Source organism: Bradyrhizobium sp. ORS 111, from assembly GCF_045571485.1.
Lineage (GTDB): Bacteria > Pseudomonadota > Alphaproteobacteria > Rhizobiales > Xanthobacteraceae > Bradyrhizobium.
The window spans coordinates 5,576,164-5,806,849 of sequence record NZ_CP120701.1; the positions used below are offsets into that span (position 1 = coordinate 5,576,164).

Here is a 230,686-nt window from a genome sequence, read left to right on the forward strand (position 1 = left end):
TCTGCGTGATCATCTGTCCGACCGGACCGTCGGTCGGGATCGGATAGCTGCACGGCAGGATGGTGCGGAAATAGAACCGACCGTCGGCATCGGTGATGAAGCGCGCGCGCGACGACGGACCTTCGGTGGCATAGCTCGCCTTCTGTGAATCATAGAAGCCGTCGTCATCAGCGTGCCAGACGTCGACCGGCACATGGGCCAGCGGCTTGCCGTTGAGGTCGGTGACGCGGCTTTGCACGAACATGCGCTCGCCGGGCAGGCTTGCGGAAATGTCGGTGCCATGCGGCGTCACCTTGTGCTCGCCGACATAGAACGGGCCGAGCACCGTGGTCTCGGTGGCGCTATCGCGATCGCGGTGGTTGACCGCGTCGACCAGCATCGACACGCCGAGCACGTCCGAGAGCAGGATGAACTCCTGGCGGATATCGGTGCACTTCTGGCCGGTGCGAGTGAGGAAATCGATCGCGTAGTCCCACTCCTCGAAGGTGAGATCGGTCTTGCGCACATAGTCGTGCAGCGACTTCACCAGTTCCTGCAGCAGGAACTTGGCCCGCGGACTGGGCGTCTGGTCGAAGCTGCGGATGACGGCGTCGGTGAGCTCGGTGTCGTTGAACTGGGTCATCTGGCGTTTCCCTGGCGGTCCCTTCGGGGCGCGATTGCGGCTGTCAGCGTACACCAGCAATCCTGCGCGGGTAAGCGGCAGCCGATTGGTGCAGAACACACTTTTCGGCTATCAAGGCGCACTCGCCCAGCCGGAGAAGAGCCCGATGTCAGCCCCTACCCTTGCCTCCCCTGAATCCGCGGGAATGTCGACCGCAGCGCTCAACCGCCTCGAAGCGCATCTGAAGAGCCGCTACATCGAGTCCGGCCGCTTTCCCGGGACACAGCTCCTGATCCATCGCCGCGGCAAGCTCGTCCATTCCACGGTGCAGGGCTTCGCCGATCTCGAGCGCAAGGTGCCGGTGAAGGACGACACTATCTTCCGCATCTATTCGATGACCAAGCCGATCACGTCGGTCGCCTTCATGATGCTGGTCGAGGAAGGCCGCGTCGCGATCGACGAGCCGGTCGCCAAATACATCCCCGAATGGAAGAACCTCGGCGTGTTCGCCGCCGGCACCGCGCCCGCCTTCCTCACCCGCCCGCCGTCGCGGCCGATGCTGATCGTCGACCTGTTGCGCCACACCTCGGGCCTCACCTACGGTTTCCAGCAGCGCTCCAATGTGGATGCGGCCTACCGCGAAAAGAACATCGGCGAGGTCGTCAAGGCCGGCACGCTCGACAGCATGATCGAGGACCTCGCCAAGATCCCGCTGGAGTTCTCGCCCGGGGAGGCCTGGAATTACTCTGTCGCCACCGACGTGCTCGGCTATCTCGTCGGCAAGATCTCGGGGCAGCCGTTCGAGCAATTCCTGAAAGAGCGCATCTTCAAGCCGCTCGGCATGAACGACACCGACTTCTTCGTGCCGTCAGACAAGGCGCATCGCCTGGCCGCCTGCTATTCCGCCGATCCGCAGGGCGGCTTCAATCCGCTCGCCGCCGAGCGCAAGGGCACGCTGACGCTGCAGGACGACCCGGCGACGAGCTCGTTCCTGTCGCCGCCGTCGCTGATCTCGGGCGGCGGCGGATTGTGCTCGACCGCGGCCGACTACCTCACCTTCTGCCGGGCGCTGATCAACGGCGGCGAGCTTGGCGGCGTCCGCCTGCTCGGGCCGAAGACGCTGAAGCTGATGACCTCGAACCATCTGCCCGGCGGCGTCGACCTGCCGGCGATGTCGCGCTCGCTGTTCAGCGAGGCAGCCTATAACGGCATCGGCTTCGGCCTCGGCTTCGCGGTGACGATGAACCCGGCGCAGACCTTGATTGCCGGCAGCCCCGGCGAATTCAACTGGGGCGGCGCGGCCACCACGTCGTTCTTCGTCGATCCGGCCGAAGAGCTGATCACCATCTTCATGACGCAGGTGCTGCCGTCGAGCGCCTACCCGCTGCGGCGCGAGCTGCGCACGATGGTCTACGCGGCGATCACCGACAGCAACCTCTGAGACGACGCCATGCCGCGGCGCGCGCCGAGCGCCGCGGCATGGCAGTCGGCTGCCCGCGGGCGAATTTTCCCGCTTCGTTCCTGAACTGATGCCGTTCAACGACGGAATGGCTTGCGCGGCCTGCTGCGATGCGGTGGGCCGGTTTCGGGCAAGTCAAAGGCGTCGGATCATGCGACATTCTGGCATGCAAGTTGCTAGACTGAGCGAGGTTCGAGCCAACCGAAATCGAGGGGGAACGACATGTCAACCATCGCAACCACCATCGCCGAGACACGCAAGCCGCTTTACACGTCGTTGTTCGTTCAAGTGCTGGCCGCGCTCGTGCTCGGCATCATCATCGGCATGGCCGCGCCCGATTTCGCGATCGGGCTGAAGATCTTCAGCGACGCCTTCCTGAAGCTGATCTCGATGATCGTGGCGCCGATCGTGTTCTGCGTCGTGGTGCACGGCATCGCAGGCGCCGGCGACCTGAAGAAGGTCGGACGCGTCGGCGTCAAGGCGCTGGTCTATTTCGAAGCGATGACGACGGTTGCGCTCGTGGTCGGACTGCTGCTGGCCTATCTGTTCGGGCCCGGCCATGGCATGAACATCGACACCTCCACGCTGGATGCCAAGGCGCTCGGCAGCTATGCCGGCAATGCCCAGAAGCTCAAGGGCGAAGGCATCGGCAGCTTCCTGCTCAACATCATCCCGACAACGTCCTTCGACGCGCTGTCGCGCAACGACGTGCTGCAGGTGCTTTTCTTTGCCATTATCTTCGGCGTCAGCCTGGCGCTGGTCGGCGGCGAGAAGGGCGAGAAGATCTCCTCCTTCATCGACGCGGTCGCGACCGTGCTGTTCCGCGCCATGGGCCTGATCGTGCGGTTTGCGCCGATCGGCGTTCTCGGCGCCGTCGCCTACACCGTCGGCAAATATGGCGTCGGCTCGCTGAAGCAGCTCGTGTCGCTGGTTGCGTTGTTCTACGTTTCGGTCGCGATCTTCGTGCTTGGCGTGCTCGGTGCGGTGATGGCGCTTGCCGGCGTGAACATTCTCAAGTTCCTCGCCTACCTGCGCGAGGAGCTGATGATCGTGCTCGCGACCGCCTCCTCCGACGCGGTGCTGCCGCAGGCCATGCGCAAGCTGGAACGACTCGGCATCAAGGATTCGGTGGTCGGCCTCGTGATCCCCACCGGCTACTCCTTCAACCTCGACGCCTTCTCGATCTACCTCACGCTGGCCGTCGTGTTCATCGCCCAGGCGACCAACACGCCGCTGTCATTCGGCGATCTGCTCCTGGTGCTCGGCGTGTCGCTGATCACCTCGAAGGGCGCGCATGGCGTGCCGGGCTCTGCGATCGTCATCCTGGCGGCAACGCTCAACGCGGTGCCGAGCATTCCCGCGATCGGCCTCGTGCTGGTGCTTTCGGTCGACTGGTTCATCGGCATGGCGCGCGCGGTCGGCAACCTGATCGGCAACTGCGTGGCGACGGTCGTGGTGGCCGCTTGGGAGGGCGATCTGGACCGCAACAAGGCCCGGCGCGTGCTCGACGGCACCGAGACGGTGGATGTCACCGCTGGGTAAAGCGAGGCATGGCGTGCCCGCCGCGGGCACGCCCCTGCCTATTGAGCGCTACTTGACGAGCCTCAGGTAGGGAGGAAATCGCCTGGCGGCGGCGGGTTCCTGCAACTGTCCCTCCGACGCCACCATGTCACACAACGCCTTCAGCTCGGCGTCCGTAACCTTGTGCAGTTCCATCCGAAGCTCGAGGATGGCAAGCGACAACAATCGCGCGGTCTCCGCGTTTGCCCTGCCGACCAGAAATGCCTGACATTCTTCCAACGTCGCTAGTAGCGCCAGCAACCGTTCTTCCGTGCTTGCGACCGGCATATTGTCCACTCCCGGAGCCCCGAGGTCGACCCAAGGTGCTCCCTCTTTCGCTTCATTGCCTCTCCGCAAGAATTGCCGGCTTGTGGTAGGCGTGCATCCGTTACGAATGATCGAGAACTTTTGGGCAATTGTCCAGCAACATTCCGAAAGCCTGACTTGCACTTACGTCAAACTTTTTGGTGGACCGAGCCGTCTTGCGCAACTGCGCCGGTCTTCGTGATCCACCGCCGCACTAGCAGGGGTTGCATCCAATCTCTAGTGCCCGTACAATAGTTCGGCCCGTAGAAATACGGGTAAAGTGTCTGTGCCGCCCGGTAAGCATACGCAAAATCTGTGGCGATCAAACTCGCGCTAGTTGTGGTTCTGTCAATATTTTGCCAAATGTAGAGGGCGGGGTGTCGACAGACACCTTGGCGCAATCGACTTCAGGTGGTCGGGAGCGTCGGTACAAGGGTGCTTCCAACGCGCTAATGCGTTTGGATACCATCCCGCGGTCTTCTTGGATTTTCGTGGTTCTCACGATGAACTGACGATCCACACGAACTTTAACGCGGTACATCATGGACGAATCCCTGACCTATGCGGGCCAGGGTTTCCCGATTGAAGGACGGGTCACCAGAATGAACAGATCAGCAGCAAAGAAGATGAAGCAGCGCAGCGCCGGTAAACCGGACATCGAATTGGGCAAGCGGATCCGCCTGCGGCGTGTGGAGCAGAAGATTTCGCAGGCCGAACTCGGCGACAAGCTCGGCGTCAGCTTCCAGCAGGTGCAGAAGTACGAGAAGGGCGTCAATCGCGTCGGCGCTGCCCGCCTTCAGCAGATCGCATCCGCGCTCGACGTGCCGGTCACCTTCTTCTACGACGGTGACAACAAGGCCCGCGAAGTCGAGAGCCTCCTGTTCCTCGACAGCGCCTTCAGCCTCCGGTTGCTGCGCGCCTACAGCAAGATCAAGGACCAGACCGTCCAGCGCCAGCTCGTGTCGCTGATGGAATCGATCGCCGCCAACGAGGACTGAGCGGCACCCGATGTCGGATCGCGACGCCGCGGACGCGATCGACCCAGCATGAGCGGATCGGCCGGCCATCGGCCGCCGCAACGTGTGATCCGCCGGCTGGGAAACCATCGAAGCGCTGCCATCGTGGATGGCGGCGCTTTTTTCTGGAATGCGCTCGGCACGGTCAAGATCAGCATGCCCAGTCCTACTCGGTCTGCATGCGCGACACCGACCAGCGCAGCCTGTTCAACGACGACGATCGCTTCCGTTCGCATGGCTGCTCGCGCGTCGACAACGCCGAGCACCTGCTGACCGCGCATCGCGCGCGGTATTCAGAGCCGCAAGCACTCGTCCGCATCTCGCCATTCTGTCGCGCGGCCAATTGTCGCCCGCGACGCGAGGTGACCTTAGAACTCCGCATTTCCTGCGTTGAAGCAGCACTCGCAAAACCAAGTGCACTGGCTCACCTTTTTGTCGCAGCAACCAAGCGGCCCGCATGACAGTTTTCAGGCTTCAACGAAGGAGATCTCAATGAATATCAAGCTTGCTGTTTTTGGATTGGCCGCTTTGGGAAGCGTGGCCCTGACCTCCGGCTCCGCCTCCGCGATGCCGAACGGGATTCCGCAGGCCAGCCACATCGCTGGCGAAACATCCAATATCGATCAGGTGCGTCAGGTCTGCGATCGGTGGGGCCGTTGTTACTGGCGGCCGGGCGCATACGGTTATTACGGACCGCGCCATCACGGATGGCATCATCGCCCGCATTACCATCACCCCCACCATTACGCACCGCGCCATCATGGCGGACACGGCCACGGCGGACACCATGGCGGACATCACGGCGGCCACCGCCGCTAGCCGTCAGCGAGGGGGCTTCGGCCCCCTCTTTTTTGTTCCGTCGCCCCGAGGCTCGCTCAGCGAGCACCTCAGCATGACGGGTCAGTATCTCGCAGCTATAGCGCCGCCAGCACCGCGTTGGCGATATCGGCGGTGCCGTTGCGGCCGCCGAACTCGAACGGCTTGATGCCGCCGGCATAAACCTTGTCGACCGCACGTTCGATCCGCTCTCCGGCTTCCGCGGCACCTTCGAGACCATGCTTGTCGGCAAGCCAGTCCAGCATCATCGCGGTCGACAGGATCATCGCGGTCGGATTGGCCTTGCCCTGCCCCATGATGTCGGGCGCGGTGCCGTGGCACGGCTGGAAGACGGCGTAGCGATCGCCGATGTCGGCCGACGGCGCCATGCCCATGCCGCCGATCAGGCCGGCGGTGAGATCGGAGAGGATGTCGCCGAACATGTTCTCGGTGACCATGACGTCGAAATCCCACGGGCGCTTCACCAGCATCGCCGCGGTGGCATCGATATAGAGGTGATCCGCCCTGACGTCGGGATGACGCTTCGCGGTCTCGTCGAAGATCTCGCGGAAGAACGCGAACGCCTTGAACACGTTCGCCTTGTCGACGCAGGTCAGCCCGCCGCCGACCCGACCGCGCGCCTTGCGGCGTTCGGCGAGCCGGAACGAGAATTCGAACAGCCGCTCCGAAGTCCGGCGCGTGATCACCATCGTCTCGCGCGCATCGTTCTCGGTGACGACACCTTTGCCCATCGAGGCGAACAGACCTTCGGTGGATTCCCTGATCACGACGAGGTCGATCCCTTTCTGGTCGGCGTCGACGATCGAGCTCGCAACGCCCGGGATCAACCGCGCCGGGCGCACGCCGGCATACAGGTCGAAGATCATGCGCAGTTCGATCTGCGGCGCGATCTCGGTATTGTCGGGATAACGCACCGACGGCAGGCCGCAGGCGCCCAGGAGGATCGCGTCGGCCTCCTCGCACAGCCTGATCGTGCTGTCCGGCATCGACTTGCCGGTTTCCTTGTAGTGGCCCGCGCCGGCCGGCGCTTCGGTGAAGCGGAATCTCAGATCGGTCGTCGCTTCGATCTTGCGCAAAACCTCGAGCGCGGGCGCCATTACCTCCGGGCCGATGCCGTCACCGCCGAGGACGGCGATATGAAATGCGTTGTTGGCGGACATGGGAATCTCCGAAAGGCAACCGTCATTCCGGGGCGATGCGCAGCATCGGACCCGGAATCTCGAGATTCCGGGTTTGCTTCGCGCCCCGGAATGACCACACCTGAACTACGGCGTCAGCACCGCGCGGCCGACGAGCTGGCCTTTTTGCAGATTCACCAACGCCTCGTTCGCCCTGGCGAGCGGCATCGGCGTGACCGGGATCGCCGGGATCTTCTTCTCGCGCACGAGATCAAGCAGTTCCTGCGTTTCGCGCAAATTGCCGACATAGCTGCCCTGGATGGTGACGGCCTTGATCGGGATCAGCGGCAGCGCCCAGGTCGCACCGCCGCCGAACAGGCCGACGATCACGAGCTTGCCGCCCTTGGTCAGGCAATCGAAGCCGAGCTGCGTGGTCTGGGCGTTGCCGACCAAATCGATCGCGGCGCGGATCGGCTGACCGGCCTTCTTCATCAATTGCTCCAGCGCATCCGGCGCCTTGCCGTCGACGGTGGCGAGCGCGCCGGCCGCCTCGGCCGCCTCGCGCTTCCTGGCATCGATATCGACCACGATCGCGCCCTTGCCGCCCATCGCCTTCAACAGCGACAACGCCATCAGGCCGAGGCCGCCGGCACCGAAGATCACGATTGGGGTGTCGAAATCCTTCTCGACCTTCTTCAGCGCGCTGTAGGTGGTGACGCCGGAGCAGGCGTAGGGTGCCGCCGTGACCGGATCGAGCCCCTTGAGGTTCAGCAGATATTTCGGGTGCGGCACCGTCATATGGTCGGCATAGCCGCCGTCGCAATAGACGCCGAGCGCGTTCGGCTTGATCGCGCACATGTTCTCGTCGCCGCCAAGGCAGGTCGGGCATTTGCCGCAGCCGAGCCACGGATAGGCCAGCGCGACGTCGCCGATCTTGAGGCCGCCCTTGTCGGCGTCCTTGACGTCGGACCCGAACGCCACGACCTCGCCTACGGTCTCGTGGCCCATCGTGCGCGGCAGCGACACCCCGCGATCTTTCAGCGACAGCGGCTTGCGACCGTGGCCGAGATCATAGCCGCCTTCCCAGATGTGCAGGTCGCTATGGCAGACGCCGGCCGCCTTGACCTTGATCAGCACCTGCGTGCCTTCCGGCTGCGGCGTCGGACGGTCGACCTCCTTCAAGGGCGCGTTGAAATCGACAACCTGAAAGCTCTTCATCACAGTTCTCCCGAGAGGCTTGTTCGTTGCGGCCGACCTTGCCACGCCGACGCGCCAAGGACAAACGTTCAAGGCCGCAATTTCGGGCGACCGCCATGCGCGTCGCTCGAACAATCGCGGCCGCCACGATCTAAAGCAGGATGAGTTTGGGTCGAACCGACTCGCGGCGGCTTCTGTCGACCTCTCCCCATCGGGGAGGTCGGATTGCGCTCGGCGATGCGGAGCATCGTCCGGAGCAATACGGGTGAGCGACTATCTGGATTGTCAAGTTGCATTGAGGTAAGCGGCACGCGCATCGCGTGCTTTGGCGTTGAGGCGGACCAGGAGCTTGCGGGCGAGCGCAATGCGCACGACCATTTTCTCCTTGCCAGCCTTGAGCAGCCGGTCGCGGAACTCGCCGAGGCTGTTGTCGTAGCGGGCGGCGATGGCCGCGACGAGGAAGAGGATGGAGCGGACGCCGGCGCGGCCGCCGCGGGTGGGTCGCTTACCCTTGCGCTTGCCACTGTCATTGGCGATCGGGGCGAGACCGGCAAGCTTGGCAATGGCCTTGTTGGACACCGTGCCGATCTCCGGCAGCTCGGCATGGAGGCGGGCGACGGTCCGTCCGGCAACGCCCTTCATCTCGCGCCAGGTCTCGGCGAGCTTTGCCCACAGCGGGTCGTCATCGATCATCGAAGCGATCTCCCCTTCGAGCGAGAGGGATTGGCGCTTCAGCAGGACGATCACCTCGTCAATGCTCGCACGCATCTCGCCGTTGTCGAACATGCTGGCGCGGCGCTGCTTCTGGACGGTCAGATCGTCGGTGACCTGTCTGAGCCTTGTCACCAGGGCCTTCAGCCGCTGCTGGGCTTCGCTTGGCAGCGGGGTCGCTGCCAAGTTCTTGGCATGGGCGAAGCGGGCAATCACCGAGGAATCGATCCGGTCGGTCTTCTCCAGAATGCCCATCGCCTCGGCATAGCGCCGGACGCTGCGGGGATTGGTCAGCGCGCAACTGATCCCCTCCTCCCAGAGCCCGACGAACACCCCTCGCTCGTAACCGCCACTGGCCTCCATCACCGCCAACGTGACGGCGTGCTCGCGACAGAACGCGGCCAGCTTGGCAATGCCTGCGGCATCATTATCGAAGCTCGCAAACCGTTGTCCGGGTTCGATACAGGCATCGAGCCTGGCCTTCGAAACGTCCACTCCACAAATCGTCTTCTTCACGGTAACCTGCCTTGTCCATGCGATCGGAACTCAAGCGACTGTTCGGTCGTGCGTGACATGGCGAAGATCCCAGAGCTCACCCACGGTTGTAGCCGGAGGGGCAAACGGGCGACATCGCCACGCGCTTTGGCCGGTGGCCACCGGCCAAAGCGCAAGTCGCTTCCATCGCACAAATCATGGCCGTGCAGATACAAGGGGCCTTGCGCTCTTGATAGACCGTAACCCCTCACCCGATTTGCTGCGCAAATCGACCTCTCCCAAGGGAGAGGTGACCTCCTGCGCTGTTTCAGATCAACCTGGTGCCATCATGCCCTAGATCAGCGGATGATGGCACGCGGCGAGTTGGCCGGGCGCGACCACGCGCAGTTCCGGCACCTCGCTGGCGCAGCGCGCATCGGCGCGCGGGCAACGGGTGCGGAAGCGGCAGCCCGACGGCGGCGCGATCGGCGATGGCGGCTCGCCGACCGGCACGCTCTGGGTCGGGCGGACATCCGGATCGGGCACCGGGATCGCCTCGATCAACAGTGCGGTATAAGGATGCGCCGGCCTTGCAAAGAGCTGCTCGGACGGGCCGACCTCGCAAAGCCGGCCGAGATACATCACGGCGACGCGGTCGCTGACCGCCTTCACCACAGCGAGATCGTGCGCGATGAACAGCAGGGTCAGGCCGTAACGCGTCTTCATCTCCTCCAGCAGATTGAGAATCTGCGCCCGGATCGAGACGTCGAGCGCGGAGACCGGCTCGTCGCAGATGATGAATTCCGGATTGAGCACCAGCGCCCGCGCGATGCAGATGCGCTGGCATTGTCCGCCGGAGAATTCGTGCGGCAGGCGTCCGCTCACCAGCGCAGGATCGAGGCCGACCGCCGACAGCACGTCGGAGACGAGCTGCTTGCGCTTGCCGGGATCCTTGACGCCCGAGATCAGCAACGGCTCGGCGACGATATCCCCGATCCGCCGCCGCGGATTGAGCGAGGCGATCGGATCCTGGAAGATGAGCTGCACGCGCCGGCGCATCTTGCGCAAGCGCTCGCCCTGCATGGTGGAGAGATCCTGGCCGTCGAACAGCACCTTGCCGGAGACGGCCTGGCGCAGTTGCAGCACGGCGCGGCCGAGCGTGGATTTGCCGCAGCCGGATTCGCCGACCAGGCCGAGCGTCTCGCCACGGGCGATCTCGAGGCTGACGTCTGATACCGCGTGGATGGTCTTGCCGCCCACGGAATATTCGACGACGAGGTTTTCCACCTTGAGCAGCGGGTCAGGTGAGGCTCGTTGCATCATGCGGCACCCGCTGCGATCGGATGGAAGCAGGCGTAGAGATGTTCCGGCGTCTCGGCCGTGCTGAGCGAGGGTTTCTCCGTGTTGCAGCGGCCGGCCGCATAGCGGCAGCGCGGCGAGAACGCGCATCCCTTCAGCGGCCGGGTCTGATCGGGCGGCCGCCCCGAGATCGCCGGCAGCGGCGTATGCGGCGCGGCGTCAAGCTTCGGCAGCGCGGCGAGCAGCGCCTCGGTGTAGGGCATCCGCATCTGCTTGAATAACGACGGCGTCGGCGCGCGCTCGACCACGCGCCCGGCATACATCACCGCGACCTCGTCCGTGCGGCCGGCAACCACGCCGAGATCGTGGGTGATGATGATCATCGCCATGTGGCGACGCTGCTGCTCGCGTGCCAAGAGATCGAGGATCTGCGCCTGGATGGTGACGTCGAGCGCGGTGGTCGGCTCGTCGGCGATCAGGAGTTGCGGCTCGCAGGACAGCGCCACCGCGATCGCCACGCGCTGGCGCATGCCGCCGGAGAGCTGGTGCGGATATTGCGCCAGGCGCTGCTCGGGCGCGGGAATGCCGACCGCCGCCAATAGCTCGATGCTGCGTTGCCTTGCCTGGGCGAGCCCCAGCTCGAGATGCTCCTGAATGGTCTCGATCAACTGGGTGCCGATGGTCAGCACCGGATTGAGCGAGGTCATCGGGTCTTGGAATACGACCGCGAGCGATCGGCCGCGCAGCTTACGCAATTTTTCCGGTGACAGTTTCAGGAGATCCTGTCCGCCGAACATCACCCGTCCCGACAGCTTCGCCTTCTTGGGCAGGAGCTGCAGGATGGTGCGCGAGAGCATGGTCTTGCCGCAACCGGACTCGCCGACGATGCCGAGCGTCTTGCCGGCGCCGACGGCAAGATCGACGTGATCCACCGCCCGCAGATTGCCACGCGGCGTCGGCAGGTCGACCACCGCATCCTCGACCGACAGCAAGACGCCGCTCACAGCGCACCCTGCCGTGGGTCGGTCAGCGCACGTATGGTGTCGCCGATCAGGTTGAACGAGAGCACGGTGAGGAACATCGCGATCGCAGGGATGAAGGCGAGCCGTGGCGCCACGTCGAGGCTTTCACGCCCCTCCCCGATCATGCTGCCCCAGCTTGAGATCGGCGGCGGCACCCCGAGGCCGAGGAACGACAGCGATCCCTCGACCACGATGGTGACGGCGACGCCGAGCAGGAAGAAGGCGAGCAGCGGCAGCAGCACATTGGGCAGCAATTCGCGTAGCAGGATGCGGGTATGCGTGGCGCCGAGCGCCTGCGCCGCAATGACGAATTCGCGCCGCGCCAGCGACAGCGTCGCGGCCCGCGCCACCCGCATGAAGGCGGGAATGCCGAGCACGCCGAGGATGCACGTCAGATTGAAGATCGACTGGCCGAGATAGGCGGTCACCGCGAGTGCCAGGATCAGCGGCGGGAACGCCAGCAACACGTCCATGCTGCCAACCACGATGGATTCGAAACGGCCACGGAAATAGCCGGCAAGCATGCCGAGCGCGCCGCCGATGGTGACGCCGATCACGGGCGCGCAGAGCCCGACGATCAGCGAGATGCGTGCGCCGTAGATCAGCCGCGACAGCTCGTCACGGCCGAGGCCGTCGGTGCCGAGCCAATGCGCCGCGGAGATCGGCGCCCGCCGCTCCAGCATGTCCATGTCGGTCGGGCTCGGCAGCGGCAGCAGGTCGGCCAAGATCGCGACCGCGAACACCAGCACCATCCAGCCGAGCGCGACCCAGAACAGCAGGCCGAACCGGCTGCGGCGCCGAGCCGGCGTCGCATGGGCCTCGTCCTCGAGGCTGAGCTCAAGCGTGGCCATGGCGGATCCTCGGGTCGAGAACGGCGTACAGCATGTCGACGATGAAGTTCATGATCACGAAGCCCGCGGCAACCAGCAGCACGACGCCCTGCAGGATGATGAGATCGCGGGTATAGATCGCGCCGACCAGAAGGCGGCCGATTCCCGGCAAGGCGAAGATCGTTTCGACGATGACGGCGCCGCCGATCAGCCGGCCGATATTGATGCCGGTGATGGTGACGAGCGTCAGCGACGAGGGCTTTAGCGCGTGCACGAACAGGATGCGCGACGGCTTCAGACCCTTCGCCTTGGCGAGCGCGATGTAATCTTCCTGGAGCGCCGCGATCATGTCGGAGCGCAGCACGCGCATGATGCCCGGCCATTCCGCAAGGCCGAGTGTCAGCGCCGGCAGGATCATGAAGCGCAGATTGGCGACCGGATCCTCTGTCAGCGGCACATAGCCGGTCGCCGGCAACATCCGCAGCTCGACCGCGAACAGATAGATCAGGAGGATCGCGGACAGGAAGGTCGGCACCGATAGCATGCCGAAGGCCGAGCCGGTCATGAAACGATCGAACGCGCTGCCGGCCTTGGCAGCGCAGGCGATCGCGAGCGGCACGCCGATCACGAGCCCGATCAGCTCGGCCAGGATCATCAGCTCGAACGAGACCGGGACGCGTTCGCTGACCGCCTGCAGCACGGTCTGGCCGGTGCGGAAGGATCGCCCGAAATCGCCCTGCAGGATGTGCCAGAGCCAGCCGAGATAGCGCAGCCAGATCGGCTGATCGAGCCCCATGTCGTGGCGCAGGGCCGCGACATTCTCGGGCGTCGCCTGGTCGCCGAGGATCACGTAGGCGAGATCGCCCGGCAACAGCGAGGCGATCACGAAGGTCAGCACCGAGACAGCGATCAACACCGGTAACAGGTACAGGAGCCTGCGCGCGACGAAGAACAGCATGAAACGCTATTCCTTCCAGGCGTCGGAGACGTCGAGCACCCCGTTGAACATCTTCGGCACGCCCTTCACCTTCGCGCTGGAGATCGCGTAATAGGTGTTCTGGAAGGTCCAGAACCAGATCGCCTCCTTGTTGATCAGACGGCTGATCGCGCAATAGTCCTCGGTGCGCTTGGCGACGTCGGCCGTGGTTCGCGCATGCTCCAGCAACCGGTCGAGCTCCGGATTGGAATAGTTCGCCAGTGCCACCGGGCTGCCGGTGTGGAAATTGGCGTACATCTGTGGATCGGGATCGGCGAGATCGACGATGCGCCACGGCGTGAGCTGGAACTGGCGCATGAAGGCGCGCGGCGGGATGGTGGCCTGATCGACCTGCTCGATCTCCATATTGGCGCCGATCCGCTTCCAGAATTGCTGCAACACCTGACCGCCGGTGCGGCCGCGCGGCGTCGCCGTGACCAGCATCTTGAACTCGACCGGCTTGCCGTAGTCCTTGATCAACGCTTTGGCCTTTTCGACATCGTAAGGCAGCGCGCCGTCATCCTTGCACTTGACCCAGGAGCCGTCGCCATAGGGATTGGTGGCCGGTCGCGCCAAGCCGTTGGTGATCGCCTGCGACATCTTCTTGCGGTCGAGCGCCATCACCAGCGCTTGCCGCACGCGCACGTCGTCGAACGGCGGAACCTTGGTGTTGAAGGCGGCGACAGCAGCCCCCGAGCCTTGATAGGTGTGCACAGCCAGAGTCGGGTCCTTCTGCGCCTTGATGATATTGTCGGCGTCAGCCTCGTCATCCCAGATGATGTCGGCTTCGCCGGATTGCAGCGAGGCAAAGCGCGACTGCGCATCCGGCAGCGGCTTCAAGATGATGCGGTCGAGATAGGGCCTGCCCTTGTCCCAATAGTCCGGGTTCTTCTCCAGCACCATGCGGTCGCCGGCGGTCCAGGATTTCAGGATGTAGGGGCCGGTGCCGACCGGATTGCGATTGTAGTCGTCGCCCTTGGTCTTCCATGCGGCCGGCGACTGCATCACGTTGTTGGAGCTTTGAATGGTCTGCGTGGCCGGAAAGTTCACTGCAGGATCAGTGAAATTGTAGCGCACCGTCAGGTCGTCGATTGCATCCACACTCTTGATGTTGGTGATATAGAACGCGCAGCGGCACTTGTTGGCGGGATCCTTCTGGCGGTCGAAGTTCTCCTTCACCGCCTGCGCATTGAACGGCGTGCCGTCATGAAATTTGACGCCGGGCCGCAGCTTGATGGTCCAGGTCTTGAAGTCCTCCGAATGCTCCCACGACAGCGCGAGCTTCGGTTTCACCTCGCCCTTGTCGTCGAGCGTGGTCAGCGTATCGAAGATCGCGGCCGCCGCGGTGTTGGCCGAGGTGTCGTAGACGCCGACCTTGAGCGGATCGAAGCCCGGAATGTCGAGTTCCTGGCCGACCGTGAGCGTGCCGCCCTGCTTCTGCGCGCTGGCGGGCGCGATGAATGCCGCCGACGCGAATCCCGCTACGAGAAATAAACGCGCAAGCGCGTGCGCGCGGTTGACCGGCCTCATGTGCTCCCTCCCAAGGTGCAACGTCCGGTGTTCCGGATCGTCGTGTTATAGGGGGCAACATTGGCCGGAATCGCCGCGCGCGGCAAGACCGTAACGCGGATGAAAAGCCGCAGGTTAACTCTGCGCCGCTTTCGACCGTTGCGCGGTGAAACCGGCGATCTCGTCCTCGGAGAGGCCGATCTCCTTCAGGTAGGACAGCGTGTGCTCGCCGAGCGTCGACATCCGCTTTGCCACGGCAACCGTCGCCCCCGACATGCGGAACGGCAGATTGAGCACCTTGAACGTGCCGCCGCCATCCTCGACCTCGGCAAGCCCGCCGCGATGCGCGAGTTGCGGATCGGCGAGCGCTTCGCGCACGGTGCGATAGGCCGACGACGGCACACCGTATTCATTGAGCGCGGCAAGACAATCCCGCGTGCTGATGGCGCGCGACCAGGCCTCCACGCCCTCCATCAGGCTGGCCCAGTTCGCCCGGCGATCGGAATACTTCGCAAAGCGCGGATCGGAGACCCATTCGGGGTGGCCGATCACCTGCATCAGGTTCTGGAAGGTCTTTTCGCTGGCGATCGCCACCATGACGTAACCGTCGGTGGTCTCGATCGGCCCGAACATCGGCCGCTGCGGCTGCTTCACTTCGAATTGCGCCGCCTGTACTTCGTTCAAAGTCAGGCTCAGCATCGATTCCAGCATCGAGACGTCGATGTGCTGACCCTTGCCGCTTGCACTGCGCTGATAGAGCGCGGCGGAGATCGCTCCGAAGGCATAGATGCCGGTCAGCACGTCGGCGTGGTAGATGCCGCAATAGTCCGGGCGCGAACGGCCCGGCTGATAGGCGAGATGCGCCATCTCATAGCCCGAAGCAGCATGGATCACCGGCGCATAGGCCGGCAATTCCGCCGACGGACCGGTCTGGCCGTAACCTGAGATCGAGCAATAGATCAGCTTCGGATTGATGTCGCGCACCGAGGCGTAGTCGAGCTTCAGCCGCCGCATTACGCCGGGACGAAAGTTCTCGACCAAGACGTCGGCGGTCGCGATCAGCCGGCGCACCGCCTCGATGCCGGACGGCGACTTCAAATCGAGCACCAGGCTCCTCTTGCCGATGTTGAGCTGGCCGAAGGCGGTCGAGCAGTTGTTCCTGACCGGCGGGCGGGTCCGCATCGTCTCGCCTTCGGCAGGCTCGATCTTGATCACCTCCGCGCCCATGTCGGCGAGCATCCGCGTGCAATGAGGTCCGGCGATCGTGGTCGAAAAATCGAGCACGCGAAGGCCGCCAAAGCTCCGTGTCAAATTCCCCTCATCGTTGCCGGTTATTGTCATTCCCAAGGCTTCCTCTGTCGCGCGGTCATCATTGTTCAGTGCCGCGCGACCCTAAGGCATGATCCCGGAAAGCGGAAACCGGTTTTCCGAAAAGATCATGCCGAAACAAGCGAAGTGAGCCGTGCGGACAGGAACGCGTCTCGTCCAAATCAGGACCGTGGGTCGTGTTGCACTTTACTCAACGGCAAACTGGACCCAATCTTGCATAGTCCCTGTCACGGGCTGGAACGAGGGCGCTTGTTGAAGGTCTTGTTCGTCACGACGGAGATGGACGATTTCGTCCGTGTGGGCGGGCTCGCCGCCGTGTCCGCTGCACTTCCCCGGGCGCTTCGCGCGTGGAGCGACGTCAGGATCATGCTTCCCGGCTACCGGGACGTGGTCGAGCAGTTCACTCACATTGAAATCGTTGGCCAATGTGCTGCGCTCGCCGAGATGCCGGCCTGCACGCTGGGGCGCGCGTCGACCAAGGACGGGCTGCCGGTCTATCTGCTGTTGTGCCCGCAACTCTACGACCGGCCGGGCAACCCTTACGGCGACCAATCCGGCCGCGACTGGCCCGACAACGACATCCGCTTCGCTCGCTTCGCCTCCGCCGCGGCCGAACTTGCAGTGGGCATGCTGGACAAGAACTGGGCAGCCGACCTCGTGCATGCCAATGACTGGCAGGCGGCGCTCACGCCGGCCTACCTCGCCTGGCGCGAGGCGCGGATTCCGTCGATCCTGACCATCCACAATCTCGCCTATCAGGGCCTGTTTCCCAAGGACTCGCTGCGGCGGATCGGCGCACCGGAGAGCTCCTTCCACATCGACGGGCTGGAATTCTACGACAAGCTGTCTTTCCTGAAGGGTGGCCTCGTCTACGCCTCGCACCTGACCACGGTCAGCGCGACCTATGCGAAGGAGATCACGACCGCGGAGCTCGGTTGCGGGCTCGAAGGGCTGTTACGCATCCGCTCCGATGCCGATGAGCTTACCGGCATCCTGAACGGCATCGACGAGAGCTGGGACCCGCGTCATTGCGCGGAGCTTGCCCAACCCTTCGGCGCCGGCGACTGGAAAGGCAAGCAGGCCAACGCCGACTATGTCCGCCGCCAGTTCGGCCTTGCGGTCTCGCGCGGGCCGATCTTCGGCCTTGTCGCCCGCCTCGTGCATCAGAAGGGCGTCGACCTCGTGCTCTCGGCCGCCGACGAGATCGTCGCCGCGGGCGGGCAGATCGTCGTCACCGGCAGCGGCGAGCCCGCGATCGAGGAGGCGCTGGTGGCGGCGCACCGGCGCCGGCCCGACGCGATCGGCGTCGTGATCGGCTTCAGCGACGCGCAGGCGCGGCGGATTTTTGCCGGTAGCGATTTCACCCTGATGCCGTCGCGCTTCGAGCCCTGCGGCCTCAGCCAGATGTATGCGCAGCGCTTCGGCTCGCTGCCGATCGGCCACCAGACCGGCGGCCTCGCCGAGACCATCGCCGACGGCGAGACCGGGTTCCTGTTCCCGCAGCCCTCGGCGGAGTCCTTCCTCGGCGGCGTCAGCCGCGCCTTCGACGCCTTCCGCGCCAAGGATCGGCTCAACGCCATGCGCCGCAGCGCGATGGCCAAGTCCTATAGCTGGAACCTGTCGGCCGCCTGCTACAGCGCGCTCTACAAGAAACTGGTGATGCCGCGGGCGGCCGCATGACGCGCGATCCCGGCGATTTCAGCTCATTTTCTCCGCGGCACGCGTGACGAAGCGTCCGCGCGCCACAGATAACAGCCATAATACCGATGCGAATGCGGCCGACCGCTGCGCCGCAACATCGCGAACCAGGGTGCCTGCCGGCGCCAAGAGGCACACGGCCAATTGTTGCCGCCGCCCGATAGACATGTGATACCGTCGGATTGTTGGGGATCACCAGTTTTCCTTGTCCTGCGATCCAAAGGGGGGACCCGATGAACGTCCTTGTCAAAACCTCACCGATGAGCCTCGCGGATGAGCTGACCGCGCACGCTGTGGCGAGCATCGAGGCGGCCGATTATTCCGCCGCCCCCTTCCCCCACATCGTGTTTCGCAATTTTTTTCCCGCCGATTTCTATCGGGATCTGACCAAGAGCATCCCCACCGAGGGCTATGATCCGATCACCGGCACGGGAACGCGGATGGCGCTGCGCCTCTACGGCGACAATGTCGACAAGATCGATGCAGGACTGCGTCCGCTCTGGGCTGCCGCGTCGACCATGTTGGCCTCGAAGCCGGTCGAACAGGCGATCCGTGCCAAGCTGCACGACGGGCTCGAAATCCGTGCCCGCGGCGACAAGCTGCCGGGCGTCGAGGACGTCAAGCTTGTCGCAAAGCCGGTGCTCTATGTCGACAGGGACGGCTACCAGATCAAGCCGCATCCGGACACGCGCAAGAAGGTGGTGACGATGCAGCTTTATTGTCCCACGGACGCCAGCATGGAGGCGCTCGGGACGACGCTCTATCAGGCGTCCCTCAAGGGACTGCTTCACGTCAACTCCTACTGCCTTGAGCCAGTGAAGACCATTCCCTTCCTGCCCAACCTCGGATACGCGTTTGTGGTGCTGAAGGCCTATCATTCGCTGTCGAAGATGAGCTGGCACGGCCGCCCGCCGATCAAGACCGATCGGCAGCGGATCTCGATCCTCAACACGTTCTATATGAACGAGACCGTCGGGTTCTGAGCAGAGCCGTCGGCTCGGCTGCCCAGAGGTCCGTTTCCGGAATCCAGGCGCACCCGGGCGGTCACTCGGTGCGCCGCGTCTCCGGCATGACCAGCCAGATCAGGAGAAGCCCAAACATCGCGACCCCGGCGAGGCCCATGAAGGCGACGCTGCTGCCGAGCTTGTCGCTGACGTAACCGGCCAGCACCGTGCTGAGCGACGCGCCGATGCCGACGGCGGTGCCGACAATGCCCTGCGCCAGATTGAAATGGCCGGTGCCGTACGCGACATCGGCAACCACGAGCGGCACCATCACGCTGAAAACGGCGGCGGTGATGCCGTCGAGCACCTGCACCACCACCAACAGGTAGGGATCACGCACCGTTGCGAACAGCAGGCCGCGGATCGCGAGTGCGCTGAACGCGATCAGCAGGAGCGGCCGCCGGCCCCATTCCTGTGCCTTGCGTCCGACCGACGGTGAGGACAACGCCACGATCGCCTGAGGCACGATGATACATGCCGCGATCAGGACCGTCGCCCATTGGCTCGATCGCGCCGTGACCACGCCCGCCATCAGCGGCAGCATCGCCGCGTTGGCGAGCTGGAACAGCATCATGCCGCCGGCAAAGATCAGGAGCGGCCGCTGCCGCACCAGGCTCCAGACGCTGGTCGCCTTCTTGTCCGGGACTTCGCGCTTCACCTCGCCATGGGCCTGGGCGATGTCGATCTCGCGTTCGCGGATCCGTGACAACGACAGCAGCGTCGGAATCGCAAGGAAGAACGTGACAAGGAACACCGAGCGGCTCGACAGCAGATAGCCGCAGGCGCCCATCAGCGCCGCAGCCGAGCCGTTGCCGAGCGAGGCGAAACGCGCATTACGGCCGAGCCGCTCTCCGATCGCGCGCGGTCCGACCAATCCCAGGCTGATGGCGGCGATCGCAGGACCAAGCACGCAGCTTGCCAGCGCATGGAACGTCGCGGCGACCGTCACCACGGGCAAGATGGGCCAGAGCGCGTAAGCCAACGCGCTCATGCCGATGGTCGCAACCGCAAACCCGGCGACGATCCGTTCCGAACGTGCCGCATCGACGATCGCACCACCCGGCATCTGGCCCAGAAGGCCGATGATGCCGCCGATCGAGAGCACGAAGCCGATCTCGACCTGGGTCCACTTTTGCGTCGTCAGATACACCGCAATGAACGGACCGAAGCCGGTCTGCACGTCAGCCAGGAAGAAGATGAACCAGTCCAGGCCGCGCTGGCTCTCGCGCGAAGGCGTGCGCGATGGCTCCGGCCTGGGCGGATCTGGAACCAGAGGCACAAAATCGGTGCTGCCGGCTGATCGCTTGCCACGATCGTCGTCAATCGTCTCGAAGGAAGAATTCGGACGTGCGACCAGCGTCGTTCCCCTAATGCTCGTAATCCCACGGTTGGAGGCTTCCGGCCGCACCCAGCACGATCAGTGGCGTATCTTCCTTGTATTCGGGCGCCGCGCTGACTTGCTGCTTCGTCAGATCAAGCGTGATGCTGTCGCTTTTGTTGCTGACGCCGGCAAAACGCAGCGCCTTCCAGTCGACCACGATCTTGCGGCTGCCGACGCCGAGGAACCCGCCGAAGTCGATCACGGCCGCGCGCACATTGCCGTCGCGGTCGACGATGACGTCGACAATGCGGCCCATGTCTTCATTGGCCGTGCTGCGGACGTCGCGTCCGAGAATGCCGTGCGCGTCACGGGCCCCGATCACGGTCACCGAGGGCGGCGGCGACGGTTCCTTGGCCTGCTCCTTCGGATTGGTCTGGGCTGCCGGTGGCGGCGAAGGTGATGGTGACGGCGAATCGTCGGTGGCGCGGACGCTGGCGCAGGTGACCAGCGTCACCGCGACAAGCGAGATGATGATCCTCGAACGCATGAAACTCTCCCACGATCTTCCTGGCTGCACGCAAGGCGGCGGTGCGACGCTCAATGCGTCAGCACGATCGACACCTGGATCTGCCCGCGCGTGCGCAGCACTTCGAGCGATACTTCGCCATTATGGCGGCGCAATCTCAAATCGACGCTGGACGCTCCGAGCCGGAGGTCGCGCACCACCACCTCGTTGAGGAAATCCGGCAGGCGCGGATTGCGCAAGCGAATTTCGCCGCGCGCCGTATCAAATTCAAGCCCGAGTGCCGCTTCCAGCAGGGTGAACGGCGTCGCGCTCGCCCAGGCCTGCGGCGCGCAGGCAACCGGATAGAGTACCGGGCCGCGCCGGAGCTCACGGCGGAAGCCGCAGAACAGTTCCGGCAACCGCCGCAGTTCCATGTAGCTCGCGGCGTCGAACAGCCCCTTGAACAGATGCGCCACCGAATGCTTCAGGCCGTAACGCGCGAAGCCGAGCGCGATCAGCGCGTTGTCATGCGGCCAGATCGAGCCGTCGTGATAGGACATCGGATTGTAGCGCGCCTCGCCGACCGCGACGGTCCGGATGCCCCAGCCCGAGAAGAACTTCTGGCTCATCAGGTCGGCCGCGACCCGCCGCGCACGATCCTCGCGGACGATGCCGGAAAACAGGAGCTGGCCGGCATTGGAGGTGCGCACCCTGCACTGCTCCTTGGCGCCGTCGAGCGCTACGGCATAGGTGCCGAGCTCCTCGCACCAGAAGGCGTCCTCGAAGCGCTCGCGCAGCCGTTCGGCCTCGGCCTCGAGCCTGGCCGCCTTCTCGGGCATGCCAAGCCGGCGCGCCGCATTCGCGGCGAGCCGCTTGCCGGCGAACACATAGCCCTGCACTTCCGACAGCGCGATGTATCCCTCGGCGAGCTTGCCGTCGGCGTGGAAGATCGCGTCGTAGGAGTCCTTCCAGCCTTGATTCTGCAGGCCCTGCTCGGTGGCACGTTGATATTCGATGAAGCCGTCATGGTCCGGATCGCCCGGTCCGTCGATCCATCGCAGCCCGGCCTCGATCGCCGGCCACAATTCGCGCAGCGTCGCCTCGTCGCCGGTCCGCTCGAGATAGAGCCCCGCGAGCAGCACGAACAGCGGCGTCGAATCCACGCTGCCGTAATATTGCGCGAACGGCACCTCGCGCAGCGCCGCCATCTCGCCGCCGCGCATCTCGTGCAGGATCTTGCCCGGCGCGGCATCCGCCAGCGGATCAACCGCCTTTGCCTGGAATACGGCGAGCCGCTTCAGCACGCCCTGCGCAATCCGCGGATCGATCCACAACATCTGCAGCGCGGTGATCAGGCCGTCGCGCCCAAACGTCGTCGAATACCAGGGGATGCCGGCATACGGATAACGGCCCTGCGGCGTCTCCGTCATCAGCATGTTGAGGTCGGCCATCGCCTGGCACAGCACCTCGTTGAAGATATTGTTGGAGGTCTCGACGCTGGCTGCGCCGCCCGACAGATTCCGCATCTCGCGGCGGTGCGCCAGCAAGCCGCGGAAGAACGGCACCGGCTTCTGCATGACCGGCTTGTTGCAGGACACCGCGACGAACAACGACGTGACCTGGCTGGGCGCAAGGTCGAAATGATATGTCGCCGCATTCACCGACAGCCGTGTCGGCCGCGGATCGAAATGCAGCGCCGTGACCCGCGACTGCTCATCGAGACCGCGATATTCGAGCGCGACATCGGTCGGCCCCAATAGCTTGCTCGAGCCCGTGCCGCGCCGTGCCCGGCGCTCGCCGCGCACCTCGAACAGGTCGGCGAAGTCGTTGTCGAACAGCAATGTGAGATCGAAGCTGGCGGGACGGTCGCCGTGGTTCTGCAGTCCGATGCGCTGATAGGCGGTGCCGCGCCACAGAAAGATCGAGCGCACGATATGCAGCGTATCCTTCTGCAGGGTCAGGCGATCGTTGCGATAGACATCCGAATTGGTGAGGTCGACCGTCAACGCCGAATTGTCATCACGCAGATTGGAGCCGAGCAGCAGCGGCTGCACGTCTTCCAGCACCATTTCCAGCCGGGCGAGATAGCGCGTATCGGCGTTGAACAGGCCGTCCGGCCCGCCCGCTGAGGCGCCGATATCGCCATGGCTGTCAAGCACGATGAAGGTGTCGTCGTGCTTGAGCGAGCGCCGCGGCCGCGCCGCGGGCCCGGTCATCGGAATGTAAAACGGCGATTCGGCGACCCGCTCGACGATGCGGGCGGTGATCATCTGCGTAACGACGTCGGTTGCCATCTGAACCTCGGGCGACCCTTATTGCTGCGACGAACGCACCGGAACGCAACACAACGCTTGATGGCGCGGTCAGGCCGCGCTGGTGGAGAGGCGGCCCATCTCTCGTGCGACCAGGTCGCGATAGGGACCCCTTCCCTTCACGAGGATATCGGGCGGGCCGTCCTCGACGATCCGGCCACCCTGCAGCACGACCACGCGGTCGAAGCTGCGCAGCGTCGCGAGTCGGTGCGCAATCGCCACCACCGTACGCCCGCGCATCAGCCGCGACAACGCCTCGCGGATCGCCTCCTCGGAATCCGCATCGAGCGCGGCGGTCGCCTCGTCGAGCAGCAGGATCGGCGCGTCCTTCAGGAAGGCGCGCGCGATCGCGATCCGTTGGCGCTGACCTCCGGAGACCTTGATGCCGCGGTCGCCGACGATGGTGTTCATGCCTTCCGGCAAGGTTTCGATGAAGTCGCAGCGCGCGGCGATCGCAGCCCGCCGCACCTCGTCATCGGTCGCATCGGGACGACCGTAGCGGATATTCTCCATGATCGAACGATGGAACAGCGAGATGTCCTGCGGCACCACCGAGATCGCCGCGCGCAGGCTCTGCTGGGTGACGCGCGAAATGTCCTGGCCGTCGACCGTGATGCTGCCGTGGTCGACGTCGTAGAAACGCTGCAGCAGCGTGAACAGCGTGGACTTGCCGCCGCCGGACTGGCCGACCAGGCCGACCCTCTGACCGGGCTGGATGCGCAGGCTGAAGCGCTCGAACACCTGCAAGCCGCCGGGATAGCCGAACGAGACATTGTTGAACGCGATCGCCGCACCGCTCTTCACCAGCGGCTCGGCCTCCGGATGGTCCTTCAGCTCGTGCGGCTGCAACAAGGTTGCAAGGGCTTCCGTCAACCGCGCCAGATGTTGGGTGGCGTCGACCAGCGCCACGGCAAGATCGCGCGTCGCGCTGAGGATCGAGATGCCGAGCGTGCAGACCAGCACGACATCGCCGGTGGTCGCCGCGCCCTGTTGCCAGAGATTGATGGCCCAGGCGAGCATCGCGACCGTCAGCACGACGGTCACGGCCGCGTGGGTGAGGCGCAGCTTCTCCAGATAGCGGAGCGAACGGCCGCGCGCGATGAGTTCCCGGTTCACAGTTGCATCGAACCGATCGTGCTCGTAGCGCAGACCGCAGAATGCCCGCACCAGCGGCAAGTTGTTGATGACGTCGACCATCTCGCCGTCGACTGCCGCAGCCTTGTTGGCATAGTCGTCATGCAATGGCTTGCCGGCGGCCGCCATCCGGAACATCGCCACCACCATGGTTCCCGATATCACCACCAGCACGGCGGACATTGTCGCGCTGACGGTTCCAATCAGCGCGATCGCCGAAAAGGTCGCGATGCAGGGCGGCAACACATTCCAGACAAACATGTTCTCGACCGTGAACACCGCGTTCGACGTCGCCGTGATCCGGCTGGTCAGCATGCCCGGCAACCGGTCCGAGAAATAGCTCGGGGCGTGGCCGGTGAGATGGCGGAACATGTCGCGGCGAAGGTCGCCGGTGACGCTGACAAAGGTGAAGCTTGCTGTCCAACTTGCAATCCGCCACAGGAAATTGTCGGCCGCGATCAGCGACATGAGCAGAGCGAATGCCAGCCATACGCCGCCTGCGTAGGACGGACCGGCGGATAAAGCATCGACCAGACTCTTCACGCCATATTGCGTGCCCACCGAGCAGGCAACCGCTGCGACCACGGCTGACAAAATTACAACATGCGACGTCAGCCGCTGGCGCAGATAGCGCAACACAAATGGAAAGGGACGGTGCGCATATCCTGAGAGATGGTCCATGACGTCCTGCAAAAGTTGTTGAGGTGAACGAGAAATTTTTAATCGATGCTCTCGTGCACGATGACGTGAAGGGCGGCGTTCGGATTCCTTGATGCAGCCATCACTGCGCAACAATTTTGCAACTCTGGCGTCGGCAAAAACGTGTTGGAGCGAGATGGCATCAGCAAGACCACAGTGTGAAGGAAGAAAGAACCGCCAGAACTTCCACATCTAAGGAACCTCGCACGTGCGAGAACGTTCCCGTCTTCGGCATGCCGGTGCCATCAGAGGGCTGAGGGTCTTGTTCATCCACATTACACACAAGGAGACGGAGAGATGCGCATCGCGCAGGTGGCCCCGCTGACGGAGGCTGTTCCCCCCAAGCTGTACGGCGGGACCGAACGGGTCGTGCACTGGTTGACCGAAGAGCTCGTGGCCCTGGGCCATGACGTCACCCTGTTCGCCAGCGGCGACTCCAAGACGTCAGCGAAGCTCGATGCGACCTGGCCCAAGGCGCTGCGTCTCGACGGCTCCGTGCGCGATCCGAATGCACTGCACATGGTGATGCTGGAGCGCGTCCGGCAAAAGTGCGACGAGGACGAATTCGATTTCCTGCACTTTCACCTCGACTATTACCCGTGGTCGCTGTTCTCGCGGGAGCCGACGCCGTTCGTCACCACGTTGCACGGGCGGCTCGACCTTCCCGAGCACCAACCCGTCTTCAACACTTTTCCGAAAATTCCGGTCATCTCGATCTCCAACGCGCAACGGCGGCCGGTACCGCAGGCGCATTGGGTGCGGACAATTCATCACGGGCTGCCGGAGGACCTGCTGACCCCGCAACCGATCAATCCGTCTTATCTGGCGGTGCTCGGCCGCATTGCGCCGGAAAAGGGCGTCGATCGCGCCATCAAGATCGCGACCCGCTGCGGCATTCCGCTGAAGATCGCGGCAAAGGTCGATCGCGCCGACCAGGAATATTACGACGAGCTGATCAAGCCGCTGATCAAGGAGAACCCGCTGGTCGAGTTCATCGGCGAGATCAGCGACCGCGAAAAGCCGGAGTTCCTCAGCGGTGCGATCGGGCTTTTGGTTCCGATCGATTGGCCGGAGCCCTTCGGCCTCGTGATGATCGAGGCGATGGCCTGCGGCGCGCCTGTCATCGCGTATAATCGCGGCTCGGTGGCCGAGATCATCGAGGACGGCGTCACCGGCTTCATCGTCGAGGACGAGATCAGTGCCATCTCGTCGGTCGGCCGTCTCGGCACGCTCGACCGCACTGCGATCCGCAAGCAGTTCGAAACCCGCTTCACTGCGCGCCGGATGGCATTGGACTATCTCGCCGCCTATCGCGGCCTGATGGAAGCCAAGCCGCGCTTCCAACTGGTGGCGAGCGCCGAGTAAGGGTTACAGCGGCCGATCGAATGATCCGGCGGGCCGGCACATCCGTGCCGGGCCGTCGGGTCGTTCGATTGCTCCATCGCTCCACGTTCAGGTCACCATTGTCCGTTTCGGCTCGACGATCTCGAACATCCGCGGAAATTCGTCCATCAGCGCCATCAACTCGGCGAGCCGCGCCGCGTCGCCCACGACCTTGATCTTGCCGGCGGCGACCGCGTCGGGGAACGTGGTCAGCTTGGCGATGACCTCATCGAGCGTGGCCCGCGCCAGCGTAAAGCCGGCATGGGCATCGGGCGCTTGCGCGCCGTTCACGTAGGTCAGCGCCGAATTTTCCAGATTGAGGACGAAGGTCTCGGCGGTATCGGTGAAGCTCCAGTTCAGCACGATGCGCTTGCCTTCGGCCTTGGGACCGTTGAGGCGAACACCGAGCGCGTCGAACATCTGTTCGGTACGCAGCGCGGCCAGCGTCTCGCGTGGCATCGACGAGCGCGGTGGCGTCTTCGGCATGCCCTGCCGCAGCTCCTGGGCGCCAAACAGATAGGCATTGCGCCAGGTCGAGCTTTCCGTGGCATAACCGAGCTGCTCGAAAGTGTCGGCCAGCAGCGCACGCGCGGCCACATTGTCGGGCTCAGCGAACACGAGATGGCTGACAGCTTGCGCCACGAAGCGGAATTCGCCCTTGGCAAAATCCGCCGCGGCGCGTTTCAGGATCGCGTCCGCGCCGCCCATATACTCGACATATTTCTTGCCCGATGCGACCGGCGGTAGCGGATCGAGGTTGACCGGATTGGCATCGTACCAGCCGAGATACTTCTGATAGATCGCTTTCACATTATGCCTGATGTGGCCGTAATAACCGCGGCCGTGCCAGGCGCCCTCGAGGCTCTGCGGCAGGCGGATGGTCTCGGCGATCTCGGCGGCGTTGAGCCCGTGATTCATCAGCCGGATAGTCTGGTCGTGGGCGTATTTGTAGAGGTCGCGCTGCTGGCGGATCATGGTGTCGATCCGCTCGCGTCCCCACACCGGCCAGTGATGCTGGCCGCACATCGCTTCCGCCTTGCCGCCCCACATCTGCAGCGCCTCGCCGAGATATTTCGACCAGGCCAGCGCATCGCGGACATCGGCGCCGCGGAACGGCAGCAGATTATGGAAATTATGCGTGCAGTTCTCGGCGAGGTTCAACAGCTTGTAGCGCGGGATGAAGAAATGCATCTCCGCCGGCGCCTCGCTGTTCGGCGCCATCTGAAATTCGAACTCCACACCGTCGATGACGCGCTTGTCGCCTGTCGCGATGATCAGGTCGGTCGGCCGCAACAGCGCCACCGCGCCCGCAGCCATCGTCTTTCCGAGGCCGCAATCGACGTGCCCGTGCACGCCCTTGGCGAGGAACGGTCCGAACTGGTATTGCGCGCGGCGCAGCATCGCCGGCCCCGCAATGATGTTCTCGGAGACGGCGTGCTCCATGAAGAAGTTCGGCGCGATGATCGGCACGCCGGCCGCCTGCATCGCGTCACCGAGCACGCCGCGCGCGCCACCCCAATGGTCGGTATGGGTATGGGTGAAGATGACGGCCGCAACCGGCCGCTTGCCGCGATGCTTGAAGTAAAGCTCCATCGCGGCGCGTGCACCCTCGATCGAGGTCAGCGTGTCGACCACGATCACGCCGTTGTCGCCCTCGATCAGCGTCATGTTGGCGATGTCGAGCCCGCGCACCTGGTAGACGCCGGGTACCACCTCGAACAGGCCGTGATGCATGTTGAGCCGCGACTGCCGCCACAGGCTGGGGTCGACCGTCGGCGGCGCGGTCTGCTCGGAGAGGAAGCCGTAAGGCTCGAGGCTCCAGACCACCCGGCCCTGCGCGTTGGTGATCTTCGCATTCTCGATGGTGCCGAGGAAGCCGCGCGCGGCGTCGTCGAAATCGCGCGTGTCAGAGAACGGCAGCGCTCTCAGCGTCGCCTGATGCTGCGCGACGACGGATGCAGATGCAGCCTTGGGCCCTTGCTGGGGCGTTTCGCCGGCGATTGTCATGGTCGTCCACTCCCTCACACAACAGATATCAAACGCTGATCGCGCTTCGCTTTAGCGAAACTGCACACCTTCGAACCGGCCGCTGCGGCGCCATTCGTCGATATATTTGAAGTAGGCCGAGGCGCCGGCGGGATAGCCGACGTTGAGGCGGGCGGCTGGCCCCGGCTCGCGGCCCTCATTGTTGTAGTAGCCGGGCGTGCAGTCGGGCCCGCCGATCATCCGGCCGACGCCGGTCAGCAGCAGCTCGACCCAGCGATCCTCGGCCTCCTTGCTGACCTCGATCGCCTTGAAGCCGTTGTCCTGCGCGTGACGGACCATGAGCGCGATGGTCCGCGCCGTGTCCGTCAGATTATGCGGCACGTTGGAGATGAGATTGGCGCCCTGCGTCGGCAGCACGAAGAACACATTGGGGAAGCCGTGGACGTGGATGCCGTGCTTGGTGCGCATGCCCTGCCCCCAATAGTCCGACAGCTTGACGCCGCCGCGGCCGGTCAGATCGAAGCCGGCGCGACGCTTGTACTCGGTGCCGACCTCGAAACCTGAGGCGTAGATGATGCAGTCGAGTTCATACTCCTTGCCGGCGACGACAATCCCGCGCTCGGTGATCTCTTCGACACCCTTGCCGTCGGTATCGATCAGATGCGTACCCGGCGTGTTGAAGGCCTGAAGATAGGCGTCGTGGAAACAGGGCCGCTTGCAGAGCTGGCCGTACCAGGCCTTGAGGTTTTTGGCGGTCTCGCGATCGCGGACGATGGCATCGACCCGGTTGCGGATCTCCTCCATCTTTTCGAAGTCGGACTCTTCGAACGCGGCCCGCATGTTCTCCACGGTCCGTTGCTCGCGCGGCAACAGCACGATCTTGGCGCGGATCCGCTTGGACAAATCGGTCCAACCGTCCTGCACCAGATCCTCTTCCGCCGAGCCGCCGGCCTGGTTGGCGGTGAAATTCTCCAGCCAGCGCTGCTGCCAGCCCGGCGTCGCGATGCCTGCGAACCACTCGGGGTCGATCGGCGCATTGCCGCGCACGTCGACCGACGACGGCGTGCGCTGGAACACATAGAGCTCCTTGCAGGCGCGGGCGAGATGCGGCACGCACTGCACGGACGTCGCGCCGGTGCCGATGATGCCGACGCGCTTGTCGGCGAGCTTGTGCATCGCAGCGCCGCCAGGATCACCGCCGGTGTAGTCGTAATCCCAGCGGCTGGTGTGGAACGAGTGGCCCTTGAAGGTCTCGATGCCGGGAATGCCGGGCAGCTTCGGCACGTGCAGCGGGCCGGTGCCGATGCCGACATATTGCGCGGTAAAGGCGTCGCCGCGGTTGGTGCGGATGGTCCAGCGCGATTGTGCCTCGTCCCAATCGAGGCTCACGACCTCGGTATGAAACAGCGCGTTGCCGTAGAGGCCGAAATGCCGGCCGATGCGCTGGCAGTGCGCGAGGATCTCGGGCGCATGCGCGTATTTTTCCGACGGCATGTGGCCGGTCTCTTCCAGGAGCGGCATATAAACCATCGAGGCCGTATCGCACTGCGCGCCGGGATAGCGGTTCCAGTACCAGGTGCCGCCGAAATCGCCGCCCTTCTCGACGATGCGGACGTCCTTGACGCCGGCCTCGGTCAGCCGCGCCGCGGTGGCAAGCCCGGCAAAGCCGCCGCCGATGAAAGCAAAGGTGACATGATCAGTCTTCGCCGCGCGCTCAGTGAGCGGCGTGTAGGGATCATCGAGATAATGCGCGAGCTGTCCCTTGATCTGCAGGTACTGGTCGTTGCCGTCGGGACGCAGCCGCTTGTTGCGCTCCTCCCGATACTTCTGGCGCAGCCGCTCCTTGTCGATTCCGGAAGGCTTTGCATCCCGGGCTTGCTCGATCGTCGTCATCGGAAGACGCCTCGCTCCAGTGGCTGTTTATCGTTATCCCCGGACATAAGCCGATATTGGAACGATTGGCAAATTCATTTCGATATATTGACAATTATTGGCGTTCGAGATCATTATTCTGCATGATAGCGCCTTCCCGGGCCGAAAATCAGACGGATCCGTCCTTTGCGACCACCCTGGCGCACGGGCTCGACGTGCTGGCGGCCTTCCGCAATCACCCTGGCTCGCTGTCGAATGCCGAGCTCGCGTTGCACACCGGCCTGTCGCGGCCGACCGTGTCGCGGCTGACCTATACGCTGGAGCAGCTCGGCTATCTCAGACGCGACGCCAAGGGCCGCTTCGTGCCCGGGCTCGGCGTGCTCGCCGCCGCCTATCCCGTCCTGTCATCGCTGAAAGTGCGCCAGCTCGCGCGCCCGCTGATGCGCGACTTCGCAGCTTACGCCGGCGGCACCGTGTCGCTCGCGATGCCGTTCGGGCTCGACTTCATCTATGTCGAGACCCTGCGCACCACGGATGCGGCGCCGCACGTTCCCGACGTCGGCTTTGTCTCTTCGCTGGCGCCGACCGCGGTCGGACGCGCGCTGCTGTCGTTGTTCACCGGGGATGAAATCGACGCCTATGTGGCGCGCGTGAAGGCTGAGCGCCCCAACGACCTCGACTATGTCCGCAAGCGGACCTTGCCCGACACCGAATTGTGCCGGGAGCGCGGCTTCGCCGTCTCGCTCGGCGAGTGGCGGCGCGAAATCTTCGGCGTCGCCGCGCCGCTCTATCGCACGCCGACCGGCGAATGCCTGTCGGTCAATTGCGGCGTTCCCTCATTCCGCTTCAGCCCGGAGCAGATCGAGCGCGAATGCGGCCCGCGCATCCTTGGCCTCGCCCGCAGCATCCGCGCGCTGGTCACGGAGGCATAGACCGCGCATCGGCGGAACCTGCACAAACTTCCGCGCGTTAGTTTGCGGGGCGAGGAGTGACCTCGATGACCGCAACCCCACAAACCGATCAGCCCGTCGAGCGGGTGTCCGAAGCGACCCGTTGGGGCCAGCTCGTAATCGGCATCATCTGCATGGTGATGATCGCCAACCTCCAATATGGCTGGACACTCTTCACGATTCCCATCAGCCAGAAATTTGGTTGGAGCCTGGCCTCGATCCAGGTGGCGTTCACGCTGTTCGTGCTCTTTGAAACCTGGCTGGTGCCCGCCGAGGGCTACCTCGTCGATCGCTTCGGGCCGCGGATCGTCGTCTTCGCGGGCGGGTGGCTCACCGGGCTCGCCTGGGTTCTCAACTCCTTCGCAAGCTCGCTTTCGATGTTGTACATCGCCCAGATCATCGGCGGACTCGGGGCCGGAGCCGTTTACGGCACCTGCATCGGTAACGCACTCAAGTGGTTTCCCGACCGCCGCGGGCTCGCCGCCGGATTGACCGCCGCCGGCTTCGGCATCGGCTCGGCGCTTACGATCATTCCCATTCAAAGGATGATTACAACGCATGGCTACCAGACTACGTTCTTGACCTTCGGCATCGGCCAGGGCGTGATCGTGGTCGTGCTCTCGTTGTTGCTGTTTGCACCGCAGCGCGGGCAGGCACCGGACGCCTCCAGTCTCGTGCAGCAAGGTCGACGCCAATACCAACCGTTGCAGGTGCTCAGAGAGCCGACCTTCTGGGTCATGTATCTGATGTTCATGCTGATGGCGGCGGGGGGATTGATGGCAACTGCGCAACTCAAGCCCATCGCCAAGGACTTTCATCTCGACACCACGCCGGTCACGCTGATCGGCATCACCCTGCCGGCATTGACATTTGCATTGACGATCGATCGCGTCCTTAATGGACTCACGCGACCGTTCTTCGGCTGGGTCTCCGACTTTCTCGGCCGGGAGAACACGATGTTCATTGCCTTCGCGTTGGAGGGCGTCGGCATATGGGCGCTGTATGTCTATGGGCAAAACCCGCTGGCATTTGTGCTCCTGAGCGGGGTCGTATTCTTCGCCTGGGGTGAGATCTACAGCCTCTTTCCCGCCGCCTGCACCGATTGCTTTGGCGTCAAGTACGCCACGACCAATGCGGGCCTGCTGTACACCGCGAAAGGCACCGCGTCACTGCTTGTCCCGCTCGCCAACGTGCTGGTGGTGGAGACTGGCGGCTGGAAGGGCGCCTTTATCATCGCCTCGCTCTTCAACATCATTGCGGCGCTGATGGCCATCATTGTTCTCAAGCCGATGCGGCAGAAGGTCGTGACGCGCGCAGGCGACGAGCAAGCGTGGGTTTCCGGGACGCAGCCGACCTGACCGACGTCACCTCTTCACCTTGCTCGCATCCATCTTGATGCTGCCGTCGAGCATCCTGGTCGTGAATGCGGTGTTGACATCGAACGGCTTCTCCATCCCGAGATAGGTCTGGACCAGCTCGTAGTCCTTCTTCATCCGCTCGCCGTCGATCCAGCCGAGCGCCCTGGTCGTGGTGAACTCGTCGGTCATCAGATACTTGATGCGCTCCCACTGCCGCTCCTGGTTCTCCTTGTCGAGGCCGGAGGCCTGCTCGAGCAGCGCCTTCAGGCACGGCGCGACGTCGGCGACGCAGGCGGCATAGGCCTTTTGCGTGATCCGCACGAAGTCTTCGACCAGCTTCGGGTGCTTCGCCATGTAGGCGCCGTTGACGACGAGCGAATTGCCGTAGGGGTTGAGGCCGATGTCCTTCCAATTGAGGTAGCCGAGATCCTTGCCGAACTCGATCACCTTCAGGTCGTGCTCGTTGTAAAAGTCGCTGATGATATCGACGGTGTGGCTCTTCAGCGCCGCGATCTTCGCGGTCGGGCCGACATTCACGAACGTCACGGAATCGGGCGCGATGCCCGCGGCCTTGGCGAAGGCCGGCCACATCACGCGCGAAGCGTCGCCGGGCGGGTTGCCGATCTTGTGGCCGGCAAAATCCTTCGGCCCGTTCACGCCGTAGCTCTTCAGCCAGTAGAAGGTCTGGCCGGTGTTGGCGTAGATGCTCATCAGCGCAACGACATCGGCGCCCTTGCCCTTCGCGACCAGCATGGTCGCAAGGTCGGCGATGCCGAATGGCGAGCCACCAGAACCGACCTTCAGCGCCGAGACGCCGGAGCCCTTGCCGACCTCGATGGTGAGATCGATACCGGCCTTCTCGTACCAGCCCTGCGCCTTCGCATAATAGAACGGCGAATGGTCGGCGGTCGGCGTCCAGTTCAAGATCAGGTTGACGGCCTCGCCCGCAACGGATGGTGCTGCCGGCATCGCGAGCGCGATCGCCAAAGCTGCCGCTCTCAAACCTCTCATCGCATCCTCCTCGAGCTCCAAGGCTGGCCTTGTCGCCGCACGTCCCTGACGCTACCAATGCAATAGAGGACGAGACCAGTTGTCAACTGTTTGGTTGGAAATGCTCAAGAGACGATCGGACGACACCAAGCCGCAGCGCCGCGACCCCGTCGCCACGAAGAAGAAGCTCTTGACCGCCGCGCGGCGCGAGTTCGCGGAGAACGGGCTCGCCGGCGCAAGGGTCGACGAGATCGCGGCACGCGCCGGCGTCAACAAGCAGCTCGTCTATCACTATTTCGGCGACAAGGACGCGCTCTACCTCGCCGTGCTGGAATGGGTCTATGAGGAGATCCGCGAGCAGGAGCGCAAGCTCAATCTCGAAGGCCTGCCGCCGGATGCGGCGATCAAGACGCTGATCGAGGCTTCGTTCGACCATCTCGCCGCGCATCCCGACTTCATCGTGCTGTTGAACGACGAGAACCGCGGCGGCGCGCGCCATGTCCGCGGCTCCAGCAGGCTCGAGGCGATGCATTCGCCGCTGGTCAGCAGCGTCTCGAAGATTCTCGCTGAGGGCGTCCGCGCCGGCATCTTCCGCAAGGGCGTCAACCCCGTGCATCTCTACATCTCGATCGCGGGGTTGAGCTACTTCTTCTTCTCCAACACGCCGACGCTGTCGGCGATCTTCGGCAAGGACCTCTCCAGCCCGGCCGAGAGGCGCGCCCGGCGCAAGCATGTCGTCGATCTCGTGATGCAGTCGCTGCGGCCGTAGCGGGCCATGAATACGGCCCGCAGCGTACTGTGGGTGCAGCATGAGGTGAGCAAACGATGGATTGCTTCGTCGCGGAGCCTGTCATCGGGCGCGCGTTCGCGCGCGATGACGGCGCTGAGACATCGTAAGAACTATCCCAGCGTCGTCCCGGCGAAAGCCGGGACCCATTACCCCAAATGCTCATTGTTGCGGGACGCTGCGGCCACCTTGCCCGCTTCCGGTCAAATCCGGTGGTTATGGGTCCCGGCCTTCGCTGGGACGACGGCGGTGGATGGAGGGCCGTCTCGGCTCTGGCCGACCCAGCACCTCTAATCAACCAGATGGTTGAAAGCTGCCGCAGACCGCGATAGGTTGCCCGGCGCCCCGAGGATCAGGCGGAACGACAGGGAGTAAATCAGGTGCTCAACGGCGGAGGACGGTCGGCGCGGTCATTTGCGATCATCCTGATCGCGCATCTAGCCGTGATCGTGCTCTGGCAGATCGTGGTCGACGCCTTCCACATCCCGACATTCATCCTGCCCTCGCCGCTGGAAACCATCGCGACCCTTGGCGCCGCCAAATATGCCTGGCTGCAAAATCTGCTGGTGACCGCGGCCGAGATCCTCGGCGGCTTCTGCCTTGGAGCCTTGGTCGGCGTCGCGCTCGCCGTCGTGTTCACCTGGTCGCCGCTGGTCAGCCTGGTGCTGCTGCCGCTGTTCGTGACCATGAACATGATCCCGAAAGTCGCGCTGGGGCCGCTCGTCATCGTCTGGTTCAGCTACGGCATCGTGCCCAACATGCTGATTGCGTTCTCGATCTGCTTCTTCCCGATCCTGCTGACCACCGCGCGCGGACTGAGCGAGGTCGAGCCTGATCTGCTCGATCTGGTGAAATCGCTGCGCGGCTCGCGCTGGACGATCTTCCGCAAGATCCAGTTGCCGGGCTCGCTGCCTTACGTGTTCTCCGGCATGAAGGTCGGCGCCATCCTGGCGGTGGCCGGCGCGATCGTCGGCGAGTTCATCGCCTCCGAGCGCGGGCTCGGCTACCTGATGATCCAGGTGCAGTCCTCGCTCGACACGCCGGCGATGGTGATGGCCGTGGTGCTGCTCACTCTGCTCGGCGTGGCCCTTTACGGCCTGGTGCTCGGCCTCGAACGGCTGTTCGTGGTCCGCGACGTCAGGCTGCAATAACAACAGGAACGACCCATGCTGCTCACCGGCGACACCCTGCCCGACACAATCCCCGACCTCGCCGCGCTCGACGAGCTGCTGTGCCGGCCGAGCCGGGCGCTGATCGACGATCTCGGCAAAGTCGACGGCGACATCATGATCCTCGGCGTCGCCGGCAAGATGGGGCCGACGCTGGCGGGCCTCGCCAAGCAGGCCCTGCCCGATCGCCGCGTGATCGGCGTCGCGCGCTTCAGCGATCCCGAGGTGAAGCACTGGCTGCAGGCCCGCGGCATCGAGACCGTCAATTGCGACTTGCTCGATGAAGCTGCGGTCAAGGCGCTGCCGAAGAGCCCGAACATCATCTTCATGGCCGGCCGCAAGTTCGGCGCGGAGGGCGATCTCTCGCTGACCTGGGCGATGAACGCGCACGTTCCGGCGCTGGTCGCGCAGGCCTTCGCCGGCTCGCGGATCGTCGCGTTCTCGACCGGCTGCGTCTATCCCTTCGTCCCGGTCGACGGCAAGGGCGCGGGCGAGGACATGGCACCGAACCCGCCCGGCGAGTACGCGCAGTCCTGCGTCGGACGAGAGCGCATGTTCGAGTATTTCTCCCGCAAGTTCTCCACGCCCGGCCGCTTGTTCCGCCTCAACTACGCGATCGACATGCGTTACGGCGTGCTGCACGATATCGCCAGCAAGGTGTATCTGGGCCAGCCGATCGACGTCAGCCTCGGCCACGTCAATTTCATCTGGCAGGGCGATGCGGCGGCACAGGCGCTGCGCTGCCTCGCGCATTGCGACACGCCGACCTCGCCGATCAATGTCAGCGGCCACGAGATCCTCAGCGTGCGCGACCTCGCCGCCAAGTTCGGTCAGCGTTTTGGCCGCGCGCCGGTGATTGTCGGCAAGGAGGAACCGACCGCCTGGCTGACCAACACATCGCAGGCCGTGAAACTGTTCGGCCTGCCGATCGTCGATACTGACCAGCTCGTCGCATGGACCGCCGATTGGGTGGCGCGGTCGATGCCGAGCCTTGGCAAGCCTACCAAATATGAGGTGCGCGATGGCCGGTACTGACGACCTCGCAATCGTCGAGCTCGGCGTCGATGATGCGCCGGCCGGCCTCGCGCTGTCGACGGAAGCGCAGTGGAACCAGAACGAGGCCGACTGGCAATTTTTCCTGAGCCACGGCATCGTGTTCGGCGTGCGCGACAGAGACCATCTGATCGCGACCGCGGCGCTGGTGCCCTACACGGACGGCAATGCCTGGATCAGCATGGTGCTGGTCACCGCGAGCTGGCAGCGCCGCGGCATCGCAACGCGGCTGGTGGATGCCTGCCTCGAGGCGGCGCGAAAGCGGAACCTGACGGTATGGCTCGACGCCACGCCGGCGGGTGCCGCGGTCTATGGTCCCCTTGGCTTCACCCCGACGCTGGAGCTGCGCCGGCTTCGCCTGACCAATGCGACGAGAGGACGTGAAGGCACAAAGGCGTTGCTGACCGGACGGGCTGACGATCTGATGAAGCGCGACCGCAGCGCCTACGGCTTTCAACGCGATGCGCTGTTGCATGAGTTTTGCGGGCGCTCCGGCTCGCGCCTTGCTTCGAACGGCAACGCGATTGCGCTGGTCCGCGACGGCCGCGTCGCCCGCCACGTCGGGCCGCTATTTGCCGACGATGCCGCGAGCGCCATTGCGCTGGTCGCAGCCATCGCGCAATCCGAGACGCGGCCGCTGATCATCGACGCCGTGCATGCGCAGACCGATTTCCTGAACGGGCTCGTCGCCTCGGGCTGGACCGTCGAACGCCCGTTCCAGCGGATGCGCTTCGGCCCCCGGACCGCGCCGGGCGCAGAGCAGCCTTTCGCCGTCGCCGGACCGGAATTTGGATAGGACACGCCATGCATCATAGCGACATCAACCCAGAGGTCCGCAAGCTGATCGCCGACGGCACGGTGGTGCCCGCGCATCCGCTCGCGCTTCATTCCGATCGTCGGCTCGACGTCAGGCATCAGCGCGCGCTGACGCGCTACTACATCGACGCCGGCGCGGGCGGGCTCGCCGTCGGCGTCCACACCACGCAGTTCGCGATCCGGGATGTCGGCCTCTACAAGCCGGTGCTGGAGCTTGCCGCCGAGACCGCCGCGGCCTGGAGCAAGCGGCCGCTCGCGATGGTCGCTGGACTCGCCGGCTCCACAAGTCAGGCCGTTGCGGAAGCGCAGGTCGCGCGCGGCATCGGTTATCACGCCGGCCTGCTCAGCCTCGCCGCGATGAAATCCGCCCCGGAGGACGAGATCATCGCCCATTGCGAGGCGGTCGCGAAGGAGATCCCGCTGGTCGGCTTCTACCTGCAGCCGGCAGTCGGCGGCGTGATCCTCAGCGCCGATTTCTGGCGGCGCTTTGCCACGATCGACAACGTTATCGCGATCAAGATCGCGCCGTTCAATCGCTACCGCACCCTCGACGTGCTGCGTGGCGTCGCTGCCGCAGGCGCACTCGACCGGGTCGCGCTCTACACCGGCAACGACGATCATATCCTGCTCGACCTGACGCTGCCGTTCGACTTGCGCGACAACGGCGTCACCACGCGCATCTACTTTAAGGGCGGCCTGCTCGGCCACTGGTCGGTGTGGACCGCGAGCGCCATCAGGCAGTTCGAGGCCTGCAAGGCGGCCCGCCACAAGGAGGCCGTGCCGGCGGACCTGCTCGCGCTCGATGCCCGGGTCACCGATTGCAACAGCGCCTTCTTCGACGTCGCCAACAATTTCCATGGCTGCATCGCCGGCTGCCACGAGATCCTGCGGCGCCAAGGGCTGATGCAGGGCATCTGGTGCCTCGACCCGGCCGAAGGCCTGAGCCCGGGTCAGATGGCCGAGATCGACCGGGTCTGCCGCGAGCATGCCGATCTGTCCGACGATGCGTTCGTCGCCGCCAACCTGGAGAAATGGCTGGCATGACGGCGGAACCCTTCATCAGACTGCGCAACGTCCGGAAGCTCTATCGGTCGAAGGGCAGTGAATTCCTCGCGGTCTCCGACGTCACCATGGACGTGCAGCAGGGCGAGCTGGTGTCGCTGGTTGGCCCCTCTGGTTGCGGCAAGACCACGGTGCTGAAGATCCTGGCCGGCCTGCACGCCGCCGACGGCGGTACCGTCAAGATCGGCAACGCCAAGACACCGTTCGACCCGGCGCGCGACATCGGCATGGTGTTCCAGCAGGCGTTGCTGTTGAAGTGGCGCACCATCCTCGACAACGTGCTGTTGCCGGCGGAGATCGTGGGCCTGCCGATCAAGGCGGCGCGTGAGCGGGCGCGCGATCTGCTCAAGATGGTCGGGCTTGCCGGCTACGAGGACAAATATCCCCAGCAACTCTCCGGCGGCATGCAGCAGCGCACCGCGATCGCGCGCGCTTTCGTCCACGATCCAAAGCTGATCCTGATGGACGAGCCGTTCGGCGCGCTCGATGCGCTGACCCGCGAGCAGATGAATCTGGAGATGCTGCGGATCTGGCGCGAGAGCGGCAAGACCATCATCTTCGTCACCCACAGCATCCAGGAAGCCGTGTTCCTGGCCTCGCATTGCGCGGTGCTAACGGCGGGACCGGCGCGGATGTCCGAGTATTTTCCGATCGACCTCCCACTGCCGCGCGATTTGCCGATCAAAACGACGGATGCCTTCGGCGCCTATGCACGGCGGATCTATGCGAGCCTGGGGTTAGGCGCGCATAGCTAGGATGTCGCAGGACCGCCGATCGTCGGGCCACCGCTAGTCATAGGACGTCGCGCCGCTATCGCGATAGGCCCACAGGCATTCGCGCGGCAGGGACACCGGGGCCTCGGCGCCGACCTGATGCCGCGCAGCGGTGCCGAGTTCGACCGCCTCCAGCCGCTTGCCGAACAGCTCGATGCTGTAGGCAGTCTGGGTGCCCTGATAGCGGCGGTCGAGCACCTTGGCCGCGAACGTGTTGGCGCCGTTGGCGCGGCCGATCGCGATGTTCTCCGGCCGCAGCGCCACGCGCACCTTGTCGTCCGGTCCGAGCGCATGAAGCAGCGCCACCTCGCCCTGCCGGCCGTCGCCGAAATCGACCACGCCATAGTTGCCGTTGCACGTGACGAGCCGGCCCGCGAGCTCGTTGGTGGCACCGGTGAAGTTGGCGACGAACAGGTCGGCCGGGCGGTTGTAGATGGTATCGGGCTTATCCATCTGCAGCAGCCTGCCGTCACGCATCACCCCGATACGGTCGCCGAGCACGACCGCCTCGGCCTGGTCGTGAGTGACGTAGAGCGCGGTCATGCCGGTCTGCTTGAGGATCACGCGCAGGTCGTCGCGCAGCCGCAGCCGCAGCTTGGCGTCGAGGTTCGACAACGGCTCGTCGAGCAGCAGCAATTGCGGCCGGTAGACGATGCTGCGCGCCAGCGCGACCCGCTGCATCTGTCCGCCCGACAGCGCGACCACCGGGCGGTCGGCATATTCGGACAGGCCGACCAGCGTGAGCGCCTCCTCGACCATGCGGTTCGCCTCGGCGCGGCCGATGCGCCGGTGCTTCAGCGGATAGACCACGTTCTGCCGCACCGTCATGTGCGGCCACACCGCATAGGACTGGAACACCATGCCGAGGTCGCGCGATCGCGGCGGCACCAGGACGCCGCGCGCCGGTGACGACACCACGCGCCCGGAAATGCTGATCTCGCCGCCGGTCGGATGCTCGAGACCGGCGACGCAGCGCAGGGTCGTAGTCTTGCCGCAGCCGGACGGGCCGAGCAGCACCACGATCTCGCCGGCCGGCACCGTGAAGCTGACGCCGTCGATGGCCGGGCGGCCGACCGCGAACTGCTTCCTGAGTTCGGTGACCTCGAGCGTCGCCGTCATCGCTGCACCCATCGCCTATTGCCGATAGCCGAACGTCTTGTCCCAGTCCGCGACCCACGCCGCGTGCAGCTTCACGTACTGGTCGAAGTTCGGATACCAGAGCTTGACCACCTTGGGATCGAACCCTTCCGGGAACGCAGGCGGGTCCTTCAACGAGGTGAGGTTGCCGAGCTCCTTGATCATGAAGGTCTGCCCCTCCTTGGAGAGGCACCAGTTCAGGAACAGCTTCGCCGCATTCGGATGCGCCGCCGTCTTCGGGATGCCGGTGGCGTAGGGATTGACCGGCGCGCCCTCGGGCGGGAAGAAGATCTCGATCGGGGCGCCGTCTTTCTTCTTCTGGTAGATCACGTTGTAGAGCAGCGGCGCGATCGCGATCTCGCCGCGCACCAGTGCATCGGCCGTCGGCGCGCCGGAGGGATAGAGCACCGGATGCGTAGCGGCCTGCTTGGCCCAGTAATCCTCGCCGAGCACCTGGCGCTCGAACATGATGCGCGTCCAGGTCGTGCCGCCGGACTGCGCGAACACCTGCCCGATCAACTTGTCATATTGCGGCTTGGTGAGGTCCATCCAGGACTTCGGCGGATCCTTCACGAGCTCGGTGTTGTAGGCGATCGACCAGGCGATGGTCGCACGCGGCCAGAGCTTTGGCGAGATCAGCGCGTCCTTGCTGTAGTCAGCCGCATTCGGCGGCGCATAGTCCTGGAACAGGTCTTCCAGCGGTTGCATCAGCGCGCGGTCGGAGTGATCGACTACGTCGGCGATCAGCTTGCCGGCGGCGGCCTCGGTCTTCACGCGCGTGATGAGCTGGCCGCCCGGCGCGCGCACCATCTCGATCTGGATCTCGGGGAAGCGCTTGTTGAACGCCTTGATCACCTGCTGCTCGATCTCGGCGAAATTCGCGGTGTAGTAGACGAGCTTGCCCTCGGCCTTCGCGGCCTTGATCAGTTCGGGCGAGCCGACGTCCTCGGCTCGCGCCACGGGCGGCAGCGCCAGCGCCGCGACGCTGGCCAAAGCCATTGTGGTGAAGGTTCGTCTATCCATCGCCAATCCTCCCCTCGTTTGTTGTTATCCGGTCCGCGTCACGTTGCGCTGGGCGGCGCCGCGCGATAGCCAGTTGGCGCCGCCGATCAGAACGCCGAGCAGCACCGTCTGCACCAGGCTGAAGGCCGCGGTCTTCCCGATATTGCCGCCCTCGTAATAGTCGAGCAGCAACACCGACATCACCATGGTGTTGCTGGTGTAGAGGAACAGCGACGAGCCGAGCTCACGGATCGCCAGCACGAACAGCAATGTCATTGCGGCTAGCACGCCGGGCCGCGCCAGCGGCAGCACGATCGTCCCGATGGTGCCGAGCATGCCCCGGCCGCAGACCCAGGCGGCCTCCTCGAGCTCGCGATGGATCTGCATGAACGAGGTCGACAGCGCCTTCACGGTATCGGGCATGAAGCGCGCGATGAAGGCGAGCGCGAGAATCCAGATCGTGCCGTAGAGTCCGCCGGGCACGCCGATCCAGGCCCAGAGATAGGCGACACCGACCACGAGACCGGGGATCGCGACCGGCAGTGTCGAGATCAGGTCGATCGCGCGCCGTCCGGACACCTGCGTGCGATGGATGGTGTAGCCGATCGCAAACGCCAGCGCGCCGCCGGCGACCGCCGTGATGATGCCGACCTCGACGGCGTTGTAGATCGATTTCATCGTCAGCGGATTGTCGAAGATGCTCTGGAAATGCATCAGCGAATATTGGCGCATGTCGAACAGGCTCGCGACATCGCGGATGAACATGAACTTGCGGAAGGCAGCCACGATCAGCGCCAGCGACGGCAGCACCACGACGATGAGGAGATAGACGACGCCGAGCGCAAAGGTGAGCCAGCGCCAGGGCCCGAGATCGAGGCTGCGCGGCCGGAACGCCTTGCCCGCGACGGTGGTGTAGCTGCGCCCGCTCAGCACCTTTTGCTGGAGATAGACCAGGAGGCCCGTCACCACCATCAGCAGGATCGCGACCGCGGCGGCGGTATTGTAGAGCGGCGGCGACCAGTTGGTGAGCTTGAAGATGTAGGTCGTGAGCACGTTGAGGTTGCTGGGCGCGCCCAGCACCGCGGGGATGCCATAGATTCCAAGCATCACGATGAAGGACAGCAGCATGCCGGACACGATCGCCGGCATGATCAGCGGGAACGTCACCGTGAACAGGGTCGCGAACGCGCTGGCACCGGAGATTTCCGCGGCCTCCTCCAGGCTCGGATCCATGTTGCGCAGCGCGGACGAGGTGAACATGTAGACATAGGGCGCGTAGTAGATGCCGAACACGAACACCAGGCCCCACATCGAATAGAAATCGACCCGCAGGTCTGATCCCATCCACTTGAACACCGTGTTGATCAGCCCGGTCTTCGGCGAGCCGAGAATGGCCCAGGCGACACCCGCCACCAGCGGCGGCGCGAACAGCGGCAGGATGCTGGCCGCGGCGATGAAGGCCTTGAACGGTGTATTGGTGCGAACGACGATCCAGGAAAACAACAGCCCGATCGCGACGGCAATGGCCGTGCCGCCACCACAGGCGATCAGCGTATTGAGCAACGCCTCCCCGACATTCGGGTTGGCGAGCACGGTGAGGAAGTTGGTGACTGACAGGTGGCTGAGGCTGAGACGGATGCCGTCCACCACCGGATTGGTGTCGGTCAGCGCGCCGAGCAGCAGCATCAGGACGGGATAGAGGACCAGGAAAGTCAGCAGCGCCAGCAGCGCCATGACCCAGACTCCGGAGAACGCGCGGCGACGAGCGCCCTCACTGGCGCCACGCGTGACTTCGCTGCGCCGGTCCGCCTGTCCGTGCAATGCGCTTCCCCTCTGCAGCCGCATTCTGGTCGCGCGGCGAGCTTGTGTGCCAAGGGTAGTCGATCGCTCCGATGACGCAAGTTATCCGAAAGTCGCCTCCGCGCGATCCAATGACGCACCCGCGAACACAAGATGAGGCGCGGGCGCGACGCGCCGGCCCGGAACCGTCCGGGCCGGCTCGCGCCATCCTAGGCCAGATAGTTGCCTTCGAGCGCCGGGAGGATGTCGAGCACTTCGAAATAATGATCCCAGAACCGCGTCTCGCGAAGGTGGTCGCAAAACCACGCCCAGGCCGAGAGATCACGGGTTTCGCAGATCATCACGTCGGTCGCCCGGGTCGAGAAGGCCTCCGGCTCGAACCAGCGGATTCTCAGCTCAGGACGTTGCCGGAGCAGCGGGATGATCTCCTCCTCCAGGAACGCGCGGCGCTGCTCGGTTTTGAGGTCGAGCCAATGACGCGTGGTCTTGACCATGACAAAGATGTGAAACGTGTGGGGATCATCCGCGTGTTCGGGAAGCACGGGGGATGTTGTCGATTGCAGTGTCACCATTGATTGGTTCTCCTTTCGCCTTCATAATGTGAGCAAATGCTCATATTCCGCAACTCGCGTTTCCGGAGCGCAGTCTCATGCCGGTGAAACAGCACATGAAGGCCCGAAAACAGCCACTTCAGCAGCGCTCGCGGGAAACCGTTGCGGTGATCCTGGAAGCGGCGGCTCGCGTTTTGGAGGAACGCGGGCTCGAGGGTTACAATACCAATGCGGTCGCCGAGCGCGGCGGGATCAGCGTCGGTTCGGTCTACCAGTACTTCCCGAACAAGGACGCGCTGACGCTGGCCTTGATCGCCAAGTTCGAGACCTCGCTGCTGGAAAAGATGCGCGAGGCAATCGCGGCGGCCGAGGGCAAGAGCCTGGCGGCGTCATTGAACCTGCTCGTTCGCGCTCAGCTCAAGGTGCATGCCGAGCGGGCAAGCCTCAACCGCATCCTGGAAACCGAGGAGGATCGCCTGCGCCCCAGATCGGTCGATTTGTCGGCAACGAGCGAATTGAAAAAGCTGATCGGCACGTTGCTGGCCAGACATCGCCGCGAGATCAGCAGTCCCATCGACGACGATGCCGTCGAAGACCTGATCGTGATCTCCCGCGCCCTGGTGGATCATGCGCTCCAGAAGGATTTGTCGCGCCCCGCGGCGACCCGCCGGGTCCTGCGCGCCATCGAGGGATATTTGCACGGGCCTTGTCGGGGCGCGTGATGCCTCCAAGGCCGCATCGCATACGCCTCATGCAGCCGTGCGGCTGTGGAATGCGGCGCCGGCGTAGTACACGGCGACCCTCGGAGACATCAAAGGCATGCTCGAAAAGACCCCGACGGCCGGCGCACCCTCGGCGCCCAAGACCGATGGATTGCCCTGGGAGCGCCGCCGCTGGGCAGTGGCCGCGATCTTCACGGCGCTGGCAATGGCCTCGCTCGATACGGCGATTGCCAACATCGCGCTGCCGGCGATCGCCAACGATCTTCATGTCAGCCCCGCCGAGGTGGTCTGGGTGGTCAATGTCTACCAGATCGTCTTGGTCGCGACGCTGCTGCCGCTCGGCGCGCTCGGCGAAATCGTCGGCCATCAGCGTATCTATCTCGGCGGCCTCCTGCTGTTCACGGCGGCGTCACTCGGTTGCGCCCTGGCCTGGTCGCTGCCCAGCCTTCTTGTCGCACGAACCTTGCAGGGACTCGGTGCCAGCGGCCTGATGAGCGTGAATACCGCGCTGGTGCGCTTCGTGTACCCGAGCCGGATGCATGGCCGGGGCTTCGGCCACAATGCGCTCGTCGTCGCCACCGCCTTCACGCTCGGACCGACCATCGCCTCCGGCATCCTCGCGCTCGGGCCCTGGCCCTGGCTGTTCGCGGTCAACATTCCGTTCGGCCTGATCGCGGTCGTGATCGGCCTGAAGACGCTGCCGCCGACACCGCGCGCCACTCACGCCTTCGACTTCCTCGGTGCGGCGCTCGCCAGCGCCTGTCTCGGCCTCTTCATCACGGGAATCGGAAGCGCGGCGCACAAGGCGGCGCCGTCACTGGTGATCGCCGAACTCGTGGGCGCCCTGGTGTTCGGCTGGATCCTCACCCGGAGGCATGCCGATCATCCCGCGCCGATGCTGCCGATCGATTTGTTCCGCCGGCCCGTTTTTGCGCTGTCCGCCCTCACCGCGATCTGCTCATTTGCTGTGCAGGGACTCGGCTTCGTGTCCTTGCCGTTCTATTTCGAGGACGTCTTGCACCGGTCCCAGGTCGAAACCGGCTTCTTCATGACGCCCTGGCCGCTGGTCGTCGCCGTGATGGCACCGATCGGCGGACGGCTCTCCGACCGCTACCCGGCCGGCATTCTCGGCGGCATCGGCCTGCTGCTGCTCGGCGTCGGCATGGCGCTGCTGGCAAGCCTGCCGGCTGAGCCCAGCATCGCCAACATCGTCTGGCGCATGATGATCTGCGGCCTCGGTTTCGGCTTCTTCCAGACGCCCAACATGAAGGCGATCATGTCGAGCGCTCCGCCGCATCGCAGCGGCAGCGCCAGCAGCATCGTCGCGACCGCGCGGCTGATCGGGCAGACCACGGGCGCGGCCCTTGCTGCATTGTGCTTTGCGATAGCCGATCGCGAGGGCGCGACGCTCGCACTCGCGCTGGGCGCGGGCTTTGCGGCGATCGGCAGCGTCATGAGCTTCCTGCGGCTGGCTGTCGCTTCGCCGAAAAAAGCATGACTGCCATGTGGCTTCGACGGTGCGGCTGAACACCGCGCCATCAACGATCTTCCCGCGCAGCAAACGCATTTTCTTGATTTGAACGGTTCCAGTTTCAAGGCCAACATCCCGGCGAAGTTCAATCGGTGGATTGGACCAATCAGGGGAACGCGATGGCAAACCTCAAAATAAACGGCAAGACAATCAACGTAGACGTCGAGGACGACACGCCGCTGCTCTGGGCTATCAGAGAAAACGTCGGGCTGACGGGGACCAAATACGGTTGCGGCATCGCGCAATGCGGCGCCTGCACCGTGCATATCGACGGCGTCGCGATGCGCTCCTGCGGTGTCACGGTCAGCGAAGCCGCAGGCAAGGAGATCATCACCATCGAGGGCCTCGGCGCCAACGGCGCGCTGCACAAGGTGCAGCAGGCCTGGATTGCCAATGATGTGCCGCAATGCGGCTATTGCCAGAGCGGTATGATCATGGCGGTGGCGGCACTGTTGAAGGAGAACCCCAAGCCGACCGACCAGGACATCGACGACGCCATCACCAACATCTGTCGCTGTGGCACCTTCCAGCAGGTGCGCGAGGCGATCCATGCTGCCGCAAGCGCGTGAGGAGGCAGCCATGAATCAGCACGTCATGCCAAAACTCAACACGCCAAAGCTCAATCGCCGCGCCTTCGTGATCGGCTCGGCCACAGCCGGCGCCGGTCTCGCGTTTGGTCTCGACCTCCCCTTCGGCGGGCCGTCCGTGGTGCGCGCCGCCGACGGCTCGCCCGAGGTCAACGCCTGGGTGGTGATCCGGCCCGACAACACGGTGGTGATCCGCATTGCCCGCTCCGAGATGGGACAGGGCACGCTGACCGGCCTCGCCCAGCTCGTTGCTGAAGAGCTCGATTGCGACTGGTCGAAGGTTACGACCGAGTATCCGACCCCCGGGCAGAGCGTCGCCCGCAAGCGCGCCTGGGGCGATTTCTCCACCGGCGGCAGCCGCGGCATCCGCTCCTCGCAGGACTACGTGCGCAAAGGCGGCGCTACAGCACGCATGATGCTGATCCAGGCGGCGGCTAACGACTGGAAGGTCCCGGCCTCGGAGTGCAAGGCGTCCAACAGCGTCATCACGCATGCGCCCACGGGCAAGACCACGACCTACGGCAAGGTTGCGGAAGCTGCTGCCAAGCTCGAGCCGCCGACCGACGTCAAACTGAAGGATCCGAAGGACTGGACCATCGCGGGCAAGGGCCTGAAGCGGCTCGACACCGTCGACAAGACCACGGGCGCGATGGTCTACGGCGTCGATGTCAAGCTGCCGGGCATGTTGAACGCCGCGATCAAGGATTGCCCGGTGTTCGGCGGCAAGGTGAAGAGCTTCGACCAAGCCAAGATCGCCAACATGAAGGGCGTCAAGAAGGTGGTGCAAGTCGGCGACAGCGCGGTCGCCGTCGTTGCCGACACCTGGTGGCACGCCAAGACCGCGCTCGACGCACTTCCGATCGTGTGGGACGAGGGCGACAACGCCAAGGTCTCCAGCGAATCGATCGCGAAGTGGCTTGCCGAAGGGCTGGATGACGCCCAGCCCGCCTATGTCGGCAACAAGAACGGCGACGCCAAGGCAGCGATCGCAGGCGCCGCCAAGAAGATCGAGGCCGTCTACAGCTACCCCTACCAGAACCACGCCACGATGGAGCCGATGAACGCCACCGCGCTCTACACATCGGACAAGTGCGAGGTGTGGTGCGGCACCCAGAATGGCGAGGCGGCCTTCGCGGCAGTGCTGGAGGCATCGGGCCTGCCGGCCGAGAAATGCGACGTGCACAAAATGATGCTCGGCGGCGGCTTCGGCCGGCGCGGCATGACCGACTATGTCCGCCAGGCGGTCGCGATCGCCAAGCAGATGCCGGGCACGCCGGTCAAGCTGTTGTGGTCGCGCGAAGAGGACATGCAGCACGGCAAGTATCACCCGGTGACGCAATGCAAGCTGACCGGGGCGTTCGATGCCGACAACAATCTGGTCGCGCTGCATTACCGGCTGTCGGGCCAATCGATCCTGTTCTCGGTGCGGCCGGAAGCGTTGCAGAACGGCATGGATCCCGCCGCGTTCCAGGGCGTCGCGCAAGCCGGCGAAGCGGCGATCGGCTATTCGGTGCCCAACCTGCTGATTGAGCACTCGATGCGCAACCCGCATGTCCCGCCCGGCTTCTGGCGCGGCGTCAACGTCAATCACAACGCGATCTACATGGAGTGCTTCATGGACGAGCTGGCCCAGGCCGCAGGCCAGGACCCGCTCGAGTTCCGCCGCAAGTTGATGGGCAAGCACCCCAAGCATCTGGCCGTGCTCAACGCCGTGGCCGAGAAGATCGGCTGGGGCACACCGGCGCCGCAGGGCGTGTACCGCGGCATCGCGCAGGTGATGGGCTATGGCAGCTATGTCGCCGGCGCCGCCGAGATCTCGGTGACCGACGGCAGCAAGATCAAGGTGCATCGCATCGTCGCCTCCACCGATCCCGGCTACATCGTTAACCCGGCGCAGGTGGAGCGGCAGATCGCCGGCTCCTTCGTTTACGGCCTGAGCGCGCTGTTCTATGGCGGCTGCACCGTCAAGGATGGCCGCATCGAGCAGACCAATTTCGACACCTACAACTCGATGCGCATCAACGAAATGCCCAAGGTCGAAGCCGTGATGGTGCCGAGCGGCGGGTTCTGGGGTGGTGTCGGCGAGCCGACCATCGGCGTTGCGGCGCCCGCGGTGCTGAACGCCTACTTCGCGGCGACGGGAAAACGGATCCGCACATTCCCGCTCCGCGACCAGAACATCACCTTCGCCTGAACCGACAACATGCGGCGGCCCGAGCGGGCCGCCGCGTCTTCTTCCGGATTGTCACATGGCCGTCACGCGCCGTCCGACGCGCAGGGATGTCGTCCGCGGCGCCGCTGCCGCAGCAGCGGCGGCGCTGGCATGCCCGTCATTCGCGCAAGGAGCGCCGCGCGTTGCCGTGGTCGGCGGCGGCTTTGGCGGCGCGGCCTGCGCGCGGGCGCTGCGGCGGCTTGACGCTCAAATTCAGGTCACGCTGATCGAGCCAAATCGAACGTTCACCGCCTGCCCGCTCAGCAACGAGGTGATCGTCGGATTGCGCGAACTCCCCTCGCAGCAATTCACCTACGACAAGATCGCGGCCGAGGGCATCGCGGTTGCGCCGCAGGCCGCCACAAAGATCGACGCGCAGGCACGCAGCATCGGTCTCGCTGACGGCACCTCACTGTCCTACGACCGGCTTGTGCTCGCCCCCGGCATCGACATGCGCTTTGACGCCCTGCCCGGCTATGACGAGGCGGCATCGGCCAAGATGCCGCACGCCTGGAAGGCCGGCGAACAGACCTTGCTGCTGCGCAGGCAGCTCGAAGCCATGGACGATGGCGGTCTCGTCGTGATTGCCGTTCCGGCTGCGCCGCTGCGCTGCCCACCCGCGCCCTACGAGCGCGCCAGCCTGATTGCCCATTATCTGAAAGCGACGAAGCCGCGCTCGAAGATCCTGGTGCTCGACGCCAAGGACAATTATTCCCAGCAGAAGCTGTTCGAGAATGCCTGGAAGACGCTCTACCCCGACATGATCGAGCGGATCGCGCTGTCGCAGGGCGGGCGCGTGACCTCGGTCAATCCGGCAACCAACGAGATCGTCACCGACTTCGGAAACTACACCGCCGCCGTTGCCAACGTGATCCCGCCGCAGCGGGCCGGCCACATCGCCGCGATCGCCGGGGCCGCCGACCGCACCGGCTGGTGTCCGATCGATCCGATCACCTTCGCCTCGAAGCTCGTGCCCAATATCCATGTCATCGGCGACGCCTGCATCGCCGGCGGGATTCCGAAATCGGCATCGGCGGCGGCCGCACAAGGCAAGGCCTGCGCGGCCGCTATCGTCAATGCGTTGGCCGGCAAGCCTGCTGAGACGCCGCGCCTCGATGGCGCCTGCTACAATATCGTGGCACCTGGTTACGGGTTTTCGCTGAAGGGCATCTATCAGCCGAAGGACGACCAATATGCCGAGACGGAAGTGACGACGAGTCCGCTCGACGCGCCGCCCGACGTGCGCCGTCGCGAGGCCGAACAAGCGGCAGACTGGTTCAAGACGCTCACGGTGGACAGCTTTGGCTAGGGCCGTATTCATAGCGCTATGCGCGGCGGTGCTGTTCGCGGTCCCGGGCCGGTCCGAGGCGCAGGCGCTGCGTCCGTATACGATCGTCGGCGACGCCATTCCGGAGCCGTTGACGGGAACCAAAGGCGACGCCGCGCGCGGCCGCGCACTGATCGTTGACCGCTCCAACACTTGCATCCTCTGTCATAGCGGCCCATTTCCCGAGCAGGCGTTTCAAGGCGACCTCGCGCCGAACCTTGCCGGCAGCGGCAGCCGCTGGACGGAGGGACAGTTGCGGTTGCGATTGGTGGACGCTTCGCGCCTCAATGCGGCGACGATCATGCCGTCCTACTATCGCGTAGACGGTCTTGCGCGCGTCGGCATCTCATGGCGCGGCAAGCCGATCCTGTCGGCGGAGCAGATCGAGGATATCGTCGCCTATCTGGTGACGCTGCGGAACTAGCGCATGATCCGATAAGAACCATGCGCAAACAAAGGACAAGCCCGATGCCGGATTCGGACCAGACCACGCGCCGCACATTCCTGGGCCTCGCCGGCAGCGCCGCGGTGCTGGGAGCGGTTCCGGTCGTGACCGTGCGGCCGGCGGAGGCGACGCCCGCCATGCTGGCGACTGCGATCCGCAACGTCGTCGGCGAAGCCGATGTACGGACCGGCAAGGTCAAGCTCGAGATTCCGCCGCTGGTCGAGAACGGCAATACGGTGCCGATGACGGTCAGCGTTGCAAGCCCGATGACGCCGGACGACTATGTGAAAAGCATCCACGTGTTCAACGAGAAGAACCCGCAGCCGAACATCGGTAATTTCTATCTCGGGCCGCGCGCCGGGCGCGCCCAGATATCGACCCGCATCCGCCTCGCCGACAGCCAGAAGGTCACCGCAATCGCGCGCCTCTCTGACGACACCTTCTGGTCGGCGACATCAGATGTCGTGGTGACGCTCGCGGCCTGCACCGAGGAGGCGATCTGATGCCGTCCGCCCTGATCAACGTGCCGAAGAAGGCCAAGCGCGGCGACGTGATCGAGATCAAGACGCTGATGTCGCACATCATGGAAACCGGCTATCGTCACACGGCCTCCGGCGAGACGGTGCCGCGCGACATCATCACGAGCTTCACCTGCCGCTACAACGGCGCGGAGATTTTCCGCGCCGACTTCTTTCCGGCGATTGCCGCTAATCCGTTCGTCACCTTCTTCACGACCGCGATCGAGAGCGGCAAGCTCGAATTCGAGTGGATCGGCGACAAGGGATTTTCGGAGACCGCGTCGGCTTCGATCACGGTCGAATGAGGATTGTCGGCTGCATCGCAGTTCTGCTGGCGATCGCGGGCACCGCGCTCGCCACCGAGATTCCGCAGTCCGAGCGCCGGTCCGGCTATGACTTCATGGGACCGGACAGCAAGGCGATGCAGGACGAGGACACCGACAATCCCGGCATGCTCTGGGTGCTGGATGGCGAAGCGCTGTGGAAGCGCAAGGTCGGGACCGCGAACAAGGCCTGCGCCGACTGTCACAATGACGCGCGCGTCAGCATGAAGGGTGTTGCGGCTCACTATCCGGCCTTCGATAAAGCTCTTGGAAAGCCAGTCGACCTGGAACAACGGATCAATCTCTGCCGCGGCAATCACCAGCAGGCCGCGCCATTTGCCTATGAAAGCCGCGAGCTGCTCGCGCTCACGGCTTATGTCGCAGAGCAGTCACGTGGCATGCCAATCGAGGCCGGCGACGATCCGGAGCTCGCGCCCTTCATCGAACAGGGACACGCGCTATTCATGCAGCGACAAGGTCAGCTCAATCTCGGCTGCGCCAATTGCCACAACGACAATTGGGACAAGAAGCTCGCCGGTGCGCCGATCACGCAGGGGCAGCCGACCGGCTATCCGCTCTACCGGCTGGAATGGCAATCACTGGGCTCACTGCAGCGACGGCTGCGCGCCTGCATCACCGGCATCCGCGCGCAGGCGTATGACTACGGGTCGCCCGAGCTGGTCGAGCTGGAGCTGTATCTGATGACGCGGGCACGCGGGATGAAGTTGGAAACGCCGGCGGTCAGGCCTTGATCGTGACCCTCGAACCATGAGGCCCCACTCGGGCCTCGCCCCTCGAGACGCTTGCTACGCAAGCTCCTCAGGGTGAGGAGATGGGTCGTGCGCGCCGGTCCATCGCCGTCATCGCGAGCGAGACCACAATTAGCGCTCGGCGAACGCCTTCTCGACCACGAACTGCGCGGGCTCGCCGTGATTGCCCTCGACGAAGCCGCGGCCGCCCAGCAGCGTGCGGGTGTCGGCGACCAGCGCCGGCGAGCCGCAGATCATGACACGGTCGTGGGCGGGATCGAGCGCCGGCAGGCCGATGTCGGTGAACAGCTTGCCCGACGTGATGAGGTCGGTAATGCGGCCGCGATTGCGGAAGGGATCGCGCGTCACGGTCGGATAATAGATCAACTGCTCGCGCACCAGCTCGCCGATCAATTCGTCGTTCGGCAGCCGCTCGGTGATCATCTCGCCATAGGCGAGCTCCTTGACGCGGCGGCAGCCGTGCAGCAGCACGACCTTCTCGAACCGGTCGTAGGTCTCGGGATCCTTGATCACGCTGAGGAATGGAGCGAGGCCCGTGCCGGTGCCGACCAGATAGAGATTGCGGCCGTCCTCGAGGTTGTCGATGACCAGCGTGCCGGTGGCCTTGCGACTGACGATGATCTCGTCGCCCTGCTTGAGATGCTGGAGGCGCGAGGTCAGCGGACCATCCGGCACCTTGATCGAGAAGAATTCGAGTGTGTCCTCGTAATTCGCGCTGGCGACGCTGTAGGCCCGCAGCAGCGGCTTCTCGCCGACCTTGAGCCCGATCATGGTGAACTCGCCGTTGCGGAAGCGGAAAGAGGGATTGCGCGTGGTGGTGAAGGAGAACAGCGTGTCGGTCCAGTGGTGAACGCTGAGGACGCTTTCCTGGTTGAAATTGCTCATCGCACCAATCCCTGATGTGTGCTGGCGGGTAAGGACGTGAACCCCGTTGACCGGCCGGATCGTTTGTATACGATCATTCGTATACAAACGAATAATCCGGCTTGATCCGAAAGTCAAGCCGGGCTCAAATTCGCGAGCAATTTCAACAACAGAAGGAAACCACCCATGGCCCATGACGCGCCCCAGGCCACCGGCCCCGGCAAGCTGGTGATCCGCAATATCGGGCTGTTGCTGTCGGGGGCCCTGGAGAAGCCGATCCTCGATGCCGACACCATCGTCGCCGAGAACGGCAAGATCTCCGCGATCGGCCGTCTCAAGGAGGTCGATACCGAAGGCGCCACCACCATCGTCGATGCCAACGGGACGACGGTGGCGCCCGGCCTGATCGACAGCCACGTGCATCCGGTCGCCGGCGACTGGACGCCGCGGCAGAACCAGATCAACTGGATCGACAGCTATCTGCACGGCGGCGTCACCACCATGATCTCGGCCGGCGAGGTGCACATGCCCGGCCGTCCCCGCGACGTGGTCGGGCTGAAGGCGATGGCGGTGTTCGCGCAGCGCGCGTTCTGGACGCTGCGGCCCGGCGGCGTGAAGGTGCATGCGGGCGCGCCCGTGATCGAATGCGAGATGGTGGAAGACGATTTCAGAGAGATGGCCGCCGCCGGCGTCAAGCTGCTCGGCGAGGTCGGGCTCGGCGGCGTCAAGGACGGCCCGACCGCGCGGAAGATGGTCGGCTGGGCGCGCAAATACGGCATCCAGAGCACGATCCATACCGGCGGCCCCTCGATTCCCGGCTCCGGTCTGATCGACAAGGACGTCGTGCTGGAGGCCGACACCGACGTCGTCGGCCACATCAATGGCGGCCACACGGCCCTGCCCGACGACCAGATCCGCTGCATCTGCGAGGGCTGCAAGCGCGGGCTCGAGCTGGTTCACAACGGCAATGAGCGCTCGGCGCTGTTCACGCTGCGCACCGCGCGCGAGATGGGCGACTTGCATCGCGTCATCCTCGGCACCGATGCCCCGGCCGGCTCCGGCGTGCAGCCGCTCGGCATCCTGCGCATGGTCTCGCTGTTGTCCTCGCTCGGCGAGCTGCCTGCCGAACTCGCCTTCTGCCTCGCGACCGGCAACACCGCACGCATGCGCGAGCTCGATTGCGGCCTGATCGAGGTCGGCCGTTCCGCCGATTTCGTGCTGATGGACAAGGCGCAGCATTCGCCGGGCAAGACCATCCTGGAGAGCGTGCAGCTTGGCGACCTGCCCGGCATCGGCATGACCATCATCGACGGCATCGTTCGCACCCAGCGCAGCCGCAACACGCCGCCGGCGGGCAAAGTGCCGGAGATCGTGGCGAAGTAGTCAGTCCCAACATCAGTCAATCCGGGCGCGCGGCCTCGTCGCGCCCGGCATGACGCGATCCACGCAACTGACGACGTTCGCCGCGACCGAAGCCTGCTTTCTCCGGACAGTGTTGAGGTGTATCGTGACCGCCAACGAACCTAGCCGGCGGAACTCGCAAGAGGCATTTGACGATCCGGATGAGTTCTTGCTGCATGCCGCCGTGCCGTGTTGGTCCACACCAGGCAACCAAGAGGCAGCACGATGACGATGAGACCAGATCCCACGTTTCACGCATCGCCGAAGCTTGCGATGGAAGCTCCGGCCGAGAACTTCGCCTACACCCTGCTGCTCAGCCCGGACTTTTCAAAGCCCGACGCGCTCGCCGTCATCGACGTCAAGCCGGGTTCGCCGACCTACAGCAAGATCGTCCACACCGTGACGATGCCCAACAAGGGCGACGAGTTTCATCATTTCGGCTGGAATGCCTGCTCGTCGGCCCTGTCCCCGCTGGCAGGGCACGCCTTCATCGAGCGCCGCTATCTCATCATCCCCGGCCTGCGATCCTCGCGGATCTACATCGTCGACACCAAGCCGGATCCGACGCAGGCCAGAATCCACAAGATCATCGAGCCCGAGGAGGTCTTCAAGAAAACCGGCTATTCGCGGCCGCACACGATTCATTGCGGACCGGAAGGAATTTACGTCAGCACGCTCGGTGGTGGCGGCCGCGACGGCACCGATGGGCCGCCCGGCATCTTCATCATGGACTGCGAGACTTTCGAAGTGCTCGGCCGCTGGGAGATCGATCGCGGCCCGCAGACCAAGCATTATGACTTCTGGTGGAATTTGCCGCGCGACTACATGGTGAGCAGCGAGTGGGCCTTGCCGCCGCAATTCGAGAACGGAATCGTGCCCGAGGATCTGCTGTCGAACAAATACGGCCATCGGTTGCACTTCTGGGATCTGCGGGCGCGGCGCAATGTCCAGACCATCGACCTCGGCGCCAATCATCAAATGGCGCTGGAGGTGCGTCCCGCCCACGATCCGGTTCGCGAATACGGCTTCGTCGGCGTCGTGGTGGATACCACCAACCTCGAGGGTTCGATCTGGACCTGGTGGCGCGACGGCGGCAAGTTTCACATCGAGAAGACGGTGACGATCCCGCCCGAGCCCGCGCCGAAGGACCAATTGCCGCCGCTCCTGCAGGGCTTTGGCGCAGTGCCACCGCTGGTCACCGACATCGATCTATCGATGGATGACAAATTCCTCTACGTCTCCTGCTGGGCCACCGGCGAGATGCGCCAATACGACGTCAGCGATCCCCGCAAGCCGAAGCTGGCCGGATCGGTCCGCATCGGCGGCATCGCCCGCCGTGCGCCGCACCCGAACGGACAGGCCTTCGCCGGCGGTCCGCAAATGGTCGAGATCAGCCGCGACGGCAAGCGAGTGTACTGGACCAATTCGCTTTACTCGACGTGGGACGACCAGTTCTATCCGCAAGGCATTCCCGGCGCCGAGGTGATGGCGAATGTGAGCCCGGCCGGCGGGCTTGAACTCGCCAAGGACTACTGGGTCAGCTTCCCCGACGGGTATCGGGCGCACCAGATCCGGCTCGACGGCGGCGACTGTTCGACCGACTCGTTCTGCTATCCGTCGGCCTGAATGTGAGCGGAGCCGACTGGACGCCGGCCTGGCTCTGGCTGGCAGTCATCGCAAGCGGCCTGTACCACGGGATCAATCCCGGCATGGGGTGGCCGCTCGCCGTTTCGGCTGGATTGATGCAAAGGAGCTCGCGCGCGCTGGTGGCCGCGCTCGGGCCGCTCGCGATCGGTCACCTGCTCGCGATCCTGCTCGTGCTGCTGCCATTCGCGCTGCTGGTCGCCCTTGCCGAATGGCAACGCGCGATCCGGATCGGCGCCAGCCTTGTTGTCATCGCCTTCGGCATCTATCGGCTTGTCGACCGCCGCCATCCGAAGGCCTTAACGCGGATACCTCCAACACAACTGGGGCTTTGGTCCTTCACGGTGGCCATGGCCCACGGTGCGGCGCTGATGCTGGTTCCGATCTATCTCGGGCTCTGCCAGGACACCGATCCCGCCCAAGGCCACGAGGCCGCCGGCGCCCTGATCAATGCCAACCTCACGATGGCGGTAGTGGTCTCGATCGTTCACGCCGGCGCGATGATCGTGGCCGGCGGATGCCTGGCGTGGCTGGTCTATCGCTATCTGGGCCTCACATTCGTATCCCGGAGCTGGTTCAATCTGGACGCTGTTTGGGCCGCCAGCCTCATCCTGGTCGGAGCCGTCGCGCTGGCGTTCAGCATGACGGAATAGTCAATCGGGCACGCCGCACCCGTCAGCGTAACCTGCTGAGCAGCGCGATCAGCGTATCGCGCTCCTTGGCGTCCAGCGGGGCCAGCGTTTCCTTTGAGATTGCGAGCGCATTCGGCGCGACCTTTTCCGCCAATTGCTGGCCGCTGCGCGTCAGGCTGACGAGCAGACGCCGCCCATCGTCCGGATCGGGCGAGGTCTCGGTCAGGCCGCGCGCGGTGAGCCGGTCGATCACGCCCTTGATGGTTGCAACATCCATCGATGTCAGGCGCCCGAGCTGGTTTTGCGAGCATGGCCCGACTTCCGACAATTTCGACAACGCCGCCCATTGCGTCGGCGTCAGGGTGATGCCGATGTCGCGCGCGAAGATCATCGCGTGGCGCTGCGATACCTGGCGCAGGATGAAGCCGATCTGCTCGTCCAGCACGTAAGCCGGTTTCGTCGCCTTCACGCTTCGCTTCTGGGCATTGGTCCTGGCCATCTTCCACTCCGCCCCTAAAGCGACAAATGCGCGTCGCGGATGTCCGGACGCGCGTCGAGCTCGGCCATGGTGCCGCCGAAGCAGATCCGGCCGCGCTCGATGATGTAGGCCCGATCCGAGATCAGCCGCGCGAAATGTAGGTTCTGCTCGGAGACCACGATGCTGACGCCCTCTTGCTTCATCGCGAGGATGGCATCGACCATCTGCTCGACGATCTTCGGCGACAACCCTTCCGATGGCTCATCGAGCAGCACCAGCGACGGGTTACCCATCAAGGTGCGCGCGATCGTCAACATCTGTTGCTCGCCGCCGCTCATGCGCCCGCCGGGACGCCCGCGCATCTCACCGAGATTGGGGAACAGCTTGAACAGCTTGTCGCGATCCCATTGCGGCGCGCCCGCCCGCTTGGGCTGGCGGCCGACCTCGAGATTTTCTTCCACAGTCAGGTCGGTGAAGATGCGCCGCTCTTCCGGGACATAGCCGAGGCCGCCGCGCACGATCGCATGCGTCGGCTCGCGCGAGACATCCCTACCCTCGAACACGATGCTGCCCGTGCGGTTCTCGACCAGGCCGACGATGGAGCGGAAGGTCGTCGACTTGCCGGCGCCGTTGCGGCCGAGCAGTGCGACCACCTCGCCCTCGCCGACCTCGAGCGAAATGTCGAACAGGATGTGCGCCGGGCCGTAGAAGCTGTTGAGATCCTTCACCGCGAGCTTCATGCCGATGCCCCTTCGCGATGCCGCGCGTCGTAGACCAGGCCCTCGCCGAGATAGATCGCCCGGACCTCGGCGTTGCCGCGAACCTCTTGCGGCGAGCCTTCGGCGATCAAGCTGCCGCGGTTGAGCACCAGGATGCGGTCGGCATGCTCGAACACGACGTCCATGTCATGCTCGGTGAAGAGCACGCCGATCGACTGCTCGCGCGCGATCCGCGCGGTCAGCCGCATCAGCTCGATCCGCTCGCGCGGCGCCATCCCGGCGGTCGGCTCGTCCATCAAGAGCAGCTTCGGCTGGTTGGCGAGCGCGATTGCAAGCTCCAGCCGCTTGAGGTCGCCATAGGCGAGTTCGCCGCACGGCCGCTCCGCATAGGCGCCCATGCCGACCAGGTCGAGCAATCGCCCGGCCTCGTCGCGCGCATGGTTTGCAGTCGGGCCCCAGAGATTGAACAGGTGCCGGCCATACGACACCAGCGCGACCTGCACGTTCTCGCGCACCGTCATGGTCGGGAACGTCGCCGTGATCTGGAAGGTGCGCCCGACACCCATCCGCCAGATCACCCGCGGCTTCTTGCCCGTCGTCTCCTCGCCGAGCACGCGGATACGGCCGGTATCCGGAATGTTCTGGCCGTTGAGCATGTCGAAGCAGGTGCTCTTGCCGGCACCGTTCGGTCCGATCAGCGCCAGTATCTCGCCGGAGCGCAGCTCGAACGAGACGCCGCGCACGGCATGCACGCCGCCATAGGATTTGGTCAGGCCTTCGACCGACAGTAATGTGGGAACCATGCTCATTCGGCGGTCTCGATGCGCGAGGTGAGGATGGATGACGCCGATGACGAGGACTTGCGGCGGCGATGCATGAACGCCTCCAGCGTTCCGACAATGCCCTTCGGGAAGGCGACGACGATCAGCACGACGAAGGCGCCGAGCACGAGCTTGGAGAGATCGGTCTGGCTGACCAGCCAGATGTTCAAGGCCTTGTAGACGATCGCACCGATCACCGCGCCCGACACCGTCTCGACACCGCCGAGCAGCACCATGACGAGCGCATCGACCGAGAGCGAGATCCCCATGTTGTCCGGGAAGACGCTGCCCTTGAGATAGGCGAACAGCGCGCCGGCAAGCCCGGCCACCGTGCCCGCGACCACGAACGCGGTCCACTGGATACGCTTGCCGTTGATGCCGATCGCCTCGCTGCGCAGCGGCGAATCGCGCGTGGCGCGTAGCGCGAAGCCGAACGGCGAGAACACCATGATGCGGAGGACCACGACCGCGAGCGCGGCGATGCCGAGCGACAGCCAGTAGAAATGCGACGGGCTCGCCGCCCACTTCTCCGGCCAGACCCCGAGGATGCCGTTGTCGCCGCCGGTGACCGAGACCCACTGGAACGCGATCGACCAGACGATCTGTGCGAACGCCAGCGTCAGCATCGCGAAATAGACGCCCGAGAGCTGAACCGCGAAGAAGCCGAACACGGCGGCGCCAACCAGCCCCAGCAGCGGCCCGAGCAGCAGGCAGGCGATCATCGGCAACCCCGCCATCTTGGCGAGCAGCGCCACGCCGTAGGCACCAAGGCCGAAATAGGCCGCGTGACCAAACGAGGCGAGCCCCCCGACCGCCATCAGGAAGTGCAGACTGACCGCGAAGATCACGAAGATCGCGATCTCCGAGCCGACGGTGAGCGCATAATTGCCTGCGAAGAACGGCAACGCGGCGGCGATGAGCAGCGCCGCGATCGCGGCGAACCGTTCGTTCGCGGTGAGCGGCCGCCATGGATTGACCGATAGCCCGGGCGTACGCCGCGCCGGTGCTTCTGGCTTGCCGAACAACCCCCACGGACGCACGATCAGCACCACCGCCATCACCAGGAACACCAGGATGATGGAGATCTTCGGAAAGATCAGGATGCCGAATGCGTTGAGCTCCGACACCAGCACGGCGGCGACGAAGGCGCCGGTGATGCTGCCGAGGCCGCCGATCACGACCACGACGAAGACTTCGACGATGACGCGCAGATCCATCGCGTGGTTCACGGCGTCGCGCGGAATCTGCAGCGCGCCGCCGAGCGCTGCGAGGAAGACGCCGAGCGCGAACACGCTGGTGAACAGCCATTTCTGATTGACGCCGAGCGCCGCGACCATGTCGCGGTCCTGCGTCGCCGCGCGCACCAGGATGCCCCAGCGGGTGCGCTGGAACATGAGCCAGAGCGCCCCGAGCACCACCGGCCCGAGCACGATCAGGAACAGGTCATAGCTCGGAACGTTCTGGCCGAAGAAATCGATCGCCCCGCGGAAGCCCGGCGCACGGCGGCCGACCAGATCATCCGGCCCCCAGATCAGCACCACGAGATCTTCGACCATCAGCGTCAGCCCGAAGGTCGCGAGCAGTTGGAACAGCTCGGGCGAGTGATAGATCCGCCGCAGCAGCAGCATTTCCACCAGCACGCCGATCGCCGCGACAATCAGTGCCGCGGCGACGATGCCGCCCCAGAAGCCGAGCGCGCCATCGAGGCGCTCGGTCAGCGTGAAGGCGACATAGGCGCCGAGCATGTAGAACGCGCCATGCGCGAAATTCACGATCCGCGTCACGCCGAAGATGATCGACAGGCCCGAGGCGACCAGGAACAGCGACGCCGCGCTGGCAAGACCGGTCAGGAACTGGACGACGTAGAAGGCCATGGGCTAATCGCTTCAGCGTGGATTTGCGTCGGTGGCCTCATCCTTCGAGACGGCGCTTCGCGCCTCCTCAGGATGAGGTTCGAGACCCTCATGGTGAGGAGCGCGGCGACGCCGCGCGTCTCGAACCATGAGGCCCCGGTGTATCTGCGGACTCAATCCTTCGGCCGCATCTTCTCGATCTCGGCGTCGCTTGGCAGATAATCCGAGCCCTTGCGATAGGCGGTATCGACCATAACGCCCTTGCCATCCTTCAGCGCGGTCTTTCCGGTGAAGGCGCCGAGTGTCGACTGGTGATCGATCTTGCGGAAGGTGATCTCGCCGAACGGCGACGACACCGAGATTCCCTCGGCTGCCGCGATCAGCTTCTCCGGATCGGTCGAGCCCGCCTTGGCGAGGATCGCCGCCGCCGACTTGATGGTCTCGTAGCCGACGATCGAGCCAAGCCGCGGATAATCGTTGTACTTGGCCTGATAGGCCTTCAGGAACGCCTCATGCTCCGGCGTCTTGATCGAGTACCAGGGATAGCCGGTGACGATCCAGCCCTCCGGCGTCTCGTCCTTCAAGGGATCGAGATATTCCGGCTCGCCGGTCAGGAAACTCACCACTTCGCGGCCCTTGAACAGGCCGCGGGTGTTGCCTTCGCGCACCAGCTTCACGAGATCGGCGCCGAAGGTGACGTTGAGGATCGCTTCCGGATTGGCGGCGGCGACCGCCTGCACCACGGGACCGGCGTCGATCTTGCCTTGCGGCGGCCATTGCTCGTCGACCCACTGGATATCGGGCCGCTTCGCGGACATCAGCTTCTTGAACACCGAAACGGCCGACTGGCCATATTCATAGTTCGGCGCGATCGTCGCCCAGCGCTTGGCCGGCAGCTTCGCCGCCTCCTCCACCAGCATCGCGGCCTGCATGTAGTTGGAGGGACGCAGACGGAAGGTGTAGCGATTGCCTTTCGACCAGGTGATGGCGTCGGTCAAAGGCTCGGCGGCGAGGAAGAACACCTTCTTCTGGTTGGCGAAGTCGCTGACCGCAAGCCCGATATTGGAGAGGAAGGTGCCCGTCAGCATCGCAACGTTCTCGCTCGAGACCAGCTCGTTCGCCGCGGTCTGTGCGTCGGCCGGCTTGCCGTTGTCATCCTTGGAAATGACGACAAGCTTCTTGCCGTTGATGCCGCCGGCGGCGTTGATCTCCTCCACCGCGAGCTGCCAGCCCTTGCGGTAGGGCTCGGTGAACGCCGGCAGCAGCGAGTAGCTGTTGATCTCGCCGATCTTGATCTCGCTTTGCGCCATGGCCTGCGTTGTCATGGCGCTGCTCGCCATGGTCGCGACCGCGATCGCCAAACCCGCGCTTACGAAATACCCACGCATCCCATCCTCCAGTTTTTCTTCAAAGAGATTATCGCAATCCGTCTTCGCCCTTGATCTCGCCAACCGCCAGCCCGCCGACGCGCGGTAGCGGCCGTCCGCTATCGGTTACCGCAACGGCGACCATGATCTCGTTGGCGCGCGGCGCGTCGTTGATCTGCACCTCCATGCCATCGAAATGGCTGCGCACGAAGGCTGCGTCCTTGTGCCCGAGCGGAATATCCAGCGTCGTGCCCGGGCCGGAGCGCTTCTTCGACGAGGGTATCAGCGCCGCGCCCTTGGAGAGCACTTTGCGCACCGGCGCGCCCATCTTCGGATGCAAGATCGCGGCCGCATGCTCCAGCTCGCCATTTTCGCCAACGGCGGCGGCCTTGCCGTAGCTATGCGCCTTGGCGCCGTCGATGCCGAGCGCAGCCACCGCCCGCTTGGCGAGCAATTCGCCGAGTTCCTCGCCAATCGCGATCAGCGGCGACAAATCCTCGACATAGCGGCCGGCAAAGGGGTTCTCGATCACGGCAATCGCGGCGGCTCGCCGGGTCGGCGGTACGACGGTCTTACCCATCTCCAGATGGGTTTCCTCGACCACGGTGACGATCTTGCGAATGACGGCGCTCATTGTGTCAGCCTCGCTCCCGCTCATGCCAGCATGTTTGCTATCGTTGTTCGTTGAAACGCGTGCGATGCCTGCGCCTCGTCCCCAGTTGCACCGACCAGCCGTGTTTCGCCCAGTAGACGCAATGCCGCGCCCTCGATCAATCCCGACATCAGGAGGTCTTGCGCCTGCCTGACGCCTGTTTCCAGCGCCTGCGCGACCTCGGCTTCCGACAATTGCCCGACGCCGCAGGTCACGAGCCGCGCACCGAGATCACTGTCCGGCTGCAGTTCATTGGCAGGAACACGGACGATCGCGGGATGGCCAGTGAGATCGACGGCATTGGCAATGATAGTCGCAGCAGCGTCCGCCTGCGACGCAGTTCGCGTAAACACCGTGACGGCGTCGGCAATGCCGAGCGAGAAGCTGCGGCCGTGGCGCCCGCTGGTCGCGATACCGCGCACCGGCGTGTCGGCTTCGACGACCATGGTGCGCATCACGCCATGGCAGTCCGGCCGGTCCACCAAGCCGACAGCGAACTGTTCGCGACCGGTGAGATGCAGCGCGATGTCGCCGCCATTGTTGACATAGGCCCGGTCGAGCGGCGCCGCCCGCAGCATCGCACCTAGGATTTCCTCGGCGACGGAGCCGGCCACCGCGGCCATCGGCGTGATGAAGCAGTCGGCGGCAAACGGCGCGACCGCCGCATGCATGCGCCGCGCGACGATTCCCTTTAGCGCACAATGCCGGGGATCAGCGGCACTGCGCAGCGAGGCGAGCTCCGCGCAGAGTTCATCAAGCAATCCGGTAAAACGCTGCGCCGCCGCCTGATAGGCGGTGCGGACGTTGGCATCCCCACCCTTCGCCTCGAGGATCAGATCAATGGGACCGTCCTGCAAATGCAGCCGCTTGCCGTCAAGAAGAAGCGCGATTTGCGGGAGCCGGGTCATGCGCGCCGCCCGGGAAGATAGGGCATCGGCCGAACTTCGGCGCTGTCCCGCAGCGAGGACAACGGCCGGACATAATCCATGTGGCCGCCGAGCGCCGCATAGTCGGACAGCTTCATCGTGAACTCGATCGGCGCCACCAGCGCCGGCGTCGGCACATAGCCGAATGCACCGGCCGGCATCTGCGTGACATCGACCATGAAAGTGATGCCGCCACCCGGCCAGACATACACCGGCGCGCCGCCGCTGGTCACCCGCGTCAGCGCGTCCTTCACCGAGCGCGTCAGCCGCACCGGATTGTCGGTGACACCGGCGCGCAGCGATCCGCCCGCACCGCCCATGAACAGCACGGTGCACAGCGCCGGCTCGCAATTCTCCTGGATGCGCTCGACCGAAAACCGCAGATCGGCAGGCATCTCGGTCTCGATCGGCTTCAGCGCGTCATCGAGCACGTAGTAGGACGCGTGCTCACCGGTGGTCGAGACCATCAGCATGGTCAGTCCGGGCCGCGCCTCCTTCGCGTTGAAGGGTCCGAGGATCGACAGCGGATCGGAGATGTTGGTGCCGCCCCAGCCCGTGCCGGGCTCGGCGACCTGGAAATAACGGCCCGGCGTCGAACGCCGCCCTTTCATCTTGATGCCGGTGTCGGCGATGTCGAGCAGCTTGCCGGCCTGGTGCTCGCTGAGCACGCCGGTGATGTGGTCATCGACCACGACGACCTCGTCGACCTTGCCGTGCCATTGCTTGGCGAACATGCCGATCGTCGCCGAGCCGCAGCCGACCCGCATCCGCTCTTCCGCCACGCCGTTGACGATCGGCGGCTTGCCGGCCTGCACGACGACCGTAGCGCCGCCGTCGATCGTCAGCTCCACCGCCTTGCAATTGGAGAGATCCATCAGCGTGTCGCAGGTGACGCGGCCCTCCTTCTTCGAGCCGCCGGTTAGATGATGCACGCCGCCGAGCGACAGCATCTGCGAGCCGTATTCGCTGGTCGTGACATGGCCGACCGCCTCGCCGTCCGCGCGCACCGCCGCCGTTTCGGGGCCGAGATAGCGGTCGGTGTCGATCTTCACCTTGACGCCGCAATACGAGAAAATGCCCTCGGTCACGACCGTGACCATGTCGACGCCGTCGACCTCCGACGACACGATGAAGGGCGCCGGCTTGTAGTCCGGATAGGTGGTTCCCGCGCCGATCGCGGTGACAAAGATATCGGGCTGACGGACGATCTTGCCGTCCCAGTCACCGCTCACCTGGAACGGCACCAGCTTGCCGCCATGCGACACGGTGCGCTCCAGCACGACATGCGGATCGACGCGAACCAACGTTCCGTCTTGGTTGGCGTAGCGGTCGCAAGCCCCAGCCGCACCCGGCTTGATGTAGCACATCACCGGGCAGGCATCGCAGCGGATCTTGTCGCCGGCAGTGACCGTCATTGTGTCAGCCATCGTGACCAAGCCTAGACTTGCGGCGGTGGTCGATCATCCTGCGCCTCCCTCCGCCTGCCTATATCGTTCGTATACGAATGATCCTGCGCGTGAGCTCGAAAGCTGTCAAGTGGACTTTGCAGGCGAAAGCTGCCGCTGCCGAATAATAGCTCGTTTGCCTGCGCGCCCTGTTCATAAAGCGGGCACCCACTGCAGCGCGGCATGCCGCCGCTTGCACGTTTGTACACAAACGTTATCCTCATCGGCGATTTGACGCTGACATTGCAGCGCAAATGCGAGGGGAGAACCAAGGCAATGCGCCTGACCGTGAACGGCAGGAACCATGATGTCGACGCCGCTCCCGACACCGCGTTGCTTTACGTGCTGCGCAACGATCTCGAACTGAACGGACCGAAATACGGCTGCGGGCTCGGCGAGTGCGGCGCCTGTGCGGTGCTGATCGACGGCGTCGCGGCGCGCGCTTGCGTGATTCCGATCGAAGGCTGCGCGGGACGCGACATCGTCACGCTCGAGGGCCTCGGCACGCGCGAGCATCCCGATCCCGTGCAGGAAGCCTTCATCCGCGAGCAGGCTGCGCAATGCGGCTACTGCCTCAACGGCATGATCATCACCACCAAGGCACTGCTCGCGCGCAATCCGCGCCCCTCCGAGCACGAGGTGCTGGAGGCGCTGCGTTACAATCTCTGCCGATGCGGCGCGCATATCGAGATTGTCAGAGCCGCAATGCGTGCTGCCGGACATCCGCTCGAGGCACGCGATTGATGACAGCGTTGAGCGCATCAGAGCAACGCCCGCGCGGCTCGCTATCGGTCGTTCGCGCCTCGGGCGCAGGCGTCCACCGCGGACTCGAGACCTTCATCACCATCACCGCCGACGGCACGGTGAACGCCTATAATGGCCACGTCGATCTCGGCACCGGCATCCGCACCGCGCTGGGCCAGATCGTCGCCGAAGAGCTCGACGTGTCCTTTGCCCGCGTCGTCGTCGTGCTCGGCGACACCGCTGTGGTTCCCAACCAGGGCGCGACGATCGCAAGCGAAACGATCCAGATCACCGCGATTCCCCTGCGCAAGGCCGCAGCTCAGGCGCGGCATTTCCTGGTCGCGCGCGCCGCGGAGCGGCTGGAATTGCCCGTCGACGATCTCTCGATCGAAGACGGCCTGATCCGCGGCAAGGACAATCGCAGCATCAGCTATGGCGAACTGATTGCCAACGAGACCATCCGGCTTGAACTGGCTGACGACGTTCCCCTCAAGGCCGTCAGCGCTTATTCCATCGTCGGCAAGTCGGTGCCGCGCGTCGATCTGCCTGCGAAAGCCACCGGCGAGCTGGTCTACGTCCATGATGTTCGCCTGCCCGGCATGCTGCACGGGCGCGTCGTCCGCCCCCCGTACGCCGGCGTCGACGCCGGCCCCTTCGTCGGCACCAGCCTGATCGCCATCGACGAGAGTTCCGTGCTCGACATTCCCGGCGTCGTCGCGGTGGTCCGGATCGGCGATTTTGTCGGCGTGGTCGCGGAGCGCGAGGAGAACGCAGTCAAGGCAGCGGCCCAGCTCAAGGTGACCTGGAAGCCGGGTCCGGCGCTGACCGATCTCGGCGAGGCCGAGAAAGCATTGCGTGCCAATCCCTCGACGCCGCGCCAGTTGATCGACAAAGGCGACGTCGACGCCGCGATCGAGGCGGCAGCGACGCCGATGCAGCGAACCTATGTCTGGCCGTATCAGATGCACGGCTCGATCGGCCCGTCCTGCGCGGTCGCCGACTACCGCGATGGCGCCATCCGCGTCTGGTCCGGCACGCAGAACCCGCACATCCTGCGTGGCGATCTTGCCCTTCTGATCGATCGGCCCGAGAGCGAGATCGACGTGATCCGGATGGAGGCGGCCGGCTGCTACGGCCGCAACTGCGCCGACGATGTTTCTGCCGATGCGCTGTTGCTGTCGCGCGCGGTCGGCCGCCCGGTCCGGGTTCAGCTCAGCCGTGAGCAGGAGCTCGCGTGGGAGCCGAAGGGCGCCGCGCAACTGATGGACGTCAATGGCGGGCTCAACGCCGACGGCAGCGTCGCCGGTTATGATTTTGCCACGCGCTATCCCTCGAACGGAGCCCCGACGCTGGCGCTGCTGCTGACCGGGCGGGTCGCGCCCGAAGCGGCCGTATTCGAGATGGGCGATCGCACCGCAATCCCGCCCTACGACTACGACAATATGCGCGTGGTCGTGAACGACATGCCGCCGATCGTGCGCGCGTCCTGGCTCCGTGGCGTCTCGGCGCTGCCGAACACATTTGCCCATGAGTCCTATATCGACGAGCTCGCCGCCGAAGCCGAAGTCGATCCGATCGAGTACCGGCTGCGGTATCTGAAGGACGAGCGCGCGATCGATCTCGTCAATGCGGTCGCCGAGCGCGCCGGCTGGACGCCGCGCCCGGTGCGCAAGGAGCGGGAGGCCGAAGGCGACATCGTGCGCGGCCGCGGCTTTGCCTATGCACTGTATCTGCACAGCAAGTTTCCCGGCTATGGCGCGGCATGGTCTGCGTGGATTGCCGACGTGGCCGTCAACAAGGCGACCGGCGATGTCAGCGTGACGCGCGTGGTCGCCGGTCAGGACTCCGGATTGATGATCAATCCGGACGGCGTACGGCACCAGATCGAAGGCAACGTCATCCAGTCGACCAGCCGCGCGCTGATGGAGGAAGTGTCCTTCGAGCGTGGCGCGGTGACGGCGCGGGAATGGGGCGCCTACCCGATCATCAAATTCCCCGACGTGCCTGAGGTCGACGTGCTGATGCTGCCGCGGCAGGACCAGCCGCCGCTCGGCGTCGGCGAGTCCGCGTCCGTGCCGAGCGCCGCCGCGATCGCCAACGCGATCTATGACGCGACGGGTGTGCGTTTCCGAGAATTGCCGTTCACGCCGGAACGCATTCTGAAGGGATTGCGCGGTGAGCAACCGGCCGCGCCCGCGTCTCTCGCTGCACCCAAGCCCGCTCCGCGCGAGCGATGGCGAAATCCATTCATCAAGCGGAGCGGTCTCCTTGCCGGCGTTGCGGCCGCCTGCGCCGCGGTCATCGGCGTCGGCGCGGCCGTGCTGCCGTGGCGCGCGATCGCCCCGATCGCCCGGCCTGACGCATCGGTCTATTCGGCCGCGACGGTCGCGCGCGGCAAGGAGCTCGCGGCGCTCGGTGCCTGCGCAGTCTGCCACACCTCTGATGGCGGAGCTCTGAACGCCGGCGGACGGCCGCTGGAGACGCCGTTCGGCACGATCCACAGCACCAACATCACGCCCGATGTCGACACCGGTATCGGCGGCTGGTCCTATCCCGCCTTCGAGCGCGCCATGCGCGAGGGCATCCATCGCGACGGGCGACACCTCTATCCGGCCTTTCCGTACACGCATTTTGCCAGAGCTGATGATGCCGACCTGCAGGCGCTCTACGCCTATCTGATGGCGCAGCCGCCCGTCCGCACGGATACGCCGAAGAACGAGCTGGCGTTTCCGTTCAACCTGCGTCCGCTGCTTGCCGGGTGGAACGCTCTGTTCCATCAGGCAGGCCCGTTCCGGCCCGATCCAGCAAAATCCGCGGCATGGAATCGCGGCGCCTACCTGATCGAAGGTCTCGGCCATTGCAGCGCCTGCCACTCGCCGCGCAATGCGCTCGGCGCGGAGCGGCAGGGCGCCTATCTCGCCGGCGGCTTTGCCGAGGGCTGGGAGGCGCCGGCGCTGACCTCGCTGTCGAAGGCGCCGATCCCGTGGAGCGAGGACGAGCTGTACGCCTATTTGCGCACCGGCGAGTCCCGCCTCCACGGCGTCGCCGCGGGGCCGATGGCGCCGGTCGTCAAGGAGCTCGCCGCGCTACCCGATCAGGACATCCGCGCGATGGCGGTCTACCTCGCCTCGTTCAACGTCGACGCTGCCGATCGATCGGCCCGCGAGGCGCTGGCCGCGCGGCTCGAAGCCGCCACTGCGGTGACCACGGCCGCTTCGGTGGGCGGGCGAATCTATCAGGGCGCCTGCGCGGTCTGCCACGAGGTCGGCGGACCGCCGCTATTCGGCAGCCGGCCGTCGCTGGCGCTGAACAGCAATCTGCACAGCGACACGCCGGACAACTTGATCCAGGTGATCCTGCACGGCATCGCCAAGCCGGCGGTTGCCGATCTCGGCTATATGCCGGCCTTCAAGGACAGCATGACCGACCGCCAGGTCGCCGAGCTCGTTTCCTTCCTCAGGCGGCAATTCGCCCCAGACCGGCCGGAATGGACAGATATTGCCCAAACGGTCGGCCGTATCCGCCAGGACATAGCGCGCTGAGCTGCCATGTTCCGGCCGAAACCCACTGGGCGGGCGGCTTTCGGCACGGTAAAGTTCCGGTATGACGGTCACAGATATTGCAACCCGGACCTACAACCATGGCTGGCGGCTCGATCCGATCGTGCGCAGCCTGCTCGACACCGATTTCTATAAGCTGTTGATGCAGCGCATGATCCGGGAATGCTATCCGGACACCCGCACGACCTTTTCGGTGATCAACCGCTCGACCCTTATCAAGCTCGCCGAGGTCATCGACGAGGGCGAACTGCGCGCCCAGCTCGACCATGCCCGCACCATCCGTTTCTCCAAGAAGGAGCTGATCTGGCTCGCCGGTAATACATTCTACGGCAAGACCCAGATGTTCTCGCCCGATTTTATCAACTGGCTCTCGACCTTCCGCCTGCCCGAATACGAGCTGAGGAAGGTCGACGGCCAGTATGAGCTGCATTTCCACGGACCGTGGACCCACACCACGATGTGGGAGATCCCGGCGCTCGCGATCCTCAACGAGCTGCGCTCCCGCGCGGCGACCAAGGTCTATGGCCGCTTCGCGCTCGATGTGCTCTACGCCCGCGCCAAGGCCAAGCTGTGGACCAAGGTCGAGCGGCTGCGCAAGCTCGACGGGCTGCGCCTGTCGGATTTCGGCACCCGCCGCCGCCACGGCTTCCTGTGGCAGCGCTGGTGCGTCGAGGCGGTGAAGGAAGGGCTGGGTCCGTGCTTCACCGGCACCTCGAACGTCCTGCTGGCGATGGACAACGACCTCGAAGCGATCGGCACCAACGCGCATGAGCTGCCGATGGTGGCCGCCGCGCTGGCCAATTCCGACGAGGAGCTGCGCTGGGCGCCCTATCGCGTTCTCGACCAGTGGCGTCACACCTACGGCGGCAACCTCCTGGTCGCCCTGCCCGACGCGTTCGGCACCAAGCCGTTCCTGCGCGATGCGCCCGAATGGGTGGCGGACTGGACCGGCTTTCGTCCCGACAGCGCGCCGGCGATCACGGCGGGCGAAGAGATCATCAAGTGGTGGAAGCAGAAGGGCCGCGATCCCAAGGAGAAGCTTTTGGTGTTCTCCGACGCGATGGATGTCGGCTCGATCGAGGAGACGTTCCACCACTTCAAGGGACGCGTCCGCATCAGCTTCGGCTGGGGCACCAACCTCACCAATGATTTCGTCGGCTGCGCGCCCGACGGCTCCGCCGAGCTCGACCCGATCTCGATCGTCTGCAAGGTGACGTCGGTCGACGGCCGGCCTGCCGTAAAACTCTCCGACAATCCGGAGAAGGCGACCGGCATCCCCTCCGAGGTCGAGCGCTATTTGCGCGTGTTCGGCAATGCCGGCCGTGTTCGCACCGCAGTTCACGTCTAAACCGACGCGGACGCTTCTTCCATCGACTGACCCGACGACGAGTTTCGCATGCCCGCACCCAAGCCGCCTGCCTTCGAAACCCTGAGCCTGCATGCCGGCCAGCGGCCCGATCCCGCGACCGGATCGCGCGCGGTCCCGATCTATCAAACCACGTCCTACGTATTCCAGGATGCCGACCACGCGGCCGCGCTGTTCAACCTGGAGCGCGCCGGCCACATCTATACGCGCATCTCCAACCCGACCACCGCCGTCCTGGAAGAACGCATCGCTGCGCTCGAATGCGGCGTCGGCGCCATCTGTACCGCGAGCGGCATGGCCGCGATGCATCTTGCGATCGCAACGCTGCTGAATGCCGGCGACCATATCGTCGCCTCCGCCTCGCTCTATGGCGGCACCATCAACTTGCTCGCGCACACGCTGCCGCGGTTCGGCATCACCACGACCTTCGTGAAGCCGCGCGCGCTCGACGACTTCCGCGCCGCGATCAGGCCGAACACGCGGCTCGTGATCGGCGAGACCATCGGCAATCCCGGCCTCGAGGTGCTCGATATTCCGGCGGTGGCACAAATTGCGCATGATGCGAAGATCCCGCTGCTGATCGACAACACGTTCGCGACGCCCTATCTGAGCCAGCCGATCGAGCTCGGCGCCGACATCAGCATGAACTCGGCGACCAAATGGATGGGCGGCCACGGCATCGCGATCGGCGGCGTCATCGTCGATGGCGGCCGCTTTGACTGGCGGGCATCGGGCAAGTTCCCGCAGCTCACCGAGCCCTATGCCGGCTATCACGGCATCGTCTTCGACGAGCAATTCGGCAAGGCTGCCTTCATCATGCGCGCCCGCACCGAGGGCCTGCGCGACTTCGGCGCCTGCCTGTCGCCGACCAACGCCTTCCAGCTCCTGCAGGGCATCGAGACGCTCGGCGTCCGCATGGATCGCCACATGAGCAACACCCATGCCGTGCTCGACGCGCTCGCCGCCAACAAGGCGGTCGACTGGGTGCTGCATCCGGCGCTGGAAACGCATCCGGATCATGCGCTGGCCAAGAAGCTGCTGCCGCGCGGAGCCGGCTCGATCGTCAGCTTCGGCATCAAGGGCGGCCGCGCCGCCGGCAAGAAGTTCATCGAGTCGCTGAAGCTGATCAGCCATCTCGCCAATGTCGGCGACGCCAAGACGCTGGTGATCCATCCCGCCAGCACCACGCATCAGCAGATGGACGCCGAGCAGCTCAAGGCCGCCGGCATCGGCGAGGAGCTGGTGCGGCTGTCGGTCGGCATCGAAACCGCACAAGACATCATCGACGATCTCGGCCAGGCGCTGCGCGCCTCGCAAAGGACTTAGGCCATGCAGCTTTCCGTCAACGGCTCTGACACCTTCATCGCCACCGGCGGCAAGCCGTTCGATCCGCAGCTCGCCGCGGTGGTGATGATCCATGGCGCCGGCTTCGATTCCTCGACCTGGGCACTGCACAGCCGCTGGTTCGCCCATCACGGCTTCTCCGTGCTGGCGCCCGACCTGCCCGGCCATGGCCGCTCGTCAGGCAAGCCGCTGCCGACCATCGCCGAGATGGCCGACTGGACCGCGGCGCTGATCGCGGCGGCCGGCGCGCCGAAGGCGAGGCTGATCGGCCACTCCATGGGCTCGCTGATCGCGCTCGAGACGGCGGCGCGGCATCCCGACAAGGTGTCAGGCCTCGCGCTGATCGGCATTGCCGCGACCATGACGGTCGGCCCCGACCTCCTGAAGGCCGCCGAGGCCAACGATCCCGCCGCGATCGACATGGTCTCGATCTGGGGCCTCGGCTTCAAGGCCGAGCTCGGCGGCAGCCTCGCGCCGGGCTTGTGGATGCACCAGGGCGCGCAGCGCGTGCTGCAGGAGACGAGGCCCGGTGTGCTGTACAACGACCTCAACGCCTGCAACGCCTACCAGAACGCGCTCGCTGCCGCGGCAGCGGTCAAGGTGCCCGCGACCTTCATCCTCGGCGAGCGCGACATGATGACCCCAGCCAAGGCCGGCAAGACGCTCGCCGCCGCGACGCCGAATGCCCGCACCGTGGTGCTGCGAGGTGCCGGTCACATGATGATGGTCGAGCAACCGGACGAACTGCTGGCGGCGCTGCAATAGCGGAGCCGCGAACTTCCTTCCCTTCTCCCCTCATGTCCGCCGTAGCCTTGGCGAAGGCGGATGTGGGAGAAGGTGGCGCGAAGCGCCGGATGAGGGGTCTGTCTCCGCGGAGAGAAACCCCTCACCCGGTTTCGCTGCTTCCGCAGCGAAACCACCCTCTCCCGCAAGGGGAGTGGATGCATCTCGTGCCTGGACGCGTTCACCCTCACTGCTTCGACAGCGTCTGCTCGATCGGGTGCGCAGGCGGTCAAGACGGAGCACGTCCATCGATAAGGTCCAGTCGACCCGGCTGTGTTCGAGCGCATGGATACAACCCCTCAGCCAGCTCCGCTGCTTTCCCATTCGAGACGCCCTTTGCCGCCACAACTGCTGGCGACGTTGGAGAACTTGCCGCGAAGGTGAGCGTCCCCAGAATATCGAAAACAACCCCATGCAAAGTAGCAGGGCGGCCGCCGCCGGCCACTCAGAGAAGCAACTTGACGTGTCGGGCAACTCAGCGATATCTTCTATTATTCCGAAATCACGCGAATGCCCCGGCGCCTGCGCAACAGCGTACGCATCCGTCGCGATCGCGGCCGAAAATTCTCACCCATGCCATTGCAAGGGGCGACTTGGCGGGCAAGCACTCGATCCGCATCAACAACCAATGGCGAGTCGTGTTCCGGTGAAAGCGGACGTTGCCGCAAGCCCGAGAGCGGCCAATAAGCGACCTTAGCCGTGTGGCCCGGTCAGCTAATCCGTCGTACAATATCTCATCGGCTAGGTTTGCGAGCCATGGAGCAGAAGCGACCAGTCCGCGTCGAGCGCAGGCTATCGGCGATATTGGCCGCCGACGTCGCTGGCTACTCGCGGCTCATGCACAACGACGAAGAGGCTACGCATGGCAAACTGACGGCGCTGCTAAATGACGCTGTCCCCTTAGCAATTACAGAACACGGCGGCCGCATTGTGAAGAATACCGGGGACGGTTTCTTGGCGGAGTTTGCCAGCGCCGTCGAGGCGGTTCGGGCCGCCATCCAGTTTCAGGGCCGTATCAAGGAGCTTACAGTCGGCGATGCAGAGGATAAGCGCATTGCCTTCCGCGTGGGGATCAATATCGGCGATGTAATCGTCGAGGCGCATGACATATTCGGGGACGGCGTTAACATTGCGGCGCGGCTCCAATCAGCGGCAGAGCCCGGAGGGATCTGCATCTCCGGTAGCGTTCACGATCAAATCCGCAACAAGCTTTCGCTTTCCCTCGAATTCCTGGGCGAGCAGAAATATAAGAATATTCCTCAGCCGGTCCGAACCTATTCCATCATTGGGCCCGACGGTGCTTTGCCTGCTTCCAGCAAGAGATGGCGCAAAGCGGCAAATAGAAAATGGTTGGGAGCCGCCTCTGTATTCATCCTACCGCTAGCAATTGGATTTTGGGCTTATTCGGTTCGTCAACAGCAGCAGACGGCAAAGGCACAGGACGGTCAATATGCCGGACAGGTTTGCCTCGGGCCGAGTCGCGAAGAGGCAGCGCGCTGCTACATGGTGAATGTCGCTACCGTCCACAACGGTAAGATTTCGGCAAGATATCCGGCGCGAGCACCAAACAGAGACGTTATTATCGCCGGCGATGTTTCAGCGTCGGGAGACGTCAAGATGGAGCTGAACGTTGAAAACAACGACGGCGTCCGGGTGATCACCGCCCATCTTTCTGGAACGCTAAAGAACGGCCAACTCAATGCAACTGGCGGAACTGCGATTCGCAGCATCGACATTGAGTGGCGTCGCCAGTAGCTCCAAGCTCTTGCCATTCATGCAAGCGGAAACGCAGCATCGTCGGCTATGGGTCCACGTGCTGCCTTCTCGAATTCGCTAGCGCCACGAAACCGTGGCTTCCGCATCACGTTGCATGAGCGCAGACTAACCGACGACATCGCCGACTTGATCTTATTCCACGCTCACGTACTGACTGCCGCGTGGATGGCACGGCAATGTTGCGCCAGAGCGTCGTGCGAGGTCACGAATTTCTTCAGCGGCGTCTCGATGTCGTAGAAGTAGATATTGGCCACGAAGCCATAGATACTGGCGTCGATGCTCGTCGGTCTGTTGCCGTGCACATAGCCGTGCCTCGGGATCAAGTTTGCCAGTGCAGCGAGATCGGCGAGCCCGCGGGCCATCGCGGCGTCAGGTTCGAACCGGCCGATGCCTTGGTAATAATAGCGCTGAGCGTTGAACTCCTTGGCCTTCATCAAGCCGTCGTCGGTGAGGCTCGGATGCTCGCGCTTGAGCGCATCGCGGAACAGGGGCCAGTAGCGCTCGTCCTTCCAGCGCGAATAGGACATCACCCAGTAGAGATCGTCGAGCGTCCGCGTGATGAGATGATTGGTCGTGCGTTGCGCCACCGTCAGCGCCACATCCAGCGTCACGCCATATTTTTCGGTGACATGGCCGAGAATGGTCTCGCTGTCGCCGACGCTGTCTTGGCCGTCGACGATATAGGGTAATTGTTGGCGCGGCGCTTTCGACGCGTCAAAAATGTGTTCGTGCCGGAACGGTACGCCGGCGAGCTTCAGAAAAGCGAAGACCTTCAGACCATAGCCATTGTTGTCGGCCACGCCGAACAACGGCGGATAGGAATAGAGCGTGAGCATGGTGGCTCGCCAGGTCCAAGAAGGCTGCAGGCTACTTTAAAATTGGTCAGTTGCAAACGTCAGGCGCGTAAGCCTGTGGGTACGGACAAAACGGCACAGGACGGCCTTGGATCACAACCGGTAAAGCTCAGGACCAGCACAAGATCTCCGCCTCGCCTCCACGAGAGGCAAGGCTCGGACAAATTGTGTCGCAAGGATGCGGATGCACATTCTCTCAGTCGTCATGGCCCGCCACCGGGTTGCGCGAACGCGCGCCCGATGACAGGCTCCGGCGGGCCATCCAAGTACGCCGAGGCCTCTCGGTTCAAGCACCAACCTCTCTGGAATACTGGATCACCCGCATGCGCGGGTGATGACACCGCGCTGTTTGAAACGTGAACTTGGAACAGCCCCTGTCATTGTGGGTCCGGACCGGCGTGAAGTCGCCGACCTGGAACTCACCACTTTCTTCCTGGGGGTTCGCGACAAAATTGCAAAGCAAGTTTGCGCTGAAGCGACGACTTGTCCGCCGAAGCCTTGGCGAAGGTGGAAGCAATCCATGCTACCGCGTATGCCGTGCTGTGGATTGCTTCGCGGAGCCTGTCATCGGGCGCGCGTTCACGCGACCCGTTAGCTCGCAATGACAAGCATAGATCATCCGTCACCCCTGAGGAGCGCGGAACGCGCATCTCGAAGGACAAGGCCAACGTGTAAGAGCCTGCTCAGCTGTCGCCAAGTGGAATAGGCGGCACAGTAGACGCTGAACGGTCCAAGATCGAGCGTAGTCAACAAGTTCAACCGGTGCAGTTCGGGTGCAAGTTCACACCACGCTTCCCTCGTATAGCCGCGCAGATGGTGCGGCGGCTCTGGGCATTCTTCGGTGCGTGTCGGTTCGGGCGGGATGCGGCCGCGCCGCTTGCCGGTGTTGCCCTTGAGCAGGCGGAGATGCGGCGGACCGGGCATGAAAGCCTCAGGCAGCGCAATCTACCACGGTTTAGGCTGGCCGGTCTGAGGCCCGCTTGTGAAATCATAACGGCCGTTCGATCCTCGTCGCGCGGAAATGTCGCTATACGCCCGGATGCGCAGTACACCGCCCGGCCTAGAGGAAAATAGGCATGCGGGCTTGGTTCCGTGAGACCATTGAGCTACAACTCCGAATTGATAGTTATGAACAACGCCCTCTTTGCACTTGAATTTTCAAAATGGATTCCGTTTCCCCACCTCTCTTCCCTCGTCCAGAACAAACGATCTTCGATGATCTCGCCGCCTTGTGCGTGAGTCCGGGTTACATTCACGCGATTGCGCACTTCTGCTTCCGAGATCACGTTGTCGGCTTTGGCGACGTGCTTCGCGGCAAGGACTACGCAAAGCTGTTCTCCTTCGACCGACTTATCCGCACCGAAATCTCGACGCTCATCGGCTTGATGCTGAGAGGGCAACGCGACCTCGCGCTTCCGGACCAGAAAACATTTCAGCAGTATCTTGGACGCACAGAAGCACTCCTGAAGGAATTGCATGAGGCGTTAAACGAGCCCGCCAAGGCGGCGCTGACTGCCGCGATGGCCGATCCTACGGGATCGACCAATCCCTTTACTGGCGCGGCGCTGTTGCGCGAGCCAATATTCTATGGTGCGGAATCTGCCTATGCATCACAGTACCGCGACTTGTCCGTTTTGAAGTATGGCAGAGATGACACGTGGCTGACCACAAATAAGGGATTCTCTGCAGAAGAAGCGCAGAAAGCGATCACCGCAATTTCTGCATTTCTTAGTGACAATCTCCTGAAGAGCATCAAGAGCCTAAAGGGGCTGCCGCCCGAACAATGGACCATGATGGGTGGATTCGAGTTCACGGCCGCCGACGTCGTTACTGGGTCCGGGTTGGGTCTCGCGACAGTCGACGCCGTGCTTGCTGCATTTTGCTTTCCCGACGACGGCAACCCAACCTTTACCGCGCTCCATGAGTTCAATGCTGCAAACGCGTTTCCAATTCTCAAGGGGCAGGATGGCAGATACACCCTCTTCCTCTATGCAAGCCTAGCCGAAGCGCTGTACGAAACGCCGTTCTATTGGATGGCGGCCGACAAGTCTTATGAGGCGACTGCGATGGCAAATCGCGGTCTCTTCGCAGAACAATTTACCGCCGATCGACTGGAAAGGGTGTTCGGCAGCACCAATGTGCTGCAAAATGTCGACATCTGGGAAACGAAGGCACGCAAGAAGAAGGTCAGCGAGATCGATACGCTCGTTCTCTTCGGAGATCGCGCCATCGTCCTGCAGTCAAAGTCAAAAAAGCTTACCTTGGCTGCACGCAAGGGAAACGACCTTCAGCTTCGATCCGACTTCAAGGGCGCTGTGCAGGACGCTTGCGACCAAGCGATGCTGTGCAGCGAGCACCTAGTTAGCAACTCGGTGACCTTCACTGACTCCGATGGAAATGAGATCGCGATTCCGTCGCTCAAGCAGGTCTATCCAATCTGCGTTGTATCTGATCATTACCCCGCTCTAAGCTTTCAGGCCCGGCAGTTCCTCTCCTACAATACAACGAGCATCATCCAAGTTCCGCTCGTGTGCGACGTGTTCTTCATTGACGTCGTCACTGAATTTCTCGAAACACCATTGCGGTTTTTGAGCTATCTCGAATTGCGGGCGAGAGCTGGCGAAAACATATCGCACTCGCATGAGATCAACGCGCTAGGATTCCATCTCAAACGAAACCTGTGGCTTGGCGAGAACGACTTCATCGCGGTCGAAGATGATCTTAGCGTCGATCTGGACATTGCGATGGCCGCTCGCCGCGATGGCTTGCCGGGCGAGAAGGTGCCACCGGGCATCCTCACCGTACTCAAAGAAACGGCGGTTGGCCGCATTATAAATCAGATCGAGCGTCGCTCCGAGCCGGCCGCCATCGGCGTCGGTCTCGAATTGCTAAAATTTGGCGAGGAGAGTGTCAAACGGTTGAGCCGTGGGATCGATGCAATAGTCGCTGCGGCCGCAAAACAGCAGAAGCACCATGACATCACCGTCGCGAGTTCGGAAGCGGCAAGCGGCATAACCGTTCATTCCAATAACCTGCCCAATGGAATCGCTGATGAAAGACTTCGACGCCACTGCGAGTTGCGCAAGTACAGCGTGAAGGCTGAGAAGTGGGCGGGTTTGCTTCTAGAGCCCGGCTCCGGCTCTGTACGCTTTGGTGGATTGATCGAATTTCCTTGGGAACAGGATGGCGCGATGGACGCCGCTACCGCCAACATGCCACAGGCGCGACCGATTAATGCGCTGGAGTCATTGATCAAGCGGGCCGGAAAGCAGCCAAAGATAGGTCGCAACGAAAAATGCCCGTGCGGTAGCGGCAAGAAATACAAGAAGTGCCATTTGCTCAAAAATGGATGGCCTTAAACGATGGTACTGCCAAAACGGGGATTGCGGGACAATTCCCCACTAACTTGCGGCCGTTAGAATTAGAGCGCCGCCGCGCTCGGAACCCTCCGGGATTCTACTTTTCAGACCCCCCGCCACGACCAGTCCCGCGAGCACCGTGCCGGACAACACCAGCACTCCAGCGACGATGGCCCATGCAAATTGCTCTCCCGCGCTCACTTAGTTCACCGGTCGCATCGGCAGGTCGAGCATCTGCCGCGATCGGCGGCGCTCTCGATGATCTGGAGCCACAGCTTGGCGATCTCGGCGTCGAGTTGTGCGGCCTTGGTCTCCGCCTCCGTCGCGCGCTGCTCTCCCCACGGGTGAGCTCGTGGATAGAACCCCTCACCCGGCTTCATCTCGCTCCGCTCGATTTTCGCCCCCCTCTCCCACATCCGCCTTCGCCAAGGCTACGGCGGACATGAGAGGAGAGGGTGCACCTCACGCGCGGCTAGGATTGTCGTCACTGTTTCGCAGGCTTGCGCTCGATCGGGTGGATGTCAATCGCGCGGAGGCGGCCGAGGCGGAGCACGTCCATCGACAGGGTGCGGTCGATCCGGCTGTGATCGAGCGCGCGGATCAGATCGTCGACGCCGTTGATCTCGATGCCGTCGAGCCTGATCACGACATCGCCCGGCAGCAGGCTTGCCCGCGCGGCGGGACTGTCCGGCTCGATCTGCATCAGCAGCGCGCCCATCTTGTTCTCGACGCCGGCGAGCACGGCATGCCGCCGCGGCACCGGCGCGGTCTGGCCGGCGACACCGATATAGGCGCGGCGGACATAGCCGTGGCGGATGATCTCCGACAGCACGAACTGCGCGGTGTTGCTGGCGACCGCAAAGCAGATGCCCTGCGCGCCGTTGATGATCGCGGTGTTGATGCCGATCACCTCCGCCCTCGACGACACCAGCGGCCCGCCGGAATTGCCGGGATTGAGCGCGGCATCGGTCTGGATCACGTCCTCGATGGTCCGCCCGCTGACCGAGCGGATCGAGCGGCCCAGCGCCGACACCACGCCGGCGGTCACGGTCGATTCAAAGCCGAGCGGATTGCCGATCGCGACCACGAGCTGGCCGCGCCGCAAGGTCTTGGAATTGCCGAGCGAAGCGTAAGGCAGATCGCGCGCGCCATCGGCCCGCAGCAGCGCGAGATCGGTGTCGGGATCGACGCCGAGCACGTGGGCATCGGTGACGAAGCCCTCGGTGTCGCGCAGGCGGATCTCCTTGGACGATCCGACCACGTGGCTGTTGGTCAGCACAAGCCCGTCGGGCGAGATCACAATGCCCGAGCCGAGCCCGCCGCGCTCGCGGGCATTGCGCACCTTCGGTCCGGTTTCGACCCGCACGACCGCCGGGCCGACGCGTTCGGTCACGTCGATCAGGGCGTTGGAATAGGCATCCAGCAAAACCCGGTCATCCTCCCGGGCAGCATCGGCCGTTCGCGATGACGGCCTGTCATCGGCGATATCTGACGTAAAATCTAACATGACGAGATTTCCTCTGGTCCTGTCAGATGGTGGCCGGCCGGCCCGCCCGCAAGGGTGTCAGTCCCCGGGCGCGGCACCGGTCAGCTTGGCGCGCAGCGCGGCGACCGCCTCTTCCGAGACCGGCGCAGCCGCATTGCCCCAGGAATTGCGGATATAGGTGACGACGGCCGCGACCTGCTGATCGGTCAGGCGGAAGCCGAGCGACGGCATCGCCGGCGAGGTCGGGAAGCTGTCGGTCGCCGCCGCGCGGCCGCCGGCAATGATGATCCGGATCAGGCTCGCCGGGTCCTCCTGGGTCGTCACCACGTTGCCGGCCAGCTTCGGGAAGAGATGCGCGACGCCGACGCCGGTCCGCACATGGCAGGCGGCGCAAGTGTCGACATAGATCGCCTCTCCCGCTTGCATTCGCGGATCCGAAGCCGCCAGCGGCGTCGCGGCCGGCGGCCCTGCCGCGCCGCGCTCCTCGAGGTAGACGGCAATCGCCTTCAGATCGGACACCGGCATTTTCGAGGTCGAATTCTCGATCGCGTCCTTCATCGGGCCGCTGGCGAGACTGAAGGCGTTCTGTCCCGTCCTCAGATACTGCACGATGTCATCGACCGACCATTTGCCGAGTCCGACACGCTCATCATTGGTGATGTTCGGCGCGGTCCAGTTGTCGATCTGGTTGCCTTGCAGATATTTGTCGTTCTGGCTGGCGCCGAACGCATTGAACGGCGTGTGGCAGGCGCCGCAATGGCCAAGCCCTTCGACCAGATAGGCACCCCGGTTGAACTCGGCCGACCGCGCCGGATCCGGCGTGAACGATCCCGGCGTGAAGAACAGCGCGTTCCAGCCCTTCATCAACAGCCGTATGTTGAATGGAAATGGCAGCGTGTTGCGATTGACTCGATTTTCGACCGGCGGCAGCGCACGCAGATACTGATACATTGCATCGAGGTCGCTGCGCTCCACCTTCGTGTAGTAGGGATAGGGAAACGCCGGATAGAGGTGCCCGCCGCCTGGACGCCTGCCCTGTTGCATGGCGAGCGCAAAATCTTCGGCTGACCAGCTTCCGATCCCGGTTGTGTTGTCGGGCGTAATGTTCGGCGTCATGATCGCGCCGAACGGGGTCTGCAGTGCGAGTCCGCCGGCAAACGGCTGACCGCCCGCGGCAGTGTGGCAGGCCGCGCAGTCGCCCGCGATGACAAGGGCCTTGCCGCGCGCGAGATCGACGTAATCGTCAGGACGGGCCGTCACGCTGCCGGCGCTGAACAGCGGAAGCAGCAGGATCAGGTAGCGGAACCACATCGTGCGCTTGCTCATCGCGGCACCAGCGCGCCCGGCGACTTCAGATATTTGAAGATCGCCTCGAGGCTCCAATAGGTCAGCGCGCCGACCGTGCCGGTCGGGTTGTAGCCCGCATTCTGGGGGAAGGCGGAAGCACCCATCACGAACACGTTCGGGACATCCCATGACTGCAAATAGCGGTTCAACGCGCTGGTGTTCGGATCCGATCCCATCACCGCACCGCCGGTGTTGTGCGTGGTCTGATACGGCACCACCGACCACGGCACGCCGAGGCGGTTGAGTTTTGTGGTGTGGGCGCCCATCGCCTTGACGATCTCCTGGCAGCGCTCGGCCATCCAATTCGCCATCTTATGCTCGTTCGGCTGGTAGTCGAACGTCATGCGCATCAAGGGGCGGCCGAGCGGATCCTTGTAGGTCGGATCGAGATCGAGATAGTTGTTGCGATAGCTCATGACGCTGCCCTGCGCGCCGACATTGGTGACGCGCTGATAGCTGTCCTTGACGGCCCTCTTCCAGGCGCTGCCCCAGGCCGGCGTTCCCGGCGGGGTCGGGTGATAGCGGATCGGCCGGCCATTGGTGTGGGCATTGGTGATCGATGCGCCGCCGACGAAACCATGCGGGCCGTGATCGAAATTGTCGCTGTTGTAGTCGTCGAGCGCCACACCGAGCGAGCCCGCTGCGGCGAACGGATTGAACTTCACATCGCTGAAAAAGCCGGTGGCGCCGGAGCCGGTCTGGTAGGCATAGTTGCGCCCGACCACGCCCTCGCCGGTCGCAGGATCGTACGGCTTGCCGATGCCGGAAAGCAGCAACAGACGCACATTGAAGAGGCTGAAGGCGCAGACCAGCACGAGATCGCCGGGCTGCTCCCACTCCTCCCCGGTGGCATCGACATAGGTCACGCCGGTGGCCATCTTGCCGTCGGCGCTCAGATTGACCTTGGTGACCTCGCAGTCGGTGCGCGCTTCGAAGGTCGGCTCCCGGACCAGCGCAGGCAGCACGCAGGTCTGCGGCGACGATTTCGAATAGTTGGCGCAGCCGAACCATTCGCAGAAGCCGCAATAGGTGCACGGCGCCATGCTGCAGCCATACGGATTGGTGTAGGCCACCGAGATGTTGGCGGACGGCCGCGGAAACGGGTGCAGGCCCATGTCCGTGGCCGCCTTGGTGAACAGCGACTGCGAATAGCCCTGCTTCAGCGGTGGTGTCGGATACTCCCGCTCGCGTGGGCCCTCGAACGGATTACCGCCGGGCTGAATGTTGCCCTTGATGTTGCCGGCCTTGCCGGAGATTCCGGCAACCTGCTCGAACTTGTCGTAGTGCGGCTCGAGCTCGTCATAGCTCACCGGCCAGTCCTGGATCTGGTTGCCCTCTGGCAAGATCCTCTCGCCGTAGCGTTCGATCATGTGGCTGCGAATGCGGAAGTCGTCGGGCAGGAAGCGCCAGGTTTGTCCATTCCAATGCAGACCCGCCCCGCCGACACCGTTGCCCGGCAGGAAGCTTCCCCATTTGCGGATCGGCAGCGCCGTTTGCGACGGATTGTTGCGCATGGTCAGCGTCTCCTGCTTTGGGCGCAGGAAGATGTCGTGACGCACTGCGTATCGCAGCTCATCCGGTGCGGTGCCGATATTGAAATCGCTTGCGGTGTCCCGCCAGGGGCCGCGCTCCAATGCAACGACATCCAGCCCGGTGCGGGCTAATTCGTAGGCGAGGATCGAGCCGGTCCAGCCAAGGCCGACGATGACAACATCCTTGCGGGGAAGACGGCGGGCCATCAACGCTCTCCCCAGGCCGGGCGGCCCTGCAAGCTCACCGGTGGCAAGGTGTAGGCCTGATTCGGCCGGTCCATCACGTCGCGGTAGTCGTAACGCACGCCGGGAAAACCGACGAGCTTCCAGCCGACCATATCGCGATTGCCGCCATAGATCGGATCGGCGAAGAACCCCTCGATCGCATTGCTATGGATCGCGGTGAACAGCATCTTGCTGGAGAAACCAGGCAGTTGAACTTCGCCCTTCTCGAGTCCCGCAATCAGCTTGTCCTGCTCAGCAGTGTCGAGCTCGGCAAAGCCGCGATTGAAGGTGGTCTTGCAGTGGGCTTCGAGCGCCGCAATTCCGTTGCGGTATTGCTGTCGCGGGGTCAGCTCCGACTGCAGTCCCTGCGACGGCAGCGGGTCTTGCGAGAATGGCCCCGCCATATAGAGCCAGTCGTGCCCGCCATAGGGACCGGTGAGCTGGCGATCGATAAAGCTGGTGACGCCAGCCTCCTTCGCGCCCGGCCCCAATTCGTCGGCCGGGATGAGACGATCGACGAAGGCTTCGACGACGGCCGCCTCATGCGCCGTAAAGAACAGATAGCCGCCGGGCACGGCCGGCGTCACCGGGTAGGCTTCGTTCGGCTTCCACGGCAGCACTTTGGTGACGATGCGCGCATTGACGCCGGAGGTCGTGACCAGGAGAGCCGCGGTCGCCAGCAGCAGCTCGCGACGCGTGACGCCATGATAACCGGCGGCACCTTCCAGGCGGCGTGATGCCCTCCCGAATCGGCGATCAGCTTGTTCCATGGTCATCTCCTTGAACATTGCCGACAGAGTGTGGCATGCACAGCCAGCAACTTCAACGTGAGACGCCCCGCAGCGAGCCGCCGCGCGCCCTGACCGGATCGAGCAGCGACCAGTCGCCTTCAGGCAACACATGCCCCTTCGGGAACGGCGCGCGGGGCTCGAGACCGAGCGAGCGCAGCACGCGATCGTCGCGGTAGTAGCACTGCAGCACCACGCGGACGAGCGTCGCGGCCGCGGTGCCGCCGCTGGCGCGAAACTCCTTTGCCACGGCATCGCGCCTGGCAGCGTCGAGCTCGGCGAGCGGCCGGCCGGCAAGCCGCGCCAGATGGTCCAGCGCCTGCGCAACCGGCGCGGTGTCGCGGCCGAGCGTTGCGAGCATGTCGGCCTGGATCGCGGGATCATCGGCGCCCGGCACCTTGTACTCGGCGCTTTCGGGAACGATCATCGCGGCGATGGTGCGAAAGTCGGCGCGCTGGGCTACGGTCAGTTCATTGCTGTGGGACATGGCGGATCTCAGTCGAACAGATTGGCAAGACGCTGCTTCATCTGGTCGGCGATGTAGAGCGCGAGGGCCTGGATGGTGGAGGTCGGATTGACGCCACCCGAGGTGACGAAGATGCTGCCGTCGACGATGAAGAGATTCTTCACATCGTGCGAGCGGCCCCATTCGTTGACGACGGAACGCGAGGGATCGGTGCCCATCCGCGCGGTGCCGAGCAAATGCCAGCCGCCCCACGGGATCGGATCGTTGATGCAGATATCGGTGGCGCCGGCAACCTCGAGAATCTCCCGGCCGCGCGCCAGTGCGTGGTCCATCATCTTCCGGCTGTTCGCGCTGATAGTGTAGTCGATCTTCGGCGCGGGGATGCCGTGGCTGTCCTTCAATACGGGATCGAGCGTGACGCGGTTGTGCTCTTCCGGCAGGTCCTCGCAGATCGCCGAGACCGCAAGGCGGTGACCGTTGAGCTTGCGAAAGACGCGGTGGTGATCCGCGCCCCACGGCAGGATGCCCTTCTGCTCGCTGGCGACGGCCTCGAACACCGGCCCGGCGCCACGGCCGAACTGGATGCCGTAGCCACGCACAAAGCCGCGCGACAGATCCGTGTCGTAGAACTGCTTGCTCCACAGGCAGGTCGGCGGCGCGCGGTTGCTGTCGGTCGGCTCCTTCACGAAGCCGTAGATCTGCGCGTAGGGGTGGAACATCAGGTTCTTGCCGACCAGGCCGGAGGAGTTGGCGAGGCCGTTTGGAAACTTGCCGGAGACGGAGTTGAGCAGCAGCCGCGGCGTGCCGACGCCGTTGCAGGCGATGATCACCACCTCGGCCGGCTGAAACTGCTCGACGCCGTCCTTGTCGTAGTAGACGACGCCGGAGGTCATGCCGTGCTCATTGGTCAGGATCTCGCGCACCCGGCAATGCGTCTTGAGCTCGACCCCGGCGCGGATCGCATGCGGCCAGTAGGTGATGTCGGTCGACGCTTTCGCGCCTTGCGCGCAGGCCGGCGTGCAATGGCCGAGATTGATGCAGCGCGCCCTGCCCTCGTAGTCCATCGTCGCGACGGTGGTGTCCGACGGCCACCAGTGCCAGCCGAGCTTGTTCATCGCCTTGCCGATCAAAGGACCGGACAGCCCGAGCGGCTGCGGCGGCATCGGCGGATGCGACAACGGCGACAGCGGATCGCCTGACAGGCCGGACGTGCCCATCATGCGGTCGTTCTCCTCGAAGAACGGGGTGAGCGTGTCGTAATCGATCGGCCAGTCGTCGGCGACGCCGTCGAGCGTCTTCACCTTGAAATCGGAGGGATGCAGCCGCGGCCAGTGCGCGGTGTACATCACCGTCGAGCCGCCGACGCCGTTGAAATTGACGACCTTGATCGGGGAATTGTCGTCGTTGATCGGATAGTCCTCGGGCCGGCGGCGGATATTCGGGCTGGTCGACCAGTCACCGTAGAATTTCGCCTCCCAGTCGCGGCCGGTGCTCGGATAGTCCGCCGGGTTCATCCAGCCACCCTGATCGAGGCAGAGGATATGCATCTTGGTGTCGGCGAGGCTCCAGGCCACCGCAGCACCGGACGCGCCGGCGCCGATGATGAGGACGTCAACGGGATCGTTCTTCATTCTTATTCCCTAGAGTTTCTTCTTCCGTCATTGCGAGCCAACGGGTCGCGCGAATGCGCGCCCGATGACAGGCTCCGCGAAGCAATCCATTCTTCCCCACGCGGCGGGATGGATTGCTTCCTCGCTTCGCTCCTCGCAATGACGGGCCTGCAGCTCAATTGACGATTCTCACCGGCAAGCTTCGTATACCGCGGATGAAATTGGAATAGAGCCGCCGTCGTGGGCCCATGATCGCTCCGGGGACGATAGGGTGAATCGCAACGTCGAGTAAAGCCGCCGAGAATGCGCTTCCGCCGCACGGAATGCCGCGTGCGCGGGTAAACCCGGCAAATCGCGATGGCTGCCCCGCTCTGCGCGGTTTGTCGGCCGCGGCGAGACCGGCTAACCTTGCCGGCAAGCAACACCTCAGGGAGCAACGACAGGTGGCCGCACCGCGCCAGGATCACGCCCCGTCGCGGGCGGCTGCGCTGGACTACGACGTCATCATCATCGGCGCCGGGCTCTCCGGCATGTATCAGCTCTACCGGCTGCGCGAGATGGGGCTCAAGGTCCGCGTGTTCGAGACCGGCACCGGCGTCGGCGGCACCTGGTACTGGAACCGCTATCCCGGCGCGCGCTTCGATTCCGAGAGCTATTCCTACGGCTATTCGTTCTCCAAGGAGCTGCTCGAGGAATGGGAATGGTCGGAGCATTTCGCCGGCCAGCCGGAGACGCTGCGCTACTGCAATTACGTCGCCGACAAGTTCGATCTGCGCCGCGACATCCAGTTCGAGAGCCGGGTCACCGCCGCGATCTACCAGGACGAGACGCGAAGCTGGATGGTCACGCTCGAAAGCGGCGCGCGCCACACCTGCCGCTTCCTGATCACCGCGATCGGGCCCTTGTCGACGCCGACGCTGCCGCGCATCGAGGGCCGCGACAGCTTCAAGGGACAGTCCTTCCACACTGCGCGCTGGCCGAAGCAGACGGTGGATTTCGCCGGCAAGCGCGTCGCCGTCATCGGCACCGGCGCAACCGGCATCCAGACCATCCAAACCATCGCCGGCGAGGTCGGACATCTCACCGTGTTCCAGCGCACCGCCAACTGGGCTGCGCCGCTGCACAACGGCAAGATCGACGCCGAGACGCAAGGCAAGATCAAGGCCGGCTATCCCGAGATCTTCGCGCGCTGCAAGGAGACCTTCGCCTGCTTCGTCCATACCCCTGATCCGCGCGGCGCGTTCGAGGTCAGCGAGGAGGAGCGCGAGGCGTTCTACGAGAAGCTCTATGGCGAGCGCGGCTTCGGCATCTGGCAGGGCAATTTCAGGGACATCCTGATCGACCGCAAGGCCAATGCGACGATCAGCGATTTCGTGGCCCGGAAGATCCGCGAGCGCGTCAGGGATCAAGCCGTGGCGGACAAGCTGATCCCGAAGAATCACGGCTTCGGGACGCGGCGGCTGCCGCTCGAGACCTTCTATTACGAGGTCTACAACCGCGACAATGTCGAGCTCGTTGACCTCTCGGAGACGCCGATCGAGCGCATCACGCCCGAGGGCATCCGCACCAGCGCGAAGGACTACGCCTTCGACATCATCATCTATGCGACCGGCTTCGACGCCATCACCGGCAGCTTCGACAAGATCGATCTCCGCGGCGCCGGCGGTGCGCTGCTGAAGGAGAAGTGGAAGCACGGGCCGGAGACCTATCTCGGCCTGATGATCGACGGCTTCCCCAACCTGATGATGCTGATGGGCCCGCACACCGCGCTCGGCAACATTCCGCGCAGCATCGAATACAGCGTCGACTGGGTCACCGGCTTGATCCGCTTCGCGGTCGAGAACGGCCTGACCTTCCTCGACGCCACGCCCGAGGGCACCGCTGACTGGACCGATCATGTCAAGGCGCTCGGCGTCGGCCTGCTGTCCAACGAAGTCGATTCCTGGATGACCGGGATCAACCGCAACGTCGACGGCAAGCAGACCCGCATCGTCGCCCGCTACAGCGGCAGCGCGCCGGCGTACCGCGCAAGATGCGACGAGGTTGCGGCGAAGGGGTATGTGGAGTTGCGGTTGGGGTAGCGGCCTCATCCACCGCTGTCGTCCCTGCGAAAGCAGGGACCCATAACCACAGGGTTGCGTCGTTGAAGTGAGCTGTGGCTCCAGCACTGGACGGACAACCAGCATTGGTGGTTATGGGTCCCGGGTCGCGCTGCGCTTGCCCGGGACGACACCGATTTTATTGCAGCGCTAGCACGTAAGATCGGTATCGCTTGGCTCGACCATACGCGTCCGGCCGCCCTACCACGCGTCGATGCACGGGCGCTTGCGGTGCGTGCGCGGCTCCGACTTCGGCACCGAGCGGAGGCCCGCCATGACCCAGTGCCGGGTGTCTGCAGGGTCGATCACCTCGTCGATCTCGAGCACGGAGGCGATCGAGACCGCCTTGCCATTGGCGTAGAGCTCGGCGACCTTGGTCTGGAAATACTTTTCGCGCTCGGCCGGATCCTCGATCGCTTCCATTTCCTTGCGGAAGCCGAGCCGGACATAGCCCTCCAGCCCCATGCCGCCGAACTCGCCGGTCGGCCAGGCCACCGTGAAGAACGAGGCGTGGAAGCCGCCGCCGATCATCGATTGCGCGCCGAGCCCGTAGCCCTTGCGCAGCACGATGCCGAACAGCGGCACCGTGATGCTTGCGCCAGTGACGAACATCCGCGCGACGTGACGCACGATCGCGGTCTTCTCGGCTTCCGGGCCGACCATGAAGCCCGGCGTGTCGCACAGCGAGACGATCGGAATGTCGAAGGCGTCGCAGAGCTGCATGAAGCGCGCGGCCTTGTCGCCGGCCGGCGCGTCGATCGCGCCGCCGAGATGCTTGGGATTGTTGGCGATCAGGCCGAACGGCTTGCCCTCGATGCGGATGAAGGCCGTGATCATGCCGACGCCGAAATCGCGCCGGATCTCCAGCACCGAGCCCTCGTCGGCGATCAGATCGATCACGTTGCGGACGTCGTAGACCCGCAAGCGATTCTCCGGGATCGCGCGGCGCAACCGCCGCTGGTCCGGCGCTTTCCAGTCCTTCACCGCGCCCTGGAAATAGGACAGATATTTCTGTGCGGTGGCCGTTGCCTCGGCTTCGTCCTCGACCAGGATATCGATCACGCCGTTCGGCGCCTGGAACGAGACAGGACCGACCTCGGCCGGATGATAGACGCCGAGCCCGCCGCCCTCGATCATCGCGGGACCACCCATGCCGATCGAGGCGTTCTGGGTGGCGATGATGACGTCGCAGACGCCGAGCATCGCGGCGTTGCCGGCGAAGCAGTAGCCGGAGACGATGCCGACCACCGGCACAAGACCGGAGAGCCTTGCGAACTGCACAAAGGACGGACCGTCGAGGCCGGTCATGCCGAGCCGGTCGGTATCGCCGGGACGGCCGCCGCCGCCTTCCGCGTAAAACACCAGCGGAAGCCGCCACTGCTCGGTAAGCGTGAGCATGCGGTCGATTTTCTTGTGGTTCATGTGGCCCTGCGTGCCCGCCAGCACGGTGTAGTCATAAGCGATCACCATGCAGCGCGCGCCTTCGGGGCCGAAGTCTTTCGCATTGACGGTAGCGACGCCGGCGATCAGGCCGTCGGCCGGCGTGTTCTTGATGAGGTCCTCGACCTTGCGGCGGCGCCGTTGCGCTGCGATCGCGAGCGATCCGTATTCGACGAACGAGCCCTCGTCGACGAGATGCGCGACGTTCTCGCGCGCGGTGCGCTGGTTGGTCCTGCGGCGGCGCTCGACCGAGGCCGGGCGGTTCTCGTCGAGCGTGATCGCCTTGCGCGCGATCAGTTCGGCGAGGTCCGGGCGGATGTGGTCGAGATCAATCGCCGCCTCTTCCTCCGTGTGGTGCCCGTCGACCTCGGCGGGTTCGAGGAACAGGATCGGCTCGCCATGCATCAAGGTGACGCCGGGACCACCGGCGATCTTCATCACACGCCCGCCAAGCGGCGCGGTCACGAGATGCTCCATCTTCATCGATTCCAGCACCGCGATCTGCTGGCCCGGGCGGACCAGATCGCCTTCCGCGACATCGATCGCGACGATCGTGCCTTGCAGGGGCGCCGGCACCGGAAGCGAGCCTTCCGGCACAGCCTCGGTTGCCGCCGGCGTGGCGGCCACCGCCGGGGCCACTTCGACCAACGGCGCGGCAAGATCATTCGCCGCGCCGACCAGCGCCGCGACGTGGGTATCGATGAAGTTGGTGCTGATCTTGTTCCGGACAAAGCTCTGGTGCGCCAGCACGGCGCCGAGGAACGGGACGTTGGTGGCGACGCCGCCGATCCGGAATTCGCGCAACGCGCGCGCCGCCTTGTGCACGACGTCGGGCCACTTTGGGCTCGGCGAATGCACGATGACCTTTGCGAGCAACGAGTCGAAGGCCGCGCTGGTCTTGTAGCCGGAATAGCCGAAGGTATCGACGCGGACGCCGGGGCCGGACGGCAGGTCGAACACGGACAATGTGCCGCCGGTCGGTTTGGTCAATCCCCTCTCGTCCATCACCTCCATATTGACGCGAAGCTGCATGGCATAGCCGCGCGGCAACGGCACCGCGGCCTGCGCCAGCCCGAGCGAGGCCAGCGTCGCACCGGCGGCGACCGCAAGCTGCGCGCACACCAGATCGATGCCGAGCACCTCTTCCGTCACGGTGTGCTCGACCTGCAGCCGCGGATTGGCCTCGATGAAGGCGAACGCGCCCTCGCCCTCGCCGGCGTCGTCATCGACCAGGAATTCGAAGGTGCCGAGATTGTCGTAGCGCGCAGCGGAAGCGAGCTGCTTTGCCGCCTCGATGATCCGCGCCCGCAAGGCCTCGCTCAGCGATGGACTCGGCGCCACCTCGATGAGCTTCTGGTTGCGGCGCTGGATGGTGCATTCGCGCTCCCAGAGATGGCTGATTGTGCCGTGGCGATCGCCGATGATCTGCACCTCGATATGGCGGGCTTTCCGGATCAGCCGCTCGACATAGACATCGCCGTTGCCGAACGCGGCCTTGGCCTCCGACTGGCAGCGCGCATAGGCTTCATCCAGCTTGGCCGCGTCGTCGACCACGCGCATGCCGCGGCCGCCGCCGCCGGCAATCGCCTTGACCATGACGGCGGCGTCCGCGCCGAGCGAGGCAAAGAATGCTTTGGCCTCGTCGAGCGTGGTCGCGCCTGACGTGCCGACAATGATCGGCACGCCGCATTTCTTTGCCAGCGCTTTCGCCTTGGCCTTGTCGCCGAACAGCTCGAGCGCCTCCGGCGACGGGCCGACGAAAGTGATCTTCTCTTGGGCGCAGCGCCGCGCAAGCTCGGCGTTCTCGCTGAGAAAGCCATAGCCCGGGTGCAGCGCGTCGCAGCCGGCCGCCTTGGCCGCCGCGATCACCGCCTCGATGTCGAGATAGGCCCGCGCGCCGCGCCCGGGGATCTCTCGGGCTTCATCGGCGGAACGGACATGCCGCGAGGCCGCATCGTCGGCGGGATAGATCGCGACGGTGGCAAGGCCGCTCTCACTCGCAGCGCGGGCGATGCGGATCGCGATCTCGCCGCGGTTGGCAATCAGCAATTTCTTGAAGGGCATGATTGGTTCCGTTGACGTCTCAGCGACAGAACTCTCCTGACCTCGCCCCGCTTGCGGGGAGAGGTCGAAGCCGAAGCGAAGCGCAGGCTTCGGGTGAGGGGGAGTCTCCGCGAACTCGCTTGTGGAGAGTCCCCCTCACCCGAAATTCGCGCTGCGCGCAAATTTCGACCTCTCCCCGCAAGCGGGGCGAGGTGAATAGAGCGCGGCAACCCATAAGCCTTTGCACACCTAACGATCCTTCATGGTCGGATCGAGCACGACACGCAAGGATTCTCCGAGCGCGTTGAACGCCAGGGAGACGATGAGAATGGCAAGGCCCGGCGCATACATCTGCTCCGGGGCGATTTCCATATATTGATAGGCCCGCGCCAGCATGGCGCCCCAGCTCGGATCCGGCGGCTGGATGCCGAGGCCGAGGAAGGACAGGCTCGCTTCCGCCAGCAGTGCCGCGGCGAGCAAGAGCGTCACCTGCACGATCACCGGCTGCAGCGTGTTCGGCAGCAGATGGCGCCAGAGCACATGCCAGGTCGGCGCGCCAAAGCCCTTGGCGGCGTCGACATAGAGCTCCTGCCGCACGATCAGCGTGCGGGCGCGAACGATGCGCGAAAGCGCCGGGAACATGGTGATGCCGACCGCGATCATGCCGTTGGTGAGCCCGATGCCGAGTGCGCCGGTAACCGCGATCGCGAGCACGATCGCGGGGAACGACAGGAAGGTGTCGATGATGCGGCTGATGATGTCGTCGATCCAGCCACCGAAATAACCGGCGACGAGGCCGACCGGCAATCCGATCAGAACCGCGACGCCGACGGCGAGCAGGCTCGCATAGACGGTCGCCGGCGCACCATAGATCAGGCGGCTGAGCACATCGCGGCCGAGATCGTCGGTGCCCAGCCAATGCGCCGGGCCCGGCGGCGCCAGCATGTTGTTGACGTCCTGCGCGGTCGGCGCATACGGCGCGATCCAGGGTGCGCCGATCGCGACGATCACCAGCACCAGCAGCACCAGGATCGACAGCGCGGCACGGAGATCGCCGGCGAGCCAGCGCAGGACGCGGCGCAGCCGGGTCGGTTTGGTGGGCCGCTTGAGCTCGGCGAACGCGAGGTCGGTCATTGCTCGATCCTCGGATCGATCGCGGCGCAGAGCAGATCGGTGATCAGGTTCACCGCGATCACCACGACCACCATGGTGAAGACGACGCCCTGCACGATCGGGAAATCGCGCTGGATCGCGCCGCGCACGATCAGGCTGCCGAGCCCGGGAATCGCGAACACCGCTTCGATCACCACCGTCGCCGCCAGCATGCGGTTGACCAACAGGCTGATGATCGTGAGCAGATTGACGCTGACATTCTTCAAGCCGTGCTGCCAGAGAATGCGGGACATCGACAGGCCCTTGGCGTGCAACGTGCGGACATATTGCGACGACAGCACCTCCAGCAGCGCGCCGCGGAGCTGGCGCGCGACCTCGGCCATGCCGTAGGCCGCGATCGCGATCCCCGGCAAAAGCGCGTATCTGATCGCCTCGACCGGCGAGGCGGTGAAGGACTTGGCGCCGGTCGCCGGCAGCCAGTTCAGCTTCAGCGAAAATTCCGCCACCAGGATCATGGCGAGCCAGAAGCCGGGAATCGCGACGCCGAGCGAGGCGATCAGGCTGACCAATTTGTCGATCCAGCCGTTCGGCTTGATCGCCGCGATCACGCCCATCGGAATACCAGTGACGAGCGCCAGCACCATGGCGATCACGACGATCAGGAGCGTGTTCGGAAAGGCGCGCCCGATCGATGTCGCGACATTCTCGCCGGTCAGCAGCGATTGCGACAGGTCGCCCTGCGCGACCTTGCCGAGCCAGGCGCCGTATTGCACCAGGAACGGACGGTCCAGGCCGTAGATGCCCCTGATCTCGGCAATGCGCGTGTCGGTGGCATTGTCGCCCGCCAAGGTCACGGCGATGTCGCCGGGCACGAGCTTCAGCAGCGCGAACACCATGAAGGTCGCAAGCAGAATCACGGGCAGCGCCTGCAACAGGCGGCTGCCGATGACCTTGGCCGGTGACCGTCGCGCCATTGTTGTCAGCTCTCCAGCCAGACGTCGTCGTATTTCGGTTTACCCAACAGGTTGGGCTTGTAGCCCTGCACCTTCTTGTTCATGGCGACAAGCTCGAACTGGAACGCGAGCGGCGCGACGAAGGCGTTCTCCATCACCAGCCGCTGCACGGTGGCGAAGGCCTTGCGCCTGACCTCGATATCCTCAGAGGCGCGCGACTGCTTGATCGCGGCCTCGAGCTCCGGCGGCACCGGCGCGCGACCGCCATTGTAGTAGGCGTCCTTGGTGAACATCAGCGAATAGGTCAGGCTCGGATCTGGGCGCCCGGTCCACGCCGCGAGCAGGCCGGAGCCCTTCTTCTCCGGACCGAAGAACGCGGCCGAGGCTTCCGCGATCGGCGCGTTGACGAAGCGCACATTCATGCCCGCCTTGCGGAACTGCTCGATCAGGATTTCCTCGCGCTGCACCGAATCCTGATCGGAGTAGCCGCCGATCTCGATCTGGGTGCCCTCCTTGAAGCCGGCCTCGGCCAGCAGCTTGCGCGCCTTGGCGGGATCGTAGGGATAGAGCTTCGCGACCTCGGCGTCATAGGCCCAATGCGACTTCGGCAGGTTCATGTAGGCCGGCTCGGCGAGACCGGCGAGCGCAGCCTTGACGAAGGATTCACGGTCGATCGCGAAATTGAGCGCCTGGCGGACCTTGACGTTGTCGAACGGCGGCTTGGCCCAGTTCAGGAAGATCTGGAATACGTAGAGCGTCGGGCCGTGCACCACCTTGACGCTCGAGGCGCGCTCGATGATCGCCTTCTGCCGCGGCGGGAGCTGGTAGATCAGATCGTTCTGGCCCGCGGTGACCGACCGCGCGCCAGTGGTGAGCTCGGGAATGATCGAGAACTCGATGCCGTCGGGATAAGGCCGGTTCGGCTTCCAGTACTTCTCGTTGCGCTTGACCACGATCTTCTCGCCGTCGGCCCAGCTTACGAAACGATAAGCCCCGGCGCCGACCGGCTTGCGGGTGACGACACCGCCTTCGGCCGCCTTCAGCGCCGTCGGCGACACCATCATGCCGGCGCGATCCGACAGAATGCCTGGCAACGCGGTATCCGGCGCGTTCAGCTTCAGCGTCACCTGCTGCGGCCCGGTGACCTCGACCGAGGCCACCGACAAGAGGTCGGCCTTGATGTTGGATTTCGGATCGCTCTTGTTGCGGTCGAGGTTGAACTTCACGGCCTCCGCATCGAGCGACGTGCCGTCATGGAAGGTGACGCCGGATCGGATGTTGAGCACCAGCGTGGTGGGGTCAGTGAACTTCCAGCTCTCGGCCAATCCGGGCCTCGGCTTCAACGTCTCGAATTCCCATTCGACCAGCGTGTCGTACATCGTGAACAGGAAGGCGTGATCGGAGCCGGCGCCACCGGTGGCGGGATCGAGGCTCGACGGATTGGCCGGCGCGGAGATGCGCAGCGTACCACCCTCCTTCGCCGCGCCCTGTGCAAAGGCAGGACCGCCGAGGCTGGCGCTCGCGAGCGCGCCCGAGATCAGCGCAATGGCTTCGCGTCGCGTCGTTATTGTCATGGCAGGTCCTCCATTATCTCAGGGCGTCAATTTGAATCGGCTTAGCGGCAGATTGGCTGCACCTCTCCCGCTTGCGGGCAGGGCAATCGCATATGGCGTCTGCGGAGGTTGTCCGCGGGCTCCCTTCGCCTCTCCCGCTTGCGGGGGAGGCCGACGCGTGCGCAGCGCGCGGCGGGTGGGGGCTCCCCTCCACGAGGCGACTCGTGGAGAGAACCCCCACCCCGACCCTCCCCGCAAGCGGGAGAGGGAGCCGACTGCCGATGCCGTTGCGACTCGAATCTCATATGCGATTGCCCTGCGCTTGCGGGGGAGGTCGGATCGCATCATGGATGCGATCCGGGTGGGGGCTCTCTCCACGATGTGACTCGTGGAGAGAGCCCCCACCTCCAGCCCTCCCCCGCAAGCGGGAGAGGGAGTGCAGTTCCTTCGGGGCCGCTGATCGAACTGATCTCATCGCGCGCTAGCTCGGTGAAAAATTCGGGCGGTCGGCGAAGTGGCACGCCACCCAGTGATCGGGCTTCAGCTCGCGCCACTCCGGCGTCCGCTCGGCGCAGCGTGGCTGCGCATGCGGGCAGCGGGTACGGAAGCGGCAGCCGGTCGGCGGATCGATCGGGCTCGGCACCTCGCCTTGCAGCACGATCCGCGTCTCCTGCCGCATCGACGACGGCAGCGGCCGCGGCTCGGCCGAGAGCAGCGCCTGGGTATAGGGATGCAGCGGCCGCTCGGACACTTCCTCGGTCGGGCCAAGCTCGACGAACTGCCCGAGATACATCACCGCGACACGCTCGCTGATATGCGAGACCACGGCGAGGTCATGGGTGATGAAGACGTAGGTCAGGCCTAGGTCGCGCTGCAAATCGGCGAACAGGTTGAGCACGTCGCCGCGGATCGACATGTCGAGCGCCGCCACCACCTCGTCGCAGACGATCAGCTTGGGCCTGAGCGTCAACGCACGGGCGATCACCACGCGCTGCTTCTGGCCGCCGGAGAGTTGATGCGGGTAGCGCTCGCCAAACTCCTGCGGCAGCCCGACGCGCTCCAGCGCCTCCTTTGCCTGCCGCTCGCGCGCCGCGCGGGTGCCGACGCGGGCAAGTTCGAGCGGCTCCAGCACCGAGGCGAGGATGGTCATCCGCGGATTCAGCGCGGCGTTGGGATCCTGGAAGATGATCTGGTAGTCGCGGCGGTGGCTCTGGAATTGCTTGCGCGACAGCGCGAGCGGATCGATGCCGTCATGCAGGATCGCGCCGGCGCTGGGCTTTAAGAGAAACACCAACGCGCGGCCGATCGTGGTCTTGCCCGAGCCTGATTCCCCGATGATACCGAAGGTCTCGCCACGGCGGACGTCGAAATTGACACCGTCGACCGCCTTCACGGTGGCGCGGCGATCCGTGGTTTGGAAGCGCACCTGGAGGTCGCGCACCGAGACGATGGGGTCGCGACTGGGCTCGGCCGAGGCAGCGGTCATTGCGTCGCGACCCTCGCTGCGAGGGGTGTCTCGGGCGGATGCAGCGCGCCGGGCAGATTGAGCTCGGCGAAGCGCCAGCAGCGGACTCTTCTGCCGCCACCGGCGTCCTGTAGCGGCTGCTCCGCTTCGCAGCCGTTGATCGCATGCGCGCAGCGGGCGCGGAAACGGCAGCCGCTCGGCATGTCCGCGATCGACGGGACGCGGCCCGGGATCGACGGCAGCCGGCCGTGGCGCGGGCTCAAATGCGGCAGCGAGCGCAACAGGCCCGACGTATAGGGATGCAGCGGCCGCACCAGCGCCTCGTCAACGGACGCATCCTCGATCACCTCGCCGGCATACATCGTGATCATCCGCGTGCAGGTCTCGGCGACGACGCCGAGATCGTGGGTGATCAGCATCAGCGCAGTGCGCGAGGTCTGGCTGATGTCGCGCAACAGTTCGAGGATCTGCGCCTGCACGGTGACGTCGAGCGCGGTGGTCGGCTCGTCCGCGATCAGGAGCTGCGGCCCGCAGATCAGGGCGGCTGAGATCATCACGCGCTGGCGCATGCCGCCGGAGAGCTGGTGCGGATAGTCGTCGATGCGCCGCTCCGGCGAGGCGATGCCGACGCGGCGGAGCATCTCCAGCGTCTTGGCGCGTGCCTCTTCGTATCCGATATTGGTGTGGACGCGCAGCGTCTCCGCAATCTGGTGGCCGACGGTGAAGACCGGATCGAGCGCGCTCATCGGCTCCTGAAAGATCATCGCGATGCGCTTGCCTCTGATGTCGCGCATCTGCCGCGCGCTGCATTTGGCGAGATCGATGCCGTCAAACATGATCTTGCCGTCGAGGCCCGCGAAATTGCCGGGCAACAGCCGCAGGATCGACAGGCCGGTGATGGTCTTGCCGCAGCCGCTTTCGCCGACGATGCCGACCCGCTCGCCCGGTGCAATGTCGAAATCGATCCTACGGGTCGCCTGCCAAATGCCGTGCGAGGTCTTGAAGCGGATGCCGAGCCCGCGCACGGACATCAGTGGCCGCGCGCCATCGCGCGCGACCTCCGCCTTGCGCTCTGCCGGCTCGCCTGCCTGCATCAACCCGCCGCCCGCTGCTTCTCTTTCACCAGTTGCTCCTCCATCAGCATCTCGGTGCCGATGATGCCTTCCCGCGCAAGCTCTTCGAGCTCGGCATCGCTGAGGCCGAGCATGCCGCCGAGAATCTCGCGGTTATGCTCGCCGAGCGTCGGCGGCACCGAGCGGATCGCAAAGGGTTCGGCACCCTCGCGGAACGGCATCGACGGCTGCGGATGTTTTCCAATGAACGCGCGGTCGACCTCCTGAATAAAGCCGCGGGCTTGGAGCTGCGGATCCTTCAACAGATCGATCGGCAGCCGGGCGACGCCTGAGGCGACACCGGCCGCCTGCAATGCAACCATCGCCATCTCCGGATCGCGTGCCGAGGTCCAGGCGGTGATCGCAGCCTCGATCTCGCCTTCGATGGCGCGACGGCCGGTGGCCGTCTTGAACCTTGCATCGTCGGCCCAGTCCTCGCGGCCGAGCAGCCGTGCGAGCCGGGGCCACATCGCATCGTCGGATATCGCGACCACGATCCAGTTGTCCTCGCCGGCGCAGCGGAAGCAGCCATGCGGCACGAAATCGGGATGGCGATTGCCGTATTTGACCGGCGGCGTGCCGTCGATCGAATGCGCGACGATCCAGGGCGCCGCGAACGGCATCATGCATTCGATCTGCGCGAGGTCGATGAACTGCCCCCGCCCCGTCAGCCGCGCGTGGATCAGCGCGGTCAGCACCGCCGCACAACCGTTGAGGCCGCCGACGGCATCGCCGAACGCGGTGTGGCTCATCACCGGCGGGCCGCCGGCATCGCCGACCACGCTCGGCAAGCCCGAGCCCTGCTCCAGCGTCGAGCCGTAGGCGCGGCACTCACGATAAACACTGCCGGCGCCGAACGCCGACATCGACATCATCACCAGCTTCGGATTGAGCTTGCTCAGCACGTCGTAGCCGAGGCCGAGCTTCGGCAGCACCTCGACCGAATAATTGTCGACCACAAGATCGGCATCGGCGAGCAGGCGCTTGGCCAGCGCAAGTCCCTTCGGCCGGGTCAGATCGAGCGTGATGCCGCGCTTGTTGCGGTTCATGATGCAGTAGCGCACCGACTTCTCGTACATCTGCTCCAGCACGTAAGCCGGGCGCCGATCGACGCCGCGCCACCAGTCCGGATACTGGATCGCCTCGATCTTGATGACGTCGGCGCCGAGATCGGCGAGCGTGCGGGTGCAGATCGGGCCGGCCCAGCCCATCGAGAAATCGACGACGCGGATGCCTTCGAGCGGCAGGCGATCGGCCGTGGCAGGCTTGGGCGCTGCCACGCGCGGCGCCGCCTCGCGCTTTGCCTGCTGCTCGCCGATATCGGGAACCCGGCCACCGCGAAGCGGCGGCGTACCCGTCAGCCGCTGCATCGTGCCGGCGCTGAACCCGCTCTCGTCACCGATCGTGACAGGCACGATGGCGCCACGGGCGCGCTTCTCCTCATCGGCGATCAGATCCGAGATCTCTGGCACCGGCACGATCGGGATCTTGCGCTTGAGGCCCTCGGCGAACCATTCCTGCGCAGTGCGCTGCTTCAGCCTCGGCAGGATCCTGACTTCGATCTCGGCGACATGTTGCAGCCGGTCGACGCCGAGGAACAGCGACGGATCGTCGCGCAGGTCGGTGAGATCAAGCATCTCGCAGAACGAGCGCCACTGCGCCGGCGTCACCGTGGTGACGCCGAGCCAGCCCTGCCTGGTCTCGTAGATGCCGACCGGAAAGGTCGGCCAGAAGCGGTTGACGCCGATCCGCCGCATGATGTCGCCGCGAGAGAACGATTCGAACATGATGTATTCGGTGACGGCGATGCTGGCTTCGAACAGGCTGAGATGGCTGGAGCGGCCGCGCCCGTCCTGCATGCGCCCGAGCACCGACGAACTCGCTGCGATGAAGCCCCAGAGCCCACCAAGGATCCCGGTCTGGAAATCCGGTGCGTGCATCGGCGGTCCCTGCACCGGGCCGACCAGCTTCACGAGGCCGGTCAGCGCGCGAATGGTGGCGTCGGTCGCGACAAAGTCGGCATAGGGACCGCGATCGCCGAACCAGGAGAGGTCGAGATGGATCAGGCCGGGATTGTCCCGCTTGATCGCGTCGAGATCGATCGCGGGACAATCCGCCGCATTGAGGCCGCGGCCATCGAGCAGGATGTCGCAGTCGGCAATCAATTCACGCAGGCGCGATGCCGCGAGCGCATCGCTCCCGTCGAGCACGACGCTGGATTTGTTGAAGTTGAGAAACGCAAACCACGCGCTCTGCCCGCTCAGCGTCAATGGCGCGGTGCGGCGAAGCGGATCGCCCTGCGGCGGTTCGACCTTCTGCACGTCGGCGCCGAAATCGGCGAACAGCCGCGCGCAATAGCTCGTCGCAGCCGCGCTTCCAATTTCGACAATCCGCAGATGCGACAACGCGCCCATCACGCTTCCCCGCGAGCAAAATGACCAGCCGATGACCGCGGCTGATTCAGTTTCTTGTTGTCTGAACTTGAAGCCGCGCCGGCGCGATGATGCAAGTGGAATTTTCTTCCACGTTACGGAATTCGCGAAGGATCCGCGACGCTGCGCGATTGACGATGTCACTTAACTGCAAGTGAATTGCGCTTTGAAGCAGTTTGGCAGCGATGTCGAAGGCCGCGGCCATGCGTGCAGGAAATGCACGCATGCACCGGTGCTCGCGCGGTGCATCTCGCGCAGCTCACGTTCGATCGCGGCGAGATCAACAGCGACGCACCGGCCGGGGCTCGCGATGGGGCGACCGCCGACCACCACCCCGCCGATCAGCGGCGGCGGCTCGTCGTCGCCTGCTCAGTTCGCCGTATACACCAGCTCCCGTTCGGCGCGTGGCGGCAGGAATTCGCGGGAGAATACTTCCGCTAGAGTCGGCGTGCGAGCGAGCTGATAGCCTTCGACGATGATGCCGATGGCGCGCGCCATGCGGTCGTCCTTGACGTCGCCGATGCCGATCTCCTTCACCTCGGGCGAAACGATCAGCTTCTCGAACGAGTACTGCAGGCGGCGCTTCTCGACATCGACATTGATCAGATTGTCATAGTTGAGCGCGGCCTTCATGGCGGCGTTCTGGTCCTTGGCGACCGCGATCGCGCCCTTGTTGATGGCGCGGACGAGGCCGGCCACCGCCTTCGGATTGGCGGCGATCAGCTTGCGCGAGACCATCACGCCGTTGGAATAGAGATCGAGTCCGTAATCGCCGAACGAGAACCATTTGAAATCCTTGTCGGGATCCTGGCGGTTCAGTACCAGATTGAAGTAACTCGTGATGTTGAACACCAGCGCGGCATCGATGTCGCCCTTGATCAGCATCGGCTCCTGCAGGTTCGGCGCCATGTTGGAGACCTTGATCTTGTCGGCATCAAGCCCGTTCTTGTGCACGAACACCGGCAACAGCCGTGTAGTCGGCGTGCCCTGCGCGCCGCCCAGCGTGTGTCCCTCAAAATCCTTGATCGTCTCGATGCCGCTTGAATTCTTGGCGACGATTGCAAACGGCGGCCGGTTCCACATCATGTAGACCATCACGGGCGCATCCTGCGGCTTGGTCGCGGCATTCTGTATGATGGCATTGACGTCGCCGAAGCCGGCGTCATAGGCGCCCGACATGATGCGGGTGACCGTGGCGCCGGAGCCCTCGCCCTGGTCGATCACGACGTTGAGGCCTTCGTCTTTGAAATAGCCGTGGTCCTTGGCATAGAAGAAGGCGGCGTCGCTGCCTTGCGTCTTCCAGCCCAACGTGAACTTGATGGTGGTGTCTTCGGCGCGGGCCGATCCCGCGACCAGGGCCAATCCCAAAAGCGCAGCACTTACCTTCATCAACATGACGATCTCCTCAACTCCATGGAACGGCGATTGACTGATACCTTCAGGTGGCGATGACGTTGTCCTTGCGCGTCGCCCATCCCGTCACCTGGCCCTCGATCAGCGAGAACAGCACGTAGAGCGCGACGCCGAGGCCGGCGAGCACGAACAGCCCGGCAAATACCAGCGGAACGTTGAAGTTGGACGATGCGGTCATCATCACATTGCCGATGCCGCGGTTCGACGCGACGGTTTCCGACAACACCGCGCCGACGAAGGCGTAGGAGATCGCGACCTTGAGCGAGGCAAAGAAGAACGGCATCGTCCTGGGCAGGCCGACATTCCAGAGGATGTCGAACTTGCTGGCGCCGAGCGCCTTCAACACGTCTTCGAGCTCGGGCTCAGTGGTAGCCAGACCCGTGGCGATGTTGACGACGATCGGGAAGAAGCAGATCGACAGCGAGGTCAGCACCGCCGGCACGGTGCCGGAGCCGAACCACAACACGAAGATCGGCACCACCGCGACCTTCGGGATCGAGGAAAAGCCGATGAGCAGCGGATAACAGGTGTCATAGGCGGTCTTCGAGACGCCGATCACCGCGCCTAGTGCAACACCGAGCGCCACGCCGAGCACGAAGCCGACCATCGTGGTCGCCAGCGTCTGCACGATATGCGGCCAGAGGATCGGGAATTTCTCGACCAGCGTAGCGAAGATCTGCGAGGGGCGCGGCAGCACGAGATCGGACATGCCCGTCATCAGGCAGAACAGCTCCCAGGCGACGAAGAACAGCACGATCAGAGCCGCAGACCAGGCCTTCTGTCTGATGTCTGATACGGACATGGTCAGACTCCTTCCTGTGCGGAGGTGCGCGCATCGACGATGAAAGCGCGGAGCTTCTGGTTGAGCGCGACGAAATCGGGCTCGAAGGTCATCGCTACGGTGCGCGGCCGGGCAAACTCGACGCGGCTGTCGTCAAGGATGCGGCCCGGCCGCGCGCTCATCACGCAGACGCGGCTGGCCAGAAAGCCGGCCTCGCGCAAGTCATGGGTGACCAGCAGCACGGTCGGCTTATGGGTCATCCAAAGCTGCTGGAGAATCCCCCACAGCTCCTCGCGGGTGAACTGGTCGAGCGCACCAAACGGCTCGTCGAGCAGCAGCATGCGCGGCTCGTGGATCAGTGCGCGGCACAGATTGGCGCGCTGGAGCATGCCGCCGGAGAGCTGCCAGGGGTAGCTGCCGCCAAAGCCCTTTAGCCCGACCTGCTCGAGCAGCGCGTTCGCCTTGTCGCGGAAGTCGGTCTTGCGCAGCTTGCGGAACCGCGAGCGGAACGGCTCGACGATCTTCAGCGGCAACATGATGTTCTTTTCGATCGTCATCCACGGCAGCATGGTCGGGTTCTGGAATGCCATGCCGACCCGCATCGCCCGCGCCGCGACCTCGCGGCCGCCGACGATGACGACGCCGGTGGTCGGCCGCGCCAGGCCCGAGACCAGCCGCAGGATGGTGGACTTGCCGCAGCCGGATGGACCCACGAGCGCGACGAACTCGCCGTCGGCGATCCGCAGCGTAGTTTTCGACAGAGCCGGCACGGCGCGGGCGCCGCGGCCGAACGTCACGGAGGCTTCCGACAGCTCGATCGCGGTCGGCGCGGATCCGGCGTGAACGGGCTCGCCGGCAAATTCGGTGTCTGGTTGCATGCGCATCACAACCAAAGTGCATGCAAGCTGGATGCCAAGCGGCCAGGCACTTGAAAATCAAGGCAATCGCGAAATCGATGCTCGAAAGGCGGGAGTGCTCTTAGGCAGTCCGCGGCCCGAACTGCATGCAATTCGGGCGCCCGATTGTTTTGCCGCCATGATAAAAAGGCGTTCGAAGTACCTTTGCAGAGGGATTCGAGGGGATGACGGCGCGCGCAGGCACCAGCACGACGGCTGAATCGTCTGACAAGGTCAGCGTGATCTGCCGCGCCTTGCGCCGCGCCATCATCGAGCAGGCGCTGGAGCCCGGCGCGAAGCTGCCGGAGGATTCACTCGGCGAACGCTTCGGCGTCAGCCGCACCATCGCACGCCACGCGCTCGGGCAATTGGCCGCGGAAGGCCTGGTCGAGCTGCGCCGCAACCGCATCGCGGTTGTGGCGACGCCGAGCTGGCAGGAGGCGCGCGATGCCTTCGACATCCGCATCGAGCTCGAGCGTCTGGTGGTACGCCAGCTCGCAGGCAAGCTGACCAAGGCGCAGGTTGCGGAATTGAACGCCCATGTCGACGCCGAGGATCGCGCCCGCGATGGTACCGACCCGGTCTCGATCCGGCTCGCCACCGAATTCCACATCCTGCTCGCCCACATGACCAACAGCCCGATCCTGGTGCGTTATGTCAGCGAGGTCGCCTATCGCTGCTGCCTGACGCTGTCGCTCTACAGCCGGCCGCATTCATCGGAATGCGCGATCAACGAGCACCGCGCGATCATCGCAGCGCTGGTGAAGGGCGACGTCGATAAAGTGATGGGGCTGATGCACAGCCACCTCGATTCCGTGGCAGCGCGCGCGCTGGTCGCACCGAGCCCGCAGCGCGGCCGCGATTTGCTGGATATTCTGGCGCCCTATGCGGACGAGGCGAGCAGCGATCGGGTGGTAAAACTGCCGAAGGCGGTGCGGCGGTGACAGGTAGCCGCGCTCTATCCCCGTCATCCCCGCGCAAAGGCTTCGCCTTTGTCGCTGGAGGAGCGCGTAGCGCGTCTCGAAGGATCGACGGCCACCAGCCGAGCCGTGCACCCTTCGAGGCTCGCAAGGGCTCGCACCTCAGGGGTGACGGGGATAGGGTCAAGATGCACCTATGCCTCGATCCCCCGCTGCACCAAAATCCGCTCGGCGCTGTCGTTCCAGACGTCCATCTTGACGATCTGCCCGTCCTTCACCACGAAGCGATCGACATAGCGGTTGCCTTCGAACGGCGTGCCGTCGATCCACTCACCGTAGAGCGTGCCCATGCTATAGACGACGGTTTCGTCTGCACCGGGACAGATGTCGAAGCGATCCATCTTCTTTTTCACCCAGCGATAGCGCCTGGCATTGAAGCCGGTGGGCCCGCGCGGATGGTCGAACTCGCGGCCGCCGGTGAAGGTGATCATCGTGCCCGGCTTCATAAAGGCCGCCGCCGCGTCGGGATCGGGGATCATTGATGCCGTAAGATAGGCCTCCACGATCTCGGCATCGGGCAGCGGGCGGGCATCGGCTTTGGCAGTGGCGGACATGATGGGATCTCCAGAGAGCCAGGACTCTACAATCCGACCGCAAAAGTGCATGCATATCTTTTGGACAATCTGCCAGGCAAATTGCACACAATCTGGTGCTGCCCGACGTTTGCCCTTCCGTTAGGCTCTCCTCATCTCAAAGCCTGCCGCCTCGATGTCCGTGAAATCCGCCTTCGACCTCGTCTTTCGTAACGCCGTGACACGCGCCTCGCCCGCCGCTGTCGATATTGGTATTGCCGACGGGAGGATCGCGGCGATTGCGCCGCGCCTTGCCTGCGAGGCGGTCGAGATTGAGCTCGGCGGCCGGCTGGCGCTGTCCGGCTTCGTCGACACCCACATCCATCTCGACAAGGCCTGCCTGCTCGGCCGCTGCGGCCATGACAACGTCAGCTTGACTGAGGCCATCCGCGCGGTGGCGGTGATGAAGCGCGATTTCACTGTCGATGATGTCTATGCGCGCGGCGCCATGGTAATCGAGCGTGCGATCGTGTCCGGGACCACGCGGATGCGCACGCATGTCGAGATCGATCCGCGGATCGGCTTACGCGGCTTCGAGGCAGTGAAGGCGCTGAAGCGCGATTACGCCTGGGCGCTCGACCTCTCGCTGTGCGTCTTTCCGCAGGAAGGCCTGACTAACGATCCCGGCGCCGACGAGCTGCTGGTCGCGGCGCTGCACGACGGCGCCGAGGCGATTGGCGGCTGTCCCTATGTCGACACCGATCCGAATGCGCATATCACGCGGATCTTCGATCTCGCGCAGACGTTCGACATCGATGTCGATCTCCATCTCGATTTCGACCTCGATCCGTCCTGGCGGCACATGGACGAGGTCTGCCGGCAAACCGAGCAGCGCAACTATCACGGCCGCGTCACGATCGGGCATGCCACGAAGCTCTCCGCATTGCCGCCAGACCGGCTGAAGGCAGCAACAGCGCGCCTCGCTAAAGCCGGCGTCTCCGTCACCGTCCTGCCCGCGACCGACCTCTATCTGATGGGCCGCGACGCCACCCACAATGCGCCGCGCGGACTGACGCCCGCGCACCGGCTCGTCGCCGACGGCGTATTGTGTTCGGTTGCAACTAACAACGTGCAGAATCCCTTCACGCCGTTTGGCGATGCATCGCTGCTGCGGATGGCGAACCTCTACGCTAATGCAGCGCATGCCGGGATCGGCGACTTCGACACCTGCCTCGATCTGGTGACCGACCTCCCGGCGCGGCTGATGAACCTGAAGGACTATGGCATCGCGGTCGGCAATCCCGCCGACATCATTGTGCTCGACACCGATAGCGGAACCAACGCCATCGCTGAACTGCCCGACGTGCTGATGGGCTTCAAGCACGGCCGCAAGACATTCGAACGACGGCGGCCGACGCTGTTCCGGCCCGGCACCAGACCCTCTCCGTCACCCTGAGGAGCCGCGACGCGCCGTCTCGAAGGATCGACGGCCACGAGTGGGCCGTGCATCCTTCGAGACGCGCGTTCCGCGCTCCTCAGATGGATGACGGTTTGAGAATAAGAGCGTACGAAAATATCGCCAATCAGCGTAAGAGCTCTGCGCTCCGCACGATTGACGCCCTTGCCGATCCGTTGTTGTTATTTCCCAACATCAACAAAAGCCGGGCGGGAAACCATGAGCAAATCAACCACAATCAGAAGCGTCGAAACGCTCGCCTGCGATGCCGGCTGGCGGAATTATCACTTCGTCAAGGTGACGACCCAGGACGGGCTGGTCGGCTGGAGCGAATATGACGAGGGCTTTGGTGCGCCGGGCGTGACGGCCGCGATCGAGCGGCTGTCGGCGCGGGTGGTCGGCCGGATCGCGTTCCAGCATGAGCGGATTTATGCGGAGCTGTTTGCCGCGACGCGTCCAGCCGCCGGCGGCGTGGTCGCGCTGGCATTGGGCGCGATCGAGAACGCGCTGCTCGACGTCAAGGCCAAGGCGCTGGGCGTGCCCTGCTACGACCTGCTCGGCGGCAAGATCCGCGACCGCGTGCGGGTCTACTGGTCGCATTGCGCGACCTGGCGCATCAATCATCCCGACTGGTACAAGCCGGCGATCACCGATCTCGACGGCGTCAAGGTGATCGGAGCCGAGGTGCGCGAGAAGAAGTTCTCGGCAATGAAGACCAACATCTTCGTCTACACCGACGGCAAGCCGGTGGGCTGGCGGCCCGGCTTCGGCTCGCCGTTCGAGCCCGAGATCAATGTCGATCGCACTGTGCTGCGCAATCTTTGCATGCACCTCGAAGCGATCCGCGACGGCGCTGGGCCGGATGTCGATCTGCTGCTCGACCTCAACTTCAACGCCAAGACCGAAGGCTATCTCAAGATCCTGCGCGCGATCGAGAAGATGGACATGTTCTGGGTCGAGATCGACACCTTCAACCCGCAGGCGTTGGGCTATATCCGCCGCCAGAGCCCGCATCCGGTCTCGTCGTGTGAGACGCTGCTCGGCCTGCGCGAGTTCCTGCCCTATTTCACCGAGCAGGCGATGGACGTCGCGATCATCGACACGCCGTGGAATGGGGTCTGGCAATCGATGAAGATCGCCAATGCCGCCGAGCATTTCGAGGTCAACGTCGCGCCGCATAATTTCTACGGCCATCTCTGCACCATGATGAACGCGCATTTCTGCGCGGCGGTGCCGAACCTGCGGATCATGGAGACCGACATCGACCGCCTCGCCTGGGACCACGAGTTGTTCACCCACGTGCCGGAATACGTCGACGGCCATCTCGTGATCCCCGATCGCCCGGGCTGGGGCACCGAGCCGAACGAGGAAGGCCTGCGCGCCCATCCGCCGAAGAACAAGGGCGGGCTGTTGAATTACGGGCTGAAGAAGTAGCAACGGCTCTCACCGCATTGTCGTCCCGGCGAAAGCCGGGACCCATAACCACAAGATTGTGTTGTTGAAGAAAGCTGTGGCCCACAGCGTCGCGCAACAATTGCCATTCGGGGGCAATGGGTCCCGGCCTTCGCCGGGACGACGTGCGCTAGTGATCCTCCCGAACCGTCGTGAACGCACTGTCGATCACGTCGCCGATCGGCTGCCAGGCAGCGCCGTCGAATTGCACCAGCCGCATCTGCTCGATCGGGCGAAAATCCTGCGGGCTGGTGTTGATGACGATGCTCGGCAGCGCGACCGGGGCATGGTAGTTCTTCAGCGACGCCGCCTGCCGCATGACGTTGTCGCGCGACAGGTCGTCACCGCACTGGCGCAAGACCTGAAGCAGCGTATCCGCCGCGGCATAGCCGAACACGGCGTAGAGATCGTCCTTGTCGCCATCGGGGAAATACTTGTCCATGAAGGCGAACCACGCCTTGATCTGCGGGTCCTCCTTCCAGGAGGCATCTCCGGCATCCTTCAGAAAAGAGGTCGAGATCACGCCAAGTGAATTCTGCAAGCCCGCCGGCCGCAGCGCGCTGGCGATCGAGGCCGATGCATTGTCGAGGATGAACACCGGATGCCAGTCGAGATTGGCGGCGCTGCGGATCGCACGCGCGGCGATCGCCGGCGCGCCATCGAACACCAGGATGTCGGAGCCGGAAGCCTTCAAGATGCCGAGCTGGTTCTCGATCCTGGTCTCGGACGCATCGAAGGCGAGATCGGCCACGATCATGCCTGCGGTGTCGCCGAGGCCCTCCTGCAATCCCTTGAACAGATCGCGCCCGAACTGATCGTTCTGCCAGAGCACGGCGATCTTGCGATCGGGATAGGACGCCTGGATGTAGTTTGCATAGATGCGACCCTCGGCGCGGAACGTCGGCTGCCAGCCCATGGTCCACGGAAACGTTCTGGGTTGCGCCCAGGTCTCGTCACCGGAGGCGACGAAGAGCTGCGGGACTTTCTTGTCGTTGAGATAGGTCCGCGTCGCCAGATTGTCCGGCGTGCCGAACGAGCCGAACATCAACAGCACGTTCTGCTTCTCGACGAGATCGCGGGTCTGCTCCATCGCGGTCTTCGGATTGGAGCTGTCATCCACCGAAATGAACTTGATCTTGCGCCCGTTGATGCCGCCGCGGTCGTTGATCATGTCGAAATAGGCCGCTTCCGCCCGCCCGATGGTGGCGAATGCTGCAAGCGGGCCGGTGTAGGGCATGATGTTGCCGATGCGAATGTCGTTGTCGGCGGCCGCCGCGGGTGCCTGCTGAGCGCGCGACGGCGCGGCGAAGACGAGCGCTGCCGCTAGCACAAGGGACAACGACAAGGCGGTCTGTGTTCTTGTTTGTATCAACATCGCCACAAACGCCGGCAACGCGACCGGCGCTCCTCCCGAGCGGGCCAAGCTTATCGCCCCAGGCAACGCCGGAAAAATGAAATGTTGATGGCGGAGTTCCGCTCAGCGCAACGTTATGTCGAGCCAGCCGAGCGCATTGACCACCACGCGATCGTCGGTGTCGACCAAAACCGTCGTTGTCTCGGCCTCGATGATCGCGGGCCCCACGAGCGATTGGCCGGGCTTGAGATGGTCAAGCGCATAGACCGGCACCTCACGCCAGGCGCCGAACCAGGCCTGCCGCTTGCCGCGCGGCACGCATGGCGCAGTTAACGTCACCCGGCCAACATCGCCGGCTGCCGGCGCGACCTTGCCGACGGCGGCGACGCGGGCGTTGACGAACACCACCTCCTGCCCAGGCGAGGCGTAGGTGTAGAGCTCCTCGTGGCGGCGGTGGAAGCGATCCTCGATCTGTGCGACCAGATCGGCGGCATCGAGGTCGAGATCGCCGAGCGGCACGTCGATCTCGAACACCTGCTCGCCATAGCGCATCTCTGCCGAGCGCTCGATCGCGATGTCGCCCTTGAACCAGGAGCGCAATCGGCCGACGGCCTGCTGTTCCAATCCGCCATACAATGCACGCACGTCGGCGGCGGCAATCCGGCCCGTGCCATAATGTGTGCGGCTGACCTCGTAGCGCAGGTCGCTGGTCAGCATGCCCCAGGCGGAAAGCACGGAGGCGACCGTCGGCACGATGATACGCCTGATCTCGAGCTCGCGCGCCACTTCTGCGGCATGCATGCCGGCCGCGCCGCCAAAGCTTAGCAACGCGAATTTGCGGGGATCGACGCCGCGGCGTAGCGTCATCAGGCGAATGCCGTCGGCCATCTTCAGGTTGATCATCTTGTAGATGCCGGCGGCGGCCTCGAGCCGCGAGAGCTCGAGCGCTGACGCAATGCGATCGACCGCGGCTTCCGACGCCGTGCGATCGAGCGGCCGCGCGCCGCCCATGAAGGCGGCGGCATCGAGATAGCCGAGCACGACATTGGCGTCGGTGACGGTCGCGGCCGTGCCGCCATTGCCGTAGCAGGCCGGGCCCGGCACCGAGCCTGCGCTCTCCGGTCCGACCCTGAGCGTGCGGCTGCCGTCGACGCTCGCGATCGAGCCGCCGCCGGCAGCAATGCTGGCGATGTCGAGGCTGCGCAGCGCAATACGCTGGCCTGCGAGCATGCCGTCAGCCGACAGCGAGGCCTGGCCATCTGAGATCAGCGAGATGTCGGTCGAGGTGCCGCCCATGTCGAACGGCACGAGGTCGGGAATGCCCAGCATGTCGGCGCAGCGGCGGCTGCCCGAGATGCCGCCCGCCGGCCCAGACAGCACCGTGCCCGCGGCGAGCCGCGAGGCCTCCTCGACCGGCGCCATACCGCCATGCGACAGCACGACAAACAGCGAGCCGGCAAAGCCCGCTTCATGCAGGCGCTGCTCCAGATTGGTGAGATAGCGCCGCACCGTCGGCTCGACATAGGCGTTCACGATCGTGGTCGAGACGCGCTCATATTCCTTGATCTGCGGCAGCACATCGCTCGAGCGCGACACGGTGACATCAGGCAGGTCGCGCGCCAGGCGTTCGACGGCGGCGAGCTCATGCACGGGATTGAGATAGGCGTGGAGGAAGCAGACCGCGACCGAGGTCGCACCCGACCGCTTCACGTCGGCGATCGCGTCATCCAGCGCGGCATCGTTGAGCGGGATCGCCGCGCTGCCGTCGGCCTTCAGCCGCTCGCGCACGCCGAAGCGGCGCTCACGCGGCACCAGCGGCTCGGGCGGCGGCGTGCGCAGATCGTAACGATCCGGCTTCAGCCCTTCGCGCATCTCGACGACGTCGCGATGGCCCGCGGTGGTGAGCAGCGCGACCTTGGCGCCCTTGCGCTCCAACAGCGCGTTGGTCGCAACCGTCGTGCCATGCACGAGCCGGTCTGTTGCGGCCAGCATCGCCGCGCGCGTCACGCCGAGCCGCCGCGCCAGCTCTTCCAGCCCCGCCATCACGCCGATCGACTGATCGGCCGGCGTGGACGGCGACTTCGCGAAAACGGTACGCCCGGTTTCGTCAGTGGCGACCAGATCGGTGTAGGTCCCGCCGACGTCTATTCCGATCGTGAACATGCTCGCCTACACCGTTTTCGAAACCAGACCCTGGGCGACATCGCGCGCCCGCGCCTCCGCCGATCGCTGTTCCGGCGGCCCCCAGCCGCCGCCGCCGGAGGAGCGGACTTCGAGGCAATCGCCGGGACGCAATTCGATGCCGACCTCTTTTGTCTTCAGCACGCGCGGCGCGCGGCCCTCCGACAACAGGCGATAGTGATGCGGCTCGCCGTCCTTGCCGCCGAGCATGCCGCAGGGGCCATGCCGCGCGCCGTCGCCGGCGGTGTTGCCCTTGGCGGGTTTGGCCGTCTCCAGCACCATGTCGAGCGCAACGCCGAGGCCGCCGCGATGCTGGCCGTCGCCGCCGGAATCGGGGCGGAATTCGTGCTGGCGGAAATGCAGCGGGAAACGCACTTCGGCAACCTCGATGCTGCCGAACTTCAAGCCGCCGACCGTGTGCCATTCACCGATCGACGAATAGCCGTCGCCGCCGATCGAAGCCCCGCCGCCGGGCCGCGCCTGGAACATGTGCCAGATGAAGTTGCGTCCGTTGCGCGGGTCCTCGCCCTGGATCGCGATGCGGAACCTGCGGCCCCAGCCGCCCATCACGCGGTCCGGACAGGATGCCGACATCGCCTTGATGATCGCCTCGACGATCTCGTTGGAGGGATGGCTGGTGCACAAGGTCACCGGACGCCCGGGATCGGCCCAGACGATGGTGCCCTGCTTCGCCACCACCTTCAGCGGTCGCAGCGCGCCGGTGTTCTTCGGAATATCGGCGTCGATCAGATAGGCAAAGGCCATCGCAACCGCGGCCTGCATGTTGGCATGCGAGGAATTGACAAAGCTGGTCGACTGCGGATCGGAGCCGGTGAGATCGACCTCGATGTCACTGCCTTGCTTCGTGACCTTGGCCGCGATCTTGATGTCGGTGCGGCCGTGGCCGTCGTCATCCAGGAACGCTTCGCCGTAGAACACACCGTCCTTCCAGCTTGCGACGACGGCGCGGGTCTGCTGTTCGGTGGCATCGAGGATCGCCTCGATCGCGGCTTCGACGACCTCGGCGCCGAACTCGCCGAACAGTTTCGACACCCGCCGCTCGCCGAGATGGGCGGCGCCGAGCATCGCGGCGAGGTCGCCGCGGAATTCTCTGGGGTTGCGAATATTCAGCGCCAGCAGGTCAAGCAGATCCTCGCGCGGCTTGCCGGCCTCGTAGAGCTTGATCGGCGGGATGCGGATGCCTTCCTGGTAGATCTCGGTCGCACCGGGATTGTAGGCGCCATGCGTAGCGCCGCCGATATCGCTCTGATGCGCGCGCACGATGGTCCAGAGCAGCCGCTTGCCGCCGTCGAAGACAGGCACGAAAGCGGTGAGATCGGGCAGATGGCTGCCGCCCTGATAGGGATCGTTGAGCAGGATGACGTCTCCCGGTGCGACATCCTTGAAGCGCTCCTCAACCGCCAGCGTCGCCCAGGGCAAGGCTCCGACATGGACCGGGATGTGATCGGCCTGCGCGACCAGCCGGCCGCGCGTGTCGCAGATCGCCAGCGAGAAATCGCGGCTGGAATTGAGGATCTGCGAATAGGAGGTGCGAAGCATGGCTTCGCCCATTTCCCTTACGATCGAAGACAGGCGATGCTGGACGACAGAGCGGGTGATGGGATCGATCTTGGCGGGCGCGGTCACGTGACTTCCAAAGGCGATGGAACCAGCCGCTATCTTATCGCCGTCGTCGGCGAGGTATAGACCCAAAACAGTACGGTCCCGATCAGCAGCGCGACTGCCATGTACAAGAGCACCGCGGGCAATCCGTACAACGCTGCGACGCCGGCGGTGCTCGACTGCATCAACGCCGCGCCAAGGAAGAAGGCGAGGTTCACCGCCGACAATGCCTTGCCGGTGTTCTGGGCGTCGACGAGTTGCCGCGTCATGCCGTAGAGCAGCGGTTGCGCCGAGGTGACAAAGCCGATCAGGATTAACAGCACGAGGTCATATTCCGACGGCATCGCCGCGACGCCGAACAGGTTCGAGATCGGAAAACGCGGTGCGCCGGCCGCCATCAGCACGAACAGCAGCGCTGCCAGCGCATGGCTGCCGGCGACCACGGCGCGGCGATGCCCGAACTTGCGATCGAACAGGCCGATGCAGATCGGCCCGACCGTCATCGCCAGCGTAAACAGGCCGAGCACATTGCCGGCCTCGATGCGGCTCAGCCCCTTCACATCCATCAGCCACGGCCCGCCCCACAGTGCGCGCAGCGCCAGCACGACGCCGAGCGAGACCAGCGACAACGCGATCACGCCGCGCAGGCCGCGTGAGACGCCGAGCCGCAACACCTCGACCATCTGATGCAGCGGCGAGGAATCGTCGGCATGTGCGGCAGGCTGCTGCGGCACCAGCGCGAACACCGCGATCAGCACGGCCACGCCGAGGCCGGCCGAACCCCAGAACCCGGCCCGCCAGCCGAACTGGTCGACGACGAAGGCAAGCGGGCTCGACGACAGCAGCATGCCGGTGTTGCCGATCGAGAGGATCAGCCCGGACCACAATCCGAACTTCGCCGCCGACATCTGCTTGGCCGCGAGCGTCATCGGGCACATCAGCATGCCCGAGGTGGCAACGCCGAGCAGGAGCTGCCCGAGCACGAACGTGACCGGCCCGACGGCAAGCGCCGACACCAGCGCGCCGACAATCGTTCCGATCAGAAGGCTGATCGACACCGGACGCACGCCGAAGCGGTCCATCGCGGCGCCGACCGGCACCTGCGCGGCGGCAAACGAGAAATGATAGATCGAGGTGAGGCTCGCCAGCACCTGTGGCGAGCTGCCGAAATCAGACGCCATCAGGTCCAGGCTGATCCCCGGAATCGTCCGCAGCAGCGTCGACAGCATATGGCCCGAGGCCAATGCCAGAAGTGCAAGAACCAGTGCGCGGAAACCGATGCCCGCCTCTTCCGTTGTCGCCGCGCCGTCCACGATTCGTCCCTCCCCAAGCGTTCGGGGAGGGCGTAACATTATTGGGCAGCGGGTGCCAACTTTCGAGGCCCGGCGATTTCGGATCGTCGTTGTTGCCTCTCCCTTGCGAGTAGGACAATTGCATTTGGGAGAAAAGCGCCCTGCGGCCATCCTTCGAGACGCCCGCCTTTGGCGGGCCCCTCAGGATGAGGCCTTGTTTTGCGGCACAATAGTAGACCCCGATGGTGAGGAGCGCCGCTTGCGGCGCGTCTCGCACCACGAGGCCGAGGACGTGCGCAGCCGCCCAAGGCGGCATATGCGATAGCCCTCCGCTTGCGGGGTCCAGACGAGCGTAGCTCGTTCTTAGGCCAGATCGCATCATCAGATGCGATCCGGGTGCGGCTCTCTCCACGATACGACTCGCGGAGAAAGCCCCCACCCGCCCCTCCCCCGCAAGCGGGAGAGGGAGCGCACGTATCTCCGAGGCTGCTTTGAAGCCGCTTTCTTGGCCGCTACTGCTTGTGGAACACCAGCGTGCGCAGCTCGATGCTCTCGCGCGGCGGCGCGTCGGCCGGCGTGGTCGGATCGATGAACGCGGTGTGCGGTCCAAAGCGGGTGCGGCCGTCGGTCGCCGAGTCGTAGCATTTGAGCAGGATCGCTTCGTCCGGCGTCATCTCGGGGATGTAGAACCAGCGGTGGTTCGGATTGTACTTCACCGAATAGGTCTCGCCGCTGCGGTTCGGATAGATCAGGTCGGAGGCGACGAGATCCTCCGGCGCAACCGTAGTGCCATCAGCCATCGCCAGCGGTGAATCGCGCAACGGCCCACGGATCGGGCGCCACAGATTGATCACCTGTACCCGGCCCTTCAGCAGCTCCTCGGCCTCGTTCGGCAGATGCTCGAACACGCGGTTGCGGCCGGAGATGTCGGTCTGGTCGACATGGACGCGGGTCGCGGGCTGACGCGGTCCGGCACCTCTGATATCGGCGGCGCCCTCCACCCGCTTGCGCACGGTGTGATCGAAGATGAGGACGCGGTCGGCCTTCAACGTCGCCTTCAGGAAAGCTTCGACCGCGGGGTAATAGACGCTGCGGACTTCGTTGTCGTCGTAGAAGTTCTTGATGACGGTCGGATGCTTGACCAGCGCGAACCCTTCGCGATCGAGCGAGAAACTGTTGGCGATCAGGCGTCCGTCGAAGATCGGAACGTTGTGCGGTTCTGGCAGCGCGGTGGATTTGGGTTCGCCCGGCGGCGGATCGTAGGCGTAGGTCCGAGGCTTGCCCGGCGTCGGCGCGAGGTAGTTGAGTTCGGCGGTAACGAACGGCAGCGACTCGATGCGAGTTTCTTGAAGGCCCATGGTGATCTCCCGGACTCGATTGTTCGTTGCTTTGATTTTGGCGGCGCGGCGCAGACCGGCAAGTCCGCGCCGAAAATAGCAACGTTGCGGTTTTGGAATACGGGAAACGGGGAATATCCTTGCCGGGCGGCCGTCGCCGAACGAATGGATATTTTGGAGATCACGGGTTCGTTAGAGCTACGACTAGTGAAGCTAGCTCGTGTCAGCATAAATGGTCCACCTCGCCCGCTTGCGGGTAGGGCAATCGCATTTGGGAGAAGAGCGCCTGCGGCGATCCTTCGAGACGCCCGCCTTTGGCGGGCCCCTCAGGATGAGGTCTTGTTTTGCGGCACAATAGTAGACCCCGATGGTGAGGAGCGCCGCTTGCGGCGCGTCTCGCACCACGAGGCCGAGTACGTGCGCAACCGCCCAACGCGGCATATGCGATAGCCCTGCGCTTGCGGGGAAGGTCGACGCGCATAGCGCGGCAGGTGGGGGCTCTCTCAAGACGACTCGCGGAGAGAGCCCCCACCCCGGCCCTCCCCCGCAAGCGGGAGAGGGGAGTGCACTGCCTGCACGGCTCGTATGCGCGCCCTACAGCCCCGCGCCCTTCTCAACCGCCGTCGCAAACGACCGGTCGACGATGTCGGCGGCGTTGACTTTCTGCCGGATCAGGCCCCAGCGGTCGTAGAGGTCGACGGTCTTCTGCTCGTCGGCCACCACGCTGTCGTCGATCGGAACGATGCGGATCTTGGCCCGCGCCAGCCAGTTCAGCGGCACTGCGGGCGGAATGTTCATCAGCCTGCCCCAGGTTGCAGCGTAGCTCTCCACATTGTTCTGCGACCAGGCGCGCGCCGCAGCCAGCCGGCGCACGAAATCCTCGAGCTCGGCGCGCTTGTCCTTGATCGCGTTCGGTGTCGCCACCTGGAAGCCGAGGCCGGGCGTGATGCCGTCGGCCGTGATCACGCGGCGCGACTTGAACAGCACTTCTTCCTGGCTGACATAGGGCTCCCAGGTCGACCAGGCGTCGACCGATCCCTGGGAGTACGCGACCTTCGCATCCGACGGCGCCAGGAACACGACCTGCACGTCGCTCGCCTTCCACCCCCGCGACTCCAGCGCCGCCAGGATGAGCTGGTGGCCGATCGAGCCGCGGCCGGTCGCGATCTTCTTGCCGCGCAGATCGTCGAAGCTCTTGATCGCCGAGTTCTCCGGCACCAGGATCGCCAGCCCCTCGCGCGACTGGCGCACCGCGGCGATGGCCTTGACCGGGACGTTGGCGGCGGCCGCAAAGGTGAAGGGCGCATCGCCGACCAGACCGGTGTCGATCGCGCCTGCCCCCAATGCCTCCAGCAGCGGCGCCGCCGCGGCGAACTCCTTCCATTCGATCTTGTAGGAAACGTCCTTCAAGACGCCGGCCGCTTCCATCACGGCCTGCGAATTGCCTTTCTGGTCGCCGACGCGCAAGGTGCTCTGCGCGGCGGCGGCATCGAGACTGGCGAACGCGAGCGCCGTCGCAACAATCAAGCGAATCATTCCGCGGCGATCCCGCGTTGCTCGTCGCGCGCCGCGATCAGCTTGCGCGTCAAGGGGATCAGCTCGCGGCCGTATTCGATCGCGTCGACCAGCGGATTGAAGCCGCGGATTAGGAAGTGGTTGATGCCGAGGTCGTAATAGTCGCCAAACACCTCGGCGACCTGCTCGGGCGTGCCGACCAGCGCCGTGGTGTTGCTGTTGGCGCCGGTGAGCTTGGCGATCTCGGTCCACAGCCGCTTGTCGATGCGCGTGCCCTGATCGGCGAGCGCGAGCAGCCGCTTCGCGCCGGCGGTCGCGTGGTTGGGACGGCGATAGCCGGTCTGGTCCTGCAGCGCGGTGGCGCGCTCCAGGATCTCATCCGCCTTCTTCCAGGCCTTCTCCTCGGTGTCGGCGAGGATCGGCCGCACCGAGAGGCTGAAGCGCGGAGCCGGACGGCCATATTTGGCGGCGGCGGCACGCACCCGCGCGGTGACGTCGCGCACCTGCGCATAGGATTCACCCCACAGCGCAAACGTGTCCGCATGCTTGCCGGCGACCTCGACCGCGGCATCCGAACCGCCGCCGACGAAGGTGTAGATGCCGCCCTTCTGCAACGGCTTCACCTGCGCGAACCCGTTCTCGACGGTGTAATACTTGCCGCTATAGTTGAACGGCTTCTCGCTGGTCCATTCCAGCCGCACCACATCAAGGAATTCGCTGGTGCGGGCGTAACGCTCGTCCTTGTCGTCGAGCGTGTTGCCGTCCTGGCGCAGCTCGATGGCGTTGCCGCCGGTGATGACGTGGAGCGAGACCCGCCCGCCGTAGAGCTGATCCAGCGTCGCGAGCTGGCGCGCGAGCAGCGTCGGCGCGGTGAAGCCCGGCCGCTGTGCGATCATCACCTTCAGCGATTTGGTGATGGTCAACACATGCTGCGCGACCTGAAGCGCATCTGGTGTCGTCGAATGGAACGCCAGCAACGCGCGGTCGAAGCCGGCAAGCTCATGCGCCTTCGCGACCGTCTCGATATAGGGCGGGTCGAGCACCGGGCCGGAGCGGACGATGGTCTCGGAGGCATTGTTGTTGGTGATGAAGCCGATGAACTCGACCGACATATGGGAACTCCGGTTTGTTGGCTGTTGTTGTCAGACGCCCAGCGCATGGCGTCCGGCGGAGATGCGGGTGGAATCGTCCTGCGGGGTATGAACACGGCCGCACAGCACGTCGCGATAATGCCGCTCCAGCGGATTGGTTCGCGACAGACCGTGATTGCTGGTCAGCGACAACGCATCCTCCACCGCCTTGACGGCGTTGTTGGTCACCGTCAGCTTGACGATGTTAGACTCGATTGCCGAGAGCTGGAAGCCGCGATCGAAATCGGCGGCCAAGCTTTCGATCAGGCGCGCATTGACGGCCAGCCTCGCCTCGATGCCACCGACCACCTCCTGGACGCGCGGCAGCGTCGCCAGCGGCGCGCCGAGATTGGCGGGCACGCGCTCCTTCAGGAAGGTGACGAGCCAGTCGCGCGCGGCGCGGGCGATGCCGTCATAGATCGCGGCGACGAAGATGGTGTGCACGGTCGCCTGGGTCGGGTCCGGTGCCTTCCAGTCGTCCGGCTTGCGGACGTCGATCTCGTGGTCCAGCGGAAACACCACGTCGTCGAAGACCACGGTGTGACTGCCGCTGGCGCGCAGGCCGAGATGGTCCCAGCTCTCCTCGATCCCGGTGCCCGGCAAGCCTGCCGGAACCAGAAACAGCCCCACGCGCGTTTCGGCTTCGTCCGTCCTGGCCCACACCACATACCATTTCAGGATCGGCGCGCCGGTCGAATAGATCTTGCGGCCGGAGAGCTGCCAGCCGGTTTCGGTGCGTCGTGCGACCGTTGCCGGCAGGCCGCCGCGCGCCGGCGAGCCGAGCTCGGGCTCGACCCGCAACGCGTTGATCAACGCCACGCCCTCGATCGTCTCCCTGGCGAGCTTGCGCGACAGACGTGCGGGCCAGCGCGTGCTCCGCGCCATCACCAGATGCTGGATGTAGTGCATCGACAGCACCAGCGCGGTCGAGGGGTCGGCCTTGCCGATGATGCCGAGCACGCGGGCGGCATCGCGGGCCCCCGCCCCGACCCCGCCGAGCGCCGCCGGCACGGTCAATGCCAGCAGGCCTTCGCGCGAAAGATCGGCAAAGTTCTCGAACGCAAAACTGGCATCGCGGTCGTGCGCCGGAGCGCGCGCGGCAAACACTTCGGCCAACCGGAGAGCGCGCGCGATGTATCCGGGCTCACTCGCGTGCGCGACCTCTCTTGCGGCCGTCGTCACCATGTCGCCTCCAGTCCGAGCAGGCCGAGGATCTGCTTGCGCAGTTCGGCGAGATAGGGATCGCCGCGATGCCGCGGATAGGGCCGCTGCACCGCAATGTCTGCCCTGATCCGCGCCGGTCGGTCGGAGAGCACGATGACGCGGTTGGCGAGCACCAGCGCCTCCTCGACGTCGTGGGTGACCAGCAGCGTGGTGAAGCCCTTGCGCTGCCAGAGCGCGACGATCTCGGACTGCATCGCGATCCGCGTCAGCGAGTCGAGCTTGCCGAGCGGCTCGTCGAGCACCAGGATCTTCGGGTCGTTGACCAAGGCGCGCGCCAGCGCGACGCGCTGCGCCATGCCGCCGGAGAGCTGGTGCGGATAGGCGTTGCGGAACGACGACAGCCCGACCAGATCGAGCACCGCATCAACGCGGTGTCGCTGCGCCTTCAGAATGCCCTGCGCCTCCAGCCCGAGCGCGACATTGTCCCAGACTGAGCGCCATGGAAACAGCGTCGGATCCTGGAACACGACGACGCGCGACGGATGCGGCCCGGCGATGCGGATCTCATCCTCGCGCAGCGCACCCGCGCGCGGCTTCTCCAGCCCGGCCACTAGCCGTAACAGCGTCGACTTGCCGCAGCCGGATGGACCGAGCAGCGCGACGAACTCGCCCGGCGCGATCGCGAGGTTCACATTGTCGAGCACCGGCAGTGTGGCGCCATCGATATCGAAGGCGTGGCTGACGCCCTCGACATCGAGCGCCGCACCCACCGCGGGATAGGTAATCGCCTCGGCGGCGGACTGCCCTACCATTTGACGACCCCCTTCTGCCAGACCAGCAGCCGGTCGCGCGTCCGGAACAGCAGCGTGATCGCGCCGGAGCAGAGCAGCGACATCACGATCAACGCCGCATACATGTTGGCATAGGCGGCCCAGCCCTGCGCCCATTGCAGGTACCAGCCGAGCCCGGCCTTGACGCCGATCATCTCGGCGACGACCAGCACGGCGAAGGACGAGCCAAGGCCCATGAACAGACCGACGAACACATGCGGCAGCGCCGCCGGAATTGCGACCTTCAACACTAGGAACGACGGCTTGGCGCCGAGCGTGCGGGCGACGTCGTAATAGGCGTGGCTGACGCTCGCGACGCCCGACCAGGTCAGCACCGTCACCGGGAAGCCGGTGGCGAGCGCGATCAGGAAGGTCGAGGCGCTCCAGCTCGACGGAAAGGTGAAGAACGCGATCGGCAGCCAGGCGGTGGCCGGCAGCGGGCCGATGAAGCGCAGCATCGGATGTACCCAGTAGCCGACCTTCTGCGACCAGCCGATCGAGACGCCGGTCACGAAACCGACGGTGGCGCCGATGATGTAGCCGCCGAGCTGTAGCTTGATCGAAGCGAGCACGCTGTCGAGCAGCTTGGGCAGATCGTCGGTATAGACCTCCAGGATCGCCTGCGGCGGCGGAAAGAACGGCAAAGGCAGCCATGCGAACTTGGCGGTCGCGACCTCCCACAGGGTAAAGAGCGCCCCGAGCGCGACCAGCCACGGCGCGCGCTTGCGCAGCGCCTCGCCGGGTCCGCCGAGATAATCCGCACCGAAGGTGCCGAACAGCACAAAGGCGGAGATGACGATCGCGCCGATGCCGAGCGAGCTGGTCCGCGACCAGTCGCCGACATCGGGCCAGTACAGGCAGGACAACCCAAAGGCCGCCCAGGCCAGGCTGGCGGCCAGCCCGATGCCGTAGCCACCACCGCGGACATCGGCGAGCTTTGCTACCGCGCGCGGCGCGGCTGTCGCGTCAGACACTGAATACGTCGACATAGATCCGCTCCGCGAATTTCGCCGTATCGGTGCTCGGTTTGAACACCTGGACGGATTTCAGGTCGTCGGCGTAGCCCTTGAGCTCGCGCTTGAGCGCGTCGCCGGTGGGATGATGGTGATGAGTGTGGTAGCGCACCATCGCATCGAGATCGGCGAGGCTCGCCGCCTTCGGCGCATAGGGCTGGAACGACTTTGCCGCCTTGTCCGGATTCTGTGCGGTGGACATCGCGGCATCGAGCAGCGCCTGCGTCACGGCACGGGCGACGTTCGGCTCCTCGCGCACCAGGCTGCCGCGCAGACCGACGATGCAGCAGGTCCGGTCGCGATACTCACCATCGAGATTGGAGGCGACTTCCTTGTATTGCGGGTCCTTCAGCCAGAGATAGGCCAGCGGATCGGACGACAGGAAAGCCTGCACCTCACCCTTCTCGACCGCGACGTTGAGCAGATTGCCGGGATAGGCCCGCCAGTCGACATCCTTGACCGGATCGATGCCGAGCTTGGCGAGCTGGATCGAGAAGAAGTTCTTGTCCGGCCCGGCGAGATCGCCGACCGCGACGATCTTGCCCTTGAGATCGGCCAGCTTGTCGACGCCGGAATTGGCGCGGGTCAGCACCCGCATGCAGCCGCCATGGGTGCCGGCGGCGATCTTGACGTCGAAGCCCTGCTCCAACGGCTTCAGCCAGCGCAGCGCCATGCCGAGGCCGGCGTCGCTCTTGCCGGTGGCGATCGCCTCCAGCAGTTGATCGGTCGAGCCGGAATAATTGACGAGCTCGACGTCGAGGTTCTGTTTCTGGAAGAAGCCATGGTCAATCGCGACCGGCAGCGGCGCGAGGCACACCGCGCCGGCGTTCCAGGACAGTTTCAGCTTGCGCGCGCTGCCCGCGAGCGGCGGCGCGTCGGACGCGGTCCTGCAGATCGGGAATTCAGAGAAGTCGATCGCCGGCGCCACCGCACGCGGCGTGAAGGCCTGCGCGCCGAAGGTCCCGATCGGCGCAGCGAACGCCGCGGCAGCCCCCGCGCGCAGCAATGTGCGGCGATCCATCACCGTCTTCTTGTTGTCGGTCGACATCATCACTCCTGCATTTCGGCAAGGCTCCGCCCTGCGCGCAAAACGGCTCCGTCTGCACGCCCCGTCGTTCGAAGCTTGTGGTTAGAAAAAGCGGATTTCTCCGGCGCTATTGCACTCAAAGCAACATGCAAATGATGCGGCGCGATAGCGTCATCGTCAATGAAATGGAATTTCGAATGTTGCGCACGCGAAAGGCGTTATCTCCACGCTCGCCTTGCACAACGATGAAACGATTTTCGCCAAAATCGGCGGTCGCACAGCTTGGTCAGAGGTTCAACCTGCTCAGAATTCGAGCGCTGTATGATCTCGCACATCAAGCGTTCTATTCGGTGATGTAAAACGAGAGGTTCTTTATGGGGGCCGCCGCGAATTCAGTTTTCCGTTTCGTTGACGGCGAACGCGTCGCTCATAGACTTGCTCAAACGCCGAGGCGCCTTCCACGCCCCGGCGAATGAATCAGAAAGAAACGGATATGCACAAACTCACAGGTTCGGGCTTCCCTCACTCCTTGACCCGCCGCGCCGCGGCCGCGTTGTTCGCGACCGCCGTTGCGCTGTCGACGTCGGCTGCGGCTCTCGCCGCCGACACAATCGTGCTTCGCGTCGGCGACCAGAAGGGCGGCAACCGCTCGCTGCTGGAGATTTCCGGACAGGCCAAGGACCTGCCTTACAAGATCGAATGGTCGGAATTCCCGGCGGCAGCCCCGATCCTCGAAGCGCTCAACGCCGGCGCGCTCGATGTCGGCTATACCGGCGATCTCGCATTCCTCACCGTCTATGCCGCCGGCGCGCCGATCAAGGCGATCGGTGGCACGCGCGCCGACCCGAAGACGCAGGCGATCCTGGTGCGCGCGGACTCGCCGATCAAGACGGCCGCCGATCTCAAGGGCAAGCGCCTCGCCGGCACCCGCGGCGGCTGGGGTCAATTCCTGATCGACGCGACCCTCGAGAAGACCGGCAACCGGATCGAGGACGCGACCTTCGCGCCGCTCGGCCCGGTCGATGCCAAGATCGCGCTGCTCGCCGGCTCGATCGACGCCTGGGCAGTCTGGGAGCCCTACGTCTCCTATGCCAAGCTGAAGGATAACGCGCGTGTCGTCACGGATGGCGAAGGCCTTACACCGACCGTCACCTTCATCGTCGCCTCCGACAATGCGATCGCGACCAAGCGCGCGGCGGTGCAGGATCTCGTACAGCGGCTGAACAAGGCCCGGCTGTGGTCGCTCGACCATCTGGCCGAATATGCCAAGAACACCGCCGACCTGACCAGGCTGCCGGAGGACGTGCTGCTCGCCGCCTACACCGCGCAAAAGATGAGCCCAATCGTGATCGACGAAGCTGTGGTGAAGGAAGTGCAGGCCGCCTCCGACCGCGCCACGCGTTACGGCATTCTCGGCAAGACGCTGGATGTCGGCAAGGCCGTCGATCGCAGCTTCACGGCGGGTGCGAGCTTGAACTAGCGATCTTCACCTCCCCTTGCAAAGGGGAGGTCGGTTTGCGCAGCAAACCGGGTGGGGATCCTGCCTCCGCGAACACAAGCGCTCGTGGAGAGCAACCCCCACCCCGCCCTCCCCCTTTCAGGGTGAGGGGGTCAGACGGCGGTGCTTACCTGACGCCGCATTCAGAACGGAGACACGCCCCATGTCCGGCCCGCTCCATCTATCGCTCATCGTCGCAGCACACCTGCTCTGCATGACCTTGTTGGTCGCACTTTCGGTTTGATACGCTTCTCTCCGGGCCAGCCTCAGGGAGAGAACAACAATGAACCTGTCAATGAAGGACCGCGTCGCGGTCGTGACCGGCGGCAGCAAGGGCATCGGGATCGCGGTGGCGCGGCGATTTGCCGAATCCGGCGCCAGGGTCGCGATCCTCGCCCGCGGCGCGGCCGACCTCGCGGCCGCGCGCGAGACGCTGGCCAAGGATGGGCTCGTGGTGCGCGATTACGTCTGCGACGTCTCGAAGGCCGCCGACATCGCCAAGGCCCATGATCAGATCGTCGCCGATCTCGGTGGGATCGACGTACTCGTCAACAATGCCGGCACGGCGCGCACCATGGCATTCGAGAGCATCAGCGACGAGGCCTGGCAGGAAGACTTCGATCTGAAGCTGTTCGCGGCGATCCGCTTCAGCCGGCTGGTGTGGGGAGGGATGAAGCAGCGCAAATGGGGCCGCATCATCAACGTGCTCAACACCTTTGCCAAGGCGCCGGCCGGCCACTCCGCGCCGACCTCGGTGTCGCGCGCCGCCGGCATGGCGCTGACCAAGGTCATGGCCAACGAGGGTGGCGAGCACAATATTCTGGTGAATGCGCTGCTGGTCGGCCTGATCATGAGCGATCAGTGGGTCAAGCGCCACGCGGCGCAAGCGCCGAACATGGATTTCGAGGAGTTCGCGAAGGGACTCGCCAAGGGCACGCCGCTCGGCCGCATCGGCACGGCGGAGGAGTTCGCCAACCTCGCCTGCTTCCTCGCCTCCGAGCAGGGCTCCTACATCACCGGCACGGCCATCAATGTCGATGGCGGCCGATCGCCGGTGGTCTAGGGCTTCGGCTCCGATCGAGTCAGAGCCAAAGCCCCAGATTCTTGCTTTGGCGGCTGGCAACCTACGGCAGGAAGCTACGGCTCAAAAGCAAAAGGCCTCCGTCACCGGAGGCCTTCTCGTCTTAAACCGCGTCCTTGGCGGCCTTGACCGGCCGTGCGCGAACGATCTTCCGGGCCGGCTTGGCCTTGAACATCATCTCTTCGCCGGTGAAGGGGTTGGTGCCCTTGCGCGCCTTGGTCGCAGGCTTCTTGACCACGACGAACTTCGCGAAGCCGGGGACGAGGAACACCCCGTTCTTCTTCAGCTCCTTGTGGCCGACATCGACGAGCGAGTCCAACACGTTCTTGACGTCGCGCTTGGAGAGTTCGGTGGTGGTCGCGATCTTCTCGATCACTTGCGACTTCGACAATTGGGTAGCCATGGTTGCTCCATTGATTCTGGAGTGGGCACGATATGGCGGAAAATGCCGAAAAAGACAGGGTTTTCTGCACTTCCTATCGCAATATCGCTGTGGACAGCACGCGAATCAGCGATTTTTTCGGGGTTTTTCCAGATCAAGGCGCTTCAGACCCCTGAAAAAACAGGGTTTGCGCACCTCCCGGCCGCACGCAAAACGGTCTCTGGAGAGAATCACCCTCTGCGATTCGTGCCGCAACGCCTGGCGCGGCGCAGGCCGAGCGCGAGTTGCGGCGCCCTGCGCCGTGCGACCTCTGGTTTCGGAAATGATCCTCCAAAAGGCTCAGGCTTTAGAAAATGACTCCCGTCGCCTTTCCATCGTAACATTGGCGAAAGCCCGGCTTGGTTACATGGCGGGCGATCCGACGTCCGCCTGTGTAAGCCTTGGAGACCCGCGTATGGACTTGACCCGCCTCGAGATCAACCGCCGCACGGCCCTTTTGACCTCGGCCGCAATCGCGGCCAATGTCATCAATCCGATGCGGGCCTTTGCGCAGGAGGCTCCACGCAAGGGCGGCGTGTTCAACGTCCATTACGGCGCCGAGCAGCGCCAGCTCAACCCGAGCATCCAGGCTTCGACCGGCGTCTACATCATCGGCGGCAAGATCCAGGAGAACCTGGTCGATCTCGACGCCAATGGCCAGCCGGTCGGCGTCCTCGCCGAGAGCTGGGAGGCGACGCCGGACGGCAAGACCATCACCTTCAAGCTGCGCAAGGGCGTCACTTGGCACGACGGCAAGCCGTTCACCTCGGCCGATGTCCAGTTCACCGCCATGAACATGTGGAAGAAGATCCTCAATTACGGGTCGACGCTGCAGCTCTTCCTCACCGCGGTCGACACGCCCGATCCGCAGACCGCGATCTTCCGCTACGAGCGGCCGATGCCGCTGAACCTGCTGCTGCGGGCGCTGCCCGACCTCGGCTATGTCTCCGCCAAGCATCTCTATGAGAGCGGCGATATCAGACAGAACCCGGTCAATCTGGCGCCGGTCGGCACCGGTCCGTTCAAGTTTGTCAAATATGAGCGCGGTCAATATGTCATCGCCGACCGCAATCCGGACTATTGGCGGCCCAACGCCCCCTATCTCGACCGCATCGTCTGGAAGGTGATCACCGACCGCGCCGCGGCGGCCGCGCAGATGGAAGCGGGCGAGTTGCAGTACAGCCCGTTCTCGGGGCTCACGATCTCCGACATGGCGCGGCTCGGCAAGGACAAGCGCTTCATCGTCACCACCAAGGGCAATGAGGGCAACGCCCGCACCAACACGATCGAGTTCAACTTCCGCCGCAAGGAACTGTCCGACATCCGCGTCCGCCGCGCCATCGCCCATGCGATCAACGTGCCGTTCTTCATCGAGAACTTCCTCGGCGACTTCGCCAAGCTCGGCACCGGGCCGATCCCCTCGACCTCGACCGACTTCTATCCCGGTCCCGACACGCCGCAGTACCCCTACGACAAGGCCAAGGCGATCGCGCTTCTCGACGAGGCCGGTTACAAGGCGACCGGCGGCAATCGCTTCTCGCTGAAGCTGTTGCCGGCGCCGTGGGGCGAGGACATCTCGCTGTGGTCGACCTTCGTGCAGCAGTCGCTCTCCGAGGTCGGCATCCAGGTCGACATCGTGCGCAATGACGGCGGCGGCTTCCTCAAGCAGGTCTATGACGAGCACGCCTTCGATCTCGCCACCGGCTGGCACCAGTACCGCAACGACCCCGCGGTCTCGACCACGGTGTGGTACCGCTCCGGCCAGCCCAAGGGCGCGCCCTGGACCAACCAGTGGGGCTGGGAGAACAAGACCGTCGACACCACCATCGACAACGCCCTAACCGAGCTCGATCCGGTCAAGCGCAAGGCGCTCTATGCCGAGTTCGTCAAGGAGGTGAACACCGAGCTGCCGGTCTGGATGCCGATCGAGCAGATCTTCGTCACCGTCATCACGGCCAAGGCGCGCAACCACTCCAACACTCCGCGCTGGGGCTCGACGAGCTGGCACGATCTTTGGCTTTCGGCGTGAGCCTTCTCCCTCGCCCCGCTCTTGCGGGGAGAGGGCCGGGGTGAGGGGCTCTCTTCACAAGTGGCGCAATCGGACGGACCTGTACCCCTCACCCGGATCGCATCTTGCGATGCGACGTAGCCGAAGCTTTGCTCCGGCGTCTCTTTGACGGCCGCCGCAGGCGGCCTACGCCTCTCCCCGCAAGCGGGGCGAGGTGATTGAGAGGGCCAGCGCCAATGCGACGCACACCGGTGTCCACCCCGTTCGAAAACGCTATAGATAGTCGATGCGCATCCTGAGCCTTGCGGGGCGGCGGCTGGCCGCCTCGATCCCGACCCTGTTCCTGATCCTGATCGGCGTGTTCCTGCTGCTGCAGCTCGCGCCGGGCGACACCGTCGATGCGCTGATGGCGCAGATGGGCGGCGGCGACGCGGCGACGGCCGAGTCACTGCGCAAGTTCTACGGGCTCGATCTCTCGGTTCCGGCCCAGCTCGCCAATTATCTGTGGCGGCTGGTCCGGCTCGATCTCGGCTTCTCCTCGATCTACGGCAAGCCGGTGGCGGCCGTGATCCTGGAGCGGCTGCCGCCGACCATCCTGTTGATGACCGCGTCGCTGTCGTTCGCATTCTTCTTCGGCCTGGTGTTCGGCGTGATCGCCGCGCGCGGGGTCAACCGCTGGCCCGATACGCTGATCTCGACGCTCGGCCTGATCTTCTACGCCACGCCATCCTTCTGGTTCGGCCTGATGGCGATCGTGGTGTTCTCGGTCTATCTGCAATGGCTGCCGCCGGGCGGCTTCGAGGACATCGGCACCGTGCAGACCGGCGTCTGGCACCTGCTCGACATCGCCGCGCATCTCGTGCTGCCGACGCTGACGCTGGGGCTGATCTTCCTTGCGATCTACCTGCGCATCATGCGCGCCTCGATGCTGGAGGTGCTGAATCTCGATTTCGTTCGCACCGCGCGCGCCAAAGGGCTGGACGAGACCCATGTCATCACCCGCCACGTGCTGCGCAACGCGCTGCTGCCGATGGTGACGCTGATCGGATTGCAGGCCGGAACCATGCTCGGCGGCTCGGTCGTGGTCGAGAGCGTGTTCTCTCTGCCCGGCCTCGGCCGCCTCGCCTATGAGTCGGTCGTGCAGCGCGACCTCAACACCCTGCTCGGCATCGTGTTCGTCTCGGCTTTACTCGTCATCGCCGTGAACTTCGTCGTCGACCTGCTCTACGCGCGGCTCGATCCGCGCATCACGGCGGAGGGCTAGCGATGGATGCCGTGAAACGCTACTTCCGCAGCCCCGCCGCGGTCGTTGGCCTGATCCTGCTCCTGCTCGTCATCGCGATGGCGATCAGCGCCGGCTGGCTCTATCCGCGCGATCCGCTGGCGCTGGCCGGCCGGCCGCTGATCTGGCCGTTCTCCAACCCGCGCTTCCTGCTCGGCACCGACAATTCCGGACGCGACATCGCCGCGCAGATCTTCTACGGCGCGCGGATCTCGCTCCTGATCGGCGGGGTCGCCACCGTGATCGCGATCCTGATCGGCATCCTGGTCGGCGCTTTCGCCGGCTATTACGGTGGCTGGGTCGACAACGTGCTGATGCGGATCACCGAAGCGTTCCAGACCTTGCCGAACTTCGTGCTGCTGTTGGTGCTGGTCGCCGTGTTCGGCTCGACGCTCACCACGGTGACGATCGCGGTCGGCGTGGTGTCGTGGCCGGCGCCGGCGCGGCTGACCCGCGCCGAGTTCCTGTCGCTGCGCAACCGTGAATTCGTACAAGCCGGCAAGACGCTCGGCATGCGGGACATCCAGCTCATCCTCGGCGAAATCCTGCCCAACGCGCTGCCGCCGGTGATCGTCTATGCGAGCGTGGTGATGGCGGTCGCGATCCTGCTGGAAAGCGCGCTCGCCTTTCTGCGGCTGTCCGATCCGAACGTGGCCTCCTGGGGCAATCTGATCGGGCTCGGCCGCGACGTGCTGCGGGTGCAGTGGTACGTCTCGGCGATCCCCGGCATCGCGATCCTGGTCACCGTGCTCGCGGTGTCGCTGGTCGGCCAGGGCCTCAACGACGCGTTCAATCCGAGGCTGAAGAGCCGATGAGCGACACCGTCCTTTCACTCGACGGGCTGACGGTCCGTCTGCCCAAAGGCGCAGACCGACCACACGCGCTCGCCGATGTCTCGCTGTCGATCGCCTCCAACGAGATTCTCTGCGTGGTCGGCGAATCCGGCTCTGGCAAGTCGATGATGGCCAACGCCGTCATGCGGCTGCTGCCGAACGACGTCAGAATCGAGCGGGGCCGGATGATGTTTGACGGCCGCGATCTCTGTGCGGCAAGCCCTGCCGAGATGCGCGACGTGCGCGGCGCCGGGATCGCGATGATCTTCCAGGAGCCGATGACGGCGCTCAATCCGCTGCGCACCATCGGCGACCAGATCGGCGAGATGTTCTCGATCCACTCCCGCCTGTCGAAGGCCGAGATCAACGCGCGGGTGCTGACGCTGCTCGACGACGTCCGCATTCCCGATCCCAAGGCCGCCGCAAGGGCCTATCCGCACGAGCTCTCCGGCGGCCAGCGCCAGCGCGCCATGATCGCGATGGCGCTGGCGCTCGACCCGAAGCTCCTGATCGCAGACGAGCCGACCACGGCGCTCGACGTCACCACGCAGGCGCAAATCCTGAAGCTGATCCGCGATCTGCAGCAGCGCAAGAAGACGGCGGTGCTGTTCATCACCCATGATTTCGGCGTGGTCGCCGAGGTCGCCGATCGCGTGGTGGTGATGCAGCACGGTGCGATCGTCGAACAGGGCACCGCCGACAAGGTGCTGAACGATCCGCAGCACCCGTATACAAGGCAGTTGATCGCCGCGGTGCCGCCGCTCAAGGCGCCGCCGCCGCGTCCCCTCTCCGGCGCGGACGTCCTGACCATCGATCATGTCTCCAAGACCTACCGCACCGGCGGCTTCCTCGGCCGCGGCGCGCGGATCACTGCGGCGGTGAAGGACGTCTCGCTGCATTTGCCGCGCGGTGCGACGCTCGGCATCGTCGGCGAGTCAGGTTCGGGCAAATCGACGCTGGCCCGCTGCATCGTGCGGCTGATCGATCCCGACGCGGGATCGATCCTGCTCGACGGCAAGGATTGGGCGAAGCTTGCGCGCGACGCGGTCCGCCGCGAGACCCGTCACATCCAGATGGTGTTCCAGGATCCCTTCGCCTCGCTCAACCCGCGCCGCAAGGCGGCCGAGCTGGTGGCGCAGGGACCGATTGTGCACGGCGTCGAACCGGCCGTGGCAATCGCGGAAGCCAGGAAGCTGTTCGAGCTGGTCGGTCTCGATCCCTCCGCCGGCGACCGCTTTCCGCACGAATTCTCCGGCGGCCAGCGCCAGCGCATCGGACTGGCGCGGGCGCTCGCGCTGAAGCCGGATGTGCTGGTCGCCGATGAGCCGGTATCGGCGCTCGACGTCTCGGTGCAGGCGCAGGTGCTCAAGCTGCTCGCCGGGCTGCGCCAGCAGCTCGGGCTGTCCATCATCTTCATCACGCATGACCTGCGCGTCGCCGCGCAGATCTGCGATCTCGTCGCCGTGATGAAGGATGGCGTCGTGGTCGAGCAAGGGCTGACCGCCGAGGTGTTCGGCAACCCGCAAAACCCCTACACCCAGGCATTGCTCGCCGCGATCCCCGGTGGCGCGTTCGCTCGCGAGCACGACACGGCGATCGTGTAGCCAGCGCGCGCGGGCCCGCGGGGGCTCCCTACTCGGCCGCTTCCGGCGTGCGCTCCTCGCGCAGCCGCAAACGCTTCAGCAGTCCGGACGGCATCACGTGCGAGCCGCGGGCAAACGGCGCATTCGGAATAGTCGCTCATGCTCGACGGGTTTACCACCTCCCGGGTTATGAAGCGCGGTTGAGAAAGATCGGCAATCCCCGCTTGTTCGAATAGAGCGGACGGTAGCGCTCCGTGTTGTACGAACTTGCGACGTCCAGCTTGCGCGGCCCGAGCTTGGGATCGGGGATCGGCACGAGGTCGTAGCGGCCCTCGACCAGCGCCGACATGAGGCCGGTCTTGCCTTCCAGCACGGCGTCGTAGGCCATGTTGCCGAACGTCAGCGCCACAAGCTTGTCGATGAAGTCCGGATCGCCCGATCGCAGGTCGTAGGTGAGGTCAGAGACGATAGTCTCCTCGCCGGCGCGCCGCTTGATCTCATCGGCAAACGCTTCGGCGACGCTTGCCTTCCTGTGGTGACCGTAGGCGTCAGGCTCGCCGAATTCCTGTACCTTGTAGTCCTCCCACTCCGCGCCCTCGCTGAGCACGATCAGCGCGTAGTTGCTCGGATTGGCGTGCTTGTCCTCGAGGAGAAGCTGGATCAGTTTGTCGAGACTGACCTTGTACTCCGGTATGGCGCAGCGGATCGAGGTCGCGTATGCGGTGTAGAGTGCCGTAAATCCGGCATCGCGACCGAAGATGCGAAAAATGCCAATTCGCTCGTGCGAGCCGACGGTGGTGCGTTGCCGCTGGATGGCATCACTCGCGCGCGTGATCGCGGTCGAGAAGCCGATGCAGTACTCGGTGTTGCGGACGTCGTTGTCCATCGTCTTCGGGATGGCAATGATCTTGACGCCGAGTCCATTGAGCTTGTCCGCATAGCTGAGCGTATCATCTCCGCCGATGGCGATCAGATGTTCGATGCCGAGCCCCGCGAGGTTTGCCAGCACCTGGCCGGTGAGGTCCCATGTCCTGGTTGCGATACCCCCCTTGGTGCTCTCGGAAACCGGAAAGTCCTCGCCCGCGAGATGATCGGGCAACTTCTTCATCTTGGATGGATTGGTGCGGCTCGAATGTAGCACGGTGCCGCCGCGCCGGTCGATGACGCGCGTGTTTTCGCGGTTCAGTGGGATCACGTAGTGGGACTTGCTCGCAGGGTCGTCGAGGTCCAGGTGGGTAAGGGCTTCCCAACCACGGCGGAGACCGACGACCTCAATGTCATCCTCACTGCCGCGATAAGTCACGCTCTTGATCACCGCGTTGAGGCCGGGGACGTCACCGCCGCCCGTGAGAATACCAATGCGCTTCCTCGCCATACCCGCCTCCCAGGATCGGTACGTGGCAATAATGCCTGCGTCAGGTCGTGGTTTCCATGAAACTATCCGCCAGCGGCCGAATCCTCGAGAACACAGCGCTCGGCCGGCCCCTCCATTCTCTACATCTCCCGCGCGTCCCGCCGGCGATAGACCAAGAGCATCAGCGGCGCGAGCTTGCGCATCAGGCCGTGCGCCGGAATCGTCACCGGCTCGGTGAACGGCAGCGCGAGCTCCCCCTCCGGCACGCCCTGCACCGCCTTCGCGAGTTCCCGGCCGAGCGGCATGGTCAGCGCCACGGCGCGGCCGTTGCAGCCGGTCCAGCCGAACGCATTGGGGCCGAGCCGGTGAATGCGCGGCAGGAAGTCGGAGGTCATGCCGACATAGCCGTTCCAGACGTAGTCGAACGAAACGTCGCCGATCTGCGGCCACAGTCGCTGCAACCGCTCGGTCACCCGCGCCTTCAGCCGCGCGGCCTTGTCGCCGGGGCCGATCACCGCGCCGCCGGTGACGAGGCGATTGCGGGCGTCGTAGCGCGCGAAATAGAGCTCGCCATGAGTATCCGACATCGCTAGCCGGCCGGGGATGATGGTTTTGCGGACATTGTCCGACAGCGCCTGGGTCGCCATCTGCCAGGACAGCACCGGCATCACCTCATGGGCGATTTGCGGCACCAGCGATGTCGAAAACTCGCCGCTATAGGCGTTGGTCGCGACCACCAGCGCGCGGCCGGAGATTTCGCCCCTCTCCGTCTTCACCACCCATCGGTCACCGCGACGCTCGAAACTCGTCGCCGGTGAACGGGCGTAGATGCGCGCACCAAGCCCGAGCACGGTGCGTGCCAGGCCCCTCGCCAGCGCCAGCGGATTGATGTGCCCGCCGGTCCTGTTCCAGAACCCGCCGTACCATGCATCCGATCCGAGCATCTCGCGGACCTGGTCGCGCGACAGCAGCTCCACCGGTGCACCGAATTTCGACCATTGCCGCACCCGCCGCTCCGCGATCTTGATGCGGCCCGGCGAATGCACCGGCTGCACCCAGCCGGCCTGCTCGTGCTCGGCTTCGATATTGTAGCGCCTGACGATATCGAACAGCGCCGACGCGCTGTCGCGCAGCATTGCGACGAAACGCTCGCCGGCGGCACCGTGCCTGGCGACAATATCCTCGGGGTCCGGCCGCGACAGTGTCGGGATCACCTGCCCGTTGTTGCGGCCCGATGCGCCCCAGCCCGGCTCGGCGGCCTCGACGATCGCGACATCGATATTGGCCTCGCGCAAGTGCAGCGCCGTCGACAGGCCGGTGAAGCCGCCGCCGATGATCACGACATCGGCCTGTTGCGCACCGGTCAGCTCGGGACAGTCAGGACCGGACGGTGTCACCGCGGCCCACAGCGAATTGGGCCAGCGTACGGCATTGCTGCTCATCATGATCCTTTCTTGCGGGCGCCCGATCATTCTGGTTAGCTTTATAGCGTTTTCGAGCGAAGTGGATACCGGTTCGCGCGAAGAAGACGCGTCTGAACAAATTCCAGCCGGGAAGACAACACGTGGCACTCAAGAACATCATCGGAATCGATCACGCCGTGGTCATGGTGAAGGACCTCGACAAGGCCGCCGAAAACTACAAGCGGCTCGGCTTCACCGTGTCACCGCGCGGCACCCACAGCGCGCATATGGGATCGGGCAACTACACCATCATGTTCGATCCCGACTACATGGAATTGCTCGGCGTGCTGACGCCGACGGAAAACAATGCTCCGGCGCGCGCATTCCTGGAGAACCGCGGCGAAGGCATCGAGCGGATCGCGTTCACGGCGGTGGATTCGGCCGCCGGCGCCGAGGAAATCCGCGCCCGCGGCTATGCGCCAATCGGCCCGACCGATTTCGAGCGTCCGGTGACGCTGCCGAACGGCACCGTCTCAGCGGCAAAATTCCGCACCTTCCAATGGCCGGTCGCGGAAGCGCCGGGCGGCGTCCGTATCTTCGCGTGCCAGCACAAGACGCGGGAGACGGTGTGGATCCCCGAGCTGATGAGGCACGCAAATGGGGCAAAACGCCTCAGGCAGGTGCTGATCGTATCGCCGGACCCTGCAACCGATGCGGCGCATCTCTCCAAGATGATCGATGTCGCCGTGAGGAGCGAGGCTGATGGTGCCGCCGCAGTACCGTCCGGCGGAGATCGCGCCGACTTCGTCTTCCTGACCAAGGACCAGCTCGGCCAGCGCTATCCGGGCGTCTCGCTGGATGGCCTTGCCGATCGCGGCGGTGCCGGCCTTGTGATCGCGGCCGATCTCGCCGCGACGAAGACCGCGCTGAGCGGGACCGGCGTGAGCAGCGGCAGCAGCATCTGTGTGCCGCCCGCCGCCGCAAACGGCACCCTGCTCGCGTTCGTCCAAGCATAGCCGGCCTGACTTGATCGATCATCACCTGCGCGGCGCGGCAATCGTGCACGCCGTGCAGGTTGGGACTAGGCAGACGGAGTTCACACGCTAGTATCTCTCCCAATAAGAACCGTCCCTGGGAGAGAACCATGTCGCATCACCTGATCTCGCGCCGGCAGATGCTGGCGGGCACGGCCGCCGCGGGCGCGCTTGGACTGACCGGATTTCCCGCCCGCGCCGAGGTCAACTGGAAGAAATATTCCGGCACCACGCTCGAGGTGATCCTCGCCAAGGGGCCGCGCGGCGACAATCTGCAGAAATACATCAAGGAATTCACCGATCTGACCGGCATCAAGGTCGAGTCTGAGCAGATCCCGGAGCAGCAACAACGGCAGAAATGCGTGATCGAGCTGTCGTCCGGAAAACCGAGCTTCGACGTCGTTCATCTCAGCTATCACGTGCAGAAGCGCCAGTTCGAGAAGGCGGGTTGGCTCGCCGACATGTCCGGCTTCCTCAAAGACCCGAGTCTCACGCCGCCCGATCTCGTCGAGAGCGATTTCTCCGCTGCCGGCCTGCAATATGCGCGCAACGACAAGGGCCAGATGCTGTCGCTGCCGTGGTCGGTCGACTATTTCATCCTCTACTACAACAAGGAGTTGTTCCAGAAGAAGGGCGTCGAGGTCCCGAAGACGCTGGACGAGATGGCGGTCGCCGCCGAGAAGCTGACCGATCCGAAGGAAGGCATCTACGGCTTCGTCGGTCGCGGCCTGCGCAACGCCAACATGGCGATGTGGACCAACTTCTACCTGAACTATGGCGGCGAATTCCTTGACGCCAAGGGCAACATCCTGACCGACGGGCCGGAGGCGATCGAAGCGACAAAGCTCTATCAGCGCCTGCTGACCAAGTCGGCACCTCCCGGCGTCGCCGGCTTCAACTGGATGGAGTCGATGGCCTCCTTCACGCAAGGACGCTCGGCAATGTGGATCGACGCCGATGGCTGGGCACCTCCGCTGGAAGATCCAACCGCCTCGCGCGTCGTCGGCAAGGTCGGCTACACCCTGGTGCCGGCGGGCCCCAAGGGCCAGTTCTCGTCGACCTATGGCGACGGTATCGGCATCGCCGCGGCCAGCAAGAACAAGGAAGCCGCCTACCTGCTGTGCCAGTGGGTGGTCTCGAAAGGACAGGGCGCGCGCATGCTGCAGGCCGGCGGTGGCGTGCCGTTCCGCAACTCGATCGTCGACGATCCCGAGGTGAAGAAGGGTGTGAAGACCAAGGAGTGGCTGCAGTCGGTGATCGACTCCGCCAAGATCTCCAAGCTCGGTTTGCCGGTCATCATCCCCGTCGCCGAGTTCCGCGACATCGTCGGCGCGGCGCTGACCGCAACGCTGTCGGGCGCCGATCCCGCCACTGAGCTGAAGAAGGCGCACGAGCAATTCCGCCCCATCCTGGAGCGCAGCGAAAAAGCGTGAGTGTGGTAACAGAAGCCTCGCCGGCGGCGGCCGAAGGCGCCGCGCCGGAGCGAGAATGGCGTCCGCCGTCCTATTGGCCGTTCGTGATCCCGGCGCTCGTCGTCGTATTGGCGGTGATCATCTTCCCGTGGGTGTTCACGATCTGGATGAGCATGCACGAGTGGAAGGTGGGCTCGCCGACCACCTTCGTCGGGCTCGCCAATTACCTGCGGCTGCCGACCGACCCGCGCTTCGTCGAGGCGGTCGGGCACACCTTGCTCTACACCGCGCTGTCGGTGCTGCTACCGCTGGTCTTCGGCACGCTGGCGGCAATCGTGTTTCACCAGAAGTTCGCCGCGCGCGGCTTCCTGCGCGGCATCTTCATCATGCCGATGATGGCAACGCCCGTAGCGATCGCGCTGGTCTGGACCATGATGTTCCATCCGCAACTCGGCGTGCTGAACTATCTGCTCTCGCTGGTCGGCCTGCCGCCGCAGCTCTGGGTGTTCAACCCGACGACTGTGATCCCATCGCTGGTGCTGGTCGAAACCTGGCAGTGGACGCCGCTGGTAATGCTGATCGTGCTTGGCGGCCTCGCCGCGATCCCGACCGAACCCTACGAGAGCGCGCAGATCGACGGCGCCAATTTCTGGCAGGTGTTCCGCTTCATCACGTTGCCCCTGATCATGCCGTTCCTGTTCATCGCCGGCATGATCCGCATGATCGACGCGGTCAAGAGCTTCGACATCATCTTCGCAATCACGCAAGGCGGACCGGGCTCGGCGTCGGAGACCATCAACGTCTACCTCTACAGCGTCGCCTTCGTTTATTACGATCTCGGCTACGGCTCGGCGATCGCGGTGGTGTTCTTCCTGCTGATCGTCGCGTTGGCGGCTCTCCTGCTCTATTTGCGCAAGCGCATGCTGTGGACGGCTGAGCTCGGAGGCGGCGCATGAACCTGCGTCAGCTCCTGGGCCGGATCGGGCTGTGGCTTTCGGTTCTCGTGATCGTGTCGCCGGCGATCCTGTTCTTTCTCTGGATGGCCTCGCTGTCGCTGAAGTTCGAGATCGACAACGCTGCCTATCCGCCGGTGTTCATCCCGGAGCATTTCGCCTGGAAGAACTATGCCGACGTGCTCGCCTCTAACCGCTTCCTCACCTACTTCGTCAACAGCCTGATCGTCACCGGCTCGGCGACCGGGCTCGCGATGCTGGTCGGCGTGCCCGCCGGTTACGGCATCGCGCGGATGGCCGCGCATAAATCCGCGATCGTGATCCTGATCGCGCGCATCACGCCGGGCCTGTCCTATCTGATCCCGCTATTCCTGCTGTTCCAATGGCTCGGCCTGCTCGGCACGCTGGTGCCGCAGGTCATCATCCATCTCGTGGTCACGGTGCCGATCGTGATCTGGATCATGATCGGCTATTTCGAGACCACGCCGCTGGAGCTCGAGGAGGCGGCGCTGATCGACGGCGCCACGCGCTGGCAGGTGTTCCGCCACGTCGCGCTGCCGATTGCCAAGCCGGGCCTCGCGGTCGCCTTCATCCTCGCCGTGATCTTCTCCTGGAACAACTTCGTGTTCGGCATCGTGCTGGCCGGGCGCGAGACGCGCACGCTGCCGGTCGCGGTCTACAACATGATCTCGTTCGACCAGTTGAGCTGGGGCCCGCTCGCCGCCGCGGCGCTGATTGTGACGGCACCGGTGCTGCTGCTCACGGTGCTGGCGCAGCGGCAGATCGTCGCCGGGCTCACCGCGGGCGCGGTGAAGGGCGGCTAGTTTATTGGGGTTGTCGCAGGGGACGCCGCCAAAATATCGAAAACAACCCCATGCAAAGGGGCCGGCCGCGTCCGGCGCTTGACAAGGTAACTTGACACATCGGGCAACTCAGGGATATTCTTCTAATATTCCGAAATCCTGCAGCATCGCTCTGGTCCCGAGGGCCGGCGCCCTGCCCTGTTCCGTGACCTGCATCCCACCTCCTCGTCGACTCCTCGGGATACGACGTGTAGGAATGGCCGATTATGCCTGCCAGGGTTGGCGCGTCGCGGGCCGGGAGGGGGGACGCCGGTGCCACAATGCGGCGCCACAGATCGGAACACATACGCCTGCGAGCCCATGATGTCAGAGCCCCAAGAGCCCACGACGCTGCGCTTCTCGACCGCCGAATGGCCGGCGCAGAACCGGCTCGCGATATGGCGCGAAGCGATCGGACGCCGCGTCTTTCAATTCGACACGATGCCGTTGCATGACGGGCCGTTCCACGCCGAGGCAACGGCGCAGGCCCTGCCCGAGCTGTGCTTTGGATCCTGGACCCTCGGCAATCTGCGCACGGCCGTGACGCACGAACTGCTCGACGGCACCGACCACCTGGTGCTCCGCATCGCGCTGAGCGGCGCGCCCCTCCTATCGCACCGGGGCCGCGAGGTCATCGGCGCTGCCGGCGATGCCATCCTGCTATCGACCACCGAGCCGTGGGTGAGCATCTGTCCGTCACTGGCGCGCTTCTTCAGCCTGCGGCTGCGGCGCAAAGCGCTTACGCCGCTCGTACCGTGTCCCGAAGATGCGCTCATGCGCCCGGTGCCGCGCGATACCGAAGCCGTAAAATTACTTACCTTCTATCTCCAAGGGCTGATCCGCATGGATCCGATGTCGACGCCCAAACTGCGGCAAGCCGTCGTCACCCATATCTACGACCTCGCGGCGCTGGTGATCGGCGCCACCCGCGACGGGGCGGCCGTGGCGAAGGACCGGGGCTTGCGCGCCGCGCGGCTTGCCGCCGCCAAGGCCGACATCCATGCGCATGTCTCCGATCCTGACCTCACGCTGACCACAGTCGCGGCGCGTCGCAATCTCTCCCCGCGCAGTCTTCAGCGCCTGTTCGCCGACGAGGGAACGAGCTTCACCGAATTCGTCCTCGACGCCCGCCTGACGCAGAGTCATCGGCTGCTGACCGATCCGCGCTGGGGCGATCGCAACATCAGCAGCATCGCGTTCGAAGTCGGCTTCGGCGACCTGTCCTATTTCAACCGCATGTTTCGCCGCCGCTACGGCGCGACGCCCTCCGACGTCCGCGCCACGATCCGGCACTGAACGAGCCGGCCGGGACACTACCTGAAGAAGTGCACGAGCCCGATGCTCAAGGCCAGCAGCAGCAGGAGCGACAGCGTGACCGCTGCCGTCACCCGGCCGCCGACGGTCGAGAGCACGCGCACATCGACGCCGAGCCCGAGCGCCGCCATCGAGACGACGGTGAGGATCGCCGCGGTCTTCGTCACCGGGGCGATCACGATATCGGGCACGAGCTGGAGCGAGCGCAGCGCGGCGAGCACCAGGAAGCCGATGATGAACCAGGGCACCAGCTTGAACGGGCTGATCGACACCGCCTTGACGGCATCCGCCTGGCGCTTGCGGCGCCGTGCCACCAGCAGCGACAGGCCAACCACGATCGGGCCCAGCATCAAGACCCGCACCAGCTTCACCAGCGTGCCGAGCTGCGTGCTGACGATGCCGGCCGGGACAGTCGCCGCCAAGACCTGTGGCACGGCGTAGACGGTGAGTCCGGCCAGGATGCCGTATTGCGTCGCCGAGAGCTGCAAGAGCGGAATGAGCAGCGGCAGGCCCAATACCATCAGCACGCCGAGAATCGCCGTGAACGAGATCGAGGATGCGATGTCGTCGCCGTCGGCCTCGATCACGGGGGCAACGGCCGCGATCGCGGAGTTGCCGCAGATCGAGTTGCCGCAGGCGATCAGGACGGAGAGCTTTGCCTTGAGCCCGAGCATCCGGCTGAGGCTGTAGCTCACCGCCAGCATGATGACGACGGTGATCGCAATCGCGCCGATCAGGAGATAGCCCGATGCCACGATCGCAGCGAAGCTGATGGAGGCGCCGAGCAGCATCACCGCGACTTCGAGCAACTGCTTCGCGCTGAAGGCGATGCCCGAGCGCCAGCGCTCGGACGGCTGCCAGACGGTACGCACCGCCATGCCCAGGAGGATCGCGACGACCAGGGCCTCGATATAGGGATGATCGAACATGCGCTCCTCGGCGAACTGCACGCCGAGAGAGATGACCGTGATCACGCCGCAGAGCAGGATGCCGGGAATGAGGTTGAACACCCGCTTGAGCGGGCCTTGCTTCTGCTCCTGATCTTTGGATGGTTCCGGCACGAAATCTCCTTTTCGGAGAAGATTTTATGCGGCATAGCAGGCTCATTGGCTAATATCTTTTCGTATTGGCCCAATAGAGAGAAGTTATGTCCCTCAACCTGCATCTGCTTCGCCTGTTCGCGGCCGTGGCGAAGACCGGGAGTTTCTCCCGAGCCGCCGACCTCTTGCACATCAGCCAGCCGGCGATCTCCAAGGGCGTGCGCGATTTCGAGTTGCAGGTCGGCTGCCGCCTGCTCGACCGCACGCCCAAGGGGGTTCGGCCGACCCGGGAAGGCGCCGCGCTGGCCCGGCACGCGGAGACGCTGTTCGCGGCCGAGCGGGCCGCCGAGGACGAGTTGCAGGCGTTACGGAACCTCGACAGTGGCTCGCTGCGGATCGGCGCCAGCACGACGATCGCGACCTACATGATTCCGGAATATCTCGGCATCTTTCATCGCGCCTTTCCCGGCATCGACCTCCACGTGGTCAGCGCCAACACCAGCGATATCGCCGCGCTGATGCTGGGGCATGAAATCGAGATCGCCCTGGTCGAAGGGCCGGTGGAAGACGAGAACCTGACCAGCTCGGCCTGGCGCACCGACGTGATGGGCCTGATCGCAGGCCCCGACCACCGCTTCGCGGCGGCCGCCGGGCCGATCGACATCCGCCAGCTCAACGACGAGATCCTGATCGTGCGCGAGCCCGGTTCAGGCACGCGCGAGGTGGTCGCGCAGGCATTTGCCGCCCACCGCGTCCGGCCGCAACGGACACTCGAGATCGGCAGCACCGAGGCGATCAAGCAGGCCGTGGCCGCCGGCGTCGGGGTCGCCATGGTGTCGATGGCGACAATCGACGATCAGGTCAGGCTCGGAAAGCTGAAGGTCATCCCGATCAAGGGCGTCCACATCGAGCGCACGCTTTGGCAACTCAAATCGCCCGGCCGGCTGGAGGTGCCCGCGGCGGTCGCGTTCGAGGGTATCATTCGGGAGAAGCAGGCCCCGAAACCGGCACCGCGCAAGCCGGCGCTCAAAGCGCGGCAAACAGCCCCTGTGCCCAGGCCACGGCATGCTCGAAGCTGAACACGCCGGGCTCGAAATAGACGGCGCGCGCCAGCACGATGCCGATCACCAGCACCCAGAACATGCTGGTGCCTGCGGTCTTCAGCCATTTCGACGCGCGCCCGCTCGCGATCGAAGGATCGATTGCGGGGACCGGCTCGCCGAAGGGATCGAATGCGGATTGGCTCATTGTTGCGACCATCAGGAGTACAGTGAAGATGTCGCGACAACGGGTGCGGAAGCAAGGGTAGCGCAGTGCCTTTTACGCCGATACCTTGGAAGGAGCTTTCGTTCGAGCGGGAGTAAGGAGAGTTTTCTTCTCCAGCAGTTAGTGGCCTCGCGGCTAACTTGCCGAGATCGCGTGCCACACTCCGTGTCGTCCCTGCGGAAGCAGGGACCCATAACCACGAAAGCTGGTGGTAGCGTGACGCTGGAACGACGAATTCCGTTCACAACATCCGCTGCGGAGTATGGGTCCCTGCTTTCGCACTATGGCATCTACACGTTTGCGGTGCCGTATACGAGGATTTGGAAGCGAGCCATCCCGATGTGGAAGGTGATTGGTCCAGGTGGGCGATGCGAGGCGTAGCCGGTCCATCCGCCGAGCTTTGCGATGATCCACGCCGCCCAGGCGACAGTGTTGGGGCGATGGTGGTTCTTCTGGAGCTCGGTGCGGCCTTTCAGGGTTTTATTGATGGCCTTGAGCGCGTCGATCTCGTCCGGCGTGAACACAAATTCGGCCGGCAATTCTTCACCGCCATTGCGGGCTTGGACAAGCTGGATGACGAGACATGCCACTCTGGTGGCGATCGCCACCAGTTTGATCAGGCCTTCAGCGCTGTCGAGCTGACTATCCTCGATGCGCAGACCCTGGCTCTTCAGCGAGCGGAAGAGCTGCTCGATGATCCAGCGCTGCTTGTACCAGGAGACGATCCGCCAGGCATCGGCGGCGGTGGCGACCGGATGGGTGGTCAGGAGCAACCAATGAATGGGCTGGGCGCCCTTCGGGGGGTGCAACTCGACGACTTCGACGAAGCTGACTTTGACGCCCTCCGCCAAGTCTTTCACGCCGGGGCGCTGCGGCCGTTTGAGCACAACGGTTCCAAAGCACATGGAGAGGTGGGCCTGGCGAGCGCTGCGATCCATCCGCTGCGGCAGATCGATCACCGCCTTGCCGCAGAAGCCGGCCCGCCCGACTGCCTGATAAAGCGTGCCGCCATCGACCAGCGCATGGTCGTGCATGGCGCGCGACAGAAGGTGGACATTGTCAGCGGGCGTCAGCGCCCAGTGGGCGAAGAAATCTCCCTCGCGGTCGTTGACGACGGTGATCATACCAGCTGCGGCCAGAACATCGCGGCCTTGCTCAGCGGTCGTCACCCAGCGCGCCGACTCCTTGTCGGCCAAGGCTCGCTTCTCGTGAGCGATCTTCGCCGTGCGCTTGCGCGTCCACACCTTGCCGCCAGTGAGCCCGAGACAGACCCCGCTGTCGGCATCGACTGCCATCATGGCATGCAGCAGCACGCCACGCGCGTTGCCTTTGCCGACCTTGCCCAAGCCGCGCCGATGTCCCGGACGGGTGTGGAACTTGATCTCGCTGGTATCTTGGATTGCCAGCACATGTCGCCCGCTGACCGCGGCTGACGTCTGCAGGCTCCAGCCTTCAACCAGCTTGTCGGTCGTGACCCGTGGATTGTTCACAAACCGCCAGAACGCCATGTTCGCAGCCCAGTCGCCCTGCGCCATCTGGCGCAAACAGACGTTGCGCGTGCAAAGCACAGCCCGGAGAAGCGCCGCCCCCTTTTATCAAGGCGAACGTCTCCAAACTTGCCAAGGGACAAATCCGGTTCCTGCTGCATCTCTGGCGCTCCTTCGAATCAAAACGCCAGACAGAGAATCATACAAGTCGCTGCGGCGACCGCACATCATGCCGTCCCGAGTCAATCTGTCGCGCCCCAAAGATGTGTAGATGCCCTAGTGCTTTCGCAGGGACGACAATCTTTGCAATCAACTATCGGTCCCGCGTTGCGGCGCTACGCGCGGCAGCGTGATCCGCACGCTTGTCCCCCTGCCCGGGGCACTGTCGAGATGGATCTCTCCGCCGAGCCGGTTGGTGACGATGTTATGAACGATGTGCAGGCCGAGCCCAATGCGGCCGTTGTCGCGACGGGTCGTGAAGAACGGATTGAAGGCCTGCCGGCGCACATCGTGCTCCATCCCGCAGCCATCGTCGGCGAACAGGATTTCGACGTGCTCTGCGCCTGACGCACGCAGCCGGATCGTAATCGTGCCGCCCTTGCCATCCGGAAACGCGTGCGCGACCGAATTGACGAACAGATTGGTGAGCACTTGGCCGTAAGGGCCGGGATAGCTGTTCATCGCAAGATCAGGCGGGCAATCAACCCTGAGCGTCAGGTTGTTCTTCGGCAATGCCGGGCGCAGCTTGGCAAGAACATGTTCGGTCGCCTCGCCGAGATCGAACTGGCTCCGATCGAAATAGCTTCGATCGACCGCCACCTGCTTGAACGATTGCACCAGATCGGCCGCGCGCTTGAGATTGCCGACCAGCAGCGACGACGCACTTTCGACGACCTCGATGAAATCGCTCAGGCTGGACCGCTTCAATTTGCCGCGCGCAGCCTCGGCAGCAAAGTCGGCGCATTTTTGCTCCAGAACCGACGCGACCGTGAGGCTGGTGCCGACCGGACTGTTGATCTCGTGCGCGACGCCGGCCACCAGCCGGCCCAGCGCCGCGAGCTTCTCCGCTTCGATCAGCGACGCCTGGGTCTCTTGCAAGTGGTGCAAGGCGCGCTCGGCCGCATCCCGGGCGGCGCGGATATCGCGTTCGCTGCGCTTGCGCTCGGTGATCTCCTCGGCCGCAACATTGACGCCGACGATGTTCCCGTTCGGCCCGCGCTGCGGGTGCCAATGCGTGATCCAGCATCGCTCGTCATTGTGACCCGGACGCTGACCGTACACCTCCACGCCGGTCACGGGCTCTCCGGTCTCCATGATCGAACGAACGATGCCTTCGACCGCCGGAGCCAGCGCCGGCACACAATCGCGTACCGTACGTCCGAGATGGCCCTCGACCGAAATGCCGCAGATCTCGGTCAGGCGGTGATTGATCTGAAGATAGCGGCAGTCGGGAGAGAGGTAGGCAAGGCCGATCGGCGCCGTGTCGTAGATCAACTGCAGCGCCGGTTGCTTTGGGAATTGAATCTCTTGGACGACGGACGACCTCATGTCCCCCTCCCGCTCAGGCAAGTCTAACGGTTCATGGCAGCCCGCAACAGTCTCACGTTGGTTTCGGAGCCGGATCCGTTCGGATTTGGCACGAAGTGCATAGTGGGGCCGACAAAGCCTATGCGATCGTACCGCATCCTCGCACCAGAACACAACCCATGGTTGGGCGCATGCAATGCGAACGACGGCAAGCCCGGCGCCGACAGCGCGGGCGCGTCAGGCTCAGCTATTGGCTGCGTTGCCCGGCTTGAAGCTCTCGATGACGCGCAATAGCACCCGCGCACCGATTTCGGCGTCGGCGAGTTCGACATGCTCGGCCGGGTTGTGGCTGATCCCGCCGCGGCAACGCACGAAGATCATGCCGATATCGGCGATGTCGGCCATCGCCATGCCGTCATGCCCTGCCCCGCTTGGCAGCTCGAATACCGCGAAGCCTTCGGCCGCAACGGCGTCGGCAATTTGCGACGTCAGCCATCCGGCGCAGGGGACGCTGCGGTTCTCGTGGGTGACGTCGACCTGCAACGTCAGTTCGCGGCGTTTTGCGATCGCTTCGATCCGCTGCAGGATGTCAGCCACCGCGCGCGAGCGGTGCGCATCGCTTTGTGAGCGGATATCCATTGTGAAGGACACTTTTCCGGGGATCACGTTGGTGGCGCCCGGCATCGCGCTGACATAGCCGACGGTCCCGAGCAGGCCTGCCTGGTCGTCCCCGCAGAACTGCTCGATCGCGACGATGCATTCGGCCGCGCCAGTCAGCGCGTCGCGGCGCAGCGCCATCGGCACGGTTCCGGCATGACCGGCGACACCCGAGATCTCGGCCGCAAGCCGGGTCGCGCCTGCGATCGCGGTGACGACGCCAACCGGCAATCCCTTCTCTTCCAGCACCGGCCCCTGCTCGATGTGCAGCTCGACATAGCCGAGCAGCTCGCCACGGGCGCGCGCCGCCTTGCGGACATGATCGGGATCGAGCCCGAACTGAATCAGCGCGTCACGCATCGATGTGCCGGTGCGGTCGCGGGTGTTGAGCACACTCTGGTCGAAGGTGCCGGCCACAGCGCGGCTGCCGAGCAGGGTCGAGGCGAAGCGCACGCCCTCCTCGTCCGCGAAGCCGACGACCTCGATCGCGAATGGCAGCCTTTTGCTGCGCCGGTTCAGATCGGCGACACAGGCGATCGCGGTGATGACGCCGAGCGGACCATCCCATTTGCCGGCATCGCGCACTGTATCGTAGTGCGAGCCCAGCATCAGGCATGGCAGGCCCGGCCGATCGCCTTCGTAGCGGCCGCAGACATTGCCGATCGCATCGAGATGCGCGCTCATGCCGGCCTCCCGCATCCAGGCCAGGATCAGGTCGGCGGCCTTGCGGTGTTCTTCCGTCAGGAAGATCCGCGCCAGATGCTCCGGCGTTTCGGAGATCGCCGCGAGCGTATTGATCCGCGCCACGATCTCTTCGCCGAGCGATGGCTGCTTCGTTTCGTTTGCAATGCCCAGCGCACTCATGCTCTTCCTGTGTGTAAACTTATCGATCCAGTCCGCCCGAACTGACGCCACCCGGCTCAATGGCGTGCTAAACCGCGATGAGATTGGGTCGAATCATCGTCGCGCTTTAGCTCCTTGTTTGAGCATGATCTTTTCGGAAAACCGCTTCACACTTTTCCGGATCATGCTCTAGCCAATCTCGAATGCGTTGCCGGCCAGATGCTTCAGGTGGGCGTGCCAGTGCTCGGCGATCGCCAGCCGCGTCGGCACCCAGACCCGCTCGTGCTTCTGGATATAGTCGAGGAAACGCATCAGCGCCGCGGCCCGGCCGGGACGGCCGACCACCCTGCAATGCAGGCCAACCGACATCATCTTCGGACAAGTCGCGCCCTCGGCATAGAGCACGTCGAAACTGTCCCTCAGGTAGGTGTAGAATTCATCACCTCCGCCGAAGCCCTGCGCGTTGATGAAGCGCATATCGTTGGCATCGAGCGTGTAGGGGATCACGAGGTGCGGCTCGGTGCCCGTGGCCTTGATCCAGTACGGCAGGTCGTCAGCGTAGGAGTCGCAGAGATAACGCAGGCCGCCGGCCTCCATCAATAACCGCAACGTGTTGATCGAAGAGCGGCCCGTGTACCAGCCGAGCGGCCGGGCACCCGTCGCCTCGGTGTGGACGGCGATGGCGCGAGCGATTTCGTCGCGCTCCTCGGCCTCCGACATATCCTTGTGCTCGACCCAGCGCAGGCTGTGACTTGCGATATCCCAGCCCGCCTCCTGCATCGCGGCGACGACGTCCGGATTGCGCTTCAGCGCCATCGCGACGCCGAATACGGTGGGCGATATCCTGCGCTCGGTAAATATCCGCCACAATCGCCAGAAGCCCGCGCGCGAGCCGTATTCGAACATCGATTCGATGTTGGCGTGGCGCTTCCCGGCCCAGGGCCGCGCGCCAAGCACGTCCGAGAGGAACGCTTCCGAGGCGCTGTCGCCATGCAGGACGTTGTTCTCGCCGCCCTCCTCGAAATTGACCACGAACTGCACGGCAACCCGCGCCCCATCCGGCCACTTCGGATCGGGCGGATTGCGGCTATAGCCGCGGAGATCGCGCGGATAGCGGGGCTCGGTCACATCAGACTTCCTCGAAGCGGATGTTCTGCGCGCCCTTCCAGAGCACGGTCTTGCCGAAGGTGGTGAGGTTCTCCAGGCCTGAGGTCAAGGTGATGAAATGGTTACCGGCAAGCTGGCCCATCTTGCTGGCGAAATGCACACCGCCATAGGCGAGCAGGATTTCGGTCTCGCTGATGCCGCCGGGATAGAGGATGATCTGGCCCGGCGCCGGGTAGCTGGTGTGGTTCTCGTAGGAGACACCGAAATCGAGATCGCCGAGCGGCATCCAGACCCCCTCGCCGCTCCAGCGCACATGGATCGCCTGGCTCTCGAACGGCATCGCCTTGCGGAAGGCAGCGACCGTTTTCGGCGCGAGCTGCTCTTCGAAACGGGCGTCAAAGGTGAACTCGCCGGCGCGGACAATCAGTTTGCTCATCGGTCTCTCGTAGGTGGCGTCTGCAGGAATGATGCCTCCAGCATTGCCGCCGGGCGACGCCCGACGCAAGGCCGATTCCGGCCGCCGGCCCGGTTTTTCGCCGCCGACCGGTCTGCAACGCAGATGTGAGCAAGGTTGCATTGCGCCGCGCGGCGCGGTTTGCGAACCTGAGACGACACGCGAAAGAGGTGCCGCCATGACGACAAACAGCCTGCACGGACATGTGGCGCTTGTGACCGGTGGATCGCGCGGCATCGGCGCGGCAATCGTCAAGACGCTGGCGGGCGCCGGCGCGGCGGTCGCGATCAACTATCACTCGCGAGCGACCGAGGCGGAGACGCTGGCGAAGAGCATCAGCGCGGCCGGCGGCCGGGCTGTCGCGATCGGCGCCGACGTGTCAGAAACCCCAGCCGTCGCCGACATGGTCGCGCGCGCACGGTCCGAGCTCGGCCCGATCGACATCCTCGTCAACAATGCCGGGATCGCGATCGTCAAGGGCGTCGATGATCTCACGGAAGAGGATTTCGACCGCACCATCACGGTCAATCTCAAATCGGTTTTCCTGTGCACGCAGGCCGTGCTGCCGATGATGCGAACCAAGCAATGGGGCCGCATCATCAACATCTCCTCAGGGGCCGCGCGCGGCGGCGGCGCGATCGGGCCGCACTACAATGCGTCCAAGGCCGGCATCGAAGGCCTGACCCGCGGCTATGCCGCGCGGCTCGTCAAGGAAGGCATCACCGTGAATGCCGTCGCGCCGTCCCTGATCGAGACCGACATGATGAAAGGACAGACCGGGCTGGTCAGCCGGATCCCCATGGGACGTTTCGGCACGTCCGAGGAGGTCGCGCAGGCCGTGATGCTGCTGGTCAACAATTCATACATGACCGGACAGACGATCGCGATGAGCGGCGGCATGGCGTTCAACTAGGCGCTCGCGCCCTGTCTCGTTGCGGCTTGACCGCATCTCCGGTTTGCCCTACGCGTTACCGCATGAACGGTTCGATCCTGATCGCCAATTTCTGGTGGCGCGCCTTCTGACAGGCGGGCCGAACGCGTTCATGCTTTTTCGGGGCCGCCGCATCGGGCGGCCTTTTTCACGACATCCAGCTCGCAATGCGGCATCCCCATTCCAACCGAATGGAGATACCGATGACCAAGCCAGTCATTCTCACCGGCGACCGCACCACCGGGCCGCTTCACCTCGGCCACTATGTCGGCTCGCTGAAGAGCCGTCTCGCGTTTCAGGAGACGCACGAGCAGTATTTGCTGCTCGCCGACATGCAGGCGCTCACGGACAATGCCCATGACGTCGGCAAGGTCCGCAACAACGTCATCGAGGTCGCACTGGACTATCTTGCGGTCGGCATCGATCCGGCGCGAACGTCGATTTGTCTGCAGTCGCGGCTTCCCGCGCTCGCGGAACTGTCGATGCTCTATCTCAACCTCGTCACAGTCGCGCGGCTCGAGCGCAACCCGACCATCAAGGATGAAATCCGCGCACGCGGTTTCGGGCGCGACATCCCGGCCGGCTTCCTGTGCTACCCGGCGGCACAGGCGGCCGACATCACCGCCTTCCGCGCAACCGTCGTTCCGGTCGGCGAGGACCAGGCTCCCCTGATCGAGCAGACCAACGAGATCGTTCGCCGCGTCAACGCGCTGGCCGGCCGCGGGCTCTTGCCGGAGGCACAGGCGATCATCCCGCGCGCGGGGCGGTTGCCGGGTATCGACGGACGATCGAAGATGAGCAAGTCCGCCGGCAATGCCATCCCTCTTTCGGCCTCGCCGGGCGACATCTCGGCCGCCGTGCGCGCAATGTTCACCGATCCCGACCATTTGCGCGTCACCGATCCTGGCAGGGTCGAAGGCAATGTCGTCTTCACCTACCTCGATGCGTTCGACGATGACCATCAGGCTGTCGAGGAATTGAAGGCGCGCTATCGGCGCGGCGGTCTCGGAGATTCGACGGTCAAGCGGCGCCTGGAGAGCATTCTCCAGGAGCTGATCGCACCGATCCGGACACGGCGCGCCGAACTGGCGGCAGATCCCGATCACGTCATCGATGTCATCAGGCAGGGAACCCTGACGGCCAGGGAGATCACGGAACGCACCAAGCGCGACGTGATGGAGGGGCTCGGCTTGTTCCAGCTCTGATGCTTCAAGATGTCATCAAACCGTGTGGGAACCGTGCTTGTCTGCTGTCGTTGACTGGCAGGCGAAGAACGGATTTGGAGCTTGTCGTGATCGATCCGAAAGCGCTTCTCGAACGCGCCTCGCAGCTAACTGACCAGGCCAAGGATGAGAAGGACCAGAGCATCCGGGAACGGCTGCTGCGCATGGCGGAGCATTACCGGGATCTGGCAGCGCATGAGGCTTGGGCGCGCGAGAACCCGCCCTCGGTCAGCGGGATCACGAGCGTGCTCGGAGGCCGCGCATCCTGATCAGCCGGGTGCCGCCGATCAGCCGCGGTCCGGCGCTCAGCTCACACGAATGCGATAGCTCAGCGACTGCCGCGCGCCGGGCGCGATGTGCATCAGGCCGGGCTTATCGACGAATTCGCCGTCGAATTCCGTCGGGCTTGCGAAACCGTGCCATGGCTCGATGCAGAGAAACGGCGCACCGCCTACCTTCGACCAGATCCCGAGCTCTCGAAAGCCGTTCCAGGAGAGGTCGATCGCCGGACCTTGCGCGGCCGCGAAGCGAACCGAGCTGCTCGCGACCTGGTCGAGGATCATCGCGTCGTCGTCGAACAGCCGTTCCGACAATGCGAGCGTCCGTCCCCTGATCGCGCTGGGTTCGGATTGCGGCCGCATCAGCCCATCCTTCAGACGGCGGACCGGTGCAGGCTCATCTTTCGCGAAGTTCAGCGAGTAAGCCTCCTTCGGCAGCCCCGGCAGCAGCGGCCAGTTGAAGGCCGGATGACCGCCGAGCGAGGCCGGAAGGGTGACATCGCCGGTATTGATGACATCGAAAGCGACGTCGAGGTCTGCGCCGTCGATCCGGTAAGTGACTTCGAGCCTGAAGGCGAAGGGATAGCGTGCGCGGGTTTCTGCGTCGTCGGTGAGCGCGAGCTTGCAAGATCGCGGCCCCCGCTCCAGCCACGCAAAGCGCCGGTCCCTCGCAAAACCATGCTGCGTCATCGGATAGGTTTCACCGTCGTGATGCAGCGTGTCGTTCTTCAGCCGGCCGACGATCGGGAACAGCACCGGCGCGTGGCGTGGCCATTGCGGCCCGGCCTGCCACAGCAGTTCGGCGCCATCGGCCCGCTTAAGAGACGACAATTCGGCGCCCTGTGCCAGGACGGTCGCAGCGATCTTGTCGCCGCGCAGTGTGTGACTGTCGCTCATGCTTCGCCTCGCCGGACTGCGGTGTGACACGAAACGAGATGTTCGATCATGGCCGCGGCGTCAACCCCGTTGACGCACGCGGCCCAATTTCGATCTGCAGTGCCGACCGACTTTCGACACCTATCCGGTGATCTTCGAGAAATCCGGCTGACGACGTTCGGCAAAGGCGGCAAAGGCCTCACGCGCCTCTGCGCTCATCAGCCGCTCCTGGAAAATCTCGCCTTCGCGCGCCATTTGCGCTGATATCCGGGCAGTGTCGCGCATCAGCGCCTTGGTGTGCAGCAGCGACCCGAACGGCCGCTTGGCGAGCGCCTCGGCCGCTGCCCTTGCCTTGGCGCGGAGATCGTCGAGCGGCACGATCGCGTTGGCAAGGCCGATGGCGACCGCAGCCTCGGCCTCGACCGGATCGCCGAGCGCGAACATCGCATAGGCGCGCGCATAGCCGATGCGCTGCGGCAGCAGATAGGTCGAAGCGGCTTCCGGCACCAGCGCAAGATTGACGAAGGGCGTGATCAGCCGCGCATTCGGCGCGAGATACACGAGATCGCAATGCAACAGCATCGTGGTGCCGATGCCGACTGCATTGCCCTGCACGGCGGCAACCAGCGGCCGCGTCGCAGCCGCAAGCTTGGCGAGAAAGCGCGTCACGTAGCGCTCGCCCCGCGCACCCTGCGAGACCGCGGCGAAGTCGGCGAGATCGTTGCCGGCGGTGAAGCTGTCGCCGTCACCCTGGAACAGCACGGCGCGGATCGCGGCATCACCCTCCGCGCGTTCCAGTGCATCGGCCATCGCACCGTACATCGCGTTGGTGATTGCATTCTTCTTGTCCGGACGTGCCATCGTCACGGTAAGGACGCCCGCGTCCAGCGCCACCTTGACCAATTCATTCATGTCTCACTCCTGTTGCTTGCTAGAGCTTCTTTGCTTGACGCGTTTTCTTCACGCGAACCGGTATCCACTTCGCTCGAAAACGCTCTAGGCGTCTTTGTCTTTCGGAAATTTCTCTTGCAGGCTGGTCAGCCAGCGCGACACCACGTCGATCTCGGCTTCCGAGAACCCGTCCATCAGGCGGTTGTTGATCATTCGGGTCCGCATTGCCGCGCGCTTGCCGAGCTCCTGTCCTGCCACGGTCAGATAGAGCCGCTGGCTGCGCCCATCGTCACCGTCGCGCCGGCGCTTGACGAGGCCCGCACGTTCCATCCGGTCGGCAAGCCCGGTCATCGCCGACGGCACGATGTCGAGCGCCTGCGAGACGTCGCCGATCAGGGCCCCGTCGTTGCGCCCGAGAAAGAACAGCACCCCCGCCTGAGCCGACGTCAGCTCGTGCGCGGCCGTCTCCTGCTCGATGGCGCGCTGCAACCGCCGATAGGCCACGGTCAAAAGAAAGATCAGCCGATGCTCTGCCTTCATGCGCACCGGTATATATTTCGCATGCGAAATAGCAAGGTATTTCGCGCACGAAATATCTAAAACCCACTCTCACGAAATCGTGGACCAGACCGGCGGGCTGTCCTCGGACCACGGACTTGCGCCCGTGCAGCAGGCGGATTCGCCAGCGCTCTCGCGCGTCAGTTGCACGTACGCAATTTTTCGTCGCTATGCAGCATTATTGGGGCGGCTCCTTTTCAGAAAACCCTTGATCGAAATCAAGCAACCCGGAAAGCTTCGGCCCCAAGGTGCCGCCTTGTCGGTTCGCGGCTCCGACCGGGTCGCGAGAGAGTTCATGACGCTATCGGCAAATCCGGCCAAGGGGCGCGCTGTCCGCTCGAAGCGGCCGCGCCTTCTCAGTCCAGCCATGCGTTGTGAGACCGCGTTTCGTCTGATCCTGTCCGAATGCCTCGAGCAAGTCGCAACCAATCACGAAGCCGTCCGTGCCGGCGATCCGGCAGCACTGCATCACACGCGCGTCGCGCTGACGCGGCTGAAGGCCGCGATCGCGTTTTACGGACGTATGGTCGCGGACCCCGAATGGTCACGCCTGAAATCCGAGCTCAAATGGTTGAGCGGATATCTCGGAGCGACGCGCGACCTCGATGTCGCGATCGAAAATAGCAAAGGCCAGCCCGAAGAGCGCGTGTTCGAGGCTGCGCGGGTCGAGGCCTTCGAGCGGCTCAAGGATGCGCTCGGCAGCGAGCGTTACACACAATGGTTCGAAGCGATGTGGGACTGGGTCGGCAGTGGCCCATGGACCGCAAGGCAGGATCGCGCGGCGCAACGGCGCGCCATCCTCGTATCGGAATTTCATGCCCGGCGTCTTGCGCGATGGCACAAGCAACTTGTGCAAAAGAGCCGCGGCTTGCAGGGCATGGGCAAGAACAAGCGGCATCGTGTCCGGCTGGCGGGCAAGCGGCTGCGCTACGCTATCGAATTCTCCGAAGGAGGATTGCCCGAGGATGAGTACGCAGCGTGGAAGGTCGTGCTGAAGCATCTGCGCAAAGGGCAGCAGGTGCTCGGCGAACTGAACGATGCGGAAGTTCGCCGCGCGCTCATTGAAAGCGTCGACGACCCTGAATGGCGGAGCGGGAAAGCCGCGCACAAGAAGCTCGACGAGCGAAAAAGGAAGAGCCGCCTCTTGCGCCGTGCTGCGGCGATCTATCGAAAAATCTCCGGCTGAGCGCATATCGACGTGTCTGCATCAGCACGCTGGGCCGCCGGGCCGTCAGCTTGTGAAAAAGCTGATGTTTTAAACATCATTTATTCTGCTTGCAGCATGATTACTTGGTGTGCATAAATGACAACCAACCAGACCCGAGTCTCAATCGACGGCCCGCCTGATGATCACTGCCGCGCAACTGCGAGCTGCAAGGGCTCTGCTTGGCATCGACCAGCGGCAGCTCGCCGAACTATCCGGACTTTCGGTGCCGACCATCCAGCGCATGGAGGCAAGCGAGGGCACCATCCGAGGCAATGTCGACTCGCTGGTGAAGCTCATCGATGCGCTCGGCGCCGCCGGCGTCGAGGTCATCAACGAGGGAGCCGTCAGTAGCGGCGGCGGCCGCGGCGTCCGACTGAAGGCCGGATCGAGTACGCCGAAGGTACAGATGTGACGCCGGCGGTCGACCAGCAGATTTGGTGTGTAGCCGCACTGCTGGGGACGACCCTTCTCGCGCTCGCAACCAATAGATCGCGCAAATCGACAGCTATCGTCTACGGCGCAACGCTTGCGGTTTCGTTGATCGCCCTCGCCGGCGCGCTGCTCTCTCTCGTTACCCACGCCGACGCGACAGAAATGGTGCTGCCGATCGGCCTGCCCTGGCTCGGATCGCATTTCCGCCTCGACGCGCTCGCTGCATTCTTTCTTGCCGTGGTCAATCTCGGCGGTGCGGCAGCAAGCCTCTATGGCCTCGGCTATGGCAGCCACGAATCTGCGCCGCACCGCATCCTTCCGTTCTTTCCGGCGTTCCTGGCCGGGATGAACCTCGTGGTGCTTGCGGACGACGCGTTCACTTATCTGCTGTGCTGGGAGTTCATGTCGCTCGCATCGTGGGCGCTCGTCATGGCGCACCATCGCGAAGCGGACAATGCACGAGCGGGCTACGTCTATCTGGTGATGGCAAGCTTCGGGACGCTGGCGCTGTTGCTCGCCTTTGGCCTGTTGTCGGGAGGCGGCGTCGGCTACGGATTTGCCGCCATGCGCAGCGCCCATCACACGCCATCCCAAGCGGCCCTGGTGCTTGCGCTGATGTTGCTCGGTGCCGGATCGAAGGCCGGCCTGGTCCCATTGCACGTGTGGCTGCCGCTCGCCCACCCAGCCGCACCGAGCCATGTCTCGGCGCTGATGAGCGGCGTGATGACGAAGGTCGCGATCTACGGATTCGTTCGGGTGGTGTTCGACCTGCTCGGTCCACCAAGCTGGTCGGCAGGGGTCGTCGTGCTGGTCCTCGGCGGCGCGACGGCGGTGATGGGAATTCTCTATGCGCTGATGGAGAACGACCTCAAGCGCCTCCTCGCCTACAGCACGATCGAGAACGTCGGCGTCATCTTCGCCAGCCTCGGCCTCGCGCTCGCCTTCCAAGCCAACGGCCTTGGCGTGGCCGCAGCCCTCGCCTTCACGGCCGCGCTCTTCCATGTCCTCAACCACTCGTTCTTCAAGAGCCTGCTGTTTTTCGGGGCCGGCGCCGTGCTGACCTCGACCGGCGAACGCGACATGGAGAAACTGGGTGGCCTGATCCATCGTATGCCGCTCACGAGCTTCGCCTTTCTGGTCGGTTGTGTCGCGATCTCGGCGCTTCCGCCATTCAACGGGTTCGTGTCGGAGTGGCTGATCTTCCAGGCCGTTCTGCAAAGCCCCAATCTGCCGCAATGGAGCCTGAAGATCATGGTGCCCGCGGTCGGCGCATTGCTGGCACTGGCGGCGGCACTCGCGGCCGCCTGTTTCGTCAAGGCGTTCGGCGTCACATTCCTTGGCCGCGCGCGGAGCCCCGTCGCGGCTGCGGCCGGCGAGGTCGACCGCTATTCGCTGGCGGCGATGTACAGCCTCGCAGCGCTCTGCTTCCTGGCCGGTATTCTGCCGGGCCTCGTCATCGACGCCCTCTCGCCCGTCGCGCAGGCCATCATCGGCCACCGGATGCCGGTCCAGGCAAACGACCCCTGGCTCTCGATCGTGCCGATCGCGGAGAGCCGCAGCTCCTACAACGGATTGCTGGTCTTTGTCTTCATCACGGTCGCGGCGTCACTTGCGATCTATTTCATCCATCGCTTTGCGTCGCGCGCGATCAGACGGGGTCCCGCCTGGGGTTGCGGCTTCGATGATCCGACACCGGCGGCGCAGTATTCCGGGGCCAGCTTCGCGCAGCCGATCCGCCGCGTCTTCGGCACGCTGGCCTTCCGGGCCCGCGAGCATGTCGACATGCCGCCGCCGGGCGACCTGCGGCCTGCTCGCCTCACGGTGGACATGCACGATCTGGTCTGGGAGCAACTGTACACACCGGTGAACAAGGCGGTGTGGTTCGCCGCCGACCGGCTGAACCAGCTCCAGTTCCTGACCATCCGCCGCTATCTCAGCCTCGTCTTTGCAACGCTCGTCACACTGCTGCTGGTGCTGGCGATATGGTCGTGATCTCCGACATGCTCGTGCAGCTCGGGCAGATGACGCTGGTGCTGCTGCTGGCGCCGCTGCTGACCGGCTTCGTACGCAAGATCAAGGCCTGCCTGTTGCGCCGGAAGGGAGCGTCGGTATTCCAACCCTATCGCGACCTGCTTCGGCTGCTGCGCAAGGAGGTCGTGCTCGCCGAGAACGCGTCCTGGCTGTTCCGCGTCACACCCTATGTGACGTTCGCAGCCATCTGGGTCGCGGCGGCGCTGGTCCCGACATTCGCGACCGGACTTCAGTTCAGTTGGAGCGCCGACCTGATCGCGATCGTCGCCCTGCTCGGAAGCGCGCGTTTCTTCCTTGCGCTTGCGGGCATGGATGTCGGCACCAGCTTCGGCGGCATCGGCTCGAGCCGCGAGGTGATGATCGCCGCCCTCGCCGAGCCCGCGATGATGCTGATGGTGTTCTGCGTGGCGCTGATTGCCGGTTCGACCCAGTTGTCGACCGTCGCAACCTTCATGGCGTCGTCGGAGGTGGGACTGCGTGTCTCGCTCGGAATGGCGATGATCGCGCTCATCATGGTGGCGCTCGCCGAGAACGCCCGCATCCCGGTCGACAACCCGGCGACGCATCTCGAGCTCACCATGGTGCACGAGGCGATGATCCTGGAGTATTCCGGGCGTCATCTCGCCATGATCGAGTTCGGCGCCTTTCTCAAGCTCCTGCTCTACGTCTCCTTGATCATCTGCGTGTTCTTCCCGTGGCAGATCACGATCATCGGCGCGGGCCCGCTGTCCTACCTGGTGAGTGTCGGCGCCTATTTCCTCAAGCTCGCCTTCGCGGGCTTTCTCCTCGCCGTATTCGAGACCGCGACGGCGAAGATGCGCGTCTTCCGCGTGCCCGAGTTTCTCGGCGCGGCGCTGATGCTTGGTCTGCTCGGTACGCTTCTTCGATTCGTGTCAGAGAGCTTCTGATGCCAAATCTCGCTTTTGACATCGCCCATCTGCTTGCCGGCGGCCTCGTCCTGATCAGCTTCATGATGCTGTACCAGGACCGCTTGTACGCGCTACTGAACATCTTCGCGCTTCACGCATTGGTGCTCGCATTTTCGGTCGGCTGGCAGGCGTTCATCCAGAATGCACCGCATCTCTACGTGACCGCGGTCATCGCGCTGGTGTTCAAGGCGATCATCATCCCGGTGGCGCTGCACCGGATCATCAAGCAGCTCGGCATTCACCGCGACATCGAGACCGCAGTGGGCATCGGCCCCACCATGCTGGCGGGCATGGGGCTGGTCGCGCTCTCCATGGTGCTGATGCTGCGCGTGACGGGTGCGGCCGATCCGCTGGCCCGGGAAGACCTCGCCTTCGCGCTGTCGGTCGTGCTGCTGGGATTGCTGGTGATGGTGACACGGCGCAACGCCGTCAGTCAGGTGGTCGGCTTCATGTCGCTGGAAAACGGACTGGTGCTGGCGGCGACGGGCGCCAAGGGCATGCCGCTCGTCGTGGAGATCAGCGTCGCGTTTTCGATTCTCATCGCCTTCATCGTGATCGGCGTGTTCCTGTTCCGTATCCGAGAACGGTTCGACACCGTCGATATCGGCGCTCTCGACGAATTCAGGGGAGAACGGCGATGATCGCGGCGTCGGATGCAGTTGCCTGGGTGCTGTTGATCCCGATCTGCGCCGCCGCGGTGCTTGCGGCGCTGCCCGGTTACCGGCTGACTGCCGCGCTCAACGTTGTTGCAAGCCTTGGCACCTTTCTGGCTGCCCTGTCGCTGTTCGTCATCGCGCGCCCGCAGCCCGGCCAGTACCTGCTGGTGGACGACCTCAACATCGTCTTCATCGTGCTCAATACCTTCGTGGGATTCACCACCAGCGTGTTCAGCGCGAGCTACATCGCCCACGAAATCGAAACAGGACGACTGACGCCGGGCTATTTGCGGTTCTACCACGCCATGTATCAGGTCATGATGTTCGGCATGAATCTCGCGTTCGTATCGAACAATATCGGCCTGATGTGGGTCGCGGTCGAGATCGCGACGCTCACCACCGTCATGATGGTCGGCATCTATCGGACGCACGCCGCGCTCGAGGCCGCCTGGAAGTATTTCATCCTCGGCAGTGTCGGCATCGCGCTCGCACTGTTCGGCACGATCCTGGTCTACATGGCGGCGCGACCAGTTGTCGGCGAGGGGCAGGATGCCATGGTCTGGACGGTCCTGATCGATCGCGCCGCGACGTTCGACCCGGCGCTGCTCAACGTCGCCTTCATCTTCCTGCTGTTCGGCTATGGCACCAAGGTCGGCCTGGCGCCACTGCACGCCTGGCTTCCGGATGCGCATGCCGAAGGCCCCACCCCGATCTCCGCCGTACTCTCCGGCCTGCTGCTCAACGTGGCGCTTTATGCGGTGCTCCGCTTCAAGATCCTGCTGGCCGCCAATCCGGACGCGATCTCGCCGGGGCCGCTGATGGTGACGATGGGACTGACTTCGCTGCTGTTCGCTGCCTTCATGCTGTACCGCCGCCGCGACATCAAACGGCTGTTCGCCTATTCCTCGATCGAGCACATGGGCATCATCGTGTTTGCGTTCGGGATGGGCGGTCCGCTCGCCAACTTCGCCGGCCTGCTGCACATGGTGATGCACAGCCTCACCAAGTCGGGGATCTTCTATGCCGTTGGCCACATTGCGCAGGTGAAGGGCACGCAGCAGATCGCCAATATCCGCGGCCTGACCGAAACGCACCCGGCGCTCGGCTGGGGCCTTGCGGTCGGCGTGGTCGCGATCGCCGGTCTGCCGCCGCTCGGCATCTTCATGAGCGAGTTTCTCATCGTCAGCTCGACCTTTGCGCGTCAGCCGCTGCTCGCTGTCCCGCTGGTGCTCGGCCTGCTGCTCGCGTTCGGCGCGCTCGTGCTGCGCCTGACGGGCGTCGCCTTCGGCGAGCCGCGCGGCAGCACCGCCCCGGCGAATGCATCCTACCTGCCGATGTTCGCGCATTTCGCGCTTGTCCTGACTGCGGGCATCTACCTTCCAGGACCGCTCGTCGTCTGGTTCCAGCACGTCGCCAACCTTCTGGGTTAGCGCGAGGGAGAACGGGATATGCCGGCGTTGATCGATCTGATCCAGGCAGGCCGCAAGGTTGAACGGCACCATCCATGGCCGCGCGCGGCCGTCGACGACGAGGCCTGGCTCTCCGCCGCCGGCGCTCTTGCAGAGGGCACTCTGAGTCTGCTCGGCCTATGGGGCGAACCGTCACGCGTGAATATGGCCGTTCTCGACGACAGCGCGTCCGACATCGGCGTGATCAGCCTGGATTGTCCAGATCGCCGTTATCCCTCGGTCGCCATCTATCACCGTCCGGCGCTTCGATTGGAACGCACCATCCACGACCTGTTCGGACTGGAGGCCGTGGGAACGCCAGATACCCGCCCCTGGCTCGATCACGGCCGCTGGCACAAGCGCGCCCCGCTGGGCGAACGCCTCGATGCATCGCCGGAGGGTTCGCCCTATCCGTTCCTTCCGGCCGAGGGTGATGGCCTGCATCAGGTTGCGGTCGGCCCGGTACATGCCGGTGTCATCGAGCCCGGGCATTTCCGCTTCACCGCAAGCGGAGAGACGGTGGTCCGCCTGGAGCAGCGGCTCGGCTACACGCACAAGGGCGTCGAAGGACTGATGGCGGCGAGCACCGTCGAGCAGGCCGCGCGCCTCGCCGGCCGGGTATCCGGCGACAGCACGGTCGCCTACGCACTGGCATTCTCCCAAGCCGTCGAAGCGGCGTTGCAGATCGTCGTGCCCCGCCGTGCGCTATGGCTGCGCGCGCTGATGGCCGAGCTCGAGCGCCTCGCCAATCATCTCGGCGACATCGGCGCGATTTGCAATGATGCGTCGTTTGCGCTGATGCACGCGCATTGTGGCGTGCTGCGTGAGCGCGTGCTGCGCGCCGCCGACGCTGCGTTCGGCCACCGCCTGATGCGGGATATTGTCGTCCCGGGCGGCCTGGCGCGCGACATCGCGGGCGACGGACCGGCGGCGATCCGCACAGCGCTCGGCGAGATCCGCCGGCACTTCCCGGCGCTGGTCGATCTCTACGACAACACCGCCTCGCTCCAGGACCGCACCGTCGGCGCCGGTAGCCTCAATCCTGCGCTCGCCCGGCAATTCGCGGCCGGTGGTTATGTCGGGCGCGCCAGCGGCCGCAATTTTGATGCCCGCCGCACGCCCGGCTATCACCCCTACGAGATGCTGCGCTTCGAGGTCCCTGTCCTCGACGACGGCGACGTCAACGCCCGCGTCTGGATTCGAATCCGCGAGGTCGAGCAAAGCCTGTCGCTTCTGGATCAAATCATGGCTGGGCTTGAAGCCGGTCCGGTCAGGGTGCCGCTGCAAGCCGCATCCGAGCCTTCCGAAGGCATGGCGATGGTCGAGGGTTTTCGGGGCGACATCCTGGCATGGCTGCGCTTGAGCGGTGAGCGGATCGAGCGATGCCATCTGCGCGATCCGTCATGGTTTCAATGGCCGCTGCTGGAGGCCGCCATCGAAGGCAACATCGTGGCGGACTTTCCCCTCTGCAACAAATCGTTCAACTGTTCCTATGCCGGGCAGGATCTCTAAGGACGACGCAGCATGCGCAAACTTCTGTTTCAGAGCCTGCTTCGCCAGCCATTGACCGAACAGGCACCGCGTCCTGACGACGCCGCGCTCGCAGAGCTCGCAGGCCTGGTCGGCCAAACCGCAAGACGCCGGCTCGGCCGCAGCCTCTCGATCCGAGAGGTTGACGCAGGCTCATGCAACGGATGCGAGCTGGAAATTCACGCCCTGAACAATGCATATTACGACGTCGAACGGTTCGGAATCCGCTTCGTCGCCTCGCCGCGTCATGCCGACGTCCTGCTCGTCACCGGTCCCGTCACAAAGAACATGCGCGAAGCGCTTGAGCGCACCTACAATGCAACCCCCAACCCCAAATGGGTTGTCGCGGCAGGCGATTGCGCCAGAGACGGCGGATGCTTTGCCGGCAGCTATGCGGTGGTTGGAGGGGTCTCCGCGGTCGTGCCGGTCGATCTCCACATTCCGGGCTGTCCTCCACCCCCGCTGGCCATTCTGCGCGGCCTTCTTGCCTTGCTGGTCGAAGTGGACTCTGACATCGCGGCACGGTGAGAAGAGAAGCGGCGGCCTGCACTCACGCAGCACCCCGACTAGGTTGACCTGAAACAGCATTGGAGGTCACCTCTCCCTTGGGAGAGGTCGATTTGCGCAGCAAATCGGGTGAGGGGTTATGGTCTATCGAGAGCGCAAGGGCCCTCACCCGGATTGCATCTGACGATGCAATCCGACCTCTCCCCGACGGGGAGAGGTCGACCGAAGCCGCGGCGAGTCGATTCCACCCAAACTCATCCCGCTCTAGCCGCTGTCGCGCAGCACCAGCTCGAAGCCGAGGTCGACGCGGCGCTCGCCGCCGCGCTCCAGCGTCAGCGTTGCTGCGGTGCGGCCGATCGCATCGCCATGCACGCTGATCGTGCTCAGCGCCGGCGAGATCAGCCGGCCCATTTCGAGATCGCCGAGACCGATGACGGCAACCGGCTGCTCCGACGCTGAGCCGTCGCGCGACAGGCCAGCCTTGCGCAAGCCCGCCATGAAGCCGATCGCGTGCGCATCGTTGGCGGCGAACACCGCATCGACATCAGGCAGGCGGGCATGCGCTGCGACGCTGCCGGAGGCGTTGCGATCGAGGATCAGCCGTCGCGGCTCGGCTAAGCCGCTCGCCAGGATCTCGTCCTTGAAGCCGAGCCAGCGCCGCGTCGCGCGCGGATCGTCGCCGCCGATAAATGCGAGCTGCTTGCGTCCTTGCCCAACCAGATGTTTCGCGACGGCCACGCCGGCCTTGTAATTGTCGAAGCCCGCGACTGCATCGATCGGTGTTGCCGGCAAATCCCAGGTCTCGACAATCGGAATGCGCGCGTTGCGCAGCAGGCGGCTGCCTTCCTCCGTCGCCGGCGAACCGACCATGATGATCGCTTCCGGCCGTCGCGACAGCAGCGCTGCGAGCATGCGGTCCTCGCGCGCCGCGTCATAGCGCGACTGCGCCAGGATGACCGAAAAGCCGAGCGGCTCGAGCTTGTCGGATAATCCCTGCACCGTGTCGGCGAAGATCGAGTTGGCGATCGTCGGCACCAGCACGCCGATCGAATTGGTTCGCGCGCTCGCCAGCGCGCCCGCGACCAGGTTCGGGACATAGCCGAGTTCGCGCATCGCCTGCTCGACCCGCGCGCGGGTCTCGGGAGCGACCAGATCGGGCATCCGCACCACGCGGCTCACCGTGATCGAGGAGACGCCGGCGCGCTTGGCCACGGCCGAAAGCGTGGGCGCGGCATCGGCCGGAGCGACCTCGGGATCCGTCTGTTCGGGGCTCATGGCTCGACCCTGCCCGATTCCGGGTTGCCAAGCCATCATGTTAGCGCTAACATGACCATATGTTAGCGCTAACATAGCGCAAAGAAAGGGAGAACGGCATGATTTCGGATGAACTGGTTCAGGCCTACAAGCGCGACGGGGTGATCGTGGTCCCCGAGGTGCTCGACCAGGAGACCCTCGGGCGGGTGCGCGCGGTGCTCGCAGACCTGGTCGCCGGCGCCGCTGACGTCACCGAGCACACCGACGTCTACGACCTCGAGCCGGGTCATACTCGAGAAACTCCCCGCGTCCGCCGCATCAAGGCGCCGCACAAGGTGCATCCGATCTTCGACGAGATCGTCCGCAGCCCGGCCGTGATCTCGATCCTCACCAAGCTAATCGGCCCCGGGCTCCGCCTGCACGGCTCCAAGCTCAACATGAAGTCGGCGCAATACGGCTCGCCGGTCGAGTGGCACCAGGACTGGGCGTTCTATCCGCACACCAATGACGACATCCTCGCGATCGGCGTGCTGCTCGACGATTGCGATCTCGAGAACGGCCCGATGCTGGTGACGCCGGGATCGCACACCGGCAGCACCGTGTGGGACCATCATGGCGATGACGGTTGCTTCGCCGGCCTGATCGATCCCGATCTGATCCAGGACGACATCAAGCGCGCGGTGCCCTGCATGGGCAAGGCCGGCAGCATGTCGTTCCATCATGTGCGCGCGCTGCACGGCTCGGCGACCAACACCTCGAGCAAGCCGCGCAACTTGTTGCTCTACGAAGTGGCCGCCAGCGACGCCTGGCCGCTGATGGGGGTGAAGGACTTCGACGAGTTCAACAGCCGGCTGCTCGCCGGCCCTGCGGTGGTCTCACCGCGGCTCACCGATGTACCGGTGCGCATGCCGCTGCCGCCCGCGAAGCGGCAGGGATCGATCTACGAGACTCAATCGGCGTCGAAGAAATCCTACTTCACCCGCGCCGCCTAAGACCGATGACGATGCCCGCGGCAACGCCGCGGGCATCGCTGCTTTCTCGAGCATGATCCGGAAAAGTGGATACCGGTTTTCCGAAGAGATCATGCTCAAACAAAACGATCATAAGAACACACAGAACGGGGAAACCAATGACCAAGATGGCAGATGGCGCCAGCAAATCGCGCCTGCGTGTGATTCTGGCCGCAAGCGTCGGCTCCGCGCTCGAATGGTACGACTTCTTTCTCTACGGCACCGCCGCTGCGCTGGTGTTCGGCGAGCTGTTCTTTCCGAAGAGTGATCCCATCGTCGGCACGTTGCTGTCGTTCCTCACCTTCGGCGTCGGTTTCGTGGTGCGGCCGCTCGGCGGCCTTCTGTTCGGCATCCTCGGCGATCGCTACGGCCGCAAGCCGGTGCTGGTCGCAACGCTGCTGATGATCGGCATCGGCACCACCGCGATCGGCTTTCTGCCGACCTACGCGCAGGTCGGGATCTGGGCGCCGCTCTTGCTGGTGGCGATGCGCGTCATCCAGGGCCTCGGCGCCGGCGCCGAATATGGCGGGGCGGTGATCTATCTGGTCGAGAACGCTCCGCCGAGACACCGCGGCTTCTGGGGCGGCTTTGCGCCGCTCGGCGTCTCCGTCGGCAACCTGCTCGCCGCCGGCGCGTTCGCGCTGGTGACGATGCTGCCGCGCGAAGACCTGATGAGCTGGGGCTGGCGCCTGCCCTTCCTGGCAAGCTTCCTGCTGATCGTCGTCGGCATCTTCGTCCGCATGCGCGTGACCGAGACGCCGGTCTATACCGAAGCCGTGGTCGAACGCGGCAAGGTCGAGAGCAATCCGGCGATGGAGGCGCTGCGGCGTCATCCGCGCAACTTCCTCGTCGTGCTCGGCGCGCGAATGGCCGAGAACGGGCTCGGCTATTTCTTTCCGGTGTTCGGCCTAAGCTACGTGATCACCACCCTGGGCGTGCCGAAATCGGAAGCGCTCAGCGCGCTGATGCTCGCCTTCACGGTCGAGCTGTTCGCAATCCTCGGCTTCGCCGCATTATCCGACCGGATTGGTCGGCGGCCGGTCTACATGTTCGGCGCAGTGGCCGGCGTGGCGCTGGCCTTCCCGTTCTTCTGGATGGTCGGCACCAAGAGCTGGATCATGATTGCGCTTGCTTTCATCCTGGCACGCGCCGTCGTGACCGCCGCAATGTTCGGACCGCAGGCCGCCTATTTCGCCGAGCTGTTCCCGCCGCAGCGCCGCTTCGCCGGCTTCGCCTTCGCACGTGAACTGGGCTCGCTGCTGTCGGGCGGTCCGGCGCCGTTCGTCGCCACTGCATTGGTGGCGGCCTACGGCACCTGGTGGCCGGTCGCCTGCTACGCCATGTTCCTGTCCGCCTGCACGGTGGTCGCGATCTGGATCGGGCCCGAGACCTATCAGGAAAGCATCTCGGCCGACGAGACCGCGCGCGAGGAATTGCCCGCGGCTATCCCGGCCCGGGCCTGAGCCGTGGCGCAGCAGCTTCGTGTCCTGCAGTCGCTCTGGGCGATGGAGCGGCGGCTGGCCGATGAGCCGGAGTGGCCGCTCGAGACCCAGCTCGCGATGATCCGCGATGCCGGCTTCGACGGCGTAGGCGTGCGCTTCATTGATCCAGCCTTCGCTCGTGAAGTCACCGGCTTCCTTCGCGCGCATGGCATGATCTGGCAGGCGCAGTGCTATCCGAAGGCAGTCGACGACCTGAAGCCGGTGCTCGAGCTGGTGGCGCAGCTCGGCGCCGACCACATCAACCTGCAAGCGGACGTTCGCCCGCGACGGCTTTCCGATTGCATTCCGCTGCTCGAAGGCTGGCGGCGGCTTGCCGAGCAAGCGGCCGTTGCGGTGCATGTCGAAACCCACCGCGACCGTATGACGACCGATCTGCTCTTCACGCTCGATCTGCTCGACTGCTTTCCCGACCTGCGGCTGACCGCTGATCTCTCGCACTATCTGGTCGGCCGTGAATTCGCCTGGCCGGTCGACGACGTCAACCACGCGCTGATCCGTCGCATCCTCGACAACGCCTGGGGCATCCACGGCCGCATCGCAAGCCGCGAGCAGGTGCAGATCTCGCTCGGCTTTCCGCAACATCAGGGCTGGGTCTCCCTGTTCACGGGCTGGTGGGACTACGCCATCCGCTCCTGGCGGAAACGCGCCGGCCCCGATGCGACACTGACCTTTCTCTGCGAGCTCGGTCCTCCACCCTACGCCATCACGGGACCGGACGGCCGGGAACTGTCCGACCGCTGGCAGGACGCGCTGGTTATGAAGGACATGATCCGCGCACTCTGGGATCGCATCGCAGACGAGCCGCAAGACCAATCCGCGCGTTGATTCCGTCTCACCTCGGCGGCATCCTGACACGAACCGAAGTTCAGGACGCCGCGAGGACCCTTGCGCGTGCACGGCCGAACCCAATCGCTTCGACGCTTCGCGTGCACGATCGCTGCCATCGCGGCGATCTTCCCCTGCACGCGGGCGCGCGCGGCGGAGCCGACACTGAATGTCGCGACCATGCGGCAGGTAGCGACCATCGACCCGCGCTTCCAGTCCTACAACATCGAGATGGTCGAGGTAACCGGCGGACGGTTCTGGAAGCCCTATGCATCCAACGCCCAAGCCGCCGCCGCGAGGGATGACAGGTTCGCGGCGCGCGCTCCGATCGATCTTCACGATGGCAGGCTGCGCAGGCTCGCTGCGGCGCTGGCTCCCGCCTATCTCCGTGTCAGCGGGACCTGGGCCAACAGCACGTTCTTTGCAGATACGGACAGCCCACCATCCGCGCCGCCCGCAGGCTTCAAGGGCGTTCTTACACGCCAGCAGTGGCGCGACGTCATTGACTTCTCCGACGCCGTCGACGCGCCGATCGTCACATCATTTGCGATCAGCGCCGGCACGCGCGACGCCGGCGGGCATTGGACCTCGGAGCAGGCCCGGCACCTGCTCGCTTTCACGCAATCCGTCGGTGGACATCTCGCCGCGAGTGAATTCATGAATGAGCCCGATCTCCCGGCGATCGGCGGCGCGCCCCGCGGCTACGATATTGCGGCCTACCGCCGGGACTTTGCCACGTTCCGCGCCTTCATGAAGCGCACCGCGCCTGATGTGGCGATCCTTGGTCCGGGCACGTCCGGCACCGGTGCGGACGCCGCGTCGCTTTTCAAGGCGGTGGCACCACACGTCGATGCGATTTCGTATCATTATTATGGTGCGATCTCAGCGCGATGCGGCGGCGATCGCACGCCCGAGGCGGCATTGTCAGAGGAATGGCTGGCAAGAACGGACAAGACGCTCGCCCGCTACAAGGCGCTGCGCGATCGCTTCGCAGCGGGCAAGCCGATCTGGTTGACCGAGACCGGAGAGACGGCATGCGGCGGCAACCGCTGGGCCGCCACCTTCGCCGATACGTTCCGCTATCTCGATCAACTCGGGCGGCTCGCGAAGGCCGGCGTTCGGGTCGTGATCCACAACACGCTCGCCGCAAGCGATTATGGGCTGCTCGACGAGCAGACCCGTTTGCCGCGGCCGAACTATTGGGCCGCGCTGCTGTGGCGACGCTTGATGGGCACAACCGCGCTCGATCCCGGCAACGCGACGCGCGCGGGCTTCCATGTCTACGCCCATTGCGCGCGCGACACGCCGGGCGGCGTTGCCCTGCTCGTCATCAACAGCGACCGCAACAAGCCGAGCGAGCTGGTGCTGCGGGCCGCCGCACAGCGCTACACGCTGGCAAGCGACAATCTTGCTGCCGGCTCGGTTCGGCTCAATCGAACGGCGCTGACGCTGGATGCCGCGGACCAGCTCCCGCCGCTCGCCGGCGAAGCGACCACGGCAGGAACGATCAAGTTTGCGCCGGCCACGATCACATTCCTGATCGTGGCCAAGGCTGGCAATGCGAACTGTCCGTAGTGACCGGATGCCTCACGCAGCGCTGCGGTCGGCGTCGGAGGTCTCCGGCGGACGCGCAATGAGATGGCCGAGCATGATCGCCGTCATCAGCCGCTCCATCTCGAGCCGCGCGGTGACATGCGACATCGTCGGACGCGCGCCGGGCGCGAGCTGGCTGATGTCGTCGAGCGCGGTCAGCCCGCGCGGATAGAATTCGCGAAAGATCACCCGCTCGGCCAAGCCATCGACGAGACGGAAGGTCAACGTCTTCGATAGCTCGCCCAAGGCGTCGCCGACCAGGCGCTTGTTGCGCGAGCCGAGCATGGACAGGCGATTGCGCAGCACCACCCATTCGAATGCCGGCTGATCATGCGCACCGCGCTCGCGCCGCGCCTCCTCCACCATCTTCGAATAATGGCTGATGCCGGTCACCTTGAAGTCGTTGGGGTCGATCGTGCCGAGCACATCGAAATCGAGGAAGCTGTCGTTCAGCGGCGTAATCAGCGTGTTCGCCAGGGAATGCATGAACGAGGTCAGGTAGGTATCGTACCCGGGACAATCGACGACGACGAAATCATGCGACCGGCTGAGCCGCTCGACGATTTCGCCAAGCGCGCTGCGCCCGAGCGTCTCGACCTCGCTGGTCCTTCCGTTCACCGTCTCGAAGCACATATGCGTGGGAACGCCGAGCTCAAGCGAGGTTTCTCGCGCCCAGTCGCGCCTGTTATCGATGTAGTGCGTCAGCGATTTCTGCTTGTTGTCGAGATCGATGGTTGCGACACGCTGACCCGCCTTGATCAGCGCGATGGCGACATGCATGGCAATTGTCGATTTGCCCGAGCCACCCTTGTTGTTTCCTACGACAATTACACGTGCGTTTGTCATGCGATTCCAGACCGGACGCTTGAGCCAAAGCAGGATGCAGTAGAATTCAAGTATTGGAGTCGAATCTCCCTGATTCGACGAATCCCGACAAGAGTCGTCGCTGCGCCGTCATGATCGAAACGCAGTGGTTGCGACATGATTGCCACAACCAGACTTTGCAGGCACGTATCGTGAACGCGGCTAAAGCGTGATGAATTCAGTTCGGATCGGTTTTAGCCACGCGTTCGGTTCACCTCTCCCCAACGGGGAGAGGTCGATTTGCGGAAGCAAATCGGGTGAGGGGCCGCGGCGCTAACGGGAGACCGTAATCCCTCACCCGGCGCTGCGCGCCGACCTCTCCCAAGGGAGAGGTGAACCGTCGCCGCTCCAGCTCAACCTAATGTCATCTCGCTTCAGCGACCCTGGAAGGTTGCGGCGCGGCGCTCGACGAACGACCTGATGCCCTCGGCCGCATCGGCGGTGTTGAGCACGCGCTCGCGGATCTGCGGAATGATCGCGATCGCGGCCTGCTCGCCGGCCTCGATGAATTTGCGGCCCGCTTCCTTCGTCACCTGGATCCCGAGCGGTGCGTTCCGCGCGATGATCTCTGCGAGCACCATCGCGCGCTCGACCTGCTGCCCCGCCGGTACGACTTCCTGCACCAGGCCGATCCGATGTGCTTCGGCAGCCGAGAACTCGTCGCACAGCAGCAGGTGATACATCGCATCACCCCACCCTGCACGGCTAATGTATCGGAAATGCGCGCCCGCGAGCGGCGCGATCCCGCGCTTTGCCTCCATCTGGCAGAAGCGGCTGTCATCGGCGGCGACAACGATGTCGCCCGCCAGCATCATCTCGATGCCGACCGTGAACACGATACCCTGCACCGCGGTGACGATCGGCTTCCGGCATCGCTTCGAGAGCCCGAACGGATCGACATTGCCTTCCGGCAACGGCTTGCGTGTTGCGGTTGGACCGAAGAATTTCGGCATGTCGAGGCCGGCCGTGAAATTGTCTCCGGCTGCGCAGAGCACGCCGACCCAGAGACTGTCGTCGTGATCGAGCAGCGTGAGCGCATCCGACAGCTCCGCCATCATCTCCGGGCTGAACGCATTCTTCTTCGCGGGATTATCGATGACGACCTTCAGGATGCGGTCGTGCCGTTCGTAACGGACCCGCCCTTCGCTTGCGCTGCCGGACATCGGCTCCTCCCATCCTTGTGACCCGTCCAATTCTGCATGATGCTTGTCATCTAGATATATGATGGTCATAATCCCAATGCAGAGTCAAATTGCCGAGGATGACGATGGGGCATTCCCAGGCCGACAAGGCCAGGAGCCGCGAGCGGATACTGCACGAGGCCGCGACGCAGATCCGTGACAAGGGACTGGACGCCGTGAGCATCGGCAGCCTGATGCAGAAAGTGAATCTCACGCATGGCGGCTTTTACGGACACTTCGCGTCCCGCTCCGAGTTGATCGCCGCCGCCCTGGAACAGGCATTGGCCGCCGGTGAGGCCGCGGCCCGCGCCTCGCGCGATCCCGACAAGCAGGTCAGCTTGAGTTCGATGGCCCGTAGCTATCTCAGCCGCACACATCGCGACGCCCGCAAGTCCGGCTGCGCGATCGCCGCATTGATTTCGGACGTCGGCCGCGCGGACGAAGCGTGCCGCGCGGTGATGGAGCCGCATATCGAGGCGTTCATCGCCGGGGTCGCCGAGGCATTCGGCGACGACGACGATACCCGCGCGATGATGGCCGTCAGTGCGATGGTCGGTGCGCTCGCGATCTCGCGGGTTGTCACGGATCAGAAGCGCTCCGATGCCGTACTGCGCACGGTGCGCGACGCAATCATCGCCATGGCATCGGACGAATGAATTGGCCCGCGACGCGGGCGGTGTCGATGGAGTGAGCAATGAACGATCGATCCATCCCTGGGTCCACGGCGGTGCAGGGCAGCGTTCTCATCGCAGGCGTCGGTGCGTCAAACGGGCTCGGCGCTGCGATTGCGCGACGCTTTGCCGCCGGCGGTTATCCAGTTGCGATCGCGGGCCGCAATGCCGACAAGTTGGCGGCGACCGCAGCCGAGCTCGCCGCGACCGGCGCAGAGGTCGCCCATGTCGTCGGCGATGCGTCCAGCGCGGCGGACGTTGCGCGCTTCGTCGAGGTGGCCGAGCAGCTCGCCCCGCTCGCCATGGCCGTTCACAACGCAGGGTCCAACCGGCCGGCGCCGTTCCTGAAGGTCAGCGAGCAGCGCTTCGAAGAACACTGGCGCGAGCATGCGCTCGGCGGCTTTCAGTTGGCGCAGGCCGTAGTCCCGGCTTTGTTGAAGCGCGGCGGCGGCACGCTGGTGTTTACCGGTGCCAGCGGCTCGCTGCGCGGCAAGGCCAACTACGCGCCCTTCGCCGCAGCCAAGGCCGCACTCCGCGCGCTGGCACAGAGCGTGGCGCGCGAGTTCGGGCCGCAGGGCATCCATGTCGGTCACGTCGTGATCGATGGCGGCATCGAGGGTGATCGCCTGCTGAGCGTGCGGCCGCAGTTGAAAGATGATCGCGGACCAGACGGGCTACTCAACATCGCGGCCATCGCGGATGCCTATTGGGTGCTGCATCACCAGCATCGCAGCGCCTGGACGCTGGAGCTCGATCTGCGACCATGGGCGGAGTCGTTCTGACAGCGCCCTGCCCTCCGACGGAAACCCAGCGTTTCTCGGCACAGCCTTGTCCGGCTGCAAACAGCCATTAATTGCTCGCCATCCCAACCGAAGCCGCCATGGCGCGGACTTGCGGACAGCTTGCCGCAGGCCGGCCTCCCGACTCGTGCGGATGGGCGGTGCGTGGCGAACGTCCGCTGCCCCGACAACTGGATTGACAGATGACCACCTCCCTCGAATTTGGGCTCGATACGTTCGGCGACGTCACCAAGGACGCTGCCGGAGAGCCGCTGCCGCACGCCCAGGTGATCCGCAACGTCGTCGACGAAGCTATCCTCGCTGATGAACTCGGGATCGACTTCATCGGGCTCGGCGAGCATCACCGGGCCGACTTCGCAATCTCCTCGCCCGAAACCGTGTTGGCGGCGATTGCCGCGCGCACCAGGAATATCCGGCTCGGCTCAGCGGTGACCGTGTTGAGTTCGGACGACCCGATCCGGGTGTTCCAGCGCTTTGCCACGGTCGACGCCGTCTCGAACGGCCGCGCCGAGGTGATTCTCGGCCGCGGCTCCTTCACCGAGTCGTTTCCGCTGTTCGGCTTCGACCTCCGGCAATACAACGAGTTGTTCGAGGAGAAGCTCGATCTGTTCACCGAACTCCTGAAGCAAGAGCCGGTGACCTGGCAGGGCAAGCTGCGCCCGCCGCTCAACAATCAATCGGTTTATCCGCCGGTCGAGCACGGCCGGCTGAAAACCTGGATCGGTGTCGGCGGCAGCCCCGAATCGGTGGTGCGCGCGGCGCACTACGACCTGCCGCTGATGCTTGCCATCATCGGCGGCGATCCAAAGCGCTTCGCGCCCTATGTCGAGTTGCACCAACGCGCCTACAGGCAATTCGGACGCGAGCCGAAGCCGATCGGCGTGCACTCGCCGGGTTACGTCGCCGAGACCGACGCCCAAGCCAGGGAAGAGCTGTGGCCCGACTACAAGATCATGCGCGACCGGATCGGCAAGGAGCGCGGCTGGCCACCGATGGGGCGCGACGAGTTCGTGGCGGAGGCCGATCATGGATCGCTCTATGTCGGCTCACCGGAAACAGTTGCCCGCAAGATCGCGGCAACGGTGAAGGCCCTCGGGCTGGCGCGCTTCCAGTTGAAATATTCGGCAGGCCCGCTGCCGCACGAGAAGCTGATGAAGAGCATCGAGCTCTATGGACGCAAGGTGGTGCCGATGGTCCGCGACATGCTGGCGTCGTGACTCACTATCGTCAGCACTCAAAAGCAAAACCCCCGGCGTTTCCACCGGGGGCTCTGTTAGATCCTGATCAGATCAACCGGTATTACCAGTTACGCTGAGCGCGGAGCAGAAGCATGTAGGTGTTCTGGTCCTTCAGCTCGTACACGGCAGCCGGCTTGCCGATCGACGCAGTGCCGGGGAAAGCGATGGTACCGGCATAGTTCTGATCCAGATGGGTGTAGGTGAAGTCGGCCGAGAAGGTCAGGTTCTTCACCGGGGTCCACTGGGTCTGCGTACCGAGCTGCGCAATGTTGTAGTCGGGGTTGCAGGAGGTCAGACCTGCGGTGCCGAACAGAACGCCGAACGTGCCACCCACACCGTTGCCGGCCGGGCCGCAGATGTAGCCCTTGGCCGTGCTGTTGTAGTTAACCTGAGCCCAGGCACCGTAGATGCTGGTGTTCCAGTTCGGGCTCCAGTTGTGGACATACGCGCCGCGGACGCCCCAGGTCTTGATCGTCTGCTGCTGCCCACCGGTGACGAACACGGTGTCCGGCGCAACGCCGAAGCCGATGCTCTGGTAGGCACCAGGGATACCCGTGCCGCCGAAGATGGTGTTGGCACCAGCCGAACCGGCCAGATCCTGGATGTTGTAGCGGGTCGCACCATCCGTGTAGACGCCCTGCAAGTTGATGGTGTCGCCAGGTCCGGTCGGGATGTTCTTGATCGACAAGGCCAACTGACCAGCCCAGCCCCACTTGTCGTCCGGATGACCGGTCAACTCGGTGCCGCCGTAGTAGGCCGCATGGTTGTCATGCGCCGCAAACGACGCCTGGAACAGACCCCAAGCCTGATCGACGCGCAGCATCGCGACGAGATCAGGAGCAACCGTGCCGGCATAGTCCGACGCACCGTAGGGCGACGTCAGAACGGCCAGATTCTGCACACCAGCCTGATAGTACTGGGTCTGATCCTGAGCCGACAGAGACAGCGACACGCCGTTGCCGAACTGCGCAGTGTAAGTGAACTGGTTCACACCAGTGACCGTGCCGCCGCCGCCGACGAGACCGTCGTAGCTGTTGCCCGGATAGTTGGTCCACGGCGCCGAGAACTGCGAGACCGCCTTACCGATGGTGAAGCCGGCGAACTGGATGAAGGCGTAGTAGACGCCGAGCGCACCGCCGGCGACGCCGCCACCAGTGGCGTTACCCGTTCCAGGCGACGTGCCGATCGGAGCGTAAACGGTCGCGCCGTTGCCGAGACCAGCATAGTTGTCGGTCGTCCAGGAGAAGGTCGCATCGAAGAAGGTGCGGACAACGCCGTACTCGGTCGCGGTGCGCGTATCGATGTTCAGGTCTTCACGAGAGCGCCAGGTATAGCCGTTGGTGAAACGGTTGTTCGCACCACCAGCGCCCGAGGTGTTGCCGGTGTGGTCCGAGTTCGTGTTGATCACGACGTCGCCGCGCAGGTAGCCGCCCAGCTTGATACAGGTATCGGTGCCCGGAATGTAGTAGAACCCGGGACCATACAGGGAGCAGACCTTCACGTATTCAATGGCCTTGGCCTTGACGGGAAGGTCAGCCGCCTGAGCTCCGCCGACCGCGACCAGAGCCGCCGCCGAGCCGAGGATAAGGCTCTTAACCATCTTCATGTTAAACCTCCAAGTTGCTCTATCTCAGGGAAGGTTCCGGATCCGCCGGGTAGAACACCCTCAGGTTGGTTCCCTTGTCCCTTAATCCCCGCTCAGTCGCTTCGCGCCTTCGGACACACCCGCATGAACGCGAGGGACTTAAGCGAACCACCTAAAACGGGACGACCTCGGGATGCCCCCCTCCGTCGTAGTTCCATATGAGACAGAAGCCCCCCGATCACGCAACAAAAGACCGCTCGGTTTCGGATCAGTTGCGGCTGTTTTCGGGCAGATGTTGCACAAATATCACGGACTTTTGAACTGCGGCAATTACGCAAGTCTTTGATATTTAAAGATAATATCTGAGACGGGATGGATCGTCGCAAGTCTTGGGCAGCACCCTGGGGAACGGCGCGCAGGACACATAATACAAGGGAGCGCACGCAAACTTGCGTCCGATCGAGCCGCGCTGATTCCGATCTTCGGGCTCGGCTTTCCAGAGAAAGTGCCGATATCTGAGCGACATAGCGGCCATACAATACCGCCGACTCATGCACGGAACCGTGCACAGCAGCGGCCGATAGGCCGGATCGCAGCCGCTGAAGTCGGCGCTGCCCAACAGATAAGACGCACCATCCGGAGCCACTCCGCCCGGATGTGCTGGGAACCCTCATCTTGCGGAGAGCATGCGAAGCGATCACCTTCGACGCGAAAGAAACCATCCACTGAGACCAGCCATTCCGTCGCAGAGAGATGGAGCGCACGATCACGCGTCTCAGCAAAGCGCAACTCAAGGGGCTCGAAGCGGCCGCACGTGGATGCGTGATGCGGACCAGCACAGGCTCAGTTTGGACAATCACCGGTCCTGCCGGCAGCAAGGCATTGTGGCGCTTATTCCGCGAGGACTTGATCGAAGTCGAGCCCGCGAACGAGCATCAAACTCAAGTCCCCATGGTCTTGACCGCAAAAGGCCAGGCGCTTCTAGCCGCCATTCGATCTCAACCTCATACCTGAGGCATCGCGCAAAAGTTCGTTGCGAACCGTACCAGGCGGCGTGCGCTTTATTCGCGAGATCAAGCGGCGACGGTGAGCGCCCCCTGCGACGGCCCCGACGGGATTGCGATTGACGCCGGGGCCGCTTGCACCACCTGTCGGTCGATTTGGGAGGAGTAAAATCGGCCAAGGTAGCCGTAACACCAAAGCACAACCAGTGTTTGAGGCAAGGGCAGATCGTGCCAAGTTCCCGGTTGCATCGATTTGACGCGCCGACGTGCGTGCAGGAAAGGCGCGCCAAGAGATAGCTGTCCTCCTACAGGCTTTGCCGCTGCTTTCAGTCGGCAAGAACATTGTCGCGCATCACATAGCTTCGACGACGACGTTGATGCTGTCGATCACGCCGACGCTTTGCCTCCATTGCATCACAATTGATGCACAACCAAAACCATGAACGCCCATTGCCGGTGCACACGATCCGGTTCAAGGCTAGCTTTCCTCGGCATGGCGGTTTGGCGCATCCCTCACGGCCCCCAGCCCCATGCGGCGGCCACCATTGCCGGGGAACCGTGACGCCGGCTGTTCCGTTCGCGATCATCGAGCAAGCGCGGGTCGCGTCGTCGCAACGGGCCGCAAAGCTCGCGAGCAAGACGTCGGCTTGCCGGCGTCTCTTCACATCCATTCAAGACTGATCGCCGTTTCCAATTCGCCTCGCCCGCCATCGCTTCCTTGCTCTTACGTGTCGCGCACAGCGACACCTGGCTCAGCGTGCGCGCGCTCACCAAGCTTGCCCCGCTCACGGTGGCATGATTGACTATTTAAACCTAAGCGTGTTGTCGCGTTGAGTGTGGCTTTTGGCTTTGGCGAGCGTCCGGTGCAGCCGGCGGTGCGCAGTGATGGTGGTGACGATGCCGAGAATGGCAGTGAATATCGAAGAGAAAGAATTGATACTAATGCTGCGCGAGTGGAGACGTGAGGTTGGCGGGTTTGGATGGTCGGCGGTGCACATCATCCGCCAAGATGGTCGCGGTTGGGAGGTCAAGTTCAAGTTCGCGGTTGGCGGAGCGCGTTGCGGCACCGGCCAGAGCTTTAGTTCAGCCTGGAATGCGCTGAGACCTGAGTGATTTGATTTGTTGTCGCGCGACGGGGCATGGCTCGATGCCGCATCTGCGTCGGATCGTTTGCTTGAGTTCGTTGCGGTCGGCGACAAGCATTGGACGGAGAGCCCAGCCAGTTATGGCTCGTTCAGATGGGCCAAGGCCTCCTGTTTCAATTCCGCGACAACCTGTTCGCGATCCGCGGCGTTTCGACTTCCTTCGGGATCTCCCTCGCTGGCCGCTGGTTGCCAGTGGCGGAGTGCTCGCATCGTCTCCTCATAGTCCGCGCAAATCCCTCTAAACTGCTCGTCACGAATGAAGCGACGCCGAATATCAAGTTCGCGACGCGGGAAGCGGGCCACGATCGAGCGGAGGTTCTCCATGGCTTGAACCCGCTTCTCACATTGCCCAGCATTGGTCCAACGGCGAGCGCGTCAAGGTACGAACATGTTCACACCTCGCGTCACATGTCCGGACAAGACACCGCCCAGCGAGTGGGAGAGCTCCCTCGGGTCCTTGCGAAGAGAGGTCAACGCGGTGCGGGAGGCGGCGCGTCGCACCAGGAGGAACCCACGCAAGAGTCGTAGACGCGGCAATTCGACGGTCCGGCAGAGACATATTGGCTGAATTTAGAACAGATCGTCTCGAGGCATCTCGAGGTGAACGAGTTCGCGATATTTTCTCCGCCTCTGCAAAGGCGGCAAATGAATAGACCGCCTGAACGGCGGGCTACCATATGCCGTGAAGCGACGGACAGGAAGAGTCCAGGTATCGCGTTTGATGCAACGCCGCGAACCGCCTCCAGGCAAATTCGTTGAAGCGTCACGGCCAAGTCACCTCGGGCCGAAGTGTGATTTCCGCCGCGCATTCAGGTGCCAACATCGGCGCAAGTGAACATGCCCAAAAGCAACGGCCCCAGCGTCTGTCGGACGCTGGGGCCACTGGAGATCATCGGGCCGGGTACATCCGCCGCGCCCTTCGATCCCTTGACGCGCCAATTAGTGCACCCGATCATGGACCCGATGTGACAGGAACGCGGCATCCGGGTGATGATATTTCGCCAGCACCTATTATCGACCATCGCGCATCGACGGAACACCTGGCCAACCAGTTTGGCCGCCAACGTCACTGGACTCTGAAGCCATCTCGATCCTTCTTCGCAACAGCAGATTTCCGACATTAAAGACGTTGAGGCCGTTTTGACCGAAGACGATCGCAAAGCCCGAAGTCTGGCACGATTTGCATAGTCAACCTCAAGGAGTCGTCGCAAGACTTATGGGATCTGAGAACGGATCGTGACCCGCCACTTGCCTGCTGAATCGCAACGCAAGGGGGTCACCATCGTTTGCGAGTTCGTCATTGGTCCGGTGCCACCGCAGCGCCGACTTTCGCGCTCTCATCGCTTCGCAACCCGTAAACGGCTGCCGGTGGTACGATCACTTGCATGGGCTTGGGAGGTGAGAACGTGTCGAGCTACCTGCATTTGCAGATCCGCGAGATGAAGCCGAAAGAAATCAGCCGTATCATGACGGCTTACCGGCAAACGCTACAAACGCTCTGCGTCAAGGATGGCGACGATCCGCTTACGGATATGATCGCAAAAGCAATCATCAAGGTTGCGCAAGCCGGCATCGACGATCCCGCAGAGATTTCGGCTCAGGCGATCAAGGAGCTGGAAGTTCGGTGACCGATGCTGGTCTCTGAGAAGCGCTTGTTCGTCGTTCCAAGGAGCAGAATCAAAAACCTCCGGCAGGGCATTGCCGGAGGTTTGGGAGGCTTAGCACGAAGCTAAGAGCCATCATTCATATGTTGGCCGCTGCTTATATATTTTAGTAAGTCAGCTAAGTAAATGAATTCGATCGCAGATGAATCGCATGGCTAATCTTCGTTTAGCGCGTAGACCGCAAGGTCGGTCTCTCATCTTTGGCAAAAACCCCGGCAGTTTCCTGCCGGGGTTCTTATTTGCATCGTGATCAGATCAACCGGCCTTACCAGTTGCGCTGAGCGCGAAGGAGCAGCATCACAGTATCCTGATCCTTCAGCTCGTAGGTCGCGAGCGGCTTGGCGATCGCGGTCGAGGACGTGGTGACCACGCCCGCGAACTTCTGATCGAGGTGGGAGTAGGTCACGTCGGCCGAGAAGGTCAGGTTCTTGACCGGGGTCCACCGGGTGATCACACCGATCTGCGCCAGGTTGTAGTCCGGGTTGCAGGTGGTCACGCCAGCGCCGAACGCGGTGCGGAACGAGCCGCCCACGCCACCAACGCCGCAGATATAGGACTTAGCCGTGTCGTTGTACATGACCGCGGCATAAGCACCGTAGAGGCTGGTGTTCCAGTAAGGATCCCAGTTGTGGGTGTACGCACCGCGCATACCCCAGGTCTTGATGGTCTGCTGCTGACCGCCGGCAATGAACACCGTGTCAGGAGCGGTGCCGAAGCCGACGCTGCCGTAGACGCCGGGCAGGTTCGAACCGCCGTAGATGGCGATCGCGCCCGCCTGGCTGGCGAGATCCTGGATGTTGTAACGGGTCGCACCATCCGTATACACGCCCTGGATGTTGATCACGTCGCCAGGTCCGGTCGGGATGTTCTTGATCGACAGAGCCAGCGCACCAGCCCAGCCCCACTTGTCATCCGGATGACCGCTCACCTCGGTGCCGCTGTAGTAGGCCGCGTGGTTGTCATGCGCCGCGAACGACGCCTGGAACAGACCCCAAGCCTGGTCGACCTTGAGCGACGCGATCAGGTCCGGCGCAATCGTGCCGGCCAAGTCGTTGGCACCGAACGCACCGCCAGCGCTGATGTTGTTCACGCCAGCCTGCGAGTACTGCACCTGATCCTGAGCCGACAGAGACAGCGATACGCCATTGCCGAACTGCGCGGTGTAGGTGAACTGATTCACACCGGTGGTGGTGTTGGCACCGCCGACGAGACCGTCGAAGTTGTTGCCCGGATAACCGGTCCAAGGAGCAGCGAACTGCGAGACCGCCTTACCGATGGTGAAGCCGGCGAACTGGATGAAGGCGTAGTAGACGCCGAGCGAACCAGCAGCGACGAGGCCCGAGCTCGAGTTGCCCGCGCCGGGGGACGTGCCGATCGGGGCGTAAACGGTTGCGCCGTTGCCGAGCCCGGCATAGGTGTCCGAGGTCCAGGTGAACACCGCGTCGAAATAGGTGCGGACCACGCCGTACTCGGTCGCGGTACGCGTATCGATGTTCAGGTCTTCACGCGAACGCCAGGTGTAGCCGTTCGTGAAGCGGTTGTTGGCACCGTTGGCGCCGTTGTAGTTCGGGCCGGCGACGGAGTTCGTGTTCGCCAGAACGTCGGCGCGCAGATAGCCGCCCAGCTTGATGCAGGTGTCGGTGCCCGGGATGTAGTAGAAGCCGGGGCCGTACAGGGAGCAGACCTTCACGTACTCGACCGCCTTGGCCTTGACGGGAAGATCAGCCGCCTGAGCGCCGCCGACTGCGACGAGGGCAGCCGCCGAGCCCAGGATAAGGCTCTTCACCAATTTCATATTAACCTCCAAGTTGCTCATATGCGGAGAGTCCGGGCCGCGAGCGCCCCGAGATCCCCCGCATGTCGCAAAACCATTCAGCGCGTTCACGCCTCCAGATGAATTCCCCAGGAGAGGGTGAACATGAGTGATCGAACGAAACGGGACGATCGAGATTCCCCTACCGCCGAGGATCAATATGCCCGCGCCGAACTGCCAATCAAAATGGTTTATAAAATCAGCTATACGAATGAGGTCACACTGTGGCTCAACGGCAACGCCCTCCACACCCCGTTGCCTTCAAATGACAATTTGTCGCACCGAAAGAATCTTGAGTGTCGCAGAAGTATCACAAATCATTCAAGGTCACTTGCGCCGCGCCCGCCTAGCATGAACAATCCTGGCTGCCCACAAGGGCCACAAGAATCAAAGCAGCGAAAAGCTGTGCCGGGCACGAGGAAGGGGAAGCTGTGTCAGCGACAAGGACGGATGCGACGCGTCAACGCGCCATAGAAAATCTCGACATCATCAAACGCTTCACCCTCGAGATCTCCTCCATCAACTCCCACCTCGAAGAGGTCCGCCAGCTCTGGGGGAAGACGCTTGGCATCACCGGCCCACAATGGATGATCCTGATGGCGGTCTCGGACCTCGACAAGAATGAGGGTGTGCCGGTTAACGTGGTGTCGAAACTGCTCCGCGTCGATCCTTCCTTCGTGACCCCCCAGTCGAAGATGCTGGAGCAGAAAGGGCTGCTGCGCCGCGCGCCCTCGCCATCGGATGCCCGGGTGGTCCGGCTGTCGCTGACCGACAAGACCAAGAAACACCTGGCAAGCCTCACCGAGCAATACGACACGTTCAGGGAATTGGTCTTCGACGAATTCAGCGAAAAGGAGCTCGCGGAGTTCTCAGCCAAGCTCGCCACGCTCAACAGCCGCCTCGAAAAGGCGTGCATGAGGGTCGCGCTGACCTACGATTTTTAAGGCTGTGTCCTGGCATCCTGCCAACCTCAAGCGAAATTGTGCCAATCTCCCACGACGGCGACGCAAGCCTTAATGGAAAATGTTTCGGATCAATCAACTAGAGACTCCGCGCGTCGTTTTCTCTGAAAAACAAGGTCAAATCCTGCACTCGCAATTCCCGGTCATGATTCTGTCATTCGAATTGGCGCAGTCACGACAAGTTGTCGCAGGGGCGAGCCTGCTGCTGATTTCGACTGCTTTGAGCGGATAGAATAATCGCGTTGCGGTTGCAGGCGGGTGAGATGGGCGAACATCTGTCGGTCAGCACGGGCGAGCTGGACGGCTTCGAGGGGCTTCATCAGGCGGTCAAAGGCTCGCATGTCGATGTCATGCAGCTCGAGCGCGGCAAGCTGCGGGGCACCTTGTCCCATGTCGGGATCGGCGATTTCTCGCTGAGCATCGGCACCTTCAACGTCGGTATCCGCACGCAGCGCATCGCAACCGACGACAAGCTGATCATTGGAATGCTGCTCGGCGCCAAGAGCCGCGTCACGCATTGGGCGTTCGACATGCGGCCGGCAGACGTGCTCGTGATCCCGCCGGCCTGCGAGCACGACGGGGTTTTCCAGAGCGCCTCGTCCTATGCCGCGATCCGCTTCGACCTGGGCGAACTGCCCGCGGTGTTCGGCGGGGAGCCGCGGCTCAGCGATGCCGAAACCTGGCGGGAGAAGAACCACTATCGCGCGAACAATGCGATCGGCATGGTCGCAGCGGACAGGCTGCCGCAAATCGTCTCGCATCTCGCGCGGCATCCCGGCGCGCTGACCAGTTCGTCGGCGGAATTCTGGAAGCGCGTGATCGTCGACTGCTTGACCGCAACGATCGTGACCTCGCTCCCGCCGGATGATTTCGGCCACCTGCCGTCGGCGATGAAACTGGTTCGGGATGTCGAAGACTATCTGCAACAGGCCGGAATTCGTCCGGTCCACGTCTCGGAGATCTGTTCGGTGCTTCGCCTGTCGCGGCGCAGCCTGCATCGCGCTTTCCACGAGGTGTTCGGCATTGGGCCGGTGACGTTCCTGCGTCACAAACGGCTCTGCGCGATTCACTCCATCCTGCGCGATAGCGGTCCGAGAGACACCACGGTCACGGATGTCGCACTTCGGCAAGGCTTCTCCGAACTCGGCCGCTTCTCGCAATATTACCGCGCGATGTTCGGTGAGTATCCCTCGCAGACCCTCGGTTACGCCGCTTAGAGATGCCGCGCGGAAGGCATGAAGACCTCGTCATTCTCCGACCGGCGGTTTCCTCGCCGCCCGGCGACTTTCTCTGTGACACCGTCCGGGCCTCCGGCGCGTAGGTCCGGGTGCCCGCTTGTCGACGGCCCGGGGAATCGGCACCCGCGCGGCAGCGAGCCACCTCAGAGCCGCTGGGTGTGTCGCTGTGCTCGGCATCGGCTCCCAGTCAAGCCGATTTCTTGAGCATTCTCAGTATGATAGATCTTGGCTGGGGCGGGAGGGATCGAACCTCCGAATGGCGGAATCAAAATCCGCTGCCTTACCGCTTGGCTACGCCCCAACAACGCGCCGATCGAGGGCAACGCCGGTCTATAGAGTGAGCGCGGCCATTTCAACAGGGCGCCGACCGAAATCACGCGAAAGCCGTGGGACGATGGCGCTCTCATCATATTAATGGGGCGATATTAGTGGGGCGTCGCGACGGCCCGAAACCGGCCGGCTTCAGAGAGTTGAGAGGCGGCGGGTTTCATGGGAAGACAAACCCCAGACGCCTCGCCTGGAGCAACGCCATGACCTACCGTGCCCCAATCAACGACATTCTGCTGTCCCTCAATCACGGTGCGGGGCTCGCGGCCGCCGTGAAGGCCGGCCACTATGGTGATTTCGACGGCGACATCACCGCCGCCGTGCTGGAGGAGGCTGGTAAGTTCGCCTCCGACGTGTTGGCCCCGCTCAACCGCGTCGGCGACGAGCACGGCATCAAGCTCGACAACGGCAAGGTGACGACCGCGCCCGGCTGGCCCGACGCGTATCAGCGCTGGACAGCCGCGGGCTGGAACGCGGTGTCGGGACCGGAAGCCTTCGGCGGCCAGGGCCTGCCGCTCGCGATCAACGCCGCCTGCACCGAGATCTGGAGCGCGTCGAACATCGCCTTCGGCCTTTGCCCGCTGCTGACGCTGTCCGCGATCGAGGCCCTCGATGCCCATGGCAGCGAGGAGCTGAAAAGTATCTATCTGGCGAAAATGATCAGCGGTGAATGGACCGGCACGATGCAGCTCACCGAGCCCAACGCCGGCTCCGATGTCGGCGCGCTGCGCACCCGCGCCGAGCGGGCAGCAGACGGCACCTACCGCATCAAGGGCACCAAGATCTTCATCACCTATGGCGAGCACGACATGACCGACAACATCGTGCATTTCGTGCTCGCGCGCTTGCCCGACGCACCCGCGGGCACCAAGGGAATCTCGCTGTTCCTGGTGCCCAAATTCCCGGTCAACGCCGACGGCTCGCTGGGCGAGCGTAACGACATCTACGCCTCCGGCGTCGAGCACAAGCTCGGCATCCACGCTTCGCCAACCTGCACCATGACCATGGGCGACAAGGGCGGCGCGATCGGCTACCTGATCGGCGAGGAGCACCAGGGCATGCGCTGCATGTTCACGATGATGAACCAGGCACGGCTCGGCGTCGGCCTCGAGGGCGTCGGCATCGCCGATCGCGCCTACCAGCAGGCGCTGGCCTACGCGCAGGAGCGCCGTCAGGGCAAAGCCGTCGGCCGCAAGGGCGACGGGATGGATCCGATCATCGTGCATCCCGACATCAAGCGCATGCTGATGCAGATGCGCAGCATGACGGCCGCCGCCCGCTCGATCTGCTACGCCACTGCGGTCGCGCTCGACATTGCCGTGCGCGCCAAGGACGCCAAGGTGCGCGCTGACGCCGCCGCGCGCGGCGCGCTGCTGACGCCGATTGCGAAGGCGTTCTCCACCGACATCGGCAACGAGGTCGCCTATCTCGGCGTCCAGATTCATGGCGGCATGGGCTTCATCGAGGAGACCGGCGCCGCGCAGCACTATCGCGACGCCCGCATCACCTCGATCTACGAGGGCACCAACGGCATCCAGTCGATCGACCTCGTCACCCGCAAGCTCGGCGCCAATGGTGGCGCCTCGGTATGGGCGCTGCTCGATGAGCTTGCCGCTGTGATCAAGCAGGTCGAGGCCTCCAACGATCCGGCGTTCGGCACGACGGGAGCCAAGCTGCGCAACGCGCATGCCGCACTCGGGCGCACCAGCAAATGGCTGCTCGAACGGCTCGCGACCGCGCCGAACGACGCGCTCGCCGGCGCCACACCCTATCTCCGGCTGTTCGGCGCCACCCTTGGCGGCTGCATGCTGGCCGGCGAAGCTCTGGCGGCGAAGTCCAACGCCGAAGCCGAGCCGCAGCGCTACATCGCGCTGGCACGCTTCTTCGCCGAGAACATCGCCGTGCAGGCGCCGTCGCTGGAGCGGACGGTGACCGACGGTGCGGACGCCGTGAACGCTGCTGACGCGGTGCTGGCGGGATAGGCGATCGTCTCCGTTCGTCGTCCCGGCCGAGTGCGCCGTTGGGCACGGGGGCCGGATCCATTACCACCGGACCCGCTGATGGACGGGATCGGGGCGCCGAGCGTCGTGCAACAAATGAACATTCGGGGTAATGGGTCCCGGCCCCCGTGCGCAACTGCGCACTCGGCCGGGACGACGGTGGGGATAGTTCTCGCGCGACGTCCCCGGCCGTCATTGCGAGGAGCCAACGGGTCGAGCGAGCGCGCGCCCGATGACGAGCTCAGCGAAGCAACCCATCGCTCCGCCGTCATCCCCCGCGCATACGGGGATCCAGTACGCTGCGGCCTCTCGGATCAATCACTGCGGCCTCTGGAATACTGGCCCGCCCGCCTTCGCGGGCGACGACAGTTGTGATGAGGACACCGCATCGCGTTCTCGCGACAGGATTTGTCAGAGCTTTGCACTTCGTTTCGCCTCTCTTGAACAAGGGCGCAGGGATGGCGGGGGCTGCGACGGCAACGCGCGCGTTTTTCGCTGCCATGCATGCTAAAAACCGTTGGCGTGACCCCGATCCGGTGAGGACCGACATGCCGGCCGATCTTGTTCAGACCTATCGCGCCTTCGCTTACAACAACGCGTGGGCCAACCACCGCCTTCTCACTGCGTGCGCTTCGCTCAGTCAGGCCGAGTTTGCCGCCGAGCGGACGGGCTTCTTCCCGAGCCTGCAGCGGACGCTGAACCACATCTACGTCATCGATCTCTTCTACGTCGACGCGCTGGAGGGCGGCTGGCTCGGGCCAAAGGCCTGGGCGAGCGAAGTCCCCTACGCGTCGGTCGCGGAGCTCAAGCCGGCGCAGCGCGCGATCGATCAGCGCCTGATTGCCGTCTGCGATGCGTTGACGCCGGGCCGGCTAAGCGATGTCGTCCGGATCAATCGCGACACCACGATCCAGATCGAGCGGCGCGACCGTCTGCTGATGCATCTCTTTCAGCACGCGATCCATCATCGCGGCCAGGCCCACGCCATGCTCTCCGCAACGAGCGTCGTGCCGCCGCAACTCGACGAGTTCTTTGCCGCCGGCGAAGCGCCGCTCAGGGCAAGAGAGTTCGCCGAACTGGGGTGGACCGAAGCTGTCGTGTGGGGCGGGTGACCGCAGCCGAGGCGAGCTGCCTACCAACTCAGGTAGGTGAAGACGGCGGTGGCAATCACCAGGGGCGAAAGGCCGAACGTCATGACAATCCAGAACTCGCGCTCCAACAATGCTTCCATATTGCGCCTCCCACTACCCGACGCCTACGCCTACTGGAAAGACAGCATGGTGCTGGCGTCGTCGGGTTCCGGCTACAACCCAAGTGAATCGCCGGAACGATTTTGGCGAATTCGGTCTGATTGGTTTGTCGCTGCGTGCGGAACCGACCTGGCGAGCTTCCGCGAATGGCGGCTGCGGATCGGGAACCAGGGTGATTGGAACCGAGGCCCTGTTTGGCAGCTTGATTGCCTCGCGGTGGCCGCGCCACCGCTTACGCAGCCTCCGGCAGTCCTCCGAGCAGCTTGTCGAGCGTGATCGGATAGTCGCGCACGCGCACGCCGGTCGCGTTGTAGACCGCGTTGGCCACCGCAGCCGCCACGCCGCAGATGCCGAGCTCGGCGACGCCCTTGGCTTTCATCGGCGACGATATCGGGTCGGTCTCATCGAGGAAGATCATGTCGAGATGCGGGATGTCGGCATGGACGGGCACCTCATAGGCGGCGAGGTCGTGATTGACGAACAGGCCGTGACGCTTGTCGACCACCAGGTCCTCCATCAGCGCCGCACCGACGCCCATGGTCATCGCGCCGATCACCTGGCTGCGCGCAGCCGTCGGATTTAGGATGCGGCCTGCGCCGCATACCGCGAGCATCCGCCGCACACGCACCTCCGCCGTATCGGCATCGACACCGACCTCGACGAAGTGCGCGCCGAAGGTCGACTGCTGATAGGTCTTGGCGAGGTCGCCGTACTCGATGGCATCCTCCGCCGAGATGCCGCCGTTGCCGGCAGCCTGCGCCAGCGGCACGCTGCGATTGCCGGCGCGAACCACACCGTCCGCGAAGACCGCCTCGGCGGAGTTGAAGCCGAGTTTCTGCGCGATGCTGTCGCGCAGCTTGACGCAGGCGGCATAGACGCCGGCGGTGGAGTTGTTGCCGCCCCACTGCCCGCCCGAGCCGCATGACACCGGAAAATCGGAGTCGCCGAGCCGAACCACCACTTGGTCTAGGGGCACGCCCATCATCTCGGCCGCGGTCTGCCCGATGATGGTGTAGGAGCCTGTGCCGATATCGGTCATGTCGGTCTCAACCGTCACCTTGCCGTCCTGGTCGACGCGCACGCGCGCCGCAGACTTGGTGAGGAGATTGTTGCGGAAGGCTGCGGCAACGCCGATGCCGACCAGCCAGCGTCCGTCGCGAACCTTCGCGGGTTGCGGGTCGCGCCGGCTCCAGCCGAACCGCGCAGCCCCCTCGCGCAGGCATTTGACGAGCTGGCGTTGCGAGAACGGCCGCTCCGGATGCTCAGGATCGACCTGGGTATCGTTCTTGATGCGCAGCTCGATCGGATCCATGCCGAGCTTCTCGGCGAGCTCGTCAATCGCGATCTCGAGCGCCATCATGCCCGAGGCCTCTCCGGGAGCCCGCATCGCGTTGCCCTCGGGCAGGTCGAGCTCGGCGAGCCGCATCGCGCTCATCCGGTTGGCGCCGGCATAGAGCAGCCGCGTCTGATTGACCGCCACCTCCGGCTCGCCGTCCTTCACGTTGCCGGACCAGCTCTCATGTCCGACCGCGGTGATTGTGCCGTCGCGTTCGGCCCCGAAGCGGATGCGCTGGATCGTCGCCGGCCGGTGCGTGGTATTGTTGAACATCAGCGGACGTTGCAGCGTCACCTTGACGGGACGGCCCGCGGCGCGGGCCCCGAGCGCGGCGAGCAGCACGTCGGCGCGCAGGAACAATTTGCCGCCGAAGCCGCCGCCGATATAGGGCGAGATCAGCCGGACATTTTCCTTGGGAATGCCGAGCGTCTTCGCCATGTCGGTCGCACCCCAGGCGATCATCTGGTTGGAGGTCCAGACCGTCAGCTTGTCGCCCTCCCACTTGGCGATCGAGGCGTGCGGCTCCATCATCGCATGCCCCTGATCGGGGGTGGTGTAGGTCGCGTCGAGCTGGACTGGGGCGGCGGCGAACGCCGCCGCAAAATCGCCGACCGCAGTGTCGGCCGGGCCGCCGATCTTGGGATCGGGAATGAAGGCCCTGTCCCGCGACGCTGCAAGGTCGAAGCGGCCGTCGCCCGGCGCGTAATCAACCCGGACCAGTTGCGCTGCGGACCGCGCCTGCTCGAAGGTCTCGGCGACGACCACGGCGACAGCTTGATGGTAGTGCGCGATCTCAGGGCCGCCGAGCAGCGGCGCTGCGTTGCGCTCGCCCTTGTCGAGCTTTCCAGCGTTCTCCGCGGTAACGATGGCAAGCACGCCTGGCGCCGACTCGGCGGCGGCGACATCGATCGCCTTGATCCGTCCCTTGCCGATCGCCGATCCAACCACATAGCCATAGGCCGGATTGGTCACGACGTCGTGCCGTTCATAGGCGTAGGGTGCGGTGCCCGTCGTCTTCAACGGTCCCTCGATCCGGCTGGTCGGATGGCCGACGACCTTGAGCTGATCGATCGGATTGAAGGTGGCTGGATGTTCGAAACGCATGCTCTAACCCTTTATCTAGGCCTCGATACCAGGTCTTGTTCTAGGCCTTGGCCTCGCGCAGCACCGCCGACAGCGTTCGCTCGGCGAGCGGCAGCTTGAATGCGTTGTCCTGTGTCGGCTTCGCGTCGGCGAGCAGCCGGGCGGTGACGGCCTTGGCGCCATGCGGCAGTTCCGCCTCCGCCGCTTCGACGCGCCATGGCTTGTGCGCGACGCCGCCGAGCGCAACGCGGCCCGAGCCGTCGGGCTGCACGATCACCGCGACCGAGACCAGCGCGAAGGCATAGGAGGCGCGGTCGCGAACCTTGCGATAGGCCTGCGCGCCGCCGACCGGCTTTGGCAGCACCACGGCGGTGATCAACTCGCCCGGCTCAAGCGTGGTCTCGATCTCGGGATGGTCGCCCGGGAGCCGGTGCAATTCGGCGATCGGGATCATCCGTGCGGTGCCGTCCGGCCGCACCGTCTCCACCATCGCGTCGAGCGCACGCATCGCCACCGCCATGTCGCTCGGATGGGTCGCGATGCACGCATCGCTGCTGCCGACCACTGCGTGCTGTCGGCTGAAGCCGCCGATTGCGGCGCAGCCGCTGCCGGGCTTGCGTTTGTTGCACGGCAGATTGGTGTCGTAGAAGTACGGACAGCGCGTCCGCTGCAGGAGATTGCCGGCGGTGGTCGCCCTGTTGCGCAACTGGCCGGAGGCGCCAGCCAGCAGCGCGCGCGCCAGCACGGCATAGTCGCGGCGCACCCGCGCGTCTGCCGCGAGGTCGGTGTTGCGGACCAGCGCGCCGATGCGCAGGCCGCCGTCCGGCGTCGGTTCGATCCGATCCAGCGCCAGACCGTTGACGTCGATCAGGTGCGCCGGCGTCTCGATCTCGAGCTTCATCAGGTCGAGCAGATTGGTGCCGCCGGCAATGAATTTCGCATTCGCAGTCTGCGCAGCGGCCGCGGCGGCCGCGCCCGGCGACGCTGCGCGCTCATAGCTGAAGGTTCTCATGCGCTCCTCCCGGCGACCTCAGTGATCGCCTCGGCGATGTTGGAATAGGCGCCGCAGCGGCAGATGTTGCCGCTCATGCGCTCGCGAAGCTCGGCATTGTTCAGTCGCATCGGCGCATTGAGATCACCGGTCACATGGCTCGGGATACCGGCCCGGATCTCGTCGAGCACGGCGACCGCCGAGCAGATTTGCCCGGGCGTGCAATAGCCGCACTGGTAGCCGTCATGCTTGACGAACGCCGCCTGCATCGGATGCAGATGCTCCGGTGAGCCCAGCCCCTCGATCGTAGTGATCTCATCGCCCTGATGCATCACGGCGAGCGTCAGGCAGGAATTGATGCGTCGGCCGTCGACGATGACGGTACAGGCGCCGCACTGGCCGTGATCACAGCCCTTCTTGGTGCCCGTCAAATGCAGGTGCTCGCGCAAGGCATCGAGCAGCGTGGTCCTGGTGTCGAGCTCGAGCTGATGGGTTTCGCCGTTCACGTCAAGGGACACTCTCGTCATCACGGGCGCTCCGGTCGGGGTTGTTGGGTTGGTCGCCGCCGTGGACGCGCGCGTTGCGACGGACGACGCGGCAAGCGAAGCGGCTCCGACAATCAACAGATGGCGTCGGGATAGTTCCAAATAGCCGGAAATCTGCATTCGGCTCTCCTGAGGCATTTGGCACACCTGGCACACCCTTTGAGAATGGCTCCTGCTCGTGCCGCTCGTTCTTCCGGTGCCCAGCCGCGATCGAGGCCGGAACCGGCAACAGGACTGACATCCGAACATGTCTGCGGGCCGCATGGTGTGAATGCGATCGGCTGCGGAATGTTTCTCGCAAGCCGCCGAAACAAAACCGCAGGCGATGTGACCATTGCAGGGCAGACCAGGCGCGGAGCTCCGTGACAAAGCATCGCGCGGGCCGGTGCATCATTCGCATGCGCGTCGAAAGGGAAAAGCAGCACGAAACCCTTTGGGCCTGCAGAAGATCATGTAGGATGACGACGGGCACGAACTGGCCGCCCGCCGACCGCAGGACCGTCTGATATGACCGCGCATGTGATCGTGACCGATGAAGCCGCCACACGTGTGATCCGGCTGCGCCGGCCTGAGAAGAAGAACGCGATCACGCATGAGATGTTTCGTGCGATGCGCGAAGCGATCGACACGGCGCAGAACGATCCGAAGATCCGCTGCCTGATCGTCACCGGCGGCTCCGGCGTATTCACCGCCGGCAACGACATCGAAGACTTGCTCGAGCAGAGCACATCCGGCCAGCCATCGCCTGCCTCCGATTTGGTCAAGTTCCTTTACTCGCTGGCCCACAACGTCAAGCCGATCATCGCGGCGGTCGACGGGGCTGCGATGGGCATCGGCACCACGATGCTGTTCCACTGCGACTACGTGCTCGCCAGCACGACTGCGCTGTTCTCGACCCCGTTCTCCAGTTTCGGCCTGGTGCCGGAGGGTGCCTCGAGCCTGCTGATGCCGCGCAGCATGGGTCACCAGCGCGCGTTCGCGATGCTTGTAATGGGACGCACCATGACGGCCGATGACGGCCGCGATGCCGGGTTCGTCAACACGGTGGTGGCGCCGGGCCATGCCGAGGTCGAGGCGCGCAAGGTGGCGCGGGAGATCTGTGCGCTGCCGCCCGATGCAGTCGCAATCTCCCGCCGGCTGCTCCGGCTGCCGCCCGAGGACGTCACTCGCCGGATCGACCAGGAGAATCATGTGTTCGCCGAGCGCATGCGCTCCCAGGAAGCGATCACCGCTTTCAAGACGTTCATGGCGCGCACGAAGGGTTGAACATTCGCGTCGCAAAAATGTCGTGGCGCGGCGTCATGATGCCGTGTTCCATGGACAGGTCATGAAACGCCCCCGCCGTTCGCTCCTCGCCGCCGCCATCTGCTCACTCGCCGCCTTCGCGGCCGGTCCCGCACCGGCGCAGACCGCGGCGCCGGTGGATTTGCGCATTCTCGCGATCAACGATTTCCACGGCTATTTGCGGCCGCCGCCGGGCGGCATCCGCATCACCGATCCCGCCGACAAGACAAAGAAGATCATGGTGCCCGCCGGCGGCGCCGAGCGGATGGCAACCGCCGTCAAGCAGCTCCGCGAGGGGCACAAGAACAACATCTTCGTCGCAGCCGGTGACCTGATCGGCGCCAGCCCGTTCCTGTCGGCGATGTTTCACGATGAGCCGACCATCGAATCGCTGTCGATGATGGGGCTCGCGATCTCCTCGGTCGGCAATCACGAGTTCGACGAGGGCAAGGACGAGCTGCTGCGGATGCAAAACGGCGGCTGCCATCCGGTCGACCAATGCCAGGGGCCGCATCGCTTCCTAGGGGCCAAATTCCACTATCTGGCCGCCAGCACGCTCGACAAGACCACCGGCAAGACGGTGTTTCCGCCTTACGAGATCCGGGAGTTCGACGGCGTCCCGGTTGCCTTCATCGGGTTGACGCTGAAGAACACGCCGAACCTGGTGTCGCCAGCCGGCGTTGCGACCCTCGAATTCCGCGACGAGGCCGAAACCGTCAACGCGCTGGTCCCCGAGTTGAAGGCGAAGGGCGTCGAGGCGATCGTGGTCTTGATCCACGAAGGCGGCTTCCCGACCGGCGACTACAATGAATGCCCGGGCATCTCCGGTCCGATCGTCGATATCGTCAAGAAGTTCGATCGCGCCGTGGATGTCGTGATCTCAGGTCATACCCATCAGGCCTATGTCTGCGCGATCGACGGACGTCTCGTCACCTCCGGTGACAAATACGGCACGCTGGTCACCGCGATCGACCTTCAGCTCGATCCGAAGTCCCATGACGTGATCAGCGCCAAAGCCGACAACACCATCGTCCGCCTCAACGGGTTCGAGCGCGATCCCGAGCAGAGCGCGCTGCTCGAAGCCTACGACCGGCTGGCCGCGCCGATCGCCAACCGCGCCGCAGGCGGGGTGACGGAGACGCTGTCGCGCACGCCGAACGAGGCCGGCGAAAGCCCGCTCGGCGATATCGTTGCCGACGCGCAGCTCCTGGCGACCAGCGCGGAGCCGAATGGCGGCGCGGTGATCGCCTTCACCAATCCCGGCGGCGTGCGCACCGACATCACCAGGCGCGAGGACGGCGCGGTGTCCTATGCCGACATCTTCGCCAGCCAGCCGTTCCGCAACCAGCTCGTGACGATGACGCTGACCGGCAGCCAGCTCAAGGACGCGCTGGAGCAGCAATGGGCCGACCCGAAACGGCCGCGTCCGCTGCAGGTCTCCAAGGGCTTTTCCTATGCATGGGATGCCACCAAGCCCGACGGCGAGCGCATTGTCGCCGCGCGGATGTCACTCGATGGCAAGCCGATCGACCCGGCCACCAGCTATCGCGTGACCGTGAACAATTATCTCGCCGAGGGCGGCGACGGTTTCACTGTGTTCAAAAGCGGAACAGCGCGGCAGTTCGGGGTCTACGACGTCGACGCGCTCTATGCCTATTTCAAGGCCAACAGCCCGGTGGGACCGGCGGCGGGCCATCGTATCGAGAAGATCAACTGAGCGAGGCGCACGGAACACCGTGCATGCCGTCATTGCGCCCGATAACAGGCTCCGCGAAGCAATCCATGCTTTCGCGCGCGGTGACAATGGGATTGCTTGGCTTGCGCTCGCAACGACGCGGAAAGAGCTGAACTCTGTCCGCGCAACCGCTCCTGGGGAGAATGAGGGCGGATCGACGGAGCCGGGGCTTTCCGGAGCGACGGTAAGGGCCTACATTGGCTTTTCCTCGCACGCGCATCGGTAGCGCCGGGAATTTGCATGACACTGCTTCTGACGCATTCCGCTTGCCTCAACCATCTGACCCCACCTGGACATCCCGAACGTCCCGACCGGCTGCGCGCGGTCGACGAGGTGCTGGCCGAGGACCGCTTCAAGGCGCTGGTGCGCGATCAGGCGCCGGAAGGCGACCTGGATTCCGTGCTGCTCTGTCATGGCGAGCACTATGTCGGCGAGTTGCGCCACGTCGCGCCGACCTCGGGCATGATCTATCTCGACGGCGACACATCGATGTCACCGGGCACCTGGGAAGCGGTGATGCGCGGTGTCGGCGGCGCGCTCGCCGCAACCGATGCGGTAATGAAGGGCCAGCATCGCAATGCCTTCGTCGCGGTGCGGCCGCCCGGCCATCACGCCGAGAAATCGACGCCGATGGGCTTCTGCTTCTTCGACAATGCCGCGATCGCCGCGCGCCACGCGCAACGCAAGCACGGCATCGTACGCGCCGCGGTGGTCGATTTCGACGTTCATCATGGCAACGGCACGCAGGACATCTTCTGGGCCGATCCGACGGTGATGTATTGCTCGACGCACCAGATGCCGCTGTTTCCTGGCACAGGCGCGATGGGCGAGCGCGGCGAGCACGACACCATCGTCAATGCGCCGCTGGCGCCGGAAGACGGCAGCGCCAGGTTCCGCGCCGCGTTCGAGAACCTGATCCTGCCGCGGCTGCAGCAGTTCTCTCCGGAACTCATCATCATCTCGGCCGGCTTCGACGCGCATCATCGCGATCCGCTGGCGTCGATCAATCTGAAGGTCGACGATTTCGGCTGGGTGACGCGCAAGCTAATGGACATCGCCGACAAGAGCGCCGGTGGCCGTGTGGTGTCGGTGCTGGAAGGCGGCTACGATCTGCAGGGATTGAAAGAGTCGGTGGCTTCCCACGTCAGCGCATTGATGGACGCTTGAATCCTCGCCACAATAAGCTCGCAAAAATTCGATTGATTCTGCGGCGGGACGAGCATGGTCCCGAACGGCGGGAACCGGTTTTCGCTCGCGACAGGCGTATAGCGTTTGCGCGGAGATCATGCTCAAACACGTCTGTGCAACCGGGAACACGAGATGGCCGAAAACACTCAAGCCGACGTCAAGAAGCTGTCGTTCGAACGCGCGATCGAGGAACTGGAATCGATCGTCAAGCGGCTCGAGGACGGCAAGGTCCCGCTCGAGGAATCGGTCGCGATCTATGAACGCGGCGAGGCGCTGAAGCGCCGTTGCGAGGAATTGCTGCGCCAGGCCGAAGCCCGCGTCGACAAGATCACCACCGACGCCTCGGGTCAGCCGACCGGTACCGAGCCACTCGACGTGCAGTAGCGCCGCGCGCGGCGGTCGCGACAAGCCGGCCGCTTAGCGCGATCGCGCCAACTGGCAATTGTTGCTGCGCATGTCTGCGTCCGGGGGATGGCGATCGCCACCGCCGGCGCTTTCGCGTGCACATTCTCCGCCCGCCTGATCGGCTGATCCCGAGCGGCCGGCTTGCCGCCAAATGATCACAATGGAACGCAGCGGCTCTGCCAACCATTGATCGACCATTGAAAAATCTAGCTTTTTTGGCGTGAGGCATGGGAACCCAGCGTGCCGAGCGGCTTGGCTTTGGCCACAACTTTGGTGTAATGCTTCCAGTTCTATGGGCATTTGAGGGTCGCGGGCAGCCAGATTCTTCCGGCGGCAAGCACCTCAAATGGTTCGATAAAACTGAACCGGGACGGGTGAAGAGCGACCAAAGTGATGCTTATCACGTGGTTCAATCCGGAGTGCATCTAGGCTTTCAAACCAGGCACCGGCGCCGCCGGGGCGGCACCCAGTGTCTGTCATTCACTGCGCGGAATGCGCGCAACCCTTCTCGCGCGGGGCCGTTGTCCCGGCATGCAAAATTGGAATATGGCTGTGACCACATTTAGTAAGACGCCGCTTCTTGACACCATTCGCACGCCCGAAGACCTGCGCAAGCTGAAGATCGAGCAGGTGCGGCAGGTCGCCGACGAGCTGCGCCAGGAAACCATCGACGCCGTGTCGGTGACCGGCGGGCATTTCGGCGCCGGCCTCGGCGTGGTCGAGCTGACCACCGCCATCCACTACATCTTCGACACGCCGCGCGATCGCCTGATCTGGGACGTCGGCCACCAGGCCTATCCGCACAAGATCCTGACCGGACGGCGCGACCGCATCCGCACGCTGCGCACCGGCGGCGGCCTGTCCGGCTTCACCAAGCGGACCGAGAGCGATTACGACCCGTTCGGCGCCGCGCACTCCTCGACCTCGATCTCGGCCGGTCTCGGCATGGCGGTGGCGCGCGACCTCTCCGGCGGCAACAACAACGTCATCGCCGTGATCGGCGACGGTGCGATGTCGGCCGGCATGGCCTATGAAGCCATGAACAACGCCGGCGCGATGAACTCCCGCCTGATCGTGATCCTCAACGACAACGACATGTCGATCGCGCCGCCGGTCGGTGCGATGAGCGCCTATCTGTCGCGGCTCTATTCCGGCAAGACCTACCGCACGCTGCGCGAGGCGGCCAAGCAGATCAACAAGCGTCTGCCGAAGATCCTCGCCAACCGCGCCAACCGCGTCGAGGAATATTCCCGCGGCTTCATGATGGACGGCGGCACGCTGTTCGAGGAACTCGGCTTCTACTATGTCGGCCCGATCGACGGTCACAACCTCGATCACCTGTTGCCCGTGCTGAAGAACGTCCGCGACATGGAAACCGGGCCGATCCTGGTTCACGTCGTGACCCAGAAGGGCAAGGGCTATGGCCCGGCCGAGGCATCCGCCGACAAATATCACGCCGTGGTCAAGTTCGACGTCGCTACCGGCACCCAGGCCAAGGCCAAGCCGAATGCGCCGGCCTACCAGAACGTGTTCGGCCAGAGCCTGGTCAAGGAAGCCGAGAAGGACGACAAGATCGTCGCGATCACCGCGGCGATGCCCTCCGGCACCGGCGTCGATATCTTCAACAAGGCGTTCCCCGACCGTACCTTCGACGTCGGCATCGCCGAGCAGCACGCCGTGACCTTCGCCGCCGGTCTCGCCACTGAAGGCTACAAGCCATTCTGCGCGATCTATTCGACCTTCCTGCAGCGCGGCTATGACCAGGTGGTCCACGACGTCGCGATCCAGAGCCTGCCGGTCCGGTTCGCGATCGACCGCGCCGGTCTGGTCGGCGCCGACGGCGCGACCCACGCCGGCTCGTTCGACAATGCCTATCTCGGCTGTCTTCCGAACTTCGTCATCATGGCCGCGTCCGACGAGGCGGAACTGGTTCACATGGTGGCGACGCAGGTCGCGATCGACGATCGCCCGAGCGCGCTGCGCTATCCGCGCGGCGAAGGCCGCGGCGTCGAGATGCCGGAAGTCGGCGTCCCGCTGCCGATCGGCAAGGGCCGCATCATCCGCGAGGGCAAGAAGGTCGCCCTGCTCTCGTTCGGCACCCGTCTCGCCGAATGCGAGAAGGCCGCCGACGAGCTCGCCGCCCACGGCCTTTCGGCGACCATCGCCGATGCGCGCTTCATGAAGCCGCTCGACGAGGACATGATCCTGAAGCTCGCGCGCGAGCATGAGATCCTAATCACCATCGAGGAAGGCTCGATCGGCGGTTTCGGCTCGCATGTGGTGCAATTGCTGACCGACCACGGCATGCTCGACAGCGGCATGTTGAAGTTCCGCTCGATGGTCTTGCCCGACGTGTTCCTCGACCACGACACGCCGGCGGCGATGTATGCCCGCGCCGGGCTCGACGCCAAGAGCATCGTTGCCAAGGTGTTCGACACTCTTGGCAAGGATTTCAAGTCCGAGACGGTGAAGCTCGCATAGTCCCGGGCGGCGCTTTGGCGCCGGCAAATCCATGATCATCTATCTGGCAGGTCCTGACGTGTTCCTGCCGGATGCCGTGGAGATCGGCCGCCGCAAGGCGGAGATTTGCGCGCTGCATGGACACACCGGGCTCTATCCGCTCGACAATGCGGCGAGCCATGCGGCCACCAGCGCGTCGCTTACCATTTTCAAAAGCAACGAAGCGATGATGGAGTCCGCCGACGCCATCATCGCCAACTTGACGCCGTTTCGCGGCCCAAGTGCCGACGCAGGCACTGTCTACGAACTCGGCTACATGGCGGGACGCGGCAAGCTGTGCCTCGCCTACTCGAACGATCCCGCCTCCTACGCCAATCGCGTGGCGCGGCTGCAGCAGGTCGCGGAGGCGACCGACGGACGCCTGATCGATGCGGAGGGGCTCACGGTGGAAGAATTTGGATTGCCCGACAATCTGATGATGATACACGCGCTCGATCTGCACGGCAGTCCGTTGGTGACACCAAGCGAAGCGCCGCAGGATATCTGGCACGATCTCGCTTCGTTCGAGGCCTGCGTGCGGCTCGCCGGCCCGCGCGCGCAACGCTTTCCGGGCTTCACCAATTGACCGGGAGCGGCGACAGCCATGGGCCGGCCGGCAAGCGCGTCGATGTGCTGCTGGTCGAGCGCGGCCTGTTCGAAAGCCGGGCGCGGGCGCGCGCGGCGATCGACGCCGGCCTGGTCACGGCCGGCGGCAAGCACGTCGCCAAGGCCTCCGAGATCGTGGCGCCCGACGCCGAATTGTCCGCCGAGCCCGCGCACCCTTACGTCTCGCGCGGCGGCGTCAAGCTCGCCGGCGCGCTGGAGCACTATCCGATCGACGTCGAGGGCCATGTCTGCCTCGACGTCGGCGCCTCGACCGGCGGTTTCACCGAGGTGCTGCTCGCCAACGGCGCGAGCCTCGTGTTTGCCGTCGACGTCGGCCGCGGCCAGCTACACCCCTCGCTGCAGGGACATCCGAAGATCGTCTCGATGGAAGAGACCGATATCAGAAGCTTCGAAGGCAAGCGCCTGCCGGCACGGCCGGACATCGTCGTGATCGATGTCAGCTTCATCTCGCTCAAAGCGGTGCTGCCGGTGGCGCTGGCGCTCGCCGCTGCGCCGATGCATCTGCTGGCGCTGATCAAGCCGCAGTTCGAGGCTGCGCGCAAACACTCCAAGCGCGGCATCATTCGCAATGCGATGGTGCACCAGGAAATCTGCGACGACATCGCCGCTTTCGCCGCCTCGCTCGGCTGCACCGACATCCAGGTGTTCCCGTCCTCGATCAAGGGCGGCGACGGCAATATCGAGTTCTTTCTCGGCGCGCGGCGTGGCTGAGCTGCTCACCATCGACCATGTCGGCCACCGCGGCGACGGCGTCGCGATCGAGGGCGCACAGTCGATTTATGTGCCCTACGCACTGGCCGGCGAGATCGTCGAGGTCGCCGAGGTCCCCGGTCGCCATCCCGACCGGCGGCAACTGGTGCGGGTCGCGCGCGCCAGCCCGGAGCGCATCGCGCCGTTCTGTCCGCATTTCGGCGTCTGCGGCGGCTGCGCGATCCAGCACTGGGATGATGAAGGCTACCACGCGTGGAAGCGCAACATCGTCGTCGAGACATTGGCGCAGGCGAAGATTGCGGCCGAGGTCGCGCCGCTGGTTGACGCCCACGGCGTCGGACGCCGCCGTGCGACGCTCCATGCCCGCATGGTCGCCCACGAGATCCTCAAGGTGGGCTTCGCCGCGATGGGCTCGCACGAGATCATCCCGATCGATCGCTGTCCGATTCTCGATCCGGCGCTCGACGGCGCGCTCGAGGCGGCCTGGGCCATCGCCGAACCGCTGACGGAAATCGGCAAGCCGCTCGACATCCAGGTGACCGCGACGCTCAACGGCCTCGACATCGACGTGCGCGGCTCCGGCGCGCTGCCGACCAACATGATCACCGCCTTGTCGCGCGTCGCGGAGAAACACCGGCTGGCGCGGCTGACGCGGCACGGCGAACTGGTGCTGATGCGCGGCTCACCGGAGGTCGCGATCGGAAAGGCGAAGGTCGTGCTGCCGCCGGGCGCGTTCCTGCAGGCGACCGGCAAGGGTGAGGAGACGCTCGCCGCGCTGGTCATCGAGCGTTGCGGACGCGCAAAACACATTGCTGATCTGTTTTGCGGCGTCGGCCCGTTCGCGCTCCGCCTGGCGGAGCGGGCGCGCGTCGCGGCGCTCGACAGCGATGCCGGCGGCATCGCAGCGCTGCAAAAGGCCGCGAAGTCGACGCCGGGGCTCAAGCCGCTCAAGGCCGAGGCGCGCGATCTGTTTCGCCGCCCGCTGGTGTCGCAAGAGCTGCGCGACTTCGATGCTGTCGTGTTCGATCCGCCGCGGCAGGGCGCACAGGCGCAGGCTACGCAGCTTGCGGCGAGCAAGGTGCCTGTGGTCGTCGCGGTGTCCTGCAACGCCGCCACCTTCGCGCGCGATGCAAAGATCCTGATCGAGGGCGGCTACAGAATCGAAGGCGTCACGCCCGTCGACCAGTTCCGCCACAGCTCGCATGTCGAGCTGGTGGCGCGGTTGGTGCGCTGAAGCCGTGTGACTGATGTCGCCGGGCGCAGTAGAGTGCGCCTTCCATGCCGCATGATCCGCTGCTCGCCCGCCTCACACCTGTTCTCGCTGATGTCCCTGGCGTCGCCGCCATCATGCTCGGCGGCTCGCGGGCGCGCGGAACGGCGCACGATGCGTCCGACTACGACGTCGGCCTTTATTACACGGAGGCCGCCCCTCTGGACGTCGATCGGCTCCGCGAAGCAATCGCGCACCTCGCCGATGAGCCCGGCGCCGCGCAGGTGACTCCCGTCGGCGAATGGGGCCCGTGGATCGTCGGCGGTGCGTGGCTATCGATCGGCGGCCGCAAGGTCGATCTGCTCTATCGCAGCGTTGACAGGGTGAGCGCGACGATCGACGCCTGCCGGAACGGCGATATCGCCATGCACTACCAACCGGGCCATCCGCACGGCTTCTGCTCGGCGATCTGGATGGGTGAGGTCGCACTGTGCCAACCCCTGCATGACCCGAGCGGCGTCGTCGCGGGGCTGAAAGCGAGGACCGCGCCCTACCCGCCCGCCTTGCGCAACGCGCTGATCCGGCGCTTTCAATGGGAAATCCTGTTCAGCATCGAGAATGCCGAGCTCGCTCTGCCGCGTGGCGACAGCACGCATGTCGCCGGCTGCGCCTATCGCGCGCTCGCCTGCATGGGGCAGGTGCTGTTCGCTCTCAACGCACAGTACCTCATCAATGAAAAGGGCGCGCTGAGCGCGGCCGCAGGCTTTCCCGTGACGATCCGCGGTCTGACGGAGCGCGTCGCAGAGGTCTGGCAATCGATCGGATCAGGCCAGCACGAGAACGCATTGCGGATGCTACGCTTGTTGGAGAACGAGCTGCGTGGCCGTCATTGCGACGAGCGATAGCGACGAAGCAATCCATGCTTCCGCGTACGCCGTGCGATGGATTGCTTCGCTCGCAATGACGGGACGGAAGTGCGCACCTTCTCCGTCACCCCACGAGGGTTACGACCTGCAAATCCTACCGCCCCCACCTGTCCTGCCAGATCTTCTCGCCGATCATGCAGTTGACGCGCGGCTCCTTGTCGGCGGCCCGCACCACAGGCCGCTCCGGCGTGCGGCCGGCGACCTCGAGCAGGAGCTTGGTGCGGATCGCCTCCTTGAACTTCTCGCGGTCCTTGATCGACACCACGAAGGAGCCGGGACCACCGATCACACAGTCCTCGTAGTACCAGTCGAGATTTTCGATATCCATCGTCGAGTAGGACGGCTCCTTCACCATGATCGGCAGGCCGTTGATGACGATGCCCTTCTCCAGCGCCATGTCGCGCGCGGGCTGGATCGGCGCGCCGTTGTTGTTGGGTCCGTCGCCGGAAATATCGATCACGCGCCGCAAGCCGCGATGCGGGTTCTCGTCGAACAACGGAACCGCGAAGTAGATCGCGCCCGAGATCGAGGTGCGCGAGGCCCGCCGAACCGGCGTCTTCATGATCTCGGCCGCGACGGCATCCGCGGATTCGGGACCGTCGATCACGCGCCAGGGGATGATGATCTTCTGATCGTTGGAGGCAGCCCACTCGATATAGGTGATCGAGATCTTGCCGTTCGGCCCGGCCTTCAGCGCCTGCAGGAATTCCTTTGAGACGATCGCCTGTGCGTAACCCTCGCGCTGGACCGCGAGTTCGTCCATGTCCATCGAATAGGAGACGTCGACCGCAAGGATCAGTTCGACATCGACGCTCGGGGTGGACTCCTTCTCGACCAGCCGTTCGTTGGGCTGCGTTCCCGGCCCGGGCGCGGCAACACCGGCCGCATCGCCGCTTGCCAGCATGCCGGCGACAAGCACCGCTCCGATCGAGACATACCAGCGCATCGCTGCCCTCCCGTCGTGTGACTGTCATGGTGACACGCAAATCAGGCGGCGCAAAGCGCGAACAGCGTCCGCGCTTCACATTCAGGTTAAGCCCGTCCGCCTTGATTTGGGCGACGACGGCGCGCCGTGCCGTTGCCGCAATGAGCCCGTGCAAATCGACCGGTTCCAGTGAAGCCCGGAAGGCATTATTATCCGGAGTGCAACCGTGAGGGAGGTGCCGGGCAATGCCCGATACCATCGTCAAGCCGAAAACCAAGGCGAAGACCAAGGTCGAGCGGCCGCGTCTGCACAAGGTCATCTTGATCAACGACGATTACACGCCGCGTGAATTCGTCGTGACCGTGCTGAAGGCGGAATTCCGCATGACCGACGATCAAGCTTACAAGGTGATGCTGACGGCACATCAGCGCGGTGTCTGCGTGGTCGCGGTGTTCACCAGGGACGTCGCCGAGACCAAGGCGACACGCGCCACCGACGCCGGCCGCGCCAAGGGCTATCCACTGCTGTTCACCACCGAGCCGGAAGAGTAGCATCCCTCATCGCTCCGCCGGCTGCACGAGCTGCGCCCGTCCACCCGCCGCGATGTCGGCGACGACGGCGCCCATCACCAGCGCACCGCCGACGAGCGCTCGGACGGACGGCATCTCGGCAAAGGCTAGCCACACCCAGAGCGGCATCAGCGGTGTTTCGAGCGTCGCAATCAGCGAGGCCTGCCCGGACGGTATCAGCCGGGAGCCCAGCGTGAACAGCGTGAGGCCGAGCCCGACCTGGCAGAACCCGAACATCGCGAGCACGCCGAGGTCGGATGCCGTGGCCGAGCCGATACCCTGCGCAAAGGGAATGCTGATCAGGCTGCCGAGAAAGTTCGATAATGCGGCAGTCGCGACCATCGGTGTCTCCCGATGCCTGCGGATGGCGACCGTCATCAGCGACAGCGCCAGCATCATCACGCAGGCGAGCCCGATGCCTCTGTAATCCGCGACGCCGCCTGCACCGCTGACGGCGACGGCCACGCCGACCAATGCCACCGCGCTGGCCAGCAGTGTCCGCGGCAGGGCTGCTTCACGCAACCATATCCAGGCGATCGCGGCGGCGGCAAAGGGTTGGACGGCGACGATGACCGCGACATTGGCCACGCTCGTCATTTGCAAGGCCGGGATGAACGCCACCATGCCAACGGTCGAAAGGCAGGCCACCAGCCAACCGCCGGCGCCCATCGCGACGAGGTCGCGCGCGCCACGCCCGCCTTGGGTGGCGACGAGGAACAGGGTGATCGCGCCGCCGCCGAACAACCCGCGCCAGAACAGGATGGTCCAGGAATCGAAGTGCAGCAGCCGGGTGAAGAACGCCGCGGTGCTCCATGCCACCGCGGCCGCGACGATCAGGGCAATGCCGGTCCGATGCTGGGCATCAACGTCGGACACTTGGCGTCGCTCCTAAAGCGCGATGAGATTGGGTTGAATCGTCATCGCGCTTTAGCTTCCTGTTTGAGCATCATCTTTTCGGAGAACTGCATCACACTTTTCCGGATCATGCTCTAGGCGTGAACGGCGCGCGGCGCTTCGTCGTGCAGGCCATAGACCCGCTCAGCCTTCGAGAATCCGGCGATCGGAAACTCGCCAAGCTCGCTCCAGCCGCCGTCGCAAATGCCGGCGAAACGCTCGGAGGCAACCACAGTGCGGCCGAGCCGGCCAGCGATCCTCTCCAGCCGCGCGGCGAGATTGACCGCGGGCCCGATGCAGGTGAAGTCCAGCCGGTTGCCGCCCCCGATATTGCCGTAGAGCACTCGCCCAAGATGCAGGGCGACGCCGAAGCGGAAACGCTCGACGTCTTCGCCATTGGGAAATTGCAGCGCCGCGACGCCGGCGCGAGATTCGCGCGCCGCCTCCAGCACCCGTGAACAAACCTGCTCCTCGTTGCCGACATATTCATCGACCGGAAACACCGCGAGCAGGCCGTCACCCATGAATTTTAGCACCTCGCCGCCGTGGGCACGGATCGCGGACACCTGGCAATCGAAATAGAGGTTGAGGATCTCCACCACGGTCTCGGCCGGCAAGCGATCCGACAACGCGGTGAAACCGCGCAGGTCGGACAGCCAGATCGCGGCATCCATCGTATCGGCATGGCCGCGCCTGATCTGGCCGCCCATGATGCGCTCGCCGGCGCGGTTGCCGACATAGGTATCGAGCAGAAGCGCGGCGGTGCGCCGCAGGGTCACGATCTCGATATAGCGTGCCAATGGAACGGTGAGCGACCGGATCACGTTCAGTTGCTCCTCGGTGAAGCCGCCCGGCTGCTTGGTGGTCCAACTCGAAGCATTGGGAAAGCCGTCGGTGTTGATCAGCGGCATGGCGATATAGTCGGTGACGCCTTCCGGGCGCAGGTCCTCGACAATCGGAAAACGCGCGCTTGCCGGATCGTCGAGCCGCGCCCTCACCTCGACGCATTGCTTGAAAACGATCGAAAGCGGACTTGCGGCATATTCCGGGGAATCCAGAATGTCGTGACTGACGGTGCCGGTCTCCACTTCGGCCCCAGGCTTCCAGATGAAACTGCGTCCGTAGATCTCGGGATGCAGCGTGCGAACGAACACGCCGACGCGCCATAGCGGCAGGCCGGCGCGAACCACGCGTTCGCAGCATTCCGCCATCATCTGCGACGGGGTGGGCGCCGAGCGCGCTCCGCCGATCATCCACTCGATGATGTCCCGCAACTCCGACGCGTTCATGGCAGTACCCCCGACGAGCACCCGACCTGGAGCAGCTTCGGTTCTGGCTGAATCAGAACCGAAGCTCCAGATTCTTGTTTTGGCGCGTTCTCTTGGCGAGAAACCGGTGCCTGTCCCGGATCAAGTCCGGGACAGGCCTCGCTCGAAAACGCAGTAGCGACCGCTACTATACAGGAATCAGCGGCCGGTCTGTCCGCGATGGCGCAGAAAATGATCGGCCAGCACGCAGGCCATCATGGCCTCGCCGACCGGCACAGCACGGATGCCGACGCAGGGATCGTGGCGGCCCTTGGTCAGGATGTCGGTGTCGGCGCCCTTTCGGTCCACGGTGCGGCGCGGGGTCAGGATCGAGGATGTCGGCTTGACCGCGAAGCGCACCACGACCGGCTGGCCGGTCGAGATGCCGCCCAAAATGCCGCCGGCATTGTTGGACAGGAACCTGGTGCCGTCATTGCCGGTCCGCATCTCGTCGGCGTTCTCTTCGCCGGAGAGCTCCGCGGCACCGAAGCCTGCGCCAATCTCGACACCCTTGACCGCATTGATGGTCATCATCGCCGCTGCCAGCTCGCTGTCGAGCTTGGCATAGATCGGCGCGCCGAGCCCGGCCGGCACGCCCTCGGCGACGACTTCGATGACGGCGCCGATCGAGGAGCCGCTCTTCCTGATGCCGTCGAGATAGCTTTCGAAGAACGCCGCCTTGTCCTTGTCCGGGCAGAAGAACGGATTCTTGGCGATCTCGTCCCAGTCCCACTTGTCGCGATCGATCTTGTGCGGGCCCATCTGCACCAGCGCGCCGCGCACCTTCACGCCTGGCAGGACCTTGCGCGCGATTGCGCCCGCCGCGACGCGGGTCGCGGTCTCGCGCGCCGAGGAGCGCCCGCCGCCGCGATAGTCGCGCAGACCGTATTTCGCCTCATAGGTGAAGTCGGCATGACCGGGGCGGAACTTGTCCTTGATCTCGGAATAATCCTTGGAGCGCTGGTCGGTATTCTCGATCAAAAGCGCGATCGGCGTGCCCGTCGTCACCTGCAGGCCGGTTTCTGGATGCGCCATCACGCCGGACAGGATCTTCACTGCATCCGGCTCCTGGCGCTGGGTGGTGAAGCGCGACTGGCCGGGACGGCGGCGATCAAGGTCGTGCTGGATCTCCTCCACCTTGAGCGGGATCAGCGGCGGGCAGCCGTCGACCACGCAGCCGATCGCCACCCCATGGCTTTCGCCGAAGGTCGTGACACGGAACATATGGCCGAAGGTGTTGAAGGACATCTTTTGCGCTTGTGTAAGTCAGTTCTGGCTTGTGGTAACGCGCGCAGGCACCGGGGTCAAACTACTGATCCGTCATTCCGGGGCGATGCGCAGTATCGAACCCGGTATCTCGAGATTCCGGGTTCGCCCTCCGGGCGCCCCCGGAATGACCGCGTAGCTTAACTATATTTCCGCAACCCGGCCTCATCGAATACGTAGACCGCGCCCTGCTCGATGGTGAGATCGGCAGCGCTGGCCGGGGTCTCGAAGCCGAGCGCCACCATCAGCGCCCGCGCGGTGCCGCCATGGGCGACGGCGACCGTGTCCGAGCCCACCGAGTGGTACCAGTCGGTCATCCGCGCCTGCACCTCGACATAGCTTTCGCCGCCGGGCGCCGCCACCGTCCACTTCTCGACCAGGCGCCGGGCATAGAGGGCGGGATCGGCGGCCTGCGCCTGCTTAAGCGTCGAGCCTTCCCACGTCCCGTAGCCGATCTCGCGCAGCCTGTCGTCGAGCGCATAGCCGCCCGGTGGCAGGCCGAGCTCGGTACGCACCAGCTCCATGGTCGCGCGCGCCCGGATCAACGGGCTCGCGACGAAGGCAAGCTGCGTCTTGTCGCGACCGTCGCGGGCAAACAGGCCGGCGAGGATGCGCCCCGCATGCGCCGCCTGGCGGCGGCCGAGCTCATTCAGCGCGATGTCCTGCACGCCCTGCAGCCTGCCTTCCGCATTCCATGAGGTCTCGCCGTGACGGATATAGTAGATCGTCGGCACCGGCATTGCGTGGTGATTAATCCCTGCTGAGCGAGTTGCGTTGCCTCGTAGAGATCACGTAGCCGGAATCGACACGCCGGGTACAGCCCAAATCTGCACTCGGCCACCGCACCGCGCGGACAAATCGGCGCAACAGGAATAGTCACGTCATTTGGGTGTTATGTTGGGAAAGGCGGCTGCCGCCGCAACCATCGAAGACAGGGATGCATGACCGCCTTTCGTCAAAGCGTCGAGGCTATGATACCGGCGCTCCGGCGTTACGCGCGCGCTCTCGCGCGTGACGCCGACATCGCCGACGATCTGGTGCAGGACACGCTGGTGCGGGCGCTCCGCTCGGAGCGGCTGTTTCTCGGCGGCGACCTCAGGAGTTGGCTCTACACGATCCTGACCAACCTGAACAAGAACCGCCGGCGCTCACTGGCGCGCCGGCCGCCACTGATGCCGCTGCTCGACAACAATGCCGACGCCAGCGGCACCGAGGCCGAGGGACGCGATATCGAGCGCGCGTTGTCGACACTGGTGGAGGAGCAGCGCTCGGTGCTGCTGCTGGTGATGCTGGAGGGCCTGAGCTACCGCGAGGTCGCCGACATCCAGGGCGTGCCGATCGGCACCGTCATGTCCCGCTTGGCCCGCGCCCGCGCTCATGTGAGAGCCTCGCTGGACGGCGAGCGCCCGGCGCTCAGGCGGGTGAAATGACACGATGCGTGATGGCAGCGTTACGCGTGAACAATTTTCGAACGAGATTTGACAGAGACGACTGATATGACCGACCCGAACATTCCCGTCACCGAAGATGAGCTGCATGCTTACGTCGACAACGAGCTGCCGGCCGAGCGCCGCGGCGATGTCGAGGCCTGGCTCGCGGCGCATCCGGACGAAGCGGCGCGGGTGCAGTCATGGCGTGCGATGGCGGATGCGCTGCACGCGCGCTACGATTCCGTACTCGACGAGGCGGTGCCGAAGCGGCTCGAACTCGAGCGGCTGGAGCGTCAGCCGCGGCGCTGGATCTATGGCGCCGTGGCAGCAACGCTCGCCGCCTTCGTCGCCGGTGGCGGCATCGGCTGGGTCGCGCGCGGCATGGCGGTTGCGCCGTCAACCTTCCAGAGCTTCACGCTCGATGCCCTCGATGCACACCGGTTGTACGTGGTCGAGGTCCGCCATCCCGTCGAGGTACCCGGCAACGAGCGTGCGCATCTCCAGGCCTGGCTGACCAAGCGCTGCGGCTGGGACGTGCGCGCGCCGGAGCTGACCGGGCTGAAGCTGATCGGCGGCCGGCTGCTGCCCGGACCGGGCGGGCCGGCGTCATTCCTGATGTATGAGAGTGCGTCCGGCGAGCGCTATACGATCTACACCGCGAAGGCGAAGACCGAGGCGACGCAGATGCGATACGCCGTGCACGGCAATGACGGCGCGCTGTTCTGGGCCGACCGCGGTGTCGCCTATGTGGTCAGCGGCGGCACCGACCGCTCGCGCCTGACGCAGGTCGCGCAGGCGGTCTACGATCAGATGGAGAAGAGCGGCGGATAGCCCGCAATTCCACGACGATCGGCATGCAAGGCGGTGCACGAGCGTCGAGTGAATCCAGCCTCACTCAACGTCTCAATTCGGACATTGAAAATTTCGAATCGTGTCATTGGCGCGTCTCAATATCGCACCGGATGATCACGCGAAGATGATCTGCGCTCGATCCGCCGATCGACGCACGCGGCCTCGATTGGGGTTTTGTACCGCGCTGGTCCCCCTCTCGAGGCCGCACTCCCGGCTTGCCATCCTTTGGCGCTAGCCCGACCCTGGCGCTCGCGCGAACGCTACTGTCTGCGCCGAAACGGTCCGGGGCAGTTCAGTTTCGCATCTCGAGCGTGTCGGCTGTCAGCCGAGATCACTGCGCGGATTGTAGGGGTGTCGATCCCGCCACGTCTGCATCAATGCCTCAAGATCGGCATCGTTCCCGTCGGGGAGGATGATGCGGGTGGTGACGTAGAGGTCGCCGGTCGCCCCCGCCTTCGGCAAACCCTTGCCCTTGAGGCGGAAGGTCCGGCCGCTGGAGGTGTTCTTCGGGATCGACAGTTCGACCGCGCTGCCGAGTGTTGGCACGCGGACCTTGCCGCCGAGCACCGCCTCATAGAGCGTGATCGGCAGGTCGATCCTAAGATCATTGCCATCGACCTTGAAGAACGGATGCGGCGCGACCGAGATCGTGATCAGGAGGTCGCCGGGCGGATGACCGGGCGCGGTCTCGCCTTGCCCTTTCAGCCGGATCTGCTGGCCGCTCGCGACGCCCGCGGGAATCTTGACGTTGAGCTCACGGCCGGTCGGCAGCCGAACGCGCTTCTCGCCGCCCTTGACCGATTCCTCCAGTGACACCGTCATGGACACCGAAAGGTCGAGGTCGACCCCGACCCCGCCGCCGGCGTCGAATTCGAACGGGCTCGAACGCCCGGCGCGGCCACCGCGGGCCGCGTTGCCGAACATGCTGTTGAGGATATCCTCGAAGCTGCCGCCGCCCATGCCACCACCCGGGCCGGTGCGGAAGCTGTACTCGAAGCCGCCCGGACCGGCGCGGCCGCCGGCACCGGCGCCGCCGCCGGGGAATCCCTGGAAGCGCGGCTTGCCTTCGGCATCGATCTCACCGCGGTCGAACTGCCGGCGCTTGTCCTCGTCGCCGATGATCTCGTTGGCGGCATTGATCTCGGCAAAGCGGGCGGCCGCCTTGGGATCACCCTTGTTGTTGTCGGGATGATGCTTCTTGGCGAGCTTGCGATAGGCGCTCTTGATCGTCGCAGCGCTGGCGCTCCGCTGCACCCCCAACACGTCATAGGGGTCGCGCATCCGTCACGTCTCCTTCACGGGAAAATCAGTCCAGGATCGGGAACCCGTCCGGGCCCACCTTAGGTTCATCTGGGGGTTCAGTGGCATTTTTGCAACTAGCCCGGCGCCATCGCCAGCTCAATATGCCGGCGGCACTCAGGACTTTCTCCACGGCGTCATGCTACGGATTTCCCACCGCCCCCGTCCAGTCTTGCAGGCGGCGCCCTGCAACCAGGTCTCGGTGGTTCCGTTGACGTAGCTTGCGAGGAAGTCGCGGCAGACCCGGCCATCCTCGCCGGAATAGGCCTCCGCCAATGGCGTCACCGATCCGCGCGCCCCGGTCTGCGGATTCTCCCAGGGCTGGCTGGAATCCTTGTCGCCCTTGGTCAGCACGTCGGAGGCCGCGTTGCGGCCGAACGCAAGGTCGCTGTCGGTCGGCACCACCGCGTTGACCGGTGTCGGGCGGATCGAGCCCGTCACATCCGCGTCGTCCACCCGCGCGAAGGCATCGACCTGCGACAGGCTGCAACCGCTTGCGCCGACACCGATGAGAATCAGTGTAACCGCCGTGCCCGCGGGACGGATCGCCGATAGGCCAATGCGGTCCCATGCCCTATATAGGGCGAGCAACGCGTTTTGTGACGCGGGCGGAAGCAAATCGGGACCCCTGACATGACCGACACGACCTCCATCAAACACCCGACACCGTTAACATCGGGTGATTTTACGGCGGCGGAGGAGCCGTTCGCGCTGTTCGGTGAATGGTTTGCCGAGGCCGCCAAGTCCGAGCCGAATGATCCGAACGCGATGGCGCTCGCCACCGTCGATGCCGACGGGCTGCCCGACGTACGAATGGTGCTGATGAAGGGTTTTGATGCCGATGGCTTCGTCTTCTACAGCCACATCGCCTCCGCCAAGGGCCGCGAACTGACCGCCAACCCGAAGGCGGCTTTGCTGTTTCACTGGAAATCGCTGCGCCGGCAGGTGCGCATCCGCGGGCTGGTTGCGCCGGTGACCGATGCCGAGGCCGATGCTTACTTCGCCACGCGGCCGAAGCAGGCGCAGATCGGCGCGTGGGCGAGCAAGCAATCGCAGCCGCTGGAAAGCCGTTTCGCCTTTGAGCAGGCGATCGCCAAGGTCGGCGCGAGATACGTCATCGGCGAAGTGCCGCGGCCGCCGGGCTGGAGCGGATGGCGGATCACGCCGCTGCGCATGGAGTTCTGGCATGACCGTCCGTTCCGTCTACACGACCGCATCGAATTCCGCCGCGACGGCGCCGGCAGCGCGTGGTCGAAAGTGCGGCTCTATCCCTGATGTCCCTTTGTTTGAGCATGATCTCTTCGGAAAACCGGTTTCCATGTTTCCGGCCCATGCTCCGGACGCCGACGCCGTTCAACGCTGAAAGGTCCCCATGTCTCCCACATCGAACGCGCCGCGGCGCACGCTGCTCCTGACCGGCGCCAGCCGCGGCATCGGCCATGCCACGGCGATCCGGTTCTCATCCGCCGGCTGGCGCGTCATCACCTGCTCGCGGCACGCCTTTCCCGAAGTTTGTCCGTGGGGCGCGGGGCCGGAAGACCATATCGAGGTCGATCTCGGCAGCCACGACGACACCGTGCGCGCGATCTCCGAAATCAGGAGCCGGCTGGAGAACGACGAACTCCACGCGCTGGTCAACAATGCCGCGATCTCGCCGAAGGCTCCGGGCGGCGGGCGGCTCGGCACCATGGATACCGATATCGAAACCTGGAACCAGGTCTTTCACGTCAACTTCTTCGCGCCGATCATGATCGCGCGCGGGCTGATCGAGGAGCTGAAGCACGCGCGCGGCGCGGTGGTGAACGTCACCTCGATCGCGGGCTCCCGCGTGCATCCCTTTGCCGGCGCGGCCTATGCGACGTCGAAGGCGGCGCTCGCGGCGCTGACGCGCGAGATGGCATCGGACTTCGGCCGCGTCGGCGTCCGCGTCAACGCGATCGCCCCGGGCGAGATCGACACCGCGATTCTGTCGCCGGGCACCGAGAAAATCGTCGAGCAGCAGATCCCGATGCATCGCCTCGGCACGCCGGACGAGGTCGCCAAGATCATCTACGTGCTGTGCACGGAGACCAGCTCTTACGTGAACGGCGCGGAGATCCACATCAACGGTGGCCAGCACGTTTAACGGTAAGGGTAAGTTGCAACGTCATTGCCGGGAGAGAGAGCGACGAAGCGATCCCGGCCGCCGCCGCGGCCGTATTCCAGGGATGGCTTCGATTGCGAATGCAACGACGCAAGAAGGCTTCTGCCTCCGAGGCTTCTGCCTCTAGTCCGCGTAGAACCTGCGCGACTTCTTCTCAAGCGGCCGCAGCGCGATGTCGTTCAACGCGCTGGAGCAGTCGTCGTCGTCCTCACCATCGAGCAACGCAGCGCCACAGTATCGGCAAAGCCTCGGCGAGATCGCCTGCACCTTGCCTGCTGCGCGGTCTTGTTGATAGCGCGCAAAGTCGATGACGTTACGCCGTGGGGTTATGATCTTCTCAACCATTGCTGTCCTCCGGCTTCGAGGCAGGCGTTATCGCAGACAAGTTTCGCCCAAACGTTCAGCGCAACACTCAAATTTTAGGAGAGGAAATAAGGCAGCCTGCCCTAATCCCAAAATGCGACGCGCGCGCTGAAAGCAGCCGTCACAGCCACTTCTTCCACTTGAAGATCCAGTACGGCACGATCGCCGCGGCGAGCATGGCGACCAGCGCCAGCGGGTAGCCATGCGTCCATTCGAGTTCCGGCATCACCTTGAAGTTCATGCCGTAGATCGAGGCGATCAGCGTCGGCGGCATCAACACCACCGCCATCACCGAGAACAGCTTGATGATGTTGTTCTGTTCCAGATTGACCACGCCGAGCATGGCGTCGAGCACGAAGGTGATCTTGTTGGAGAGATAGGAGGCGTGGTCCGTCAGCGACGCCACGTCGCGCTGCATGGTCTTGAGCTGTTCGCGCATGTCCTTCGACCATTTCACCCCTTCCACGACCGCGGACAGGAAGGTGACGAGCCGTCCGATCGAGACCAGGCTTTCACGGACCTTCGAGGTCAGGTCGCCCTTGCGGCCGATGGCGATCAGGATCTGCGAATATTGCTTGGCGTGGCCGTGACGCTCGCTCTCGGGCTCGAAAATGTCATGCGAGACCTGATCGATATCGGCGCCGCAGCGCTCCAGGATGTCGGCGCAGCGGTCGATCACCGCGTCAAGGAGTTCCATCAGCACCTGCTCGCCGGTGATGCCGGGCGGGCAGGCGCGTGCCAGCTTGTTCTCGACCAGCGCGAACGGCTTGGGCAGATCATAGCGCACCGTGACCAGGCGGTGGCCGGTCAGGATGAAGGTGACGGCTGTGGTCCGCGGCATGTCCGTGTCGGACTGGCACATCAGCGTCGCGGTCATGTAGCGCGCGCCACTCTCGATGTAGAGACGGCTGGAGATCTCGATCTCCTGCATGTCTTCCCGCGTGGGAACCGCGATCTTGGCCAGCCTCTCGACCGCCCGATCCTCCTCCACGGTCGGGTTCACCAGATCGACCCACACTGCATTGTCGGGCAGTCCGGCCAGGTCGGTGATGGCAACCTTTTTGAGGGACACATCGGAGGGGATGAACACCGACAGCATAAGGAACTCCAGGAGGCGGCTGGCAGACCGGTGGACTTAGCCCGATTCTGGCTGGCGGTTCATGACTGGGACATGAATCCGGCGTCCTTTTGTAGCGGCCAAGCGGCGACGGCTGACATCTCCCGTCCGACCGTTGCCTGTTTGCACAGAACGGCGGCCCAGCGGTCGAAAAATTGCGGCAAAAAAGCCACAGACGGCGTCCCGCAACGCGGGAGGAGCATCTAAACGCTGGGATTGACGGGAGGTTTCGGCAATAATGGTTTCAATGGAATCGTGGCGTTTGCGGCGCATTATGGGCGCTTTGGGCGCGGATTTTCGATTGGACTGTAATCATGTCGCTCAAAGTTACCCTGGGAATTCTGGCCACGGGCCTGATGCTGTCTGGTTGCATGCAGGCCACAACCTACGAGGCAACCAACACCGCGAACTTCAAGCCACGTGACAAGGAACTCATGGCGAAGAGCACCTTCGTCAAGACGCCGGTCGCCGAGCCGTTCCGCCGCGCCATCGTCGAGTACCACCGCAAGGAAGCCCCCGGCTCGATCGTGGTCGATTCCGACAACCATTACCTCTACTACGTGATGGACGGCGGCAAGGCGATCCGTTACGGCATCACTGTGGGCGAAGAGGCGATGGCCTGGTCCGGCATCGCCAAGGTGGGCGCCATGACCGAATGGCCGGCTTGGCACCCGACCCCCGGCGAAATTTCCCGCCTCGGAGTTCCCAGCTACGTCGCCCCCGGTCCCGACAATCCGATGGGCTCGCGGGCGATGTATCTCTATTCGGGCGGCAAGGACACGCTGTTCCGCATCCACGGCACCAACCAGCCGGAGTATATCGGCGCGTCGATCTCGTCGGGCTGCATCCGCATGACCAACGAGGACGTCATCGACCTCTACAACCGCGTCAAGCTCGGCACCATCGTGGTGGTGTTGGAGCCCAAGCATGGCGACTCGCCGTTCAATTCGCAGATGGCGCTGCAGGGCGGCGGCGGCAACGTCACTTACTGATCCGCCCGACCATCGCAGACGACATCAGGGGCGCCGGCTATGCCGGCGCTTTTTTGTTGGTCGTGGCCTGGTCGCGGCGGCGTCGGGAACGGCCGCGTTTTCCGCTTTCGTCGCGTCCGGCTTGCCGTGCTCTCCCTTGGACACATCGGCTTCGGACGTGCCGGCTTTCGGCGCACCTGGCTCGGACGCATCGGGCTTGGACGTATCAGGCTTGGACGCGTTGGATTTGGCCGCTACCTCGCGCGGCGGAGCGTCCTCCGGGCGGGCCGCCGGCAGCAGCGGGGCGACCTGCGGCAGCGGGTCATACACATTCCACTGGCAGATCCGGTAATTGTTGCGACGCTCCATCAGATCGAGATGGATGTGGTCCTCGTGGTACCAATCCGAGCCCGGGCCAAGCACGGTGGAGAAGCGGGCGCAGACCGAATGCAGCACGGTCTCGCGCAAACTGCGCGGCACGTTGCGGTCGGTCAGCGAAATCGAACTGCCGTTGGCGAGCTTGAAGGCGCGCACGTCGAGCGCGTTGGCACGGCCATGCTCTGAGAGCTGCGCACCGGCGACGCGATTGCGGCCACGGCACTCGAACGAGTCGAAATTGTCGAGATCGCTGATCGGGCTGCCAAGTCCTACGGTAAGCGGAGCGATGTCGGTGCGCACCCAGTCCGCGACCGCGGTCGCCATCTTGCAGCGGAGGATCGCAGCCGGTTTCACCGCAACCTTCCGCTTGTCCGGCAGCACGATCGCTTCCAGCCGCACCAGATCCTCGCCGCCGCAATCGCCGGGGCCGTGGATGTCAGGGACGCTCGGCGCAATCGCGATCTCCTCGGTCAGCGCCAGCCGGCAGGCCGAGGGCTGCGGCGGAGCGGGCTCAGCCGGCTTTGCGGCCTCGGCAGGCTTGGTCTGCTCTGCGGGCTCGGTCACCGCGGGCTGCTTCGCTGCGGCCGGCGCCTCGGCGGGGCGCGGCCTCGGCAATGGCACGGCCGTGCGGCGCTTCACCGCGCGCGGCTTGGCCGGGCGGGCGCCGAACAGGTCATCCCATGGAAAGCCGGCCGAGCGCCGGGCGGCCTCCGCCGGATTGGCCTGCATGCCAAGCCAAAGCAGCGCCGCGGCAGCGGTAACCATTGCCGCGCGCCCGCGACGAAACGCGCCATCAGCCCATTTTCGGCTTGCTTTCTCCGCGCTAAAGTTCATGTCAATTCCATGATTTTACTGCCGGCCGCCCAAGATGCCGGTGGATCATGTGTGAGGATTGAGGAGGGATTTGCGTATGCTTGGCTTGATGCAAGATTGGCCCTTGCTGTGTCACAAGATTATCGAGCACGCCGCGAAATATCACGGCACGCAGGAGGTCGTGACGCGGTCGGTCGAAGGCCCCATCCATCGCACCAATTACGCTGAAATCCACGCCCGCGCGCTGAAGGTCTCGCAGAGCCTGGAACGCGACGGCATCAAGCTCGGCGACCGTGTCGCCACCATCGCCTGGAACACCTGGCGCCATCTCGAGGTCTGGTATGGCATCATGGGGATCGGCGCGATCTGCCACACGGTGAATCCGCGCCTGTTTCCGGAGCAGATTGCCTGGATCGTCAACCACGCCCAGGATCGCATCGTCGTCACCGACCTCACCTTCGTTCCGGTGCTGGAGAAGATCGCGGACCAGTTGCCGAGCGTGGAGCGCTATGTAGTGCTGACCGACAAAGCACACATGCCTCAGACCACGCTGAAGAACGCGGTCGCCTATGAAGACTGGATCGCGGCGTCCGACGGCAAGTTCCAGTGGAAGACCTTCGACGAAAACACCGCGGCGGCGATGTGCTACACGTCCGGTACCACGGGCGATCCCAAGGGTGTGCTCTACTCGCACCGGTCCAACGTGTTGCATGCGCTGATGGCCAACTCGAAGGACGCGCTCGGCACCTCCGCCGCAGACACAATGCTTCCGGTGGTCCCGTTGTTCCATGCCAACAGTTGGGGCATCGCCTTCTCCGCTCCTTCCATGGGCACCAAGCTCGTGATGCCTGGCCCGAAGCTCGACGGCGCCTCGGTCTATGAATTGATGCAGACCGAGAAGGTCACGCATACGGCCGGCGTGCCGACAGTGTGGCTGATGCTGCTGCAATATATGGCCGCCAACAATCTCAAGCTGCCGGATCTGCAGATGGTGGTGTGCGGCGGTTCGGCGATGCCGCGCTCGATGATCAAGGCCTTCCTCGACATGGGCACGCAGGTGCGCCACGCCTGGGGCATGACCGAGATGAGCCCGCTCGGCACGCTGGCCACGTTGAAGCCGCCGTTCTCCGAGCGCGCCGGCGAGGAACGGCTCGACGTCCTGCAGACCCAGGGCTATCCGCCGTTCGGCGTGCAGATGAAGATCACCGACGATGCCGGCAAGGAGCTGCCGTGGGACGGCAAAACCTTCGGCCGGCTGAAGGTCTCCGGCCCTGCGATCGCAAAGGCCTATTTCAGGGTCGACAGCAGCATCCTCGACGAGGAAGGCTATTTCGACACTGGTGATGTCTCCACGATCGACCCGCACGGCTACATGCGGATCACGGACCGCTCCAAGGACGTCATCAAGTCCGGCGGCGAATGGATTTCCTCGATCGATCTCGAGAACCTTGCGGTCGGCCATCCGGCGGTCGCGGAAGCCGCCGTGATCGGCGTCCATCATCCCAAATGGGATGAGCGTCCGCTCCTGATCGTGCAGCTCAAGCAGGGCCAGAACGCCACGCGCGAGGACATCCTGAAATACATGGACGGCAAGATCGCGAAATGGTGGATGCCCGACGACGTCGCCTTCGTCGAAGGCATTCCGCACACCGCAACCGGCAAGATCCTGAAAACGGCCCTGCGCGACCAGTTCAAGGATTACACGTTGCCGACCGCAGCGGCCTAACCTCGTTGTCACCCTCTCCCTTGCGGAAGAGGGTGCGCTCGCATAGCGAGCGCGGGTGAAGGGTTTGTCTCTGCGGAGGCAGCCCCCTCATCCGTCGCGGACTTCGCATAGCCGATGCGGCGAATCGCGGCCTCCTTGGAGGACGGCGGCCGATAGGCCGGCTGCGGCCCACCTTCTCCCGCAAGGGGGAGGAGGGTCCCCAAATTCCCTTGAATTTGCCGCAGGTCCGTGATCTCACACGGATCAGTCACGGCGGCATTGCTCGCCCCGGCGCATCTCAACCGGGAGATTCTTCGACGATGGCGCGCAGGTTTTCCGCTCCCTACCAGCAGGAGCCCGTGTCCGGTCTCGCCACCTGGTCACGCAACCTCGCCATCTTCTCCGTCGTCGCAGTGCTGGTTTCGGTCCTCATCGTCCGCTTCGGATTCCTGGAGGTGAAGCCGGCGCTGGCGACCTTCTTCGGCGCGCTGGGCTGCGCCGGCCTCTCGATCCTGGTCGGTCTCGGCGCCTTCGCCGCGATCTGGCAGAACGGGACCCGCGGCATGGGCCGGATTCTGCTCGCCCTGTTGATCGACGCCCTCGTGCTCGCCTACCCCGCTTACCTCCTGTATCAGTACCGCAAGCTGCCGCGGATCTACGACATCACGACCGATCCGATCGATCCGCCCAGATTCGAGGCGCTGGCACGCCTGCGCACCGGCGAAGGCACCAATCCTGCGGCCTATGCCGGCCTCTATTCAGCCGAGCAGCAGCGCAAGGCCTACCCCGATATCGAGACCGTCGAGCTCGAGGCGTCGGCCACCCGGGCATTCGATGTGACGCTGCGACTGGTGAACCGTCGCAAATGGCTTGTCATCGACGAGCGCGCGCCGCAACCGCCGCGCAACATCGGCCGGATCGAGGCGGTGGCACGCACGCCGATCATGGGGTTCCGCGAGGACGTCTCGATCCGGGTCACGCCCGATGGCGAGGACTCGCGCGTCGATATCCGCTCCGCCTCGCGCTACTTCGACACCGATCTGGGCAGCAACGCGGCGCGGATCACGAAGCTGATCGAGGACATCAACACCGCTGTCGACAACGACAACTCCAAGCCGGCTAAGAAGCCGCCGCAGCCTCCGCCGAAGGCGCCGGCGAAGACGGTGAAGAAATAGCGTCTGCCCGTGTCGCCGGTGTGCTCCCTCGCCCCGCTCTTGCGGGGAGAGGGTTGGGGTGAGGGGCTTCGATCCGCGAGCGCAATGGCGAGACCGAGCTTGTGGCATGCCCCTCACCCGAAATTCGCGCTACGCCCGAATTTGGACTTCTCCCCGTGAAGAACGGGGCGAGGTTAAGAGGCCAGCCGATACGTCCCGCCGATCACGGGATCTCCATCGGTCGTGACAATGCCGCGTCCGACCAGATCCTCTAAATGGGCCAGCACGGAATAGCCGGCGGCAGTGGCGAGACGCGGATCGAGCCCGATATAGATCGCGCGCACCATCGTCGGAATGTCGGCCTCGCCCTTGCCGAGACGATGCAGGATCGATGCCTCGCGCGCCCGGCGATGACGGGTCAGGAAGCGGACATAGCGCGGACCTTCCGGAATCTCAGGTCCATGGCCTGAGAAATAGAGCTGCTCGGGCCGCTGCTCCAGGCGCTCCAGCGATGCCATGTAGTCGATCATCGAGCCGTCAGGCGGCGCCACGATCGAGGTCGACCAGCCCATCACGTGGTCGCCGACGAAGTTGATGCTGCGTTCAGGCCACGCGAAGGCGAGATGATTGGCGGTGTGCCCCGGGGTTGCGACCGCCTCCAGCCTAAAGCCCGTGCCTTCGATGACGTCGCCGTGTTTCACCTGCACGTCGGGACGGAAATCGCGGTCGGCGCCGGATTCCGGATTGTGCTTCTCGCTCTCGAAGCGCGGACGCGAAGCCCGGTGCGGTCCCTCGGCATAAACCGGCGCGCCGGTCGCGGCCTTGATCCGGGGGGTGTTCGGGGAATGGTCGCGATGGGTATGGGTAACCAGGATGTGCGTGACGGTTTCGCCCCGGACCGCGTCGAGCAGCGCTTTGGCATGCGCCTCGTCATCCGGACCGGGATCGATGATCGCGACCTTGCCCTTCCCCACGATGTAGCTGACCGTGCCGGTGAAGGTGAATGGGCTCGGATTGTTGCAGAGGATGCGGCGCACGCCGGGCCGGACCTCTTCGACCACGCCTGGCTTGAGCGGGAAGTTGCGGTTGAACGGGATGTCGTCGTTGTCGGCCATGGGATTGCCTACTCGCTGTCATCCCCCGCGAAGGCGGGGGCATCCAGTAAACACCGGCACTCGAGATTGAGCATCGGCCTCCAGAATACTGGATCGTCCGCCTTCGCGGACGATGACAGCATTGCCTCGTGGTACGCCAGCGCCCCTTACGAGAACGCCTGAATGCCCGTGATCGCGCGTCCAAGGATCAGCGCGTGGACGTCGTGGGTCCCCTCATAGGTATTCACGGTTTCCAGGTTCGCGGTGTGTCGCATCACGTGATACTCGATCTGGATGCCATTGCCGCCGTGCATGTCGCGCGCCATGCGGGCGATGTCGAGCGCCTTGCCGCAATTGTTACGCTTGACGATCGAGATCATCTCCGGCGCCATCTTGCCTTCGTCCATCAGACGACCGACGCGAAGCGAAGCTTGAAGGCCGAGCGCAATCTCGGTCTCCATGTCGGCGAGCTTCTTCTGCACGAGCTGGGTGGCGGCGAGCGGCCGGTTGAACTGCTTGCGGTCGAGCGTGTACTGGCGGGCGCGGTGCATGCAGTCCTCGGCGGCGCCCATCGCGCCCCAGGAGATGCCATAGCGGGCGCGGTTGAGACAGCCGAACGGGCCCTTCAGGCCGGACACGTTGGGCAATAGCGCGCTTTCCGGCACCACGACGTTATCGAGCACGATCTCACCGGTGATCGAGGCGCGCAAGCTGAGCTTGCCGCCGACCTTCGGCGCCGACAGGCCCTTCATGCCCTTTTCCAGGATGAAGCCACGAATCTGGTTGTCATGCGCCGATGATTTGGCCCAGACCACGAAGACGTCGGCGATCGGCGCGTTCGAAATCCACATCTTGGCGCCGTTGAGCCTGTAGCCGTCGGCCACCTTTTCGGCGCGGGTCTTCATGCCGCCGGGATCGGAACCGGCGTCAGGCTCGGTCAGGCCGAAGCAGCCGACCCACTCGCCCGTCGCAAGCTTGGGCAGATATTTCTTGCGCTGGTTTTCGTCGCCATAGGCGTAGATCGGATACATCACCAGCGACGACTGCACCGAGTTCATCGAGCGATACCCAGAGTCGACGCGCTCGATCTCGCGCGCCACGAGGCCATAGGCCACGTAGCTCGCATTGGCGCAGCCATATTCCTCCGGCAGCGTCACGCCGATCAGGCCGAGCTCGCCCATCTCGTTGAAGATCTCGCGATCGGTCTTCTCTTCGAGATAGGCTTTGGTGACGCGCGGCAGCAGCTTGTCCTGTGCGTAAGCTCGGGCGGTGTCGCGGATCAGGCGCTCGTCCTCGGTGAGTTGGTCGTCGAGCAGGAACGGATCATCCCACTGGAAGCTGGCAGCAGCCGGCTTGTCCTTGGCCTGGGGGCGCACGCTCATGAAACATCCTTTCGCATAGATCTTTGGGAGTTTGCCGGATAAATTAAAGCGCTATGCTGCAAAGCGCAATTGTATTGGGTTTTCGTCATTCCGCGGCATACGACAGCGTGAACCTCAAGGGCGCCGTGGAATCTCGAGATTCCGGGCTCGATGCACGCGCATCGGCCGGAACGACAAATGCTAATGCTCGAGCTTCTCGTTGGACACGATCTCGATGCCGAAACCGGAAAGGCCTTTGTAGTCGTGCACCGACGACGTCAGGTTGCGGATCGAGGTGACGCCGAGATCGCGCAGGATCTGTGCGCCGACGCCGACCTCGCGCCACTGTTTGTTGCGATCGGCCTCCGCGCTCTTCGTCTCGCCGACGGGCTCGACCGGAACACCCGCGGCCCCATCGCGCAAATACACCAGCACGCCGCGGCCGGCATGCTTGAACTGTCGTAGCACGGCTTCCATCCGCGCCTGACCGGTGAACAGGTCCTTGACGATGTTGGGCTTGTGCAGCCGCGTCAGCACGTTCCGGCCGTCGCCGATGCCGTTATAGACGAAGGCTGCATGCATGATCTCGTCGAATGGCGAGCGATAGGCAAAGCCCTGGAGCGGGCCGATCGGGCTTTCGGTGGTGAAGGTTGCAACTCGCTCGATCAGCTTCTCGCGCGCCTGACGGTAGGCGATCAGGTCCGCGATCGTGACGTGCTTGAGCTTGTGGGCGGCGGCGAATTTCGCAACCTGCTCGCCCTTCATCACGGTTCCGTCGTCATTCATCAGCTCGCTGATGACGCCAACCGGGGGCAGGCCGGTGAGCTTGCAGAGGTCGACCGCGGCTTCGGTATGGCCGGAGCGCATCAGCACGCCGCCATCGCGGGCGATCAGCGGGAAGATGTGACCGGGCCGCGCGAAGTCGTTGGCACCGGCATTGGGATTGGCGAGCGCGCGGCAGCAGGAGGCGCGTTCTTCGGCCGAGATGCCGGTGCCGCCGTCGGGCTTGTAGTCGATCGAGACCGTGAACGCGGTGGTGTGGTTGGACTCGTTGTGCGCCACCATCGGGTCGAGCCGCAGCCGGCGCGCGTCATCGGTGGTGATGGGCGCGCAGACGATGCCGGAGGTGTGGCGAATGATGAAGGCCATCTTTTCCGCCGTGCAGAACGACGCCGCGACGATCAGATCGCCCTCGCCCTCCCGGTCGTCATCATCGGTGACGACGACGAGTTCTCCCCCTGCAAACGCCTGCAGCACTTCCTGGATCGTATCGGCCATTGTCCTGACATCTCGCTCTATGCAGGCAGTGGATTAGCCGGGTTCCTAGGCCCGCGCCAGTATCATTATGCAACCCGCCATGCATTGGGCAGGCATGCCAGGGCGGTGACGGACACCCGTAGAAGCCCCCGGATGGAGCGAAGCGCAATCCGGGACATTCTCGCACGCAAGGTCCCCCGGATTTCGCTTCGCTGCATCCGGGGCTGCACGGCGAGCTCCTACGGCAGCACCTCGCGCCGCTCGGCCAGCCGAGCATCCATCTCGGCGCGCTTGTCGTCGAGCAGGCCGGCATCGGTGGCCTCGATCACGGCATAGAGTTCGCCGGCGTCGCTGATCCGGGTCACCGTGACATAGTCCGCGCCGGCCTTGTAGAGCTCCTCGACGTCGGCCAAGAGATCGGCGGTCGCGACGATCTTCGCGGTCGGGTTCAGGGTCCGGACATGGCGCACCAGCTTCTCGTTGTCGGCGCCGACGAGCAGGAAATCCGGTACGCTCAGGATGATGATCTCGGCCTTGCCGATACCGGCATGGACCAGCGTATCGACATTGCTGATGTCGCCGTAGATCACGTGCAGGCCGCGCTCGGACAGCGTGCGGAACACCAGCGGATTGAAGTCGATGACGCTGATCTGCTCGAGCAGCGACTGGTTCTGCCGCTCGATCTGGTTGAGCAGCGCGCTCGCCGCGCGGAAAAAGCCGAGAATGACGATGCGCCTGATCTCGCCGTGGCCGCCCTCGCCCGCCCCCTCGCTGTCCTGATCGTGGTCGAGATCCCGCAGCCCGATCCGCTTCAGGGAGCCGATCAGGCCGCGCACGAGCTGGTCGCTGCGGCCCATCGCAAAGGTCGAGAGCACCGCCAGCACCACGAAGGCGAACGAGGCGGCGCTCGCGGTCTCAGTCGAGATGTGGTTGGCGGCGGTCCCGGTCTGGATCACCACCAGCGAAAACTCGGAGATTTGCGCCAGATTGATCGCGGGCAAGAGGCTGGCGCGCAGGCCCTGCTTCATCAGATAGAGCGGCGTGAACGTCGTCACAAGGCGGCTCGCCACGGTGAACGCGGCGATGACAAGCGCGAGCCCGATCACCGACAAACCCGGAATCGGGATCGTCATGCCGAGCGCGACGAAAAACAGGGTGATGAAGAAGTCCCTGAGCGTCGTGACCTTCGCGGTGACGTCGAGCGCATAGGGAAAGGTCGAGATCGAGACGCCGGCGACCAGCGAGCCCATTTCGCGGGACAGATGCAGGCGCTCCGCGATCTCGCCGATGAGGAAGCACCAGGCGAGCGCTCCGAGCAGCACCAGCTCCGGCCGGCGCGCGATCTGGTGGAACAGCCGCGGCAGCACGTAGCGGCTCAGCACCAGCGCGGTCGCGACCAGGACGGCGACGCGGGCGATCGACAGCAGCACCACGCCGACCTGCAGATTGTCGAGGCTCGGCTGCACGGCCAGGAACAGGATCGCGAAGATGTCCTGCAGGACCAGCACACCGAGCGTGATCCGGCCCGGCAGGGTGTCGAGCTCGCGCTTCTCGTAGAGCACCTTGACGATGATCACGGTCGAGGACAATGCGCAGGCGACGCAGAGATAGAGCGCATCGAACTTGCCGCCGCTGATTGCAAGGCCCATTCCCGCAAAGAACAGGATGCCGAGCAGGCAGCCGCCGATAAGCTGGCCGGCACCGGCGAACAGGATCACCTTGCCGGCACGGACGATCTTCTTCAGGTCGATCTCCAGCCCGATCATGAACAGCATGAAGATCAGGCCGAGCTCGGAGATGACGCTGATCGACTCCTGCGACTTGACCCAGCCCATGCCGAATGGACCAATGAAAAAGCCGGCGATAAGGTAGGCGAGGATCAGCGGCTGCCGGGAGAAATGGGCCAGCAGCCCAAGGCCCCAGGCAAACAGGATACAGAGAGTGATATCGCGAATTAGCTCGTGCATGCGTCAAGGCTTCCTGTGCCGCAACCTAGAGGGCTGGGCGTGAGGATCAATCAAGCAATGTGTCACATCCGCGCAGGCGGCGTTTTTCTCGCGATTCTCGCCTGCCTGTTGACCCTGCGCATGACACAGGCGCTAGCACAATCCTCGGGAAGTATTGAGCAAAATTTTGCGAATTCGCTCACCTCAATGCCGGCGGGGGATCTCTCCGTCACCGGCGCATTCTATGTGCCGGTCTATTCCAGCGTGTCGATGAGCCAGGGCAAGCTCAGGGCCGATTTCTCGGTGACGCTGAGCGTCCACAACGCCTCCGAGACAAAGCCGCTGGTGCTGAAGCGGATCGCCTATTTCGACACATCAGGCAAGATGGTGGAGAGCTACCTCAAATCGCCGGTCGCGCTAAAACCGTTCGCAACCGTCGAGGTCGTCATCGCCACCACCGATACCCGCGGCGGCACCGGCGCCAATTTCGCGGTCGATTGGGCGGCCACCGGCGAGATCGCGGAGCCGGTTGTGGAGGCGTTGATGGTCGGCAGCGTCGGCGCCGGGCATTATGCCTTCATCACCCAGGGCCGTCCGGTCAGGCTGCTCGGCAAGAACTAACCTCGTGGAAGGCCGCGCCACGGCCTTCTCAACGACAACAAGACGGAGCGAAACATCCATGTCCACCTCAGCCCAGTTCGATTTTGCACCCCTGCTCCCGGCCGGCCTGCCCGCGCCGGCCGCGCGGTGGACCGGGCTTGCGAAGTACAGCTTCGTCGGCGGCAACAACGATCCCGAGCAGGTCCCGGTCGAGGGGCTGCTGGAGGCGGTCAACGCCGTGCTCAAGCGCGAGGGCAAGAATCTCGCGACCTACAACCTCGCTCACGGCCCGCAGGGTTACCTGCCGTTGCGCGAATTCCTGGCGCAGAAGCTGAAACGCGACGCCGGCATCGCCTGCACGCCGGACGAGATCATGATCGTGTCCGGCTCGCTGCAGGCGCTCGACCTCGTCAATCACACCTTGCTCGCCAAGGGCGACACGGTGCTGATCGAGCAGGAGACCTACCAGGGCTCGCTGAACCGGCTGACGCGGCTCGGTGTCAACGCGGTCGGGATTCCGCTCGACGGCGAAGGCATGCGAATGGACGCGCTGGCCTCGGCACTCGCCGATCACAAGCGCCGCGGCATCACGCCGAAATACATCTACACCATCCCGACGGTGCAGAACCCGACCGGCTCGATCCTCCCCGAAAGCCGCCGCGCCGAGATGCTGAAGCTCTCGCAGGAATACGGCGTGCCGGTCTTCGAGGACGATTGCTATGCCGATCTGGTCTGGAGCGGCGCGCGGCCGCCCGCGATCTACGCCATGAGCCAGCATGGCGGCGTGATCCATATCGGCTCGTTCTCGAAATCGATCGCGCCGGCGTTGCGCGTCGGCTTCATCGTGGCGCCCTGGGAGATGATGTCGCGGATGCTGGCGCTGAAGACCGATGCCGGCTCCGGTGCGCTGGAGCAGATGGTGCTGGCCGAATATTGCGCGCCGCACTTTGCGACCCATGTGCCGCGGCTGACGCGCGGCTTGCGGGCGAAGCTCGACACGCTGATGGAGGCGCTGAACGAGCAGTTCGGCACCGCCGCCGAGTTCGAGGCGCCCAAGGGCGGCATCTTCCTGTGGGTCAAGCTGCCCGACAATGTCGACACGATGAAGCTCTATCAGGCAGCGCTCGGGGCCGGTGTCTCGATCAATCCCGGACCGGAATGGTCGACCAGCAAGGCTCACTCCGGCAGCCGGCTCAGGCTCTGCTTCGCGAGCCCCTCGCATCAGCAGATCCGCGAAGGCATCGCCGTGCTGGCCGAGGTATGCCGGAAGGAATTCGGCGTGCCGACGCGAAGCAGCAATGTGGAGAAGCGCGGTTAGCTCGTGGCACGATAGACCAATCCGTTGTGCTCGGAGTGACGCGGCAATGCGCATTTGCTGAACAAGCGTTCAGGAAACTCTCCAATTGCGTAGGAACGTTTCAATCGCTGCGCTGTTTCATTCTCGCTTAATTGAGGAGGATGAGATGAAGAAGTTTGGATATGTTGTTGCTGCAATCGGCGCGCTCGCATTGGTGGTGCCGTCGGTCGCGAGCGCCGACACAGTCGTGGTGAAGCGCGGCTATCATCATTGGGACCATGGTTGGCGCGCCCACGCCGAAATGCGCGACCACGGCTGGCATCGCGGCTGGCATCATCATGACCGCGTTGTGGTGGTCAAACGACATCGCTACTGAGATCGACACAATCAACACCAAGGCCGACACAATGGAAATGGAAAATGGCTCCTCGCGGAGCCATTTTCTTTATGATGCTGCGTCACCGCCAGTTGCAGATACCGCCAGAGCGGCACGGCCAGGTCTGGATCCGCGTATCGCGCGCCTGGGCGTCGAGCGGGTTGCTGTGGCGGCGCGCCAGCTTGGCCCGTGCGGGAACGCGCCTCTCCGCTCGCTTCTTCTCGACCGGCTTCCGCTCGACCAGCTTCTTCTCGACCGGCTTCGCTGTCACCTTGGCCGTGCGCACAGCCTTTTGCGGCGCAACTTTGGTGTCCTCAACCTTTGGCTCGGCATTGGCCTGCGGCGCTGCCGCGCTGCGGTCGGAATTGGCCTCGACGGGGACCGGCTCGAACTGCGCAGGCGGGCCGAGCCGCTTCGGCGACAGCACGGCCCTGGAGAGATCGAGACTGAAGAATTCGTCCGGGCGGTACTCGTCAGCGAATACCACACCACCCAACAGCAAGGACGCGGTACAGACGGCGACACCAAATATGCTTTTCAGGACCATCAAACGGCCTCCTGAAATCACTCGAACAGAACAGTAATTCATGTAGGAGCCCGGCCGCGCCAATCCAGCCGAAGCCGCGAGCAGGGCCATCGTTCAACGACGGCGGCCGCGGAAGGTTCCCACCGCGGCCGCAGTCAGGGCCCCCTATTCGGCCGCCTGCGCCATCGGCCGGCCGATTGCGCCTTCCAGCCGCGCACATTCGCCGCGGTAGCGGGCGACGTTGGCTTCCTTGATGTGGCCATAGCCGCGCACCAGATCGGCCGACTTCGCCAGTGCCACCAGCCGCGGCAGATCGAGCGGGTTCTTACCGTCGAGATGACGCATGATCATCGCGGAATATTCGCCCGGCAGCGCGCGCTCCATCCTGCGCTCGGCCGTGTAGCCGAAGATGTCGAATGCAGTGCCGCGCAAGCCCTTCAGCCGCGCCAGGATGCTGAAGGCCTGGAACACCCACGGGCCAAACTCGCGCTTCTGCAGACGTCCAGTGACGGGATCGCGCGGCGCGAGCAGCGGCGGCGCCAGCAGCACCTTCAGCTTCGGATTGCCATCGAACTGCTCCCGCAAGGACTTGGCGAACTCGCCGTCGGAATAGAGCCGGGCGACCTCGTACTCGTCTTTGTAGGCCATCAGCTTGAACAGGCCCTTGGCGAATGCCTCGGTCAAATCCTGCGATCCGGGCGCCGCCGCAGCCTCGGCCGCACGCACCCGCGCGACGTCGGCGAGATAGCGCCTGGCATAGGCCTCGTCCTGATAGTCGGTGAGGAACTTGGCGCGGTACGCAATTGCCTCGTCCAGGGTGCGCTTGACCGGCGCGGCGCCCGCGCTCTTGAAGCGCGCGGCGCTGACGACGCGCGGCAGGTCATGCGCGGCGAGCCGTCCCCACGAGAACGCCGTCTTGTTCATCTCGATCGCCGCACCGTTGAGCTCGATCGCCTTCAGGATGGCATCCAGCGACAGCGGGATCGCGCCGCGCTGGAACGCGAAGCCGAGCATGAAGGCGTTGGTCGCGATGCTGTCGCCCATCAGCGCGGTGGCAAGGCCAGTGGCATCGAGAATGTCGAGGTCACCAGGCGTCACCGCGCCGTTCAGCGCATCGCGCATCGTGCCGGCCTCGAAATCGATGTCCGGATCGATCACGAAGCTCGCGGTCGGCAACAGATCGGCGTTGACCACGGCGCGGGTGACGCCGCGCTCGGCCCGGCTCAGCGCCGGCACGCTGGTCGCAACGACGAGGTCGCAGCCGAGGATCAGATTGGCACCGCCGGGCGCGATGCGCACGGTGGTCAGCATGTCGGCCGCCGGCGCGAGCCGGACGTGGCTCATGACAGCGCCGTTCTTCTGCGACAGGCCGGTGAAGTCGAGCGTCGAGCAGGCCAGCCCCTGCACATGCGCGGCCATGCCGAGCAGCGCGCCGATGGTGATGACGCCGGTGCCGCCGATCCCGGTAACCAGGATGTTGTAGGGCGCATCCAGCGCGGCCGCCGGCGGCGTCGGCAGGTCGGCAAACAGCGCCTTCGGATCGGCCGCGGTGCGGTCGGCCTTGCGCAGCTTGGGATCGAGCACGGTGACGAAGCTCGGGCAGAATCCCTCGATGCAGGAGAAATCCTTGTTGCAGTTCGACTGGTCGATGCGGCGCTTGCGGCCGAACTCGGTCTCCAGCGGTTGCACCGAGACGCAGTTCGAGGCCTGCGAACAGTCGCCGCAGCCCTCGCAGACGCGCTCGTTGATAAAGATGCGCTTCGCCGGATCGGGATAGAGCCCGCGCTTGCGGCGGCGGCGCTTCTCTGCCGCGCAGGTCTGGTCGTAGATCAGAACCGTCAGACCCTTGATCTCGCGCAAGTTCCGCTGCACGGCATCGAGCTCGCGGCGATGATGCACGGTGGCGCCGGCAGGGAAGTAATTGGCGGGGTACTTGCCGGGATCGTCGGAGACGATCGCGAGCCGCTTGGTGCCTTCGGCCGCCACCTGGTGGGCGATCTGCGACACCGTGAAGCCGCCCTCGGCGGGCTGGCCGCCGGTCATGGCGACCGCGTCGTTGTAGAGGATCTTGTAGGTGATATTGACGCCTGCGGCGGCCGCCGCGCGGAGCGCCAGCAGGCCGGAATGGGTGTAGGTGCCGTCGCCGAGATTCTGGAACACGTGCTGTTCACTGGTGAACGGCGCCTGCCCGATCCAGCTCACGCCTTCCGCGCCCATGTGTGAGATGGTCTGGGTGTTGCGGTTCGGCACCGACAGCGCCATGCCGTGGCAACCGATACCGGCCATGGCGCGGCTGCCCTCGGGGATCTTGGTGGAGGTATTGTGCGGGCAGCCCGAACAGAAATACGGCGTGCGCGCCAGCTTGACGCTACCCGTGCCTTCGGCCGGCCGATCGAACGCCTCAAGCTTGGCGAGCCGCTGCTCCAGCATCGGGCTGCGATGCCCGAGCTTGCGCAGCCGCGCCACCACGGCGGCCGCCACCATGGTCGGCGTCAGCTCGCCTTCGCTCGGCAGCAGCATCGCGCCGCTCTCGTCGCGCTTGCCGACTACCGAGGGCCGCTTCGAGGCGTCCATGTTGTAGAGGATGCGGACGAGCTGGTCCTCGATGAAGCCGCGCTTTTCCTCGACCACGAGCACATCCTGCAGCCCCTCGGCGAAGGCGCGCGCGCCGCGTTGCTCTAGCGGCCAGGTCAGCGCCACCTTGTAGATGCGCAGGCCGAGCGTCTGGGCCTCGGCGTCCGTGATGCCGAGATCGGCGAGCGCCTGGCGCAGATCGAGATAGGCCTTGCCGGTCGCCATGATGCCGAGCCGCGCCGGCTTCGAATCCAGCACGATGCGGTCGAAGCGGTTGACGCGGGTGAATGCGGCGACCGCCTCCATCTTCGGCCCATGGAGCCGCCGCTCCGCCTCCAGCGGCGGATCCGGCCAGCGGATCGACAGCCCGCCCGGCGGCATCTCGAAATCGTCGGGCATGATGATCTTGATGCGGTCAGGATCGCTGACGATCGAGGCCGAGCTTTCCACCGTCTCCGAGATCGCCTTGAAGCCGACCCAGCAGCCCGAATAACGCGACAACGCAAAGCCGAGGATGCCGAGATCGAGATAGTCCTGCAGCGTCGCCGGATTGACCACCGGCATCAGCGCCGAGGCGAACACCTGCTCGCTCTGATGCGCCAGCGTCGAGGACTGGCAGCCATGGTCGTCACCGGCGAGCGCGATCACGCCGCCCTTGGGCGAGGTGCCGGCAGAATTGGCGTGCTTGAGCGCATCAAGCGAGCGGTCGACGCCGGGGCCCTTGCCGTACCAGATGCCGAACACGCCATCGACCTTGGCGCCCGGAAACATGCCGACCTGCTGGCTGCCCCATACCGCGGTCGCCGCCAGGTCCTCGTTGAGACCCGGCACGAAGGCTATGTCATGCTCTTTCAGGAAAGACTTCGCGCGCCACAGCGCGTGGTCGTACATGCCGAGTGGCGAGCCGCGATAGCCGGAGATGAAACCCGCGGTGTTCAGCCCATGCGCGCGATCGCGTTCGCGCTGCAACATCGGCAATCGGACAAGCGCCTGGGTACCGGAAAGGAAAATTCGCTTCGCATCCAACCGGTACTTGTCGTCCAGTCCAACTTCCATCAACGCCATTCGTCAGGCTCCCCGTCCCGTCTCTGCCACGCCGGTGTGACCCGGTCTCGTTTCATTCGGACAGGATCATGCATCAGCATGCACTGATTTTGTTATGCATGAACAGCCCTGTTCCCTTGCGGCAAGACATATCTCCTCTCTCTCTCTGCTGCCTTATGCGTGGTCTTGCCGAACGCCGGCTTCTTTGAAACGGTGGCGCGCAAAGGGAGGCCAAGGATGATCACAGTCGAAACCGCATTCACGACGGAAATCGTGGAGAATGGCGATCTGCTGGTAGGCCCCTGGCGCAGCCCGAAGCAGATGCTTCAGGCCCAGGTCTACGACTCTCACGCGTCGATCCACGACGACGCAACCGCGCAGAAGCTCGGCTTTCGCGGCGGCACGATCGAAGGGCCAACCCACTTCAGCCAGTTCGCCCCGCTCTGCGAGCGGATCTGGGGCCGCGCCTGGTTCATGACCGGATGCCTATCCGCGCATTACCGCAATCCGGCCTTCGAAGGTGAAGAGGTCCAGGCCCAGATCGAGAAGCCGAAACCGGGCCAGACCGTTTGCGCGATCGGGATGATCAAGCGCGATGGCACCGAGATCCTGCGCGGCACCGTGTCGATCGACGGCGACGGCACCGAGACGGCCCTGAGCAAGCGGCTCGGCGAGTTGAAGCCATTGACCGACCCCGTCATCCTCGCCGACATCAAGGTCGGCATGAAGACGGCCCGCCAGGCGATCAAGATGGATTTCGACCAGAACATGGGCGATCTCTACCCATTCTCGCTGACCGACAAGCTGAAGGTGATCACCGAACCGTCGGACTACTATTCGCTCGAGCACAATCCCTGGGGCCGCGCCATCATCCCGATGGAAATGCTGAGCGTGCTGTTCCAGTACCGCGCGCGCGAGGACCGGCTGCCGGTTCGCGGCCCCGCCGTCGGATTATTCGCCGACCAGGAGATTCGCCTGCTGCGCGGGCCGCTATTCCCTGGCGAGACCTATTGGGCTGAACGTGAGGTCGTCGCGCTCTCAGGCAGCAAGCGCACAGAGAGCATGTGGGTGCGCACCACCGTGTTCGACGCCGACAACATTCCGGTTGCGACCATGCTGCTCAACGGTGCCAGCATGAAGGACTCCTACGCCAATTATCAAACCGAGCACAAGGCGCTCTACGGCTGAATCCCGCCCATCCCGCAAGCCGCCGAACCAAGGACAACAACAATGGCCCGCCTGCCCTATCTCGAAGCCGATCAGGTTGCGCCCGAATATCGGGACATGCTCAAGCGCAACACCAATTTGCACAAGCTGCTGGTCAACTCGCCGGACATGGCGCGCGCCTTCAACGGGATCGGCGGCTACATCCGCTTCAAGAGCAAGCTCGATCCGCGCTTGCGCGAATTGGCCATCCTCCAGGTCGGATGGATGGAGAAGTCGGAATATGAGTTCACCCATCATGTGAAGATCGGCAAGGAGTTCGGCGTCAGCGACGCCGACATCGAGGGCCTGATCGCCGAGACCGAGGGCAGGCCGTCGAAACTCGAGCCGCTCGCCAGGTCGATCCTTCGAGGCGCCCGCGAAATGGTGCGGGAGCTCGCGATGTCGGATGCGACCTTTGCCGAGATCAAGGCGCAGCTCTCCGACGAGCACATGACCGACCTCGTGCTGACCATTGCATTCTACTGCGCGGTGGTCCGCGTACTCGCCACCATGAAGATCGACAACGAACCAACCTACAAAGAGGTACTGCAGCAGTACCGTTACAGGGAGTGAAATGACATGCGCCTGCAAGATCGTGTCGCTATCGT

The 230,686-nt window shown here is 64.5% G+C and carries 198 protein-coding genes, 1 tRNA gene and 1 pseudogene (2 of these 200 running past the window's edge); 98 read left to right on the forward strand and 102 right to left on the reverse strand.

Going from position 1 to position 230,686, the window contains the following annotated elements; translation table 11 throughout:
* A protein-coding gene (locus P6U30_RS25795) for an intradiol ring-cleavage dioxygenase (protein WP_407165678.1) crosses the window boundary here: on the reverse strand, positions 1 to 622 show its 5' portion. 293 nt of this gene lie to the left of the window's left edge; 622 of the gene's 915 nt are visible here — the first part of the coding sequence; the start codon lies at positions 620 to 622; its stop codon lies off the left edge, out of view.
* 145 nt (positions 623 to 767) lie between these two features.
* On the opposite strand from P6U30_RS25795, the gene P6U30_RS25800 reads away from it, so the two are divergent.
* Entirely contained in the window at positions 768 to 2,042 is a 1,275-nt protein-coding gene (locus P6U30_RS25800; RefSeq protein ID WP_407165679.1) for a serine hydrolase domain-containing protein, read from the forward strand.
* Between the two features lie 240 nt (positions 2,043 to 2,282).
* Positions 2,283 to 3,602 (forward strand): dicarboxylate/amino acid:cation symporter, encoded by a 1,320-nt coding sequence (locus P6U30_RS25805; RefSeq protein ID WP_407165680.1) that lies wholly within the window; start codon positions 2,283 to 2,285, stop codon positions 3,600 to 3,602.
* A 48-nt stretch (positions 3,603 to 3,650) separates the two neighbouring features.
* On the opposite strand, the gene P6U30_RS25810 is transcribed toward P6U30_RS25805, so the two are convergent.
* A complete protein-coding gene (locus tag P6U30_RS25810) occupies positions 3,651 to 3,908 on the reverse strand; it encodes a hypothetical protein (protein ID WP_407165681.1) in 258 nt (85 codons plus the stop codon).
* Positions 3,909 to 4,528: 620 nt separating this feature from the next.
* On the opposite strand from P6U30_RS25810, the gene P6U30_RS25815 reads away from it, so the two are divergent.
* From P6U30_RS25815 to P6U30_RS25825, 3 genes are all read left to right on the forward strand, one after another.
* The gene (locus tag P6U30_RS25815) at positions 4,529 to 4,924 is read left to right on the forward strand and encodes a helix-turn-helix domain-containing protein (protein WP_094194089.1); all 396 of its coding nucleotides are present in this window, start codon (positions 4,529 to 4,531) and stop codon (positions 4,922 to 4,924) included.
* A 197-nt stretch (positions 4,925 to 5,121) separates the two neighbouring features.
* Entirely contained in the window at positions 5,122 to 5,403 is a 282-nt protein-coding gene (locus tag P6U30_RS25820; RefSeq protein WP_407165682.1) for a hypothetical protein, read from the forward strand.
* 31 nt (positions 5,404 to 5,434) lie between these two features.
* Positions 5,435 to 5,761: a hypothetical protein gene (locus P6U30_RS25825; RefSeq protein ID WP_407165683.1), complete on the forward strand. Its 327-nt coding sequence runs from the start codon at positions 5,435 to 5,437 to the stop codon at positions 5,759 to 5,761.
* A gap of 95 nt (positions 5,762 to 5,856) precedes the next feature.
* Here P6U30_RS25825 and P6U30_RS25830 read toward each other — a convergent pair whose 3' ends face one another.
* From P6U30_RS25830 to P6U30_RS25870, 9 genes are all read right to left on the reverse strand, one after another.
* Positions 5,857 to 6,939: an isocitrate/isopropylmalate dehydrogenase family protein gene (locus P6U30_RS25830; RefSeq protein WP_407165684.1), complete on the reverse strand. Its 1,083-nt coding sequence runs from the start codon at positions 6,937 to 6,939 to the stop codon at positions 5,857 to 5,859.
* Between the two features lie 105 nt (positions 6,940 to 7,044).
* The gene (locus P6U30_RS25835) at positions 7,045 to 8,115 is read right to left on the reverse strand and encodes an alcohol dehydrogenase (protein ID WP_407165685.1); all 1,071 of its coding nucleotides are present in this window, start codon (positions 8,113 to 8,115) and stop codon (positions 7,045 to 7,047) included.
* A 264-nt stretch (positions 8,116 to 8,379) separates the two neighbouring features.
* A complete protein-coding gene (locus P6U30_RS25840; protein WP_407165686.1) occupies positions 8,380 to 9,321 on the reverse strand; it encodes an IS110 family transposase in 942 nt (313 codons plus the stop codon).
* 312 nt (positions 9,322 to 9,633) lie between these two features.
* Positions 9,634 to 10,602, reverse strand: coding sequence for an ABC transporter ATP-binding protein (locus P6U30_RS25845; RefSeq protein WP_407165687.1), 969 nt, complete (start codon positions 10,600 to 10,602; stop codon positions 9,634 to 9,636).
* Entirely contained in the window at positions 10,599 to 11,582 is a 984-nt protein-coding gene (locus tag P6U30_RS25850) for an ABC transporter ATP-binding protein (RefSeq protein WP_407165688.1), read from the reverse strand. The genes P6U30_RS25845 and P6U30_RS25850 overlap by 4 nt, the downstream gene beginning before the upstream one ends.
* Positions 11,579 to 12,451: an ABC transporter permease gene (locus tag P6U30_RS25855; protein WP_407165689.1), complete on the reverse strand. Its 873-nt coding sequence runs from the start codon at positions 12,449 to 12,451 to the stop codon at positions 11,579 to 11,581. Before P6U30_RS25855 ends, P6U30_RS25850 begins: the two co-directional genes overlap by 4 nt.
* Positions 12,438 to 13,388, reverse strand: a complete 951-nt coding sequence (locus P6U30_RS25860) for an ABC transporter permease (protein WP_407165690.1) — start codon at positions 13,386 to 13,388, stop codon at positions 12,438 to 12,440. Before P6U30_RS25860 ends, P6U30_RS25855 begins: the two co-directional genes overlap by 14 nt.
* Before the next feature lie 6 nt (positions 13,389 to 13,394).
* Positions 13,395 to 14,936 (reverse strand): ABC transporter substrate-binding protein, encoded by a 1,542-nt coding sequence (locus P6U30_RS25865; RefSeq protein ID WP_407165691.1) that lies wholly within the window; start codon positions 14,934 to 14,936, stop codon positions 13,395 to 13,397.
* Positions 14,937 to 15,050: 114 nt separating this feature from the next.
* Positions 15,051 to 16,256, reverse strand: coding sequence for a CaiB/BaiF CoA transferase family protein (locus tag P6U30_RS25870; RefSeq protein ID WP_407165692.1), 1,206 nt, complete (start codon positions 16,254 to 16,256; stop codon positions 15,051 to 15,053).
* 267 nt (positions 16,257 to 16,523) lie between these two features.
* Between P6U30_RS25870 and glgA the strand changes: the two genes are divergently transcribed.
* Together glgA and P6U30_RS25880 are read left to right on the forward strand one after the other, a co-directional pair.
* Positions 16,524 to 17,924 (forward strand): glycogen synthase GlgA, encoded by a 1,401-nt coding sequence (gene glgA / locus P6U30_RS25875; protein ID WP_407170542.1) that lies wholly within the window; start codon positions 16,524 to 16,526, stop codon positions 17,922 to 17,924.
* Between the two features lie 251 nt (positions 17,925 to 18,175).
* Positions 18,176 to 18,925, forward strand: a complete 750-nt coding sequence (locus P6U30_RS25880) for a 2OG-Fe(II) oxygenase family protein (RefSeq protein WP_407165693.1) — start codon at positions 18,176 to 18,178, stop codon at positions 18,923 to 18,925.
* A 61-nt stretch (positions 18,926 to 18,986) separates the two neighbouring features.
* On the opposite strand, the gene P6U30_RS25885 is transcribed toward P6U30_RS25880, so the two are convergent.
* The 4 genes from P6U30_RS25885 to P6U30_RS25900 all read right to left on the reverse strand — a co-directional run bounded on the left by P6U30_RS25885 (position 18,987) and on the right by P6U30_RS25900 (position 24,899).
* Positions 18,987 to 20,219 (reverse strand): MFS transporter, encoded by a 1,233-nt coding sequence (locus P6U30_RS25885; RefSeq protein ID WP_407170543.1) that lies wholly within the window; start codon positions 20,217 to 20,219, stop codon positions 18,987 to 18,989.
* A gap of 94 nt (positions 20,220 to 20,313) precedes the next feature.
* Positions 20,314 to 20,814: a PRC-barrel domain-containing protein gene (locus P6U30_RS25890; protein ID WP_407165694.1), complete on the reverse strand. Its 501-nt coding sequence runs from the start codon at positions 20,812 to 20,814 to the stop codon at positions 20,314 to 20,316.
* 50 nt (positions 20,815 to 20,864) lie between these two features.
* A complete protein-coding gene (locus P6U30_RS25895) occupies positions 20,865 to 23,066 on the reverse strand; it encodes a glycogen debranching N-terminal domain-containing protein (protein WP_407165695.1) in 2,202 nt (733 codons plus the stop codon).
* 69 nt (positions 23,067 to 23,135) lie between these two features.
* Positions 23,136 to 24,899 carry an ABC transporter ATP-binding protein gene (locus tag P6U30_RS25900; protein WP_407165696.1) on the reverse strand — a complete coding sequence of 588 codons (1,764 nt, stop codon included), beginning with the start codon at positions 24,897 to 24,899 and terminating at the stop codon, positions 23,136 to 23,138.
* A gap of 315 nt (positions 24,900 to 25,214) precedes the next feature.
* Between P6U30_RS25900 and P6U30_RS25905 the strand changes: the two genes are divergently transcribed.
* Positions 25,215 to 26,282 carry a glycosyltransferase family 4 protein gene (locus tag P6U30_RS25905; protein ID WP_407165697.1) on the forward strand — a complete coding sequence of 356 codons (1,068 nt, stop codon included), beginning with the start codon at positions 25,215 to 25,217 and terminating at the stop codon, positions 26,280 to 26,282.
* 87 nt (positions 26,283 to 26,369) lie between these two features.
* Here P6U30_RS25905 and P6U30_RS25910 read toward each other — a convergent pair whose 3' ends face one another.
* Complete coding sequence (locus P6U30_RS25910) at positions 26,370 to 28,307, reverse strand: alkyl/aryl-sulfatase (RefSeq protein ID WP_407165698.1); 1,938 nt, start codon at positions 28,305 to 28,307, stop codon at positions 26,370 to 26,372.
* 51 nt (positions 28,308 to 28,358) lie between these two features.
* The gene (locus tag P6U30_RS25915) at positions 28,359 to 30,179 is read right to left on the reverse strand and encodes a flavin-containing monooxygenase (protein WP_407165699.1); all 1,821 of its coding nucleotides are present in this window, start codon (positions 30,177 to 30,179) and stop codon (positions 28,359 to 28,361) included.
* Positions 30,180 to 30,301: 122 nt separating this feature from the next.
* Between P6U30_RS25915 and P6U30_RS25920 the strand changes: the two genes are divergently transcribed.
* A complete protein-coding gene (locus P6U30_RS25920) occupies positions 30,302 to 31,090 on the forward strand; it encodes an IclR family transcriptional regulator (RefSeq protein WP_407165700.1) in 789 nt (262 codons plus the stop codon).
* Between the two features lie 65 nt (positions 31,091 to 31,155).
* Positions 31,156 to 32,466 carry an oxalate/formate MFS antiporter gene (gene oxlT, locus P6U30_RS25925; protein WP_407170544.1) on the forward strand — a complete coding sequence of 437 codons (1,311 nt, stop codon included), beginning with the start codon at positions 31,156 to 31,158 and terminating at the stop codon, positions 32,464 to 32,466.
* 6 nt (positions 32,467 to 32,472) lie between these two features.
* Here the strand turns inward: oxlT and P6U30_RS25930 are convergent, their stop codons facing one another.
* Complete coding sequence (locus tag P6U30_RS25930; protein ID WP_407165701.1) at positions 32,473 to 33,477, reverse strand: ABC transporter substrate-binding protein; 1,005 nt, start codon at positions 33,475 to 33,477, stop codon at positions 32,473 to 32,475.
* Positions 33,478 to 33,577: 100 nt separating this feature from the next.
* Here P6U30_RS25930 and P6U30_RS25935 point away from each other — a divergent pair, with 100 nt between their 5' ends.
* The 6 genes from P6U30_RS25935 (at position 33,578) to P6U30_RS25960 (ending at position 39,098) form a co-directional block, all read left to right on the forward strand.
* Positions 33,578 to 34,225, forward strand: a complete 648-nt coding sequence (locus P6U30_RS25935; protein ID WP_407165702.1) for a TetR/AcrR family transcriptional regulator — start codon at positions 33,578 to 33,580, stop codon at positions 34,223 to 34,225.
* Between the two features lie 398 nt (positions 34,226 to 34,623).
* On the forward strand, positions 34,624 to 35,394 hold the full coding sequence (locus P6U30_RS25940; RefSeq protein ID WP_407165703.1) for an ABC transporter permease: 771 nt from the start codon (positions 34,624 to 34,626) through the stop codon (positions 35,392 to 35,394).
* A 15-nt stretch (positions 35,395 to 35,409) separates the two neighbouring features.
* On the forward strand, positions 35,410 to 36,447 hold the full coding sequence (locus P6U30_RS25945) for an NAD-dependent epimerase/dehydratase family protein (protein ID WP_407165704.1): 1,038 nt from the start codon (positions 35,410 to 35,412) through the stop codon (positions 36,445 to 36,447).
* Entirely contained in the window at positions 36,434 to 37,261 is an 828-nt protein-coding gene (locus tag P6U30_RS25950; RefSeq protein WP_407165705.1) for a GNAT family N-acetyltransferase, read from the forward strand. Before P6U30_RS25945 ends, P6U30_RS25950 begins: the two co-directional genes overlap by 14 nt.
* An 8-nt stretch (positions 37,262 to 37,269) precedes the next feature.
* The gene (locus P6U30_RS25955) at positions 37,270 to 38,325 is read left to right on the forward strand and encodes a dihydrodipicolinate synthase family protein (RefSeq protein ID WP_407165706.1); all 1,056 of its coding nucleotides are present in this window, start codon (positions 37,270 to 37,272) and stop codon (positions 38,323 to 38,325) included.
* Complete coding sequence (locus tag P6U30_RS25960) at positions 38,313 to 39,098, forward strand: ABC transporter ATP-binding protein (RefSeq protein ID WP_407165707.1); 786 nt, start codon at positions 38,313 to 38,315, stop codon at positions 39,096 to 39,098. Before P6U30_RS25955 ends, P6U30_RS25960 begins: the two co-directional genes overlap by 13 nt.
* Positions 39,099 to 39,131: 33 nt before the next feature.
* Here P6U30_RS25960 and P6U30_RS25965 read toward each other — a convergent pair whose 3' ends face one another.
* From P6U30_RS25965 to P6U30_RS25980, 4 genes are all read right to left on the reverse strand, one after another.
* Positions 39,132 to 40,247 carry an ABC transporter ATP-binding protein gene (locus P6U30_RS25965; protein ID WP_407165708.1) on the reverse strand — a complete coding sequence of 372 codons (1,116 nt, stop codon included), beginning with the start codon at positions 40,245 to 40,247 and terminating at the stop codon, positions 39,132 to 39,134.
* A gap of 3 nt (positions 40,248 to 40,250) precedes the next feature.
* A complete protein-coding gene (locus tag P6U30_RS25970; RefSeq protein WP_407165709.1) occupies positions 40,251 to 41,276 on the reverse strand; it encodes an ABC transporter substrate-binding protein in 1,026 nt (341 codons plus the stop codon).
* Between the two features lie 24 nt (positions 41,277 to 41,300).
* Entirely contained in the window at positions 41,301 to 42,989 is a 1,689-nt protein-coding gene (locus P6U30_RS25975; protein ID WP_407165710.1) for an ABC transporter permease, read from the reverse strand.
* A 275-nt stretch (positions 42,990 to 43,264) separates the two neighbouring features.
* Positions 43,265 to 43,627 carry a darcynin family protein gene (locus P6U30_RS25980; protein ID WP_407165711.1) on the reverse strand — a complete coding sequence of 121 codons (363 nt, stop codon included), beginning with the start codon at positions 43,625 to 43,627 and terminating at the stop codon, positions 43,265 to 43,267.
* A gap of 77 nt (positions 43,628 to 43,704) precedes the next feature.
* Between P6U30_RS25980 and P6U30_RS25985 the strand changes: the two genes are divergently transcribed.
* The 9 genes from P6U30_RS25985 (at position 43,705) to soxA (ending at position 52,023) form a co-directional block, all read left to right on the forward strand.
* The gene (locus P6U30_RS25985) at positions 43,705 to 44,328 is read left to right on the forward strand and encodes a TetR/AcrR family transcriptional regulator (RefSeq protein ID WP_407165712.1); all 624 of its coding nucleotides are present in this window, start codon (positions 43,705 to 43,707) and stop codon (positions 44,326 to 44,328) included.
* A 97-nt stretch (positions 44,329 to 44,425) separates the two neighbouring features.
* Positions 44,426 to 45,826, forward strand: a complete 1,401-nt coding sequence (locus P6U30_RS25990; RefSeq protein ID WP_407165713.1) for an MFS transporter — start codon at positions 44,426 to 44,428, stop codon at positions 45,824 to 45,826.
* 152 nt (positions 45,827 to 45,978) lie between these two features.
* Positions 45,979 to 46,428 carry a (2Fe-2S)-binding protein gene (locus P6U30_RS25995; RefSeq protein WP_407165714.1) on the forward strand — a complete coding sequence of 150 codons (450 nt, stop codon included), beginning with the start codon at positions 45,979 to 45,981 and terminating at the stop codon, positions 46,426 to 46,428.
* Between the two features lie 10 nt (positions 46,429 to 46,438).
* Positions 46,439 to 48,640, forward strand: a complete 2,202-nt coding sequence (locus tag P6U30_RS26000; RefSeq protein ID WP_407165715.1) for a molybdopterin cofactor-binding domain-containing protein — start codon at positions 46,439 to 46,441, stop codon at positions 48,638 to 48,640.
* Between the two features lie 55 nt (positions 48,641 to 48,695).
* Positions 48,696 to 49,967: an FCSD flavin-binding domain-containing protein gene (locus P6U30_RS26005; protein ID WP_407165716.1), complete on the forward strand. Its 1,272-nt coding sequence runs from the start codon at positions 48,696 to 48,698 to the stop codon at positions 49,965 to 49,967.
* A gap of 10 nt (positions 49,968 to 49,977) precedes the next feature.
* Positions 49,978 to 50,409, forward strand: coding sequence for a sulfur oxidation c-type cytochrome SoxX (gene soxX, locus P6U30_RS26010; protein WP_407170545.1), 432 nt, complete (start codon positions 49,978 to 49,980; stop codon positions 50,407 to 50,409).
* Between the two features lie 44 nt (positions 50,410 to 50,453).
* Positions 50,454 to 50,933: a SoxY-related AACIE arm protein gene (locus tag P6U30_RS26015; RefSeq protein ID WP_407165717.1), complete on the forward strand. Its 480-nt coding sequence runs from the start codon at positions 50,454 to 50,456 to the stop codon at positions 50,931 to 50,933.
* Complete coding sequence (soxZ, locus tag P6U30_RS26020) at positions 50,933 to 51,253, forward strand: thiosulfate oxidation carrier complex protein SoxZ (RefSeq protein WP_407165718.1); 321 nt, start codon at positions 50,933 to 50,935, stop codon at positions 51,251 to 51,253. Before P6U30_RS26015 ends, soxZ begins: the two co-directional genes overlap by 1 nt.
* Entirely contained in the window at positions 51,250 to 52,023 is a 774-nt protein-coding gene (gene soxA, locus P6U30_RS26025) for a sulfur oxidation c-type cytochrome SoxA (RefSeq protein WP_407165719.1), read from the forward strand. The genes soxZ and soxA overlap by 4 nt, the downstream gene beginning before the upstream one ends.
* A gap of 129 nt (positions 52,024 to 52,152) precedes the next feature.
* On the opposite strand, the gene P6U30_RS26030 is transcribed toward soxA, so the two are convergent.
* Positions 52,153 to 52,926, reverse strand: coding sequence for a ferredoxin--NADP reductase (locus tag P6U30_RS26030; RefSeq protein ID WP_407147645.1), 774 nt, complete (start codon positions 52,924 to 52,926; stop codon positions 52,153 to 52,155).
* 165 nt (positions 52,927 to 53,091) lie between these two features.
* Between P6U30_RS26030 and P6U30_RS26035 the strand changes: the two genes are divergently transcribed.
* The 3 genes from P6U30_RS26035 to P6U30_RS26045 all read left to right on the forward strand — a co-directional run bounded on the left by P6U30_RS26035 (position 53,092) and on the right by P6U30_RS26045 (position 56,603).
* Positions 53,092 to 54,288, forward strand: coding sequence for an amidohydrolase family protein (locus P6U30_RS26035; RefSeq protein ID WP_407165720.1), 1,197 nt, complete (start codon positions 53,092 to 53,094; stop codon positions 54,286 to 54,288).
* A 243-nt stretch (positions 54,289 to 54,531) separates the two neighbouring features.
* Positions 54,532 to 55,932 (forward strand): selenium-binding protein SBP56-related protein, encoded by a 1,401-nt coding sequence (locus tag P6U30_RS26040; protein ID WP_407165721.1) that lies wholly within the window; start codon positions 54,532 to 54,534, stop codon positions 55,930 to 55,932.
* A 2-nt stretch (positions 55,933 to 55,934) separates the two neighbouring features.
* Entirely contained in the window at positions 55,935 to 56,603 is a 669-nt protein-coding gene (locus tag P6U30_RS26045; RefSeq protein ID WP_407165722.1) for a hypothetical protein, read from the forward strand.
* 22 nt (positions 56,604 to 56,625) lie between these two features.
* Here P6U30_RS26045 and P6U30_RS26050 read toward each other — a convergent pair whose 3' ends face one another.
* From P6U30_RS26050 to P6U30_RS26085, 8 genes are all read right to left on the reverse strand, one after another.
* Entirely contained in the window at positions 56,626 to 57,081 is a 456-nt protein-coding gene (locus tag P6U30_RS26050; protein ID WP_407165723.1) for a MarR family winged helix-turn-helix transcriptional regulator, read from the reverse strand.
* Between the two features lie 14 nt (positions 57,082 to 57,095).
* Positions 57,096 to 57,800: an ABC transporter ATP-binding protein gene (locus tag P6U30_RS26055; protein WP_407165724.1), complete on the reverse strand. Its 705-nt coding sequence runs from the start codon at positions 57,798 to 57,800 to the stop codon at positions 57,096 to 57,098.
* Complete coding sequence (locus tag P6U30_RS26060) at positions 57,797 to 58,588, reverse strand: ABC transporter ATP-binding protein (RefSeq protein ID WP_407165725.1); 792 nt, start codon at positions 58,586 to 58,588, stop codon at positions 57,797 to 57,799. The genes P6U30_RS26055 and P6U30_RS26060 overlap by 4 nt, the downstream gene beginning before the upstream one ends.
* Complete coding sequence (locus tag P6U30_RS26065; protein WP_407165726.1) at positions 58,585 to 60,474, reverse strand: ABC transporter permease; 1,890 nt, start codon at positions 60,472 to 60,474, stop codon at positions 58,585 to 58,587. The genes P6U30_RS26060 and P6U30_RS26065 overlap by 4 nt, the downstream gene beginning before the upstream one ends.
* A 152-nt stretch (positions 60,475 to 60,626) precedes the next feature.
* Positions 60,627 to 61,841, reverse strand: a complete 1,215-nt coding sequence (locus tag P6U30_RS26070) for an ABC transporter substrate-binding protein (RefSeq protein WP_407165727.1) — start codon at positions 61,839 to 61,841, stop codon at positions 60,627 to 60,629.
* A gap of 28 nt (positions 61,842 to 61,869) precedes the next feature.
* A complete protein-coding gene (locus P6U30_RS26075) occupies positions 61,870 to 62,454 on the reverse strand; it encodes an amino acid synthesis family protein (protein ID WP_407165728.1) in 585 nt (194 codons plus the stop codon).
* A gap of 20 nt (positions 62,455 to 62,474) precedes the next feature.
* On the reverse strand, positions 62,475 to 63,380 hold the full coding sequence (locus tag P6U30_RS26080) for a UPF0280 family protein (protein ID WP_407165729.1): 906 nt from the start codon (positions 63,378 to 63,380) through the stop codon (positions 62,475 to 62,477).
* Complete coding sequence (locus P6U30_RS26085; protein WP_407165730.1) at positions 63,377 to 64,825, reverse strand: 6-hydroxynicotinate reductase; 1,449 nt, start codon at positions 64,823 to 64,825, stop codon at positions 63,377 to 63,379. The genes P6U30_RS26080 and P6U30_RS26085 overlap by 4 nt, the downstream gene beginning before the upstream one ends.
* Positions 64,826 to 65,119: 294 nt before the next feature.
* On the opposite strand from P6U30_RS26085, the gene P6U30_RS26090 reads away from it, so the two are divergent.
* The 6 genes and pseudogenes from P6U30_RS26090 to P6U30_RS26115 form a co-directional block, all read left to right on the forward strand.
* Positions 65,120 to 65,587 (forward strand): (2Fe-2S)-binding protein, encoded by a 468-nt coding sequence (locus P6U30_RS26090; protein WP_407165731.1) that lies wholly within the window; start codon positions 65,120 to 65,122, stop codon positions 65,585 to 65,587.
* A complete protein-coding gene (locus tag P6U30_RS26095) occupies positions 65,587 to 69,129 on the forward strand; it encodes a molybdopterin cofactor-binding domain-containing protein (RefSeq protein WP_407165732.1) in 3,543 nt (1,180 codons plus the stop codon). Before P6U30_RS26090 ends, P6U30_RS26095 begins: the two co-directional genes overlap by 1 nt.
* 61 nt (positions 69,130 to 69,190) lie before the next feature.
* Positions 69,191 to 70,495 carry a nicotinate phosphoribosyltransferase gene (pncB, locus tag P6U30_RS26100; RefSeq protein ID WP_407165733.1) on the forward strand — a complete coding sequence of 435 codons (1,305 nt, stop codon included), beginning with the start codon at positions 69,191 to 69,193 and terminating at the stop codon, positions 70,493 to 70,495.
* A 48-nt stretch (positions 70,496 to 70,543) separates the two neighbouring features.
* Positions 70,544 to 71,839, forward strand: coding sequence for an O-acetylhomoserine aminocarboxypropyltransferase (locus P6U30_RS26105; protein WP_407165734.1), 1,296 nt, complete (start codon positions 70,544 to 70,546; stop codon positions 71,837 to 71,839).
* Positions 71,840 to 71,842: 3 nt separating this feature from the next.
* Complete coding sequence (locus P6U30_RS26110) at positions 71,843 to 72,622, forward strand: alpha/beta fold hydrolase (RefSeq protein WP_407165735.1); 780 nt, start codon at positions 71,843 to 71,845, stop codon at positions 72,620 to 72,622.
* 774 nt (positions 72,623 to 73,396) lie between these two features.
* Positions 73,397 to 73,927: pseudogene (locus P6U30_RS26115) on the forward strand (adenylate/guanylate cyclase domain-containing protein); the annotation flags it as partial.
* Between the two features lie 632 nt (positions 73,928 to 74,559).
* Here the strand turns inward: P6U30_RS26115 and P6U30_RS26120 are convergent.
* Both P6U30_RS26120 and P6U30_RS26125 read right to left on the reverse strand, forming a co-directional pair.
* Positions 74,560 to 75,252, reverse strand: coding sequence for a glutathione S-transferase C-terminal domain-containing protein (locus P6U30_RS26120; protein WP_407165736.1), 693 nt, complete (start codon positions 75,250 to 75,252; stop codon positions 74,560 to 74,562).
* Positions 75,253 to 75,885: 633 nt separating this feature from the next.
* Entirely contained in the window at positions 75,886 to 76,194 is a 309-nt protein-coding gene (locus tag P6U30_RS26125) for a P27 family phage terminase small subunit (RefSeq protein ID WP_407165737.1), read from the reverse strand.
* 239 nt (positions 76,195 to 76,433) lie between these two features.
* On the opposite strand from P6U30_RS26125, the gene P6U30_RS26130 reads away from it, so the two are divergent.
* The gene (locus P6U30_RS26130) at positions 76,434 to 78,629 is read left to right on the forward strand and encodes an SEC-C metal-binding domain-containing protein (protein ID WP_407165738.1); all 2,196 of its coding nucleotides are present in this window, start codon (positions 76,434 to 76,436) and stop codon (positions 78,627 to 78,629) included.
* Between the two features lie 206 nt (positions 78,630 to 78,835).
* Here the strand turns inward: P6U30_RS26130 and P6U30_RS26135 are convergent, their stop codons facing one another.
* The 7 genes from P6U30_RS26135 to P6U30_RS26165 form a co-directional block, all read right to left on the reverse strand.
* Positions 78,836 to 79,009, reverse strand: coding sequence for a hypothetical protein (locus tag P6U30_RS26135; protein WP_407165739.1), 174 nt, complete (start codon positions 79,007 to 79,009; stop codon positions 78,836 to 78,838).
* 104 nt (positions 79,010 to 79,113) lie between these two features.
* The gene (locus P6U30_RS26140) at positions 79,114 to 80,136 is read right to left on the reverse strand and encodes a S1C family serine protease (protein WP_407165740.1); all 1,023 of its coding nucleotides are present in this window, start codon (positions 80,134 to 80,136) and stop codon (positions 79,114 to 79,116) included.
* A 57-nt stretch (positions 80,137 to 80,193) separates the two neighbouring features.
* Entirely contained in the window at positions 80,194 to 81,441 is a 1,248-nt protein-coding gene (locus P6U30_RS26145) for a c-type cytochrome (protein ID WP_407165741.1), read from the reverse strand.
* Positions 81,438 to 83,201: a GMC family oxidoreductase gene (locus P6U30_RS26150; RefSeq protein WP_407165742.1), complete on the reverse strand. Its 1,764-nt coding sequence runs from the start codon at positions 83,199 to 83,201 to the stop codon at positions 81,438 to 81,440. Before P6U30_RS26150 ends, P6U30_RS26145 begins: the two co-directional genes overlap by 4 nt.
* Positions 83,201 to 83,989, reverse strand: coding sequence for a gluconate 2-dehydrogenase subunit 3 family protein (locus tag P6U30_RS26155; RefSeq protein WP_407165743.1), 789 nt, complete (start codon positions 83,987 to 83,989; stop codon positions 83,201 to 83,203). The genes P6U30_RS26150 and P6U30_RS26155 overlap by 1 nt, the downstream gene beginning before the upstream one ends.
* Positions 83,990 to 84,041: 52 nt before the next feature.
* Positions 84,042 to 84,494, reverse strand: a complete 453-nt coding sequence (locus P6U30_RS26160; RefSeq protein WP_407165744.1) for a hypothetical protein — start codon at positions 84,492 to 84,494, stop codon at positions 84,042 to 84,044.
* 8 nt (positions 84,495 to 84,502) lie between these two features.
* Positions 84,503 to 86,104 carry a GMC family oxidoreductase gene (locus P6U30_RS26165; protein WP_407165745.1) on the reverse strand — a complete coding sequence of 534 codons (1,602 nt, stop codon included), beginning with the start codon at positions 86,102 to 86,104 and terminating at the stop codon, positions 84,503 to 84,505.
* A 422-nt stretch (positions 86,105 to 86,526) separates the two neighbouring features.
* On the opposite strand from P6U30_RS26165, the gene P6U30_RS26170 reads away from it, so the two are divergent.
* On the forward strand, positions 86,527 to 88,164 hold the full coding sequence (locus P6U30_RS26170; RefSeq protein ID WP_407165746.1) for a flavin-containing monooxygenase: 1,638 nt from the start codon (positions 86,527 to 86,529) through the stop codon (positions 88,162 to 88,164).
* Positions 88,165 to 88,383: 219 nt separating this feature from the next.
* On the opposite strand, the gene P6U30_RS26175 is transcribed toward P6U30_RS26170, so the two are convergent.
* From P6U30_RS26175 to P6U30_RS26225, 11 genes are all read right to left on the reverse strand, one after another.
* A complete protein-coding gene (locus tag P6U30_RS26175; RefSeq protein ID WP_407165747.1) occupies positions 88,384 to 91,686 on the reverse strand; it encodes a carboxyl transferase domain-containing protein in 3,303 nt (1,100 codons plus the stop codon).
* A 228-nt stretch (positions 91,687 to 91,914) separates the two neighbouring features.
* Positions 91,915 to 92,799 carry an ABC transporter permease gene (locus tag P6U30_RS26180; RefSeq protein ID WP_407165748.1) on the reverse strand — a complete coding sequence of 295 codons (885 nt, stop codon included), beginning with the start codon at positions 92,797 to 92,799 and terminating at the stop codon, positions 91,915 to 91,917.
* Positions 92,796 to 93,752: an ABC transporter permease gene (locus P6U30_RS26185; protein WP_407165749.1), complete on the reverse strand. Its 957-nt coding sequence runs from the start codon at positions 93,750 to 93,752 to the stop codon at positions 92,796 to 92,798. The genes P6U30_RS26180 and P6U30_RS26185 overlap by 4 nt, the downstream gene beginning before the upstream one ends.
* A gap of 5 nt (positions 93,753 to 93,757) precedes the next feature.
* A complete protein-coding gene (locus P6U30_RS26190; RefSeq protein ID WP_407165750.1) occupies positions 93,758 to 95,305 on the reverse strand; it encodes an ABC transporter substrate-binding protein in 1,548 nt (515 codons plus the stop codon).
* A gap of 460 nt (positions 95,306 to 95,765) precedes the next feature.
* Positions 95,766 to 96,770, reverse strand: a complete 1,005-nt coding sequence (locus P6U30_RS26195; protein ID WP_407165751.1) for an ABC transporter ATP-binding protein — start codon at positions 96,768 to 96,770, stop codon at positions 95,766 to 95,768.
* Positions 96,767 to 97,843, reverse strand: coding sequence for an ABC transporter ATP-binding protein (locus P6U30_RS26200; RefSeq protein ID WP_407165752.1), 1,077 nt, complete (start codon positions 97,841 to 97,843; stop codon positions 96,767 to 96,769). Before P6U30_RS26200 ends, P6U30_RS26195 begins: the two co-directional genes overlap by 4 nt.
* Positions 97,843 to 100,275 carry a CaiB/BaiF CoA transferase family protein gene (locus P6U30_RS26205; RefSeq protein ID WP_407165753.1) on the reverse strand — a complete coding sequence of 811 codons (2,433 nt, stop codon included), beginning with the start codon at positions 100,273 to 100,275 and terminating at the stop codon, positions 97,843 to 97,845. The genes P6U30_RS26200 and P6U30_RS26205 overlap by 1 nt, the downstream gene beginning before the upstream one ends.
* A 46-nt stretch (positions 100,276 to 100,321) precedes the next feature.
* Positions 100,322 to 100,519 (reverse strand): hypothetical protein, encoded by a 198-nt coding sequence (locus tag P6U30_RS26210; RefSeq protein ID WP_407165754.1) that lies wholly within the window; start codon positions 100,517 to 100,519, stop codon positions 100,322 to 100,324.
* Positions 100,520 to 100,662: 143 nt separating this feature from the next.
* Positions 100,663 to 101,688 carry an ABC transporter substrate-binding protein gene (locus P6U30_RS26215; RefSeq protein ID WP_407165755.1) on the reverse strand — a complete coding sequence of 342 codons (1,026 nt, stop codon included), beginning with the start codon at positions 101,686 to 101,688 and terminating at the stop codon, positions 100,663 to 100,665.
* Positions 101,689 to 101,731: 43 nt separating this feature from the next.
* Positions 101,732 to 102,508: an ABC transporter permease gene (locus P6U30_RS26220; protein ID WP_407165756.1), complete on the reverse strand. Its 777-nt coding sequence runs from the start codon at positions 102,506 to 102,508 to the stop codon at positions 101,732 to 101,734.
* A gap of 2 nt (positions 102,509 to 102,510) precedes the next feature.
* A complete protein-coding gene (locus tag P6U30_RS26225; protein ID WP_407165757.1) occupies positions 102,511 to 103,371 on the reverse strand; it encodes an ABC transporter ATP-binding protein in 861 nt (286 codons plus the stop codon).
* 197 nt (positions 103,372 to 103,568) lie between these two features.
* Between P6U30_RS26225 and P6U30_RS26230 the strand changes: the two genes are divergently transcribed.
* Positions 103,569 to 104,327 (forward strand): GntR family transcriptional regulator, encoded by a 759-nt coding sequence (locus P6U30_RS26230; RefSeq protein ID WP_407165758.1) that lies wholly within the window; start codon positions 103,569 to 103,571, stop codon positions 104,325 to 104,327.
* A gap of 170 nt (positions 104,328 to 104,497) precedes the next feature.
* Here P6U30_RS26230 and P6U30_RS26235 read toward each other — a convergent pair whose 3' ends face one another.
* Positions 104,498 to 104,917 carry a nuclear transport factor 2 family protein gene (locus P6U30_RS26235; protein WP_407165759.1) on the reverse strand — a complete coding sequence of 140 codons (420 nt, stop codon included), beginning with the start codon at positions 104,915 to 104,917 and terminating at the stop codon, positions 104,498 to 104,500.
* A gap of 154 nt (positions 104,918 to 105,071) precedes the next feature.
* Here P6U30_RS26235 and P6U30_RS26240 point away from each other — a divergent pair, with 154 nt between their 5' ends.
* Positions 105,072 to 106,331: an amidohydrolase family protein gene (locus P6U30_RS26240; protein WP_407165760.1), complete on the forward strand. Its 1,260-nt coding sequence runs from the start codon at positions 105,072 to 105,074 to the stop codon at positions 106,329 to 106,331.
* Between the two features lie 219 nt (positions 106,332 to 106,550).
* Complete coding sequence (locus tag P6U30_RS26245; RefSeq protein WP_407165761.1) at positions 106,551 to 107,765, forward strand: mandelate racemase/muconate lactonizing enzyme family protein; 1,215 nt, start codon at positions 106,551 to 106,553, stop codon at positions 107,763 to 107,765.
* Between the two features lie 148 nt (positions 107,766 to 107,913).
* On the opposite strand, the gene P6U30_RS26250 is transcribed toward P6U30_RS26245, so the two are convergent.
* From P6U30_RS26250 to P6U30_RS26300, 11 genes are all read right to left on the reverse strand, one after another.
* The gene (locus P6U30_RS26250) at positions 107,914 to 109,158 is read right to left on the reverse strand and encodes an ABC transporter substrate-binding protein (RefSeq protein ID WP_407165762.1); all 1,245 of its coding nucleotides are present in this window, start codon (positions 109,156 to 109,158) and stop codon (positions 107,914 to 107,916) included.
* 102 nt (positions 109,159 to 109,260) lie between these two features.
* A complete protein-coding gene (locus P6U30_RS26255) occupies positions 109,261 to 111,300 on the reverse strand; it encodes a hydantoinase/oxoprolinase family protein (RefSeq protein ID WP_407165763.1) in 2,040 nt (679 codons plus the stop codon).
* A 6-nt stretch (positions 111,301 to 111,306) separates the two neighbouring features.
* A complete protein-coding gene (locus P6U30_RS26260) occupies positions 111,307 to 112,965 on the reverse strand; it encodes a hydantoinase B/oxoprolinase family protein (RefSeq protein WP_407165764.1) in 1,659 nt (552 codons plus the stop codon).
* Positions 112,966 to 112,994: 29 nt separating this feature from the next.
* The gene (locus P6U30_RS26265; RefSeq protein ID WP_407165765.1) at positions 112,995 to 114,254 is read right to left on the reverse strand and encodes an MFS transporter; all 1,260 of its coding nucleotides are present in this window, start codon (positions 114,252 to 114,254) and stop codon (positions 112,995 to 112,997) included.
* 491 nt (positions 114,255 to 114,745) lie between these two features.
* Positions 114,746 to 115,591 (reverse strand): CmcJ/NvfI family oxidoreductase, encoded by an 846-nt coding sequence (locus P6U30_RS26270; protein ID WP_407165766.1) that lies wholly within the window; start codon positions 115,589 to 115,591, stop codon positions 114,746 to 114,748.
* Positions 115,592 to 116,164: 573 nt separating this feature from the next.
* A complete protein-coding gene (locus P6U30_RS26275) occupies positions 116,165 to 117,106 on the reverse strand; it encodes an ABC transporter substrate-binding protein (RefSeq protein WP_407165767.1) in 942 nt (313 codons plus the stop codon).
* Positions 117,103 to 118,197: an LLM class flavin-dependent oxidoreductase gene (locus P6U30_RS26280; RefSeq protein ID WP_407165768.1), complete on the reverse strand. Its 1,095-nt coding sequence runs from the start codon at positions 118,195 to 118,197 to the stop codon at positions 117,103 to 117,105. The genes P6U30_RS26275 and P6U30_RS26280 overlap by 4 nt, the downstream gene beginning before the upstream one ends.
* 30 nt (positions 118,198 to 118,227) lie before the next feature.
* Complete coding sequence (locus tag P6U30_RS26285; RefSeq protein ID WP_407165769.1) at positions 118,228 to 119,400, reverse strand: acyl-CoA dehydrogenase family protein; 1,173 nt, start codon at positions 119,398 to 119,400, stop codon at positions 118,228 to 118,230.
* Positions 119,394 to 120,191, reverse strand: coding sequence for an ABC transporter ATP-binding protein (locus P6U30_RS26290; protein WP_407165770.1), 798 nt, complete (start codon positions 120,189 to 120,191; stop codon positions 119,394 to 119,396). The genes P6U30_RS26285 and P6U30_RS26290 overlap by 7 nt, the downstream gene beginning before the upstream one ends.
* Positions 120,185 to 121,198: an ABC transporter permease gene (locus tag P6U30_RS26295; protein WP_407165771.1), complete on the reverse strand. Its 1,014-nt coding sequence runs from the start codon at positions 121,196 to 121,198 to the stop codon at positions 120,185 to 120,187. The genes P6U30_RS26290 and P6U30_RS26295 overlap by 7 nt, the downstream gene beginning before the upstream one ends.
* Complete coding sequence (locus P6U30_RS26300) at positions 121,176 to 122,270, reverse strand: ABC transporter substrate-binding protein (protein WP_407165772.1); 1,095 nt, start codon at positions 122,268 to 122,270, stop codon at positions 121,176 to 121,178. Before P6U30_RS26300 ends, P6U30_RS26295 begins: the two co-directional genes overlap by 23 nt.
* 472 nt (positions 122,271 to 122,742) lie before the next feature.
* Between P6U30_RS26300 and P6U30_RS26305 the strand changes: the two genes are divergently transcribed.
* Positions 122,743 to 123,729, forward strand: a complete 987-nt coding sequence (locus P6U30_RS26305) for an ABC transporter substrate-binding protein (protein WP_407165773.1) — start codon at positions 122,743 to 122,745, stop codon at positions 123,727 to 123,729.
* Between the two features lie 301 nt (positions 123,730 to 124,030).
* Entirely contained in the window at positions 124,031 to 124,810 is a 780-nt protein-coding gene (locus P6U30_RS26310) for an SDR family oxidoreductase (protein WP_407165774.1), read from the forward strand.
* Positions 124,811 to 124,931: 121 nt separating this feature from the next.
* Here P6U30_RS26310 and P6U30_RS26315 read toward each other — a convergent pair whose 3' ends face one another.
* Positions 124,932 to 125,231 carry an HU family DNA-binding protein gene (locus P6U30_RS26315; RefSeq protein WP_016843119.1) on the reverse strand — a complete coding sequence of 100 codons (300 nt, stop codon included), beginning with the start codon at positions 125,229 to 125,231 and terminating at the stop codon, positions 124,932 to 124,934.
* A 433-nt stretch (positions 125,232 to 125,664) separates the two neighbouring features.
* Between P6U30_RS26315 and P6U30_RS26320 the strand changes: the two genes are divergently transcribed.
* The 4 genes from P6U30_RS26320 to P6U30_RS26335 all read left to right on the forward strand — a co-directional run bounded on the left by P6U30_RS26320 (position 125,665) and on the right by P6U30_RS26335 (position 130,976).
* A complete protein-coding gene (locus P6U30_RS26320; protein WP_407165775.1) occupies positions 125,665 to 127,278 on the forward strand; it encodes an ABC transporter substrate-binding protein in 1,614 nt (537 codons plus the stop codon).
* Positions 127,279 to 127,543: 265 nt separating this feature from the next.
* Positions 127,544 to 128,521 (forward strand): ABC transporter permease, encoded by a 978-nt coding sequence (locus P6U30_RS26325; protein WP_407165776.1) that lies wholly within the window; start codon positions 127,544 to 127,546, stop codon positions 128,519 to 128,521.
* Between the two features lie 2 nt (positions 128,522 to 128,523).
* Positions 128,524 to 129,354: an ABC transporter permease gene (locus P6U30_RS26330; RefSeq protein WP_407165777.1), complete on the forward strand. Its 831-nt coding sequence runs from the start codon at positions 128,524 to 128,526 to the stop codon at positions 129,352 to 129,354.
* A complete protein-coding gene (locus tag P6U30_RS26335) occupies positions 129,351 to 130,976 on the forward strand; it encodes an ABC transporter ATP-binding protein (protein ID WP_407165778.1) in 1,626 nt (541 codons plus the stop codon). The genes P6U30_RS26330 and P6U30_RS26335 overlap by 4 nt, the downstream gene beginning before the upstream one ends.
* Positions 130,977 to 131,142: 166 nt before the next feature.
* Here P6U30_RS26335 and P6U30_RS26340 read toward each other — a convergent pair whose 3' ends face one another.
* Both P6U30_RS26340 and P6U30_RS26345 read right to left on the reverse strand, forming a co-directional pair.
* A complete protein-coding gene (locus P6U30_RS26340) occupies positions 131,143 to 132,330 on the reverse strand; it encodes a 6-phosphofructokinase (protein ID WP_407165779.1) in 1,188 nt (395 codons plus the stop codon).
* A 119-nt stretch (positions 132,331 to 132,449) separates the two neighbouring features.
* On the reverse strand, positions 132,450 to 133,751 hold the full coding sequence (locus P6U30_RS26345) for an NAD(P)/FAD-dependent oxidoreductase (RefSeq protein ID WP_407170546.1): 1,302 nt from the start codon (positions 133,749 to 133,751) through the stop codon (positions 132,450 to 132,452).
* A gap of 122 nt (positions 133,752 to 133,873) precedes the next feature.
* On the opposite strand from P6U30_RS26345, the gene P6U30_RS26350 reads away from it, so the two are divergent.
* The 5 genes from P6U30_RS26350 to P6U30_RS26370 all read left to right on the forward strand — a co-directional run bounded on the left by P6U30_RS26350 (position 133,874) and on the right by P6U30_RS26370 (position 139,249).
* Complete coding sequence (locus P6U30_RS26350) at positions 133,874 to 134,728, forward strand: VOC family protein (protein WP_407165780.1); 855 nt, start codon at positions 133,874 to 133,876, stop codon at positions 134,726 to 134,728.
* A gap of 128 nt (positions 134,729 to 134,856) precedes the next feature.
* On the forward strand, positions 134,857 to 136,179 hold the full coding sequence (locus tag P6U30_RS26355) for an ABC transporter substrate-binding protein (RefSeq protein WP_407165782.1): 1,323 nt from the start codon (positions 134,857 to 134,859) through the stop codon (positions 136,177 to 136,179).
* Positions 136,176 to 137,114: a carbohydrate ABC transporter permease gene (locus P6U30_RS26360; protein WP_407165783.1), complete on the forward strand. Its 939-nt coding sequence runs from the start codon at positions 136,176 to 136,178 to the stop codon at positions 137,112 to 137,114. The genes P6U30_RS26355 and P6U30_RS26360 overlap by 4 nt, the downstream gene beginning before the upstream one ends.
* The gene (locus P6U30_RS26365) at positions 137,111 to 137,935 is read left to right on the forward strand and encodes a carbohydrate ABC transporter permease (RefSeq protein ID WP_407165784.1); all 825 of its coding nucleotides are present in this window, start codon (positions 137,111 to 137,113) and stop codon (positions 137,933 to 137,935) included. Before P6U30_RS26360 ends, P6U30_RS26365 begins: the two co-directional genes overlap by 4 nt.
* A gap of 459 nt (positions 137,936 to 138,394) precedes the next feature.
* A complete protein-coding gene (locus P6U30_RS26370; RefSeq protein WP_407165785.1) occupies positions 138,395 to 139,249 on the forward strand; it encodes an AraC family transcriptional regulator in 855 nt (284 codons plus the stop codon).
* Positions 139,250 to 139,266: 17 nt separating this feature from the next.
* On the opposite strand, the gene P6U30_RS26375 is transcribed toward P6U30_RS26370, so the two are convergent.
* Entirely contained in the window at positions 139,267 to 140,328 is a 1,062-nt protein-coding gene (locus tag P6U30_RS26375; protein ID WP_407165786.1) for a YeiH family protein, read from the reverse strand.
* Positions 140,329 to 140,414: 86 nt separating this feature from the next.
* Between P6U30_RS26375 and P6U30_RS26380 the strand changes: the two genes are divergently transcribed.
* On the forward strand, positions 140,415 to 141,386 hold the full coding sequence (locus tag P6U30_RS26380) for a LysR substrate-binding domain-containing protein (protein WP_407165787.1): 972 nt from the start codon (positions 140,415 to 140,417) through the stop codon (positions 141,384 to 141,386).
* Here the strand turns inward: P6U30_RS26380 and P6U30_RS26385 are convergent.
* The 6 genes from P6U30_RS26385 to P6U30_RS26410 all read right to left on the reverse strand — a co-directional run bounded on the left by P6U30_RS26385 (position 141,334) and on the right by P6U30_RS26410 (position 147,630).
* Positions 141,334 to 141,555 (reverse strand): hypothetical protein, encoded by a 222-nt coding sequence (locus P6U30_RS26385; RefSeq protein WP_407165788.1) that lies wholly within the window; start codon positions 141,553 to 141,555, stop codon positions 141,334 to 141,336. The two genes, P6U30_RS26380 and P6U30_RS26385, sit on opposite strands and share 53 nt — an antisense overlap.
* Positions 141,556 to 141,863: 308 nt before the next feature.
* On the reverse strand, positions 141,864 to 143,081 hold the full coding sequence (locus tag P6U30_RS26390; protein WP_407165572.1) for an IS4 family transposase: 1,218 nt from the start codon (positions 143,079 to 143,081) through the stop codon (positions 141,864 to 141,866).
* 288 nt (positions 143,082 to 143,369) lie between these two features.
* Complete coding sequence (locus P6U30_RS26395; protein ID WP_407165789.1) at positions 143,370 to 144,608, reverse strand: sensor histidine kinase; 1,239 nt, start codon at positions 144,606 to 144,608, stop codon at positions 143,370 to 143,372.
* A gap of 222 nt (positions 144,609 to 144,830) precedes the next feature.
* Complete coding sequence (locus P6U30_RS26400) at positions 144,831 to 146,108, reverse strand: allantoate amidohydrolase (RefSeq protein ID WP_407165790.1); 1,278 nt, start codon at positions 146,106 to 146,108, stop codon at positions 144,831 to 144,833.
* A 168-nt stretch (positions 146,109 to 146,276) separates the two neighbouring features.
* A complete protein-coding gene (gene puuE, locus P6U30_RS26405; RefSeq protein WP_407165791.1) occupies positions 146,277 to 147,215 on the reverse strand; it encodes an allantoinase PuuE in 939 nt (312 codons plus the stop codon).
* Position 147,216: 1 nt separating this feature from the next.
* A complete protein-coding gene (locus tag P6U30_RS26410; RefSeq protein WP_407165792.1) occupies positions 147,217 to 147,630 on the reverse strand; it encodes a DUF3830 family protein in 414 nt (137 codons plus the stop codon).
* A 196-nt stretch (positions 147,631 to 147,826) separates the two neighbouring features.
* Here P6U30_RS26410 and P6U30_RS26415 point away from each other — a divergent pair, with 196 nt between their 5' ends.
* The 3 genes from P6U30_RS26415 (at position 147,827) to P6U30_RS26425 (ending at position 150,071) form a co-directional block, all read left to right on the forward strand.
* Positions 147,827 to 148,561, forward strand: coding sequence for an SDR family NAD(P)-dependent oxidoreductase (locus P6U30_RS26415; RefSeq protein WP_407165793.1), 735 nt, complete (start codon positions 147,827 to 147,829; stop codon positions 148,559 to 148,561).
* A gap of 221 nt (positions 148,562 to 148,782) precedes the next feature.
* Positions 148,783 to 149,784 carry a tryptophan--tRNA ligase gene (gene trpS, locus P6U30_RS26420; RefSeq protein ID WP_407165794.1) on the forward strand — a complete coding sequence of 334 codons (1,002 nt, stop codon included), beginning with the start codon at positions 148,783 to 148,785 and terminating at the stop codon, positions 149,782 to 149,784.
* 86 nt (positions 149,785 to 149,870) lie between these two features.
* Complete coding sequence (locus P6U30_RS26425; RefSeq protein ID WP_407147710.1) at positions 149,871 to 150,071, forward strand: hypothetical protein; 201 nt, start codon at positions 149,871 to 149,873, stop codon at positions 150,069 to 150,071.
* 36 nt (positions 150,072 to 150,107) lie between these two features.
* On the opposite strand, the gene P6U30_RS26430 is transcribed toward P6U30_RS26425, so the two are convergent.
* The 3 genes from P6U30_RS26430 to P6U30_RS26440 form a co-directional block, all read right to left on the reverse strand.
* The gene (locus tag P6U30_RS26430; RefSeq protein WP_407165795.1) at positions 150,108 to 150,977 is read right to left on the reverse strand and encodes an aldose 1-epimerase family protein; all 870 of its coding nucleotides are present in this window, start codon (positions 150,975 to 150,977) and stop codon (positions 150,108 to 150,110) included.
* Positions 150,978 to 151,097: 120 nt separating this feature from the next.
* Positions 151,098 to 151,868, reverse strand: a complete 771-nt coding sequence (locus P6U30_RS26435) for an enoyl-CoA hydratase-related protein (protein WP_407165796.1) — start codon at positions 151,866 to 151,868, stop codon at positions 151,098 to 151,100.
* 84 nt (positions 151,869 to 151,952) lie between these two features.
* Positions 151,953 to 152,387, reverse strand: coding sequence for a MarR family winged helix-turn-helix transcriptional regulator (locus P6U30_RS26440; protein WP_407170547.1), 435 nt, complete (start codon positions 152,385 to 152,387; stop codon positions 151,953 to 151,955).
* A gap of 313 nt (positions 152,388 to 152,700) precedes the next feature.
* Between P6U30_RS26440 and P6U30_RS26445 the strand changes: the two genes are divergently transcribed.
* The 8 genes from P6U30_RS26445 to P6U30_RS26480 all read left to right on the forward strand — a co-directional run bounded on the left by P6U30_RS26445 (position 152,701) and on the right by P6U30_RS26480 (position 161,166).
* Positions 152,701 to 153,591 carry a CHAD domain-containing protein gene (locus P6U30_RS26445; RefSeq protein ID WP_407165797.1) on the forward strand — a complete coding sequence of 297 codons (891 nt, stop codon included), beginning with the start codon at positions 152,701 to 152,703 and terminating at the stop codon, positions 153,589 to 153,591.
* Positions 153,592 to 153,751: 160 nt separating this feature from the next.
* Positions 153,752 to 154,024, forward strand: a complete 273-nt coding sequence (locus P6U30_RS26450) for a helix-turn-helix domain-containing protein (protein ID WP_407147714.1) — start codon at positions 153,752 to 153,754, stop codon at positions 154,022 to 154,024.
* Positions 154,021 to 156,036, forward strand: coding sequence for a hydrogenase 4 subunit B (hyfB, locus tag P6U30_RS26455; protein WP_407165798.1), 2,016 nt, complete (start codon positions 154,021 to 154,023; stop codon positions 156,034 to 156,036). Before P6U30_RS26450 ends, hyfB begins: the two co-directional genes overlap by 4 nt.
* Positions 156,027 to 156,983 (forward strand): respiratory chain complex I subunit 1 family protein, encoded by a 957-nt coding sequence (locus P6U30_RS26460; protein WP_407165799.1) that lies wholly within the window; start codon positions 156,027 to 156,029, stop codon positions 156,981 to 156,983. The genes hyfB and P6U30_RS26460 overlap by 10 nt, the downstream gene beginning before the upstream one ends.
* Positions 156,983 to 157,645, forward strand: coding sequence for a hydrogenase-4 component E (locus tag P6U30_RS26465; protein ID WP_407165800.1), 663 nt, complete (start codon positions 156,983 to 156,985; stop codon positions 157,643 to 157,645). The genes P6U30_RS26460 and P6U30_RS26465 overlap by 1 nt, the downstream gene beginning before the upstream one ends.
* On the forward strand, positions 157,642 to 159,090 hold the full coding sequence (locus P6U30_RS26470; protein WP_407165801.1) for a hydrogenase 4 subunit F: 1,449 nt from the start codon (positions 157,642 to 157,644) through the stop codon (positions 159,088 to 159,090). The genes P6U30_RS26465 and P6U30_RS26470 overlap by 4 nt, the downstream gene beginning before the upstream one ends.
* A gap of 18 nt (positions 159,091 to 159,108) precedes the next feature.
* Positions 159,109 to 160,620, forward strand: a complete 1,512-nt coding sequence (locus tag P6U30_RS26475; protein ID WP_407165802.1) for an NADH-quinone oxidoreductase subunit C — start codon at positions 159,109 to 159,111, stop codon at positions 160,618 to 160,620.
* 12 nt (positions 160,621 to 160,632) lie between these two features.
* Positions 160,633 to 161,166 carry an NADH-quinone oxidoreductase subunit B family protein gene (locus tag P6U30_RS26480; RefSeq protein WP_407165803.1) on the forward strand — a complete coding sequence of 178 codons (534 nt, stop codon included), beginning with the start codon at positions 160,633 to 160,635 and terminating at the stop codon, positions 161,164 to 161,166.
* A gap of 243 nt (positions 161,167 to 161,409) precedes the next feature.
* Here the strand turns inward: P6U30_RS26480 and P6U30_RS26485 are convergent, their stop codons facing one another.
* Positions 161,410 to 162,420 (reverse strand): LacI family DNA-binding transcriptional regulator, encoded by a 1,011-nt coding sequence (locus P6U30_RS26485; protein ID WP_407165804.1) that lies wholly within the window; start codon positions 162,418 to 162,420, stop codon positions 161,410 to 161,412.
* A gap of 98 nt (positions 162,421 to 162,518) precedes the next feature.
* On the opposite strand from P6U30_RS26485, the gene P6U30_RS26490 reads away from it, so the two are divergent.
* The 4 genes from P6U30_RS26490 to P6U30_RS26505 all read left to right on the forward strand — a co-directional run bounded on the left by P6U30_RS26490 (position 162,519) and on the right by P6U30_RS26505 (position 167,311).
* The gene (locus P6U30_RS26490; RefSeq protein WP_407165805.1) at positions 162,519 to 163,391 is read left to right on the forward strand and encodes a phytanoyl-CoA dioxygenase family protein; all 873 of its coding nucleotides are present in this window, start codon (positions 162,519 to 162,521) and stop codon (positions 163,389 to 163,391) included.
* A gap of 137 nt (positions 163,392 to 163,528) precedes the next feature.
* Positions 163,529 to 164,872, forward strand: coding sequence for an MFS transporter (locus P6U30_RS26495; RefSeq protein WP_407165806.1), 1,344 nt, complete (start codon positions 163,529 to 163,531; stop codon positions 164,870 to 164,872).
* A 3-nt stretch (positions 164,873 to 164,875) separates the two neighbouring features.
* On the forward strand, positions 164,876 to 165,736 hold the full coding sequence (locus P6U30_RS26500; RefSeq protein WP_407165807.1) for a sugar phosphate isomerase/epimerase family protein: 861 nt from the start codon (positions 164,876 to 164,878) through the stop codon (positions 165,734 to 165,736).
* 66 nt (positions 165,737 to 165,802) lie between these two features.
* Positions 165,803 to 167,311, forward strand: a complete 1,509-nt coding sequence (locus P6U30_RS26505) for a hypothetical protein (RefSeq protein ID WP_407165808.1) — start codon at positions 165,803 to 165,805, stop codon at positions 167,309 to 167,311.
* Positions 167,312 to 167,323: 12 nt separating this feature from the next.
* Here P6U30_RS26505 and P6U30_RS26510 read toward each other — a convergent pair whose 3' ends face one another.
* The gene (locus P6U30_RS26510; protein ID WP_407165809.1) at positions 167,324 to 168,109 is read right to left on the reverse strand and encodes a division plane positioning ATPase MipZ; all 786 of its coding nucleotides are present in this window, start codon (positions 168,107 to 168,109) and stop codon (positions 167,324 to 167,326) included.
* Between the two features lie 458 nt (positions 168,110 to 168,567).
* Positions 168,568 to 169,356 (reverse strand): crotonase/enoyl-CoA hydratase family protein, encoded by a 789-nt coding sequence (locus P6U30_RS26515; protein ID WP_407165810.1) that lies wholly within the window; start codon positions 169,354 to 169,356, stop codon positions 168,568 to 168,570.
* A gap of 98 nt (positions 169,357 to 169,454) precedes the next feature.
* Between P6U30_RS26515 and P6U30_RS26520 the strand changes: the two genes are divergently transcribed.
* The 3 genes from P6U30_RS26520 (at position 169,455) to P6U30_RS26530 (ending at position 172,062) form a co-directional block, all read left to right on the forward strand.
* Positions 169,455 to 170,030, forward strand: coding sequence for a TetR/AcrR family transcriptional regulator (locus tag P6U30_RS26520; RefSeq protein ID WP_407165811.1), 576 nt, complete (start codon positions 169,455 to 169,457; stop codon positions 170,028 to 170,030).
* Between the two features lie 38 nt (positions 170,031 to 170,068).
* Complete coding sequence (locus P6U30_RS26525; RefSeq protein WP_407165812.1) at positions 170,069 to 170,827, forward strand: SDR family NAD(P)-dependent oxidoreductase; 759 nt, start codon at positions 170,069 to 170,071, stop codon at positions 170,825 to 170,827.
* 200 nt (positions 170,828 to 171,027) lie between these two features.
* Complete coding sequence (locus tag P6U30_RS26530) at positions 171,028 to 172,062, forward strand: LLM class flavin-dependent oxidoreductase (protein ID WP_407165813.1); 1,035 nt, start codon at positions 171,028 to 171,030, stop codon at positions 172,060 to 172,062.
* 82 nt (positions 172,063 to 172,144) lie between these two features.
* Here the strand turns inward: P6U30_RS26530 and P6U30_RS26535 are convergent, their stop codons facing one another.
* Entirely contained in the window at positions 172,145 to 173,689 is a 1,545-nt protein-coding gene (locus P6U30_RS26535; protein WP_407165814.1) for a porin, read from the reverse strand.
* Positions 173,690 to 175,578: 1,889 nt separating this feature from the next.
* Between P6U30_RS26535 and P6U30_RS26540 the strand changes: the two genes are divergently transcribed.
* Positions 175,579 to 175,785 (forward strand): hypothetical protein, encoded by a 207-nt coding sequence (locus tag P6U30_RS26540; RefSeq protein ID WP_407165815.1) that lies wholly within the window; start codon positions 175,579 to 175,581, stop codon positions 175,783 to 175,785.
* Between the two features lie 110 nt (positions 175,786 to 175,895).
* Here P6U30_RS26540 and P6U30_RS26545 read toward each other — a convergent pair whose 3' ends face one another.
* Positions 175,896 to 176,141 carry a hypothetical protein gene (locus P6U30_RS26545; protein ID WP_407165816.1) on the reverse strand — a complete coding sequence of 82 codons (246 nt, stop codon included), beginning with the start codon at positions 176,139 to 176,141 and terminating at the stop codon, positions 175,896 to 175,898.
* A 1,082-nt stretch (positions 176,142 to 177,223) separates the two neighbouring features.
* Here P6U30_RS26545 and P6U30_RS26550 point away from each other — a divergent pair.
* Positions 177,224 to 177,445 carry a hypothetical protein gene (locus P6U30_RS26550; protein WP_407165817.1) on the forward strand — a complete coding sequence of 74 codons (222 nt, stop codon included), beginning with the start codon at positions 177,224 to 177,226 and terminating at the stop codon, positions 177,443 to 177,445.
* A gap of 301 nt (positions 177,446 to 177,746) precedes the next feature.
* On the opposite strand, the gene P6U30_RS26555 is transcribed toward P6U30_RS26550, so the two are convergent.
* Entirely contained in the window at positions 177,747 to 179,276 is a 1,530-nt protein-coding gene (locus tag P6U30_RS26555; RefSeq protein WP_407165818.1) for a porin, read from the reverse strand.
* A 449-nt stretch (positions 179,277 to 179,725) separates the two neighbouring features.
* Here P6U30_RS26555 and P6U30_RS26560 point away from each other — a divergent pair, with 449 nt between their 5' ends.
* Entirely contained in the window at positions 179,726 to 180,238 is a 513-nt protein-coding gene (locus tag P6U30_RS26560) for a MarR family winged helix-turn-helix transcriptional regulator (RefSeq protein WP_407165819.1), read from the forward strand.
* A 281-nt stretch (positions 180,239 to 180,519) separates the two neighbouring features.
* Positions 180,520 to 181,473, forward strand: coding sequence for a helix-turn-helix domain-containing protein (locus P6U30_RS26565; protein ID WP_407165820.1), 954 nt, complete (start codon positions 180,520 to 180,522; stop codon positions 181,471 to 181,473).
* A 247-nt stretch (positions 181,474 to 181,720) separates the two neighbouring features.
* Here the strand turns inward: P6U30_RS26565 and P6U30_RS26570 are convergent.
* A tRNA-Gln gene (locus tag P6U30_RS26570) sits at positions 181,721 to 181,795 on the reverse strand.
* Between the two features lie 229 nt (positions 181,796 to 182,024).
* Here P6U30_RS26570 and P6U30_RS26575 point away from each other — a divergent pair.
* Entirely contained in the window at positions 182,025 to 183,803 is a 1,779-nt protein-coding gene (locus P6U30_RS26575; RefSeq protein WP_407165821.1) for an acyl-CoA dehydrogenase, read from the forward strand.
* Between the two features lie 566 nt (positions 183,804 to 184,369).
* Positions 184,370 to 184,933: a DinB family protein gene (locus P6U30_RS26580; protein WP_407165822.1), complete on the forward strand. Its 564-nt coding sequence runs from the start codon at positions 184,370 to 184,372 to the stop codon at positions 184,931 to 184,933.
* A 370-nt stretch (positions 184,934 to 185,303) separates the two neighbouring features.
* Here P6U30_RS26580 and paoC read toward each other — a convergent pair whose 3' ends face one another.
* The 3 genes from paoC to paoA are packed head-to-tail and all read right to left on the reverse strand — an operon-like array spanning position 185,304 to position 189,146.
* A complete protein-coding gene (gene paoC / locus P6U30_RS26585) occupies positions 185,304 to 187,511 on the reverse strand; it encodes an aldehyde oxidoreductase molybdenum-binding subunit PaoC (RefSeq protein WP_407165823.1) in 2,208 nt (735 codons plus the stop codon).
* Between the two features lie 40 nt (positions 187,512 to 187,551).
* The gene (locus P6U30_RS26590) at positions 187,552 to 188,502 is read right to left on the reverse strand and encodes an FAD binding domain-containing protein (protein ID WP_407165824.1); all 951 of its coding nucleotides are present in this window, start codon (positions 188,500 to 188,502) and stop codon (positions 187,552 to 187,554) included.
* A complete protein-coding gene (paoA, locus tag P6U30_RS26595; protein WP_407165825.1) occupies positions 188,499 to 189,146 on the reverse strand; it encodes an aldehyde dehydrogenase iron-sulfur subunit PaoA in 648 nt (215 codons plus the stop codon). The genes P6U30_RS26590 and paoA overlap by 4 nt, the downstream gene beginning before the upstream one ends.
* Before the next feature lie 387 nt (positions 189,147 to 189,533).
* Between paoA and P6U30_RS26600 the strand changes: the two genes are divergently transcribed.
* From P6U30_RS26600 to P6U30_RS26640, 9 genes are all read left to right on the forward strand, one after another.
* Positions 189,534 to 190,292 carry a crotonase/enoyl-CoA hydratase family protein gene (locus P6U30_RS26600; RefSeq protein ID WP_407165826.1) on the forward strand — a complete coding sequence of 253 codons (759 nt, stop codon included), beginning with the start codon at positions 189,534 to 189,536 and terminating at the stop codon, positions 190,290 to 190,292.
* A 61-nt stretch (positions 190,293 to 190,353) separates the two neighbouring features.
* Complete coding sequence (locus tag P6U30_RS26605) at positions 190,354 to 192,027, forward strand: bifunctional metallophosphatase/5'-nucleotidase (RefSeq protein WP_407165827.1); 1,674 nt, start codon at positions 190,354 to 190,356, stop codon at positions 192,025 to 192,027.
* A 258-nt stretch (positions 192,028 to 192,285) separates the two neighbouring features.
* Positions 192,286 to 193,212: a histone deacetylase family protein gene (locus P6U30_RS26610; protein WP_407165828.1), complete on the forward strand. Its 927-nt coding sequence runs from the start codon at positions 192,286 to 192,288 to the stop codon at positions 193,210 to 193,212.
* Positions 193,213 to 193,365: 153 nt separating this feature from the next.
* Complete coding sequence (locus tag P6U30_RS26615) at positions 193,366 to 193,617, forward strand: exodeoxyribonuclease VII small subunit (RefSeq protein ID WP_028334494.1); 252 nt, start codon at positions 193,366 to 193,368, stop codon at positions 193,615 to 193,617.
* A gap of 567 nt (positions 193,618 to 194,184) precedes the next feature.
* Positions 194,185 to 196,119, forward strand: a complete 1,935-nt coding sequence (gene dxs, locus P6U30_RS26620; protein WP_407165829.1) for a 1-deoxy-D-xylulose-5-phosphate synthase — start codon at positions 194,185 to 194,187, stop codon at positions 196,117 to 196,119.
* Positions 196,120 to 196,150: 31 nt separating this feature from the next.
* Positions 196,151 to 196,723, forward strand: a complete 573-nt coding sequence (locus P6U30_RS26625; RefSeq protein ID WP_407165830.1) for a nucleoside 2-deoxyribosyltransferase — start codon at positions 196,151 to 196,153, stop codon at positions 196,721 to 196,723.
* Positions 196,720 to 197,475 carry a TlyA family RNA methyltransferase gene (locus P6U30_RS26630; protein ID WP_407165831.1) on the forward strand — a complete coding sequence of 252 codons (756 nt, stop codon included), beginning with the start codon at positions 196,720 to 196,722 and terminating at the stop codon, positions 197,473 to 197,475. Before P6U30_RS26625 ends, P6U30_RS26630 begins: the two co-directional genes overlap by 4 nt.
* Positions 197,468 to 198,709 carry a class I SAM-dependent RNA methyltransferase gene (locus P6U30_RS26635; protein ID WP_407165832.1) on the forward strand — a complete coding sequence of 414 codons (1,242 nt, stop codon included), beginning with the start codon at positions 197,468 to 197,470 and terminating at the stop codon, positions 198,707 to 198,709. The genes P6U30_RS26630 and P6U30_RS26635 overlap by 8 nt, the downstream gene beginning before the upstream one ends.
* Before the next feature lie 44 nt (positions 198,710 to 198,753).
* Entirely contained in the window at positions 198,754 to 199,590 is an 837-nt protein-coding gene (locus P6U30_RS26640; protein ID WP_407165833.1) for a nucleotidyltransferase domain-containing protein, read from the forward strand.
* 115 nt (positions 199,591 to 199,705) lie between these two features.
* On the opposite strand, the gene P6U30_RS26645 is transcribed toward P6U30_RS26640, so the two are convergent.
* Positions 199,706 to 200,557, reverse strand: coding sequence for a DUF1194 domain-containing protein (locus P6U30_RS26645; RefSeq protein WP_407165834.1), 852 nt, complete (start codon positions 200,555 to 200,557; stop codon positions 199,706 to 199,708).
* Positions 200,558 to 200,781: 224 nt separating this feature from the next.
* Between P6U30_RS26645 and clpS the strand changes: the two genes are divergently transcribed.
* Positions 200,782 to 201,087 (forward strand): ATP-dependent Clp protease adapter ClpS, encoded by a 306-nt coding sequence (gene clpS / locus P6U30_RS26650; protein WP_280976549.1) that lies wholly within the window; start codon positions 200,782 to 200,784, stop codon positions 201,085 to 201,087.
* Between the two features lie 6 nt (positions 201,088 to 201,093).
* On the opposite strand, the gene P6U30_RS26655 is transcribed toward clpS, so the two are convergent.
* The 4 genes from P6U30_RS26655 to P6U30_RS26670 form a co-directional block, all read right to left on the reverse strand.
* Positions 201,094 to 201,981, reverse strand: coding sequence for a DMT family transporter (locus P6U30_RS26655; RefSeq protein ID WP_407165835.1), 888 nt, complete (start codon positions 201,979 to 201,981; stop codon positions 201,094 to 201,096).
* 113 nt (positions 201,982 to 202,094) lie between these two features.
* Positions 202,095 to 203,288, reverse strand: a complete 1,194-nt coding sequence (locus P6U30_RS26660; protein WP_407165836.1) for an adenylate/guanylate cyclase domain-containing protein — start codon at positions 203,286 to 203,288, stop codon at positions 202,095 to 202,097.
* 177 nt (positions 203,289 to 203,465) lie between these two features.
* Positions 203,466 to 204,554: a chorismate synthase gene (gene aroC / locus P6U30_RS26665; protein ID WP_407165837.1), complete on the reverse strand. Its 1,089-nt coding sequence runs from the start codon at positions 204,552 to 204,554 to the stop codon at positions 203,466 to 203,468.
* 158 nt (positions 204,555 to 204,712) lie between these two features.
* Entirely contained in the window at positions 204,713 to 205,312 is a 600-nt protein-coding gene (locus P6U30_RS26670) for a histidine phosphatase family protein (RefSeq protein WP_407165838.1), read from the reverse strand.
* 201 nt (positions 205,313 to 205,513) lie between these two features.
* Between P6U30_RS26670 and P6U30_RS26675 the strand changes: the two genes are divergently transcribed.
* Both P6U30_RS26675 and P6U30_RS26680 read left to right on the forward strand, forming a co-directional pair.
* Entirely contained in the window at positions 205,514 to 206,002 is a 489-nt protein-coding gene (locus tag P6U30_RS26675; protein ID WP_407147755.1) for a sigma-70 family RNA polymerase sigma factor, read from the forward strand.
* Between the two features lie 66 nt (positions 206,003 to 206,068).
* Entirely contained in the window at positions 206,069 to 206,833 is a 765-nt protein-coding gene (locus P6U30_RS26680; RefSeq protein WP_407165839.1) for an anti-sigma factor family protein, read from the forward strand.
* Between the two features lie 342 nt (positions 206,834 to 207,175).
* Here P6U30_RS26680 and P6U30_RS26685 read toward each other — a convergent pair whose 3' ends face one another.
* Both P6U30_RS26685 and P6U30_RS26690 read right to left on the reverse strand, forming a co-directional pair.
* Positions 207,176 to 208,135 (reverse strand): DnaJ C-terminal domain-containing protein, encoded by a 960-nt coding sequence (locus P6U30_RS26685; protein ID WP_407165840.1) that lies wholly within the window; start codon positions 208,133 to 208,135, stop codon positions 207,176 to 207,178.
* Positions 208,136 to 208,270: 135 nt separating this feature from the next.
* Positions 208,271 to 208,744: an RT0821/Lpp0805 family surface protein gene (locus tag P6U30_RS26690; protein ID WP_407165841.1), complete on the reverse strand. Its 474-nt coding sequence runs from the start codon at positions 208,742 to 208,744 to the stop codon at positions 208,271 to 208,273.
* A 42-nt stretch (positions 208,745 to 208,786) separates the two neighbouring features.
* On the opposite strand from P6U30_RS26690, the gene pdxH reads away from it, so the two are divergent.
* Together pdxH and P6U30_RS26700 are read left to right on the forward strand one after the other, a co-directional pair.
* Entirely contained in the window at positions 208,787 to 209,428 is a 642-nt protein-coding gene (pdxH, locus tag P6U30_RS26695) for a pyridoxamine 5'-phosphate oxidase (RefSeq protein WP_407165842.1), read from the forward strand.
* A gap of 97 nt (positions 209,429 to 209,525) precedes the next feature.
* The gene (locus P6U30_RS26700; protein WP_407165843.1) at positions 209,526 to 210,278 is read left to right on the forward strand and encodes an SDR family NAD(P)-dependent oxidoreductase; all 753 of its coding nucleotides are present in this window, start codon (positions 209,526 to 209,528) and stop codon (positions 210,276 to 210,278) included.
* Between the two features lie 141 nt (positions 210,279 to 210,419).
* Here the strand turns inward: P6U30_RS26700 and P6U30_RS26705 are convergent, their stop codons facing one another.
* Together P6U30_RS26705 and P6U30_RS26710 are read right to left on the reverse strand one after the other, a co-directional pair.
* Positions 210,420 to 210,641, reverse strand: coding sequence for a hypothetical protein (locus P6U30_RS26705; RefSeq protein WP_407147761.1), 222 nt, complete (start codon positions 210,639 to 210,641; stop codon positions 210,420 to 210,422).
* 139 nt (positions 210,642 to 210,780) lie between these two features.
* Positions 210,781 to 211,758, reverse strand: a complete 978-nt coding sequence (locus P6U30_RS26710; RefSeq protein WP_407165844.1) for a magnesium transporter CorA family protein — start codon at positions 211,756 to 211,758, stop codon at positions 210,781 to 210,783.
* Between the two features lie 332 nt (positions 211,759 to 212,090).
* On the opposite strand from P6U30_RS26710, the gene P6U30_RS26715 reads away from it, so the two are divergent.
* Complete coding sequence (locus P6U30_RS26715; protein WP_407165845.1) at positions 212,091 to 212,768, forward strand: L,D-transpeptidase; 678 nt, start codon at positions 212,091 to 212,093, stop codon at positions 212,766 to 212,768.
* A 24-nt stretch (positions 212,769 to 212,792) separates the two neighbouring features.
* Here P6U30_RS26715 and P6U30_RS26720 read toward each other — a convergent pair whose 3' ends face one another.
* The gene (locus tag P6U30_RS26720) at positions 212,793 to 213,959 is read right to left on the reverse strand and encodes an extensin family protein (protein ID WP_407165846.1); all 1,167 of its coding nucleotides are present in this window, start codon (positions 213,957 to 213,959) and stop codon (positions 212,793 to 212,795) included.
* Positions 213,960 to 214,035: 76 nt separating this feature from the next.
* Between P6U30_RS26720 and P6U30_RS26725 the strand changes: the two genes are divergently transcribed.
* A complete protein-coding gene (locus P6U30_RS26725) occupies positions 214,036 to 215,664 on the forward strand; it encodes a 3-(methylthio)propionyl-CoA ligase (protein WP_407165847.1) in 1,629 nt (542 codons plus the stop codon).
* 299 nt (positions 215,665 to 215,963) lie between these two features.
* Complete coding sequence (locus P6U30_RS26730) at positions 215,964 to 216,818, forward strand: DUF1499 domain-containing protein (RefSeq protein ID WP_407165848.1); 855 nt, start codon at positions 215,964 to 215,966, stop codon at positions 216,816 to 216,818.
* A 173-nt stretch (positions 216,819 to 216,991) separates the two neighbouring features.
* Here P6U30_RS26730 and P6U30_RS26735 read toward each other — a convergent pair whose 3' ends face one another.
* The 4 genes from P6U30_RS26735 to P6U30_RS26750 form a co-directional block, all read right to left on the reverse strand.
* Positions 216,992 to 217,912, reverse strand: coding sequence for an MBL fold metallo-hydrolase (locus P6U30_RS26735; RefSeq protein WP_407165849.1), 921 nt, complete (start codon positions 217,910 to 217,912; stop codon positions 216,992 to 216,994).
* 146 nt (positions 217,913 to 218,058) lie between these two features.
* Entirely contained in the window at positions 218,059 to 219,273 is a 1,215-nt protein-coding gene (locus tag P6U30_RS26740) for an acyl-CoA dehydrogenase (RefSeq protein ID WP_407165850.1), read from the reverse strand.
* Between the two features lie 180 nt (positions 219,274 to 219,453).
* Positions 219,454 to 220,530 carry a 3,4-dihydroxy-2-butanone-4-phosphate synthase gene (gene ribB / locus P6U30_RS26745; protein ID WP_407165851.1) on the reverse strand — a complete coding sequence of 359 codons (1,077 nt, stop codon included), beginning with the start codon at positions 220,528 to 220,530 and terminating at the stop codon, positions 219,454 to 219,456.
* Positions 220,531 to 220,748: 218 nt separating this feature from the next.
* Positions 220,749 to 222,476 (reverse strand): cation:proton antiporter, encoded by a 1,728-nt coding sequence (locus P6U30_RS26750; RefSeq protein WP_407165852.1) that lies wholly within the window; start codon positions 222,474 to 222,476, stop codon positions 220,749 to 220,751.
* Positions 222,477 to 222,596: 120 nt separating this feature from the next.
* Here P6U30_RS26750 and P6U30_RS26755 point away from each other — a divergent pair, with 120 nt between their 5' ends.
* The 3 genes from P6U30_RS26755 (at position 222,597) to P6U30_RS26765 (ending at position 224,728) form a co-directional block, all read left to right on the forward strand.
* Positions 222,597 to 223,076 carry a DUF3124 domain-containing protein gene (locus tag P6U30_RS26755; RefSeq protein ID WP_407170548.1) on the forward strand — a complete coding sequence of 160 codons (480 nt, stop codon included), beginning with the start codon at positions 222,597 to 222,599 and terminating at the stop codon, positions 223,074 to 223,076.
* Positions 223,077 to 223,134: 58 nt separating this feature from the next.
* A complete protein-coding gene (locus tag P6U30_RS26760; protein WP_407165853.1) occupies positions 223,135 to 224,373 on the forward strand; it encodes a PLP-dependent aminotransferase family protein in 1,239 nt (412 codons plus the stop codon).
* Positions 224,374 to 224,518: 145 nt separating this feature from the next.
* Positions 224,519 to 224,728: a hypothetical protein gene (locus tag P6U30_RS26765; protein ID WP_407165854.1), complete on the forward strand. Its 210-nt coding sequence runs from the start codon at positions 224,519 to 224,521 to the stop codon at positions 224,726 to 224,728.
* 82 nt (positions 224,729 to 224,810) lie between these two features.
* Here the strand turns inward: P6U30_RS26765 and P6U30_RS26770 are convergent, their stop codons facing one another.
* Positions 224,811 to 225,275 carry a hypothetical protein gene (locus P6U30_RS26770; RefSeq protein WP_407165855.1) on the reverse strand — a complete coding sequence of 155 codons (465 nt, stop codon included), beginning with the start codon at positions 225,273 to 225,275 and terminating at the stop codon, positions 224,811 to 224,813.
* A 144-nt stretch (positions 225,276 to 225,419) separates the two neighbouring features.
* Positions 225,420 to 228,893: an indolepyruvate ferredoxin oxidoreductase family protein gene (locus P6U30_RS26775; protein WP_407165856.1), complete on the reverse strand. Its 3,474-nt coding sequence runs from the start codon at positions 228,891 to 228,893 to the stop codon at positions 225,420 to 225,422.
* A 216-nt stretch (positions 228,894 to 229,109) separates the two neighbouring features.
* On the opposite strand from P6U30_RS26775, the gene P6U30_RS26780 reads away from it, so the two are divergent.
* The 3 genes in view from P6U30_RS26780 to P6U30_RS26790 are tightly spaced (at most 42 nt apart) and all read left to right on the forward strand, a layout consistent with a single transcriptional unit that may run on beyond the window.
* Positions 229,110 to 230,060 (forward strand): hypothetical protein, encoded by a 951-nt coding sequence (locus P6U30_RS26780; RefSeq protein WP_407165857.1) that lies wholly within the window; start codon positions 229,110 to 229,112, stop codon positions 230,058 to 230,060.
* Between the two features lie 42 nt (positions 230,061 to 230,102).
* Positions 230,103 to 230,651, forward strand: coding sequence for a carboxymuconolactone decarboxylase family protein (locus tag P6U30_RS26785; protein WP_407165858.1), 549 nt, complete (start codon positions 230,103 to 230,105; stop codon positions 230,649 to 230,651).
* A 6-nt stretch (positions 230,652 to 230,657) separates the two neighbouring features.
* A protein-coding gene (locus tag P6U30_RS26790) for an SDR family NAD(P)-dependent oxidoreductase (RefSeq protein ID WP_407165859.1) crosses the window boundary here: on the forward strand, positions 230,658 to 230,686 show its beginning. 772 nt of this gene lie beyond the right edge of the window; the window shows 29 of its 801 coding nt (coding positions 1-29); it begins with the start codon at positions 230,658 to 230,660; the stop codon falls past the right edge of the window.

Coding starts and splice junctions, on each gene's coding strand:
- P6U30_RS26310 (WP_407165774.1), top strand. CDS start 124,031: ATGAACCTGTCAATGAAGGACCGCGTCGCGGTCGTGACCGGCGGCAGC.
- P6U30_RS25985 (WP_407165712.1), top strand. CDS start 43,705: ATGCCGGTGAAACAGCACATGAAGGCCCGAAAACAGCCACTTCAGCAG.
- P6U30_RS26430 (WP_407165795.1), bottom strand. CDS start 150,977: ATGAGCGACAGTCACACACTGCGCGGCGACAAGATCGCTGCGACCGTC.
- P6U30_RS26000 (WP_407165715.1), top strand. CDS start 46,439: ATGAATCAGCACGTCATGCCAAAACTCAACACGCCAAAGCTCAATCGC.
- P6U30_RS26270 (WP_407165766.1), bottom strand. CDS start 115,591: ATGGGCCTTCAAGAAACTCGCATCGAGTCGCTGCCGTTCGTTACCGCC.
- P6U30_RS26730 (WP_407165848.1), top strand. CDS start 215,964: ATGGCGCGCAGGTTTTCCGCTCCCTACCAGCAGGAGCCCGTGTCCGGT.
- P6U30_RS25910 (WP_407165698.1), bottom strand. CDS start 28,307: ATGACAATCGCCGGCGAAACGCCCCAGCAAGGGCCCAAGGCTGCATCT.
- P6U30_RS26305 (WP_407165773.1), top strand. CDS start 122,743: ATGCACAAACTCACAGGTTCGGGCTTCCCTCACTCCTTGACCCGCCGC.
- P6U30_RS26135 (WP_407165739.1), bottom strand. CDS start 79,009: ATGAAGCCGGGTGAGGGGTTCTATCCACGAGCTCACCCGTGGGGAGAG.
- P6U30_RS26275 (WP_407165767.1), bottom strand. CDS start 117,106: ATGATTCGCTTGATTGTTGCGACGGCGCTCGCGTTCGCCAGTCTCGAT.
- P6U30_RS26625 (WP_407165830.1), top strand. CDS start 196,151: ATGATCATCTATCTGGCAGGTCCTGACGTGTTCCTGCCGGATGCCGTG.
- P6U30_RS25815 (WP_094194089.1), top strand. CDS start 4,529: ATGAACAGATCAGCAGCAAAGAAGATGAAGCAGCGCAGCGCCGGTAAA.
- P6U30_RS26190 (WP_407165750.1), bottom strand. CDS start 95,305: ATGACAATAACGACGCGACGCGAAGCCATTGCGCTGATCTCGGGCGCG.
- P6U30_RS25880 (WP_407165693.1), top strand. CDS start 18,176: ATGAACGTCCTTGTCAAAACCTCACCGATGAGCCTCGCGGATGAGCTG.
- P6U30_RS26240 (WP_407165760.1), top strand. CDS start 105,072: ATGTCCGTGAAATCCGCCTTCGACCTCGTCTTTCGTAACGCCGTGACA.
- P6U30_RS26640 (WP_407165833.1), top strand. CDS start 198,754: ATGCCGCATGATCCGCTGCTCGCCCGCCTCACACCTGTTCTCGCTGAT.
- P6U30_RS26575 (WP_407165821.1), top strand. CDS start 182,025: ATGACCTACCGTGCCCCAATCAACGACATTCTGCTGTCCCTCAATCAC.
- P6U30_RS26715 (WP_407165845.1), top strand. CDS start 212,091: ATGTCGCTCAAAGTTACCCTGGGAATTCTGGCCACGGGCCTGATGCTG.
- P6U30_RS25845 (WP_407165687.1), bottom strand. CDS start 10,602: ATGATGCAACGAGCCTCACCTGACCCGCTGCTCAAGGTGGAAAACCTC.
- P6U30_RS25870 (WP_407165692.1), bottom strand. CDS start 16,256: ATGACAATAACCGGCAACGATGAGGGGAATTTGACACGGAGCTTTGGC.
- P6U30_RS26325 (WP_407165776.1), top strand. CDS start 127,544: ATGCGCATCCTGAGCCTTGCGGGGCGGCGGCTGGCCGCCTCGATCCCG.
- P6U30_RS26145 (WP_407165741.1), bottom strand. CDS start 81,441: ATGAGCAAGCGCACGATGTGGTTCCGCTACCTGATCCTGCTGCTTCCG.
- P6U30_RS26285 (WP_407165769.1), bottom strand. CDS start 119,400: ATGGTGACGACGGCCGCAAGAGAGGTCGCGCACGCGAGTGAGCCCGGA.
- P6U30_RS26090 (WP_407165731.1), top strand. CDS start 65,120: ATGCGCCTGACCGTGAACGGCAGGAACCATGATGTCGACGCCGCTCCC.
- P6U30_RS25890 (WP_407165694.1), bottom strand. CDS start 20,814: ATGCGTTCGAGGATCATCATCTCGCTTGTCGCGGTGACGCTGGTCACC.
- P6U30_RS26510 (WP_407165809.1), bottom strand. CDS start 168,109: ATGCATGTCGCCATCGCGCTGATCAAGGCGGGTCAGCGTGTCGCAACC.
- P6U30_RS25825 (WP_407165683.1), top strand. CDS start 5,435: ATGAATATCAAGCTTGCTGTTTTTGGATTGGCCGCTTTGGGAAGCGTG.
- P6U30_RS26515 (WP_407165810.1), bottom strand. CDS start 169,356: ATGTCCGGCAGCGCAAGCGAAGGGCGGGTCCGTTACGAACGGCACGAC.
- P6U30_RS25930 (WP_407165701.1), bottom strand. CDS start 33,477: ATGAGAGGTTTGAGAGCGGCAGCTTTGGCGATCGCGCTCGCGATGCCG.
- P6U30_RS26495 (WP_407165806.1), top strand. CDS start 163,529: ATGACCAAGATGGCAGATGGCGCCAGCAAATCGCGCCTGCGTGTGATT.
- P6U30_RS26075 (WP_407165728.1), bottom strand. CDS start 62,454: ATGAGCGCCGTCATTCGCAAGATCGTCACCGTGGTCGAGGAAACCCAT.
- P6U30_RS26125 (WP_407165737.1), bottom strand. CDS start 76,194: ATGCCCGGTCCGCCGCATCTCCGCCTGCTCAAGGGCAACACCGGCAAG.
- P6U30_RS26440 (WP_407170547.1), bottom strand. CDS start 152,387: ATGAAGGCAGAGCATCGGCTGATCTTTCTTTTGACCGTGGCCTATCGG.
- P6U30_RS26780 (WP_407165857.1), top strand. CDS start 229,110: ATGATCACAGTCGAAACCGCATTCACGACGGAAATCGTGGAGAATGGC.
- P6U30_RS26415 (WP_407165793.1), top strand. CDS start 147,827: ATGACGACAAACAGCCTGCACGGACATGTGGCGCTTGTGACCGGTGGA.
- P6U30_RS26055 (WP_407165724.1), bottom strand. CDS start 57,800: ATGAAGCTCGCGGTGAAGGATCTCAACAGCTTCTACGGCCCGGCGCAC.
- P6U30_RS26245 (WP_407165761.1), top strand. CDS start 106,551: ATGAGCAAATCAACCACAATCAGAAGCGTCGAAACGCTCGCCTGCGAT.
- P6U30_RS26120 (WP_407165736.1), bottom strand. CDS start 75,252: ATGCTCACGCTCTATTCCTATCCGCCGTTGTTCGGCGTGGCCGACAAC.
- P6U30_RS26335 (WP_407165778.1), top strand. CDS start 129,351: ATGAGCGACACCGTCCTTTCACTCGACGGGCTGACGGTCCGTCTGCCC.
- P6U30_RS26185 (WP_407165749.1), bottom strand. CDS start 93,752: ATGGCGCGACGGTCACCGGCCAAGGTCATCGGCAGCCGCCTGTTGCAG.
- P6U30_RS26465 (WP_407165800.1), top strand. CDS start 156,983: ATGCCAAATCTCGCTTTTGACATCGCCCATCTGCTTGCCGGCGGCCTC.
- P6U30_RS26705 (WP_407147761.1), bottom strand. CDS start 210,641: ATGGTTGAGAAGATCATAACCCCACGGCGTAACGTCATCGACTTTGCG.
- P6U30_RS26535 (WP_407165814.1), bottom strand. CDS start 173,689: ATGAAGATGGTTAAGAGCCTTATCCTCGGCTCGGCGGCGGCTCTGGTC.
- P6U30_RS26150 (WP_407165742.1), bottom strand. CDS start 83,201: ATGGCCCGCCGTCTTCCCCGCAAGGATGTTGTCATCGTCGGCCTTGGC.
- P6U30_RS26340 (WP_407165779.1), bottom strand. CDS start 132,330: ATGGCGAGGAAGCGCATTGGTATTCTCACGGGCGGCGGTGACGTCCCC.
- P6U30_RS26205 (WP_407165753.1), bottom strand. CDS start 100,275: ATGGGCGCGTTGTCGCATCTGCGGATTGTCGAAATTGGAAGCGCGGCT.
- P6U30_RS26200 (WP_407165752.1), bottom strand. CDS start 97,843: ATGCAGGCAGGCGAGCCGGCAGAGCGCAAGGCGGAGGTCGCGCGCGAT.
- P6U30_RS26065 (WP_407165726.1), bottom strand. CDS start 60,474: ATGGCCTTCTACGTCGTCCAGTTCCTGACCGGTCTTGCCAGCGCGGCG.
- P6U30_RS26080 (WP_407165729.1), bottom strand. CDS start 63,380: ATGACCCGGCTCCCGCAAATCGCGCTTCTTCTTGACGGCAAGCGGCTG.
- P6U30_RS26700 (WP_407165843.1), top strand. CDS start 209,526: ATGTCTCCCACATCGAACGCGCCGCGGCGCACGCTGCTCCTGACCGGC.
- P6U30_RS26160 (WP_407165744.1), bottom strand. CDS start 84,494: ATGTCCCACAGCAATGAACTGACCGTAGCCCAGCGCGCCGACTTTCGC.
- P6U30_RS25865 (WP_407165691.1), bottom strand. CDS start 14,936: ATGAGGCCGGTCAACCGCGCGCACGCGCTTGCGCGTTTATTTCTCGTA.
- P6U30_RS26485 (WP_407165804.1), bottom strand. CDS start 162,420: ATGAGCCCCGAACAGACGGATCCCGAGGTCGCTCCGGCCGATGCCGCG.
- P6U30_RS26555 (WP_407165818.1), bottom strand. CDS start 179,276: ATGAAATTGGTGAAGAGCCTTATCCTGGGCTCGGCGGCTGCCCTCGTC.
- P6U30_RS26390 (WP_407165572.1), bottom strand. CDS start 143,081: ATGGCGTTCTGGCGGTTTGTGAACAATCCACGGGTCACGACCGACAAG.
- soxZ (WP_407165718.1), top strand. CDS start 50,933: ATGCCGTCCGCCCTGATCAACGTGCCGAAGAAGGCCAAGCGCGGCGAC.
- ribB (WP_407165851.1), bottom strand. CDS start 220,530: ATGGCCGATACGATCCAGGAAGTGCTGCAGGCGTTTGCAGGGGGAGAA.
- P6U30_RS25905 (WP_407165697.1), top strand. CDS start 25,215: ATGCGCATCGCGCAGGTGGCCCCGCTGACGGAGGCTGTTCCCCCCAAG.
- P6U30_RS26290 (WP_407165770.1), bottom strand. CDS start 120,191: ATGGTAGGGCAGTCCGCCGCCGAGGCGATTACCTATCCCGCGGTGGGT.
- P6U30_RS26365 (WP_407165784.1), top strand. CDS start 137,111: ATGAACCTGCGTCAGCTCCTGGGCCGGATCGGGCTGTGGCTTTCGGTT.
- P6U30_RS26015 (WP_407165717.1), top strand. CDS start 50,454: ATGCCGGATTCGGACCAGACCACGCGCCGCACATTCCTGGGCCTCGCC.
- P6U30_RS26395 (WP_407165789.1), bottom strand. CDS start 144,608: ATGAGGTCGTCCGTCGTCCAAGAGATTCAATTCCCAAAGCAACCGGCG.
- P6U30_RS26140 (WP_407165740.1), bottom strand. CDS start 80,136: ATGTTAGATTTTACGTCAGATATCGCCGATGACAGGCCGTCATCGCGA.
- P6U30_RS26600 (WP_407165826.1), top strand. CDS start 189,534: ATGACCGCGCATGTGATCGTGACCGATGAAGCCGCCACACGTGTGATC.
- P6U30_RS26660 (WP_407165836.1), bottom strand. CDS start 203,288: ATGAACGCGTCGGAGTTGCGGGACATCATCGAGTGGATGATCGGCGGA.
- P6U30_RS26605 (WP_407165827.1), top strand. CDS start 190,354: ATGAAACGCCCCCGCCGTTCGCTCCTCGCCGCCGCCATCTGCTCACTC.
- clpS (WP_280976549.1), top strand. CDS start 200,782: ATGCCCGATACCATCGTCAAGCCGAAAACCAAGGCGAAGACCAAGGTC.
- P6U30_RS26755 (WP_407170548.1), top strand. CDS start 222,597: ATGACACAGGCGCTAGCACAATCCTCGGGAAGTATTGAGCAAAATTTT.
- P6U30_RS26720 (WP_407165846.1), bottom strand. CDS start 213,959: ATGAACTTTAGCGCGGAGAAAGCAAGCCGAAAATGGGCTGATGGCGCG.
- P6U30_RS26480 (WP_407165803.1), top strand. CDS start 160,633: ATGCGCAAACTTCTGTTTCAGAGCCTGCTTCGCCAGCCATTGACCGAA.
- P6U30_RS25980 (WP_407165711.1), bottom strand. CDS start 43,627: ATGGTGACACTGCAATCGACAACATCCCCCGTGCTTCCCGAACACGCG.
- P6U30_RS26050 (WP_407165723.1), bottom strand. CDS start 57,081: ATGGCCAGGACCAATGCCCAGAAGCGAAGCGTGAAGGCGACGAAACCG.
- P6U30_RS26615 (WP_028334494.1), top strand. CDS start 193,366: ATGGCCGAAAACACTCAAGCCGACGTCAAGAAGCTGTCGTTCGAACGC.
- P6U30_RS26345 (WP_407170546.1), bottom strand. CDS start 133,751: ATGAGCAGCAATGCCGTACGCTGGCCCAATTCGCTGTGGGCCGCGGTG.
- P6U30_RS26525 (WP_407165812.1), top strand. CDS start 170,069: ATGAACGATCGATCCATCCCTGGGTCCACGGCGGTGCAGGGCAGCGTT.
- P6U30_RS26220 (WP_407165756.1), bottom strand. CDS start 102,508: ATGTCCGTATCAGACATCAGACAGAAGGCCTGGTCTGCGGCTCTGATC.
- P6U30_RS26590 (WP_407165824.1), bottom strand. CDS start 188,502: ATGAGAACCTTCAGCTATGAGCGCGCAGCGTCGCCGGGCGCGGCCGCC.
- P6U30_RS26450 (WP_407147714.1), top strand. CDS start 153,752: ATGATCACTGCCGCGCAACTGCGAGCTGCAAGGGCTCTGCTTGGCATC.
- P6U30_RS26235 (WP_407165759.1), bottom strand. CDS start 104,917: ATGTCCGCCACTGCCAAAGCCGATGCCCGCCCGCTGCCCGATGCCGAG.
- P6U30_RS25820 (WP_407165682.1), top strand. CDS start 5,122: ATGCGCGACACCGACCAGCGCAGCCTGTTCAACGACGACGATCGCTTC.
- P6U30_RS26460 (WP_407165799.1), top strand. CDS start 156,027: ATGGTCGTGATCTCCGACATGCTCGTGCAGCTCGGGCAGATGACGCTG.
- P6U30_RS26760 (WP_407165853.1), top strand. CDS start 223,135: ATGTCCACCTCAGCCCAGTTCGATTTTGCACCCCTGCTCCCGGCCGGC.
- P6U30_RS25945 (WP_407165704.1), top strand. CDS start 35,410: ATGCTGCTCACCGGCGACACCCTGCCCGACACAATCCCCGACCTCGCC.
- P6U30_RS26490 (WP_407165805.1), top strand. CDS start 162,519: ATGATTTCGGATGAACTGGTTCAGGCCTACAAGCGCGACGGGGTGATC.
- P6U30_RS26400 (WP_407165790.1), bottom strand. CDS start 146,108: ATGAGTGCGCTGGGCATTGCAAACGAAACGAAGCAGCCATCGCTCGGC.
- P6U30_RS26385 (WP_407165788.1), bottom strand. CDS start 141,555: ATGAGCCAATCCGCATTCGATCCCTTCGGCGAGCCGGTCCCCGCAATC.
- P6U30_RS26645 (WP_407165834.1), bottom strand. CDS start 200,557: ATGCGCTGGTATGTCTCGATCGGAGCGGTGCTTGTCGCCGGCATGCTG.
- P6U30_RS26785 (WP_407165858.1), top strand. CDS start 230,103: ATGGCCCGCCTGCCCTATCTCGAAGCCGATCAGGTTGCGCCCGAATAT.
- P6U30_RS26155 (WP_407165743.1), bottom strand. CDS start 83,989: ATGGAACAAGCTGATCGCCGATTCGGGAGGGCATCACGCCGCCTGGAA.
- paoA (WP_407165825.1), bottom strand. CDS start 189,146: ATGCAGATTTCCGGCTATTTGGAACTATCCCGACGCCATCTGTTGATT.
- P6U30_RS26355 (WP_407165782.1), top strand. CDS start 134,857: ATGTCGCATCACCTGATCTCGCGCCGGCAGATGCTGGCGGGCACGGCC.
- P6U30_RS26070 (WP_407165727.1), bottom strand. CDS start 61,841: ATGCGTGGGTATTTCGTAAGCGCGGGTTTGGCGATCGCGGTCGCGACC.
- P6U30_RS26475 (WP_407165802.1), top strand. CDS start 159,109: ATGCCGGCGTTGATCGATCTGATCCAGGCAGGCCGCAAGGTTGAACGG.
- P6U30_RS26540 (WP_407165815.1), top strand. CDS start 175,579: ATGGCAGTGAATATCGAAGAGAAAGAATTGATACTAATGCTGCGCGAG.
- P6U30_RS26370 (WP_407165785.1), top strand. CDS start 138,395: ATGCCGTTGCATGACGGGCCGTTCCACGCCGAGGCAACGGCGCAGGCC.
- P6U30_RS25960 (WP_407165707.1), top strand. CDS start 38,313: ATGGCTGGCATGACGGCGGAACCCTTCATCAGACTGCGCAACGTCCGG.
- P6U30_RS26280 (WP_407165768.1), bottom strand. CDS start 118,197: ATGTCGGTCGAGTTCATCGGCTTCATCACCAACAACAATGCCTCCGAG.
- glgA (WP_407170542.1), top strand. CDS start 16,524: ATGGACGATTTCGTCCGTGTGGGCGGGCTCGCCGCCGTGTCCGCTGCA.
- P6U30_RS26765 (WP_407165854.1), top strand. CDS start 224,519: ATGAAGAAGTTTGGATATGTTGTTGCTGCAATCGGCGCGCTCGCATTG.
- P6U30_RS26225 (WP_407165757.1), bottom strand. CDS start 103,371: ATGCGCATGCAACCAGACACCGAATTTGCCGGCGAGCCCGTTCACGCC.
- P6U30_RS26035 (WP_407165720.1), top strand. CDS start 53,092: ATGGCCCATGACGCGCCCCAGGCCACCGGCCCCGGCAAGCTGGTGATC.
- P6U30_RS26435 (WP_407165796.1), bottom strand. CDS start 151,868: ATGAATGAATTGGTCAAGGTGGCGCTGGACGCGGGCGTCCTTACCGTG.
- P6U30_RS26685 (WP_407165840.1), bottom strand. CDS start 208,135: ATGCGCGACCCCTATGACGTGTTGGGGGTGCAGCGGAGCGCCAGCGCT.
- P6U30_RS25830 (WP_407165684.1), bottom strand. CDS start 6,939: ATGTCCGCCAACAACGCATTTCATATCGCCGTCCTCGGCGGTGACGGC.
- P6U30_RS25800 (WP_407165679.1), top strand. CDS start 768: ATGTCAGCCCCTACCCTTGCCTCCCCTGAATCCGCGGGAATGTCGACC.
- P6U30_RS25995 (WP_407165714.1), top strand. CDS start 45,979: ATGGCAAACCTCAAAATAAACGGCAAGACAATCAACGTAGACGTCGAG.
- P6U30_RS26775 (WP_407165856.1), bottom strand. CDS start 228,893: ATGGCGTTGATGGAAGTTGGACTGGACGACAAGTACCGGTTGGATGCG.
- P6U30_RS26545 (WP_407165816.1), bottom strand. CDS start 176,141: ATGGAGAACCTCCGCTCGATCGTGGCCCGCTTCCCGCGTCGCGAACTT.
- P6U30_RS26295 (WP_407165771.1), bottom strand. CDS start 121,198: ATGTCGACGTATTCAGTGTCTGACGCGACAGCCGCGCCGCGCGCGGTA.
- P6U30_RS25835 (WP_407165685.1), bottom strand. CDS start 8,115: ATGAAGAGCTTTCAGGTTGTCGATTTCAACGCGCCCTTGAAGGAGGTC.
- P6U30_RS26255 (WP_407165763.1), bottom strand. CDS start 111,300: ATGTTCACGATCGGAATAGACGTCGGCGGGACCTACACCGATCTGGTC.
- P6U30_RS26215 (WP_407165755.1), bottom strand. CDS start 101,688: ATGTTGATGAAGGTAAGTGCTGCGCTTTTGGGATTGGCCCTGGTCGCG.
- P6U30_RS25900 (WP_407165696.1), bottom strand. CDS start 24,899: ATGGACCATCTCTCAGGATATGCGCACCGTCCCTTTCCATTTGTGTTG.
- paoC (WP_407165823.1), bottom strand. CDS start 187,511: ATGCGTTTCGAACATCCAGCCACCTTCAATCCGATCGATCAGCTCAAG.
- P6U30_RS25950 (WP_407165705.1), top strand. CDS start 36,434: ATGGCCGGTACTGACGACCTCGCAATCGTCGAGCTCGGCGTCGATGAT.
- P6U30_RS25915 (WP_407165699.1), bottom strand. CDS start 30,179: ATGACGACGATCGAGCAAGCCCGGGATGCAAAGCCTTCCGGAATCGAC.
- P6U30_RS26725 (WP_407165847.1), top strand. CDS start 214,036: ATGCTTGGCTTGATGCAAGATTGGCCCTTGCTGTGTCACAAGATTATC.
- P6U30_RS26565 (WP_407165820.1), top strand. CDS start 180,520: ATGGGCGAACATCTGTCGGTCAGCACGGGCGAGCTGGACGGCTTCGAG.
- P6U30_RS26315 (WP_016843119.1), bottom strand. CDS start 125,231: ATGGCTACCCAATTGTCGAAGTCGCAAGTGATCGAGAAGATCGCGACC.
- P6U30_RS26750 (WP_407165852.1), bottom strand. CDS start 222,476: ATGCACGAGCTAATTCGCGATATCACTCTCTGTATCCTGTTTGCCTGG.
- P6U30_RS26610 (WP_407165828.1), top strand. CDS start 192,286: ATGACACTGCTTCTGACGCATTCCGCTTGCCTCAACCATCTGACCCCA.
- P6U30_RS26680 (WP_407165839.1), top strand. CDS start 206,069: ATGACCGACCCGAACATTCCCGTCACCGAAGATGAGCTGCATGCTTAC.
- pncB (WP_407165733.1), top strand. CDS start 69,191: ATGACGGTCACAGATATTGCAACCCGGACCTACAACCATGGCTGGCGG.
- P6U30_RS26250 (WP_407165762.1), bottom strand. CDS start 109,158: ATGTTGATACAAACAAGAACACAGACCGCCTTGTCGTTGTCCCTTGTG.
- P6U30_RS26040 (WP_407165721.1), top strand. CDS start 54,532: ATGACGATGAGACCAGATCCCACGTTTCACGCATCGCCGAAGCTTGCG.
- P6U30_RS26300 (WP_407165772.1), bottom strand. CDS start 122,270: ATGTCGACCGACAACAAGAAGACGGTGATGGATCGCCGCACATTGCTG.
- P6U30_RS26470 (WP_407165801.1), top strand. CDS start 157,642: ATGATCGCGGCGTCGGATGCAGTTGCCTGGGTGCTGTTGATCCCGATC.
- trpS (WP_407165794.1), top strand. CDS start 148,783: ATGACCAAGCCAGTCATTCTCACCGGCGACCGCACCACCGGGCCGCTT.
- P6U30_RS26380 (WP_407165787.1), top strand. CDS start 140,415: ATGTCCCTCAACCTGCATCTGCTTCGCCTGTTCGCGGCCGTGGCGAAG.
- P6U30_RS25990 (WP_407165713.1), top strand. CDS start 44,426: ATGCTCGAAAAGACCCCGACGGCCGGCGCACCCTCGGCGCCCAAGACC.
- P6U30_RS26005 (WP_407165716.1), top strand. CDS start 48,696: ATGGCCGTCACGCGCCGTCCGACGCGCAGGGATGTCGTCCGCGGCGCC.
- P6U30_RS26030 (WP_407147645.1), bottom strand. CDS start 52,926: ATGAGCAATTTCAACCAGGAAAGCGTCCTCAGCGTTCACCACTGGACC.
- P6U30_RS26770 (WP_407165855.1), bottom strand. CDS start 225,275: ATGGTCCTGAAAAGCATATTTGGTGTCGCCGTCTGTACCGCGTCCTTG.
- pdxH (WP_407165842.1), top strand. CDS start 208,787: ATGACCGACACGACCTCCATCAAACACCCGACACCGTTAACATCGGGT.
- P6U30_RS26675 (WP_407147755.1), top strand. CDS start 205,514: ATGACCGCCTTTCGTCAAAGCGTCGAGGCTATGATACCGGCGCTCCGG.
- P6U30_RS26670 (WP_407165838.1), bottom strand. CDS start 205,312: ATGCCGGTGCCGACGATCTACTATATCCGTCACGGCGAGACCTCATGG.
- soxA (WP_407165719.1), top strand. CDS start 51,250: ATGAGGATTGTCGGCTGCATCGCAGTTCTGCTGGCGATCGCGGGCACC.
- P6U30_RS26085 (WP_407165730.1), bottom strand. CDS start 64,825: ATGGCTGACACAATGACGGTCACTGCCGGCGACAAGATCCGCTGCGAT.
- P6U30_RS26320 (WP_407165775.1), top strand. CDS start 125,665: ATGGACTTGACCCGCCTCGAGATCAACCGCCGCACGGCCCTTTTGACC.
- P6U30_RS26530 (WP_407165813.1), top strand. CDS start 171,028: ATGACCACCTCCCTCGAATTTGGGCTCGATACGTTCGGCGACGTCACC.
- dxs (WP_407165829.1), top strand. CDS start 194,185: ATGGCTGTGACCACATTTAGTAAGACGCCGCTTCTTGACACCATTCGC.
- P6U30_RS26195 (WP_407165751.1), bottom strand. CDS start 96,770: ATGACCGCTGCCTCGGCCGAGCCCAGTCGCGACCCCATCGTCTCGGTG.
- P6U30_RS26445 (WP_407165797.1), top strand. CDS start 152,701: ATGACGCTATCGGCAAATCCGGCCAAGGGGCGCGCTGTCCGCTCGAAG.
- P6U30_RS25965 (WP_407165708.1), bottom strand. CDS start 40,247: ATGGGTGCAGCGATGACGGCGACGCTCGAGGTCACCGAACTCAGGAAG.
- P6U30_RS25955 (WP_407165706.1), top strand. CDS start 37,270: ATGCATCATAGCGACATCAACCCAGAGGTCCGCAAGCTGATCGCCGAC.
- P6U30_RS26165 (WP_407165745.1), bottom strand. CDS start 86,104: ATGAAGAACGATCCCGTTGACGTCCTCATCATCGGCGCCGGCGCGTCC.
- P6U30_RS25975 (WP_407165710.1), bottom strand. CDS start 42,989: ATGGCGCTGCTGGCGCTGCTGACTTTCCTGGTCCTCTATCCCGTCCTG.
- P6U30_RS26330 (WP_407165777.1), top strand. CDS start 128,524: ATGGATGCCGTGAAACGCTACTTCCGCAGCCCCGCCGCGGTCGTTGGC.
- P6U30_RS25935 (WP_407165702.1), top strand. CDS start 33,578: ATGCTCAAGAGACGATCGGACGACACCAAGCCGCAGCGCCGCGACCCC.
- P6U30_RS26180 (WP_407165748.1), bottom strand. CDS start 92,799: ATGACCGACCTCGCGTTCGCCGAGCTCAAGCGGCCCACCAAACCGACC.
- P6U30_RS25855 (WP_407165689.1), bottom strand. CDS start 12,451: ATGGCCACGCTTGAGCTCAGCCTCGAGGACGAGGCCCATGCGACGCCG.
- P6U30_RS25805 (WP_407165680.1), top strand. CDS start 2,283: ATGTCAACCATCGCAACCACCATCGCCGAGACACGCAAGCCGCTTTAC.
- P6U30_RS26735 (WP_407165849.1), bottom strand. CDS start 217,912: ATGGCCGACAACGACGACATCCCGTTCAACCGCAACTTCCCGCTCAAG.
- P6U30_RS25970 (WP_407165709.1), bottom strand. CDS start 41,276: ATGGATAGACGAACCTTCACCACAATGGCTTTGGCCAGCGTCGCGGCG.
- P6U30_RS25920 (WP_407165700.1), top strand. CDS start 30,302: ATGATAGCGCCTTCCCGGGCCGAAAATCAGACGGATCCGTCCTTTGCG.
- P6U30_RS26130 (WP_407165738.1), top strand. CDS start 76,434: ATGGATTCCGTTTCCCCACCTCTCTTCCCTCGTCCAGAACAAACGATC.
- P6U30_RS26520 (WP_407165811.1), top strand. CDS start 169,455: ATGACGATGGGGCATTCCCAGGCCGACAAGGCCAGGAGCCGCGAGCGG.
- P6U30_RS26740 (WP_407165850.1), bottom strand. CDS start 219,273: ATGAGCGTGCGCCCCCAGGCCAAGGACAAGCCGGCTGCTGCCAGCTTC.
- P6U30_RS26410 (WP_407165792.1), bottom strand. CDS start 147,630: ATGAGCAAACTGATTGTCCGCGCCGGCGAGTTCACCTTTGACGCCCGT.
- P6U30_RS26175 (WP_407165747.1), bottom strand. CDS start 91,686: ATGCCCTTCAAGAAATTGCTGATTGCCAACCGCGGCGAGATCGCGATC.
- P6U30_RS26105 (WP_407165734.1), top strand. CDS start 70,544: ATGCCCGCACCCAAGCCGCCTGCCTTCGAAACCCTGAGCCTGCATGCC.
- P6U30_RS26230 (WP_407165758.1), top strand. CDS start 103,569: ATGACGGCGCGCGCAGGCACCAGCACGACGGCTGAATCGTCTGACAAG.
- P6U30_RS26710 (WP_407165844.1), bottom strand. CDS start 211,758: ATGCTGTCGGTGTTCATCCCCTCCGATGTGTCCCTCAAAAAGGTTGCC.
- P6U30_RS26580 (WP_407165822.1), top strand. CDS start 184,370: ATGCCGGCCGATCTTGTTCAGACCTATCGCGCCTTCGCTTACAACAAC.
- P6U30_RS26210 (WP_407165754.1), bottom strand. CDS start 100,519: ATGCGTGCATTTCCTGCACGCATGGCCGCGGCCTTCGACATCGCTGCC.
- oxlT (WP_407170544.1), top strand. CDS start 31,156: ATGACCGCAACCCCACAAACCGATCAGCCCGTCGAGCGGGTGTCCGAA.
- P6U30_RS26095 (WP_407165732.1), top strand. CDS start 65,587: ATGACAGCGTTGAGCGCATCAGAGCAACGCCCGCGCGGCTCGCTATCG.
- P6U30_RS25895 (WP_407165695.1), bottom strand. CDS start 23,066: ATGGCAACCGACGTCGTTACGCAGATGATCACCGCCCGCATCGTCGAG.
- P6U30_RS26060 (WP_407165725.1), bottom strand. CDS start 58,588: ATGAGCATGGTTCCCACATTACTGTCGGTCGAAGGCCTGACCAAATCC.
- P6U30_RS26110 (WP_407165735.1), top strand. CDS start 71,843: ATGCAGCTTTCCGTCAACGGCTCTGACACCTTCATCGCCACCGGCGGC.
- P6U30_RS25860 (WP_407165690.1), bottom strand. CDS start 13,388: ATGCTGTTCTTCGTCGCGCGCAGGCTCCTGTACCTGTTACCGGTGTTG.
- P6U30_RS25810 (WP_407165681.1), bottom strand. CDS start 3,908: ATGCCGGTCGCAAGCACGGAAGAACGGTTGCTGGCGCTACTAGCGACG.
- aroC (WP_407165837.1), bottom strand. CDS start 204,554: ATGTCCTTCAACACCTTCGGCCATATGTTCCGTGTCACGACCTTCGGC.